At 71.0% G+C, this 230,686-nt stretch carries 171 protein-coding genes, 1 tRNA gene, 3 rRNA genes and 10 pseudogenes (1 of these 185 cut by a window edge); 87 read left to right on the forward strand and 98 right to left on the reverse strand.

Annotation, left to right across the window (positions count from 1 at the left end):
- The first annotated feature begins 590 nt into the window (after positions 1–590).
- From IPG72_03535 to IPG72_03570, 8 genes are all read left to right on the forward strand, one after another.
- Positions 591–887 carry a hypothetical protein gene (locus IPG72_03535; GenBank protein MBK6768101.1) on the forward strand — a complete coding sequence of 99 codons (297 nt, stop codon included), beginning with the start codon at positions 591–593 and terminating at the stop codon, positions 885–887.
- A gap of 90 nt (positions 888–977) precedes the next feature.
- Positions 978–1,664 carry a hypothetical protein gene (locus IPG72_03540; GenBank protein MBK6768102.1) on the forward strand — a complete coding sequence of 229 codons (687 nt, stop codon included), beginning with the start codon at positions 978–980 and terminating at the stop codon, positions 1,662–1,664.
- Positions 1,665–1,759: 95 nt separating this feature from the next.
- Positions 1,760–2,281: a hypothetical protein gene (locus tag IPG72_03545; GenBank protein ID MBK6768103.1), complete on the forward strand. Its 522-nt coding sequence runs from the start codon at positions 1,760–1,762 to the stop codon at positions 2,279–2,281.
- Between the two features lie 242 nt (positions 2,282–2,523).
- Positions 2,524–3,051 (forward strand): hypothetical protein, encoded by a 528-nt coding sequence (locus IPG72_03550; GenBank protein MBK6768104.1) that lies wholly within the window; start codon positions 2,524–2,526, stop codon positions 3,049–3,051.
- Positions 3,048–4,178 (forward strand): hypothetical protein, encoded by a 1,131-nt coding sequence (locus tag IPG72_03555; GenBank protein ID MBK6768105.1) that lies wholly within the window; start codon positions 3,048–3,050, stop codon positions 4,176–4,178. The genes IPG72_03550 and IPG72_03555 overlap by 4 nt, the downstream gene beginning before the upstream one ends.
- Positions 4,130–4,639: a hypothetical protein gene (locus IPG72_03560; GenBank protein MBK6768106.1), complete on the forward strand. Its 510-nt coding sequence runs from the start codon at positions 4,130–4,132 to the stop codon at positions 4,637–4,639. The genes IPG72_03555 and IPG72_03560 overlap by 49 nt, the downstream gene beginning before the upstream one ends.
- A gap of 96 nt (positions 4,640–4,735) precedes the next feature.
- The gene (locus IPG72_03565; GenBank protein ID MBK6768107.1) at positions 4,736–5,374 is read left to right on the forward strand and encodes a sigma-70 family RNA polymerase sigma factor; all 639 of its coding nucleotides are present in this window, start codon (positions 4,736–4,738) and stop codon (positions 5,372–5,374) included.
- 8 nt (positions 5,375–5,382) lie between these two features.
- Positions 5,383–6,588: a carboxypeptidase regulatory-like domain-containing protein gene (locus IPG72_03570; protein ID MBK6768108.1), complete on the forward strand. Its 1,206-nt coding sequence runs from the start codon at positions 5,383–5,385 to the stop codon at positions 6,586–6,588.
- 119 nt (positions 6,589–6,707) lie between these two features.
- Here the strand turns inward: IPG72_03570 and IPG72_03575 are convergent, their stop codons facing one another.
- The 9 genes and pseudogenes from IPG72_03575 to IPG72_03615 all read right to left on the reverse strand — a co-directional run bounded on the left by IPG72_03575 (position 6,708) and on the right by IPG72_03615 (position 13,031).
- Positions 6,708–7,085, reverse strand: coding sequence for a helix-turn-helix transcriptional regulator (locus IPG72_03575; protein MBK6768109.1), 378 nt, complete (start codon positions 7,083–7,085; stop codon positions 6,708–6,710).
- Entirely contained in the window at positions 7,082–8,299 is a 1,218-nt protein-coding gene (locus tag IPG72_03580) for a homogentisate 1,2-dioxygenase (protein MBK6768110.1), read from the reverse strand. The genes IPG72_03575 and IPG72_03580 overlap by 4 nt, the downstream gene beginning before the upstream one ends.
- Positions 8,300–8,302: 3 nt before the next feature.
- Positions 8,303–9,444, reverse strand: a pseudogene (hppD, locus tag IPG72_03585) (4-hydroxyphenylpyruvate dioxygenase).
- Between the two features lie 308 nt (positions 9,445–9,752).
- Positions 9,753–10,217 (reverse strand): GyrI-like domain-containing protein, encoded by a 465-nt coding sequence (locus IPG72_03590; GenBank protein ID MBK6768111.1) that lies wholly within the window; start codon positions 10,215–10,217, stop codon positions 9,753–9,755.
- A gap of 50 nt (positions 10,218–10,267) precedes the next feature.
- Positions 10,268–10,621, reverse strand: a complete 354-nt coding sequence (locus tag IPG72_03595) for a type II toxin-antitoxin system PemK/MazF family toxin (GenBank protein ID MBK6768112.1) — start codon at positions 10,619–10,621, stop codon at positions 10,268–10,270.
- Entirely contained in the window at positions 10,614–10,871 is a 258-nt protein-coding gene (locus IPG72_03600; GenBank protein ID MBK6768113.1) for a ribbon-helix-helix protein, CopG family, read from the reverse strand. Before IPG72_03600 ends, IPG72_03595 begins: the two co-directional genes overlap by 8 nt.
- 278 nt (positions 10,872–11,149) lie before the next feature.
- A complete protein-coding gene (locus IPG72_03605) occupies positions 11,150–12,169 on the reverse strand; it encodes a transposase (GenBank protein MBK6768114.1) in 1,020 nt (339 codons plus the stop codon).
- Positions 12,170–12,265: 96 nt separating this feature from the next.
- A complete protein-coding gene (locus IPG72_03610; GenBank protein ID MBK6768115.1) occupies positions 12,266–12,430 on the reverse strand; it encodes a transposase zinc-binding domain-containing protein in 165 nt (54 codons plus the stop codon).
- Between the two features lie 187 nt (positions 12,431–12,617).
- Positions 12,618–13,031 (reverse strand): annotated as a pseudogene (locus IPG72_03615) (adenylate/guanylate cyclase domain-containing protein).
- Between the two features lie 168 nt (positions 13,032–13,199).
- Here IPG72_03615 and IPG72_03620 point away from each other — a divergent pair.
- Both IPG72_03620 and IPG72_03625 read left to right on the forward strand, forming a co-directional pair.
- Complete coding sequence (locus tag IPG72_03620; GenBank protein ID MBK6768116.1) at positions 13,200–13,499, forward strand: nucleotidyltransferase domain-containing protein; 300 nt, start codon at positions 13,200–13,202, stop codon at positions 13,497–13,499.
- Positions 13,489–13,644 (forward strand): hypothetical protein, encoded by a 156-nt coding sequence (locus IPG72_03625; GenBank protein ID MBK6768117.1) that lies wholly within the window; start codon positions 13,489–13,491, stop codon positions 13,642–13,644. The genes IPG72_03620 and IPG72_03625 overlap by 11 nt, the downstream gene beginning before the upstream one ends.
- Before the next feature lie 10 nt (positions 13,645–13,654).
- Here IPG72_03625 and IPG72_03630 read toward each other — a convergent pair whose 3' ends face one another.
- The gene (locus IPG72_03630; GenBank protein MBK6768118.1) at positions 13,655–15,748 is read right to left on the reverse strand and encodes a VWA domain-containing protein; all 2,094 of its coding nucleotides are present in this window, start codon (positions 15,746–15,748) and stop codon (positions 13,655–13,657) included.
- 204 nt (positions 15,749–15,952) lie between these two features.
- On the opposite strand from IPG72_03630, the gene IPG72_03635 reads away from it, so the two are divergent.
- A complete protein-coding gene (locus tag IPG72_03635) occupies positions 15,953–16,618 on the forward strand; it encodes a YebC/PmpR family DNA-binding transcriptional regulator (protein MBK6768119.1) in 666 nt (221 codons plus the stop codon).
- 574 nt (positions 16,619–17,192) lie between these two features.
- Here IPG72_03635 and IPG72_03640 read toward each other — a convergent pair.
- From IPG72_03640 to IPG72_03650, 3 genes are all read right to left on the reverse strand, one after another.
- Complete coding sequence (locus IPG72_03640; protein ID MBK6768120.1) at positions 17,193–17,594, reverse strand: hypothetical protein; 402 nt, start codon at positions 17,592–17,594, stop codon at positions 17,193–17,195.
- Positions 17,595–18,455: 861 nt separating this feature from the next.
- Entirely contained in the window at positions 18,456–19,160 is a 705-nt protein-coding gene (locus tag IPG72_03645) for a hypothetical protein (protein ID MBK6768121.1), read from the reverse strand.
- A 94-nt stretch (positions 19,161–19,254) separates the two neighbouring features.
- A complete protein-coding gene (locus IPG72_03650) occupies positions 19,255–19,902 on the reverse strand; it encodes an MOSC N-terminal beta barrel domain-containing protein (GenBank protein MBK6768122.1) in 648 nt (215 codons plus the stop codon).
- Between the two features lie 690 nt (positions 19,903–20,592).
- Between IPG72_03650 and IPG72_03655 the strand changes: the two genes are divergently transcribed.
- Both IPG72_03655 and IPG72_03660 read left to right on the forward strand, forming a co-directional pair.
- A complete protein-coding gene (locus IPG72_03655; GenBank protein ID MBK6768123.1) occupies positions 20,593–21,780 on the forward strand; it encodes a hypothetical protein in 1,188 nt (395 codons plus the stop codon).
- 293 nt (positions 21,781–22,073) lie between these two features.
- A complete protein-coding gene (locus tag IPG72_03660; protein MBK6768124.1) occupies positions 22,074–22,652 on the forward strand; it encodes a heme-binding protein in 579 nt (192 codons plus the stop codon).
- 64 nt (positions 22,653–22,716) lie between these two features.
- Here IPG72_03660 and IPG72_03665 read toward each other — a convergent pair whose 3' ends face one another.
- Together IPG72_03665 and IPG72_03670 are read right to left on the reverse strand one after the other, a co-directional pair.
- Positions 22,717–23,103: a type II toxin-antitoxin system VapC family toxin gene (locus tag IPG72_03665; GenBank protein ID MBK6768125.1), complete on the reverse strand. Its 387-nt coding sequence runs from the start codon at positions 23,101–23,103 to the stop codon at positions 22,717–22,719.
- A complete protein-coding gene (locus IPG72_03670; protein MBK6768126.1) occupies positions 23,100–23,372 on the reverse strand; it encodes a type II toxin-antitoxin system VapB family antitoxin in 273 nt (90 codons plus the stop codon). The genes IPG72_03665 and IPG72_03670 overlap by 4 nt, the downstream gene beginning before the upstream one ends.
- Before the next feature lie 343 nt (positions 23,373–23,715).
- Between IPG72_03670 and IPG72_03675 the strand changes: the two genes are divergently transcribed.
- Positions 23,716–24,705 carry an aldo/keto reductase gene (locus tag IPG72_03675; protein MBK6768127.1) on the forward strand — a complete coding sequence of 330 codons (990 nt, stop codon included), beginning with the start codon at positions 23,716–23,718 and terminating at the stop codon, positions 24,703–24,705.
- A 131-nt stretch (positions 24,706–24,836) separates the two neighbouring features.
- Here the strand turns inward: IPG72_03675 and IPG72_03680 are convergent, their stop codons facing one another.
- The 9 genes from IPG72_03680 to IPG72_03720 all read right to left on the reverse strand — a co-directional run bounded on the left by IPG72_03680 (position 24,837) and on the right by IPG72_03720 (position 36,551).
- Positions 24,837–27,218 carry an excinuclease ABC subunit UvrA gene (locus IPG72_03680; protein ID MBK6768128.1) on the reverse strand — a complete coding sequence of 794 codons (2,382 nt, stop codon included), beginning with the start codon at positions 27,216–27,218 and terminating at the stop codon, positions 24,837–24,839.
- Between the two features lie 110 nt (positions 27,219–27,328).
- The gene (locus IPG72_03685; protein MBK6768129.1) at positions 27,329–27,739 is read right to left on the reverse strand and encodes a VOC family protein; all 411 of its coding nucleotides are present in this window, start codon (positions 27,737–27,739) and stop codon (positions 27,329–27,331) included.
- A gap of 9 nt (positions 27,740–27,748) precedes the next feature.
- The gene (locus IPG72_03690) at positions 27,749–28,219 is read right to left on the reverse strand and encodes a DUF1801 domain-containing protein (GenBank protein MBK6768130.1); all 471 of its coding nucleotides are present in this window, start codon (positions 28,217–28,219) and stop codon (positions 27,749–27,751) included.
- Between the two features lie 73 nt (positions 28,220–28,292).
- Positions 28,293–28,736 (reverse strand): helix-turn-helix transcriptional regulator, encoded by a 444-nt coding sequence (locus tag IPG72_03695; GenBank protein MBK6768131.1) that lies wholly within the window; start codon positions 28,734–28,736, stop codon positions 28,293–28,295.
- 155 nt (positions 28,737–28,891) lie between these two features.
- Positions 28,892–29,221 carry a DUF433 domain-containing protein gene (locus tag IPG72_03700; GenBank protein MBK6768132.1) on the reverse strand — a complete coding sequence of 110 codons (330 nt, stop codon included), beginning with the start codon at positions 29,219–29,221 and terminating at the stop codon, positions 28,892–28,894.
- 1 nt (position 29,222) lies between these two features.
- Positions 29,223–29,489: a DUF2442 domain-containing protein gene (locus IPG72_03705; GenBank protein ID MBK6768133.1), complete on the reverse strand. Its 267-nt coding sequence runs from the start codon at positions 29,487–29,489 to the stop codon at positions 29,223–29,225.
- Entirely contained in the window at positions 29,467–29,709 is a 243-nt protein-coding gene (locus IPG72_03710) for a DUF4160 domain-containing protein (protein MBK6768134.1), read from the reverse strand. Before IPG72_03710 ends, IPG72_03705 begins: the two co-directional genes overlap by 23 nt.
- Positions 29,710–29,759: 50 nt before the next feature.
- The gene (locus tag IPG72_03715; protein MBK6768135.1) at positions 29,760–32,993 is read right to left on the reverse strand and encodes an N-6 DNA methylase; all 3,234 of its coding nucleotides are present in this window, start codon (positions 32,991–32,993) and stop codon (positions 29,760–29,762) included.
- 915 nt (positions 32,994–33,908) lie between these two features.
- Positions 33,909–36,551, reverse strand: coding sequence for a glycosyltransferase (locus IPG72_03720; protein MBK6768136.1), 2,643 nt, complete (start codon positions 36,549–36,551; stop codon positions 33,909–33,911).
- Positions 36,552–36,832: 281 nt separating this feature from the next.
- On the opposite strand from IPG72_03720, the gene IPG72_03725 reads away from it, so the two are divergent.
- On the forward strand, positions 36,833–37,483 hold the full coding sequence (locus tag IPG72_03725) for a Crp/Fnr family transcriptional regulator (GenBank protein MBK6768137.1): 651 nt from the start codon (positions 36,833–36,835) through the stop codon (positions 37,481–37,483).
- 215 nt (positions 37,484–37,698) lie between these two features.
- Here IPG72_03725 and IPG72_03730 read toward each other — a convergent pair whose 3' ends face one another.
- From IPG72_03730 to IPG72_03765, 8 genes are read right to left on the reverse strand one after another with little or no spacing between them, the layout of a single operon-like run.
- On the reverse strand, positions 37,699–38,577 hold the full coding sequence (locus IPG72_03730; GenBank protein MBK6768138.1) for a hypothetical protein: 879 nt from the start codon (positions 38,575–38,577) through the stop codon (positions 37,699–37,701).
- Positions 38,574–39,245, reverse strand: coding sequence for a sulfite exporter TauE/SafE family protein (locus tag IPG72_03735; GenBank protein ID MBK6768139.1), 672 nt, complete (start codon positions 39,243–39,245; stop codon positions 38,574–38,576). The genes IPG72_03730 and IPG72_03735 overlap by 4 nt, the downstream gene beginning before the upstream one ends.
- On the reverse strand, positions 39,242–40,747 hold the full coding sequence (gene ccoG, locus IPG72_03740) for a cytochrome c oxidase accessory protein CcoG (GenBank protein ID MBK6768140.1): 1,506 nt from the start codon (positions 40,745–40,747) through the stop codon (positions 39,242–39,244). Before ccoG ends, IPG72_03735 begins: the two co-directional genes overlap by 4 nt.
- Before the next feature lies 1 nt (position 40,748).
- Positions 40,749–41,309, reverse strand: a complete 561-nt coding sequence (locus tag IPG72_03745) for a c-type cytochrome (GenBank protein MBK6768141.1) — start codon at positions 41,307–41,309, stop codon at positions 40,749–40,751.
- A gap of 22 nt (positions 41,310–41,331) precedes the next feature.
- The gene (locus IPG72_03750) at positions 41,332–41,496 is read right to left on the reverse strand and encodes a CcoQ/FixQ family Cbb3-type cytochrome c oxidase assembly chaperone (protein ID MBK6768142.1); all 165 of its coding nucleotides are present in this window, start codon (positions 41,494–41,496) and stop codon (positions 41,332–41,334) included.
- Between the two features lie 10 nt (positions 41,497–41,506).
- Positions 41,507–43,813 (reverse strand): cytochrome-c oxidase, cbb3-type subunit I, encoded by a 2,307-nt coding sequence (gene ccoN, locus IPG72_03755; GenBank protein MBK6768143.1) that lies wholly within the window; start codon positions 43,811–43,813, stop codon positions 41,507–41,509.
- On the reverse strand, positions 43,813–43,953 hold the full coding sequence (locus IPG72_03760) for a cbb3-type cytochrome oxidase assembly protein (protein MBK6768144.1): 141 nt from the start codon (positions 43,951–43,953) through the stop codon (positions 43,813–43,815). The genes ccoN and IPG72_03760 overlap by 1 nt, the downstream gene beginning before the upstream one ends.
- A complete protein-coding gene (locus IPG72_03765; protein ID MBK6768145.1) occupies positions 43,950–46,280 on the reverse strand; it encodes a heavy metal translocating P-type ATPase metal-binding domain-containing protein in 2,331 nt (776 codons plus the stop codon). Before IPG72_03765 ends, IPG72_03760 begins: the two co-directional genes overlap by 4 nt.
- Before the next feature lie 229 nt (positions 46,281–46,509).
- On the opposite strand from IPG72_03765, the gene IPG72_03770 reads away from it, so the two are divergent.
- Positions 46,510–47,856: an FAD-dependent oxidoreductase gene (locus tag IPG72_03770; GenBank protein ID MBK6768146.1), complete on the forward strand. Its 1,347-nt coding sequence runs from the start codon at positions 46,510–46,512 to the stop codon at positions 47,854–47,856.
- Between the two features lie 15 nt (positions 47,857–47,871).
- On the opposite strand, the gene IPG72_03775 is transcribed toward IPG72_03770, so the two are convergent.
- The 5 genes from IPG72_03775 to IPG72_03795 form a co-directional block, all read right to left on the reverse strand.
- Positions 47,872–49,155, reverse strand: a complete 1,284-nt coding sequence (locus IPG72_03775) for a hypothetical protein (protein ID MBK6768147.1) — start codon at positions 49,153–49,155, stop codon at positions 47,872–47,874.
- Positions 49,156–49,267: 112 nt separating this feature from the next.
- Positions 49,268–49,912, reverse strand: a complete 645-nt coding sequence (gene pdxH / locus IPG72_03780) for a pyridoxamine 5'-phosphate oxidase (GenBank protein MBK6768148.1) — start codon at positions 49,910–49,912, stop codon at positions 49,268–49,270.
- Positions 49,913–50,018: 106 nt separating this feature from the next.
- A complete protein-coding gene (gene pgeF / locus IPG72_03785; protein ID MBK6768149.1) occupies positions 50,019–50,882 on the reverse strand; it encodes a peptidoglycan editing factor PgeF in 864 nt (287 codons plus the stop codon).
- A complete protein-coding gene (locus IPG72_03790; protein ID MBK6768150.1) occupies positions 50,867–53,062 on the reverse strand; it encodes a serine hydrolase in 2,196 nt (731 codons plus the stop codon). Before IPG72_03790 ends, pgeF begins: the two co-directional genes overlap by 16 nt.
- A 118-nt stretch (positions 53,063–53,180) precedes the next feature.
- The gene (locus tag IPG72_03795) at positions 53,181–54,860 is read right to left on the reverse strand and encodes a gamma-glutamyltransferase family protein (GenBank protein MBK6768151.1); all 1,680 of its coding nucleotides are present in this window, start codon (positions 54,858–54,860) and stop codon (positions 53,181–53,183) included.
- 143 nt (positions 54,861–55,003) lie between these two features.
- Here IPG72_03795 and IPG72_03800 point away from each other — a divergent pair, with 143 nt between their 5' ends.
- The 6 genes from IPG72_03800 (at position 55,004) to rrf (ending at position 61,752) form a co-directional block, all read left to right on the forward strand.
- Positions 55,004–55,321: a PadR family transcriptional regulator gene (locus IPG72_03800; protein MBK6768152.1), complete on the forward strand. Its 318-nt coding sequence runs from the start codon at positions 55,004–55,006 to the stop codon at positions 55,319–55,321.
- Entirely contained in the window at positions 55,318–56,133 is an 816-nt protein-coding gene (locus tag IPG72_03805) for a hypothetical protein (GenBank protein MBK6768153.1), read from the forward strand. The genes IPG72_03800 and IPG72_03805 overlap by 4 nt, the downstream gene beginning before the upstream one ends.
- A gap of 496 nt (positions 56,134–56,629) precedes the next feature.
- Positions 56,630–58,116: ribosomal RNA gene (locus tag IPG72_03810) — 16S ribosomal RNA — on the forward strand.
- Positions 58,117–58,329: 213 nt separating this feature from the next.
- Positions 58,330–58,401, forward strand: a tRNA-Ala gene (locus IPG72_03815).
- Positions 58,402–58,554: 153 nt separating this feature from the next.
- A 23S ribosomal RNA gene (locus tag IPG72_03820) occupies positions 58,555–61,535 on the forward strand.
- A 100-nt stretch (positions 61,536–61,635) separates the two neighbouring features.
- Positions 61,636–61,752, forward strand: a 5S ribosomal RNA gene (gene rrf, locus IPG72_03825).
- The 16S, 23S and 5S rRNA genes sit together here with 1 tRNA gene alongside, the layout of an rRNA operon.
- A 265-nt stretch (positions 61,753–62,017) precedes the next feature.
- Here the strand turns inward: rrf and IPG72_03830 are convergent.
- Both IPG72_03830 and IPG72_03835 read right to left on the reverse strand, forming a co-directional pair.
- Positions 62,018–62,515: an NTP transferase domain-containing protein gene (locus tag IPG72_03830; protein ID MBK6768154.1), complete on the reverse strand. Its 498-nt coding sequence runs from the start codon at positions 62,513–62,515 to the stop codon at positions 62,018–62,020.
- On the reverse strand, positions 62,512–63,306 hold the full coding sequence (locus IPG72_03835) for an XdhC family protein (GenBank protein ID MBK6768155.1): 795 nt from the start codon (positions 63,304–63,306) through the stop codon (positions 62,512–62,514). Before IPG72_03835 ends, IPG72_03830 begins: the two co-directional genes overlap by 4 nt.
- 193 nt (positions 63,307–63,499) lie before the next feature.
- Between IPG72_03835 and IPG72_03840 the strand changes: the two genes are divergently transcribed.
- From IPG72_03840 to IPG72_03855, 4 genes are all read left to right on the forward strand, one after another.
- Positions 63,500–63,964 carry a (2Fe-2S)-binding protein gene (locus tag IPG72_03840; GenBank protein MBK6768156.1) on the forward strand — a complete coding sequence of 155 codons (465 nt, stop codon included), beginning with the start codon at positions 63,500–63,502 and terminating at the stop codon, positions 63,962–63,964.
- Positions 63,961–66,297, forward strand: coding sequence for a xanthine dehydrogenase family protein molybdopterin-binding subunit (locus IPG72_03845; GenBank protein ID MBK6768157.1), 2,337 nt, complete (start codon positions 63,961–63,963; stop codon positions 66,295–66,297). The genes IPG72_03840 and IPG72_03845 overlap by 4 nt, the downstream gene beginning before the upstream one ends.
- Positions 66,298–66,451: 154 nt before the next feature.
- Positions 66,452–67,477: an SMP-30/gluconolactonase/LRE family protein gene (locus IPG72_03850; GenBank protein MBK6768158.1), complete on the forward strand. Its 1,026-nt coding sequence runs from the start codon at positions 66,452–66,454 to the stop codon at positions 67,475–67,477.
- Between the two features lie 32 nt (positions 67,478–67,509).
- Complete coding sequence (locus IPG72_03855; GenBank protein MBK6768159.1) at positions 67,510–71,430, forward strand: hypothetical protein; 3,921 nt, start codon at positions 67,510–67,512, stop codon at positions 71,428–71,430.
- A gap of 10 nt (positions 71,431–71,440) precedes the next feature.
- Here the strand turns inward: IPG72_03855 and IPG72_03860 are convergent, their stop codons facing one another.
- Genes IPG72_03860 through upp form a run of 3 tightly spaced genes read right to left on the reverse strand, consistent with a single transcriptional unit; the run spans position 71,441 to position 74,187 of the window.
- Entirely contained in the window at positions 71,441–73,087 is a 1,647-nt protein-coding gene (locus IPG72_03860; protein ID MBK6768160.1) for a hypothetical protein, read from the reverse strand.
- Positions 73,088–73,123: 36 nt separating this feature from the next.
- On the reverse strand, positions 73,124–73,495 hold the full coding sequence (locus IPG72_03865; GenBank protein ID MBK6768161.1) for a DUF3467 domain-containing protein: 372 nt from the start codon (positions 73,493–73,495) through the stop codon (positions 73,124–73,126).
- Between the two features lie 35 nt (positions 73,496–73,530).
- Positions 73,531–74,187, reverse strand: a complete 657-nt coding sequence (upp, locus tag IPG72_03870) for a uracil phosphoribosyltransferase (protein ID MBK6768162.1) — start codon at positions 74,185–74,187, stop codon at positions 73,531–73,533.
- 179 nt (positions 74,188–74,366) lie between these two features.
- On the opposite strand from upp, the gene ruvB reads away from it, so the two are divergent.
- Together ruvB and IPG72_03880 are read left to right on the forward strand one after the other, a co-directional pair.
- Entirely contained in the window at positions 74,367–75,395 is a 1,029-nt protein-coding gene (gene ruvB, locus IPG72_03875) for a Holliday junction branch migration DNA helicase RuvB (GenBank protein MBK6768163.1), read from the forward strand.
- Between the two features lie 709 nt (positions 75,396–76,104).
- Positions 76,105–76,452: a CPBP family intramembrane metalloprotease gene (locus IPG72_03880; GenBank protein MBK6768164.1), complete on the forward strand. Its 348-nt coding sequence runs from the start codon at positions 76,105–76,107 to the stop codon at positions 76,450–76,452.
- Between the two features lie 115 nt (positions 76,453–76,567).
- Here the strand turns inward: IPG72_03880 and IPG72_03885 are convergent, their stop codons facing one another.
- The gene (locus IPG72_03885; protein ID MBK6768165.1) at positions 76,568–77,263 is read right to left on the reverse strand and encodes a hypothetical protein; all 696 of its coding nucleotides are present in this window, start codon (positions 77,261–77,263) and stop codon (positions 76,568–76,570) included.
- A gap of 219 nt (positions 77,264–77,482) precedes the next feature.
- On the opposite strand from IPG72_03885, the gene IPG72_03890 reads away from it, so the two are divergent.
- Positions 77,483–78,211, forward strand: a complete 729-nt coding sequence (locus IPG72_03890; protein ID MBK6768166.1) for a hypothetical protein — start codon at positions 77,483–77,485, stop codon at positions 78,209–78,211.
- 8 nt (positions 78,212–78,219) lie between these two features.
- Here the strand turns inward: IPG72_03890 and IPG72_03895 are convergent, their stop codons facing one another.
- From IPG72_03895 to dprA, 8 genes are all read right to left on the reverse strand, one after another.
- A complete protein-coding gene (locus IPG72_03895) occupies positions 78,220–79,614 on the reverse strand; it encodes a hypothetical protein (GenBank protein MBK6768167.1) in 1,395 nt (464 codons plus the stop codon).
- Between the two features lie 33 nt (positions 79,615–79,647).
- Positions 79,648–80,760 (reverse strand): aminopeptidase P family protein, encoded by a 1,113-nt coding sequence (locus IPG72_03900; GenBank protein ID MBK6768168.1) that lies wholly within the window; start codon positions 80,758–80,760, stop codon positions 79,648–79,650.
- A 3-nt stretch (positions 80,761–80,763) separates the two neighbouring features.
- On the reverse strand, positions 80,764–81,801 hold the full coding sequence (locus IPG72_03905; protein ID MBK6768169.1) for a tyrosine recombinase XerC: 1,038 nt from the start codon (positions 81,799–81,801) through the stop codon (positions 80,764–80,766).
- Between the two features lie 86 nt (positions 81,802–81,887).
- Complete coding sequence (locus tag IPG72_03910; protein MBK6768170.1) at positions 81,888–84,197, reverse strand: VWA domain-containing protein; 2,310 nt, start codon at positions 84,195–84,197, stop codon at positions 81,888–81,890.
- 14 nt (positions 84,198–84,211) lie between these two features.
- Positions 84,212–84,907: a hypothetical protein gene (locus tag IPG72_03915; protein MBK6768171.1), complete on the reverse strand. Its 696-nt coding sequence runs from the start codon at positions 84,905–84,907 to the stop codon at positions 84,212–84,214.
- Positions 84,904–87,177, reverse strand: a complete 2,274-nt coding sequence (locus tag IPG72_03920; GenBank protein ID MBK6768172.1) for a rhodanese-like domain-containing protein — start codon at positions 87,175–87,177, stop codon at positions 84,904–84,906. The genes IPG72_03915 and IPG72_03920 overlap by 4 nt, the downstream gene beginning before the upstream one ends.
- 29 nt (positions 87,178–87,206) lie before the next feature.
- On the reverse strand, positions 87,207–88,376 hold the full coding sequence (locus IPG72_03925; protein ID MBK6768173.1) for a mannose-1-phosphate guanylyltransferase: 1,170 nt from the start codon (positions 88,374–88,376) through the stop codon (positions 87,207–87,209).
- Between the two features lie 55 nt (positions 88,377–88,431).
- On the reverse strand, positions 88,432–89,562 hold the full coding sequence (gene dprA, locus IPG72_03930) for a DNA-protecting protein DprA (protein ID MBK6768174.1): 1,131 nt from the start codon (positions 89,560–89,562) through the stop codon (positions 88,432–88,434).
- Positions 89,563–89,681: 119 nt separating this feature from the next.
- Between dprA and IPG72_03935 the strand changes: the two genes are divergently transcribed.
- The 6 genes from IPG72_03935 (at position 89,682) to IPG72_03960 (ending at position 95,970) form a co-directional block, all read left to right on the forward strand.
- Positions 89,682–90,278: a hypothetical protein gene (locus IPG72_03935; protein ID MBK6768175.1), complete on the forward strand. Its 597-nt coding sequence runs from the start codon at positions 89,682–89,684 to the stop codon at positions 90,276–90,278.
- 46 nt (positions 90,279–90,324) lie between these two features.
- Positions 90,325–90,729 (forward strand): hypothetical protein, encoded by a 405-nt coding sequence (locus IPG72_03940; protein ID MBK6768176.1) that lies wholly within the window; start codon positions 90,325–90,327, stop codon positions 90,727–90,729.
- A 23-nt stretch (positions 90,730–90,752) separates the two neighbouring features.
- On the forward strand, positions 90,753–91,451 hold the full coding sequence (locus tag IPG72_03945; GenBank protein ID MBK6768177.1) for a hypothetical protein: 699 nt from the start codon (positions 90,753–90,755) through the stop codon (positions 91,449–91,451).
- Between the two features lie 45 nt (positions 91,452–91,496).
- Positions 91,497–93,578, forward strand: a complete 2,082-nt coding sequence (locus IPG72_03950) for an AAA family ATPase (GenBank protein MBK6768178.1) — start codon at positions 91,497–91,499, stop codon at positions 93,576–93,578.
- Positions 93,575–93,757, forward strand: coding sequence for a hypothetical protein (locus IPG72_03955; GenBank protein MBK6768179.1), 183 nt, complete (start codon positions 93,575–93,577; stop codon positions 93,755–93,757). The genes IPG72_03950 and IPG72_03955 overlap by 4 nt, the downstream gene beginning before the upstream one ends.
- Positions 93,758–93,945: 188 nt before the next feature.
- Complete coding sequence (locus tag IPG72_03960; GenBank protein ID MBK6768180.1) at positions 93,946–95,970, forward strand: hypothetical protein; 2,025 nt, start codon at positions 93,946–93,948, stop codon at positions 95,968–95,970.
- 66 nt (positions 95,971–96,036) lie between these two features.
- On the opposite strand, the gene IPG72_03965 is transcribed toward IPG72_03960, so the two are convergent.
- The 5 genes from IPG72_03965 to guaA all read right to left on the reverse strand — a co-directional run bounded on the left by IPG72_03965 (position 96,037) and on the right by guaA (position 104,311).
- On the reverse strand, positions 96,037–98,226 hold the full coding sequence (locus IPG72_03965) for a hypothetical protein (GenBank protein MBK6768181.1): 2,190 nt from the start codon (positions 98,224–98,226) through the stop codon (positions 96,037–96,039).
- 39 nt (positions 98,227–98,265) lie between these two features.
- Positions 98,266–98,802: a hypothetical protein gene (locus tag IPG72_03970; protein MBK6768182.1), complete on the reverse strand. Its 537-nt coding sequence runs from the start codon at positions 98,800–98,802 to the stop codon at positions 98,266–98,268.
- A gap of 262 nt (positions 98,803–99,064) precedes the next feature.
- On the reverse strand, positions 99,065–100,192 hold the full coding sequence (locus IPG72_03975; GenBank protein MBK6768183.1) for a hypothetical protein: 1,128 nt from the start codon (positions 100,190–100,192) through the stop codon (positions 99,065–99,067).
- A 245-nt stretch (positions 100,193–100,437) separates the two neighbouring features.
- Positions 100,438–102,591, reverse strand: coding sequence for a hypothetical protein (locus IPG72_03980; protein ID MBK6768184.1), 2,154 nt, complete (start codon positions 102,589–102,591; stop codon positions 100,438–100,440).
- A 160-nt stretch (positions 102,592–102,751) separates the two neighbouring features.
- Positions 102,752–104,311, reverse strand: a complete 1,560-nt coding sequence (guaA, locus tag IPG72_03985; GenBank protein MBK6768185.1) for a glutamine-hydrolyzing GMP synthase — start codon at positions 104,309–104,311, stop codon at positions 102,752–102,754.
- 236 nt (positions 104,312–104,547) lie between these two features.
- On the opposite strand from guaA, the gene IPG72_03990 reads away from it, so the two are divergent.
- Entirely contained in the window at positions 104,548–105,396 is an 849-nt protein-coding gene (locus IPG72_03990; protein ID MBK6768186.1) for a hypothetical protein, read from the forward strand.
- A 95-nt stretch (positions 105,397–105,491) separates the two neighbouring features.
- Here IPG72_03990 and IPG72_03995 read toward each other — a convergent pair whose 3' ends face one another.
- Positions 105,492–106,421 (reverse strand): universal stress protein, encoded by a 930-nt coding sequence (locus tag IPG72_03995; GenBank protein MBK6768187.1) that lies wholly within the window; start codon positions 106,419–106,421, stop codon positions 105,492–105,494.
- A gap of 139 nt (positions 106,422–106,560) precedes the next feature.
- Here IPG72_03995 and IPG72_04000 point away from each other — a divergent pair, with 139 nt between their 5' ends.
- Together IPG72_04000 and IPG72_04005 are read left to right on the forward strand one after the other, a co-directional pair.
- The gene (locus IPG72_04000; GenBank protein ID MBK6768188.1) at positions 106,561–108,786 is read left to right on the forward strand and encodes an acetate--CoA ligase family protein; all 2,226 of its coding nucleotides are present in this window, start codon (positions 106,561–106,563) and stop codon (positions 108,784–108,786) included.
- The gene (locus IPG72_04005; protein MBK6768189.1) at positions 108,779–109,897 is read left to right on the forward strand and encodes a VIT1/CCC1 transporter family protein; all 1,119 of its coding nucleotides are present in this window, start codon (positions 108,779–108,781) and stop codon (positions 109,895–109,897) included. The genes IPG72_04000 and IPG72_04005 overlap by 8 nt, the downstream gene beginning before the upstream one ends.
- 12 nt (positions 109,898–109,909) lie before the next feature.
- Here IPG72_04005 and IPG72_04010 read toward each other — a convergent pair whose 3' ends face one another.
- Positions 109,910–110,392, reverse strand: coding sequence for a cytochrome c (locus tag IPG72_04010; protein MBK6768190.1), 483 nt, complete (start codon positions 110,390–110,392; stop codon positions 109,910–109,912).
- A 217-nt stretch (positions 110,393–110,609) separates the two neighbouring features.
- Here IPG72_04010 and IPG72_04015 point away from each other — a divergent pair, with 217 nt between their 5' ends.
- The 3 genes and pseudogenes from IPG72_04015 to IPG72_04025 all read left to right on the forward strand — a co-directional run bounded on the left by IPG72_04015 (position 110,610) and on the right by IPG72_04025 (position 112,792).
- On the forward strand, positions 110,610–111,665 hold the full coding sequence (locus IPG72_04015) for a PAS domain S-box protein (protein MBK6768191.1): 1,056 nt from the start codon (positions 110,610–110,612) through the stop codon (positions 111,663–111,665).
- 62 nt (positions 111,666–111,727) lie between these two features.
- A pseudogene (locus IPG72_04020) lies at positions 111,728–112,344 on the forward strand (response regulator transcription factor).
- Between the two features lie 175 nt (positions 112,345–112,519).
- Positions 112,520–112,792 carry a hypothetical protein gene (locus IPG72_04025; GenBank protein ID MBK6768192.1) on the forward strand — a complete coding sequence of 91 codons (273 nt, stop codon included), beginning with the start codon at positions 112,520–112,522 and terminating at the stop codon, positions 112,790–112,792.
- A gap of 148 nt (positions 112,793–112,940) precedes the next feature.
- On the opposite strand, the pseudogene fabV reads toward IPG72_04025, so the two are convergent.
- Positions 112,941–114,196: pseudogene (gene fabV / locus IPG72_04030) on the reverse strand (enoyl-[acyl-carrier-protein] reductase FabV).
- A pseudogene (locus IPG72_04035) lies at positions 114,189–115,204 on the reverse strand (beta-ketoacyl-ACP synthase 3). Before IPG72_04035 ends, fabV begins: the two co-directional pseudogenes overlap by 8 nt.
- A gap of 235 nt (positions 115,205–115,439) precedes the next feature.
- Here IPG72_04035 and IPG72_04040 point away from each other — a divergent pair.
- Complete coding sequence (locus tag IPG72_04040; protein ID MBK6768193.1) at positions 115,440–115,742, forward strand: hypothetical protein; 303 nt, start codon at positions 115,440–115,442, stop codon at positions 115,740–115,742.
- A gap of 152 nt (positions 115,743–115,894) precedes the next feature.
- On the opposite strand, the gene IPG72_04045 is transcribed toward IPG72_04040, so the two are convergent.
- The 5 genes and pseudogenes from IPG72_04045 to IPG72_04065 all read right to left on the reverse strand — a co-directional run bounded on the left by IPG72_04045 (position 115,895) and on the right by IPG72_04065 (position 120,280).
- Entirely contained in the window at positions 115,895–116,344 is a 450-nt protein-coding gene (locus IPG72_04045; GenBank protein MBK6768194.1) for an SDR family NAD(P)-dependent oxidoreductase, read from the reverse strand.
- Between the two features lie 40 nt (positions 116,345–116,384).
- Positions 116,385–117,119, reverse strand: a pseudogene (locus IPG72_04050) (SDR family NAD(P)-dependent oxidoreductase).
- A gap of 434 nt (positions 117,120–117,553) precedes the next feature.
- Entirely contained in the window at positions 117,554–118,372 is an 819-nt protein-coding gene (locus IPG72_04055; GenBank protein ID MBK6768195.1) for a methyltransferase domain-containing protein, read from the reverse strand.
- A 623-nt stretch (positions 118,373–118,995) separates the two neighbouring features.
- On the reverse strand, positions 118,996–119,517 hold the full coding sequence (locus IPG72_04060; protein MBK6768196.1) for a hypothetical protein: 522 nt from the start codon (positions 119,515–119,517) through the stop codon (positions 118,996–118,998).
- A 37-nt stretch (positions 119,518–119,554) separates the two neighbouring features.
- On the reverse strand, positions 119,555–120,280 hold the full coding sequence (locus IPG72_04065; GenBank protein MBK6768197.1) for a class I SAM-dependent methyltransferase: 726 nt from the start codon (positions 120,278–120,280) through the stop codon (positions 119,555–119,557).
- 1,039 nt (positions 120,281–121,319) lie between these two features.
- Here IPG72_04065 and IPG72_04070 point away from each other — a divergent pair.
- From IPG72_04070 to IPG72_04080, 3 genes are all read left to right on the forward strand, one after another.
- Positions 121,320–124,037, forward strand: a complete 2,718-nt coding sequence (locus tag IPG72_04070) for an SUMF1/EgtB/PvdO family nonheme iron enzyme (GenBank protein MBK6768198.1) — start codon at positions 121,320–121,322, stop codon at positions 124,035–124,037.
- 118 nt (positions 124,038–124,155) lie between these two features.
- Positions 124,156–124,404, forward strand: coding sequence for an AbrB/MazE/SpoVT family DNA-binding domain-containing protein (locus tag IPG72_04075; protein ID MBK6768199.1), 249 nt, complete (start codon positions 124,156–124,158; stop codon positions 124,402–124,404).
- The gene (locus IPG72_04080) at positions 124,397–124,786 is read left to right on the forward strand and encodes a type II toxin-antitoxin system VapC family toxin (protein MBK6768200.1); all 390 of its coding nucleotides are present in this window, start codon (positions 124,397–124,399) and stop codon (positions 124,784–124,786) included. Before IPG72_04075 ends, IPG72_04080 begins: the two co-directional genes overlap by 8 nt.
- 32 nt (positions 124,787–124,818) lie before the next feature.
- Here the strand turns inward: IPG72_04080 and IPG72_04085 are convergent, their stop codons facing one another.
- Complete coding sequence (locus IPG72_04085) at positions 124,819–126,147, reverse strand: peptidoglycan DD-metalloendopeptidase family protein (protein MBK6768201.1); 1,329 nt, start codon at positions 126,145–126,147, stop codon at positions 124,819–124,821.
- A 175-nt stretch (positions 126,148–126,322) separates the two neighbouring features.
- Here IPG72_04085 and IPG72_04090 point away from each other — a divergent pair, with 175 nt between their 5' ends.
- The 5 genes from IPG72_04090 (at position 126,323) to IPG72_04110 (ending at position 131,719) form a co-directional block, all read left to right on the forward strand.
- On the forward strand, positions 126,323–127,351 hold the full coding sequence (locus IPG72_04090; GenBank protein MBK6768202.1) for a methionyl-tRNA formyltransferase: 1,029 nt from the start codon (positions 126,323–126,325) through the stop codon (positions 127,349–127,351).
- A gap of 35 nt (positions 127,352–127,386) precedes the next feature.
- Positions 127,387–127,809 carry a hypothetical protein gene (locus tag IPG72_04095; GenBank protein ID MBK6768203.1) on the forward strand — a complete coding sequence of 141 codons (423 nt, stop codon included), beginning with the start codon at positions 127,387–127,389 and terminating at the stop codon, positions 127,807–127,809.
- Positions 127,810–127,946: 137 nt separating this feature from the next.
- Positions 127,947–128,606: a lipoyl(octanoyl) transferase LipB gene (gene lipB, locus IPG72_04100; GenBank protein MBK6768204.1), complete on the forward strand. Its 660-nt coding sequence runs from the start codon at positions 127,947–127,949 to the stop codon at positions 128,604–128,606.
- Between the two features lie 94 nt (positions 128,607–128,700).
- Positions 128,701–129,834: a hypothetical protein gene (locus tag IPG72_04105; protein ID MBK6768205.1), complete on the forward strand. Its 1,134-nt coding sequence runs from the start codon at positions 128,701–128,703 to the stop codon at positions 129,832–129,834.
- Positions 129,835–130,111: 277 nt separating this feature from the next.
- Positions 130,112–131,719, forward strand: a complete 1,608-nt coding sequence (locus tag IPG72_04110) for an NAD+ synthase (protein MBK6768206.1) — start codon at positions 130,112–130,114, stop codon at positions 131,717–131,719.
- Positions 131,720–131,753: 34 nt separating this feature from the next.
- Here IPG72_04110 and IPG72_04115 read toward each other — a convergent pair whose 3' ends face one another.
- Entirely contained in the window at positions 131,754–133,484 is a 1,731-nt protein-coding gene (locus tag IPG72_04115) for a hypothetical protein (protein MBK6768207.1), read from the reverse strand.
- 2,879 nt (positions 133,485–136,363) lie between these two features.
- Here IPG72_04115 and IPG72_04120 point away from each other — a divergent pair.
- The 5 genes from IPG72_04120 (at position 136,364) to IPG72_04140 (ending at position 143,973) form a co-directional block, all read left to right on the forward strand.
- Positions 136,364–138,148: a CRTAC1 family protein gene (locus IPG72_04120; protein MBK6768208.1), complete on the forward strand. Its 1,785-nt coding sequence runs from the start codon at positions 136,364–136,366 to the stop codon at positions 138,146–138,148.
- The gene (locus IPG72_04125; GenBank protein MBK6768209.1) at positions 138,145–139,734 is read left to right on the forward strand and encodes a tetratricopeptide repeat protein; all 1,590 of its coding nucleotides are present in this window, start codon (positions 138,145–138,147) and stop codon (positions 139,732–139,734) included. The genes IPG72_04120 and IPG72_04125 overlap by 4 nt, the downstream gene beginning before the upstream one ends.
- Positions 139,735–139,843: 109 nt before the next feature.
- On the forward strand, positions 139,844–141,088 hold the full coding sequence (locus IPG72_04130; protein MBK6768210.1) for an SGNH/GDSL hydrolase family protein: 1,245 nt from the start codon (positions 139,844–139,846) through the stop codon (positions 141,086–141,088).
- Positions 141,089–141,109: 21 nt separating this feature from the next.
- Complete coding sequence (locus tag IPG72_04135; GenBank protein ID MBK6768211.1) at positions 141,110–142,549, forward strand: MBOAT family protein; 1,440 nt, start codon at positions 141,110–141,112, stop codon at positions 142,547–142,549.
- Between the two features lie 14 nt (positions 142,550–142,563).
- Positions 142,564–143,973, forward strand: coding sequence for a DUF459 domain-containing protein (locus tag IPG72_04140; protein ID MBK6768212.1), 1,410 nt, complete (start codon positions 142,564–142,566; stop codon positions 143,971–143,973).
- A gap of 27 nt (positions 143,974–144,000) precedes the next feature.
- On the opposite strand, the gene aroQ is transcribed toward IPG72_04140, so the two are convergent.
- Both aroQ and rocD read right to left on the reverse strand, forming a co-directional pair.
- Complete coding sequence (gene aroQ, locus IPG72_04145; GenBank protein MBK6768213.1) at positions 144,001–144,474, reverse strand: type II 3-dehydroquinate dehydratase; 474 nt, start codon at positions 144,472–144,474, stop codon at positions 144,001–144,003.
- Positions 144,475–144,489: 15 nt separating this feature from the next.
- Positions 144,490–145,725 (reverse strand): ornithine--oxo-acid transaminase, encoded by a 1,236-nt coding sequence (rocD, locus tag IPG72_04150; protein MBK6768214.1) that lies wholly within the window; start codon positions 145,723–145,725, stop codon positions 144,490–144,492.
- Positions 145,726–145,957: 232 nt separating this feature from the next.
- On the opposite strand from rocD, the gene IPG72_04155 reads away from it, so the two are divergent.
- From IPG72_04155 to IPG72_04165, 3 genes are all read left to right on the forward strand, one after another.
- Positions 145,958–148,057 (forward strand): hypothetical protein, encoded by a 2,100-nt coding sequence (locus IPG72_04155; GenBank protein ID MBK6768215.1) that lies wholly within the window; start codon positions 145,958–145,960, stop codon positions 148,055–148,057.
- A gap of 70 nt (positions 148,058–148,127) precedes the next feature.
- Positions 148,128–148,616, forward strand: coding sequence for an Lrp/AsnC family transcriptional regulator (locus tag IPG72_04160; GenBank protein MBK6768216.1), 489 nt, complete (start codon positions 148,128–148,130; stop codon positions 148,614–148,616).
- A 32-nt stretch (positions 148,617–148,648) separates the two neighbouring features.
- A complete protein-coding gene (locus IPG72_04165; protein ID MBK6768217.1) occupies positions 148,649–149,836 on the forward strand; it encodes a PLP-dependent aminotransferase family protein in 1,188 nt (395 codons plus the stop codon).
- Between the two features lie 70 nt (positions 149,837–149,906).
- On the opposite strand, the gene aroB is transcribed toward IPG72_04165, so the two are convergent.
- The 4 genes from aroB to IPG72_04185 form a co-directional block, all read right to left on the reverse strand.
- Positions 149,907–151,607, reverse strand: a complete 1,701-nt coding sequence (gene aroB / locus IPG72_04170) for a 3-dehydroquinate synthase (GenBank protein MBK6768218.1) — start codon at positions 151,605–151,607, stop codon at positions 149,907–149,909.
- Positions 151,604–152,875, reverse strand: coding sequence for a chorismate synthase (gene aroC, locus IPG72_04175; protein MBK6768219.1), 1,272 nt, complete (start codon positions 152,873–152,875; stop codon positions 151,604–151,606). The genes aroB and aroC overlap by 4 nt, the downstream gene beginning before the upstream one ends.
- Positions 152,876–152,897: 22 nt before the next feature.
- The gene (locus tag IPG72_04180) at positions 152,898–153,809 is read right to left on the reverse strand and encodes a shikimate dehydrogenase (protein ID MBK6768220.1); all 912 of its coding nucleotides are present in this window, start codon (positions 153,807–153,809) and stop codon (positions 152,898–152,900) included.
- Positions 153,810–153,921: 112 nt separating this feature from the next.
- The gene (locus IPG72_04185; GenBank protein MBK6768221.1) at positions 153,922–154,446 is read right to left on the reverse strand and encodes a hypothetical protein; all 525 of its coding nucleotides are present in this window, start codon (positions 154,444–154,446) and stop codon (positions 153,922–153,924) included.
- 279 nt (positions 154,447–154,725) lie between these two features.
- Between IPG72_04185 and IPG72_04190 the strand changes: the two genes are divergently transcribed.
- On the forward strand, positions 154,726–158,118 hold the full coding sequence (locus IPG72_04190; GenBank protein MBK6768222.1) for an SUMF1/EgtB/PvdO family nonheme iron enzyme: 3,393 nt from the start codon (positions 154,726–154,728) through the stop codon (positions 158,116–158,118).
- On the opposite strand, the gene IPG72_04195 is transcribed toward IPG72_04190, so the two are convergent.
- On the reverse strand, positions 158,115–158,642 hold the full coding sequence (locus IPG72_04195; protein ID MBK6768223.1) for a peptidylprolyl isomerase: 528 nt from the start codon (positions 158,640–158,642) through the stop codon (positions 158,115–158,117). The two genes, IPG72_04190 and IPG72_04195, sit on opposite strands and share 4 nt — an antisense overlap.
- A gap of 642 nt (positions 158,643–159,284) precedes the next feature.
- Here IPG72_04195 and IPG72_04200 point away from each other — a divergent pair.
- Positions 159,285–165,857: a DUF11 domain-containing protein gene (locus tag IPG72_04200; protein MBK6768224.1), complete on the forward strand. Its 6,573-nt coding sequence runs from the start codon at positions 159,285–159,287 to the stop codon at positions 165,855–165,857.
- Between the two features lie 169 nt (positions 165,858–166,026).
- Positions 166,027–167,538, forward strand: a complete 1,512-nt coding sequence (locus IPG72_04205) for a hypothetical protein (protein ID MBK6768225.1) — start codon at positions 166,027–166,029, stop codon at positions 167,536–167,538.
- 592 nt (positions 167,539–168,130) lie between these two features.
- Here IPG72_04205 and IPG72_04210 read toward each other — a convergent pair.
- Positions 168,131–169,504 (reverse strand): aminoglycoside phosphotransferase family protein, encoded by a 1,374-nt coding sequence (locus tag IPG72_04210; protein MBK6768226.1) that lies wholly within the window; start codon positions 169,502–169,504, stop codon positions 168,131–168,133.
- Between the two features lie 266 nt (positions 169,505–169,770).
- Here IPG72_04210 and IPG72_04215 point away from each other — a divergent pair, with 266 nt between their 5' ends.
- Positions 169,771–170,196, forward strand: a complete 426-nt coding sequence (locus tag IPG72_04215; GenBank protein MBK6768227.1) for a hypothetical protein — start codon at positions 169,771–169,773, stop codon at positions 170,194–170,196.
- A 380-nt stretch (positions 170,197–170,576) separates the two neighbouring features.
- Positions 170,577–170,735: pseudogene (locus IPG72_04220) on the forward strand (hypothetical protein).
- Between the two features lie 95 nt (positions 170,736–170,830).
- On the opposite strand, the gene IPG72_04225 reads toward IPG72_04220, so the two are convergent.
- The gene (locus IPG72_04225) at positions 170,831–172,381 is read right to left on the reverse strand and encodes a hypothetical protein (GenBank protein MBK6768228.1); all 1,551 of its coding nucleotides are present in this window, start codon (positions 172,379–172,381) and stop codon (positions 170,831–170,833) included.
- A 350-nt stretch (positions 172,382–172,731) separates the two neighbouring features.
- On the opposite strand from IPG72_04225, the gene IPG72_04230 reads away from it, so the two are divergent.
- From IPG72_04230 to IPG72_04240, 3 genes are all read left to right on the forward strand, one after another.
- On the forward strand, positions 172,732–172,983 hold the full coding sequence (locus IPG72_04230) for a DUF2442 domain-containing protein (GenBank protein ID MBK6768229.1): 252 nt from the start codon (positions 172,732–172,734) through the stop codon (positions 172,981–172,983).
- Between the two features lie 107 nt (positions 172,984–173,090).
- Complete coding sequence (locus IPG72_04235; protein MBK6768230.1) at positions 173,091–173,333, forward strand: type II toxin-antitoxin system Phd/YefM family antitoxin; 243 nt, start codon at positions 173,091–173,093, stop codon at positions 173,331–173,333.
- 37 nt (positions 173,334–173,370) lie between these two features.
- A complete protein-coding gene (locus IPG72_04240; GenBank protein ID MBK6768231.1) occupies positions 173,371–173,982 on the forward strand; it encodes a DUF559 domain-containing protein in 612 nt (203 codons plus the stop codon).
- 4 nt (positions 173,983–173,986) lie between these two features.
- Here IPG72_04240 and IPG72_04245 read toward each other — a convergent pair whose 3' ends face one another.
- Both IPG72_04245 and IPG72_04250 read right to left on the reverse strand, forming a co-directional pair.
- Positions 173,987–175,228, reverse strand: a complete 1,242-nt coding sequence (locus IPG72_04245) for an MFS transporter (protein ID MBK6768232.1) — start codon at positions 175,226–175,228, stop codon at positions 173,987–173,989.
- A gap of 31 nt (positions 175,229–175,259) precedes the next feature.
- A complete protein-coding gene (locus IPG72_04250) occupies positions 175,260–177,569 on the reverse strand; it encodes a hypothetical protein (protein MBK6768233.1) in 2,310 nt (769 codons plus the stop codon).
- A 254-nt stretch (positions 177,570–177,823) separates the two neighbouring features.
- On the opposite strand from IPG72_04250, the gene IPG72_04255 reads away from it, so the two are divergent.
- Entirely contained in the window at positions 177,824–179,938 is a 2,115-nt protein-coding gene (locus tag IPG72_04255; GenBank protein MBK6768234.1) for an alpha/beta fold hydrolase, read from the forward strand.
- 46 nt (positions 179,939–179,984) lie between these two features.
- Here IPG72_04255 and aroA read toward each other — a convergent pair whose 3' ends face one another.
- From aroA to IPG72_04275, 4 genes are all read right to left on the reverse strand, one after another.
- A complete protein-coding gene (gene aroA, locus IPG72_04260; protein ID MBK6768235.1) occupies positions 179,985–181,340 on the reverse strand; it encodes a 3-phosphoshikimate 1-carboxyvinyltransferase in 1,356 nt (451 codons plus the stop codon).
- Positions 181,341–181,600: 260 nt separating this feature from the next.
- A complete protein-coding gene (locus IPG72_04265) occupies positions 181,601–181,795 on the reverse strand; it encodes a hypothetical protein (GenBank protein ID MBK6768236.1) in 195 nt (64 codons plus the stop codon).
- Between the two features lie 318 nt (positions 181,796–182,113).
- Positions 182,114–183,883, reverse strand: a complete 1,770-nt coding sequence (locus IPG72_04270; protein ID MBK6768237.1) for a hypothetical protein — start codon at positions 183,881–183,883, stop codon at positions 182,114–182,116.
- Positions 183,826–184,266 carry a hypothetical protein gene (locus IPG72_04275; protein MBK6768238.1) on the reverse strand — a complete coding sequence of 147 codons (441 nt, stop codon included), beginning with the start codon at positions 184,264–184,266 and terminating at the stop codon, positions 183,826–183,828. Before IPG72_04275 ends, IPG72_04270 begins: the two co-directional genes overlap by 58 nt.
- A 79-nt stretch (positions 184,267–184,345) precedes the next feature.
- Here IPG72_04275 and IPG72_04280 point away from each other — a divergent pair, with 79 nt between their 5' ends.
- From IPG72_04280 to IPG72_04310, 7 genes are all read left to right on the forward strand, one after another.
- Positions 184,346–185,944 carry a chorismate-binding protein gene (locus IPG72_04280; GenBank protein MBK6768239.1) on the forward strand — a complete coding sequence of 533 codons (1,599 nt, stop codon included), beginning with the start codon at positions 184,346–184,348 and terminating at the stop codon, positions 185,942–185,944.
- Positions 185,941–188,007, forward strand: a complete 2,067-nt coding sequence (gene menD, locus IPG72_04285) for a 2-succinyl-5-enolpyruvyl-6-hydroxy-3-cyclohexene-1-carboxylic-acid synthase (protein ID MBK6768240.1) — start codon at positions 185,941–185,943, stop codon at positions 188,005–188,007. The genes IPG72_04280 and menD overlap by 4 nt, the downstream gene beginning before the upstream one ends.
- Positions 187,959–188,876 carry an alpha/beta fold hydrolase gene (locus IPG72_04290; GenBank protein MBK6768241.1) on the forward strand — a complete coding sequence of 306 codons (918 nt, stop codon included), beginning with the start codon at positions 187,959–187,961 and terminating at the stop codon, positions 188,874–188,876. The genes menD and IPG72_04290 overlap by 49 nt, the downstream gene beginning before the upstream one ends.
- A gap of 68 nt (positions 188,877–188,944) precedes the next feature.
- Positions 188,945–189,754 (forward strand): 1,4-dihydroxy-2-naphthoyl-CoA synthase, encoded by an 810-nt coding sequence (menB, locus tag IPG72_04295; GenBank protein MBK6768242.1) that lies wholly within the window; start codon positions 188,945–188,947, stop codon positions 189,752–189,754.
- An 85-nt stretch (positions 189,755–189,839) separates the two neighbouring features.
- Positions 189,840–190,796, forward strand: a complete 957-nt coding sequence (locus IPG72_04300) for a 1,4-dihydroxy-2-naphthoate polyprenyltransferase (protein ID MBK6768243.1) — start codon at positions 189,840–189,842, stop codon at positions 190,794–190,796.
- Positions 190,797–190,851: 55 nt separating this feature from the next.
- Complete coding sequence (locus IPG72_04305) at positions 190,852–192,018, forward strand: o-succinylbenzoate synthase (GenBank protein MBK6768244.1); 1,167 nt, start codon at positions 190,852–190,854, stop codon at positions 192,016–192,018.
- On the forward strand, positions 192,015–193,856 hold the full coding sequence (locus IPG72_04310; GenBank protein MBK6768245.1) for an AMP-binding protein: 1,842 nt from the start codon (positions 192,015–192,017) through the stop codon (positions 193,854–193,856). Before IPG72_04305 ends, IPG72_04310 begins: the two co-directional genes overlap by 4 nt.
- Before the next feature lie 113 nt (positions 193,857–193,969).
- On the opposite strand, the gene IPG72_04315 is transcribed toward IPG72_04310, so the two are convergent.
- From IPG72_04315 to IPG72_04325, 3 genes are all read right to left on the reverse strand, one after another.
- Positions 193,970–194,446: an acyl-CoA thioesterase gene (locus IPG72_04315; GenBank protein MBK6768246.1), complete on the reverse strand. Its 477-nt coding sequence runs from the start codon at positions 194,444–194,446 to the stop codon at positions 193,970–193,972.
- Positions 194,447–194,464: 18 nt separating this feature from the next.
- A complete protein-coding gene (gene aroF, locus IPG72_04320; protein ID MBK6768247.1) occupies positions 194,465–195,490 on the reverse strand; it encodes a 3-deoxy-7-phosphoheptulonate synthase in 1,026 nt (341 codons plus the stop codon).
- Between the two features lie 236 nt (positions 195,491–195,726).
- Positions 195,727–196,281, reverse strand: a complete 555-nt coding sequence (locus tag IPG72_04325; protein MBK6768248.1) for an aminoacyl-tRNA deacylase — start codon at positions 196,279–196,281, stop codon at positions 195,727–195,729.
- A gap of 81 nt (positions 196,282–196,362) precedes the next feature.
- Here IPG72_04325 and fdhD point away from each other — a divergent pair, with 81 nt between their 5' ends.
- A complete protein-coding gene (fdhD, locus tag IPG72_04330) occupies positions 196,363–197,223 on the forward strand; it encodes a formate dehydrogenase accessory sulfurtransferase FdhD (protein MBK6768249.1) in 861 nt (286 codons plus the stop codon).
- Here fdhD and IPG72_04335 read toward each other — a convergent pair.
- Positions 197,204–197,647 carry a PIN domain-containing protein gene (locus tag IPG72_04335; GenBank protein ID MBK6768250.1) on the reverse strand — a complete coding sequence of 148 codons (444 nt, stop codon included), beginning with the start codon at positions 197,645–197,647 and terminating at the stop codon, positions 197,204–197,206. The two genes, fdhD and IPG72_04335, sit on opposite strands and share 20 nt — an antisense overlap.
- Positions 197,635–197,874 carry a hypothetical protein gene (locus IPG72_04340; GenBank protein ID MBK6768251.1) on the reverse strand — a complete coding sequence of 80 codons (240 nt, stop codon included), beginning with the start codon at positions 197,872–197,874 and terminating at the stop codon, positions 197,635–197,637. The genes IPG72_04335 and IPG72_04340 overlap by 13 nt, the downstream gene beginning before the upstream one ends.
- 144 nt (positions 197,875–198,018) lie before the next feature.
- On the opposite strand from IPG72_04340, the gene IPG72_04345 reads away from it, so the two are divergent.
- Together IPG72_04345 and IPG72_04350 are read left to right on the forward strand one after the other, a co-directional pair.
- Positions 198,019–200,526: a hypothetical protein gene (locus IPG72_04345; GenBank protein ID MBK6768252.1), complete on the forward strand. Its 2,508-nt coding sequence runs from the start codon at positions 198,019–198,021 to the stop codon at positions 200,524–200,526.
- 373 nt (positions 200,527–200,899) lie between these two features.
- Complete coding sequence (locus tag IPG72_04350; protein ID MBK6768253.1) at positions 200,900–201,379, forward strand: hypothetical protein; 480 nt, start codon at positions 200,900–200,902, stop codon at positions 201,377–201,379.
- Between the two features lie 77 nt (positions 201,380–201,456).
- Here IPG72_04350 and IPG72_04355 read toward each other — a convergent pair whose 3' ends face one another.
- Both IPG72_04355 and IPG72_04360 read right to left on the reverse strand, forming a co-directional pair.
- On the reverse strand, positions 201,457–201,750 hold the full coding sequence (locus tag IPG72_04355) for a putative addiction module antidote protein (GenBank protein MBK6768254.1): 294 nt from the start codon (positions 201,748–201,750) through the stop codon (positions 201,457–201,459).
- A gap of 9 nt (positions 201,751–201,759) precedes the next feature.
- Positions 201,760–202,050: a type II toxin-antitoxin system RelE/ParE family toxin gene (locus IPG72_04360; protein MBK6768255.1), complete on the reverse strand. Its 291-nt coding sequence runs from the start codon at positions 202,048–202,050 to the stop codon at positions 201,760–201,762.
- A 98-nt stretch (positions 202,051–202,148) separates the two neighbouring features.
- Here IPG72_04360 and IPG72_04365 point away from each other — a divergent pair.
- The 4 genes and pseudogenes from IPG72_04365 to IPG72_04380 all read left to right on the forward strand — a co-directional run bounded on the left by IPG72_04365 (position 202,149) and on the right by IPG72_04380 (position 205,115).
- Positions 202,149–202,448 (forward strand): annotated as a pseudogene (locus IPG72_04365) (NAD(P)H-dependent oxidoreductase subunit E).
- Between the two features lie 90 nt (positions 202,449–202,538).
- Positions 202,539–203,027: pseudogene (locus IPG72_04370) on the forward strand (NADH-quinone oxidoreductase subunit E).
- Between the two features lie 40 nt (positions 203,028–203,067).
- Positions 203,068–203,838, forward strand: a complete 771-nt coding sequence (locus IPG72_04375) for an SLBB domain-containing protein (protein ID MBK6768256.1) — start codon at positions 203,068–203,070, stop codon at positions 203,836–203,838.
- 176 nt (positions 203,839–204,014) lie between these two features.
- Positions 204,015–205,115, forward strand: coding sequence for a (2Fe-2S)-binding protein (locus tag IPG72_04380; protein MBK6768257.1), 1,101 nt, complete (start codon positions 204,015–204,017; stop codon positions 205,113–205,115).
- On the opposite strand, the gene IPG72_04385 is transcribed toward IPG72_04380, so the two are convergent.
- Both IPG72_04385 and IPG72_04390 read right to left on the reverse strand, forming a co-directional pair.
- Positions 205,046–205,573 carry a hypothetical protein gene (locus IPG72_04385; protein ID MBK6768258.1) on the reverse strand — a complete coding sequence of 176 codons (528 nt, stop codon included), beginning with the start codon at positions 205,571–205,573 and terminating at the stop codon, positions 205,046–205,048. The two genes, IPG72_04380 and IPG72_04385, sit on opposite strands and share 70 nt — an antisense overlap.
- Positions 205,574–205,753: 180 nt before the next feature.
- Positions 205,754–206,056, reverse strand: a complete 303-nt coding sequence (locus tag IPG72_04390; protein ID MBK6768259.1) for a hypothetical protein — start codon at positions 206,054–206,056, stop codon at positions 205,754–205,756.
- Between the two features lie 25 nt (positions 206,057–206,081).
- Here IPG72_04390 and IPG72_04395 point away from each other — a divergent pair.
- The 3 genes and pseudogenes from IPG72_04395 (at position 206,082) to IPG72_04405 (ending at position 211,335) form a co-directional block, all read left to right on the forward strand.
- Positions 206,082–206,723 (forward strand): annotated as a pseudogene (locus IPG72_04395) (formate dehydrogenase subunit alpha).
- 395 nt (positions 206,724–207,118) lie between these two features.
- On the forward strand, positions 207,119–207,406 hold the full coding sequence (locus tag IPG72_04400) for a hypothetical protein (protein ID MBK6768260.1): 288 nt from the start codon (positions 207,119–207,121) through the stop codon (positions 207,404–207,406).
- A 557-nt stretch (positions 207,407–207,963) separates the two neighbouring features.
- Positions 207,964–211,335, forward strand: a complete 3,372-nt coding sequence (locus IPG72_04405) for an immune inhibitor A (protein MBK6768261.1) — start codon at positions 207,964–207,966, stop codon at positions 211,333–211,335.
- Between the two features lie 136 nt (positions 211,336–211,471).
- On the opposite strand, the gene IPG72_04410 is transcribed toward IPG72_04405, so the two are convergent.
- From IPG72_04410 to IPG72_04420, 3 genes are all read right to left on the reverse strand, one after another.
- Positions 211,472–214,585: a hypothetical protein gene (locus tag IPG72_04410; protein MBK6768262.1), complete on the reverse strand. Its 3,114-nt coding sequence runs from the start codon at positions 214,583–214,585 to the stop codon at positions 211,472–211,474.
- Positions 214,586–214,861: 276 nt separating this feature from the next.
- Complete coding sequence (locus IPG72_04415) at positions 214,862–217,726, reverse strand: hypothetical protein (GenBank protein ID MBK6768263.1); 2,865 nt, start codon at positions 217,724–217,726, stop codon at positions 214,862–214,864.
- A gap of 257 nt (positions 217,727–217,983) precedes the next feature.
- The gene (locus IPG72_04420; GenBank protein ID MBK6768264.1) at positions 217,984–219,900 is read right to left on the reverse strand and encodes a S9 family peptidase; all 1,917 of its coding nucleotides are present in this window, start codon (positions 219,898–219,900) and stop codon (positions 217,984–217,986) included.
- Between the two features lie 272 nt (positions 219,901–220,172).
- On the opposite strand from IPG72_04420, the gene IPG72_04425 reads away from it, so the two are divergent.
- On the forward strand, positions 220,173–221,213 hold the full coding sequence (locus tag IPG72_04425) for a methyltransferase domain-containing protein (GenBank protein ID MBK6768265.1): 1,041 nt from the start codon (positions 220,173–220,175) through the stop codon (positions 221,211–221,213).
- Here the strand turns inward: IPG72_04425 and IPG72_04430 are convergent.
- Both IPG72_04430 and IPG72_04435 read right to left on the reverse strand, forming a co-directional pair.
- Complete coding sequence (locus tag IPG72_04430) at positions 221,171–221,884, reverse strand: formylmethanofuran dehydrogenase (protein ID MBK6768266.1); 714 nt, start codon at positions 221,882–221,884, stop codon at positions 221,171–221,173. The genes IPG72_04425 and IPG72_04430 overlap by 43 nt on opposite strands.
- Positions 221,885–221,943: 59 nt before the next feature.
- A complete protein-coding gene (locus IPG72_04435) occupies positions 221,944–222,456 on the reverse strand; it encodes a DUF1761 domain-containing protein (GenBank protein ID MBK6768267.1) in 513 nt (170 codons plus the stop codon).
- Between the two features lie 85 nt (positions 222,457–222,541).
- Here IPG72_04435 and rlmH point away from each other — a divergent pair, with 85 nt between their 5' ends.
- Complete coding sequence (gene rlmH / locus IPG72_04440) at positions 222,542–223,021, forward strand: 23S rRNA (pseudouridine(1915)-N(3))-methyltransferase RlmH (GenBank protein MBK6768268.1); 480 nt, start codon at positions 222,542–222,544, stop codon at positions 223,019–223,021.
- A 79-nt stretch (positions 223,022–223,100) separates the two neighbouring features.
- Here rlmH and IPG72_04445 read toward each other — a convergent pair whose 3' ends face one another.
- Positions 223,101–223,799, reverse strand: coding sequence for a peptidylprolyl isomerase (locus IPG72_04445; GenBank protein ID MBK6768269.1), 699 nt, complete (start codon positions 223,797–223,799; stop codon positions 223,101–223,103).
- A gap of 312 nt (positions 223,800–224,111) precedes the next feature.
- Positions 224,112–229,649 carry an Ig-like domain-containing protein gene (locus IPG72_04450; GenBank protein MBK6768270.1) on the reverse strand — a complete coding sequence of 1,846 codons (5,538 nt, stop codon included), beginning with the start codon at positions 229,647–229,649 and terminating at the stop codon, positions 224,112–224,114.
- 173 nt (positions 229,650–229,822) lie between these two features.
- Between IPG72_04450 and IPG72_04455 the strand changes: the two genes are divergently transcribed.
- Positions 229,823–230,686: the 5' portion of an AI-2E family transporter gene (locus tag IPG72_04455; GenBank protein MBK6768271.1), read on the forward strand. The gene runs 462 nt beyond the window's last position; the window shows 864 of its 1,326 coding nt (coding positions 1–864); its start codon is at positions 229,823–229,825; its stop codon lies off the right edge, out of view.

Here is a 230,686-nt window from a genome sequence, read left to right on the forward strand (position 1 = left end):
TCAGCTTCCGGCAAGCAGGTCCACTCTCCCGATCCTGAACTTCCAGGGCCAGGACGACGTCTGCGAGAGCTGGATCGAGGTTCAGAACCTGGGTTGCCGGAACGCCAAGGCGGCCCTCGTGACCTGGGGCGAGCCGCCGCCTTGCCCCGCCGGCCGCCGGCCCGCTGAAGGTGGAGTGCACCGGCCTCCTGGAAGCCCGGCAGTACGTGGAACGCCCTTGGCGCGCAGGTCCCGACCGGCTCGAAGAGCGGTATCCTCTTCAAGTCGTCGGCCCGCCAGCTGTCCGAGGACGGCATCGACGTCATCCCCGAGGACGACATCACGGGCGACTACGTCTGCGAAGTCCTCTTCTTCAACGTCGTCGGTGACGCGGACGACTACCGCCGCTTCAAGAAGGCCTACAACGAGGGCCTCGTGTTCGACAGCATCGACATGGTCCGCGCTTCCGGCGACGGCCCGCTCGCGGTCGACGTGCACCGCAGCTGCCCCGGCGACGCGACCCCGGGCGTGGACGTGACGAGCAAGTACAACGGCCTGGCCGGTACGCACTCGGCACGTACGACGAGGTCTACGGCGGCTACAGCTACTACGTGCCGCTCGTGTACGCCAGCGCCGCTGGCTTCAACACGATCATCTACGTCCAGAACGGCGGCCTCATGTGCTCGTCGCTGGAGATCTGGTTCAAGGCCCGCGACGACTGCCTGCGCGCGACGATCTGCGGCATCGCGACGCTGGCGCCGGGCGAGACCTACCAGCTGGACGCGAACGACTGCGTCGGCCCCGGACTTCCAGGGCAGCGCGTGGATCCGCTCGACCCAGGTGATGGGCATCGCGGTGGACATCATCGGCGGCGACGTCCTGATGACCTACGTCGGCGAGCCGGGTGAGATCAACTACACGTTCGATCCGAACCAGTCGACCACCCAGGACGGCAACCAGGTCGCCTTCGGTCCGCTGATCTACAGCGAGTACCAGGGTTGGGACACGGGTGTCCAGGTCCGGACCGCTCGGGCGACATCATCACGACGCTGGTGGACTGGGTCTGCCCGCGCGGCAGCCAGACCTTCTTCCTGCCGGTCGTCTTCGACCTGCCGGGCAACTGGGTCGGCAGCATGCGCGCCGAGAGCCAGGAGTGGATCACGCCGGGTGGTCCGAACGTCCTCGCGCCGAACATCGTCGGTGTGGCGACGCTCATCAAGTACAACGACGTGGCCCGCACGCAGAAGACCGAGGCGATCGCCTACAACCTTCTGCCCGAGCACAAGATCTATGACTGGCAGCTCGGCAACGGTGGTGGCGGCCTGCACAGCGGTATCGGCTTGATCGCCATCCCGTCCGTGCTCCGCGACCTCGAGAACAGCGGCCTGACCACGGAGATCGCGATCGCGAACGTCGTCCCGAAGCCCGGCTTCACCGACCTCGTGATCTACTTCTACGACCAGAACGGCCTGCTGGACTACATCTGCCAGAAGCTGAACGAGAAGCAGGTCGAGTACATCGACCTCTCAAACGTGGGGCTACATCAACGACGGCTTCAAGGGCTCGGCGATCATCAGCGCCTGGTTCTGGGAGCACGACGTCTTCGACGCCCGTGGCTTCTTCCTGCGCAACCTCGTCGGCCTCGGTGCCGTGTCGATCGAGCGCAAGGGTACCCACGGTGGTGAGGATGTTCCGGGCGACGAGGCTGCGGGCAGCCGTGGCATCCCGTTCACCTTCACGTACGACGAAGAGGGGCGAGCCGCTCTTTGAGTACTGCTTCATGGGCCCCGTGCCCCTCTGCCCCGGCTTCCCGGACAACCGCGTCGGTCCTGGCGACTGCGCGGCGACGGGCATCGGTGCGGCGACGATCGAGATCCCGGGCGGCGCGCCGTTCTCGGCCTACCCGCGCGGTGACATCGGCGGCGGCAACTGCACGAACGCCGGCGTGAACGACCGCAACTGGGGCACGCACGACTTCACGGTCTGCCCGGGCACCAGCGAGATGACGGTCACGATCAACACGGTCACGCTGGCGCCGTTCAACGGTGCGAGCTGCGGCATCGCGGGTCAGGACTTGCTCCTCGCGTTGTTCATCGGCCCGGACGGGTTCAACCCGAACTCCGAGTGCGAGAACTTCATCGAGAACAACAAGCCTGACTTCCAGGGCCTCGGCGCCGGCTCGTCGTACACGTTCCAGATCCCGGATGCACCAGGGGCGTACACGCTCATGATGCAGAACAACTGCGACACGACCCCGCCGCAGTCGATCGGTAGCGTGGACTTCGAGATCGACCTCAACTAGCTGATCGCCCGATCGCGTCGGGTCCGCCCGACCTGATCCAAGACAGCCCACAGCCGCCCCCGGGGATTCCCCGGGGGCGGTTGCCTTCGTTGTTCGGCCGGTTCGTTCGGGCCCGCCGATCCGTGAGGCGTTCGCCTCCCAGCGCTTCCAGACCGGCGTGCCGGCATTCATGATGCTAAACTGTCGCCGTTGTCGGCTCGCCATCCTGGCGGCCGCGTGGATCCTGCATATCGGAGGCCTCCATGCTCTGTCGTTCCGCCCTTCGGCCAGCACTTGCCGCCGTGCTTGCGGCCCTGCTTGCCTGTTCGGGCGCGCCCGGTGCGGTGCAGGCACAGGCGCCCGGCGCCGGGGTGTTGACGCTGGTCGATCAGACCGCCGGCGTCAGCTACGCCGTGGCATCGGACGGAGCGACGCGCGCGGTGCTGGGCGCAGGCCGGCGGGCATACGTGCTCGACGTCGCCGCCGACGGCACCACCACGGTGGTCGGCCGCACCCCCATCCTTCCCGCCGCGGTGCGCGCGCTCCTGCTCGATGGGACGCGCCTCTTCGTGGCGCCGGAGGGCCGGGGCATCCACGTCTTCAACATCGCCGATCCCGCTGCGCCGACCGAGATCGGGGTCATCCCGGTGACCCATGAGGTGCGGGAGATGGTCCTGCGCGAGGGACGGCGGGTCACCGCCGAGTTCGGTGAAGGGGTGGCGATCTACGATGTGACCGGCGACGACGTGCCCGTTGCACCGCTGGCGGTCGAGCCACGCGCCGCGCCGTGACCTACGTGGCCGTGCAGGACGATCTGGTCTATGCGGCCTACGCCACCGAGGGCCTCGGGATCATCGACATCTCGACGCCCACCGAGCCGCGCTACCTCGGACAGGCGGAGCTTCCGCCGAACGGCAAGGCGGAGAGCATCGTGGTGGCTGGCGCCACGGCGCTCATGGCCGCGGGCTCGGCGCTTGGGATCTACGACGTCGCGAACCCGCGCGAGCCCAAGCTCATCGGCACGGTCCAGAACGGGACGGTCATTCGCACGGTCGCCGTCGTCGGGAGCACGCTCTACGTGGGCCACGGCACGCAGGGCGTGGGCGTATACGACTTCACGACACCTGCCGCGCCGACGCTCCTGCGGACGCTGCCGACGCTCAATGACGTCGTGCGGATGCGGAGCGTCGGGACACGGCTGTACGTTGTCGACTGGCTGGCCGGGCTGACGCTGTACGACGTCTCGACCGCGGATGCGCCGCCCATCGGCCAGGTGGCGGACGTGGCGGGGTTGCCCTTTGGCCTGGCACAGGCCGGCGGCAACGTCTTCGTCGGGTTCGCCCACGACCGCCTGTCGGTGATCGACGTCGTCGCGATGCGTGAGGTGGCGTCGGCGCCGCTGCCGCCGGCCTCCCAGGACGTCTATGTGGATGTCGCGGACGACCGGCTGGCGGTTGGGGACGTGCGGACTGGGCTCGACCTGTTCGACGTGGCCGATCCGCGCGCGCCGCGTCCGCTCGTGCACATGGAGGCCCAAGTGCGTGACGTGCTCCTGCTGGACGACCAGAGCCTGATCACGACGGGCGGCACGCAGGGCTTGGCCACGTGGGATCTGACGGACCCCGCCCAACCGCAGCGACGGCTGCGCACCCCGACCACCGCCTTCATGTGGGGCCTGGCCGCCGATGACGCGAACGTCTTTGTGGCGGATCGGGAGAACGGACTCATCGTGTATGCCGCGCGCGCCCCGAGAGCGCGTGGCCGATCGTCGGCCGGGTGGAGCTCGGCACCGATCGGGCCGAGGCCCGCGATGTCGTGCTTCTGGATCCGGACACCGTGGCCGTGGCCGCCGACGAAGGAGGGCTGTACGTGGTCGATGTCAGCGACCGCGCTGCCCCGGCGGTCGTCGGCATCCTGAACACGCGCTTCGTGCCCACCGTCCTGACGGTGCGCGATGACCTCGTGTTCGCCGGCGGGCGCTCGCGCGGGATCGCCGTCTTCGACGTTGCCGACCGGGCCAGGCCCCGCTTCGTCGGCCTGCATGATCTGTCGACCGCCGTGTCGTCGCTGACGTGGAGTGAGGATCGTCTCTTTGCGGCGGCCGGCAACGAGGGTGTCCTGGCGTTCGAGCTCGGGACGATCCCGCCGCCCGGGACGGTGGTCTCGGAGCGAGGACCGCTCGCTGACGCCCCATCGACGCCGGCGCCGGACGGCAACTCCGGCATCGTCCAACAGGCGCCGCAGCCCACACCCGGCCGGTGGCGAACCGGCTTGGCGGTCCTCGGCGGCGTGGCGATTGCCCTCGCGGCCATCGCCATCGGACGCGCCGCTCGCCGACGGCGGCTGCGATCCGACGAGCCCTCGGTCGACGGATCCTAAGTGTTCTTGACAGTTCGACTAACCCGTCGGTGGTCAGCGGTGTTTGATCAGTTATGTCTGCGTTTGGCTGCACCGCGGTGTTGGGAAGCAGGGGGCATGACGAGCTCCGGGCGGGCCGACGCGCGCCCGGAATCGACGGCACGCGACGTCAGCGCCGTCGGTGACGACGGGAACGACGAGCGCGCGCTCCTCGTGCGCGGCCAAGCCGGGGACCGTCAGGCCTTTGGCCAGCTGTACCAGCGCCATGTGGACGGGGTGTACGCCTACATCGCGCTGCGCGTTCGTGACTCCGCGCTGGCGGACGACTTGACGCAGGACGTCTTCGTCAGCGCCTGGCGGAGCTTGGCCGGGTTCCAGTGGCAGGGCAGCCTGGCGCCGTGGCTCATGCGGATCGCGCACAACCGCATCGCCAACCACTGGCGCACGCAGGGTCGGCGGCCGGAACAGGTGTCGTTGCCGAGCGGCGACGACCCGGATGACCCGCGACCGGAGTTTGCCGACGCCGAGTCGCCGAGTGACGACGCGAGCCTCGGGCTCGGATCGGCCGATCTCAGCCGGGCGATGGAGCGACTCACGGACCTGCAGCGTCAGGTCATCGCGCTGCGCTTCGGTGCGGGCCTCAGCTTGGCCGAGACGGCCGACATGCTCCAGCGAACGCAGAACGCGGTGAAGAACCTGCAGCACAACGCGCTGGCCAACCTGCGGCGCCACCTTCCGAGCGAGCGTGCGCTGTGATGGCGCCGATGTCCATCGCCGACGCCCTGGCGAGCTGCCTGAGCCGCATCGAGGCGGGCGAGGCGCTGTCGGATGTCTTGGCCGACCACCCAGCCCATGCCGACGAGCTCAAGGCGCTGGTCCGGGCGGCCATGGCCGTGCGGACGCACCGTCCGGCGCCGTCGCCGTCGTACCGTGCGTCGTTGCAGCATCATCTGAGCACCCTGCCGCCGCCCGACCGCACACCACTCTTCGTTCGCCCGCGCCTGACGGCCCGCGTCTGGGCACTGCGGACCGCTGCCGCGGTGGCTGCCGGCGTCGTCGCGTTCTCGGGTCTGGCCGTCGCCTCGGCGGACAGCCGGCCGGGCGACGTGCTCTATCCGATCCGCCGCGGCGTCGAGCGCATCCACGACGTGGCGGACCGCGTGGCGCCGCCGATCGGGCGGGCGATCGACTATCTGACGATCCGGACCGTGCCCGACGAACCGTCCTCGGCCACGCCCGAACCGACCGCTGCACTCGCGCCGGGTTCGACGGTGATCGAGCCGCTCGACCGCCCGACGCGGGCGCGCAACACCGTGCCACCCGCCGATGACGCCCAGACCGGCGAGCCGGCTGCCACGGGCCGCCGCTCGCTGCCCAACCCGGGGGTCGTCGTCGTCGGAGACGCCGGGACGCAACCTGCGCCGCAGACGGCGGACGACGCCGCAGCGACGCTTCGCGCCGGCCAAGCCGAGACGGCCGTCGCCGGTGAACCCGCCGAGCCCACCGCGACGGCGCGCCGCAGCCAGACGCCGGCCGCCGCGGGGACCGACACCCCGCCGCCCGCCGCGCCACCGGTGGTGGCGGCCACGGCCGTCCCGCCCGGCGCCGCGGGCGGGCTCAGCGGGATCGTCACGGGCCAGGAGGGCACCGGACTGCCGGGCGCGATGGTCTCGGTCTATCCGCTCCGTGAAGACGGTGAGCCTCGCTGGGGCGCCCGCGTCAGCCTTCGCACCCAGATCGACGGCACATTCGTGTTCGGCGATCTGCCCCCCGGTCGCTACAAGCTGGCCGTCGGTGAGCTGGCGCCGTGGGTGTGGCGTGTCTGGTACAAGGACACGCTGAACGTGAAGCAGGCCGAGCCGATCACCGTCGAGCCAGGCCGCGAAACGGACGGGATCGAGGTTCGCCTGCGCCGCAACCCGTGGTCGTTCACCGGGTGGGGCGGACACGGGCGGCGGGGACGGCGGTAGGGGCGAAGCATCCGCCGTGCGTCCACCCGGACGACCATCTTGTCAGACCGTCGACCGCGCATCCACCCCCCGCGTAGGGGCGACGCGTGTGGGCCGCGGTGCCGGCATCTGGGACGCTGTTACGCCTCCCGTTCCACCGCGTCCACGCGCTCGCGTTCGCGCAGGAAGAGCAGGAACTCGCGGGCGAAGGCGCGTTGGTCGGGGGTGAGTTCGGCGGCGAGCTCGTCGAGGCTAGGGCCGCCGGTTTCGAGCTTGACGGCGGGGATGTACTGCTCGCCGGCGAGGTAGGCTTCCTGGATCAACTCGAAGGCGGTCGTGCGGAAGTGTGTCGCCAGGTCCTCCAGCTCCGAGATCCGCGGGCTGGACTTGCCGGCCTCGATGCCTGAGATGTAGCTGCCGGACACGCCGATCCGCGTGCCGAGATCGGCCTGGGTGAACCGGAAGCCGCGGCGCTTGCGGAACAGGACCTTGGCGATCTCTTCGCCCAGCTTGCTCATCCCGAGATGCCCTCGCCGACCGCCTTGGGCGCGGTGCCGTTGGCCGTCGGTCCGTGCGGCACCGCGGGCAGCCAGCTGGTGGCGTAGCCGGGGTTCTCGAGTGCCAGGGCGGCCTCGGTGACGTGCAGCGGGTGGAACGTGTCCATCATCACCGCCGTCTCCTCGGTGCGCGCCTTGCCGATCGAAGCCTCCGTCGTGCCCGGGTGCGGGCCGTGCGGCAGGCCCGACGGGTGGAGGGTGATGTCGTACAACCCGACGCCCTTGCGGCTCATGAAGTCACCGTTGACGTAATAGAGGACTTCGTCCGAGTTCACGTTGGCGTGGTTGTAGGGCGCCGGGATGCTGTCGGGGTGGTAGTCGAACAGGCGCGGGACAAACGAGCAGATCACGTAGCCGCTGCCCTCGAACGTCTGATGGACGGGCGGCGGCTGGTGGACCCGGCCGGTGATCGGCTCGAAGTCGGCGATGTTGAACACGAACGGGTAGACGAAGCCGTCCCAACCGACGACATCGAACGGGTGGTGGTCCAGCCAATTGGCCGAAAGGCGGTCGCGGACCTTGATCCGGACCTCGAACTCGCCGAACTCGTCGAACGTCTCGAGGGTGTCGGGTCCGCGGAAGTCCCGCTCGCAGAACGGCGAATGCTCGAGGAGTTGGCCGTACCAGTTGCGGTAGCGCTGCGGCGTCGTGATCTGATCGCGCGATTCGAAGACGACGAGGCGGTTCTCGGGCGTGTCGTAGTGCAGCTGGTAGGTCGTCGAGTAAGGGATGACGACGTAGTCGCCCGGACCGAAGCGCAGGGAGCCGAAGACGGACCGCAGCGTCCCGGTGCCCTCGTGGACGAACAGGCACTCGTAGGCCTGGCCGTTGCGGTAGAAGTAGGACATCGACTCCGTCGGGCGGGCGATGGCCATCGTGATGTCCTGGTTGCCGATCAGCACGGTCCGACCCGCGACGCCGTCGCCGCCGGGGGCGATGTTCTGCGTGCTGAACTGGCGGTGCCGCAGCGCGCCGTAGTCGGCGTACTTCACCGACGCGTCGCCGAGGTCGGCCACCCGGAGGACGCGGGTGGGCTGGTGGTGGTGGTAGAGGATGCTCTGGATGCCGGCGAACCCGGCGACGCCCATGACCTCCTCGCGGTAGAGGGTGCCGTCGGGGCGGCGGAATTGGGTGTGGCGTTTGGGGGGGATGGCGCCCAGGCGTTGGTAGAACATGGGTTAGAGGTTCCCTCGCTTGCTCTGCTCGACCTCGATGGACTCGAACAGCGCCTTGAAGTTGCCGATGCAGAAGCCGCGCGAGCCGTGGCGTTCGATGAGCTCGATGAACAGCGTCGGGCGGTCCTGGAGGGCTGGCTGAAGATCTGAAGGAGGTAGCCTTCCTCGTCGCGGTCGACGAGGATGCCGAGCTCGCGGATGGCCGCCAAGTCCTCGTCGATCTTGCCGACGCGCTCGGGCAGGATGTCGTAGTAGCTGTCCGGAACGCGCAGGAAGCGGACGCCGCGGCTGCGCAGCTCGCGCACGGCCCCCAGGATGTCGCCCGTGCTCATTGCGATGTGCTGGACGCCGGGGCCGCGGTAGAAGTCCAGGTACTCTTCGATCTGGCTCTTCTTGCGGCCCTCGGCCGGCTCGTTGATCGGCATCTTGATCCGGCCGGTGCCGTTCTGCATGACCTTGCTCATCAGCGCCGAGTACTCGGTTGAGATCGCCTCGTCGTCGAAGTGCTGGAGCATCCGGAAGCCCATGACGTGGTGGTACCACTTCACCCAGTGGTTCATCTTGCCGAGCTGGACGTTGCCGACCACGTGGTCCACGTGCGCCAGGCCGACCGGCTTGGTGGCCGCGAGGGACGTGTAGGCCTTGTAGCCCGGCAGGAACGCGCCGGCGTAGTCCGAGCGGTCGACGAACGTGTGGACGGTGTCGCCGAACGTGGCGATGGAGGACATGCGGACGACGCCGTGCTCGTCGCGGCGCTCGAAGGGCGGGGCGATCGGCTGGCCGCCGCGCATCGTCGTGGCGCTGAACGCCTGCTCGGCGTCGTCGACCTGGAAGGCCATGACCTTCACACCGTCGCCGTGGATCAGCTGGTGGGCCGCCACGGTGCTGTCCGGCTTGTAGCTGGACGTGAAGACGAAGCGGATCTTGCCCTGCTGGAGGACGTAGCTGCACGTCTCGCGGTTGCCGGTCTCCAGCCCGCTGTAGGCGACGGGCTCGAACCCGAACCCGTGCTGCCAGAAGTAGGCCGCCTGGTAGGCGTTGCCGACGTAGAACTCGATGTGGTCGACGTCCTTGAGCGTCAGGAAGTCGGCCTCGGCGGTGATCGGGCGGTCCTGCTCGGCCCGGACCTCGGCTTCGATCGTCATGGGGCTACCCTCCATCGCCGCTGCGGTCATAACCGCCGCGGTACGGCGCGTGTTCGAACGGTCACGCCGACGTCGCGGGGCGGGGTCGGCCGGGGGCGTCAGACTAACATCGGCGGGGCGGATTGGCAAAGGGGATGCGGGGTGCGCGCGGGCGGCGTGGGACTTCACCGAGGACCGGCGAATCTCTCGGTTAGACAGGCGACCGATCTAACCGAGACACGGCGCCTGTCTGCGTTAGACAGACGTGCGATCCAACCGAGATATCGCGGCTCTCTCGGGTCGATCTGACCGGCCCCCCGGTGCCGCGATCAGGTATTCAAGGCTTCTCGGCAGGGGAAGAAGACCTCGGTTCTCGGCTTCGGCACGCTCGGCTCGTCGAGGTAGCACTCCCAGGGCGCATCCGTCGAGACGTAGCCATTGTCCTTTAGCCAGCCCGCGACTGCTTCGTAGGCCGCGGCCACGCCGCTGTACGCTCCGACGTGCACCGTGCGAGCGGTCCGACCGCCGGGGAGAGTTGAGGCCTCGACTCGCCCTTCGGGTCGCAGGTCGCCCTCGACGCCGATCCCGGCCTCGATGTCGAAGCCGTCTGCGGTGATCCGGTACCGGCCGAACGGCACGTCGGCGGTCTTCAGATGCTGCCGCTCGACGAGCCCCATGATCTCACCGTAGGCGCCGCCGAGGAAGTCGGCGATGCCGTCGCTGGTGTCCGCATGTCCGCAGACCACGGCGGTGCGCTGTTCCGGAAGGTCAGCCAACGTGACTTCGTAGCTCATGATCCCTCCTGGTTGATCGATGTCCCGACCTAGTGGCGGCCACCACACGATCATAGGCCAAGGCTGATGCGCAAGCACGCGTCCAAGGCCAGAAGATCACGCGCCGGCAAGTGGCCGAGACGCCGAATGACGAGGGACTGCGGGACCGTAAGGATGGTACCGGCCAGGATGGCGGCCGGCCGGTCCAGGCCGGCCGTACCCACGGTCAGGCGGTGATTGACCGGGTAATCCTGCTCGGGCACCCTGCTCGTGATGGGCACGATGATCACATTGGCGCTGTAGCGGTTGCCGACGTCGTTCTGAACGACCACGGCCGGTCGGACTTTCTGCTGGGCGAAGTCCGTGACAAAGGGAAGGGGCAGTAGCACCACGTCCCCGCGCCGAAGTGGGTCTTGATCAGTCATCCCAGCACCACCCTTGACCGGCCGCCGCGTCCTGGGCTCCGAGGACCAACTGCACATCGGTGGCAGGATCCTCGCCAGCCTGTTGATAGGCCTCTGCCAGCCGCCGCTCGAAGTGGCGCTGCTGCAACCGTTCAATGCGCTCCTGAACTGCCCGGCGCACGAACTCACTCCGATTCTCGGTCACTGCGGAAGCCGCCTCATCCAGTTCCCGGCGCAAGCTGTCCGGCATCGTGACCATCACGCGATCCATACGCGAGCCTCCAAATGATCTGCATCATTGCGAGGTCTGAGTATGCACGATCAGGCCGTGGTCGGCAATACCAGATGCGGCCCCGGTCAGCCGCCCACATACGCCGCCAGATGATCCCCCGTAAGCGTACCCCGCCCCGCCACAAGCTCCCCCGGCGTCCCCTCGAACACAACCCGCCCCCCATCATGCCCCGCCCCCGGCCCGAGGTCGATGAGAGCATGATGCTTGTCCACGGCGTTATGGCTGTCCGCGGCCATCCGCCCGTCCGTCCGCGGCGATCATGCCGCATCGCTCGCCGCTTCGTTCGCCGCACCGCCCGCCGGCGGCCCGGTCGCCCACGGGCCGGCGCGAGCGTCTTGACCCTTGGCCCGCAAGTGGCGCAGGATCTTGTCGATCACCTTCGGTTCTTGGATCAGCGCGATGACCCGCATCGTGCCGCCGCACTTCGGACACTGCAGCGGGTCGACCTCGTAGATCCGGCGGAGGAGGTCGGCCCAGCGGCGTCGGGCGTCCGCGATCGAGACGTCCTTCGACTCGATCGTCACGCCGCCCAGCGGCAGCTCTGCGTCGGTCCGCATGACGTCAGCGACCTCGGCTACGTCGGCGACGTCGGCGACCCGCATCGCGTCTTCCGCTGCCTGCGCCTTCCGTCGCACACCGCGCGTCCGGTTGGCGTAGTAGCCGTAGTAGCGTTGCAGCACCTGCACCTTGTCGGGGATGTGGTCCACCAGGTGCGCGATGAAGGCCGTTGCCTCGAACGTGTGTGGCCCCGCGGTCGGGCCGTCGGACTTGTCGGAGGTGTACGTCACCGTCCCTGCTTCGGCGTCGTCGGCCAGCCGCTCCAACGACACCGGGCACCGCGCGCAGTAGCAGGCCAACCGCGCGTGGGCCGCCGTGTCGTCCTGGTCCAGCCACACGCCGTCGTGTACGCTGAAGCCGGAGTGCTGCCAGCCGAGCATGCCGTCCGCCACCTCCAGCTCGAACAGTTCGCGGTCCACGAACAGCATCAGCACGCCGCGCCGGAACGCCTCTGTCAGCACCTCGGCGGAGTGGGCCGGCAGGTGCACGAACGTGCCGTCGCGGCGAAAGCCGCCGTCGGTAACCAGAGCATGGATGTGGGGTTGCCAGTTCAGGAGCGAGCCGTGGGTCTGGATGCACAGCACGATCCCCACCGACACGTCCGGCTCATCGAGCGTCGCCCTGACGAACTCCGTCGCCGTCCGTGCCGCGGTTCGGGCTAGATCGCCCAGCAGCTTGCGCCGCCACCGGAAGTACGGCCGCAGGCGCTTCGGCAGCACGAACACCATCTGGCGGTGTGGTACCGGCGCCAACAACTCGTCGCCCAGCCACAGTGTCCAGCTGGCCAGGCGCTTGGCGGGGTCCCCGCGCGGCCCTCAGGCCGCGTGGGGTGCCTTGGCGTGGCAGCTCGGGCAGAAGTAGCGCGCCTTACAGCTGAACGCCAGCAGGTACTCGGCGTGGCAGGCCTCGCAGCGCGCGCGCGCAAAGCCGGCCTCCAACACGCCGCAGGCGAGGTACCGGGCGACGACCGCGTCCACCACCCGCCGCCAACGGCCGTGTTCGTGCTCGAACACATCCTCGTAGCGGCCGCAGAAGCGCTCGAAGTGGTCCGTCAGCAGCCGGTACAGCGGCGATGCCAGCGGCCGGCGCGGGCGGTACACGCCGGCCGGAGAGGGGCATGCGGCCAGCGCCAGTCTCCCCGGAGCGGGGTGGGTGGCGGGGCCAGTTTAGCACCTGGCCGCCATGGCCGGCCGACATGAGGCGCGCCGTGCGGTTGAGGGCCGGGCCGAAGTAGTCGCCGTCGCGCGCCTCGGCCTTGCCCAAGTGGATGTCCATCCGCACGCGCAGGTCGCCGAAGCCCTCGCCGAACGCGCCCCAATCCTCCGCCGCCAGCGCCCGCTGCGCGTCCGCCGCCGCCACCAGGGCCGCGTCGGCGTCCTCGAACGCGGCGTGGAAGGCGTCGCCCACCGTCTTGAACACCAAGCCGCCGCGTTCCTCGATCGCCGCGCGCAGCAACGCGTCGTGCCGCGCCAGGGCGGCGGCCATGGCCGGGCCGCGCTCCTCCCAGCGCGCCGTCGAGCCCTCGATGTCCGTGAACAGGAAGGTCAAGGTGCGGCTGGTGAAGGCGGCGGTGGCGTCCATGGGACCGGGGAGCGGACGAGGCTCGTCATGGCGAGGCCCTGGAAGGTCGGCGATGGGGACTTGGCAGCAGCATCTTCGATGGCCTGAACGATACCTCGGACGCGTGGCGTCCCGCGGTGCCTTGGCTATGATTCGGCCGGTCAGGGACCGATCGACGTCGAGGGCCCCATGTTGGATATCGAAACCCATCGAAGTGAGGTGGCACAGCTCTGTCGTCGGCTGCGCGTGAAGCGGCTCGATGTTTTTGGTTCGGCAACCACTACGCGCTACGGCCCTACCAACGACATCGACTTTCTTGTCGAGTTCGACCAAGCTGCCGGAAAACGATTCGAACGCTACTTCGAGCTCAAGGAAGGCCTGGAGGCGCTCTTTCTACGTCCGGCAGACCTTGTCACGATCGAGGCCATGCGCAATCACTATTTCATCGCGGCGGTGGACGAAAGCCGCAGGCCGCTGTATGTCGCGTGAAGTGGATAAACTCGTCTTTGACACGGTCAAGGCGCTCGAAGCCATTGAAGCGTTTACCGCGGGACTCGACTTTCCTGCCTTTCTGCAAAGCGACGTGATTCAGTCCGCCGTCGAGCGAGAGTTCGAAATTGTCGGAGAGAGCTAAGGAGGTCCACTCATCTACCCGCCCAGAACGCGGCGCCCGGGCAGGGAATGTCCACCGCGATGGCGCGGTAGATACCGGCCAGCTCAGCGGCCGATGGGGCGTGCCAATAGGCGGCGGGCTCTGACGCGATGTCGCGCAGCGCCGATGCGTCGAGGTCCGAGCCGAGGCCGATGGTGAAGATCCGAATGCCGCCCGCTTTTGCCGCGGAGGCCCGGGTCACCGCGGCGCTGACCGGCTGCGGGTTGGAACGCCCATCGGTGAGAAGGATGAGAACCGGCGCGTTATCGGGATCGTGGCGGGCACTGGCGAGCTCGGAGGCGCCGGAATCCACGCCGCAGACGATGCAGGTCTGCGGCGCGGCGGCCATCGATCCCAACGCGGCGTCGAGCGCGGCCCGGTCGGCGGTCAGGCCGCTGAGCAGGGTGGCCTGAGCATTGAAGACGACCACCGCCGCCTGATCGCCCTGACCCAGCCGCAGGGCGGAGAGGAAGGCCTGGGCCGCCTCACGGGCGGCATCGAGCTTGGTCCGCGAGCTGCCAGGCGCCGTGACCTCGAGCATCGATAACGAGGCGTCGAGGACGAGCACGGCATCGACGCGGCGTTGCTCAGGCAGGCAGGTCTCGCGGAGGAGAAGGGGAAGGAAGATCGGGGCGGGGTCGCGGGTAGGCGTTTGGCTGGGCGTGATGGTGGGAGTCGGAGTGGTCGTCGCCGGCACCAGGGTGACCGTTGGGCTGGGTAACAAGCCATTGAACGTAGCGATGTCATTGGGAAAGTTGTCGCCGCGATCGGCGCATGCTTCGAACGCCAGATGCTCGGTCAACCGCGCGCCGGACTCCGATACACGCCACGATCTGAAATCGAAGGGGCCGCGAATTGATGCCCCGGCGATCAGGTGCGAGCCGTCTCCGCTCCACGCGATAGATGCCTGGGGGCCGGCGTACGATGGTATGGCCGACGACGCCGGATCATAGCGAAGGTTTACAGGCGACTCCACCGGGGCGCGGGCGACCAGCTCGAGCTCGCCACCCTCCCGCCAGCGATACGTTCCGATGGAGGTCACACCGTGCACCGCCAGAAGCTCCGGATTGACCCAACCCTTATTGAACGCGACGCCACCGGTCATGGTGATGCCTGGCGTGGACACTTGCCAAGCGATCCGTGCGACCAAGTCGACGACATTGAGCTCGCCAACGATCCAGCGGTTCGTGATCAGAAGCTTCTCGTCGGTCGAAAGGGTTGCGTGGGTGACCCGGAGTGGGTGGTGCCTGAACCCGCCCCGGGTGACGCAATCGATCGGGTACCGCCCAATCGGCTTGATGACAACATCCCGGCCCAGCCTCTCCATATTCTGGACATCGATCGATACGACGCGGTTGGAGCTCGCCAAGTCGTCACGACTCGGCTCGGTCATGGGCACCAGGACCAGGTGGGCCACGGTCCCACTTGAGGCCATGATGATCTCGGCCACGGGAACCGGAAGCTCAAGACGTCCTCGTTCAGGGCCTAAGCGCTTGCCGATCCAATCGATTTCCGAGAGAGCGAACTTGGAAACACCGAAGAATTGGCCTCCGACACATGGTTTGGCTCGATCGGACGACTCCTGGGTGGCGATGAGAAGATACTGTCCGTCCGGTGTGATGGCCGTTCCGCCGACCGGCGTTGTCCAGGGCACCGACGAGAGCCACGTGGCCTCCCAACCGTCCCCGCCCCCGGTCGTCCTGTGCAAGGCATAAACGCTGTGGAGCGGCGCCGTGAGCGGGCCCGTGGCATAGATGCCATTCGTCCTGTTGGCGATGACCAGCGACAGGTCGGATACGAACGCCATTCGGCCCGGCGATGAAAATTGCTTCCCAAGATGAAATGGCTTTGCAGATTTGAGATCGAAGATCGAAACGGCATCGCAACCGTCAGGGGGCGAAATCGCATTGTCCTCAGTAAACAGGATGATGTCCGCGAGCGGCGGGAGGTGACTCTGGTCACTGGAGCGTGGGACCGAAGACGTTGGGGTGGCGGACTCATCTGAGATCCACATGGGGCCGAGGCTGGCCACGATTATCGTGAGCCCGATGAGGAACGACGCCAGGGGAGCAGTGTAGGTGTTCATCGACGGATTCCTTACCCGACTCGGACGATGTGCACGGCAGCGCCGGACATGTTGAGGTTCACCCGGTCTTCGACGCCTTCACCCTATCGCACTGGACAGCATGGTAGCATAGCCCCCTCCCCCATCCCGTCCCTGCTATCCTTCACGGTCGTTTGCGGTCAAGCCGACTTCGTCACGGACCGCCCAACCGGGGAGCCAACCGCCATGTCCGGCCATTCCAAGTGGTCCACCATCAAGCACAAGAAGGGCGCCGCCGACGCCAAGCGCGGCGCCATCTTCACCAAGCTGGCCAAGGGCCTGACCGTCGCCGCGCAGAACGGCGGCGGGGACCCGGAGATGAACTTCAGCTTGCGCCTGGCCGTGGACGGAGCCCGCGCGGCCAACATGCCCAAGGACAACATCGACCGGGCCATCCAGCGCGGCGTGGGCGGGGACAAGGCGACGGCGCTGGACGACGTGACCTACGAGGGCTACGGCCCCGGCGGCGTGGCCATCATCGTCGAGGCCACCACGGACAATCGCAACCGCACCGCCGGGCAGGTGCGCTCCGTCTTCACCAAGCACGGCTGCAGCCTGGGCGAGAGCGGCACCGTGGCCTGGCAGTTAGTTCAAGCGGCGCGGGGGGATAGGAATTTCAATCGCGCCCCCTCCGTAGCCCGGCAGTCTAGGCCCCTCCCACCGCCGCGTCAACCGCCCCATCCGCGTCTCCAACGCGGTCGCGCCGCCATGCGCACGCCCATCCGAACGGCCGTGCGCCCTGTCCGGCACCACGGCCGCGCCCGCACCGCCTGCCGAAAGCCCTCCGCCCCGCGCTCACGCCCCTCAGCACCCGCCATCACTCGCCATTCAGCCCACGGCGCCGCGTCCTAGAGGCAGCCGCCACCGCCGCCGCCGCTCGCGGGCGGCGGTCGCGTCCCGCCTCGTGCCGTCCGCGGCCATGATGCTTGTCCACGGCGTTATGGCTGTCCACGGCCATCCGCCCGTCCGTCCGCGGCGATCATGCCGCATCGCTCGCCGCTTCTTTCGCCGCACCGCCCGCCGGCGGCCCAGTCGCCCACGGGCCGGCGCGAGCGTCTTGACCCTTGGCCCGCAAGTGGCGCAGGATCTGCGAGGAATGACCTGGGCACTCCGATAACGCTATCGCCGTTGAACGCAACCGCTCAGGCCGGTCAGGTGCAGGGGAGACGTCGGATCGATCGAGCGTTCCGCGCGATACGCGGCCGAACCAGCAGCCTATAGTAGGGGGCATGGACTGAGCCAAGCACGCCCAGTGACGTCGGAGTATGCGAAGAGCGAAGGACGGAGGTTACGCCGAGACGTACTTGCCGCGCGGGTCAGGCGGACGTCTGTCGATCCGAGCAGTCTTCAGATCGAGCGATTGAACATGGGTGGCGGACGGCCCGTGACGGGCTTGCGCCGGTTGCCTCTTGGTGGCGCGACGGTGTCAGACGCTGCCGTTGGCCGACCCACCGCGTCCGTTGCGGAGCAGGCGCAGCACTTCGGCCATGTCGGTTTTCAGGCCGGTAACATCCGTTTTCAGGCCGGTAACATCCGTTTTCAGGCCGGTAACATCCGTTTTCAGGCCACCAACATCCGTTTTCAGGCCATCAACATCCGTTTTCAGGCCATCAAGATCCGTTTTCAGGCCATCAAGATCCGTTTTCAGGCCATGAATACCAGACTCAATGCTCATCACGCGCGTCTTGATATCGATCACGTCGGTCTGCAAGCTTGCCAGGAGGCCTTGCAGAATCCGCTGATCCCGACCCAAGTCCACATCCGCCTGCTTGAGCGCTCGGGTTTCAGCCTCTAGTTTGGTCACGCGGCTGTCTGAGACGACGGCCATCAGCCGCAACCGTTCTTTGAAGTGTCCGTAGTCCGGGGCACTATCGTGTTCCTGTCGTGGTCTGTCACTGCCGGTAGTGACAGTATACGCGGAGTATGTTACACCGGCAATGTCAGTTCCGGCCGCGTACCTCTGTCGGACAGCCTGCCGGGCCGCATGGTGTGGTCTCGAAGCGCCACGAAACGGCCGCGCCCGTTCGCACTCAAGCCTCCCCACGCGAGAAGATTTCAAAACGCGTGTTCGTGGCTCAGGACTTGACAGAGGAGCAACGGCGAGAGGACTTTGCCGCCCTCGACCGCATGCGTGAGACGGTCATGGGCGTGTCACCGGAGGAGATCGAACGGGAGGTCGCGCGGGCTGTCGTGGTGGTTCGGGAGGGCTCCGGCGTGGCATTGACCCGCCCGCGCCCCATCCCTTCGGCCCACGCATCGCCAGCTACGCCGCCTACGGGTACGCACAGGCCGTCCGAAACTCAAATCGGTACGGCCGATACCCCCCCGCGACGGCCGTCACCCCCACCGTCCGACAGGCCTCGAGGAGATAGGAATTTCAATCGCGCCCCCTCCGGAGCCCGGCCAGTCTGGGCCCCTCCCACCCCCGCGTCAACCGCCCCATTCGCGTCCCCAGCGCCGTCGCCACCCTCTCCGCACGCCCATCCGAACGGCGTGCGCCCCCCTCCGACACCACATCCGCGCCAGCACCGCCTGCCGGAACCCCTCCGACCCGCGATCACGCCCCTCATCACCCCCCATCGGCCCACATCGTCGCGTGCACGAGGCAGCCGCCACCGTCGCCGCCCCTCGCGAGCGGCGGTCGCGTCCCGCCTCGTGCCGTCCGCGGCCATCATGCTTGTCCACGGCGTTATGGCTGTCCGCGGCCATCCGCCCGTCCGTCCGCGGCGATCATGCCGCATCGCTCGCCGCTTCGTTCGCCGCACCGCCCGCCGGCGGCCCGGTCGCCCACGGGCCGGCGCGAGCGTCTTGACCCTTGGCCCGTAAGTGGCGCAGGATCTTGTCGATCACCTTCGGTTCTTGGATGCGACCAGAACGCGCTGAGGTTCGCCACGAACCGCCAACCGAAGCTGATCAGCCACGCCAGCACGAAGCACGCGCCGCTGGCCGCCCACATCGCCGTGCCGTGCGGCCAGACGAAGCGCGTGCCGGCGGGGGCGATCAGCGGGAAGAGCGCGACGTAGCCGATCAGCATCGGCACGCCGCGCAGGATGAACTGCGTCGCGGCGCGGCCGAAGTCGTTCGCCAGCCAGTACGCTATGTAGCCCATCGGCCGCAGCAGATCGCCGGCGATCTCGCCCGTGTGGACGCTGCGCATCACGTCGAACCAGCCGAACGCCGCCAGCGGGCCGATGACCGCCTGGCTGATCGCGGTGAACGTGATCGCGGCCGGCAGCGTGATGCCGGCGGCTTCCGAACGGCCGTCGTAGAGCGCCGTGATCACGGCGACGCGGAGCATGCCGAAGAAGAAGTTCGTCGCCAGCCCGGCCAGCGCCACGGTGCGGTACGTCAGGTGGCGGCGGAAGCTCTGGCGGGCGATGGCGACGGGGAGCATGGCGGGATTGTGCCATGCCGCCTGGCGGGCGGACGTTCGACCACGACGGGAGGTCGTTCGGTGGCGGCGGCGCCCGGCTGTGCGGCCCTTCGACTCACGCGCCCACCAGCTCCACCGCGTCGCCAACCGCGACTTCCCCGCCCTCGATCACGTAGCAGTCCAGCGCCAGCTTGCCGTCGAACCGCTCGACGATGCCGCGCAAGATCGAAGGGTCCCGCGCCTGCGTGTCCGGGTCGTACGACGTCATGACGCAGCGCATCCGCAGATCCTGCACGCCGATCCACACGTCGCCGATCCGCAGCCGCAATCCCGGCCACTCGCGTTCCGCCAGCCCTTCCACGCCGCCGACGACGAGGTTCGGCCGCAGCCGCCGCCCGTCCCGCCCGAACGCCGTGATCGCCCCGTCCGTGGCCACGAGCAGGGGCAGCACGTCGAACCGCTCGGGCCCGTCGAATCGCACGAGCCCCGCGCCGGGCCCCGCGATCGCCACTACGTCCGCGTTCACCGCCTGGCCGTCCCACGGCCTGCCGTCCACGAGCACGTCGCCGCCTGCACCGATCGACCCCTTGTGCCCGAGGAACCGCGGGTGCGAGCGCGAGGTCACGACCCGCCCGCGCCCGTCCTCGACGTGCACGATCCGATCCCCCTCGATGCCCAGCGGGCCGATCCGCGCCCGATCCAGCGGCTCGCCGCCCATCGTCTTGACGGGGTATCGCCACAGTTCCGCGACATGCATCGCCACGCTTCCCTCCGGATCGGTGCGCGCCGCGAGGTGTGGCGCCTCACGTTGTCGGCGGGGGAGGGCGGAGCGTTACGGGGGCGGGGGGTGAGGATCGCAACGCCCAAAGTAGGCGTCGATCGTGCGAATGGTCGATCGTGCGAATGTGCGGAGCGAACCATGATCAAGGTGAGCCGATCCGACTACCGCGGTAGCAGCGGGGAGATAGGAATTTCAATCGCCCCCCTCCGGAGCCCGGCCAGTCTAGGCCCCTCCCACCCCCGCGTCAACCGCCCCATCCGCGTCCCCAGCGCCGTCGCACCCTCTCCGCACGCCCATCCGAACGGCGTGCGCCCCCCTCCGACACCACATCCGCGCCAGCACCGCCTGCCGGAACCCCTCCGACCCGCGATCACGCCCCTCATCACCCCCCATCGGCCCACATCGTCGCGTGCACGAGGCAGCCGCCACCGTCGCCGCCCCTCGCGAGCGGCGGTCGCGTCCCGCCTCGTGCCGTCCGCGGCCATTACAGGGACGGCGTATCGCCGCTCGGGTCCGCGTCGTCATTCCCATCGGCTAACCGTCTGACCTCACAGGCGGGGCCAACCTCGCCGTTGTGCGCACGACCGCCGCAATGTGCTGCGCCGCTCAACGGATGACGGCGTGCGGCGACGGCGAGTGCCCAGGATCGTGCCGGAAGGAGCCCATGTCTTGTTGGCCGATCGCTCTCGGTTGCGGTTTCTGACCGTGTCCTACCTCATCGCCGGCCTCATCGGGACGGCCATCGCCGGTTCCCGCGCCGGCGCCGAGCCCGCCTTGCGGCCACCATCTCAGGCCGACCACGCCCACTGGTATCGCGTCCCGAATCCGGCCACCGGGAGTCTCAGGGCCGTGGACATGGTCTCGTCCGATGTTGCCTGGGCGGTGTCCATGTCATCGGTCGATGGGCCGGGCCAAGTGCTGGTGTTCCGTGACGGCACGTGGCAAGCGGCCAGCACTCACCGGAACGTGTACTTGATGTCCATCGGCATGCTGTCGGAGACCGAGGGCTGGGCGGTCGGGTACGAGCTGGGGGGGACGACGCGCTCGGTGCTCCTGCCGATCCGCTCCGGCCGCGTCGGGCCGGTCGAGCGCACGCCATGCCACAGCCTGTACGACGTTCAGCTGTTGAGCCCATCCGAAGGCTGGGCTGTTGGCTCTGGCGGGAGCGGCGGGAAGGAGATGTGCATGGCGCACCTCCAGAACGGCAGCTGGTCCCCAGTGCCCAGCCCGGGCGCGGGGTTGTTGATCGGCGTCGAAATGGTGGACGCCGAACGAGGCTGGGCGGTTGGCTGGGAGGGGAAGACGCTCCTTTACGACGATGGCGCGTGGCGGGAAGTGCCCGGCCCCGAGTCGCCCGACGCGCCCGCCGGCTATCTTGACTTCGCGCTGATGGACATGGACCGCGGCTGGGCTGTCGGCGGCTTCGGACGTTCGACGCTCAGGCTTGCGGACGGTCGGTGGAACGTGGTGGACACCGGATTTGACATCGTGTTGGGCGGCGTGGACATGCTGTCCGGCGATCTGGCCTTCGCGGCCGGCCGAGGCAAGTCCGGTGCAACGGACAAACCCTTCGTTCTCCGCTTCCAGGATGGCGGCTGGCGCGAGGAGGACCTGAGCCGTGCGTCGGCGGACATCGGGCTCTTGGACGTGGACATGATCGCGCCGGACGACGGTTGGGCCGTCGGCTTTCGCAATACGCTCCGCTACGGTGTGCCGCCTTGGGCCACCGCCACCGCGTCGCCCACCGCACTTCCGACGCTTGACGCCACCCCCACCGCAGCTCCGACGGGCCCGCCGTCGTACCTGCCGGCGCTGCTCTGCGGCGCGCGTTTCGTCGGCATCACGTCCGCCCGACGCTGATGCCGCCCGTGCGACGCCGCGCCTATCCCCCAACTTCGCCTCGACGAACCCCACGATCATCTTGTAGCACCGCACCAGGTTCGCACCCTGGATGACGAGGAGCGGGCAGCGGATGGCGTCCACGGCGACCAGGGGGCTGTCGACGAGCGGCTGGTCGTATCCGCCGCTCGTCGCGGCGGTCACGTTTGCGCGCGCCACTATGATCAGCGTTTCGGCGACGTCATGGGCTTGACGGATTCGGGTCCGCCTCCGTCGCCCATGACCGACCGATTCTACCGAGCTGGAGTTCCGCCGTGGCGATCGAAACGCTTGCTTACACCGTCGTCGACCGGTTCGACGGCGTCGAGATCCGCCAGTACGACGGCTATGTCGTCGCCGAGACCGAAGTCGAAGGCGACCGGTCGGGTGCGACCAACGAGGGTTTCCGCCGGCTGGCGGGCTACATCTTCGGCGGCAATCGCGGCGACCGGAAGATCGCCATGACGGCGCCGGTGCTGCAGGCGAAGGGGCAGAGGATCGCGATGACCGCGCCCGTGCTCCAACAGGCGACCGGCGGCGCCGACGCGTCGGCGGACGCCGGCCCGTGGCTGATTCAGTTCACGATGCCCGCCGCGTATGCGCTCGACGCGTTGCCCGAGCCCATCGACGCCCGCGTTCGGCTCCGCGCCGAGCCGGCGCGACGGGTCGCGGCGCTGCGCTACTCGGGCGGCTGGTCGACGCGGCGGTACGAACTGAAGCTCCGTCAGCTCTACGATGCGCTCACCCGCCGCGGCGTTGCCGTCGCCGGCGCCCCCGTCTGGGCGCGGTACAATCCGCCGATCACGCCGTGGTTCCTGCGGCGCAACGAGATCCTCGTCGACGTAGCCCCTTGAGCACGCCACGCCCGGACCGCATAGCCGGGTTGCCACGCCGTCCTGCACATTTCGGCGATGGCGATCAGGCCAGAACGGCGTCCGTCTGAGAGAAGTCGTCGCCGACGCACAGGAGCGGCAGTCCTGCCAGGCGTGCCGTGGCGAGGCACAGGCAGTCGCCGAAGTTCAGGCCGGCGGGGTGCCGACCCTTGCCGTACGCGTCGTAGATGGCGACCGCCTCCCGCCCATGCAGCCCGTCAAACGGGATCGTGACGATCCCGAACGCGTCGAGGAAGTGATACAGCAGCGGGATCGACGCCTCGCCGGCCCGTGCCGCAAGTACGATGCCCGCCTCGGCCAGCGTCGGCGCCCCGACGGCCCGCGGCGATGCGCGCCAGAGCCGTTCCAGGAGGTCCGTTGCACAGTCCTCCCGAAACAGGATCGCGAGGATGGCCGACGCGTCGAGGATCACACGCCCTCCGGTCCGTAGCCGAGGATCGCGTCCTCCTCGTCGCGGCTCAACCGTCGACCCAGCTGCGCCGCCGGGATCGCCGGCCAGATCTCGCGCTCCATGATCCGCATCGCCCGCGCAAACGGGTCGCCCGCCGGCGCGTAGAGGACCAAACGGGCCTTGCGCTCTTCCAGGGCACGCCGCACCGCTTCGACCTTCGTCTCGCCCGTCATGCCGGCGACCTCGGCGACGAGGCGCTCGACGCGCTCGTTCTTGATGTTCAGTGCCATAGCTCCGTCCTCCGGGCACAACCATAGGCCGGATGGTGTAACGGTGCAAGAAAGGTGTATCGGTGGTGTGTCGTCGCTGGCGTTCCCGCACCCGGCGTGCCTGTGACCGTCCGGCGTTGCGCGATGACGATGGCCGGGATAGGGATTTCAATATGCCGTGGGCACGTACGAGAGCATCCGCGTGGTCTCCTCCGGCGCCTTCCTGGCGCTGTTGGAAGCGGAAGGAGCTGAGCGGCCATGATCAAGACGAAACCGACGATCCGGTCAAGGACTTCCCGCCTTTCCCTAGCGCGACCTGTTCTGCTACAACAATTCGGGCGTTGCGAACAAGGGGAGCAGAGCGATGAAGATGCGAACGCTGGGTCGGGGCGAATGGGCGCTCGAAGTGAGCGAGCAAGGGCTCGGGTGCATGGGGATGAGCGAGTTCTACGGCCACGCCGACGAAGCCGAGGCCGAAGCCACGCTGCTTCGGGCGGTGGAGCTTGGGGTCACCTTCTTCGACACCGCCGACATGTACGGCCCGTTCACCAACGAGCAGCTGCTGGGCCGTGTGCTGGCGCCGCACCGCGACCGCGCGGTGATCGCCACCAAGTTCGCCACCGTACGCGGCGAGCATGGCGAATGGCTCGGCCTGCGCGGCGACGCGGCCTACGTACACGAGGCCTGTGACGCGTCGCTGCGGCGCTTGGGCGTCGATCACATCGACCTCTACTTCCAGCACCGCGTCGACCGCACCGTTCCGATCGAGGAGACCGTGGGGGCGATGGCCGAGCTGGTCGCCGCAGGCAAGGTGCGCCACCTGGGGTTGAGCGAGGCATCCGCCGAGACGATTCGTCGCGCACATGCCGTGCACCCGATCACCGCGCTACAGACCGAATACTCGCTCTGGGAGCGTGACCTGGAAGCGGTGATCCTGCCGACGCTTCGGGAGCTGGGCATCGGTCTGGTGGCGTACTCGCCGCTCGGCCGCGGCTTCCTCACCGGGAAGCTGAACGACCCCACGGCCCTGGACGACGGGGACTTTCGCCTGGGGGGAGTGCCGCGCTTGTCGGGCGAGAATCTGCAGTCCAACCGGTTGCTGGTCGACCAGCTCACGAGCATCGCCGCCGACATCGGCGCGGAGCCCGCACAGGTGGCGCTGGCGTGGGTGCTGTCGCGCGGTGGTGACGTCGTCCCGATCCCCGGCACCAAGCGTCGCCGCTGGCTCGAGCAGAACGTGGCGGCTGGCGACGTGGAGCTGTCGCCGGACGCGCTCGCGCGGCTGGAAGCAGCGTTCCCGCCGGGCGTTGCGGCGGGCGACCGCTACCAGAGCATGGACTCGGTCAACGGATGATGGGGATAGGCAATTCAATCGCCCCCCCGCCTGAGCCCGGCAGTCTAAGCCCCTCCCACCAGAGTGTCAGCGGGTGCGCGATGTCGATTGCCGACGTGCCGACGTCGACGCGCTGCCGGGTACGGCCTCGATCAGCCGCCCACGTACGCCGCCAAATGCTCCCCCGTGAGCGTCGAGCGGGCGGCGACGAGATCGCCCGGCGTGCCCTCGAACACGATCCGCCCCCCGTCATGCCCCGCCCCCGGCCCGAGATCGATGATCCAGTCGGCGTGCGCCATGACCGCCTGGTGGTGCGCGATGACGATGGCCGACTTGCCGGCGTCGACGAGCCGGTCGAGCAGGCCGAGCAGGTGCGCCACGTCGGCCAGGTGGAGGCCGGTGGTCGGCTCGTCGAGGACGTAGACGTTGCCCTTATCGCCCATGTGGATGGCCAGCTTGAGGCGCTGGCGCTCGCCGCCGGACAGCGTCGTGAGCGGCTGGCCGAGGCTGAGGTAGCCGAGCCCGACGTCGGCGAGGCGGCCGAGGACAGCGTGCGCGGCCGGCGTCTTGGCCTCGCCTTCGCCGAAGAACGCCGCGGCCTCGGTCACCGACATCGCGAGCACCTCGCTGATGTCGCGGCCTCCCAGGTGGTACTCCAGCACGGATGCCTGGAACCGCTTTCCCTCGCACTCCTCGCACGTCGTGGCGACGCCGGCCATCACGCCGAGGTCGGTGTAGATCACGCCGGCGCCTTTGCACGTCGGGCAGGCGCCCTCGGAGTTGGCGCTGAAGAGCGCCGGCTTCACGCCGTTGGCCTTGGCGAACGCCGTGCGGATCGGGTCGAGCAGGCCGGTGTACGTGGCCGGATTGCTCCGCCGGGAGCCGCGGATCGGGGTCTGGTCGACGGACACGACGCCGTCCCGACCTGACACCGAGCCGTGGATCAGTGAGGACTTGCCCGAGCCGGCCACGCCGGTGACGACGACGAGCACGCCGAGCGGGATGTCGACATCGACGTTCTGCAGGTTGTGGGTGCTGGCGCCGCGCACCTCGAGCACCGCCGATGAGGTCCGCACCGCCTTCTTCAAGGCGGCCCGGTCGTCCAGGTGCCGCCCGGTCAGCGTATCGCTCCTGCGCAGCCCTTCGACGGTGCCCTCGAACACGACCTCGCCGCCCGCCGTGCCGGCGCGCGGGCCGAGGTCGACGACGTGGTCGGCGATATGAATCGTCTCCGGCTTGTGCTCCACGACGAGCACGGTGTTGCCCTTGTCGCGCAGCCGCAGCAGCAGGTCGTTCATCCGCTGGATGTCGTGCGGGTGCAGCCCGATGGTCGGCTCATCGAAGACGTAGGTGACGTCGGTCAGCGACGACCCGAGGTGGCGGATCATCTTCGTGCGCTGCGCCTCGCCGCCCGAGAGCGTGCCGGTCGGGCGCTCGAGCGACAGGTAGCCGAGCCCGATCTCGACGAACGAGTCCAGGCTGTGCCGCAGCGCGCCCAGCAGGGGCGCCACGGACGGCTCGTCCAGGCCGCGCACCCACGCGGCGAGGTCGCTGATCTGCATCGCGCAGGCGTCGGCGATGTTGATCCCGTTGATCTTCGACGATCGGGCCCCCTCGCTCAGCCGGGTGCCGCCGCACTCGGGGCAGGCGGTGAACGTCACCACCCGCTCCACGAAGGCGCGGATGTGCGGCTGGAGGGTGTCGACGTCCTTGGAGAGCATCGACTTCTGGAGCTTCGGGATCAGGCCCTCGTAGGTGAGGTTGATGCCGTCGACCTTGATCTTCGTCGGCTCCTTGTAGAGGAGGTCGTGGAGTTCCCGCTTGGTAAACGTGCGGATGGGCTTGCCCGGATCGAAGAAGCCGCAGCCGCTGAAGATGCGGCCATACCAACCTTCCATGCTGTAGCCGGGGATCGTGAGCGCTCCCTCGCTGAGCGACTTGCTGTCGTCGTACAGCTGCGTCAGGTCGAAGTCGGTCACCCGGCCCATGCCCTCGCAGCGCGGGCACATGCCGCCCGTGATCGTGAAGCTCCGCTTCTCCGCCTGGCTGGACCCGCGCTCAACGGTGATCGCCCCGCTGCCGTGGGCCGAGGCGACGTTGAACGAGAACGCCTGGGGCGAGCCGATGTGCGGCTGCCCGAGCCGGCTGAAGAGGATGCGCAGCATCGCGTTGGCGTCGGTGGCGGTGCCGACGGTGGAGCGGGCGTTGGCGCCCATCCGCTCCTGGTCGACGATGATCGCCGTCGTCAGCCCGTCGAGCACGTCGACCTCCGGCCGCGCCAGCGTCGGCATGAAGCCCTGGACGAAGGCGCTGTACGTCTCGTTGATCATCCGCTGCGACTCGGCGGCGATCGTGTCGAACACGAGCGAGGTCTTGCCGGAGCCCGAGACGCCGGTAAAGACCGTCAGCCGGCGCTTCGGGAGCTCGATGCTGACGTTCTTGAGGTTGTTCTCGCGGGCGCCGTGCACGCGGATCCGATCGTGGCGGTCGGCGGGGTGCAGCGCGGGCGGCTGCGTGTCCGTCGTGGTGGGCATGTTCGTCGTGTCTCCATGGGTAATGGGCTGTCTGGGAAGCCGATCCGTTTGGATGCCGTCGACGCCAGGGGCTCAAGCCCCGGGTGCCGACATGGCGATCACCCGACGGCTCAGCGCAGCTCCTGGATGCGGATCAGGTTGCCCGCGGGATCGCGGACCGCGCAGTCCCGAACGCCGTACGGCTGCTCGATCGGCTCTTGGACGATCTCGACGTCGCTGGCTTGCAGCCGCTCGAAGGCGCCGTCGAGGTCCTGGGTGGCCAGCATGATGATGGCGAAGGTGCCCTTGGCCATCATCTCTTCGATCGTACGTCGCTCGTCGTCGGTGATGCCGGGGGCGGCGAACGGCGGATACAGGACGATGGACGTGCCGGGCTGGTCGGCGTGACCGACCGTGATCCAGCGCATCCCGGCGTAGCCGACGTCGTTGCGGACCTCAAAGCCGAGCGTATCGCGGTAGAAGGCGAGGGAAGCGTCGGGGTCGGTGTGCGGGAGGAAGCTCGAGTGAATGGTGATACTCATGTTCCGCCCTCAACCCATCGCTTGCTTAACGAGCGCGCCGATCCTTGCCTCGCCCTCGGCGGTCAGCTCCGTCAGCGCAAAGGTGGTCGGCCACATCGATCCGTCGTCGAGGTTCGCCTCGTCGCTGAAGCCGAGCGTCGCGTATCGCGTCTTGAACTTCTGGGCGCTCTGGAAGAAGCAGAGGACCTTGCCGTCCTTGGCATACGCGGGCATCCCGTACCAGGTCTTCGGTGAGAGAGCTGGCGCGCTGGCCTTGATGATCTCGTGGAGCCGCTTGGCCATGGCGCGATCTGGCTCCGGCATCTCGGCGATCTTCGCGAGCACGTCGTTTTCCCCTTCCGCCTTGTTCTTGTTCGCGCGCGCTTCCGCCTTCAGCTCACGAGCGCGCTCCTGCATCGCCTCTCGTTCCTCGGCCGAGAACCCGTCGGGCGACTTGTCGGCAGCGGTGGTGCGCTTGGTCGAGCTCTGCGTGTCCTTCATGGTACGTTTCCTCTTGTGCGGGTCGCGGTGAGGACGACCCTCTTGCCCGGCACCAATGTCCGAGGCCGCCATTCTAGGGGCGGCTCGGATCCGGTGCTTCTCGATTCCTGACAGGCTTGGTCACCTGTTTCGCGACGCACGCCGGCATCCCGGCCGTGGCGCTCTCCGCGTGGCGGCGGTAGACGCTGGGCGGCACGCCGACAAGCTCGGTGAAGCGCGTGCTGAACGTGCCCAGCGAGCTGCAGCCGACCTCGAAGCAGACCTCGGTGACGCTGAGGTCGCCGCGTCGCAACAGCGCCATCGCGCGCTCGATGCGCCGCGTCATCAGGTAGCTGTACGGCGGCTCGCCGTAGGCGATTCGGAACTGGCGGCTGAGGTGCCCGGCCGACATGTTCACGCCGCGCGCGAGCGCCTCGACATCCAGCGGCTGCGCGTACTCGCGGTCGATGCGGTCGCGGACGCGGCGGAGGAGGGCGAGGTCGCGGAGGTGGTGGGATGGGGCGGGGGGCGGGCTCACTTGGGCGATGTTGCCATGGGGGGGCGGGGTTGGCTAGTGACGTTGGCGTCCCGTGCGATGCCGTGTCAGGGCTGGTCTGGCGGCCGCACGAGCGCAGATGCTTTGCGCCACGGCACACTCGCTAGCCGCGGAAAAGCGAAGAGGCGCGCCTTGCCTCACGCGGCCTCACTCTCGCGAATCCGTTCGTCGATCTCCGCGCCGCGCATGCTGGCGAAGTGCCATGCGTTGGCCAGGTCCTCGGCACGAAGGGTCGGATAAGCGCGAAGCAGTTCCGACTCAGATGTACCCAGCCGGCGCGCCTGGACCAGCAACCAGACGGAAATGCGCGTCCGGACGACGCAGTGCTCGCCGCCGCTCACGCCGGGCATGGCATCAATGCCCGGGTAGGAGTTGCCCAGGTCACGCGCGACCCATTGCAGGACTTGTGCCTTCTCGCCTTGGCTGAGGTTGGCGAGCAGCGATTCGATGGTTTGCAGGTCGGTCATGTCAGGCCAACTGCTTGGGCCGCGGCGCCGGCGTGCCGCTGAGCATCCCGCTCGCGCTGATATCTTCATCTACGTCGGGCCAATGCACGCCCTGCCCGCTGCCGATGATCTCGCAATTGCGACGCTGGGCGGGCGTCGCATCCGACAGGCGCCATGACCAAGCGAGCGGAACGCTGATCGTTCGGCCGTCCGAGAGGTAGGCGATAATCTCGTCGTCCGTCACTTCGACACGGCTGATGCGCGGATCAGGCGTCGCCACAGTGTTCATGCCAAGCCTCCATGATGCGCGGGAGATGATCCAGAACAAGCCGGCGAATGCGATTGACCTCGTTGGCCGTAAAACCGTCGTTGGTGCTCAATGCCACTGGTTCGAGCCAGAACTTGCAGACCTGGCGATCGCGTCGGACATGGACGTGGGGCGGTTCGGCACAGTCGAAACTGTAGAAGAACAGCCGGTACGGCCCGTCCGTACCTCTGATCGTTGGCATCGGCGGTCAACTCCTGCGCTGCGCCCATTCTAGCAGGGACAACGGCGCCCCTAGACCTCCCCATACCGATACTTCGTACTCCCCTCCACCAGCCGCACCTCGGCGGCCGTCAAGTCGAACAGCCCATACACAATCCCGTTCAGCTCCGTCTCCAACCCCACGATCTCCGCCGTCAGCCCCTCATGCCCCGCCCGCTGCTCCCCCAGCCACCCGTCCCAGTCGTCCCGCTCCCGCAGCGCGATGTCCCGCCGGAACACCTTGTTCACCTCCGCCCGAAACGCCGGGAACTCCAACGTCCACCACGCCGTGAGCTTCTGGTTCAGCGCAACGCCCGGGACGCCGAGGTCCGCGGCGATGCGGCGGCGGGCGCGCTGGTGGAGGGCGTAGCGGGACTTGGCGGCGGCGGTGATGCGGAGGGCGAGGTCGGCGAGGGCGGTGCGGGTGGGGGTGGGGGCGGTGGGGATGGGGAGCTTTGCCATGTACTGATCGAACAGGCGGAAGCGCTGTTGCCCGGCCCGCTCGCCGAGTGGTTGTCCAATCTGCATCAACACGAACCACGCGCAGCGCGATGCGAGCGGCCAGAGGGCATGCTCGTTATCCAATGGCGAGAAGTACGCAGTATTCGCGAGCACGGCGCTGTCCTCGTTCAGCGAGAACCGGGGAGACTTGGCGATATCTGGCCAAATGAGCTTCGGAACGTCGAACGCGCGCCAATAATCCACCGTGTCCTGAATCTCGAACCATTGATAGTTGCCCGGCTTGCGGCCGGGCCACGAGCCGCTGTCGCCGTAATCCCGCGGGCGCGGCTCCAGCCGCTGACGCAGGCTTGACAGGTGAGACTCGATCGCTGGATACGCAGCAATCTCGATCCCGCGGCGTGCGAAGATGAGCCACTGCCCCTTGTCTTCCTGATACCAAGGCCGCAGATCCTCCCCCCGAAAGATCGGCCGAATGATCTCCGCACTCCGCGGATCCTCCTGCACCAACCGAACGCGCGTCGCCGTGTCAATGATGAACGCCTCGTTCAGGCCGGTCTTGATGCCGTAGTAGATCCGCCCCTCCACGACCTCGCCTAGCGGTGTCCCGCCTGCCAGCAACTTCGCCAACAGCTTCCGCGCGGCATCATCTCCGAGCTGCCAACCCTTATCGCTCTGGTCGTGGATCGCCACCTGGATGCGCTTGGCCGTAACCTGCTGCCGGAAGTCACGGATGCCCTCGCCGCGCGTGAACGTTGAGGCGGAGGCCACGTAGCTGATGAGTTGCGGGAGGGCGTTGCGGATGACGACGATGGCCGGATAGACATCCGGAGCATCCGCGAAGACGCGGTTGTCGCCGAGGTCGACGATGGCCTCGACGGTGCACTCCGTGCGGAGGTGGTAGCGGAGCGGGCTGGCGTAGTTGGCGCGCAGCCAGCTGTTGCTGGCGACGTAGGACAGGCGCCGGCCGGCGCGGAGCAAGCCGAGGCCTTGGCCGATGAAGTAGACGAAGATGTCGGCCGTGCCGTGGTAGACGTCGGGCAGGAGGGTGGCCAGGAACGGCTTGATGTCGCCGAGCGACTCCTGCCGCACATACGGCGGGTTCCCGATCACCGCGTCGAACCCGCTCGTCCACGCATCCAGCCGCCCAAACCGGTCGAAGAAGACCTCCGGGAACTCCAGCTCCCAATGGAAGAACCGCCGCTCCCCCGCGATCCGATCGGCCTCGTCCAACATCGCCGTCCAGTGCGGCAGCGCCATGCCGCCGTGGAGGATGTGGGCGACGAACTCGGGCCACGTGCCCTCGTCGATCGTCAGGCCGAAGTGGCGGGCGGTCCAGACGTCGGCCAGGCGGCGGGCCTTGGCGGTCTGGACGCGCACCTGATCATGGAACAGCGCCTCGGCGGCGTGGACGTCCTCGACGGTGTCGGAGCGCATCGCCTCGATCTCGGACATCAGGCCGTTGGCGGTGAGCATCGCGCCGGCGAAGGCGCTGTCGGTGGTCATGCTCAGCTGGCCGGCGGCCTCCGCGGCGGCGACGGCCTTCACGCGGCGCTCGGACACGCGCCGCGGCGGCGTGCCGAGCGGGACGTCCGCCACGCGCGCGCCGACGAGGCTGTTGCCGGTGCGCAGGTGGTGGTCCAGGAAGCTGAGCGGCCGGTCGCGCGCCACCGTCGCCAGCCATAGGCTCAGCTTGGCCAGCTCGACGGCCAGCGGGTTCACATCGACGCCGTATATACACGCCTGCACGATCCGCCGCCGCCAGTACGCCAGCTCACCCTCCTCGCCCAGGTCCGGCGGGACGTCCAGCGCCAGCCCGACCATGTGGCGGGCCACGTGCTCGGTGGCGGCCACCAGGAAGTGGCCGGAGCCCATCGCGGGGTCGAGGATGTTGATCGATAGGATCGCGTCGACCAGCGCCGCCTTGCCGCCGCCGGCCGCCGTCGATGCCGACGTCGCCGTCGATCCGATCGCCCCATCGCCTAAGTGCTGCCCGGTCAGATCCTCCAGCACCGGCCCCACCGTCTGCTCGACGATGTACTGCACGATGTAATCGGGCGTGTAGTAGCTCCCCGTCGACTTGCGCTCGCCCTTGTCCGTCGTGAGGTACACGCGCCCGGCGGCGACTGCGATGGATTGGCCCGCGACGGCCGGCGCGTACACCTCGCGGCCCTTCTCGCGCGTCACCGCCAGATCCGCCTCGGCAAAGCGCAGCCGGTACTCCAGCAGCCCTTCGTAGATGCTCCCGAGATGCCGCACTTCGAGGTCGCGGTAGTCCACGAACTGCCGCCCGCCGCCGCGCCGGTCGTCCGCCCGCGCTACGAGGTCGATCGCCCGACGGAGCGCGCGGTCGCCGACGCTGTGGGACTCGAGGAACGGGTGGCGGGCGCCGTCGAAGAGGCCGCCGTTGTAGGCAGGAATGTCGAGTTCGGGATGACCGTTGGCGATGTATCGCCACAGAGCGTTCAGTCCGATCCAGATGTTGTCCATGCTCGTCGCGACCGGTGTGTCACGCTCGATGTCGATCGCAACCAGTCGCTTGCGCGCCTGCAGGCTGTACGTTTCCCTGAACATCTTGTTCGACGCAAGGGGCAAGACCCCGCGATCCTCGGCATACAGCACGAACAACAACCGGTACAGCACGATCAGACTGTTGTCGTACACCGCCTTCAGCGTCGCGTCATCGCTCGCCAGCCGATTCGACGGCATGTCGTAGAAGCCCTGAGCCAAGACCGCGAGCGCCTCGTAGACCTGTTCCTTCAGGCTGTCGCTGATGCCCTGGGCATAGGTGCGGCTGTCGGTCAGCACGCGGTCGAGCCACGACGGGCCGTCGGCGGTGGTGAAGGCCGCGGCGCGGAAGAAGAGCCAGAAGTACTTGAGGGCGTCGAGGGCAGTCGTGGCCGATGCCGATGCGGTTCGTCGTCGTCGTCGTCGACTGCAACGCGCCCGCCGCCTGCTCGATCAGCGCCGGCAGATCGACCTCGTAGTAGACATCCAGCCGCTTGGACGTATCCCGATGCACCAACCGCCAGTGGCGGCCGTTCGTCAAAATGCCCCACGGCAGGCCGGAGTAGCGCACGTAGGCGTCGATCTGATAACTCGGGTTGTCGCTCGTCTTCAACCCCAGCGACTGCTGCCGCGCCGTCAACGGCTGGTCCAACCGCTTGGCCCACGCCTTGGCGTCGCCGATGGCGATCGCTCCCCTGAAGTCCGCTTCCGATGCCAACCCCGTCGACGGTGTCGCCGCTCGCGTCGCCTCGTCCGCATACAGCACGTAGTCCGGCGTCATCGGCCCGAGCGGCGTCTTCATCGACACCTGGACGGTGAACAAATGGCCGAGTGCGCGGAGCACCGGGCGGACCCAACCCTCCTCGACCTGCGCCTCGTTCGTGCCCTCCGGCTCGAAGGCGGCCCACAGCGGAGCGAGCACCGCCAGCACGTCGCGGCCGTCGACAGCGGACCATGCAGGGTCGCCGGGCAGGACGTGCGTCAGGAAGTGATCCGCGAAGAGGTAGTGGTTGCGGTGCGTTTCGAGGGTGAGGGCGAGTTGGGCGGGCGGTCGCGCGGGGGGCGGCGTGGGCGTGGGCATGGGCGACACCGTGGGAGGGGGGATCGGGCGATCGCCCGGCCCTGAACGGCCGGGCTACAATAACGACGCCGGCTGAAGCCGGCTACAGTCTGAATAGCCTGCTTCAGCAGGCGCAGTTATTGTAGCCCGGCGATTTATCGCCGGGCGGTCACCGGACCACGAGTATCTCGATCAATTGCGCAATCTACATCACGGGCAGGCGCACCCGCCATCGCCCCCACCGCCGCCCGCCAATGCGCCTCCCAGAACGCCTCGAACGCCGCCGAAGCCGTGAACCGCGACATGCGGTCGGCGGCGTTGCGGCCGAGGCGGCGGCGGCGCGGCTCGTCGCGGAGCAGGTCTTCGATCACACCGACCCACAATGGAACGTCGTGCGCCGGATCGGCCGCCGACAGCACTCGACCCGTGCGGTTGTCGTTGACGATCTCCCGCGGGCCGCCCTCATCGCTCACCAACGTGGGCAGGCCGCTCGCTAGCGCTTCAAGGATGACCTGGCCGAGCGTGTCCGTGCGCGACGGGAAGACAAACAGGTCGGCGCTCGCGTACAGCCGGGCGAGGGCGGCGTCGTCCTGGCGGCCGAGCAGGTAGGCGGGCAGGCCGGCGAGCGCCTCGCCGAGCGACGCGGCGCACGGACCGTCGCCGGCGATGACGAGCGCCACGTCGCGCCGCGTGGCGCAGATCGCCTGGAAGACGGAGGCGAGGAACGCGACGTTCTTCTCCTGGCTGAGGCGCGCGCAGAAGAACAGGCGCAGCGGCTCGTGCACGCCGAGGCCGGCCCAGATGCGGACGTCGCGATGGCGGGGGTTGAACGTGGCGGTGTCGACGCAGGGCGGCGCGGCGGTGATCCGGTCGTCGGGGATCCCGAGATCGCCCAGTTGCTCGCGGTAGGCCAGGCTGCGGGACAGGACGGCCGCCATCTGACCGTAGAACCAACCGACGTAGCCGCTCGTCGCGGCCGTCATGCGGAAGTCGCCGCCGCTGAGGTGGCGGACATATGCCGGGAAGTCCGTGTGGTACGTCCCGAGCACCGGGATGCGCAGCAGCTTGGCCACGAGCCAGCCGCACAGACCCATCGGGCCGGGTGTGTCGACGTGTACGGCGTCGAACTGCTGGCGGTCCGCCCACTCGAGGATCTCGACGATCGGCGGCAGCGTCAGCGTGAGGTCCGGGTAGAACGGCATCCCGCGCTCGACGAGCGGCATGAAGTTCTTGCGATAGGGCGCATCGAAGCTCGGCTCGCTGCTGCACGTGTGCACCGTCAGCGCCAGCTGTCGCACCGCCGCCTCGTCGCCCATCTCGCGGATGAAGCGCACCACGCCGTTCACGTCATCGAACGTGTCCGTGAACACGCCAACGCGCAGGTTTTCGCGCGTCGGCACGCGTCCCTGTCCGGTGATCCGCGCCAGATCGTTGCGCTCGCGGTTCTGGTGCGCCAGCGAGAAGTAGTACGGCAGCTGGATGCACTGCTGCATGAGGATGGCCGCGAACGCATCGAAGATCGCCCCGATGCGGCCGTCCGACAGCGCGTCGGCGACGGACTCGGCGATGCCGCCCGACACGTCGCGCTGGACGGCCGCCATGAACGCGAACATCGCGGCGTGTTCGGACAGCGGTGCGACGCCGCTCTTCACGGCCTGATGGATGGCCGGATGCTCGGCGATGCGGTTGCTGCACGATGCGGCGATCAGGTCGGCGAGGAGCGTGCTGCCGGTCCTGGCCGACGTGCCGCCGGACTTCGACCGAACGAACACGCGCCGCAAACGCCCGCCCGTGCGCTTCACCGCGATCGCGATCGCGGCGCGCCGACGGCCCGTCGCTCGCGGGTGCTCGCCGACGAGCATCTGCATCATACCTGCCGACGCCGACGATGCTGCGGATGCCGATCGCGGTCGTACCTGGCGGGCGGCGTAATGGATGCCAACGCTCATCAGGTTGTGCGCCAGCTTCACGCTCGATCCGGCCTCGCCGCCCGGTCGGCAGCGGGCGGTGCGCAAACACTCCAGGAGGTCGGGAACCGTGCGCGCGTCTGCGTCGAACTCGGTGTACGTGAGGCCGATGTTGAGCAGGCCGTGGTCGTCGCTGCCGCCGGTGCGGGTCTTGATCCAGGGTTCGGGCCACAAGGGTCGCAGGCCATGCGCGTCGGCCAGCGCATCGATTCCCTCGGGCGTGAGTTGGTCCAGCACCGGCTCGAGGGACCGGCGATGGAGCGCGCTGTGCGCTCCGTTGAGGGTCTCGAACCCCTTGAACAGCAGGATCAGCCGTTCGAGGTGCCAGCGTTCGAGCACGTCGTTCTGGCGATAGACCGGATGGGCCACCGCATGGGCGATCCGGCGCTGCTCGACGATGTCCGCCACGGCATAGATGTCGTGCGCGACGGCCTGCAGGTCCGCGTGGTCGCCCGGCGTGATGCCCCAGAGCAGCAAGTGGATCTTGCACCGGTCCTCGGGGAACCAGCACGTCAGCTCCTCACCGACGAGGAGATCCATGCCCGCCGTGTCGAACGACCGCTCGCCGCCCTGAACGAGTGACGCGATCCCGTCGATCGTGTCGTGGTCCGTGATCGTCACCACGTCCATCCCGCGGCTCCGGGCCTGCGCGAAGACGTCGGCCGGCGAGCTGTAGCTCTCGGGACAGCGAATCGCGTTCAACAGCGCTTCGTCGGACCGGTTGCTGGCACTGCTGTGGCAGTGCAGGTCGATTCGTCGCGGGCGGCCGACGCTTACATCGAATTCAGAGGCGACATCCAGGGCAAACGCGCGCGAATCGTGCGGCCTCACGACCTACTCCTGTCGATCCTGTGAGTCAACGGCAGCGAAGTCGTGCGGCAGGCGCGCTCATCCGACGATCGGACGCGGTCGGCCGTCCCGCAGCGGGGCCGAGCATAGCGAGGGAGTGTGATGTGCGGATGAAGGCTCGAACATGGATGGGCAATCGTCGACGAGCCGCGAAGACCGTGTCGGTGCCTCGCGGAGTCGCGGTGCACGCGCTGGCCGCGCGCGAGCCCGGCTGGGCCGGACGCAATGGACGCCGACGCGGTGGGCGCGTATCCTCCGTGCCCATGATCCCCACCCTCCCCGACCAAACCTTCGCCCTCAGCGACGAGGACCTCCAAACCCTCCTCGCCTACGGCGTCACCGAGCACCACGCCCGCGGCGAGGCGATCTACCTCGAGGGCGACGACGTGCGGTCGCTGTGGTGGATCAAGAGCGGCCGCGTCCACATGGCCAAGGGATCGAGCGGTGGTGCGGAGAGCCTGATCGCGTTCTACGGCCCGGGTCAGACGTTCTGCGTCGCCGCGACGCTGCTCGGCCGGCCGTTCCCGTGCTCGGCCCGCGCCGCCTCGGACGTCGAGATCGTCCGGATCCCGGCGGCGAAGTTCCTCGAGCTGTTCGAGCAGCTGCCCGGCTTCGCCAAGCGCCTGCTCAAAGAGATGGCCCCGCGGTTCTGCGACGCCCACTGCGACTGCGCGCTGAACGTCGAGCGCGTGGACAAGCGTCTGGCCTACACGCTCCTGCGCCTGGACGGCCACTTCGGCGGCGAGACGATCCCGTTCACCCGCCAGGAGCTGGCGCAGATGGTGAACACGACCGTCGAGAGCTGCATCCGCAAGCTGTCCGCATGGACGAAGGCGGGCTGGCTGGAGAGCGGGCGCGGCGAGGTGCGGGTGGTGGACCGGGGGGCGTTGGACGCGATCCTGATGGCCGATTGAGGCCGAACGGACCCAACGACCAGCGCCGACCGCGAATCCAGGTACGTGTAGGGGCACGGCATGCCGTGCCCTTCTTCCGTCCGGCAGCCGCGGTGTCGTCGTGATTTCGAACGATGGGCACGGCATGCCGTGCCCCTACCATGGGCTTCTGCGTGGCCGACGCGTGTCGATCGGCCCGTGAGGATCGCCGAGCGGGCCGCAGCATCAGCCGGCCTTCACCCCCCCCACACCCACATCCCCACCCACGCGACCACAAACCCCCCCACCCACCAACACGTCTCCCGCCCGAACGCGCGAATGCTCCGGAAGCTCGGGATCGCCGTCGAGTCGCTGGCCTGACGGGCGAGAACGAGGACGCCGGCGCGGACTGTCCAGAGCGCGAAGTACGCGGCCACGAGCCGCTGGTCCGCCAGCGCCAGCCCCGCCGCGCCGAGCAGCGTCGGCAGCAGCCCGACCGTCAGCGCGTTCCGCGCGCCGGTCGGACCGTCCATCCAGGCGCGCTCGACGAGCACGACGCCGGGGAGGAACAGCGCAAGAGGTGCCCAGACGGCAAACGCCCGCGCGGCGCCGACGCCCCACGCCCGGAAGCCAAGGAGCAGGCACGGCACGGTGAGGAGGACATGCGTCAGGACGAGCAGGCGCCGATCGACCGGCACCCACTCCAGCCGCAGCAGGAACAGGACGCCGACGCCGGCGGCCACGGTGGCCAATACGGCGATCCATGCCTGCCGCTCGCTCTCGGGCAGCTGCGACAGGAACGCCCCGGCGAGGATCACGCAGCCCGCAAGGATCGCCATGCCCCGCGCGTCGCTGCGCCTTGGCACGGCCGCGGACCGGGACACCGGCTCCGGCCCCGAGCTGTCGCGAAAGCGGTCCATCACGCTCGTGATCCACTCGCTGACGATCACGAGGCCGGCCATCGACGCCACGAGCGCCACCGTCGCCGCGTCCGGCAGCCGCGGGTAGAACGCCACGACCGCGCCGCCTACGGAAGCGATCGCGAAGCTCACCCAGGCCTGCCGGTCGATGGGCGGCCGGGAGGCTGCGCCGTCGGGCGGGCGGGCGACGGATGTGGCCACGGGGACGGCCGTCACATCGGCCCCATGAGCGCGAACCCGATCAACGTCAGCGCGGCCAAGAGCGCCGTGCCTCGCCGGACGAGCGGCACCCAGGCGCCCCGCTGCGTGCGGGCGGCCCACGTGAATCCCGCCTGGCCGAGCACGAGCAGCGGCAGTGTGCCGGCCGCGAACGCCGCCATCCACGCCGCGCCTGCAGGCACGCTCGGCGCCGCCGCGGCGGCACCGGCGGCGGCGTACAGCATGCCGCACGGCAGGAGGGGCGTCAGCAGGCCGAGGCCGAGCGCGCGGGCCGGAGGCCGCAGGCCCCGCAGGCGCCGGGCGCCGACGCCGTGCCATCGGCTCAGGAACAGCGGTGCGTTCGCCGCAGGCCGCAGCGCGTACCACAAGAGCGGCAGCGTGCCGATCGCGGCCAGCACCGGCCAGCTGAGCACCGGCCGCAGCGGCGCGCCGATGGACGCGAATGCCGCGCCGACGGCGCTGTAGGCCGTGATCCGAGCGCCGTGGTAGAGGCCCAGGCTGGCGAAGGGCGTTCGCTCCGGTCGGCCGAGCAGGCACGCCAGCGGCCCGCACATCCCGAGGCAGTGGATGCCGGCCGCCAGCCCGAGGGCGAAGAACGCCGCCGCGCCCGCCGCGGTGTGTGCGTGGGCATGCGCCCCTTCGAGGGCGTCCAGCAGCGCCGTCATGGACCGATGAACTGCAGTTGCGACGTGATGATCAAGCCCGTGCTCCGATCACGCGTCTCGACGATGACGTCGAACGTGCCGTCGTCGCCGTCGTCGTCGCCATCCTCGTTCGCTCCGTCGCCCGCTTTGTCGCCCGCTCCGTCGCCCGCTCCGTCGCCCGCTCCGTCGCCCGCTTTGTCGCCCACTTTGTCGCCCGCGTCCTCGCCGGCCTTCTCGTATGCATCCACCGGCATGCTGACGATCACCGGCACGCGCTGGTCGGTCAGGCTGTCGAGTTCGACGCTCGGGATTGGGAGGATCGCGGTCGCGCCTTCGGGCAGCACGGCGCGGATCTCGAACGTGCTTCGCTGAGGCGTCTTGTTCACGATGTGGATGAAGTACTGGTTGCGGTACGCGCCGTCGTCGAGGACGTACGGGGCGCCGGTCTGGCGGATGAGCGTCGCCTCGAACGGCTTGCGCTGGTAGGCGAAGACGAGACCCGTGCCGGCCAGCACGGCCAGGATCACGGCGTACAGATAGATCTTCGGCCGACCCATGCGCGTCTTACCGCCCGCCAGGCCGTGCAGCGAGTCGTAGCGCACGAGTCCGAGGGGCCGGTTCAGCTTGGCCATCACGTCGTCGCAGGCGTCGATGCATGCCGCGCAGCCGATGCACTCCAGCTGCAGCCCCTCGCGGATGTCGATCGCGGTCGGACAGACCTCGACGCACCGGAAGCAGTCGACGCAGTCGCCGGCGCCCGGCGTGTGCACGCTGCCGCGCGGCTCGCCGCGGACGGCGTCGTAGCCGATGACGACGGTGTCCTCGTCCGTCAGGGCGGACTGCAGGCGGCCGTACGGGCATAGGACGAGGCACGTCTGCTCGCGGAACCAGGCGAAGTCGAAGTACAGCGCGCCGGTGATCGCCGCCATCCAGACGAAGGCCGTCCAGTGCTCGCGCGGGGACACGAAGACCCACTCGCGCAGCTGCTCGAGGCTCACGAAGTAGCTGATGAAGATGTGCGACACGACGAGCGCCGCCACGAGGTACAGCGCGTGCTTCGTCACGAGGATCCGCAGCTTGCGCGCGTTCATCGGCTGCTTGGCCAGCCTGACCTGTTCGTGCTTCGAGCCTTCCAGCCAGCGCTCGATCGGGCGGAACACGCCCTCGAGGAACACGGTCTGCGGGCATGCCCAGCCGCACCACAGCCGGCCGAGAAGCGACGTGACGAGGAAGATCGCCAGCACGCCGCCGGCCAGGAGGAAGAAGAGCAGGTAGGCGTCCTGGGCGTTGAAGGTCTGCCCGAACAGGAAGAAGCGCCGGTTCAGGATGTCGAGGAAGATCAGCGGCTTGCCGCCGACGCGCACCATCGGCGCGGCGGCGTAGATCACGATCAGCGCGAGGAACGCCCGCTTGCGCCACTTCGTGAAGCGACCGTGCACGTCGGCGACGCGCACCTTGTCGCGACGGCCGTCCGAGCGGATCGAGCCGCGGCGCTGGTGGAGGGTGATCGGCTGGCTGTCCACGTTACGGTTCGGGTGTACCTTCTGGCACCTTGGCACCGGGCGGGTTGCTGCCCTTCAGCGACACGACGTAGGCCGAGGCGTTCACGATCTGCTCCGGCTTAAGCACGCCGCGCCACGTCGGCATCCCTTTCTCCGGCACCCCCGAGTAGACCGTGGCTCCGATTTGATCCGGCCGGCCGCCGTGGATCCAGTAGTCGTCGGTCAGGTTCGGGCCGATCTTGCCCTCGCCCAGGCTGCCGTGACAGGCAAAGCACGTCGTCTCGAACGTCAGCTTGCCGTCCGCCAGCGCCGCGGGGTCCTTCCCCGCCGCGAGGACCTCGTCGGCCGTCGGCGCCTTGCCGAGCTTCTCCTCCTGCAGCGCCATGAGCGCCGTGAACTGCTGGTCGTGCTGCTCGCGCAGCGTCGGCTCGGTGCCGAACGTCTGGCGGGTCGTCCACCAGAAGAGCGCGACGAAGATCGTCAATGCGAACGTGCCGAGCCACCAGCGCGGCAGCTCGTTGTCGAACTCCTGGATGCCGTCGAAGTCATGGTCGCGAACGACGTCGCGGCGTTCGTTCTTCATCGTAAGCTCCTCCGTGTGCGCATCAGTCCGGGTCGTCGAACGGCATGAGCGCCAAGCGGTCCTGGGCGGCGCGGGCGGCGGGACGCCATTGCCAGAGGGCGACGGCGGTGAAGATGGCGACGAATGCCAGCAGGAACAGCAGCAGTCCCGGGTCGCCGGGCAGCCCTTCGGTGATTATCGCGCGCACATCGGCCTCCTCATGGCGTCGTCGATGTCGTCGACATCGTTGCCCGGTCCTTGCCGAGCTTCTGCAGGTAGGCGATCAGCGCGATCAGCTCCGTGTCCGGCGCGGCGTCCGCCTCGCCGGACACGGCCAAGCCGTCGGCGATCGACTTCGCCTGTGCTTCGGCCGCGGCGGACGCGCCCTGGATCGCTGCCGCGTCGTACGGCACGCCGAGCTTGCGCATTGTCGTCATCACGCGCGGGATCCGCTCGCGGTCGAGGCGGGTGTCGGCCAGGAAGGCGTAGCTCGGCATGATCGAGCCCTGCGACGTCGAGCGCGGGTCGAGCATGTGGCGGTAGTGCCAGAGGTCGGGGTACTTGCCGCCGACGCGCGCCAGGTCCGGGCCGGTGCGCTTGCTGCCCCACTGGAACGGGTGGTCGTACATGGACTCCCAGGCCTCGCTCGGCGGTCCGTAGCGCAGGGACTCGGAGGCGAGGGCCCGGATCATCTGGGTGTGGCAGACGTAGCAGCCCTCGCGCCGGAAGATGTCCCGCCCGGCCAGCTCGAGCGGCGAATACGGGGTGGCGGTGCGCTCGAGCGCGAGGGCCTCCTTCGAGAAGACGAGCGGCAGGATCTGCACCATGCCGCCGACGAGCACCGCCACGAGGACAAGCACGGTGAACAGCAGCGCCTTGCCCTCGAGCACCTCGTGCCAGCTCGTACCCTCGTACACGCCGAGGCCGCGGGCGCGCACGGTGCGGACGAGGACCGCGAACAGCAGCAGCGCCACGAGCACGGCCGCGCCCACCTGGACGCTTCGCACACCAAGGGCCATCGACAGCAGGAAGCCGACGACGACGAGGCCCATGACCGGCGAGAGGAGGAGCTGGATCGCGCTCGGTCCCTTGGCCTTGGCCACGACGCTGACCGTGACCGTCGTCGTCTCGGCGCGGCCGGAGCGGGCCGTCTTGATCAGGTTCCAGGCCATGACGAGGAACATCGACAGGTAGAGCAGGCCACCGACCATGCGCACCATGTACATCGTGCGGCTGGCCGAGATGCTCTCGAGGAAGTTCGGGTAGAGGAGCGTGCCCTCCGGGGTGAGCGCCCGCCACATCAGGCCCTGGGTGATCCCGCTGACGTACATCGAGGCCATGTAGAGGACGATCCCGACCATGCCGAGCCAGAAGTGGAGGTTGGCCAGCCGCTCGCTGTGGAGCTTCGTGCGGTACAGCCGGGGCACGAGCCAGTAGAACATGCCGGCCGCCATGAAGCCGTTCCAGCCGAGGGCGCCGCCGTGGACGTGGCTGATCACCCAGTCCGTGTTGTGCGCCAGGGCGTTCACGCTGCGGATCGACATCATCGGCCCCTCGAAGGTGGCCATGCCGTAGAACGTGACGGCGGCGGCGAAGAACTTCACCACCGGATCCGTGCGCAGCTTGTCCCACGCACCGCGCAGCGTCAGCAGGCCGTTGATCATGCCGCCCCAGCTCGGGGCCCAGAGCATGACGCTGAAGACCGTCCCGAGGTTCTGCGCCCAGTCCGGCAGGGCGCTGTTCAGGAGGTGGTGCGGCCCGGCCCAGATGTAGAGGAACACGAGCGACCAGAAGTGGATGATCGACAGCCGGTAGCTGTAGACCGGCTTGCCGATCGCCTTTGGCATGAAGTAGTACATGATCCCGAGCACGGGCGTGGTCAGGAAGAACGCCACCGCGTTGTGGCCGTACCACCACTGCACGAGCGCGTCCTGCACGCCGCCGAACACGCTGTAGGAGTGGAGCACGTCGCTCGGCAGCGCCAGGCTGTTCACGATGTGCAGGACCGCCACGGTCAGGATGCTGGCGATGTAGAACCAGAGCGCGACGTACAGGTTCTTCTCGTTGCGCTTGACCAGCGTCCAGAAGAAGTTCACGGCAAACGCCACCCACACCAGGGCGATGGCGATGTCGATGATCCACTCCAGCTCGGCGTACTCCTTGCCCTGGGTCAGGCCCAGCGGCAGCGTCAGGGCGGCCGAGACGATGATCAGCTGCCAGCCCCAGAAGTGGATGGCCGACAGGAAGTCCGACGCCATTCTGGTCTTTAGCAGTCTCTGCGTGCTGTAGTACACGCCGGCGAAGATCATGTTGCCGACGAACGCGAAGATCACGGCGTTCGTGTGCAGCGGCCGGAGGCGGCCGAACTGCAGCCAGGGCAGCGAGCCCCCGCCGTTCAGCTGCCAGAACGCCAGCTGCGAGGCGATAATGAAGCCGACGAGCATGCCGACGGCGCCCCAAAGCACGGACGCCCAGAGAAAGCGGCGCACCGATACGTCGTCGTACGTGACATTGCGTTCTTCGATCACGGATCGTCCTCCAAGGGCTTGAGCGAGAGCTGCAGACTGTGGTCCATGTCCTCGTTGCGGACGGAATAGACAAAGAAGGCGACGGCCAGCGCCGCCAGGATGACGCTGAGGAAGATGAGCGCGATGAGCACGTTCATCGCCGCAGCGCCCGGGTCGTCGCGGCGCTGACGATGAGCGAACTCGTCGGCATCGTGACGGCGCACAGGAGGGGCGAGAAGCGCCCACTCAGCGCCAGGGCGACGAGGACGATGTTGTAGCTCCAGGCGAAGATCAGGTTCCCCCACAGCGCCCGGTGTAGCGCCCGCGACGTGTCGAACAGCTCCGGCAGCCAGGCGAGCGATCCGCTGGCGAAGCTGAAGTCGCTCTGGTCGGAGAGCGCGCTGCGCTCCCAGGCCGGGCTGCCGCTGACGGCCGCGCCGCCGAGGGCGAGCGCGTCGTTCAGGCCGTCGCCGAGCATCAGGCTTGGCCGGTCGGCGACGCGGTCCGCCTTGTCCTGCGGGCTGCAACCCGCGCGCGTCTCGTCCGGCGTGAGCCCGAGCTGGCGCGCCATGTCGTCGACGCGCCCCTGTCGGTCGCCGCTCAGCAAACCGACGCCGAGGCCGAGGTCGCGCAGTCTTCGGACCGACTGCGGCCCGTCCATGAGGACGCGCTCGACGAGGCCGAACGTCGCCACCGCCCGCCCGTCGCGGCGCAGATCCGCCCAGGCGAGGCCGTCGGCGTTCATGCTCCGGCCGAGGAACCATGTGCCGGCGCCGTCGACGTAGCGAACGCCCTCGCCGGGGATCTCCTCGGCCACGCCGTCGTCCGGATACGGCTCGCCGTGCGCCGCGAGCTCGTGGTACAGCGCCCGGCTGACCGGGTGCCGGCTGGCACCCGCGGCGCCCATCAGCGCCCGCCGCTCGTCGTCGGCGAGGGCATCGAGTTGGCGGCCGTCGGCCAGCTCGAGGTCAGCCAGCGTCAGCGTGCCGGTCTTGTCCAACCAGACCTGACGCACCGCCAGGATGCGATCGAGCACGCCCGGCTGCCGGAGCGTGACGCCGCTGCGCGCCAGCCGCTGATCGGCGAGCGTCCGCGCCAGCGGCACGGCGATGCCGAGGCCGCACGGGCACGTGACGACGAGCACGGAGATGAAGACCTGCGCCGCCCGCTGCGGGTCATGCGGCCACCAGCCGACGAGCCCGGCCATTGCCGCGGCCAGCACGACGAACACGTACACCTTCACGCTCCAACGCCAGAGCACGGGCAGGTCCTCGTGGCCGCGCTCCTGCGGCAGCAGCGCCGCCAGCGCCGATGCGTCGAAGCCGTGGAGCGTCGTCACGCGCGCCGGCTGGCGGCTGAGCAGCCGCGCGCCGGCCCGCACGGTCTCGCCGGCAGCCACCGCGCTCGGCTGGCGCTCGCCGGTCAGCGACGCGAGGTCGAACTCGAGCGTGCGGTCGCCGTCGAGACGGGCCTCGGCCGGGCAGAGGCTGCCCGGCTGGAGGAGCAGCCGCTGACCGGCGCCCACCTTGGCCCACGGGACCTCGCGCGGCTGCGGGTCGAGCGCCGTCACGGTGGCGTGGCTGAACGCGTCCGACGTGAGCAGGCGCCGCCGGTTGGCCAGGAGCGTGCGTTCCTGCAGAAAGCGGCCGAGGAGCATGAACGTCAGGAAGACGTTCACCGAGTCCAGGTACATCGCGTCGGCGCGGCCATGGGCGAACGCCCACAGCGATCCGACGTAGGCCGCCGCGAGCCCGATGGCCACCGGGATGTCGAAGTGGGCGATGCCGTGGCGCAGCGCGTGCCAGGCGCGGCCGAAGAAGTAGCTGCCGCCATATGCCACGGCGACGGTCGTGAGGAGCAGGCTGAGGCCGCGCAGCCAGGCCTGCAGGTCGCCGCCGGCCTCGCTGAGCCCGAGATAGAACGGCAGCGAGAACGACATCGTGTTCAGCGTGATGGCCGCGCACACGCCGAGCCTGAGCAGCAGGCCGCGGCTTGGATCGGCGCCCGCCCCTTGCTCGCTCGGCCGGACGCGGTAGCCGAAGTCCGCCAAGGTCTCGAGGTAGCCGCGCACATCGAACCGCTGCGGATCGAACCGTAAGCTCAATTGGCCCAAGGCCGAGTTCACGCCCAGCCGGACGAGCCCGTCCCGCCGTGCCAGCTTGTCGATCGCCCAGACGCATGCCGCGCACTGGATGCCCTCGACGGCCAGGTTCAACTGCCCCGCGCGCGCGCCCGGGTGGTCGTCGAGCCACTCGAGCGACGCCCGGCGCTCGAAGTAATCGAGCAGCGGCCGGATGTGCCGCGGGCGCAACTGGTAGTAACCGTCGAGCCCGGCTTCCGACAGCAAGCGATGCACCGCCAGACAGCCGGCACAGCAGTACCCGTCGCTGCGGCTGCGCGGGACGGCGTTGCCGCAGTGCAGGCAGACGGCAGCGCCTGCGGTTGGGCGGACGGGCAGGGGGGGGGCTTGGGCGGTCAGGCTCATGGCGGGGTTCAGTATGAAGGGGGGTGGGGTGGGGGGTGCATGACGGGGGTCATAGTGTGGGACGTCGCGGGAGCGGATGGGGCGGGACGTCGTCAAGGAGTCAACGGCTTCAGCCGTTGTCTCCTCCGCCGCTGCGCTTCCAGCCCCACCCCATCCGCGCTACACTCCCCGCCTCACCCGCCCCGCCCCTCCCGGAAGGCACGAACGCCGCGTGAACACCGACGATTCCATGCCCCTCGCCGCTCCGGCGGGCGAACCGACTGCCGTCTCCTTCCCGCCCGCCCCGCCCACCCAGCCCCCCCACGACGCCGATGTTCTCGTCATCGGCGCCGGCTTGGCCGGGCTGCGCTGCGCCGGGCTGCTGGCCGAGGCGGGTGTTCGGACGGTCGTGCTCGAGGCCGGTGACGGCGTCGGCGGCCGGGTGCGGACGGACGAAGTGGACGGGTTCCTCCTCGACCGTGGCTTCCAGGTGCTGCCGACGGCCTATCCGGAAGCCCGCGCGGCGCTGGACTTCGATCGGCTTGTGCTCCAGCCGTTCTATCCGGGTGCGCTGGTTTGGGCGGACGGCCGGTTCCACCTGGCGGCCGATCCGACCCGCCGGCTGTTCGACGCGATCCGCCACGCGCGCGCGCCGATCGGCAGCTTGGCGGACAAGGTGCGCCTCATGCGCCTGACCGGCGCGATCAATGCGCCCGACGACGACGAGCGCTGGACATGGCCGGACATCCCCACGGCCGACGCGCTCGCCCAGGCGGGCATCAGCGACGGGATGATCGACCGCTTCTTCCGGCCCTTCCTCGGCGGCGTGTTCGCCGACCTCGATCTGCAGACGAGCGCCCGGATGTTCGCGTTCGTCTGGCGGATGTTCGCCGCCGGCACGACCACCGTGCCGGAGCACGGGATGGGGGCCATCGCCCTTCAGTTGGCCGGCCGGCTGCCGCACGGCACCGTGGTGCTCGACACGCCGGTGCAAGCCATCGCGGCGCTCGACCCGACGGACGGTCGTGCCGCGCTGGCCCACGCCACGCTCCGCTCGGGCGACATTCTCTCCGCGCGCGCCATCGTCGTGGCCACCGATGAGCTGGCCGCGGCGCGGCTGTTGGAGTCCGCGACCCCGCCGCGCCGCGGACGCGGGTTGACGTGCCTCTACTTCGACGCGCCGGAGCCGCCCATCGCCGCACCCGTCCTGGCGCTCGACGGCATGGGCGAAGGTCCGGTGACGAACCTGGCCGTCATGAGCGCCGTATCGAGCGCCTACGCTCCCCCGGGTCGCGCCCTGGTCTCGGCGACCGTCATCGGACTGCCGCAAGACGACGACGCGGCCCTCGAAGCGTCCGTGCGCGCCCAGCTGCGCGGCTGGTTCGGCACGGTCGTCGACGACTGGCGGCACCTGCGGACCTACCGCATTGCCGAGGCGCTGCCCGATCAATCCCCGGGCCGCCTCGTGCCGCCCGTCCGGCCGCACATCCTCGGCGCGGGGTTGTTCGTGGCGGGCGATCACCGGACGAACGCATCGATCGACGGGGCATTGTTGAGCGGACGGATGGCGGCGGAGGCGGTGATCGCGCATTTGTAGGGGCACGCCGTGCCCCTACCGGGGTGAATCGGTTGGCGCGTTGGGTGTCGCCTCGACGGTCGGGAGGGGCGTCGGTGTTGGGGCGACGTCCTCGTTGCGCAGGACGCGCGGCAGCCACAGGCCGTAGCGCACCGGCGTCGACGTGGCGGTCGGCGTGCGGGTGGAGGTGGGCGTCGGGGTCGACGTGGCGGTCGGCGTCCGCGTGAAGGTGGGCGTCGGGGTCGGGGTGGCCGCGGTCAGGCGGAGAATCGTCAGGCCGGTCAGGCGATCGGCGACGAACACGAGGCCGCCGGTGGCCGAGCCGCCCGACGCGGCCACATCGCGTGCGTCCGAGGCGAAGTAGGCGGCCACGAGGCGCGGTGCGTCGGGGCGGCGGACGTCGATGACGTGAAGGCCGCCGGGGCCGTCGACGGCGAGGGCGTAGTCGCGTCCGGAAAGGGCGGTGCGGCGGACGAACCGCAGGCCGGACAGCGTGCCCTTGATCGCCGGCGCGCGCGGGTTCGTGACGTCCAACACGGTGACACCGCCGCTCTCGGTGGGGGCGAACACGCCGAGGCCGACGACGGCCAGGTCGCCGGCGGCGCTCATGTGACGCGCCGGCTGCGACAGCGGCAGCGAGCCGAACGCGCTCGGCGCCTCGGGGCGGGTCAGGTCGTAGGCGTAGATGCCGTTCGCGCCGTTCGCCTCGAACAGCACGTTGCCGGCGACGGTGACGCCGGACGCGTCGTCGTTGGGATACGTGATCCGGTTCACCCACGCCGGCCGGGCAGGGCTGGCGACGTTGGCCACCTGCAACCCGATCGAGCCGCTGGCCGCGTAGCCGAACGCGCCGGCCGCCGCGACATCCTGGGCGTAGCCGTCCGAGCCGACGCACGCCGGCGCCGCCGGCCGCGTCCCATCGCCCAGCGTGCTGACGCACAGGCCGCTCGAGCCCATCGCCAGCACCGCCGCCCCGCCGGCCACCGCGACGTCCTCGGCCTGCGTCGGCAGGTCGACCTGCCCGACAACGGCCGGCGCGGACGGATCGGCGACGCTGACGACGAGCAGGCGCTGCTCGGCGTCGACGCCGTACACGCGGTCGCCCTGGACGTCGAGGCCGAGCCATCGGCCGTCGAGCCGGCCGACGACGGTCAGCGAGATGATCGGGTCGAGCTGTGTGATGCGGGCGGCCGGGTTGGCGGGGGCGGCGATGACGGCCCCGATCGCGGGGCGCGTCCGGTGGGTGGTCGACGTCGCGAGCACGGCGGAAAGTGCGGCGATGGCGGCGAGGGTCGTCGCGGCGGTGCGGTTGGGGGGCATGGGAAATCCTCGTGCGCGTTGGTGTTGCGGGGGTGTCAACGCGGCATCCCGGCGGTGTATCACGCCGAAACGGCGCCGGGACGGTCGGACTCCGGTGGATTCGTCGGGGGCTTCACGGCGCCAGCCGCTCGATGGCCCAGCCCGCGCCGTGCGGCCGATAGCGCAGGCGATCGTGCAAGCGGTGGGGGCGCGCCTGCCAGAACTCCACCGCGTCCGGCGTCAGGCGGTAGCCGCCCCAGTGCGGCGGTCGGGGCACGTCGGCGCCCGCGAACCGCGCCTCGGTCTCGGCGACGCGGGCGACGAGCGCCGCCCGATCCGCCAGGACGGTGCTCTGCAAGGAGGCCCACGTGCCGATCCGGCTGTCGCGCGCCCGCGTCGCGAAATAGGCGTCGCTGGCCGCGGCGTCGATCGGCGCGACCGGACCCTCGGCTCGCACCTGGCGGCCCATCGCCGGCCAGTGGAACAGCAATGACGCCCAGCCGTTCGCGGCCAGCTCTTGTCCCTTGCGGCTCTCGGTGTTCGTGAAGAACACGAATCCGCCCGCGTCGAACTCCTTGAGGAGCACCATCCGCGCCGAAGGACGGCCCTCGGCGCTCGCCGTGGCGAGGGCGACGGCCGACGGATCGGCCGACCTGTCGGGCACGCCTGACGATGTGACCACGCGCCACTCCGTCCACCAACGCTCGAACTGGGCCATGGGCGTCGCGGCCGCATCGACCTTGTTGAACGAGGGTTCGTCGGCGTCGGGTGGGGGCATGCGCTGACCTGCGGGGTGTTCGGGGTATGGGAGCGGGTATGGGCGCGGGTATGGGAGCGGGTATGGGCGCGGATTATAGTGGCCGGCTCGGCCGGACGCGCTCGGCTCAGCCGGTGGTGCCCGGCGCCCAGCCGACGATCCCGGCCTGCCGCCCCGTCCGTCCCCCCTCCGCCCGGTGCGAGAACCACGTGCCGACATCGCCGGCCGTCGATATCCCGCACATCGCCACATGATCCGGCGCCAGGCCGGCGGCCACGAGCTGATCGCGATTCGCGGCCGCCAGATCGAACGCCGTCGCGCCGCGCCGGTCCACGATCCAGCGCGCGGCGTCGTCGGGCCACGCCGCGGCGGCCGCGTCCGCCACGTTCCCGCCCACGTCGTAGTGCTCGACGCCGATGCACGGGCCGATCGCGGCGCGAACGTCGCCCGGGCGGCTCCCGAGCGCGGCCATCGCGCGGACCGCCGCGCCGGCGGCCCCCGCCACCGTGCCCCGCCAGCCGGCGTGGACGGCCGCCGCCGTCCGGCGGACGGGGTCGGCCAGCAGGATCGGGACGCAGTCCGCCGCGAGGGCGACGAGCGCCACGCCGGGCTCGGCCGTCACGAGGACGTCGCAGCCGGGCAGGGCGGTGGCCGGCCGCAATGCACCGCGGCCGCGATCGGCCGAGCCGACGACGGCGACGTCCGCGCCGTGGACCTGTTCGGCGAGCACGAGCGCGCCCGCGTCCAGCCCGAGCGCTGCGGCGACGGCCGCGCGGTTCGCGACGACCGCCTCCGCCGCGTCGCCGACGTGCAGGCCGAGGTTCAGCGCGGCATACGGCGCGGCGCTGACGCCGCCGTTGCGCGTCGTGAAGGCGTGGCGCAGGCCGTCGAGTCCGTCCAGGAGCGCCGAGCGCAGCAAGGGGACGGGAGGGGCCGAGATGTGCCAGCCGAAGGGCGTTGTCGGGGGCGGCTGGATCAGCGGCAGCCGCACTGGAAGGTCAGCGGGTTGAAGAGCGGGTGATAGGGCAGCGCGTTGTTCAGGAGCGTGAGTGAGCGGCGCTTGGTGTTGTACGGGCCGAGCGGCACGTTGCGCCGGCACGGCTGATCGTAGCCGCCGACGGCCTGCGGGTTGGCCATGGCGGCGGCGAGGAGGGCGGCCGGCACCTTCGGCTCGACTTGGGGGCACAGGATCGGCCCTGCGGTCGGGACGGTCGGGCGGCCGGTGGGCAGCGCGGTGGGGGCGACCGTCGGGCCGGCGGACGTTTCCTGGGGCGTGATGGTCGGGGTCGGCGGAACGTAGGTCGGCGTCGGGGTCGGCGGAACATCGGACGCGGTCGGGATGGGCGTCGAGCCGCTGGCGGTCGCGGTGGCCGTGGCCGTCATCGCCGGCCCAACCGGACCCTGGTACGTCGCCACGTAGACCCGCGATCGCAGCCAGCGCGGCGTCGCCATGCCGACGGCGGGTGCGCCGGCGGCGTCGAGGAAGTCGAGCGACACGTCGGGCACCGCGTCGCCGTTCAGGTCGAGCAGGAAGATGTTCGGCCCGACTTGCGGCAGCGCGGTCACGTAGTCCACCCCCGGCGCGATGGCGTCGGCGAACGTCGCGGCGAGCTGCGTGCCGCTCACGGAGAGCGTTGTCGTGATGACGCTGCCGTCCACGAACAGCCCGCCGTAGCGCCCGGCGTAGCGGCCGAGCGCCACGACGTCCGCCGTCGGCGCCGGCTGCGGCGTCGCGGTCGGACCCGGCGTCGGCGATGCGGCGGGCGTCGGGGCGCTGAGGCCGAGGACGTTCACGACGGCGCAGCCGGCCGTGCGGTCCATCGAAGCGGTCGTGTTGCCGAGGGTGGCCACCGCCATGCGTCGCTCGGGCACCCAGATCACGTAGGCGCCCCATCCAGGAATGTTCCCGCCGTGGCTCAGGATCGGGTCGAGGCCGAGATCGCGCTCGACGAAGATCCCATAGCCGTACGCCTGATCGCCGAGCATGAGCTCCATCTGCCGGCTCGTCATCGCGGTCACGGACGCCGTCGATAGCACCGGCGCGCCGCCGCGCATGAGCAGATCGGCCCACTTCACGAGGTCCGTCGTCGTCGAGAAGGCGAAGCCGGCCGGAGCGGCCGGCCAGTTGTCGTAGGCGTCGACCGCGTCGATCCGCGGCATGCCGGTCGCGGCGTCGATGTAGTGCCCGAACGTCGTGTTGCCGTACGCCGCCGCGTCGCTCGCCAGGAGCATCGTCTGCGTCATCGCCGCCGGTCCCCAGACCTTCTGGCGCATGTAGTCGTTGTAGGACATGCCGCTCAGCCGCTCGATCGCCGCGCCGGCCAGCGAGAAGTTCGGGTTGCTGTAGTTCCAGAACGTCCCCGGCGGGGCGTGCAGCGTCGTCGTCACGTTGGCGACGGCCCACGCGGCCAGGCTGCCCGGCGTCGTCGGGCCGGCGATGCCGCCGGTGGTGATGAACAGGCTGTCCGGGTAGGCCGACGAGTGCGTGAGAAGGTGCCAGGGCGTGAGATCGTCGCCGTCCACGCCGGGGCTGTCCCACGCGCCGCCGATCCCGAAGCCGGGCAGCGCGACGGACAGCGGCTGCTGGAGATCGATCTTGCCCTGCTCGACCTGCTGCATGAGCCCGGCGGCGGTCATCATCTTCGTGACGGACCCGATCCGGAACAGCGTGTCGGCGTCCACATCGCCGCCTTGGGCCGCGTTCTTCACGCCGTACCCCTTGGCGTACGTCAGCCGCCCGTCCAGCATCACCGCCACCTGCGCGCCCGGCACGCCCTTGGCCTGCATCTCGGCCGCCATGCATGCGTCGATCGCGGCGTACGGGTCCGCCTGCTGCGCGCCGGCCAGCCCGTCCGACGTCGTCGCGTGGTCGCCGTCGGATGCGCGATAGGCTTGGATCGCCTCGAGCGCCGTCGTCTGCTCGAGGACATCCGGCGCGTTCGCCAGGCGTGCCAAGCGCGACAGGGGCGACAGGGGCGACAGGGGCGATTCGGCCTGCGCGGCCGAACGAAGGCCGGACGCGGTGAGGCCGGACGCGGTGAGCATCGATGGCTTGTCGATCGCCCCGGGGAGCGGGCGCGCCGCGCGGACGGGCGCGATCAGCAGCGGCACGAGCAGCACGGCAACCGTGAGCAGCAGCATTGCGGCGAGCGAGCGGATCTTCGGCGACATCGTCGGGACTCCTGGGCAGCGGGGGCGTGGTGCGCATGAGTGTAAAGCGAACTTGACAGCCTCGTCAAGCGATTCCGGCCTTCCGTCGATCACGGGCGAGCGACCGCAGCGAGCGGCCTCACGTCGCGATCGCGCAACCGTCCTTGCGCGGATCGCTCCCGCCGTGCCGCACGCCGGCGTCGTCGACGACGATCACCTGGCCGCCGCCGAACGTGCCCGCCGGTGGTGTGTCGTCGCGGGCGATCACATCGTGACCGCGATCCGCCAGGCCACGACGCACGGTGTCATCGAACCACGGCTCGAGCGCCACGCGGCCGCCCGGCGTGATCTGGAAGCGCGGCGCATCGAGGGCGCGCTGGGCATCGAACCCGTGCCAGGCGATGTTCGCCAGCACCTGGAGGTGCCCCTGCGGCTGCATGTGGCCGCCCATCACGCCGAACACGCCGAACAGCGAGCCGTCCGTGGCGCGGGTCGCCAGCCCCGGGATGATGGTGTGGAACGGCCGCTTGCCGCCCGCCAGCCGGTTCGGGTGGCCCGCCGCCAGGACGAAGCCGGCCCCGCGGTTCTGGATCGGGATCCCGGTCTCGCCCGCCACGAGGCCGCTGCCGAAGCCCATGTAGTTGGACTGGATGAACGAGCACGCGTTGCCGGCCGCGTCGACGACCGCCAAGTAGACCGTTCCGCCCGGACCCGGCACGCCCGTCGTCGGCATGCCCATCGCGCGGTCCGAGTGAACGAGCGCCCGCCGAGCGGCGAGGTATGCCGGATCGAGGAGTTGTGCGATCGGCACCGCGTAGGCATCGGGGTCGGCCACGTGGGCCGCTGCGTCGGCGAAGCCGAGGCGCATCGCTTCGATGAGCGGGTGGAGGTGGGCGACATCGCCCCATGCGGCTGCCGATGTCGGGGCTTCGTCGCCGGCAGCGGCGGCGCGGCGCCGTTCATCGGGTCGTTCGGCCGACGGTTCGCCGCGCCACCCGTCCGCGATGCCGAGCGCGATGAGCGCCGCCAGACCCTGGCCCGGCGGCGGACACTGCCAGACGCGCAGGCCGGCGAACCCGACGCGGATCGGATCGACCCAGCGGCCGGCGTGGCGGGCGATGTCGTCCGCCGTCAGCCAGCCCCCGCCCGCGGCGACGGCCGCGGCGATCGCCCCGCCGAGCGGGCCGCCGTACAGCGCCGCGCGGCCGCCTTCTGCGACGGCGCGCAGGCTGCGGCCCATCGCCGGCAGGCGCATGACCTCGCCTTCGCGCGGCGCACGGCCGTCCAACAGGAGATGTCGGCGCGCGGCCGGATCGCCCGCCAGGAGGCGCTCGCTGGCCCGCCACGCCGCTGCGATGCGCTCGCTCACCGGGAAGCCACCCTCGGCCAGCTCGATCGCCGGCGCCAGCAACGCATCGAGCCCCATCGTGCCGCGCGACGCCGCCAACTCGGCCCAGGCATCGACGGCGCCGGGAACGGTGACGCTGAAGGCGCCGCGCTGCGGGACGGCGGCGTGGCCGGCTGCGACGAGGGCGTCGGCGTCGGCCGCGCGCGGGGCGGCGCCGCTGCCGTCGTAGGCGTCGACCCGGCCGGCGGCGGCGTCGAACACCAGCGCGAACGCGTCGCCGCCCATCCCGCAGCCCGTCGGCTCCACGACGGCCAGCGCGGCGGCCGTGGCGATGGCCGCGTCGACGGCGTTCCCGCCGGCCAGGAGCGTCCGGACACCGGCCATCGCCGCGAGCGGCTGGCTGGCCGCGACGACGCCACGCGTGCCGAGGACGGTGCTGCGGCGGCTCGGGAAGGCGGAGCGAATGGACATTGGTCGGATTGTATCCGGTTGTATACTCGCACCGCCCCCCCGGCGCGCGGCGGCGCGTCGACGACGGATGACCCGGCTGAGCGCGCGGCCGAGCAAGAGGTCCAACGATCTTCGTGGCCAGCATGACGGACGACGACAAGTGGATGGCCCAGATGCGGCGCGGCTCGCTCGAGCTGTGCGTCCTGGCGATCCTGGCGCGGGGTCGGCGTTACGGCTACGACATCGTGCAGGCCCTCTCGGGGGCGGACGGCTTCGTCATCAAAGAGGGGACGATCTACCCGCTCCTCAACCGGCTGCGCTCGGAGGGGCTCGTCGACGCGGAGTGGCAGCCGTCGCCGCAGGGGCCGGACCGCAAGTACTACGCGCTGACGCGCCAAGGTGAGGCGCGCCTGTCGGCCGTACGCGACCAGTGGCGGATCTTCGCCGACGACATCGCGCGCATCCTCGAGGGCGACGCATGACATCCGAACTCGACCGCGTCCGCGACGATTACCTCGGTCGACTGCGCCGTGCGCTCCACCGCGTCACGCCGGACGTGGCGGCCGAGACCGAACAGGAGATCCGTGCCCACATCGAGGACGCGCTCGCCGCCCGCGGCCAGGCGACGGTAGGCGCGCTGCTCGACGTCCTCGAACGGCTCGGCTCGCCGGAGGACTATGCGCCGGACGTGGCGCTCTACATGATGGTCGATCGCGGCTACCACGAGTGGTCGCTCCGGCACATGATCGGCAGCGCGCGCTTTTGGGCGCTTTCGACCGCCGCCGGCGCCGCCGTCGTGCTGATCTTCGGGCTTCTCTACGCGTTCGTCCTGGCTGCGATCGCCGCCGGCATCCAGCACGTCGCCGCCGACCTCGTGCACCCGGACGGTGGCGGGTTCCACGTCCTGCCCGGCGTCGCGACGTGGCCGCTGCTGACCGTCGGCCCGGCGGCGCTCATCGGCCTGACCGCGGTGCTGCGTTGGTTCATCGGCCAGTACGTCCAGCGCGCCCGGCCGATGGGCCTCGGCGGCGAGACGACGGAGCGGGCGTGGGCCAGCCAGACACAGCGGACGATCCTCACGCTGGCGCTGATCGGGCTCGTCGTGACGATGGTGGGGGGGCTCCTGGCGCAGGGGATCCGCTTCGAGCAGGCGTGCCGGGTGCACGTGGACGCGGCGGCGCTGCGGTCGCCGATGGCGCTCGTCGGGTACGCCGGGCTGGCGTTGTTCTTTCTGGCGCCCGTCGTCGGGCTGATCCTGGGCCTGCGGGTGCGGGACGACGAGACGGGCCTGTAGCGTTGTCGTTGGGGGTTGCGGCTGCCCGGGCGACCACTTTCGCGGCCCCCGGGCGCCGGCCACCTCGTTGCGACTTGACACCGCTCCCACGCTGGTGATAACCTTCCCCGCTCGTGAGCAGCGAGGTTCCGTTTTCACACGGGACGTCGAAACAACCCAGCGTTGACCCGTCAGAAGGAGGGACATCGGACACCAGCAAGCGTTTCGGCGGTGCAGACCGCAGATCGAGTACTGGGTCGGATGTCTCCGCCGCGACCGCGAGGTCACGGCGGATTTGTTTCGGGGGCTGGGAAGCGAGCCGGAGGAAGCGTCGGGGGCCGAGAGGCTGGGGCGCGGGGACCTTAACACTAGAAGAGAGAGCAGAAGCGGGCGCTCAGAGGCGAGGAATCGCCTGAGGGGTCGATGTTCGGCGCGCGGGAGCAGCAGGGCAGTCGCAAGGCAGGCCGGGTGCGAGCGGGCGAAGGATGTCGGCTAACCTCGAATGAAGCAGGAACAACAGACGAAGAGTTTGATCCTGGCTCAGGATGAACGCTGGCGGCGTGCTTAACACATGCAAGTCGAACGCGCATCCCCTGAACTTCGGTGAGGGGGAGGGCAAGTGGCGAACGGGTGAGTAACACGTAGGAACCTGCCCTGGAGTGGGGGAAAACGGCTGGAAACGGTCGCTAATCCCGCATAGTCTCCTTCGGGAGTAAAGCTTTAGCGCTTCAGGAAGGGCCTGCGGCCTATCAGGTAGTTGGTGGGGTAAAGGCCTACCAAGCCGATGACGGGTAGGGGGCGTGAGAGCGCGACCCCCCACACGGGAACTGAGACACGGTCCCGACGCCTACGGGCGGCAGCAGTGAGGAATCTTGCGCAATGGGGGAAACCCTGACGCAGCGACGCCGCGTGCGGGAAGAAGGCCTTCGGGTCGTAAACCGCTTTTCTGTGGGACGAGGAAGGACGGTACCTCAGGAATAAGTCCCGGCTAACTACGTGCCAGCAGCCGCGGTAAAACGTAGGGGGCGAGCGTTATCCGGAATCACTGGGCGTAAAGGGCGTCTAGGCGGCACGTCAAGTCTTGCGTGAAATCTCCTGGCTCAACTAGGAGAGTGCGTGGGAAACTAGCGAGCTAGAGACGTGGAGGGGTGCACGGAATTCCCGGTGGAGTGGTGGAATGCGTTGATATCGGGAGGAACACCAGAAGCGAAGGCGGTGCACTGGCCACGGACTGACGCTGAAGCGCGACAGCGTGGGGAGCAAACGGGATTAGATACCCCGGTAGTCCACGCCGTAAACGATGACAACTAGGTGTGTAACCGAAGGGTTATGCGTACCGCAGCAAACGCGATAAGTCGTCCGCCTGGGGAGTACGGCCGCAAGGCTAAAACTCAAAGGAATTGACGGGGGCCCGCACAAGCAGCGGAGCGTGTGGTTTAATTCGATGCAACGCGAAGAACCTTACCTGGGCTTGACATGCATGTGGTAGGGAACCGAAAGGGGACCGACCTTCGGGAGCATGCACAGGTGCTGCATGGCTGTCGTCAGCTCGTGCCGTGAGGTGTTGGGTTAAGTCCCGCAACGAGCGCAACCCCTGGCGTATGTTTCACGTGTCATGCGCAACTGCCGGCGTAAGCCGGAGGAAGGTGGGGATGACGTCAAGTCAGCATGGTCCTTATGTCCAGGGGCCACACACACGCTACAATGGCCGTTACAGAGGGCAGCCACGTCGCGAGGCGGAGCTAATCCCAAAAGGCGGTCGTAGTTCGGATTGGAGTCTGCAACCCGACTCCATGAAGGCGGAGTTGCTAGTAACCGCAGGTCAGCCATACTGCGGTGAATACGTTCCCGGGCCTTGTACACACCGCCCGTCACGTCATGGGAGTCGGCCACACTTGAAGTCGGTTAAGGGAAGACACCCGGCTGCCTAGAGTGGGGCTGGCGACTGGGACGAAGTCGTAACAAGGTAGCTGTACCGGAAGGTGCGGCTGGATCACCTCCTTTCTAAGAGGCACTGAGGCCAGGTGAAAGCCTGGGCTCTGAGCCGGACGAGCGCACAAACAGCTTCTGCTCTCTCTTGTGGTGGTGAGGTGGGACGCGAAAGCGTCCGACTCGCCCCGGGCTCGCAGCGTGCGAGCGGATGGGATGTCGTTGGGGAGCAGAAGCGTGGAGACGCGGAGCCGAGAGCACGAAAGTGGTTGAGGCGAGCGGGGAAGCGGGGCTGTAGCTCAGCGGTAGAGCGTCTGCTTTGCAAGCAGAGGGTCAGGGGTTCGAGTCCCCTCAGCTCCAAGACGCTGCGAAGGACGAACCGACAGGGCGGAGCCCACGGTGAGTCGAAACAGCGGAAGCGGCAAGCGCGAGAGCGCGTAGCGCGACCGTGCAGCGGAGTGCTGGGACCTTAACAGTTGAACATAGAGCCAAGGAAGCCGAGCGGGCATGCACGAGGAAGCTACAAAGGGCGCACGGGGGATGCCTTGGCACGATGGGCCGAAGAAGGACGTGGTTGGCTGCGAAAAGCCACGGTGAGCCGCCAGCAGGCATTGAACCGTGGGTGTCCGAATGGGGAAACCCGGCGTGGAGAACCCACGTCACCGCATGCTGAACACATAGGCATGACGGGGGTAAGCCAGGGAACTGAAACATCTCAGTACCTGGAGGAAAAGAGAGTATTCCGTTAGTAGTGGTGAGCGAAAGCGGAGGAGCCTAAACCGAGTCCGTGTAAGCATGCAGGCGTTGCGGACTGGGGGTTGTACGGCCTAGCAGGGTTGCTGCACCGACCCGACGGAGTAAGAAACCGACACCTTAGACGAAGGCCACTGGAAAGGGCCGCCATAGATGGTGAAAGCCCAGTAGACGAAAAGGTGACGGCTCCGGTTAGAGACCGTGAGTACCACGGGGCACGTGAAATCCTGTGGGAATCAGGGTGGACCACCACCCAAGGCTAAATACCCATCGTGACCGATAGTGAACAAGTACCGTGAGGGAAAGGTGAAAAGCACCCCGGCGAGGGGAGTGAAATAGAACCTGAAACCGTGTGCCTACAAACTGTGGGAGGGCTATGGCAGCAATGCAATGCCTGACCGCGTGCCTTTTGGAGCATGAACCGACGAGTTACCCTCTGTTGCAAGGTTAAGGGAGGAACACCCGGAGCCGGAGCGAAAGCGAGTCTGAAAAGGGCGTTGAGTAGCAGGGGGTAGGCCCGAAACCCGGTGAGCTTACCGTGACCAGGGTGAAGCGGGAGTAATGTCCCGTGGAGGCCCGCACCGACCAATGTTGCAAAATTGGCGGATGAGTTGCGGTAAGGGGTGAAATGCCAAACGAACCGGGAGATAGCTGGTTCTCCCCGAAATCGCTTTAGGGCGAGCCTGACGGATAGGTTGACGGGGGTAGAGCACTGGATGGGCTAGGGGGCGTCAAGCTTACCAAACCCAACCAAACTCCGAATACCGTCAAGTGTTACCGTTGGAGTTGGACGGTGGGAGATGAGTTTCATCGTCGAAAGGGAAACAGCCCAGACCGCCAGCTAAGGTCCCAGAGTGTGTGCTAAGTGGGAAAGGAAGTGGGCGTACAGAGACAGCCAGGAGGTTGGCTTAGAAGCAGCCACCCTTTAAAGAGTGCGTAATAGCTCACTGGTCAAGTGCTCCTGCGCCGAAAATGTAACGGGGCTAAAGCACACCACCGAAGCTGCGGAGCCATCGCAAGATGGTTGGTAGGGGAGCGTTGCCGGAGCGAAGAAGCCGTACCGAGAGGAGCGGTGGAGTTCCGGGAAGTGAGAATGTCGGTATGAGTAGCGAAAAGTGCGTGCGAACCGCACTCACCGAAAGCCTGAGGTTTCCAACGGAAGGACGATCCGCGTTGGGTTAGTCGGGCCTAAGCCGAGGGCGAAAGCCGTAGGCGAAGGACAACAGGTCAATATTCCTGTACCGATTTCAGGGAGCGATGGGGTGACGCTGAAGGATAGGCCAGCCTGGGGATGGAGATGCCAGGTGCCAAGCGTGTGGCCGATGACGGTGGTAGGGAAATCCGCCACCCGAGGAGAAGGCGTGATGGCGAAGCCGCGAAAGCGGATAAGTGGTTGAGTCCAAGCAGCCAAGAAAAGCCTCTAAGCGATGAACTGAGATCGCCCGTACCGCAAACCGACACAGGTGGGCAGGTCGAGCAGACCAAGGTGAGCGAGAGAACCCTCGTTAAGGAACTCGGCAAAATTGAGCCGTAACTTCGGGAGAAGGCTCGCCCCTGAGCTTGAAGCGCACACGCGTGGAGGGCATGGGGGTCGCAGAGAAATGGCCCTGGCGACTGTTTACCAAAAACACAGGTCTCTGCTAACGCGAAAGCGGACGTATAGGGGCTGACGCCTGCCCAGTGCCCGAAGGTTAAAGGGAGATGTCAAGGGAAACCTGAAGCGTTGAACTGAAGCCCGGGTGAACGGCGGCCGTAACTATAACGGTCCTAAGGTAGCGAAATTCCTTGTCGGGTAAGTTCCGACCCGCACGAAAGGCGTAACGATCAGGGCGCTGTCTCAACGAGGGACTCGGCGAAATTGAAATCTGCGTGAAGATGCGCAGTACCCGCAGCAGGACAAAAAGACCCCGTGGAGCTTTACTACAGCTTGTCATTGGGTCTGGGCTGCACATGTGTAGGATAGGTGGGAGGCTATGAAGCCTGGTCGCTAGACTGGGTGGAGCCACCGTTGAAATACCACCCTTGTGCAGTCTAGGCCCTAACGGACGGCCGTGAACCGGCGCCCGAACAGTGACTGGTGGGTAGTTTGACTGGGGCGGTCGCCTCCTAAAGAGTAACGGAGGCGCCCAAAGGTCACCTCAGGCCGAATGGAAACCGGCCGTCGAGTGTAAAGGCAGAAGGTGGCTTGACTGTGAGACGGACATGTCGAGCAGGAGCGAAAGCTGGGCTTAGTGATCCCACGGTACCGGGTGGAAGGGCCGTGGCTTAACGGATAAAAGCTACCCCGGGGATAACAGGCTAGTCATGCCCAAGCGTCCACAGCGACGGCATGGCTCGGCACCTCGATGTCGGCTCGTCCCATCCTGGGGCTGGAGCAGGTCCCAAGGGTTTGGCTGTTCGCCAATTAAAGGGGCACGCGAGCTGGGTTCAGAACGTCGTGAGACAGTTCGGTCTCTATCCGCTGTGGGCGAAGGTGATTTGAGGAGAGCTGCCCCTAGTACGAGAGGACCGGGGTGGACCGACCACTGGTGGGCCGGTTGTGGTGCCAACTGCATCGCCGGGTAGCCAAGTCGGGAACGGATAACCGCTGAAAGCATCTAAGTGGGAAGCCGTCTCCAAGATGAGATCACCCATCGGGCAACCGAGTAAGCGCGCTGGAAGACCACCAGTTTGATAGGGCGGAGGTGTAAGGGCTGCAAGGTCTTAAGCTGACCGCTACTAACGCGCGAGGGCTTCCTCGTGTCTGTCTGTTCTGCTTCACTTGGCTCATGTTCAACTTTTAGGGTCCGAGCGCTATTAACAAGTGCATAAGCACTTTCCGACACGTCAATGACGGGTCTGAAAGGTGATCCTAGCGGCGGAGCAACACCTGGTCCCATCCCGAACCCAGCAGTTAAGTCCGCCAGCGCCGATGGTACTTCCGGGGCAGCCCGGTGGGAGAGCAGGTCATCGCCTTCAGACCCGTTCATTGTTTAACCCGAAATCCAACCCCTTCTCACCCTCGCCGCGCCGGGCCGGACCGTCGCCCGCACCGGCTGGCGGTACCCTTCCGCTGGCTACGGGCGCAGGCGTTCGTAGGCGCGTGCGTCGTCGATGTCTGTCGCCACGCCGGCGTCGTCCACGGCGACCTCGCGCACGGCGCCGCCTGCGTTCCGCACCACGTCTCGCGGCCACCGCTCTGACGGTAGCGCTGCGAGCGCCGCGATGTGTGCCGCTCCAAAGATCACCGGGTGTCCACGCCGCCCTCGAGTACCGGCGCGACGATCGCGCGCGGACCTTCGGGTGCGTTGCGGAAAGTACGGATGATGCGTTCCACAGTGTCGGGCCGCATGAGCGGCAGGTCGCCCGGCATGACGAGCACCGCGTCGGGCGGCGCAGGCGGACGCGATGCGATGGCGGTGGCGGCGTCGGCCAGGAGCGCCAGTGCCGCCTGCAGTGACGGCGTCGGGCAGTCTCCCGCGTCGCCCGCCCCCGCGGTGGCGGCCCGCGTCACCCGGGCGATGTCGGCGCCCGCCGCACCCGCCGTGTGCACGGCTGTTTCGTCGCCGGGGCGCACGACGACGACGAGGCGGTCAACCCCGGCTTCGCGGAGGATCGCCAAGACCCGGCCGAGGATCGTCGTGTCGCCCCACGGCAGGTGGAGCTTGGCGCGGCCCATCCGTGTACTGGCCCCGGCCGCCAGCACGACCGCCGTGATTTCGACCGGCGCGGCCTTATTCACTCGGCAACCACGCCATCACGCATGTCCGCACTGCCGGCCGGACCACGCTCGACGGCGATGATCTCGGCCAGGACGCTCACCGCGATCTCGGCCGGCGTCCGGGCACCGATCGCCAGGCCGACGGGGCCATGGATGCGCGCGATGGCGCGCTCGTCCCAGCCGGCCGCCCGCAGCCGATCGCGCCGCGCCGCTTGCGAGGCACGGCCGCCGAGCGCGCCGATGTAGCCGGCCGAGGTCCGCAGCGCGGCATCGAGCGCCGGGTCGTCGATCTTCGGGTCGTGGCTCAGGACGACGATTGCTGCGGTGGCGGTCGGTGCGAGCGTGGACAGCGCCGCGGCCGGGGCCTCGTGCACGATCGCGTCGGCGTCCGGGAAGCGTGCGGCGGTGGCGAAGGCGCGGCGCGGGTCGACGACCGTCACGCGCCGGTCGACGGCGCGCGCCAGCTTCGCGAGGACCACCGCGATCTCGCCGGCGCCGACGAGGATCACATGTGGCGGCGCGGCCCGTGAAGCGGCGGCGTCACGCCAAGCGTCGGGTGTGAGTTGGACGATTTCCACCTCGAGCCGCCCGCCGCACGCCAGCCCGACCGACCACGCCGTCTCGTCGGCCACGTCGAACGCCAATCGCCGCGGCTGGCCGTCGCCGCCGAGCATCGCGAGCGCCGCCTCGATGACGGCGGTCTCGACGCAGCCGCCGCTCACCGAGCCGGCGAACGCTCCGTCGGGTGCCACGGCCATCGCGCTGCCCACCGGCCAGGGTGCGGAGCCCCAGGTGCGGGTAACGGTGGCCATGGCCACGGACGCGGCGCCGGCGGCGAGCCAGGCGCTCACGGCAGCGGTGACGTTGTGCACGCGCGGCGCCTTTCGGTAACGCAACGGAGGCGCCTTGGCGGCGCCGGGACTGCCGTATATTATCGGCCGCGCCGGGTCGGACGTCACGACGCCCGGCCACCGATCCACCGGCCAGCTTCGAAGGAGGCACGGGATGGCGCGCCATGCGTTCACGCTCAACGGGCAGCCGCGCGAGATCGAGGCCCCGGACGACATGCCCCTGCTCTGGGTGCTGCGCGACCTCGTCGGCCTCACCGGGGCCAAGTACGGCTGCGGCGAGGGCGTGTGCGGCAGCTGCACCGTCCTGGTCGACGGGGCCGCGGTGCCGAGCTGCCAGCTCAGCGTCACCGAGGTCCGCGGCAGCGCTGTGACGACGATCGAGGGTCTTTCGCCCGACGGCAGCCACCCGCTGCAGCAGGCCTGGATCCACGAGGACGTGCCGCAGTGCGGCTACTGCCAGGCCGGGCAGATCATGGGCGCCGCAGCGCTCCTCGCGGCCAAGCCGGCGCCGTCGGATGCCGAGATCGACGCCGCCATGGCCGGCCACGTCTGCCGCTGCGGGACGTACGTCCGGATCCGCGCCGCCATTCACCGCGCCGCGCAGGAGGCCCGCGCATGAGCCACGAAGCCAGTCACGAAGCCACGGCGGCCCCCGATTTGGCGTCCACCTGCGCCTCCCGCCTCGTCTCCCGCCGCGATGTCCTCAAGGGCGCCGCCGGCTTCCAGCTGGCCGCCGTCCTCGGCCCGTTCGATCAGATTGTCGGCTTCGTCGCCGCGCGCGCGGATGGGACGCTCGCCGACGTGTCGCCCGCTGCGATCGCGCAGTCCGGCGGATCGCGGATCAGCCAATGGCTCACCGTCGCGCCGGACGGCACCGTGACGATCACGGCGCACAAGGGCGATCTCGGCCAGGGCATCCGTACGACCGTGGCCATGATCATCGCCGAGGAGCTCGACGCCGACTGGGACGCTGTGACGGTCGTCCAGGCGCCGGCCGACAATGCGTTCGGCAACCAGGGTGTGGCCGGCAGCGGCAGCACGTCGAGCATGTACAACAGCGCCACGAACGGCCTGCGCCCCGTCGGCGCCGCCGCGCGCCTCATGCTCGTGGAGGCCGCCGCGGCGCGCTGGGGGATCCCGGCCACGCGCTGCCGCACCGAGAAGAGCACCGTCATCGCTGACGATGGTCGCCGCTTGACCTACGGCGAGTTGGCCGCGGACGCCGCGAGGCGCACGCCGCCGGCCGCCAACGCCGTCCAACTCAAGAACGCGGCGAACTTCACGCTTGTTGGGCGGCCGACGCTGCGCGTGGACAATGCCGACGTCGTCACCGGCAAGGCGGAGTTCGCGCTCGATGTGGACCGGCCCGGAACGCGCTACGCCGTCGTCAGCAAGTCGCCGTTCGTCGGCGGCCGGGTGCACAGCGTCGACGATGCGGCGGCGCGCGCCGTGTCGGGCGTCATCGACGTCGTGAACGTCGGCAATGGCGTCGCCGTCGTCGGGGAGCACACGTGGGCCGCGCTCAAGGGGCGGGCGGCGCTCAACGTCGTTTGGGACGATCGCGGCAACGCCGGTCTGTCCAGCGATGGGATCATGGCCGCCAAGGCCGCCGCCCTGCCTGCCGCGCCGCCGATCGACGTGCCCGGTGCGCGCGTCGTCGCCACGACGCTCGATTTGCCGTTCCTGGCCCACGCCACGATGGAGCCGATGACGTGCATGGCCGAGGTCGTCGGCGACCGCGTGACGGTCTGGGTCGGCACGCAGAGCCCGTCCAGCGCCCGGCAAGGCGCGGCGCAGGCGGCGGGTGTGCCCGAGGGCAACGTGATGGTGAACTGCATGCTGATGGGCGGCGGCTTCGGCCGGCGCGGCGGCAACGAGTGGGTGCGCGAGGCGGTGATGCTTTCCAAGCGCGTCGGCGCGCCCGTCAAGCTGCTCTATCCGCGCGACGAGGACATGCGCACGGACAACTTCCGCCCGGCCAGCCACCACCGCCTGCGCGGTGCGGTGGACGCCGCGGGCCGGATCGTCGCCTGGCAGCACCATCTGGCCTCCGGCGGGAGCGGCAACGGCCCGAACCCGAACCTGGCGAACCAGGTGCGTCCGAGCTACAACGTCGCCTCGCCCGACCTGCAGGCCGTCGGCGTCGGCGATCCGGTGTCCGTTGGGGCGTGGCGGTCCGTGTCGCACTCCCAGATCAACCCGGCCAACGAGGTCCTGATGGACATGCTGGCCCACGCCGCGTCCCAGGACCCGCTGGCCTTCCGGCTGGCGAACCTCACGAACAACCGGCTGCGCGGCGTGCTCGAGTTGGCCGCCGAGAAGGCCGATTGGGGCTCGGCGCTGCCGGCGCGTGTCGGCCGCGGGATCGCCGCTTGTGCCGCCTGGAACTCGTACGTGGCCCAGGTCGTCGAGCTCGAGGTCGCGACGGACGGCCGGATCAAGGTCCGGCGCGTCGTCGCCGCGGTCGATTGCGGCCAGGTGATCAATCCGCTCGGCGTGGCAGCCCAGATCGAGGGCGCCTCGGTCGACGGCCTCTCGACGGCGCTCGGCGCGGCGATCACCGTCGAAGCGGGCCGCGTCCAGCAGCGCACGTTCGCCGAGTACGTCTGGTTCCGGATGGCGGACACGCCGCCGATCGAGGTCCACCTCCTCACCGGCAAGAGCAGCAGCGCCGGCGGCATGGGCGAGCTCGGCTACCCGGCGATGCCGGCCGCCGTGATCAACGCCGTCTTCGCCGCCACCGGCATCCGCGTCACGCGCCTGCCGATCCAGCCGGCGGATGTCGCGCTGGCTGGCGCCCCGACGCCGGTGCCGACGGTGGTATCGACGGCCGTGCCGACGGCGGTCCCGCCGACTGCGCCGCCGACCGCCGTCCCGCCGCAGCCGACGGACGGGCCGGGGACGCCGGCTGCGAAGGTGTTCCTGCCGTGGGGTGGGACGGGGCGGCCGTGAGGGACGCGCGATGAATGCCATCGAATCGGACTGCCTCGTGATGCCGCGGGGAGGCCCCCGCCCCCGGCGCGCGGGCGCGCCGACCCCTCCCCCAATGCTGGGGCGGGGTGGAAGGGCGCTCGGCGCGCTGATCGGCGTCGTTGTGGTTGCGACGATGGCACCCGCTCAAGCGCTTGCTCAGTTCCCGACGGAAACGGCCGATCCAACGCCAACCTTGTCGACGCCGACCGCTGTGCCCCTGTCCGTCATCGCCCCCGGCGCGTCCGTCGAGCGCCTGGCGACCGGCTTCCAGTTCACCGAGGGGCCGGCGGCTGACGCGAACGGCGATGTCTTCTTCTCGGACGTCCGCGCCTCGCGCATCCACCGCTGGTCGGTGTCAGGTGGCGCGCTGACGACGCATCGCGAGGGGGCAGTTGGCACGAACGGGCTGTACTTCGACGGCCGGGGGCGCCTCGTCGTGTGCGAGAGCGGCGCGCGGCGGGTCGTGCGGGAGGAAGCCGACGGGACGATCACGGTGCTGGCCGACGCATTCGACGGCAAGCGGCTGAACAGCCCGAACGACGTCTGGATTCATCCGGCCGGCCACATCTACTTCACCGACCCGCGCTACGGCAGCACCGCCGACATCGAGCAGGACGGGATGCACGTCTATCTGCTCCCGGCCGACGGCGGTCCGATCCGCCGCGTGACCGGCGACCTGCGCCAGCCGAACGGGGTGATCGGCACGCCGGACGGCCGCATCGTCTACATCACCGATCCGGGCGCCGGGGCGAATCGGACGTGGCGCTACCGCGTCGATTCCGACGGATCGCTCGTCGATCAGTCGGAATACGTCCCCGTCGGCGGTGACGGAATGGCGATCGACGAGGCCGGCAACGTTTACTTGGCCACCGGGGGCCGCGTGCGCGTCTTCGCGCCCGGCGGGGCGCCGCTAGCGGATATCGCCGTCAGCGAATCGCCCACGAACGTCGCCTTCGGCGGCGCGGACTTCCGGACGCTCTTCATCACCGCCCGGACCGGCTTCTACGCCGTCCGCATGGCGGTGCGCGGTGCCGACGGGCCATTTGCGTGGGGATCGCCTTCGCCCGAGCCGTCCGCCACCGCGAGCGCGACGCCGATGCCCCTGCCCGTGCCCGCGCCGAGGTTGTACCTGCCGTGGTCCGTACGCCAGGGCGGATGAGCGTCGTTGATCCAGCGCAACAGGAGATCGCCATGCCCCGCCACCCCACACTCTCCGTGCTTCTCGCCGCAACCACGCTCACCCTCGCCGCCGCCCTGCCGCTCGCCCGCCTCGCCGCGCGCGACTCCGCCTCTGCCAGCACCGGTCCAGCGAGCGCCCATCCAGCGAGCGCCGATGCGGTCAGCGCCGCCCACGCCCCCGTGACCGTCACGCTCTACCACAGCAGCCTCGCGTGGCGCACCGCACCGTGGCTCTTCGTGTCGGCCGTCGTGACGCACGCCGAGGGCATACGGTCCGACGGGCGGGGCGGCGTGTCGGGCCGCGAAGGAAGCGGCCACGGGCGGGCGCGGCGGGACGGGTGGGTCGACGTGCAGCTGAATGGTGGGAGCGGGCGGCTGTTTCGGCCGTACGACACCGTTTCGATCGTCACGGGCTCGTTCATCACACCGCAGATCGGCGTGCCGCTCACGTTCATCGTGCCCGAGCTGCGGGTCGACGTGAGCGCGGACCGCACGGCCGTCGAAGGCGTCGCCGCGCCCGGCACCGCCGTGACGATCGCCGTCGACCCCTCGCCGGGCGGCGGGGCGACGACGCCTTTGCAAACCGTCCTCGCCGGACCGACCGGGCGCTTTCGCTGGGCCGTCGGCGAGGGCATGCAACTAGCGCCCGGGCAGGGCGGCTGGGCGATCGTGCGCGACGCCGACGGGAACGCGTTTCGGGCGCGCTTCGCGGCCTTCCAGCTGCGCATCGGCCTCGGCCGGGCCACCGGCGCGGGCTGGCTGACGCCGGCGGCCGACCTGGACGTGCGCTACGGTGCGCTCCGCACGGACGGCCGGCTTCGGATGGTCGGCCACAACGCCGTGTCGCGAACGCCCGACGGCCGCCGCCGCTACGTCGCCGCGTCGCCGTCGTCCTCCATCGCGGGTACGGCGTGCACCGTGACGATCGTGAGCTCGATCCTCAGCCCGCGCAGCCGCGCGTTCCTGCTCCCGACCTTGTCCGTCGAAACGGCCGCCGCCGATCGCGCCGCCGGCACGGCCCCGCCCGGGGCCGCGATCGCCGTCGAGGTCTTCGCCGCCGACGACGGTACGGACAACGACGCGGACCGCGACGTGCCCCCCATCGCCCGCATTGCCGTGACGGCGGATGCCGCAGGTCGATGGGACGTCGACCTCCCGGCGGCGGCGCCGCACCGTCCCGGCGGCCGCATCGAAGCCGTCCTGGACCTCGGCGACGGGCTCGAAGTGGCCGCCGCGGCGATCTGGCCGCGCTTCACGGTGGCCGTCGAGGGCGCGCGCGTGTCCGCGGACGCACCGTCCAAAGGTCGCTACATCCTCACCGTCCGCGCGCCCGACGGCGCCTTGATCGGCCGCACGGGTACGCTCGGCACGGATGCCGACGACCGGATGACGATCGACCTCGGGCCGGAGGGGAGTTGGTACGCCGGCGACCCTGTCCTGCCCGACGGCATGCACACCGCGCTCCTGCGCGGCGGCACGATCGAGGTCGACAGCGGTGTCGGTGGCGAACCGCTGCGCCTCGACATCCCGAATCTGAGGGCCGCAGCCGACGCCGACGCCGAAGCGTTCGCCGGAACGGCGCCGGCCGGCGCGGACCTCGACATCGAGGTGATCGGCCCGTTCGGCGCGCGGCGGTTCGCAGCGACGGCCGATGCGTCCGGGCAGTGGTCGCTGCCCCTCGCCGGCCGGATCGATGTCGGCAGTGGCGTCGGGGCGCGCATCTGGTACGCCGACCGCGCGGGTCACCGCTTCTACGTGGACAGTGCGGTCGTGCAGATCCGCGCCGACACCGAGCGCAGCATGGTGGAAGCCGCGCCGTGGATCGGCCGAGCGATGTATGCCGAGGTCGTCGATGCGACCGGGCGCGTCGTCGGCTCGGCGGCGATGCCGGCGGACGAAGGTCCCGACGACGATGAACGGTGGCAGGTGCGTTCGTTCACGAACCCGATGGAGATCTTCGATCGCCGCGGCAACGACGTGCCGTTGCAGGCCGGCGACACGATCCGTGTCCGTCTCGGCGACGACGAAGCGGCGTGGGTCCTGCCGCCCATCGAAGCCCGGCTGCACCCCGATCGGAGCCTCGTCGTCGGTCGGACGTCACCTGGCGCGCACCTCGAGGTCATCGCCGGCGAGCTCGACGACCCGCTGACCGTGTCGACGACCGTCACGGCCGGCGCGGACGGCACGTTCAGCGCCGACCTCGACGGCCGCGTCAGCCGAGCCAGCATCGACTTGATGGAGGGCGTCTACGTCCGCGGCACGTTCGGTCGTCATGTGCTGCTGCGCTTCGTTCTGTCGGCCGGCATGACGTTCGACGCCGACCGTTCCCTGGTCAGCGGCGTGCTCGAGCCGAACGTCGAAGTCGTCGCCCTGCTCCTGGCCGGCGACACCGTTCGCGCCTCCGGCCGCGTGCAAACCGGGTCCCGCGGCCGCTTCACGGTGGAGCTGCGCGACGCCGCTGGGGCCGGGGTCATCGCCCACGAGGGCGATCGGCTGACAGTCGAGGCGGCCGCGGCCGTGCTCTACCCGCGGATGGAGCTGATCGTCCCGCGCCTATCGATCGAGCGCGGTCCGCCCGATCGGACGATCGTCGGCGATCGGCCGGCGGAGGGACAGCTGTCCGTCGGCAACAGCACCGCCCACTGGACATGGCCGGTCGGCGGCGCCAGCAACGGCATCTCGGTCGACGAGGTGCGCAGCGAGGCCGGCCGCTGGACGGCCTTCCTGAACGGCGGTGTCGTGCCCGGCGACGTGTTCGGGGTCAGTCTCTTCCTCGGCAACGGCCACGTCGTCGAGCGCCGGCTCGTCCTCCCGATCCTCGCCGTCGAGCACGGCGGCCCGCAGGTGTGCGGCTTCGGCCCGGCGCTTGGCGACGCCTCGCTCGCCCTCGTCGGCGCCGACGGTACGACGCGCGCGTCCGTCGCGGGTCCGCTCTCGGCCGACGGCACGATCGATGCGCGCTGGGCGGACGGCGCCGGCCGCCCCGTCCACAGCCGGGCCGGCGACCGCGTTGTCGGGCGCGTGGGCGATGCGGACATCGAGATCGAGATGGGCGTCCTGACCGCGACGCTCGACTTGGCGGGCAGCCGGCTGTTCAGCCGTGTCCGCCCGGGCCTCGGCGCCAAGCTGACGTCGCCCACCCGCGACTGCCTGTACCGGCTCCGCGCCGACGACGAGCACTGGCTGGCAGCGCGTGGGCTGTACGCGGCCACGCACGTCGGGTCCTCCAAACGCGAGCCGCCCGGCGAGGGGCAGGTCGTGCTCCAACTACCCACCGCCCCCCTCGCCGAGCGCGGCGTCGACATGCACCTCGCCAGCACGAGCCGCCATCGCATCTTCCGCACCGTCTACCACGCCCTCACGCTCGAGGCCGACGTCACCGCCGGCCGCATCGCCGGCGGTACCCGCCCGCACGCCGACGTTCGCCTGACGGTGACCAGTCCCGACGGCGCCGTGCGCGCCGTGATCGCGGCCCTGGCCGACGCATCCGGCGCGTTCATCGCACCCACGGTCGACGACATCGGCCGCCCGATCGCCCTCACACCCGGCGACCGCATCGCCGCCTACTCCGCACTCGCCCCCGGCGCCGACGTCGTCGACGGCATCGGCCCCGAGACCGCGACGATGACGATCGACGACCTCGCCGTTGATGCAGGCGCGGGCGCGATCGTCGGCCGGGCGCCGGCCGGGCGGCGCGTCTGGCTGGCGCTCGACGTCGGCGTCCTCGGCCGCCGCTGGCTCAGCGCCACCGCGACCGTCGACGGCGTCTTCGCGGTGCGAGACGACGACCTTCCGGTGCGCGGCGGGTGGACGCTGGCGGATGTGCGGGCGGTGCGGGCGGAGGTGGGGCAGGACGGGGGGCACTTGACCGTGGTGCGTGGGTCGCGGGCGACGCATGCGTTGTTCTTGCCGTGGGGAGAGAGGGGCGAGTAGAGAGCCGACCCTACGGCACCTCCCGCGCCCCGATGCTCGGCGGATCGCCGTAGCACGCCCCGACGAGGTCGCCGGCGACGCCCACGATTCGCATCCCGGCGCGCGCCGCCGGACTGCCGGACTCGATCGCCCCGTCCTGGCCCAACCGCGGGTCGCGGCCGATCACGGCGCCCTGCTCGGTGACGGGCAGCTGGGGGGCCGATCGCGCCGGAGCGTCCGTTGCGAACCACAGGTTGTTCCGGAACACGAACGTCTCGGGCGCCGTGGCATCGCCGACGTTCACCGCGGTCCGCAGCACGCCGGCGCGGAACACGACGACGTTGTTCGCGAACGTGCCGTCGCGTGCCGGCTCGAACGTGAAGCCGTCCGCCGACCTCGTCTCCTGGAGGATGCGCATCACCCAGCGTCCCGGATCGACGATCGTATTGTGCGCGGCCAGGCAGTCCACGCAGCCGACGAACGCCACCGCCGCCTCGCTGCCCTCGATCCAGTTGGCGACGACCCGCACGTCGCGCGCTTCGGCGTTCGGTTGCGACGGATCGAGCGGCGGGCGGAAGTACGCGAAGCCCGTCGAGCCGCCCATGTTCACCGCCCGCCCGCCGGCCCGGACCATCCGGTTCGCCCGGACCTCGATGTCGTTCGATCCGCCTTTCGCCTGTACGGCGTTCCCCGAGATCTCGTCGAACCGGCTGCGCGCCACCACGGCCGCCCGGACGCCGACCATGTCGATCCCGCTGCCCGACCCGCCGCCGCCGCACCGCCGGAACGCGCTGTCGCGCACGACGACGTCGCGCAGTCCGGATAGCTTCAGACAGTCCTGGTTCCCGCTGCTGCCGATGTTCCGGATCGCCACGCGCTCGAACGTCAGGTGGAAGCTCGTCGGGTCGCCTGCGACACTTCCCCCGTCGTCGGCGTTGATCCCGTTCCCGCTCGCCCCCTCCACCACGACGTCGTGGACGACGACAAAGCGCGCCCGAGTGAGGTGCAGCCCCTCGCCGCTGCCGGCGATGATCGGCGCCTCGGGCCACGGCTCACCGTCGGCGCCCGGTCCCGTGCCCGGCGCGCCGCCGATCCAGATCGGGGCGTCGGCCGCCCCAGCCAGGTCGTCGAGGTACGTCCCGCCGTTGTAGCGCCCCGGCGCAAGCCGAATCGCCACACCCGGCGCGGCCTCCCGCGCCGCCCGCCGCAGCGTCAGGAACGGCCGCTCTGCGCTGCCGTCGCCCGCGCCGTCGTCGCCCCCCGGCGCCACCCGGATGATGCGCGACGGGGATTGCCCGTCGTGGAACGAGGACACGGCGCCGCAGGCCGCGGCGACGAGCGGGGTCGGCGTTGCGGTCGGGAGGACGTCGGTCGGGCCGGCCGTCGGCGACGGGACGAGCGTCGTTGCGGACGGCGCGGGGGTCGTCGGCGCAACGGTCGCCAGCGCGCGCGTCGGCGGTGCGGTGGGCGCTGCTGGCAGCTGCGACATCTGCACGATGTCCATCGCCAAAGGCAGATACGCGTAGTCGCGACCCGTGTCCTGGGCGCTCACGCCGACGGACGCCGTCCACGTCGCGTCGCGCCGCTGGACGACGAGGGCTGCGAGCCCGACGACGACGCACCCTGCGGCGGTGCGCCGGCTGGTACGCCACCACGGCAGATTCTCCTTGTTCCGCACTCTGGTGAAACCCCGAGCGTGTCCAGCGGTGGCGTACTAGCCACTCGGCGACTCGGCGGAGCCCTGCCCCGACGGCGTCTGACCGGGCGGCAGTTGGCCATGCTGGCCCTGCTGGGCCTGCGTACGCGCCCGTTGCAGGCTGTCCTGCAGCGCCTGGACGATGGACGGCATCATGTCGCGCGAGATCGCCACGCGCACCTGCGGTCGGATCTTGAGGCTGTCCGGCAGCTGATCCGTTGTCGTCGGCGGCGTCACGACGCCGAACACGACGAAGAACTCCGGGCCCATGTGCTGGACGAGCACCTGGTTGGCGTACACGAGCGGCACGTCCTCGCGGTCCTGCCACTCGAGGGGGATGCGGACCTGGAACTGGGGGGACTTCAGGGGTTGGGTCGGGTCGTCGGGCATGGGTGGGGGCCTCGTGGGGGGTGGGGTGGTTCGGTTCAATCGGCCGATGTGGCGAATTGGCGGTCGCCGGCGTCGCCCAGGCCGGGGACGATGTACCCGGCAGGCCATGGGTCGTCGCCGCCGGTCAGGCGCGCATCGAGGGCGGCGAGGTGGATGGGTACGGTCGGATGGGCGGCTTGCAGCGCCGCGACGCCCTCGGGCGCGCCGATCAGGCCGACGAAACGCACGTCCGTCGCCTTGGATCGCTCCATGAGCAGGTCGATCGCCGCGATCGCGCTGCCGGCCGTGGCCAGCATCGGGTCCAGCACGATGACCGTCGCACCCGCCAGGCTGCGGCCCGACGCGCGGTCGTAATACACGACGGGCCGCAGCGTCGCCTCGTCACGGTAAAGGCCGAGGTGGCGGACTTCGGCGTCCGGCAACAGCCCCAGCGCACCGTCCGCCATCCCGAGCCCCGCCCGCAGAATGGGCACGAGGACGATCGGTGCGGCCAGCGCCGTGCCGTCGACTTGGGCGAGCGGCGTCGCGACACGCACGCCGACCGTGGCGACATCCGCCAACGCGTCGTGCAGCAACAACGCGGTCAATCGCTCCACCAGCCCGCGAAATGCGGCCGGCGGGGTCGTGGCGTCCCGCAACTGCGTGACGAGCGCACGCACGAGCGGGTGCTGGCTGACGATCAAGCGGCTCACGGGCGTGCTCCCATGCGAATCGGCAACGTGGACAGTGTTCACGGGGGCGGCATCGGTGTCAACTGCCGACCCAGCGCCTGTGATATCATCGCCGCCATGGGAACGTTTGTGCGCCTGTCCGCCGCTTGGGGCCGCACTCCGCCGGCTCCGACGCCGGCCGCGACCCACGGCCCGCCCGGATGACGATCGAACGCGGCCGCGCCGTCACCCCCGAGCGCCTGCCCGAGGACCTCGCCGAGCCGTCCCTTCGGCCGCGCCGCCTGGCGGAGTACATCGGCCAGGATCGCCTTCGCCAGAACCTCAGCATCCTCATCGAAGCCGCCCAGGCCCGCGCCGAGCCGTTGGACCACGTCCTGTTCTACGGTCCGCCCGGCCTCGGCAAGACGACGCTGGCGAACATCCTGGCCCATGAGATGGGCGTCAAGATCAAGACGACCGCCGGCCCCGCCATCGAACGCGCCGGCGACCTTGCGGCGATCCTGACGAACCTCGGCCAGGGCGACGTCCTGTTCATCGACGAGATCCACCGCCTCCGCCGCGACGTCGAGGAGGTCCTCTACTCCGCCATGGAGGACTTCGCGCTCGACATCATCGTCGGCAAGGGGCCGTCCGCGCGCAGCATCCGCCTCAGCCTCCCCCCGTTCACCATCGTCGGCGCCACCACCCGCCCCGCCATGCTCGCCGCTCCGCTCCGCGACCGCTTCGGCGCCGTCTACCGCCTGGACTTCTACGACGCCGCCGCCATGGAGCAGATCGTCACCCGCGGCGCGGAGGTCCTCCGCATCCCGATCACGGCCCCCGGCGCCGTCCTGATCGCCAAGCGCGCCCGCGGCACCCCCCGCGTCGCCCTCCGCCTGCTCCGCCGCGTCCGCGACTACGCCGAGGTCCGCGCCGCCGGACGGATCGAGGACGTCGTCGCCGACGAGGCGATGCGGCTCATGGAGATCGACGACCTCGGCTTGGACGACCTCGACCGCCGCGTGCTCGAGACGATGATCCTCAAGTTCGGCGGCGGCCCCGTCGGCCTGGAGACGATCGCCGCCAGCATCGGCGAGGAGGCGGACACGATCGAGGACGTCGTCGAACCTTACCTCCTCCAGCTCGGCTTCCTGGACCGGACCCCGCGCGGTCGCGTCGCCACCGAGCATGCCTACCGCCACTTGGGGATTCAACCGACACCGAAGGCCGGACAGGTCCCGCTGTTCTAAGGAGCACTCCATGATCGAGCCACCGAACATCCCGACCTGGGTGCAGCACCTCGGGACGTTCCTCCTGGTCGCAAGCCCGAGCCTGGTGCTCGTCGTCGCCTACGCCGTGGACAAAGACGCGCGCGGCTTGCGGCCGTGGCTGTACGGCGCCCTCGCGCTGGCCGACGTCGGCGCGTTCGGACTGGGCGGGTTGTTCGCGCTGACCGGCATGCTGACAGGGCTGCAGGGCATCGAATCCGCGCCCGCGCTGGGGGACGGCTTCACGTCCGCCTTCCTCAGCCTCGGCATCTGGACGATGGGCACGGCCGTCGTTGCCCTCGTCCTCCTCTTGCCCCCCGTCCGCCGCGTCCTCGCCCGCCTCATCCCGATCGACCCGACGCGCGTCGTCCACGCCGTCGCGCTGCAACTCGCTGCGCTCACGGTGTGGGTCAGCGGCGCGATCGCGATCTTCATGCCCGTCCTGATGGCCGACCCGGAGGGCATGGCACAGATCGGCGAGGCGACGGCGCAGGCCGGCCTCACCGGCCTGTGGGTCCAGAACGCGGCGTTCGTCGTCCTCAGCGTCCTCGGCGTCGGCGCGCTCGTGCAGCGCGACTGGCGCGCCACGCTCGAACGCCTCGGCCTCACGCAGGCCGTCTCGCTCAAGTGGTGGATCGGCGGCGCCGCCCTCGCCCTCATCGTCGCCGTCGCCACGGACCAGCTCTGGACGATGCTCGACCCGGCCGGCGCGGCCGAACTCGGCAAGCTCTCCGATCAGCTGTTCGGCCCGCTCATCGCCAGCGGCGGCATCGCGGCCGCGTTGACGATCGGCCTCGCGCCCGGGATCGGCGAGGAGCTCCTCTTCCGCGGCGCCGCCCAGCCGCGCTTCGGCCTGATCGCAACGTCGCTGCTCTTCGCCGCGGTCCACACGCAGTACACCATCTCGTGGGCGCTCGTGCAGATCCTGATCGTCGGCCTGATCCTCGGCACCGTCCGCAACCGCGCCGGGACGCGGACGGCCATCCTGGTGCACGCGACGTTCAACGCGGCGCAGGTGTTGTTGTCGTTGTATGGGTGAATGGGGCGGCGGGCGACGGCGACGTTGGGCGGCAATGCGATCGGGTGGGCGGGATACGGGAAGGTGAAGCCCGAGGGCAGAACGTGGCGCCCGCGGGCACCCACGAGGGGTGCCCCTACCGCATGGGGACGAGCTTGGAGGCGAGGTCGAGGAGTTCGTCCTTCGTGAACGTCGTCGTCTTCATCCGCAGCCGCGTCCCGCCGTTGTCCCACGTGAGGACGTGTTGCTCCCGCAGCGTCCAGAGCTTGGCGGGTGCGCCGCCGACCGTGACGTCGGTCGCCTCGCCCTCCTCCGTCATCTCCGCGCCTTCCTTGACCGCCCACTGCGTCAGGGTGAACACCTTGGCGAAGTTCAGCGTGACGATCGTTCGCGCCTGCGGCAGCGTGGGGTCGCCGTCGCCGTCGCGTGCCGTCACCCAGTGGTAGCTGAACTGATCGTCGGGGCTCTCGCTCGGCAGCTCGAACAACGGCATCGTCGCCGACGTCAGGAGCTCCTCGCGCTTGACCCTCTTCGAAGACACCTGCTGCTCCGGCCGTTCCGGCAGCGGCGAATCCGTCGGGCGATCGGCGGTGCCGCTGGAGATCATCCCGACCGCCGCAGAATCCGTCACCGACTCCCCGGCGCCCACCTCGCCGCCGCCCGCCGCACCGCCGCCCGCCGCATCGCTCTCCGCCGCCGGAGCGTTCGCCGCGCCGCCATCGGCCGCCGGCGCCGCGGCATCGTCGCCGCCCGTGGTGCCGCACGCGGCCACGGTCAGCAGCAGCACGGTCAACGTCGGCATCGCCATTCTCGCCACACGCTTGCAGATCATCGCCTTGTCTCCTCGTCGCACGCGCAACCGGCGGTTCGGCCTCAACGGACGCCGCCGGGCGGGGAATCGAATGTTCGTTCAAGATCACGGCACGGCGGCCCGGACGGCGCATGTGCAGTGTGACCGGCCAGAGGCTAGCCGGCCGACATGAGAGGGCGATTATACAGAGATCGGCGTGTTCTGTGCTTCGCCGCGCGCCGTGCATGCTACGATGCCGCCGTGAACGCCCCATCCCGTGCCCGCGGCGCGGTCGAACCGATCGTCGACCCCCCCGCTCTCCCCGCGGCCCGCATCCTCCGCCTTCGCGTCGCCGCGGCCGGACTGCCGCCGGACACCGCGCGGCCCGGCGCGGCGCGGCCGGGCGAGTCGATCGTCCTCGTCGGGGGGATCGGGCGCGGGGGGGCGGCGGTCCTGGCGGCTGCGTGCGGCGCATGGCTCGGCCGCCGCGTGCCGCCGGCCGACCTCGTGCAGGCCGCGGGCTGGCCCGACGGACCGGGTTGGGATGTCGCCGCCATCGCCGCGCGCCTCGACTCGCTGGCCGCCGCCGGGAACGACCATCCCGCGCTCGGCGCCAGCGTCGCCCTCGGCGACGGCGGCCTCGCGCGTGCTTGCCATGCCATCGCTCGTGCCTCCGACGCCGGGCTGTGGATCGATGCCGGGACGGTGCCGCTTCACGCCGCCACCGCCCGCATCTGTGATGCGCTCGGCCTGAACCCGCTCGAGGTCCAGTCGGGCGGCGCGCTGCTTGCCACGGCAATGCCCTCCGTCGCCCGCACTTGCGTCGAGCAGCTGTCCGCAGACGGGTTCGATGCCGTGATCGTCGGCAAGGTCGTCGCCGGCCCTGCTTCCGTCACGCTGGCCATGGGCGGCACGCAGCGGCCGCTCGGATGTCCGGAGCGCGACGCGGTCGATGCGATCCTCGGCGTCGAACCACCGGCTGCCGCGTAGCGAATGAACTACCCGTCGTCCCGCCGGAACTGCAGCGGCGGCCGCACGGCGTCGTCGCCAACGCCGTCGTCCGGTCGCTGCGGGTAGCGGAACGGGGTCAGCGCCAGCCGGACGCGGTCGAGCTTCAGGCTGCCGGCCTCGGGCGGCGGGGCGACGTCGGTCACCGTCACCTCGAGCGAGAGCTCGCCGACCTCGAGGACGGTCTGGGCGCCCGGGACGGCGGGCAGGATCTGGCGATCCCGCAGCAGCGCGCGCAAGTGGGCCTCCTGGCTGGCGGCCTGCGCCAGCACCGCCACCTTCGGCGGGCTGGCCGCCTCGCCGGTCACGTCGCGGTCATACAGCCAGACGTCGAGCGAGGTCAGGCTGCCGACCTTGCGCGCCTGGATGTTGATGCTGGCCGAGAGGCCCTCGCGCTCGTCGTACACCAGCCACGTCTGGTAGAAGTGCTCGTCCGCGCCGTCGTACAGGACGGACGCCGTCCCGCCGAAGTCGAGCTTCCCCGGTCCGAGGCCGGCCTCGCCTGAGCGCTGCCACGGCGCGCGGGGCAGCGGCACGGAGGCCGTATCGTCCGGCGGGAGCTCGGGCAGGTGGAGCCGGCCGGTGCGCTGGGGTGCCGCGCGCGTCGCGGATGTCTGCGCCTGCGTGTCTGACGGCGGCCCATCCGGCGACAACGGGTCGAACGCCGGCGAACCGTCCGCGTCCTCCAGCAACAGCGCCCCGGTTTCACCCGGCGCCCCGTCGCCCGTGGCGCGTTCGTGCGCCGCCAAGCGGGCACGGCGGCGCGCCTTGGCGCGCGCGCGGGCGTCGTCCAGCGACGCGCGGGGCTGGCGCAGGACGGCGAGGGCGAGGCCGGTGAGCGCGAGGAGCGCCACGAGGCCCAGCCAGAACGACGGCCGCGTGAGCCGCTGCAGCGCCCCGCCCCGCACCGGCGCCGTCGTCGTCGTGACGATGCCCGTCGCGCGGACGGCGGTCGGCACGCCGGCGTCCAGTCGCCCCACCGCGGCCAGCCCCTTGGCCAGCTGGCGCGCGTTCTCGGCGGCCACCGGATCCGCGCCGTCGGCACCTTGGGTGCTCAGCACGGCGGCCAGCGTCGGGGCGGGGAAGGACGCCAGTCGTTCGGCGGCGAGTTCGGCGTCCGGCCGGCGCACGTACGCGTCCGCGACAAGGCGAACGTAGGTCGCGCGGTCGGCGGCGGTCAGATCGACCGGCAGCGCGTCCGTCCAGGCCACGGGCCAGAGCCACCAGCCGATGACGAGCCAGCCGAGGAGCACGCCGACGGCGAACGGCCAGCCCCACGCGGGCGGCGGCGCGAAGCGGACGCGTGTCCGCGCCGTGGCCGGCGGCCCGTCGCCCTCATCGTCATACCCTTGGCTCAGGCGCTCGAGCTCGGTCGCATCGTCCATCGCCGTTCCTCCGGTCATGCTCGGCCGCCGCGCTCAGCGCAAGGGGACCGTGGCGAACTTGGGGGCCTCCGAGAGGACCTCGCTGCCGCCGGGTGTGACGAGGACGAGGTCTTCGATCCGCACCCCGAACCGCCCCGGCACGTACACGCCCGGCTCGACCGTGACGACGCTGCCGGCGGCCAGCACGATGTCGCCCGACGTCAGGCTCAACTTCGGCGCCTCGTGGATCTCCATCCCGACACCGTGCCCCAGTCCGTGGCCGAAGTGCTCGCCATGGCCGGCGGCCGCGATCAGGTCGCGCGCGACGGCGTCGATGTCGAAGGCCTTGCGGCCCGGCCGAATGGCGGCCGTCGCCTGGCGGTTCGCGGCGTCGACGAGATCCCACACGCGGTGGTAGTCGGGATCGTCCACCGGCCCGAGGCTGAACGTGCGCGTGAGGTCGGCGGCGTACTCGCCCCAGCGCGCGCCCATGTCGATGACGATGGGCTCGCCGGCGCGCAGCACGCGGTCCGATGTCTCGTGATGGGGCGATGCGCCGTGCTCGCCGCCGGCGACGATCGTCTCGAACGCCAGGCCGGAGGCGCCGTTCTGGCGGAGAAAGACCTCGATGGCCCACGCGAGCTCGCGCTCCGTCATGCCCGGCCGCGCCGTGCGGACGGCGTGCGCCATCCCGGCATCCGTCAGCGCCGCGGCGCGCCGGATCGTGGCCACCTCGTCCACCGACTTCGAGAGGCGCTGGCCCTCGACGAGCCCCTTGGCCGCCACCCAGTCGATCCCTTCGGCCTTCGACCGCAGCTCGTCCAAGCGGGAAACGGTGACGTGGTCGGCCTCGAACCCGCAGCGGGACAGGCCGGCCTCGGCCAGCGCCTTGCCGACCGCCTCGATCTGGGCGTAGCCGGCCCGGACGACCTCGCAATCCGGCGCCTCGACCGGGCCGCGCTCGTAGTAGCGGCTGTCGACGAAGAGCAGCGCGTGGTCAGGCAGGACGAGAACGATGCCGGCCGAACCGCCGAAGCCGGTCACGTAGCGCCGGTTGGGGTGGCTCATGATCGCCAGCGCGTCCAGGCGGTGGGCCGCCATGTCGGCGCGGAGGCGCGCCAGGCGGGCGGCGGACGGGGCGGCGTGGTCGACCGATTCTACCGACATGCGCTACCTCGGCGGTTGCGTGCCGGCCGGCGCGGGCGGGCGCGCGCGGCCGGCGCGGGGGTGGGCGGTCAGGAGGGCGTCTCGGACCTGGGTCTGGCTGACGTGGGTGTAGATCTGGGTGGTCTGGAGGTTCTTGTGACCGAGCAGCTCCTGGACACAGCGCAGATCGGCACCGCCGTCCATGAGGTGGGTGGCGAAGCTGTGGCGCAGGACGTGCGGCGTGATGTCGTCGCGGCCGATCGCGCGCCCGTACGCGGCCACGAGGCGCTGGACGCTGCGCGGACCGAGCCGGGCGCCCCGGCGGTTCAGGAAGACGGCGTCGGACGGCCGGGCGGTTTGGCCGGCCTGCCGGGCCAGCCACGGCCGACCGGCGGCCAGGTAGCGCGTCATCGCCAGCGCCCACGGCGCCCCGAAGAGGGCCATGCGCTCGCGGCTGCCCTTGCCGAAGACCCGCATCTGCCGCCCGGCTACGTCGACCGCGCCGACGTCCAGCCGCACGAGTTCGGCGATCCGCAGTCCGCCGCCGTACAGCGTCTCGAGCACGGCTCGGTCGCGCAGGCCGCGCGGGCCGTCGGGCGGTGGGGCGTCGAGCAGCGCCAGCACCTCCTCGACGGACAGAACCCGCGGCAGGTGCTGGGCGAGCTTCGGCGCCCGCATGCCGCGGAACGGGTCGCTCGGGAGGCGCTGCTCGCGCACCAGGTAGCGCCCGAACGCGCGCAGCTCGCTGATCCGCCGCGCCACCGAGGCCGGTGCCAGCGCTGCGATGTGCGGCGCCGCCAGCATCGCCCGCAGCCGCGGCCGGTCGATGTCCGCCCAGCTGCGCGCGCCCGAACCCACGAGCCAGCGCAGCGCCTCGCCGATCTCGGCGCCGTAGTTCCGGACGGTATACGGTGAGGCGTTGCGGACGCCCTTCAGGTAGCGCAGGTAGGCGTCGAGCGCTGCGGCGAGCGGCTTGGGCAGCGGGCGTGCTGTCGGCGCGTCCGCGGGGTGCGCGCCGGGCGCTGGGGCTTCGGTCAACGGCGAAGCGGGGGTTGGTGCCATCGCGCGGGATTGTAGCAGTAGGGGCGGCCCCCCGTGGCCGCCCTTCGTCGTATGCACACCATGTCCCGCGACGAACGGCAACCCCCTCACCGCGGCCAGTTCCGATACGGCGCACACGGCAGCGCCCGCGCGATCGCCCCATAGATCGCCGTCAGGTCCTCCCCATCCGGCGCCTCGAAGTAGTCGTTCGGCCCGCTCGCCATCCGCCCGAGCGCCTCGCGGTCGACGTCCTGCCCTAGCCCGATCGTGAACAGCCGCGCCCCCGCGGCCTTCACGCCCTCCGCTGCGCGTTCCGCCTCGCTGACCGGCACCGGGTTCGACCGGCCGTCCGTCAGCAGCACGACGGCTGCGGTGGCATCGGCCCGGCGGCGGGCGCTCGTCAGCTCGGCGGCCGCGGCGTCCAGCCCGAGGTCGATGCGCGTGAGCTGGGCGAGGGCGACGCGGTCGAGGGCGCCATCGAGGGTGGCGCGGTCGGCGGTGAGCGGGGCGTCGAGCGTCGCGCCGGCGTTGAACGTGACGAGCGCGGCGTGGTCGCCGTCGGCGGCGAGGTTCAGGCGGGCGATGAAGTCCCGCGCAGCGGCGACGGCGGCGTCGATCTTGGGGCGGCCGGCACGGGTGAGGTCGCGCATGCTCGTCGAGGCGTCGAGGACGAGGAGGATGTCGAGGCGGGGTGGGACGGGGACGCAGGCGGGCTCGGAGAGGGCGATGGGGAGGTGGATGGGCGCGGGCGTGCGGGTGGGGGAGGGGGTTGGCGTGGCGGTCGGGGGAGGGGTGTCGGTGGGGGTGGGGGTTACGGTGCGGGTGGGGGAGGGGGTGCGGGTGGAGGACGGGGTGGGGGAGATCAAGGGGGTGGGTGATGGGGTGGCCGTCGGGTGGACGACCGGGGGACAGACAACCTCGACGTCTCCCACGGCGGGCGCGATGAACATCACGGAACCGGGTTCGCCGTCGTCACGCAGCGGCATGCCCAGCGGCATGCCCAGCGGTATTCCCAGCGGTGCCGCATGCACGCGGTTCGAACGCGCTGCAATCGGCTGGGGTTGCGTGGGTCCAAGGCACGCCAGCTCGATCCGTGTCGGGACCTTGGCGTGCGCGTATAGCGGATACCAGAGCGCCACCTGGCCGCCGATGTTGTAGATGCCCGCCCGTTGATCGAACCGCGTTGCGCCGGCGACGAGCGTGTCCGTGGTCGGGAGGGTGGCCAGACCGCCCTGGGCCCAGTTCTCCTGGATCCGCGCCGCCGGATGGAAGCGCGTGTGGTCCGGGGGCTGCCAGCCGCCGTCCTGCACGGGGGCGTACAAGACGTCGCCCAGCGCGACGCCGACGTCCGGGCCGTTGCCGATCGACGGCGGGTTGAGGCCGGGTCCCTCGAACGCCGTGGCGTCGGGTGCGACCATATCGCCCAAGCGGTCCTTGAGGCCCAGCAGGAGCGCGCCGTCCGCCGCGAAGCCGATGTCCGCCAGGATCGGCATCGGGTGCACGTTCATCTCGCGGTTGAGCGAGATCGATTGCCACGGCCACCATTCCACCCTCGGCGGGCCGCTGATCAGCTGGATCGTGCCGCGTGTGTAGTCGAGCGTCGTGCTGTAGACCACGTGCATCCCTCGGCCATCGAGCCTCGACGCATAGACGACGGCACGAAGGAGCGAACGGCGAACCTCGTTCTCGGCGCTGTGGATCACGCCGTGGTACAGCGTACCGGCCCGGACCGCAAGTCCCCACGGCCGGGCATCGTCGGCCCACGCCTCGTCCAGACCGCCGTTCGGGAAGCTGTCGATCAGGCGTCCATCCGGCACGCTGAAGCGGTAGATCCGGCGGTCGTCCAGGTTCGTGACGAACAGCTCGGTCTCTGCCTCGTCGAGGTCGATGTCGCCAAGGCTCGTCTTGCCGGCCCAGTAGCGCGCCGAGGCGTCGGTGCCACGCGCGCCTGGGAAGTGGTGATCCGCGCCCGCGTCCGGAACGGCAATCGGCTGTGTGATGTCGCCCGTCGCCGCGTCGATGCGGTAGACCGCGCCCGGCCCGCCCGGGCCGAACGCCACGCCCCGCCGATGCGTGGCCGCCGCGTACACGGCGTGCTCCCGCGCGCTGTACGCCAGCCCCCAGATCGCCCCGATCGCGCTGTCCTGCACGTTCTTCCGGCCGAACTCGAGGTGCGGCTGATCGCTCGGCGTGTCCTGGAACAAGACCACGCGGTCGACACACGCCGCCGCCACGAATGGGTTCATGGTGTTGCACGCCGCACCGGCGACCGCGACCGGGATGCCGCCCCGCCCCTGCTGCCGTGGTGCCCCCGTCGCCAGCCCGCCGGCCACGGCCACGAACGTCACGGCGGCCGCGCACGCGCGAAGCACACCCGCGGACGGTCGGCGGACTTCGTGTTCGGCGCGGCGGTCCATGTGCAGCTCCTCGATCAGGCGATCTCGAGTCCTTCGGTTCGCACTTCGCGGGCCGCGTCCGCCGCCGACGTCGCGGCCACCGCCGCCCCAACCCGCCTCCGCCACCACCGCCGCCCGCTCATCCCCAACCGCACCGCCCCGTCGAGCACGATGAGCGCCATCCCCACCCGCAACAACGCCCCCCCCGCCCCGTCCCGCACGTGCGACCCGATCCGCAGCGCGTGCCAGCCGCCCAAGAGCACGCCGAGGCGCACGAGGCCGTGCCAGCTCGGCACGACCCGCAGCCGCATCGCGGCCGTGCCGAGTGCGGCGACGACGGCGACGCCGGCCAGGCCAAGGACGAGCGAGTCGCCGTAGTACGAGCGGTCCGTGAACGCATGCCAGAGCTTGTCGGGTGCCCAGTGGCCGATCCGCACCGTCACGGCGGAGAGGTAGAGGAGCGGGTGGACGAGGACGAGCGCGACGATCAGCCGGCCGAGCAGCTTGTGCGCGTCACGCGCCTCGATCGCCCTTGCGGCCGCCGGGGCGTGCCGGGCAAGCGGCAGCCGCCGGATGAGCCACGCCGCCCGCGGGAGGCGGGCCGTCGCCGCGAGGACGATCTGGAGCGCGATGAGCAGCGCCAGCGCCAGGCCGGTCACCATCGCGCCAAGGTAGAGCCACTGCCCTGGCGCGCCGTCGCCGCCGGGCGCGAGCATCGTCCAGTCGTTCATCGGCCGTCGATCTCTTTCTGCAGCGCTTCGAGCGCCGCGGCATCGTCCAGGCCGCTCGTCGTGCCGGCCAGCGGCAGCTTGGCCGCCTTCCACGCCGCCAGCCCGAAGCCGTCGATCGCGCCGATCCGGCCGGCGCCGCTCGTCCGGAGGAGTTCGATCGCAGCGTAGCCGCGGAAGTCCTTCATGCAGTACGGCACCACCGTCGTTGCGCCGAGATCCGTGGCGGCCACGAACTGCGGCACGTCCGTGAGCGGCACCGAGCGCGCGCCCGGGATGTGCTCCTGCGCGAACTCCTCCGGCCGCCGCACATCGATCGCGATGACCTCGCCGCGGCCGATCGCAGCCGCGAGGTCGAGCGGCTCGTACATCGCGATCCCGGCGTCGACGTCGGGCGGGCGGGCGTTCGGGTCGAGCGCCAGCGTCGTCACGTCCGGCACGACGGTGACGCCGCCGAACTCGGAGGCGACGACGAGGCCGGCGCCGTTCGGCCAGACCCGCTCCGGCACGCCGCCGACCCAGCGCAGGCCGCGCTGCGTTGCGGTGCCGCCCGGCGGGACATCGAAAACCTCGACATAACCATTGGCCTCGGCGACGACGAGCCGGTCGCCGAGCCACGCCACGCCGAGCGCCGTACCGGCCGTCGGGATGATCGGCCCGTCGATCCGGCCGGCCGCCGCGTCGTCGAGCGAAGCGACGGTCACGCCGTCGGGACCGCGCGCGATCGCCATCCGGCCGTTCTCGAGGGCGACGTCCGTCACGGTGCCCGTGAGGACGGTCGTGCAGCACGCGTAGTCGCCGGTCGGCGTGCGCGCCATGATGGACAGCCCGTTGTCCCGGTTGCTGACGAACACGCCCGCCGTGGACGGCGTGATCTCCAGCGGGTAGCCGCCGACCTCGAGGAGCTGCTTCGACGCGCCCGTTGCCCGGTCCGCGACGAAGATCGAGCCCGACGAGTCGGCCGCGATGACCCGCTCGCCGTCGATCGCGACGCTGATCGCCTGCCACGGCTCGTCGTTCCGCCAGAGCAAGCTCTTCTCATCCAGGTCGTGCAGCGGCCGCTTCATGAGCGCGACCCCGTCGTCGCCCAAGGCCACCGCCACCTCGTCTTCCGAGACGTCGAGGCCGTGCGCGGTGCGGAGGATGCCGCCGGGGGAGAGGAGCGTGATCGTCGAGGTGTCGAGGTCGACCAGGCCGACGCCGACCGTGGCATCCACGAGCGCCAGCCGGCCGTCGATCTGGAGCGCGTGCTCCACGATGCCGGGCGTGACGAGGCTGAGCAGCACCTTGCCCGACGCGCCGTCCACGCACCGGATCCCGCCGTACGCCCGGTCTCCTCGCCCGAGCGCACGCGACCAGCACGTCCGGTGGCCCGCGACGCTGACGCCGCCCAGCCGGCCCTCGATGCTGTGCGTCGTCCGCACCGGCGCCGCGCCGCCCGGCGTTACGATCGCCAGCTCGCCGTCCGTCTGCAGCCCGAGCACGCCGTGCCCACCGCTCAGCGTCGTCGGCGGCGCCGCCAGCGGCAGCGTCGATGCCGGCGCATCGGCGAGCGCGTCCGGGCGGTCGAACTGGATCGCTGTGGCCGTGTAGGCGGCCACGCGGTCGCCGACGGCGTACAGGCCGTTCACGCCGGGGCGCGTGGCGCAGTTCAGCGGTGCACCGTCCGGCAGTGCGTAGGCGCACAGCTCGCCGCCCGGCCCGAGAATGACGACGTGGCGGCCGACGAGCGCGAAGCCGCTGAACGCGATGGCCGGGTGGAACACGGCGTCATGCTGCCGCAGCGCGCCGTCCACGTTCTCGAACACGGTGACGCCGCCGTCCTGGAGTTCGACGACGGACCACGCGCCGTCGCCCATCATGTGCACCGCCGGCAGGGCGAGAGCCTGGCAGCCGTCCCACGTCACCGGGCCGTCGGCCGCCAGGTCGACGGTGCAGATGTTGGCGCCGCGCAGGACGACGGCCCAGCGGCCGTCGAGGACGTCGACGTCGATGACGCCGTCGTCCGCCGGCGGCGATGCGCCGACCGTCGCCCAATCGCCCGCCCCGCCTAGCCGGCCGACGACAACGCGCTTGCCGAGGACGAGGATCATCCGGTCGCCGGCCACGTCGAAGTCGCCGAGCGAGCCGCCGACCTGGATGAGATCGTCCTCGACGACGATCGGCACGCGATCGGGCGGCAACGCGCTGCCCGTGGAGTCGAACACGCGCCAGGCACCCAGGCCGAACGCGACGGCGACGGCAGCGACGACGAACTGAGTGGCACGTGTCATGGTTCCCCCCGCGTTGTACGGACAGCCCTTCAGACGATTTCGTTCCATCCGGCCGCGACCGCCGCCTCGGCCAGCCGCTTCACATCCTGAGCCCGGTCCTTCGGACAGACCAGCACGACATCGTCCAGCACGACGACGACCATGTCCTCGAGGCCGATCGTCGCGACGCGCATGCCGTCGGGTGCGAAGATCAGGCTGCCGTGGGTGTCGAGGCCGACGTGCCGGCCGCGCACCGCGTTGCCGTCGGCGTCGGCCGCATCCGCCAGCAGCGCTTCGGCCAGCTGCGGCCAGGCGCCGATGTCCCGCCACGCGAAGTCGGCCGGCACGCACGCCACGTTCGCGCTCGGCTCGAGGATCCCGTAGTCGATCGTCGTGCGGTCCTCGACGCGCGCCCAGATCGCCGGCAGCGCCGCCGCGAGCTCGCCGCCGCTGCGCACGACGTCGGCGACGGCATCGATCGTGGCGGCCAGGCGCGGCAGGTGGGCGTGGTAGGCGGCGGTGATCGTCGGGACGGTCCAGACGAACATGCCGCTGTTCCAAAGGTGCGTGCCGGCGGCCAGATAGCCCTCGGCCGTTGCCCGATCCGGCTTCTCGACGAAGCGGACGACGTGCCGCGCGGCCGTCGGGTCCAGCATGGAGGACCGACGATCCTGGTCGCCGGGGTCGACGCCATGCGACGCATGACGGGCGAGCACCGGGCCGATCTCGACATAACCATAGCCCGTGTTCGGCTCCGTCGGCCGGATCCCGAACGTCACGAGGTAGCCGCCGGCCGCCGCGGCGACGGCGCGGTCGAGCGCGTCCAGAAACGCGTCGACCGGCGTGATGTCGTGGTCCGCGGTCAGCACGGCGACCGTTGCGTACGGGTCGCGCGCCGCCACGACACCGATGCCGAGCGCGACGGCCGCCGCGTTGCCGAGCGCCGCCGGCTCGCCGACGACGTGCTCCGGCGGCACGCCGGGCAGCTGGCGGCGGACTTCGCCCGCGTACTCGGCGTTCGTCACGACGACGACGCGGTCCGGCGGCACGCGCCCGGCCAGCCGGTCCACGGTCGTCTGCAGCATGGACCGCGCGCCCAGGAGCGGCAGGAGCTGCTTCGGGCGCAGCCGGCGGGAGTACGGCCAGAGCCGCGTGCCGCTGCCGCCGGCGACGATCACGGCCCACAGCCGTTCGTCGGCGGGTTGGGTCGATGGGGGCATGACGCATCCTTCGAGCGGGGCGATGCGACGATCGAGCGCCGCTGCGCGCTCCATTCTACCGCCGTGCCGCCGTCCAGCGCCCGCCGGCCTGTCGCGCCAGGCCTTTCAGCTCCAGCAGCGCCAGCGCGCCGCCGACCGTCGCCGCATCGAGCCCGGTGCGCCGCGCCAGCTCGTCGGCGGCCGACGGGCGGTCCGACAGCGCGGCGACGAGCGCCGCCTCGGCCGGATCGTCCGGCAGCTGCCGCCGCGCGTCGGAGTCGGCCGCGCGGCGGTCGAGGTCGAGGACGGCCAGCACGTCCTCCGCCGACGTCGCCAGCGCGGCGCCGGCGCTGATGAGCCCGTGCGCGCCGTGCGATCGGTCGCTCGTGATCGGCCCGGGGACGGCCAGCACGTCGCGGCCTTCCTCGAGCGCGCACGACGCCGTGATCAGCGCCCCGCTCCGCATGCCGGCCTCGACGACGACGCACGCCAGCGACAGCCCGGCGATGATCCGATTCCGCGCCGGGAACCGCCCGGCCACCGGCTCGACGCCGGGCGCGCACTCGCTCACGACGCACCCACCTCCGGCGATGATCCGGGCGTGCAGCTCGACGTGCTGGGGCGGGTAGACCCCGTCGATGCCGCCCGCGACGACGGCCACCGTGCTGCCGCCCGCCTCGAGTGCGGCGTCGTGCGCCGCCGCGTCGATGCCGAGCGCCAGACCGGAGACGATGACGATGCCCTGCCGCGCGAGCGGCGCGACGATCCGCCACGTCGCATCCCGTCCGTACGCCGTCGCGGCGCGCGTCCCGACGACGGCCACGGCCGGGCCGGCCAGGGGGGCGATGTCGCCGCGCACGAAGAGGACGAACGGCGGTGTCGCGGTCTGCGCGAGGAGCGGCGGATAGCGCGGATCGACCAGCGGGAGGACGTGCGCGCCGCAGGCATGGACGGCCGCCATGATCGCCTCCGGCGACCGCCGCGCGCGGAGCGACACGAGCCGCTCGGCCACCGGCGCCGTCACGATCGGCGCCAGGTCGGCCGCGTCGGCCCGCCAAGCGGCCGCGGCGCTGCCGAAGCGGGCGATGACGTCGCGCAACCGCCGCGGTCCGAGGCCGTCGACGGTGACGAGGGCCACGATGTGCGCCATGTCGTCGGCGCGGCCGGGGGATGGCGGCGCCTGGGCGGGGGATGGGGTTGGGTTCATCGGTCGACGCCCCTGTAACGATGGGGCGTGGGTGGCGGGGGGATGATAGGTGGGGCGGGGGTCCGGGGGCAACCGGTTGCGGGCGGGGGCGGCACGCGCCCTATGCTATCCTCCCCCCCGTGCCCGACACGCCCGACCTGCCGCCCGCGCCCGCCGCCCACCGCACCGTCCGCGGCGCGTTCCGCACGACGGCCGGCCTCGACCGCGCCCTGGCGCGCCTCGCCGCCGCCCGCCCGCCGGCCATCGTCGGCGTCGTCGCCGCGGACGCGGCGGCCGAGCGGTGGCTTGCCGGATCGTCCTCGGGCGCGGCACGCACGTTGCTCGTCGTGCTCGCCGGTGCGGTCGAAGACGTGGCGCTCGGGTATCGACAGGCTTGGCAGGCGATCGAGCTCTCGGGCGGGGTGCCGTCGGCCGGCGGGCGGCTGCGCGAGGGGGTGCTCGACGGCGGGAGCATGTACGGGGGCGATGCGAGGGATGCGCTGCACGTCCGCGTCGAACTGCCGGAGGACGACCTGACGGCGCTCCTCGACTGGGCCGCCGACCTCCGGGCGCTGGCCGGCGGCGCCGGCGCGTTCGTCCTGCCGGGAACGGGGTGCGGCTGGGTCGTCGTGCCGCCGGGCGCGCGCGCCGAAGAGTCGCTGGCGTGGCTGGGTGCCAAGGTGCGGGGCCGAAGAGGACGGTTGGCGGTCGCCGCAGCGGCGGCGATCGCTTCGTGAGCGCGGCGACGCACGGCGCGCCGGCAACTGTTTTGGAGGGGTAACGGTGAGCTATCAGAGTCGAGCAATTGTCGGGCTCCTGTTGATCTTCGCCAGCTTCGGCGTCCTCTTCTACAGCAGCCCCGCGCGCACCGGCATCAGCGCGCCGGACGACGTCTGGGTGTACAGCTTCGTCGGCCTCTTCGCCCTCGGCTTCATGTTGTTCTCGATGGGCATCCTCGGCCACCAGGACGCGTACACCGCGTTCGTCAGCGGCTTCGTGCTCTACCTGCTCGTCGGCGGCGCGATCACGCTGACGCTCTACGTCACGGGCAACGGCATCCATCAGTACTCGCTCGAGGACGCCGCGAACCCGGCCTTCTGGGGCGAGGCGATGCGCTTGTCCATCCTGTGGCCGCTGACGATCGTCCAGCTGACCGGATTCTGGGGCTGGGAGGCGTTCAGCTGGTAGGGGCGAGGGAACGGTTCGAACGGATGGAACGGACGTGCTCGGCCGGCGCGATCGCCGCGTGGACGGCGGTCGCCCTTTCGGCTGTCCTGGCCGGCTGCCGCGTCCGCCCAACGCCGTCGATCGCCCCGCCGCCGACCACCGCCGCGCCGCCGACCACCGCCGCGCCGCTTGACGTCGGCGGTGCGTCCGATGCCACTGCCGACTCGCCCGATCCGGCGGCCAGTGCGACGCCCTTGCCTTCGCCGACCACGCTGCTGCCGATCGTCCCGACGCGCACGTCGCCGCCCAGCGCCTCCGCCACGCCCACCGCGGCGTTCCCGAATGCCGCCGTCCTCATCGGCAAGCGCCTCGAAGGCGGTGCGATCGGCCCGATCTTCCACTTGGACGATGTCCGGACCGGCGAGCACCCCGGCTATACGCGGATCGTCTGGGCGATGGACGAGGACGCCGGCGCGCCGCGTTGGACGACGCTTCTCCGGCGGGACGTCGAGGGCACGGCGGTCATCGACGTCGCGCTGTACGACGTCTCGGCGTTCGCCAAGCCCGAGACGTTGGACGCGCAGTCGCCGCAGAGCCCGATCGTCGACAGCATCCGGCAGCAGCGCGTGGCGGACGACGCCGAGCTGCGCTTCGCCGTCCGCCTGGCGCGGCCGGCCGGCTACCGCGTGACGGTGATCGACGGGCCGGTGCGCGTCGTCCTCGACGTGGCGCACGATCCGTGACGGCGGCGGCGCGTTGACCCGAGTCGCGCGGCGGGGCCATCGACCATGACGCCTTCTCAACCCCGCGCCCCCCTCGCCGACCGGATGCGGCCGCGCACGCTCGACGCCTTCGCCGGGCAGGCGGCGATCGTCGGCCCCGGGCGGCTGTTGCGGCGGGCGATCCAGGCGGACCAGCTCTCCAGCGTGATCTTCTGGGGCCCGCCCGGCACCGGCAAGACGACGCTCGCGCGGATCATCGCCCGGACGACGAGCGCGCACTTCATCGCCTTGAACGCCGTCCTGGCGGGCGTGGCGGACATCCGCAGCGCGGTGGCCGAGGCCGAGAAGCGGCGCCAGGGTCTCTTCCCGCAGCGGACGATCCTGTTCGTCGACGAGGTCCATCGCTTCAACAAGGCGCAGCAGGATGCGCTGCTTCCGCACGTCGAGAACGGGCTGATCACGTTGATCGGGGCGACGACCGAGAACCCGTTCTTCGAGGTGAACAAGGCGCTCGTCAGCCGGTCGCGGATCTTCCGCCTCGAGTCGCTCTCCGACGACGACCTGCGCGCCGTCGCCCGCCACGCGCTGTCCGACGTCGCCGACGGCTACGGCGCGTTGGACGTCGTCCTGGACGCGGATGCGCTCGACCACCTCGTGAAGGTCGCCAACGGCGACGCCCGCGGCCTGCTGAACGCCCTCGAGCTGGCCGTCGAGACGACGCCGCCCGACGCGGACGGCCGGATCCATGTCGACCTGCCCGTGGCCGAGGAGTCCATCCAGCGGCGGGCCGTGCTGTACGACAAGGAGGGCGATGCGCACTACGACACGATCAGCGCCTTCATCAAGGCGTGCCGCGGCAGCGACCCGGACGCGGCCCTCTACTGGCTGGCCCGCATGGTGTACGCCGGCGAAGATCCGCGCTTCATCTTCCGGCGCTTGTTCATCCTTTGCGGCGAGGACATCGGGATGGCCGACCCCACCAGCGTCGCCACCGTCGCCGCCTGCGCCCAGGCCTTCGAGTGGGTCGGCCTGCCCGAGGGCCGCTTCCACCTGGCGCTGGCCACGCTGACCGTCGCCACCGCCGCCAAGAGCAACACGGCGCTCGGCTTCTTCGATGCGCTGGCCGTCGTCGAGAAGGAGCGGGCCGAGGACGTCCCGCCCCATCTGCGCGACGGCAACCGCGACGCGGCCGCCTTCGGCGACGGCAAGGGCTACCTCTACCCCCACAGCTGGCGCGACGGCTGGGTGGCGCAGCAGTACCTGCCGACGGGCCTGCAGGGCCGTGTCTTCTACCAGCCGACGGACCATGGCCACGAGGCCACGCTGAAGGACGATGTCGCCCGGCGCCGCGAGGCACAGCTGGCGGCGATGATCGACGGCGAGGCGGCGATCCGCCAGACCCTCTCGTGGTCCGGCCCGCTGTCCGGCGGTGAGAGCGACCGCGCCCGCTGGCTGGACCGCGCGACAAGCGGCGCCGGCGACCGCCTGGCGGCCGTCCGCGACCGCGTGATCGACGCCGCCGCGCTGCAGCGCCACGACCGCGTTCTCGACCTGCGCGCCGGCACCGGCCTGCTGACGTGGGAAGCGCTGCGTCGCTGCCCCGAAGGCGGTGTCTGGTCCGTCGCGGCCGACGATGCCGAGGCCGCGGCCATCCTGACCATGGCCGCGCGCCTCGGCGCCGGCGTCCTCGCCCCGACCGTCATCGTCGCCCCGCTCGACGCCGTCGCCGCAGCCGTGCGTGCGAATGCGGACGGCGCGCTCGAATTCGACGCGATTGTCGGCCGCGACGCCTTCGCCGCCCTCCCGCCCGATGGATGGCCCGCCGCTGCCGCCGCCCTCGCCACCCTCCTCGCCCCCGGCGGCCGCATCGCCCTCGCCGAGCCCGCCCCGACCGCCTCGACCCTCCCCTCGGCCCTCGTCGCACCCCAGGACCCGCGCCTGGACGCCGCGCTGCGCGAGCGGATCGCCGCCGCCGAGGCCGACCTCGTCGCGGAGCTGGCGGTGCGGCACGGCGGGGCGGAGGCGTTGGCGGCGGCGTGGCGGGGTGGGGGGACAGGGGAGCGGCGGGCGCGGCGGGTGCGAGGAACTTCGACGGCGTCATCGACATCACCGTCGAGACGACGATCTCCGCGTCGCGCCTGCCCGTGACGCCGACGTTGATCGCGCGGTGGTTCGAGGATGCGGCAGGGGCGTATCGGCGGGTGTTGGATGCGCATCTGACGGCGGATGAGGTGGCGCGGTATCGGTCGGTGGTGGCGGGGCGGGTGGGGGAGACGGCGGGGTGGGGCGTGGGGACGGGGTGGGTGGTGGGGAGGAGGGACGGGTAGGGGCGGGCCGTGCGGAGGCGGTGGGCGGGATGATCGGGGGCGTGGGCAACGGACGGGGCAACGGCTTCTACCGTGGATCCGTCGATCGTCCGACACGGCCCAGGCGGTGTTGCCGGCCTGCCCACGATCGAAAGCCCTTGTCCCCCCCACCGCCGTATGCTACGCTGCCGATCGATAAGGGGGGAACCATGCGCCGATCCGAACCACGCCCGCAGTACCCGCGCCTCACGGTGCTTCTCGCGCTCGCCTGCCTCGCCGCAGTTGCCGCTGCCGTCGCTGTCGTCGTCGCGTCGACATCGACGGACGATCGCGGCCGCGTGCATGCGCAGGACGAGGCCAAGGTCTATCTGCCGTTCGTCTGGCGCGGCGTCACGCGCGCCGACCTCGTCGCGCCGCGCGAGGTGGTGCCGACGCGACCGCCGAGCGCCACGCCGACGAGCGAGGAGCCGGCGACGGTGCCGCCGACGTTCACGGCCATCCCGTCCGTCACGCCGACGCCGGCCGGGGACGGCTTTATCGGCGGCAGGCTCCTCCTCGGGAAGGACCCGGCGCCGGCGGGCATGGGCGACGGTTTCGGGCCGGGGCTGTTCCTTCTGAAGTGCAAGGAAGGCCGGAAGCCGTGCGAGCGCGTCGGCCGGACCGCCGTCCTGGACGAGGACGGCCACTACAAGTTCCAGAACCCGGCGGCGCTGGCCGACGACGAGACGTACGTGGTCCATTGGCGCAACGAGACGTACAACGACCTGTTCGGCCTGCGGGAGTGGCTCGGTGCGTGGTACTCCGAGGCGATCACGCCGCAGCGGTACACGCCGGGCGCCGAGATCACGATCGAGGACTTCCAGCTCGAGCCGATCGAGCTGACCGGGCCGAGCAACGGCACGGGCTACTCGGGCCTGCCCTGGACGTTCACCTGGGACCCGCGCCAGAACGAGATCGGCACGTACCGCTGGGCGATTTGCGACTGCTTCGGCGACGGACTGCACCACCGCGACACCGACAAGTCGTTCAAGTCGCCGTCCGTCGGCCGGAACGGTGCGTACACGATGGCGAACTATCCGGACTTCATCCGCCGGGCCGGCATCGGCATCGAGCACAAGTACTTCTGGTACGTTCACGTGGACGGTCCGCGCGGGAGCTGGGGCCAGAGCCACGACCAGTGGATGTTGTGGTTCGAGTCCGTCTTCCAGGCGTTCCGGCCGTTCGGCGTCACCGGCTTCAGCCGTTGGCAGCGGGTCGATTCGGCCGAGGCCGCGGCGTCGATCGCCCAGACCGGTGCCTTCGACGCGCACGTGTACATGCCGTCCGTCTGGCGCGCCGTCGACCGCACCGAGCTGCCGGCGGCCGTCCAGGCACCGTCCGAGCCGACGGCCACCGGCCCGCCGGTCGTCACCGCGGCGCCCACCGCCGTCACGCCCACCGAGGTGCCCGCCACCGACGAGCCGACGGTCGAGCCGACGGAGATCCCGCCGCCGACGCCGATCAAGCCGGCGACGGGCACGATCCGCGGCCGCTACGTCAAGGAGGGCGTGCCGCTGTCGCCCGGCTACGGCGCCGACAGCTTCCCGCAGATCGAGCTGAAGGTGCGCACCGGCGGCGTCGGGCAGTGGACGAAAGTGGCGAACGCGGTCACGGTCGAGGACGGGACGTTCGCCTTCGAAGCGCCGCCGGCGCTCGAGGAGGATCAGGTCTACCAGGTCTGGTGGACGAACGACGACACGATCGTCCTCTACGACAACGAGTCGCTCGGCAAGTGGTATTCCCGCAACATCACGCCCGATCAGATGGCCGATGGCAAGGACGTCGATCTCGGTACGGTCGAGCTGCGCGATCTCGAGCTCAAGTTCCCGGAGAACGACGTTCACTACAGCCTGCCGCACGACTACCGCTGGGAGACGCGCAATGAGGTGCCCACGGAGAACTACCGCTGGACGCTCTACAAGACGTGCAACGACCTGAGCGAACGATTCCCGTCGGGCAGCCACCGCACGCCGTCGCTCGGCCACCGCGGGACGATCAACATCAGCTCGCCGCCGCAGGGGTTCAAGATGGACGAGCGGTACTGCTGGTACGTCTACATCGAGGACAACCAAGGCCGCGGCAGCGGCTGGACGTACTACCGGTACAAGACGATCTTCCTGAGCGCGCTGGGTCGGATCGCGGCGGGGGCGGGCGGGTCGTTGGACGTGGGGCGGTGGATCCAACGTCGGTGGTAGGGGCACCCCTTGTGGGTGCCCTCCGCCCGTCGCACATCGCACGTTGGGCACCCACAAGGGGTGCCCCTACCGGTCGGATCGTGCCACCGGTAGGTAGATCGTGCGGGTGCCGTCGACCGTCGCCGCCTGCGTCGACGTTGCGGTCGGCGTCGCCGTCCGCCGGGCGGTCGCCGTCGACGTCGGTGTGTACGCCTCCGCCGGCCACCACGGCGGCGCGTCCATCGACCACGGCGTGCGCGTCGGCCGGGGCGGCGGCGTCGGCCAGGCCGGGGTGGACGGCGGGGCGGCGGTCTGCGTCGGGCCGGCGGTGGGGGACGGCGGCGGCGTGAACGAGAGCGGCGGCGGGCAGTTGCGCTCGCCGCGGCGGCAGGTGTAGTCGCGGCCGTGGAAGCGCTCGTCGGCCCACCAGCCGCCGAACGCGGCGCCGAGGTCGCGGAACGGGACGATGGCGCCGCCGACGACGTGTATCCGGTCGGCATCATCGATGCGCAGCGTCCAACGCGCCGTCTCGATCCCGTGCGGCGCCGTGCCGATGGGCAACCAGACGTCCGCCTGGATCACGATGCCGTCCGTTGCCGCATGCCGGAGCGTCGTGAGCGGGATGCGGGATGTGTGCTGTGACGCCGAAAGGCGCACTTGCTCGGTCGCGGCCACGAGGAGCTCCATCGTCCGGGCGTTGTGGATGAAGATGCCGACGTCCGCCGGCAGCACGCCGTCGTTGCCGATCGTGAACACGAACATCCGGCCGTCGCCCTCGCCCTCGACGGTGGCGGCGTTCAGCTCGATGTTCGGAGTCGCGGCCAGCAGATAGGTCGCGAAGCGCGTCCAGCGGTCGACGGCCGGCAGGATGCGGTCGGGCGGCGGGTTGAACGCCACCGCCAGGCTCGAGGCGACGGTGAAGGCGCCGGTGGCGCCCAGGCGGCGAACGAAGAGCGTGTCGTCGCTGCCGTACGTCTCCGGCGAGAAGGCGTAGGCGCCGCGGACCTTGTAGAACCAGTCCATCGTGCTGCCGTACGCGCCGTACAGGCCGCGCGCCGTCCAGACGTGCGGCGAGCCGTAGTAGCCGTTCGCCTCCGTCAGCTCGCTGCCCTTTGCCCCGAGCAGCTCGTACGTGCCGGCGTCCGGCAGCGGCGCGGAGGCGGAGTAGCCCCACGGATGGAGGAGGAGGTCCGTGCCGGAGTGGTAGGACACGGCCACCGCCAAGTGATCGATGCCGGCGGCGAAGTCCCGCACGGCGCGCGTCTCGGGCTCGGACCAGACGCTCGGTCCGCGATAGACCTCGGTGTCGACGTTCGCTTCGCCGCGGTCCCACAGCACATCGTAGTTCCGGTTCGGGTCCGTGCCGCCGATGGGGTCTTCCTCGATGCTGCCGTCCCCGTCCGCGTCGCCGAATGGCAGCGCTCGGGCCAAGCCGCCGAACGCACCGCTGAACCGGCCGACGCCCATCTCCGGCGCGCCGGCCAGATGGCGCTGCCAGCCCTCGACGAACGGATTGTCCGGGTGGGCATCCGCCCAATCCGCCTCGAACAGCCAGCGGTCGACGCCGTACGCGCCAAGGCCGAAGCCGATGGGCGCGTCCTCGTCCGTGCGCCCGTCGCCGTCGTCGTCGCAACACGTCGGGTTGGCGGTCTTCCGCCAGGCCTGGTTGTCCACGAGCGCGAGCTCGTTGCCGTCCACGTTCACGCTCGGCACGAAGTACGCCGCCCGCGTGTCGACGAGGTAGGTGAGGACGGGATCGACGCCGTAGCCCGCGACGAGCGTCCAAAGCGTGTGGAGCGGCACGGCGGCGCTGACGAGTTCGCGCGCGTGGTGCTGCCCGTCCGTGTACATCGCCGGCCGATCGTCGACCGGCTGCCCAAGTCGCTCGTTGGCCACACGCGCCGCCAGGATCTCGCGCCCCTGCCACGACGTCCCGATCCGGTAGACCTCGACGAGGTCGGGAAAGTCCGCTTCGAGCTGCCGCAGGAAGGCGTTCACCTGGGCCGGCGTGCCGTAGTGGTCGAAGCCGATCGCGTAGCCATCGGGCGCAGGCAGCTCGCCGGCCGCGCGGGCCTCGGCAGCGCGCTCGACGGCGGCCGTCGGCAGGGCGTCCGGCCCGAGCTCGCTCCACGGCGCGTCGCCTTCCAGGTACGCGCCGAGGGGGCGCGGCTGGCGGGGGGCGGAGCGCGACGCGGGCGGGGGCGCGGCCCACATCGCGCCGAGGGCGAAGAGGGTGAGTGCGGTGGTGGCGAGGGCGATGGCGAAGCGAGGACGCATGGGCGGTTCCGTTGGGGTGAGGAACCGAATTGTAGCCGCCTACGGTGTCGGCCAAGGCTCGCACGCCGCCCCGAGCGGTTCGATCAACCGCACCCCGCGTTCGCGCGTGATCTCGGCATGCTCGTCCGCGCTCGCGAAGACCGCCACGCGTCCGGTGCGGCTGTCCGAGGCGACGAGCGGTTCGCCGCGCAGGAGGAACGTCGGATCCTCCGGCATGCGGCGGTTCCAGGCCCATTGCGACAAGTGTCCGGCGGCGCCGACCCAGCGGCGGACAGCGGGATCGAGGCTGAACGTCAGGATCTCGGCCGGCGTGTCGTCCAGCTCGCCCCAGCGGACCAGGGAAGCGTAGCGGTCGATGAGGAACGGGCGGAGGCGCTCGAGGGCGCTCGGCCAAAGCGGTGCGTCGGGCAGGGAGAGGCGGACGATCCGATAGGGGATCGCGCACTGGAACGCGTCGGCATGCGCGTCGGCGAAGGCCACGAGGGCCTGCCATTGGCGGTCACCGTAGTCCGTCGGGTGGTAGCGCCGGCGGCCGTCGGGCCGGAGAGGGGTGTGTGCGGCGGTGGGGGAGGACACAGGTCGGCTCCTTGGACGGGACGGGGCGGGGGGCGACAGCAAGGAACGTGCCGTGGGTGTACGTGGCGGAGAGATGGGGGTTGCACGCCGCCTCGACCAACCGATGTGTCTGGCGCACGGTGGCTGATGGGCCGAAGTCCGTCCGGCTCGCCCCAGCCCACGTGAACAGCAAGGGAGGCGGGGACACCGCGCCCCGCCTCCCTCGACCCTGCCGATTCAAGTCAAACCGCCGAACCACGCGCCGCACGCAGCGCATGGCCGATCACTCCGTGACGAGTACCCGGATCGGCGGCAGCGGGATCCCGTTCACGCGGACCTTCGTCCCGACGACGTCCGCGTTGCCGCTCACGTCGTCCTGCCACACGACGAGCCACTGGCCGTCGCTGAGCACGGTGGCCGCCGCAGCGCGCTGTGCGCCCGTGCCGCCGCCGACGATCCGCTCCGGGCCGACGCCGGCACCGTTCGAGCGCAGGCGCTGGAGGACGACGTCGGGGCCCGTCGTCGCATCGTCGCGGTTGAACAGAAGGAGGTTGTAGGCATCGCGCTCGAAGTCCGCCGTCGCCGTCGCCAGCAGGAACGGCGCGTACTCGTCGACGGCCGGATCGTTGACGACCGGGAAGAGCGTGCCGCGCGGCAGCCCGCTCTCGGTCATGCGCGCGCCGAAGATGTCCTTCTGCGTCGCGGCCTCGGCGACGTGCGTGAAGAGCACGAGGTAGTCCGTTCGCGGGTCGAGGACGTCGACCGTGATCACGGGCTCGCTCGAAACGCCCGGGCCCTTGGCGAGGCCGAAGGCGACGCCGCGCGCCGTGAGCGCCTTCGTGAGGCGCATGCCCAGGACATCGCCCTCGTCGGCGCTGTCGTCGCCGAACACCAGGAGGTAGCCGCTGGCCGTGGCGATCAGGCTCGGGTTCAGCTGGTTGCCGATTCCGCCCGCCACCACGATCGGCGTGCCGCGCGTGCGGCCGTTGGGGAAGACACGCTGGGCGTAGACGTCGTAGTCCGCCGCGTCCGGCGCCTTCTCGCTCCAGACCACGATGTCGCCGGCAATGTAAGGTGCGCGCTGATCGCCCTTCTTGCCCGCGTTCGCGCCCGTGCCGGTGGCGCCGGTGAACGGCCACTCGCCGCTCTCGGCGCTCGGGATCGCGTAGCCGTTCGTCCGCACGCGCTTGGCGAACAGCTCATGGCCACTGCCGCGGTCCTCGGTCCAGACCACGAGCTCGTCGCTGCTGGGCAGCGGCGCGATGAACGGGTCCAACTGGTCGCGCCCAACGACCACCGGCGGCGCGGCGGTCGGCGCTGGCGGCGTCTGGGCGGCGGCCGAGCCGTGTCCCAGAGACGCGCCGATGACGAGCACGGTGCTTGCCAACAAGATCACTCGACGGATGTTCACGCAGTTCCTCCCCCTATCGCTGACGGATCAATCGTTTCGGTCGATGCGGCCACGCTCGCACCTCGTGCGCCCCGCCCGTGGGGCCTGACTCCGCCGCCGCCGGCCGCGGCGGCGCATCCATCGGGCTGCTCGGCGCATGACAGTGCTAACGGTTGTCACCCTGTGACACGTTCACGCTGACCAACGGTTGCACTGTCGCTCCGGATACGGGCGCCGTTACGGATTGGACAGCGGGAACCGCCCCGCTAGCGCCGAAACCCTGCCCGATAGAGCTCCCCCCCCGACAGCCACCACAACTCCGCCGCACCCTCATCCCAGAAGACGCCCTGCAGCGCGCGAATCCGCCCGCGCGCGTCGTCGCTCCCGGGCTCGGCGGCCGGCAGGATCGGCAGCGCGTGCTGCGCCTCGAACGCGCCGTCCGCGCCGAGCGCCACGATCCGCCCGCGCGCGGCATCCGCGACGAGCACGCGGCCGGCCGTCGGGCTCGTGTAGAGAGCCAACGTGCCGTCCAGCCCGCCCGGCACATCAGTCGCGGTGAACGGGGCCGGCTCGCCTTCGCTGAATCGACGGATCGCACCGCCGGGCAGGAGCACGAAGACCGTGCCGTCGATCGCCATGTCCGTCGCCTGCGCCAGATCGACCCGCTCCGTCAGCCACGCCTCGGCGGCCGCGAACGACGGGCCCGGCGCGGCCGCGTAGCGTGAGATCCCGTTGGCCGTGTCCACGCCGTACAGGCTCCCGTCGTAGCCGCCGATCGCCCGCGTGCCCTGCGCCAGGCCGCCCGCCACCGCCAGCGGCCGCGCCGCAACGCCCTCGATCGCCCAGAGCCGCCCCGTCGCGTCGAGCGCCACCACCTGCCCTGCCGCCCCGCCGGCGGTCCCTCCGGCCAGCGGCAGCCACGCCAGGTCGATCAGATCCCCCACGGGCTGGCCGTTCACGTGCACGCCGGATTGCAGCGCGGGCAGCACCCCCGCTGCCGTCACGGCCTCCACGACGCCATTGGCGACGTTCAGCACGTAGCGCGCCTCGCCCACCGCCACCATGCGCCGCGGTTCGCTGTCCGCGCCCTGCACGCGCGCGACCCCGGCCGCATCGGTCAACCGCACCATGCCCGCATCCTGCGCCGGATCGATCGGCGCCATCGTGGCGACCGGCACCGCCGCACCGGCGCTGCCCGCGTCGTTTGATGTGCCCGGCCGTGTGCCTTCCGGAGCGCGCTCGACCGCACCTTCGGCCGCGCCGAGCGGCGCCGTCCCTCCGATCGCCGCCGCGCCACCCGCCGGCGCCATGCCGTCCGGCCCGGCCCCGGTCGCGTCACCCGACGGGACGCTCTGCCGCAGGCGGTCGAAGCCCGCGCGGATGCCGCCCGGCTGGCGGGCGAGCACGGCCAGCGCGGCGATCAGGACGAGCGGCGGCAGGAGCACGGCCGCCGTCGCCAACAGCCGCGACCACTCCGTTCGATCGCGGGACTCGAGCCGCCGTGGGAACAGCGCCAGGAACAGCCGCGCCGCCGACCGCCCGGCCCGCCCGCCGACCGCCCGCCACGGCACGCCCGACAGCGCATCGCGCGCGCTTCGTGCGCCGCGCCGCACCGCCGCGTCGACCGGATTGCCGGCCGCCGAGCGATCGGCCGCAGCGCCCGTCCAGCGCACCGGCACCGGCATCGGCGCGCGGTGCTCGGGCGTTGTCGTGGGCGTCGGTGCCGGAGCCGGTGCCGGTGTCGTCTGGGCAAACGCCACGACGACCGCGGCCGACGGCGGGGACACCGCGGTCGACAGCGCCGCCGCCCAGCGCGGGATCGGCGTGGCGAACAGCGCGGCCACGACGCCCTCGCTCAGCGTTCCGTCCGCGTCGGCGGTGGCGAGGAGCAGCACGAGGCCGCGCCGATAGCCGCTCGGCTCCCAGCGCGTCCAGTGCAGGATCGGCTCGAGCTGGCCCGGCCGGCCGAGCGGCGGACGCATCGGGTCGTCGCTCAAGATCACGCCGTCCAAGCCGCGGCGCTGCGCCCGGCCAACCGGCAGCCCGTCGGCGGACGACGCGAACGCCAGCAGCGATCCGACCTCGGCCAGGAGGACCTCGTCGCCGTCCGCCACGGCGACGCTGACGGCCGCCGTCAGCCCGCGGGCACCGGGCGGCTGGCTGGCCGCCCGCGCCCGGAGCGCGGCATCGGCGGCCAGGATGGCGGTGCGCATGCGCGCCGTCGTGCTCCCCGACGCCGTCGCCAACGCGTCGACGAGCGTCGCGACCAGCGCCGCCTCGTGCCCATCGCGCCCGGCCTCGTCGCCGGATACGGATACCAGCGCCGCCACGTGCAGCCGCCGGCCGCGCAGCCGAAGGGCGCCGGCGGCGGTGGCGGACGGGCGCCCGGCACGGAGGAGGGCAGGGGCGGGCAGGGTCATCGCGGCTTCACCCCATGCGCCCACAAGATGACGGGCCGCTGCAACCCCATCCAACCCCCGCGTAGGGGCGACGCATGCGCCGCCCCTACGCGGGGGTACATGGCGTGGTTGGGGTGCCGGCATCTGGGGCGGGTATCGCGGAGGGACGCATGCGTCGCCCCTACAACCACTCGATGGTGCCGGGCGGCTTGGAGGTGATGTCGTACACCACCCGGTTCACGCCGTGGACCTCGTTCACGATGCGGTTGGCGATCCGGCCGAGGAGGGCGTGCGGGAGCTTGGCCCAGTCGGCGGTCATGCCGTCGGTGCTCGTGACGGCGCGTACGGCCACCATGCGGCCGTACGTGCGCTGGTCGCCCATCACGCCGACGGAGCGGATGGGGGTGAGGACGGCGAAGTACTGCCACGGGGCCTCGTCGCCGAGGCCGGGGGCGGCGCGCTCGATCTCGTGGCGGACGATCTGGTCGGCGGCGCGCAGGACGGCCAGGCCTTCGGGCTCGACGGCGCCGAGGTGGCGGACGGCGAGGCCGGGGCCGGGGAAGGGCTGGCGCTGGACGGTCGGCTCCGGCAGGCCGAGCTCGCGACCGACGGCGCGCACCTCGTCCTTGAAGAGAAAGCGCAGCGGCTCGATGATCTCGAACTCGATGTCCTCCGGCAGACCGCCGACGTTGTGGTGCGTCTTGATCTTGTGGGCCGCGGCCGTGTCGGAGCTGCTGGCCGACTCGATGACATCCGGGTAGAGCGTGCCCTGTGCCAGATAGCGAAACTCGCCGACGGCCGCCGCCTCGCGCTCGAAGACGCGGATGAACGTCTCCCCGATCACCTTGCGCTTTTGCTCGGGGTCGTCGACGCCGGCCAGGGCGCCGAGGAACGTGTCGGCGGCGTCGACGGTGCGGCACGGGATCTCGAGGTCGCGGCACAGCGCCTCGACCTCCAGGCGCTCCCCCTCGCGCAGCAGGCCGTGGTCGATGAAGAGCGCCATCATCCTGTCCCCGACCGCCTGATGGACGAGCGCCGCCATGACGGACGAGTCGACGCCGCCCGAGAGCGCGACGAGGACGCGGTCGCCGCCGATCTGCGTGCGCAGTTCGTCGAGCGTGGTCGCGATGAAGTGGGCCGGCGTCCAGTCGCCGTCGCAGCCGCAGACGCCGCGGACGAAGTTGCGCAGCAGCTTGGCGCCTTGCGGCGTGTGCGCCACCTCGGGGTGGAACTGGACGGCGTAGTACCCCCGGTCGAGGTCGCCCATGATCGCGTACGGCGAGTTGTCCGTGTGTCCAAGGCTCCGAAAGCCCGGCGGCAACGCCTCGACGCGGTCGCCGTGGTTCATCCATGCGGCGATGTGGCGGGGCAGGTCGTTGAACAGCGCCACACCGCCGTCGAGCTCGACCTCGGCGGAGCCGTACTCGCGGTGCGCCGAAGCGGCCACCGCGCCCCCGAGATCGTGCGCCAGGAGTTGCATGCCGTAGCAGATTCCGAGAACGGGCAGGCCGCTGGCAAGGATCGTCGGCTGCAGCGTCGGCGCGCCGGCGTCGTACACGCTGTCCGGCCCGCCCGAGAGCACGAAGCCCTTGGGGTTGAGGGCGGCGATCCGCTCCGGCGGCGCGTTCCACGGCACGAGCTCGCAGTAGACGCCCTGCTCGCGGATGCGGCGGCAGATGAGCTGGGCGGTCTGGCCGCCGAAGTCGATGACGGCAATCGTGTCGGTGGTTGGGTGGTCCATCGATCCCTCGCAGCGCGGCACGGACGCCGTCTGAATCACGCGGATGAACGGTGCGGACGAATCCGGTTGGCACGGGAATATTGTTGGCGGGGGTTGCACGGGGCAAGTCCTGCCGCATTCCCACCACAATCCGTCTTGGCGAGGACGGATTCGCGAGGACGGACGCCACCACATTCCGGCGGATGGGTCTATCTTCTCCGCCGGCCACCGAACCGACGCAAGGAGAGGAGTCGAGGATGCCCGCGCCCGAGATCCGCCCAGACCACCCGATGTCCGCGCCCGGCAGCCCGCCGGCGGGCGCCCGCCGGTGGCTGTGGCTCACCGCACCGCTCGCCGTCCTCGTGGCCGCCGCCTCGATCGTCGGCCTGGCCGTGCCGGGCTTCTATCGCGACCCGGTCGCCTGGTCGACGCAGGCTGTGGCCCAGGACGCGGCGGACCTGGCGTACGTGCTCCCGGTGCTCGTCGTCAGTGCGCTGTTCGCGGCGCGCGGCTCGCTGCGCGGCTGGCTGGTCTGGCTCGGCGCGCTGTCCTACCTGGTCTACACGTTCGTCATCTACGCCTTCGCCGTCCAGCACAACCGCCTGTTCCTCGTCTACGTGGCAGCGCTCGGCTGCGCGCTCTGGGCGCTGATCGGCGGGTTGGCGCAGACGGACTGGGACGATGTGAAGGCCGGCTTCTCGCCGCGCGCACCGGTCAGGGCGATGGGCGTGCTGCTGCTCGTCCCCGCCGTCCTGTTCACGCTCCTCTGGCTGTCCGAGGAGGTGCCCGCGGCGCTGGCCGGCACGGTGCCGCAGGGCGTCGTGGACAACGGCGTGCCGACGAACCCGGTCCACGTCATCGACCTGTCCATGATGCTGCCGGCGATGGCGATCGTCGGCTGGTGGGCTTGGCGGAAGCGGGCGATCGGCTACGGCTTGGCGCCCGTGCTCCTCGTGAACACGCTGTTTCAGAACGCGGCGATCGCGACGATGATGGCGTTCGCGCTGCGCGCCGGACTGCCGGCGGAACCGGTGATGATGGCGGTGTTCGCCGGGATGGGCGCGACCGTGCTCGCGGCGCTCGTGTGGTACCTGCGGGCGCCGTAGCCCTCGCCGCCGAGCGTTCGCGTCGCCCAAGCGGCTGGTGCCCCGCCACTGGACATGCCTCTGGGGTGCCCGGCAGAGCATGGTGCCCGGACATCCTAGGCGTCCGCCTCGATGATCCGCTGCAGCAGGACCGGCACCGGCGCCCCGCGCACGACCTTGTCGGCGACGCTGCCGAGGGCCAGGCGCAGCAGCCCGGTCCGGCCGTGCGTGGTCAGGGCGATCAGGTCGACGCCCTCGCCGGCCAGCGTTTGCATCGCGGCCGCCATGTCGCCGCCGTCGATGATCCGCGTGGCGGTGACGACCCCGGCCGCGCGCAGCGCCACCGCCGCGACGGCCAAGTGCTCGGTCACCTCGGCGATCTGGACGTCGCGCGCCGCTTCGAACCCGTCCAGCTGCGGGTCCCCGGCGACGTAGACGAGCGTCACGGTGGCATCGAAGGCGCGCGCGAGCCACTCTACGGTCGGCAGGACGGCGCGGGCGGTCGGGGAGCCGTCGAGCATGACCGCGATGTGGCGCAGCGCGAAAGGCGCGGCCGCGCCGGTCCGAACGAGCACGAGCGGCCGTGTGCTGCGGTGGATCACGTGCTCCGCCACGCTGCCGATCGCCCAGCGGCTCAGGCCACTGCGGCCGTGGGTGGCCATGACGATCAGCCACGCGTCGTGCTTCTCGGCCGCGCCGAGGATCGCCTCGGCGGGCGGGCTTTCGAGGATCTGGGTGTCCGCCTTTACGCCAAGCGCCGCGGCGTCGTCGGCTTGCGCCTTCAGATGGGCCACGCTGTCGGCTTCCGCCTCACGGATGAGCGCATCGATGTCGGGCAGGTCGACGGGAACGGCGCCCGCCTGCATCGGCGCGGCGCCGAACCACGGCGGAACATCGACGCCCACGACGACCGGCGCGGTGACGAGCACGAGCCGGCCGCCGGTCCGTCGCGCGATCTCGGCAGCCGGCGCGAGCGCCGCCGCCGACTCGGTCGAGCCGTCCAACGGCACCAGGATCAGCGGTTCGCGAGGCGTGTTCGGGCTCACGGGTTCCTCCTTGCCTCGGCCGCAGCGGTTGCTGCGGCCGTGTGGATCGTCCTGCGCCGGATGCCGAAGCATCCTTGGGCTCATGATATCCTCGGACGGCGTCGATGGCATGCTGCCGCGATATGGAAGGCATTCGATCATGGAACCGCCGCCGCGCGCCGAGACCGCTTCCCTTGCGCCGTTCTTCAATGCCCGTTCGGTCGCCGTCATCGGCGCCTCGCGCGATCCGTCCGGTGTCGGCCACCGCGTCGTCCGCGGGCTGCTGGACGCGGGCTACACGGGACGGGTGATGCCGGTGAACCCGGCCGCCGCGACGATCGCCGGACTGCCGGCGTACGCGTCGGTCGACGCGCTGCCCGAAGCGCCGGCGTTGGCCGTCGTGGCGGTGCCGGCGGCGGCGGTCGAGCAAGTGGTGGCGGCGTGCGCGGACCGCGGGGTGCGCGCCGTCGTCGTCCTGTCGGCCGGGTACGCCGAGACCGGCGCCGAAGGGCGGGCGCGGCAGGAGCGCCTTGCGCAGCAGGTGCGCCAAGCCGGCATGCGCCTCGTCGGTCCAAACAGCCTCGGAATCCTCTGCACGGATCCGTCCCTTCGCCTGAACGCCTCGTTCTCGCCCGTCTTTCCGCCCGAAGGCTCCGTGGCGCTCGCTTCGGAGAGCGGGGCCGTCGGGCTGGCGGTGCTCCAGCTGGCCAAGGCGCGGCACTTGGGCGTCTCCGCGTTCGTCAGCCTCGGCAACCGGGCGGACGTATCGAGCAACGACCTCCTGGAGTGGTGGGCGGAGGATCCGCGGACGAGCGTCGTGCTGCTCTACCTTGAGTCGTTCGGCAACCCGCGGCGCTTCGCCGACGTCGCGCGGCGCGTGGCGCGGCGCAAGCCGATCGTGGCGCTGAAGAGCGGGCGGAGCGCCGCCGGGCAACGGGCCGCCGGGTCGCACACCGCGGCGCTGGCTGCGCCGGACATCGCCGTCGATGCCCTCTTCGCCCAGACCGGCGTGCTCCGGGCGGGGACGATCGACGAACTGTTCGGCCTCGGCGCGCTCCTCGGCAGCCAACCGCTGCCGCGCGGCCGCCGCGTGGCGCTCCTGACGAACGCGGGCGGCCCGGGGATCTTGTGCGCCGATGCCTGTCAGGCGAGCGGTCTCGCGGTCGTCGAGCTCGCCGCGGAGACGCGCGATGCGCTGGCCGCCCTCCTGCCCGCGGCGGCCAGCGTCGCCAACCCCGTCGATACGCTTGCCGCCGTCGCGCCCGAGGCGTACCGGCGCTGCGTCGAGGTCCTCCTGGCCGCGCCGGAGGTCGACGCGCTCATCACGTTGTTCGTCCCGGTCGGCATCACGCCGGCGGAGGACATCGGCGCGGCGATCGTCGATGGCGTGGCGGCGGGGCGTGCGGCGGGGCATGCCCAGCCCGTGCTGGCGTGCCTGATGGGCGGGCAGACGCCGGCCCGTGAGACGCCGCTCGACGGCCGGGGCGAGCGGATTCCGGTCTATCCGTTTCCCGAGCATGCCGTCGGCGCGCTGGCCGCGGCCGCGCGCCACGCCGAGTGGTGCTCCCAGCCGCCCGGCCAGGTCCCGGCGTTTGCCGATGTGCACGCCGAGTCGGCACGCGAGCGGTGCCGCACCGCCGGCGACGGGACCGGCGGCTGGCTGTCGGCGGCCGAGGTGCGCGCCGTGCTGGCCGACTTCGGCCTGCCGATCACGGCCGGCGGCGTCGCCCGGACGGCCGACGAGGCCGTGGCGCTCGCGGACGGCATCGGGTACCCGGTGGCGCTGAAGGCGGCCTCGCGGCGGATCGTGCACAAGACCGAGGTCGGCGGCGTTCGGCTGGGGCTGGCGGACGGCGCGGACGTGCGGACGGCGTTCGAGGCGATGCGCGCCTCCGTCGGCGCCGTGGACGCGGCCGCGGCCGACGACGGCGTGCTCGTCCAGCCGATGCTGCGCGGCGGGGTCGAGGTGATGGCCGGCGTGACGACCGACCCGCTCTTCGGCCCGCTGATCGCGTTCGGCCTGGGCGGGATCCACGTCGAGATCCTGGGCGACGTCGCGTTCCGTGTCGCGCCGCTCAGCGACGTCGACGCGGGTGAGATCATCCGTGCGATCCGCGGCCACCGGCTGCTTCTCGGCTACCGCGGCCACCCGGCGGCCGACATCGCCGCGCTGGAAGACCTCGTGCTGCGCCTCTCGGCGCTGGCCGTCGCCGTACCCGAGATCGCCGAAATCGATCTGAACCCGGTCTTTGCGCTGGCGAATGGGTGCATGATTGCGGATGCGCGGATCCGGGTGGTGCCGGTCGGGCCGGCGGTGGCGCGGCCCGGCATTCGAGCGGGCGTCATGCTGACGCCTACAGCGAGGAAGGACCCCGACCATGGATGAGCAGCAGCGCTTGCGCACGGCCTGGCAGGACGAGATCGACGGGGAGGCGTTGTATCGCGCGGCTGCCGCACGGGAGGCCGGCAAGCCGCTGGCCGAGGCGTTCGAGAAGATGGCGGCGGACGAGGCGCGTCACGCGGTCGTCCTGGCGGAGCGGCTGGCCGCGCTCGGCGCGCCCGTCGGCGATCCGCGGCCGAGCGGGCGGGCGCGTGTCTTGATCCGGCTGATCCGCCTCGTCGGACCGGCGGCCGTCCTGCCGCAGCTGCAGGCCAACGAGCGTGCTGGAGTGGCGGCCTACAGCGTTCCCGAGGCCAAGGGCACGCCCGAAGCGGCGCTGGCTGCCGACGAGCAGTCCCACCTCCAAGTCCTCCGCGCGATGGGCGGCAAGGGCATGGCCGGCGCGGCCGTGGCCCAGCTCGAGGGCCGGCACCGCGCGGTCAGCGGCAATGCGCTGCGGGCGGCGGTGCTCGGCGCGAACGACGGGCTCGTCTCCAACCTGAGCCTCGTGATGGGCGTCGCCGGCGCGTCGATGGCTGGGCGGGAGATCCTCGTGACCGGCCTGGCGGGCCTGTTGGCCGGCGCCGTTTCGATGGCGCTCGGCGAGTGGCTGTCCGTGCAGAGCTCGCGCGAGCTCTTCGCCCGGCAGCTCGAGATCGAGTCGGCGGAGCTCGCGGCCTCACCGGAGGAGGAGGAGGCCGAGCTTGCGGCGATCTATCGGTCCAAGGGCCTGCCCGAGGACCAGGCGCGCGCGTTTGCCGCGCGACTGATCGCCGACCCGAGCGCGGCGATCGACACGCTGGCGCGCGAGGAGCTCGGCTTCGATCCGGCCGAGCTCGGCGGGTCGGCGTGGGAGGCGGCAGCGACGTCGTTCGCGTTGTTCGCCGTCGGCGCCGTCATCCCGGTCGCCCCGTTCGCGCTGCTCGCCGGCAACACCGCCGTCGTCGTCAGCCTGGTGGCCAGCGCGCTCGGCCTGTTCGGGATCGGCGCGGCGATCACGCTGATGACCGGGCGGAGCGTCTGGGCGTCGGGCTTCCGGCAGGTGCTGTTCGGGCTGGCTGCGGCGGGGGTGACGTTCGGGGTGGGGCGGTTGATCGGGGTGGCGATTGCAGGGTAGGGCCTGACGGCCCTACTTCGCTCCCTGCAGCTCGCGCATGTAGGCCACCAGGTCCAACAGGTCCGCGTCCACCAAGACCGGGTTCCCGCCCTTCGGCGGCATCGCCACGCCCGTCGTGTTCAGCGGATCGCCGGCGTCGCGGCCGACCTTCAGGAACGCGACGAGTTCGTCGTCGGTCTTGTCCTTGACGAATGCGCTGGCCGTGATGTCCTTGCCGAGGTTCGGAAGGCCTTTGGCGTCCGGCCCGTGGCAGGCAGCGCACGTGACGAACAGCTCCTTGCCGTGCGCGGCGTCGCCTGACGAAGCGGCCGGCGCGGCGTCGTCCGCTGGCGCTTCGGCGGCTGTCGATGCCGCACCCTCGCGGGCGAGTCGGGCGGCCTCCTCGGTCTCCATCGGCACGCCGCACGCCGTGGCGAGCGCGGCCACGAGCAGCGCGCCGGCGAGGGCGCGGGCGGCGGGTCGGCGGTGGGGTTGGATCGTCGTCGGGCGGGTCATCGAAATCTCCTCGGTGCGGTACTTGAACGCGATTATAGATTATACCGGTCCGGCGCTGGCAACGCGCCGGGCGACCGGCGTATCATCCCGATAAGGAGGGGGTGCCGCATCCGCCACCGGACTCCTTCTCTGACTGGCCACTTGGCCACCGCACGGAATCCTGGCGGCCCAGGTCGGCCGAAGCACCGGAGATTGCCTTCACCGTGGGTCCGGGTCGATGAGCGTTTCGCGCGACAACGCCCCCGAAGCCGCACTTCGTGAGAGCGAGGACCGCTTCCAGGTGCTCGTCGATGCTGCGCCGGTGGCGATCCTGATCGTCGACGACGACGGCCGGATCATGCTGGCGAATGCCGGCGCCGAGGCGATTTTCGGCTACGCACGCAGCGAGGTCATCGGCCGGCCGGTCGAAGTCCTCGTTCCGTCGGCCGCCCGCGCGGCGCACGAGCGCCATCGGGCCGGCTATAGCACTGCGCCGCGCGCCCGTCCGATGGGCATCGGCATCGAGCTCGAGGGCCTGCGGCGCGACGGGCGGACGTTTCCGATCGAGGTCGGGCTCAGCGTCGCCCAGGCGCAGGGCCGGACCCAGGTCATCGCCTTCATCACCGACATCACGGCGCGCAAGCAGGCCGAGCGGGCGATCCTGGACGAGCGGAGCCGGCTGGCGCGCGACCTGCACGACGCCGTCACGCAATCGCTTTTCTCCGCCAGCCTGATCGCCGACGTGCTGCCGCGGCTCTGGGAGCGGGACGCCGTCGAGGGACGGCGCCGCCTGGAGGAACTGCGCGCCCTGACGCGCGGCGCGCTGGCGGAGATGCGCATCCTCTTGCTGGAATTGCGCCCGGGTGCGCTGACGGAGGTGCCGCTGGCCGAGCTGCTGCGGCACGTGGCCGACGCGTCGACGAACCGCACGCCGATCGGGCTCGACCTGCGCGTGGATGGGGACGGCGTGCTGCCGCCCGACGTCCAGATCGGCCTCTTCCGCATCGTCCAGGAAGCGCTGAACAACGTCGCCCGCCACGCGAACGCGCGCGGCGTGACGATCCGCTTGGACCAGCGCGCCGGCCACGTCGAACTCGAGGTGGCGGACGATGGCGTCGGCTTCGATCCGGCGTCCGTCGACGCCTCGCACCTCGGCCTGCGGATCATGCGCGAGCGGGCGGAGGCGATCGGCGCGGCGATCGTTGTCGACGGCCGTTGCGGCGGCAGCGCCGGCGGGAGCGGCACGCGGGTGGCGGTCCGTTGGTCGGTCGGCGATGCAGGAGGCGACGCGTGACCGAAGCCCATGCGGGTTCCGATGCGCGCGAGCGTGCTGCCGGGCGCCCGACGATCCGGGTGATGATCGTCGACGACCACCGCATCGTCCGCAGCGGCCTGGCTGCGTTCCTCTCGGCGTTCGACGACCTTGATCTCGTTGCCGAGGCGGGCAGCGGCGACGAGGCGCTGCGGGTCTGCCCGATCGCCCGGCCGGATGTCGTGCTCATGGACTTGGTCATGCCGGGGCTCGACGGGGCCACGACGACGCGGCTGCTGCGCGAACGGCATCCGTTCGTGCAGGTCGTGGCGCTCACGAGCTTCCCGGAGGCGGACCTCGTGGCGTCGGTCCTGCGCGCCGGCGCGCTGAGCTACCTCCTCAAGAGCATCTCGGCGATCGACCTGGCCGAGGCGATCCGCGCCGCCCATGCCGGCCGGACGACGCTGGCGCCGGAGGCCGCCCAGGCGCTCGTCCAGGCGACGGCGCATCCGAACGAAATCGTGAGCGACCTCACCGAGCGCGAGCACGAGGTGCTCGGGCTGCTGGTCGAGGGCTTTCCAACCCCGACATCGCCGCGCGGCTCATCGTCAGCCGCTCGACGGTCAAGGCGCACGTCAGCACGGTGTTGTCCAAGCTGGGCGTCGCGAATCGGACCGAGGCGGTGTCGCTGGCACTGCAGCGGGGGCTCGTGCGGCGCTGATCGGCGAGTGGGCAGCCGATGGCTCTTGCGATCGCCGTCACGATCTCCCCCAACTGGCCACTCCAACCCTGTCCAACTGCCCGGTCTCGCCGGGCGGCGCCCGCGGTAGCATCGATCGTCACGGTGCCGAGTGCGTCGGGCAGCGGACGGGTCGGGCTGACTGCGGATTCGGCCGATGTCGGATCATGCGGCTGAGAGATCGGACGGGCGGGTGGGGATCTACTTGGCGGATGCGGACCGGAACGTACGGTCGGCGATGCGGCTCCTGCTCGAGCACGCGGCCGACCACCGTGTCGTTGGGGAGGCGGCGGATGCGCCGACGCTGCTCGCCGGACTCGTCATCGTGCTCCCGCGCCTTGTCATCGTCGACTGGGCGCTTCCCGGACTGCCGCGCCACGATCCGCTGCGCCCGCTCGTCGACGGCCAGCCGGGCTGCGCGTGGTCGTGATCAGCGCCCGCCCCGGCGACGGCGACGCGAGTCGACAGGCCGGGGCGGACGGGTTCGTGTGCAAGCTGGAGCCGCCGGAGCGGTTGCTGGGGGTGGTGGCGGGGTTGATGGGGGGAGGGTAGGCGGTCTTCGGAGCCCTGGCGGGGGATCAGGAACTGGCATGACGGGCGAGAGTCGGATACGACAGGTCACCCGCTGCTCTCGCCAGACCAGAGCCCACCGTTTCATGCGTCTCGACCGACACGGCGTAGTCGACCCCCGGCACGTCGAAGCCGAACAGCTGGCGGAACGCCTGCCTGCATTCGGCCCAGTCCGTGAGCGCATACAGGTTCGCGGTGTCGAGCTGCGGCCAGCGCGCAGCGATCTCGGTCTGGATTTCAGCCGCAAGCTCGCGATCGTCCAGGCGGATGCGGTCTTCGGCGTCGAGCGTCGGCTCGACGCCAGGGGCGAGGTGATCGCGGAACAGTCGCATGATTTGGTCGATGGCCTCCTCGTGGACGCCGTGCTCTCTCATCACGGCGTACGTCGTGCTCACGTAGAGCGGGAAGATCGGGATCGCCATCGCCGCCTGGGTGATGACCGACTTGTTGACCGACGCGTAGCACCGTCCGCCGATCGCCGGCCGAAGGCGCGCGTCGAGGCGACGGCAGGTGGCCTCCATGTCCGCCTTGGCCCGGCCCATCGTGCCGCGCAGGTAGAACGGTTGCGTGAGGTCGGTCCGCTGTAGGAGTAGGCGATCACGCGTGCGTTGCGGGCGAGTAGGCCGGTGTGGAGCAACGCCGTCACCCAGCGCTCGAGGTCGCTGCCGCCCATGACGGCGATCGTGTCGGCGATCTCCCGTTCGCTGGCGCTCGGAACTTCGATCGGCACGACCTCCTCGGTGCGCAGGTTGATCGTCTTCTCGGTCGCCGGTCCGCCGATCGTCTTCAGCACCGAACGGTGGGTCACGCCCGACACGGGATCGGTTCGCATCAGCGCCGCCAAGCTGTAGATGACGAGGTCGACGGTCCCAAGCCGCGCCCTCAGGTGCGTCAGCGCTTCCCGCAGCACTTCGCCGGAAAACGCATCGCCCCTGACGTTGACGGCCTCCAGTCCGTCGGCAGTCGCTGCCGCCGAGAAGGCCGCGGTGTTGTAAGCGCCCGCCGATGCGGTTCGACCGGACCTGGCCGGGCGTTGGAAGCCCACACCAAGCGTGTTCATCCCGTAGCCGAACGCCGCCACGATTCGCGTCGCCAGCCCGTAGCCGGACGAAGCGCCAAGGATGAGCGCGTTGCCGCCGGTCCAGCCGTCACGGGCGCGCCGGGCGCGGTCGATCTGCCGCTCGACATTGCGCGCGCAGCCGGTGGGATGGGCATTCGTGGCGATGAAGCCGCGAATGCGGGGAGAGACGAGCGGCTCACGCATCGCAGTTCGTCTCCGCCGTCCACTCGACCAGGCAGCCGCCCCAGCTCAACCCGCCGCCGAAGCCGACGAGAGCGACAAGATCACCGGCCCGGACACGGCCCGCCCGCACGGCGTGGTCGAGCGCCAGCGGAATGCTGGCGGTCGACGTGTTGCCGAGTGCGCCACGCAGTTGTAGAGGCGCTCCGGCGGCAGGCCGAGGTGCTTGGCGGCATGCTCCAGGATGCGGGCGTTGGCCTGGTGCGGGATCACCAGATCGATGGCCTCGACCGGCAGGCCGGCCGCCCGCGCCAGGCTGTGCGTGACGTCGACGACGATCCGGCTGGCGAAGCGGAAGACCTCGGGTCCGACCATCTGCAAAATGGGCGCCGGCGATGTCGGAACCGCGTGCGCCGCCTGCGGTGTGACCCCGATGGGCAAGTGAATGAGGCGGCCCTGCCGGCCATCGCTGCCGAGCGAGAACGTGAGGACGCCGCCCGGTCCGTCCCGCCGCTCGATCACGACGGCGCCCGCCCCGTCCCCAAACAGCACGCACATCGTCCGGTCCTGCCAGTCCACGACGCGCGTCATGATCTCGGCACCGATCACGAGCGCTCGGTCATGGTGTCCGCCGCTGATCAGGGCGGTTGCCACGGACATCGCATAGACGAAGCCGGTGCATGCGCTCTGGACGTCGAATGCGGTGGCCCGATCCGCTCGAGCGCCAGCTGAACGGCGCAAGCGGTGTTGGGCACCAGCGATGTGAACGTGTTGCTGGCGCAGATGATGAGGTCGATGTCCTCTGCGAACAGTCCGGCGCGCTGGAGAGCCGCGGCACCGGCCGCCGCCGCCAGCGCCTTCGGTGCGGTCGTCCTCCGCGGCGATGTGGCGCCGGACGATCCCGGTCCGGGTCTGAATCCATTCGTCCGTCGTGTTCACGAAGCACGCGACGTCGTCGTTCGTCAGCAGGCCGGGCGGCACGTGTGCGCCCCAGCCCGTGATGTGCACGTTCCGGGAGCTGACCTTGCGCATGTCGACGCCGCAGCGGCCCGGCCGCGTCACGCCGCCACGTCCCGGACCGCCGCGATGAGCTGCCGGCGCTCGGCGACGAGGTGGCCAGCGCCGGGTTGTCGTCGGGCGGCAGCCGGCGTATGCCCGCGGCCACCGATCCACGCACGAGCACGAGCGGCGAGCTGACCGCGGCGCCCGCGGCATCGCTGGTCCGTGCGATCGTGACGGTGCCGAAGATCCGGTTGTAGGCGCGCTCGTGTCGCGGCGCGAGGCTGAGCAGCGCCGTGTCGACGCCGAAGCCGCTGAAGACGGTGACGGTCGACCGCATGAGCTCGATGAGGACGGCATCGGTGGCGCGGTGGCCCGGCTCGGTGACGAGCCGCCAGCACGCGCCAATCACCGTCCCCTCGGCCCGAATTGCATCGACCGCCCCGCCGAACCGCTGCTCGGACGGCAGCCCGGCCGGCCCATCGAGCGTGATCGACACCGTGCCGACGATGGCGCCGGCCTCCTCAACCACGACGACCATGTTCTCGGGGCCGTGTCAATGTCGGTGTAGTGCCGCAAGCGGCCATCCGGCTGCGGCGCGCAGTAGCCGAGGGCAATGTAGGCGTCGTGCGTCAGGCGGTAGACGGCATCGAGGTCGGCGGTGGAGGTTGCAGGGCGGATGAGCATGGTTAGGTCCTCGTGTCTCCCGAGCGGAGCAGGCAACTAGACGTCGGCTGTGGACTTGATCCCTGTGTGCGCCCGATCCGCCGGCGCTCCCCCAGCTACCCGGCGCACGATCCCCTCGAACACGCCGTACGGCAGCCACCGCCGCAGCGCCGCCAGCACGACGGCGTCGCGGCCCACAAAGTACGCCGCCCGCGACCGCCGGCAGTCCAACACGCACCGGACCGCGGCAACGAACGCGGCGGCGTCGGCGTCGTGTGCGGCGCGGCCGTCCGCGCGGTTGACGGCGCGGCGCAGCGCCGGCCCGTAGACCGGGCTCGTCACATCGAGGCTGGCGACGGCTTTGCGGCGGAGTTCGCTGCGGTGGTTGCCGGGCTCGACGAGGCAGACATCGACGCCAGTCGGCGCAAGCTCGAAGCGCAGCGCCCGCGTCATCGCCCCCAACGCCGCTTTGGACGCGGCGTACGGCGCCAGGAACGGCGCCGGCACGTGGGCGCTGATCGATCCAACGTTGACGACACGGCCGCGCCCGCCGCAGGAGCGGCAGCAGCGCGCGCGTCACGGCCAGCGTGCCGAGGACGTTCACCTCGAACGCCTCGTGGACACGGTCGAGGTCGAGCTCTTCGAGCGGACCGGCCACGACGACGCCGGCGTTGTTCACCAGCGCATCGAGCGGCTGGTCGCCGATGATCGCATCGACGTCGCGCGCCAGTCGCGCCACCGCCGCCCGGTCCCGCACGTCGAGCACAATGGGCGTCACGCCGCCGCCTCCGTCGCGTTGCAGCCGCTCGGCGTCGGCCGCTGAGCGCACCGTGCCGATGACGGTATCGCCTGCAACGGCCAAGTCGAGCGCCAGGGCGCGACCGAGGCCGGACGATGCACCGGTGATCACGATGCAGCGCGGCCGGTCGGCGGCGTCGCTCACGGCCGCGCCCCAACGCCGGCTGCCGCGGCTGCGACGCCGACTGCATCGGGCACGACCAGACGCGCGGCGTCGGCGCTCGACAGTACGGTGTCCGGGAATCGGGCCTCGATTTGCCCGATGTGCGCGGGGTAGTCCAGTCGAAGCACACTTCCCGCCTCGACGTTCAATCCCGGCACCGGCATCGGCTCGGTAACTGCCTCCATCTTGAGCCGCTGGCGATAAAACGGAATGTGCCGGCGCTGCGCAGCCGAGACGACGTAGCGCACGCCATACGCAGCAGCGTTTGCATTGTGCGCGCGGAACAACCGCAGCACGTAGGTGGCGTATGACTCCGAACATCGTGGATCGACAGCGAGGCGCGATGACTCGACAACCGGGCCGGCGTCGGCGAGCCAGGGCAACTCCAGGGTGGGCCAGAAGTCGAACAAGAAAAGGTGATGACCCGGCTGCCCGTGCCGGTAGACGTTGCTGCGGACCGTGCCGACCAGACGGCCCCGGTCGCGGAGCATGTACGAGTACGCGAACGGCGAGTCGTCAAGTGCGTCGCGGACCTGCTCTGCGTCGTTGGGCGCCATGCCACCCACCGCCTGCCAGGCGCGGTAGCGCAGGTGGAACACTGCCTCGCGGTCGGCGGTGGTGAGGGCGGGCTCGAGCGTCAGGTGATCGTGGCTGCGGGGTCGGTGTCCATGGTCGGTTGGTCTCCCTGTAAGAACCTGCAAGAAGCCGAGGTTGGTGTGGGTCCGGCGGCCGGTGCGCCGGGACGGGCGATGCGGCTACACGGCCGCCTCAAACGCGTCGTCCGCCGCCGGATCGTCAGCGTGCGCGGTTCGAACGGGCCGGAGCGGCTTTCGGCCGACGATGAGGTCGCTCGCCCCGCGGAACGTCGTCTCGGCTTCGACGATCTCGAAGCCGCCGGCCAGGAACGCGGCGCGGAACGTCGCCGCGTCATGGCGCCAGTACGTACCGCCCTTGAAGGCATCGGCGATGCGCTGGTTGTGGCGAACGGCCGAGCGCGCGCGCCAGAACAGCCCGATGGCCGTGGCGACCCCGCTTGAGCGGCACGCTTCGCGGAAGACGTAGCGCGACCACTCGCGGACGTCGATCGGCGCGCCCGGATCGATCGCGAAGATCTGCCCGCCCGGCCTGAGCCAGCGGGAGCACTTCGCGATCACGGCGACAGGGTCGCGGAACGCATACAGAGAGTGGACCGCCGTGACGAGGGCGACGCTCTCGTCGGGGAGGTCGAACGCATCGACGTCGGCGGTGAGAATCTCAACGTTGCCGAGGCCGAGCGCCGTGCGCTTCGTGATCGCATGGGCATTCATAGCGTCGCTGGCGTCGACGTGGACCACGTGACACTTCGGCCACGCCTTGGCCGCCGCCAGCGAGTAGTTGCCGGTGCCGGCGCCGAGCTCGACGAGCGTGTCGCCTGCGCGCAGCTGCAGCGCCGCGAGGAATCGGCGGTAGCCGTCGACGAGCGCTCGATAGGCCGGGTTGTGCTCGGCCATGACGTCGTAGACGGCGGCGTACGAATGCCAATCGACATCGTCGTGGGGCGTCGAGCGGGCATACGGCAGGGTCGTGGCGGCCATCGCGGGCTCCTTGGGGCATGCGTTTGAGTGCGTTCGGCACGTAGGTGGTCGCGGCTGAACCGCAGGCTGCCGGGATGCGCCGGATGTGCGCAGACCCTGCCATGCCTCGGCCTCGACCTTCCACAGGGCAACGGGCTCCTCGACTTGCCTCGTCGCGCCAGCGTTGGAAGGCACACGGCACGCCAATGCTGAACAACCCATCGCCTTGTTCCATCACAGGCTACCCGGGTAGAATCGGCACCGCTACCGTGTTTCGGCAACAAATCGGCAACGGTCTGGAAGCGCCGCCGGATCAGCAGCGGCGCGGTATGCGCCCGATACCGAACTGGCGCACCTGCGGCAGGACCTCCAATCGGCCGCGCTGACCGCCTGGAATGGGCGCTCCTGCATTTCGAGGCATTATCGGGTCAACGTTGAGGGGTCACGGCATCGGGTTTCGCGTCGCCGCGTCGGGCCCGCAGCCGCCCTGCGACCGAGATGGCCCGACCGTGGCCGCGGAATGCGCAAAGGGCGCGCACCTCAGCGTATCAGCGTCGGAAATGGCTCCACTGAACGGTGCCCAAGGTGCTCGATGCGCTTCAATGTCTGGCGCGCGACGCCAACGGCTTCAGGAACGCTCACGGTCATGACGATCGGCTCGGGTGGGGTCTCGAAGTACGGCCGAAATGCCCTCGGTACGGCCGTGAGGTCGGGCTCGCCGGCCGGATGAACGTCGACGGGGATACCCATCCGATCAGAGCCCGATACAACCGAGGCTTGGCGCCAAAGATCGCATGTCGCAGCCTGAGATCCGCGTGCATGTGGAGTGCCAACCAGGAAATGATGGGAGCGAACAGCTGTCCTTCGCCGGTGAAACGCCCAACTTCGCCGGCCGAATGGGGATCGACTCCGGCCTGGGCAAGGCTGTAGCCGAAGACCGCCTCCGTCGGGAAACACGGACGGTTCGGGCTCGGCATGTACAAGCCGATCGTCCCGCAGAGCACGCCGTCCTTGCGGATGGCGTAAAAGCGATCCGGATGGCTGTCCGTGTGCTCCCCGATATAGCCCTTGCGCCGATAGGCGGTGCAGCAGAAGTCCATGGCCTCGTCGAGCAACCGCCCGGATGCCAGCTCGATCTCGTAGGGTCCCGCCTGCCCGTGGCTCATGGTCGCAACTCCTCGATCCGGTCCCATCGGCGATCGATCAGGACTCGTCGGGCCGCGGCTTGGTCGCCACGACGAGCTGGTTTTGGCCGGCATAGACAACCTCGACGCTCTCGGCATCGAAGCCCGCGCCGGCGATGAGGGCGCGCATTCGCGTCTCGTCCACGAAGTCATAGCGGTCGAGAATCCGGAGATTGATCAGCGCGATGAGTAGAAGGCGCCACAGCACACCGACGCTGTGTCGCGTCAGCGCGATCGCCCCATGCCGCGCTCGGTAGTCGGCGAAGTGCGCGCGCAGCACCGGCCCCATCCGCGGCTGCCCACGCGGATCGCACAGGATGAGCCGGCCGCCGGGAGCCAGTTGCGCGTGGATCGCCTGCAGGGCTTCCAACTTGTCAGGGAGCGTGTAGAAGGTGTTGTTGATCACCACGCAGTCCGGATCGCCCCAATCGATCGGGTCGAAGATCGAGGCATTGCGGAAGTCGATCTCGGCGCTGCGCCACGCGGCATCCGGTCGCGTGCGCGATCGGGTCGCGGTCTCGCGTGCGCGATCGAGCATCTCCGCCTGTCGATCGATCCCGAGGTAGCTCACCGGCGCTGCAATGTGATGCAGGAGCCCCCCGGTCCCGCAACCCAAGTCGACCAGCTTCGAGCCCGCGGGGATCTTGCCGGCGACCGCATCCATCATGTCGCGGTAGGGATAGGATCGAGTGACCGTTGGATACACCCGGGCGTAGACTCGCCACAGCAAGGACTCAGTGCGCATGAACGATGATCCCATCGATCCGGTCCTCCCTCGTGACGCCGCATCATGGTGAGCGCCCCGGCTCCACTGGCGACGGGCCAGACCGCGAGGGGGTGGTTGGAGAGCAACCGACGCGCCGACGCTGAACAACCCATCGCCTTGTTGCATCACAGGCTACCCGGGTAGAATCGGCACCGCTACCGTGTTTCGGCAACAAATCGGCAACGGACGGGAACCGCCGCTGGCGGCACTCCGCCGTGCCTGCCGGTGCCATGGACCCGACACGCGGATGCGCACGACGAACGGACCCCATCGCCGGACGGCCCGAGAGCCCCCGCCGCGGAGCACCCATGCCCCTCGACGTCATCACCCCCGACGCCGTCCGCGAGGCCCTGCGCGCCCTGCGCTACGCCAACGAGCTGCGCGGTTCGCCGCTCCTCCATCTCGACATCGTGTCGCTTCGCCTCCGCGCCGACGACCTAGCGGACACCCGGCAGGGCCGCGCCTGGGCGCTCGGGCGCTGTCTCGAGGACGTCGTCGATGAACAGCTCCGGCGCCTGCGCGGCGCGCCGACCGGCGCGTCGGCCGGGGCGGCATCGACATCGACGGCGGCGCGGCACATGCCCGACGACGAGCTGGCGCAGCTGTGGCAGGACCTCCAGTCCGGCAGCGCCGACCGCCTGGACTGGGCGCTCCTGCACTGGCGCTACCTGTCCCCGACGCGGCAACCGGTGCGGGCCGTCGAGCGCGCGCTCGGGGTGGCGGCTCGAACCGTGCAGAACCGGGTGGCGCGCGGCGTGGCCGCGCTGACGGATGTCCTGTGGCAGAGCGAGGTCGAGGCGACACGACAACTCGAGACGACGACGGGCGTGCGGTCGACGGACCGCGTGATGGTGGACGAGGCGGCACAGCCGCGGGACGTGGTCGAGCTCATGGGCGAGCTGCGGGCGCTGATCGGTCAGCACCGCGCGTCGGTCCGGATCAGCCCGGCGCAGCTCGAGGCGGTGGCGCGCTATCCCGCCGCCGAGCTGATCGCCTACCGCCTCGGGCGCATCGCCGAGTGGAGCTTGCCCCGCTACCGTCTCGACAGCCGCTTCGTCGACCTGTCGCTGCTGGTGGACATGGGCGAAGAAGCGCAGTCCGGCCGCTGGCAGGCGCGAGAGGAGCACTTCGCCGATCTGCGCGACGTGCTGGCGATGGTTGCCGAGCCGGCGGTCGTCCTGCTGGGCCGCCCGGCAGCGGCAAGAGCACGCTGCTCCGGCGCCTCGAACTCGACCTGTCGCGCGACGCGCTTGGCCCCGGCGACATCGATGCGGCCGCGCCGCTCACGTTCTTCGTTTCGCTCAACCAGTACCGTTCGGCGGCGCCCGACGCCGCGTTGCCGGCACCGAAGGACTGGCTGGCCGAGCGGTGGGCCGCGCGCTACCCGCAGCTGCCGCCGCTCGCCGATCTGGCGGCGGAACGCGGCATCGTGTTCCTGCTTGACGGCCTGAACGAGATGCCGCACCGCACGGCCGCGGACTATCGGGAGCGGATCGGGCTGTGGCGACAGTTTCTCTTGGAGACCGTGACACCCGGTTCGGGCCATCGGGCGGTCATCGCCTGCCGCAGCCTGGACTATTCTGCGCCGTTGTCGACGCCGGCGCTGCGCGTGCCGCAAGTGCAGGTGGAACCGTTGACCGACCACGAGGTCGAGGCGTTCCTGCGGCGCTACAGCCCCGGACATGGGCACGAACTGTGGGCGCAGCTGCGCGGAACGAACGTCCTCGGGGCGCTGCGGGTGGCCGTTCTTCCTGCGGCTGGTGGTGGAGTCGGCGGAGGACACGGGGCGGTGGGAGGGCGGTGTGGCGGCGCTGTTCACGGCGGCGGTGCGGCGGGCGCTCGTGCGCGAGATCGAGCGGCACAACCCGCTGCTCGAGCCGAACGGGCTGCTGGACGGGCGCGACTATGCGCGCATCGTGGGCGGACGGGGCTGGCGGACGCCCTACGAGCTGCCGGGCAGGGCGCGCTGATCCGCCGTCTGGCGGAGCTGGCCTACGTGATCCAGGTGGCGGCGATCGACGGCGCGTCGTCCCAGGTGCGGGTCGGCTACGCGGAGGCGCTGGCGCTGCTGGGCGGCGAAGGCGGCACCGCCGGCGACGGCGCGGCGGGCCGATGCGCTGCGGAGGTGATCGGGGTCGGCGCCGCACTCGGCCTGCTGGATGAGGACCGCGCTGCGGACGAGGTGATGTTCAGGCATCAGCTCGTGCAGGAGTACTTCGCGGCGCGGCGATTGGCGCGCGAGCCGAACGCGGAACGGGTGCGGCGCGAGTGGCGGGCCGAAGCGGTCACGCCGCGCCTCGACGACGTGCTGGACGGCCTGGACCCGGCCGACGAGTTGCCGCCGCTGCCGTCCACCGGCTGGGAGGAGACGACACTCCTCGCCGCCGCGATGGCGGATGCGCCGGAGGTGATCGTGCGCGGCGTGATGGCGACGAACCTGGCGCTGGCCGGGCGGGCGGCTGCGCTGCCGGAGGTGCGGGGGCGCTTGGGCGATGCGGTGATCGATGACGTGCGTTGGGCGCTCGTGCGCCGCAGCCGGGATCCGGCGGCGGACCTGCGGGAGCGGATCGACTGCGGGCATACGGTCGGGGAGCTCGGCGACCCGCGGTTCGAGCGGCGGGTGGGGGCGTACGGCACCTACGCGTGGCCGCCGTTCGTCGCCGTCGATGGCGGGCTGTACCCAATCGGGGAGGACGAGGCGATCGAGCGGCCCGCCGGCGGAACGGCCGCCAACCGCGAAGCGCATGAGCCGCGTCATCTGGTGGACGTGTGCGCGTTTCAGATCGGTCAGTTTCCGGTGACGAACGCCGAGTGGTCCCTGTTCATGGCGGCCGGCGGATATGACGACGAGCGGTGGTGGGAGACCGACGACGGCCGCCGCTGGCGGCGCGGGGCGCTGGCCAACGAGGGGTCCAAGGGCAACGACCGGCGCTGGCGAGCGCGCTTTCTGGACGACCCACGCCTGTTCGACGTGATGGAAGCCCAGGGCCGGTTTCCATCCTTGGAGGCGCTCGAACGCTGGCGCGGCTGGCTGCAGCTCGACGATGCGGCCTTCGAGGCCGCCCTCGCCGACCGGTGGGCGATGCGCCGCGCGACGGAACCGGCCTTTTGGGCCGATGTACGGCTGAACAGGCCGACCCAGCCGGTCGTCGGCATCTGCTGGTACGAGGCGCGCGCGTACTGCGCCTGGCTCTCGGCGCAGAGCGGGCGCGCGGTCCGCTTGCCGACCGAGGTCGAGTGGGAGGCGGCCGCTCGCGGCGGCGACGGTCGGCGCTACCCGTGGGGCGAGGCGTTTCACCGATTGAATGCCAACACGCTCGCCACGCGGGTGCAGCGGTCGACGCCTGTCGGGGTATTTCCGTCCGGCGACTCGCCGGCCGGCGTGTCGGACGCAAGCGGGAACACGTATGAGTGGACGGCAAGCCTGTGGGGCGAACAAGATGATGCGCCGACCTTCGGATACCCGTACGACTCGAACGACGGCCGCGAGGCGATAACGGCGGGACCGACGCTCCTGCGCGTCGTGCGTGGCGGGTCGGGGGGGCTCGAACACCTCGACGCGCGCCCCGCGTATCGCAACCGGTACCATCCGACGTATCGCTACTACGGCGTCGGATTTCGCCTGGCGATTTCGTCCACCCCAACGGCGCCGTCGCCACCCCCCAACACCCGCACCTCCCGATGCAGGTGCGGCTCCGTCGCTGCCCCCGTGCCGCCGCGGCGGCCGACGTCGTAGATCAGCCGGAGGAACTCCGATTAGCGGCGAGGTGCGTCTTTCCGCGAGAACGGCGTGTTGTCCCGCCGTGGTCATGCCATAGTGTCCGTAGTGTGGTAAACTCGGCATGAGGTGACACATGTCGGAATCTACGACAAGACTCGGCGCGAATGGCCGAATCGTCCTCCCTGCCGCCTACCGCAAGGCGCTAGGTTTGGCGCAGGGCGATGAGTTGGTTCTCACGCTCGAGGACGACGCGCTGCGCATCATGTCGCTGAACGCGGCCATCCGGCGTGCTCAGGCGATCGTCAGGCAATACATTCCCGAGGGAACGAGGCTATCGGACGAGCTGCTGGCGGATCGCCGTGTCGAGGCCGCGCATGAGTGATCGCCTTGTCGTATTGGATGCCTCGGCGCTGCTGGCGCTCCTGTTGGCGGAACCCGGCGCAGCGAGGGTGGCCGCACTGCTTCCGGATGCAACGGTAAGCGCCGTCAACCTATCGGAGGTCGTCGCGAAGCTCGCGGAGCACGGGATGCCGGCGGCCGCGATCCGGACGTCGATCGACAGTCTCAATCTGGACGTTCGTGACTTCGACGCACGGACCGCGTTTGAGGCGGGCTTGCTGCGGCCATCGACAAAGGCGCTCGGGCTATCCCTGGGCGATCGGGTATGCCTGGCGCTGGCTCGTGAGCTAGGGCTGCCGGCGATCACCACCGAGCGGGCGTGGGCGAGCGCGGACGTCGGCGTCGCCGTCGAGGTCATTCGGTAGCGACGACCTGCGTTCGCTAGCCCACCGGTTGACTATGTATTCGCCCGAGCCGCAACCCTACGGCACCGCTCCCACGTCCCTGAGCGTCCACCCCAACGGCGCCGTCGCCACCCCGTGCACCCGCACCTCCCAGTGCAGGTGCGGCCCGTCGCCGCCCCCCGTCCCCCCACCGCGCCGATCACGTCGCCCGCCTCGACCACCCGCCCGACGTCCACCAGCCACCGCTCCAGGTGTGCGAACCCGGAGTACACACCCCAGCCGTGGTCGATCCAGACCGTGTTGCCGGTGACGCGCTGCGTTTCGGCGACGGCCACCCGCCCGCGCGCCGGCGCGTACACCGGCGTGCCCGGGCGGGCGCGGAAGTCGACGCCGTTGTGGAAGCCGTTGTACACGCCGTCGTTGTAGTTGCGGCGCGTCCCGAACGGCGAGGAGAGCATCGTCGTCGTCATCGGCGTGCGCCACGCGCCCTGCCAGAGCCGCTCGGGCGACACGGTCTGCCAGATCGGCCGCATCCGCTCCAGCTCCTCCGCCCGCACCACCGGGTCGATCGTCACCGCCAGGTTCGGCTTGCCCGTCGTGTCGAGCGTGATCGTCTCGCTGGCGTAGTCGGCATTGCGGATCGGCAGGAGGACGCTCTGGGGCGATGATCCGCCCGCGCCGTCGATGATCGTGAGGAAGACGGACTGTTGTCCGGGCGACAGGTCCGGCGGCGCCGCCAGGAGCCCGGCGAACGTCGCGCCGTCGATGCGGATCAGCTCGGTCTCGACGTCCGCCAGCACGGCCAGCACCTTGCCGGCGCCCTCCGCCCGCACGCGCACGAGCACCGGGTCGCCCTGGGCGATGGCCGCGGGCGACACGACGAACGGCTGCGTCGGGTCCATCGGTTCGGGCGTCGGTGTGAGCGTCGGCGGCGACGTTGGGGTCGGCTGCGTCGGGACGGCATCCAGCGGCTTCACGAGCCGGACGAAGTCGGCGTTGATCCACCCACGCGTCTCGGCCGGCGAGCGCACCGCCAGCCATCCGCCGTCGTCGTTCTTCCCTTCGACGGCCACCGCCGTTCCCTGCCCGACGGCGCCGACGACCGGGTGCAGCGTGTTCGGCCCGCCGCGGATGTTCAGCGACGGCGGCTCGACGAAGGCGTCGGCCGGGAACGTCGGCGTCGGGGTCGCGGTGGGGGTCGAGGTTGCGGTCGACGTCGCGGACGCGGTGGGCGTCGGCGTGATCGTAGGGACGGGGGTGGCGGTGGGGGTGGCGAAGCGGCAGCCGGCGAGGGCAACGGTACAGGTGCCGACCAGGAAGACGCGCCCAAAGCCGGCGCGCGGAACAATGCGCGGCGACGAAACCACAGGACAACGAAGCACCCTTGTTTCCTCGCTCGACTCCGCGGCCTCCCCCTCCCCCAAACTTGGGGGAGGGGGTCGGGGGGTGAGGGCCTGCCGAACGGCAAGCATCGCCCCACCGGCGGCCGATTGTACGGCCCCCCCCCCAACGCAAGCCCCAACCCCGCCCCTCCCGCTACGGTATACTCGCCCCACCATGCGCACCCCCCTCCCAGCCTCCCCCCGCCGCCTCGTCTTCATGGGCACCCCCGCCTTCGCCGTCCCCACCCTCGACGCCCTCCTCGGCGCGGGCGACCCCAGCGGCGCCCGCGCGTATGACGTCGCCGCGGTCTTCACCCAGCCCGACCGCCCCGCCGGCCGCGGCCGCGCCGGCGCCGCCTCGCCCGTCAAGCAGCGGGCGATCGAGGCGGGCGTGCCGACGATCCACCAGCCCCCCTCGCTCCGCCGCGGTCCCGCCGCCGCCGATGCCGTCGCCGCCCTCGCCGCGCTGGCGCCCGACCTCGTCGTCGTCGCCGCCTACGGCCTGCTCCTCCCGCCGTCGATCCTCGATGGCCCGCCGTTCGGCGCGCTGAACGTCCATGCCTCCCTCCTGCCGCGCTGGCGCGGCGCCGCCCCGATCCAGCACGCCGTCCTCGCGGGCGACGCCGAGACCGGCGTGACGATCATGCGGATGGACGCCGGCCTCGACACCGGGCCGATGATCGCCATGGCGGCGACGGCCATCGGTGCGCGTGAGACGGCGGGCGAGCTGACCGAGCGGCTGGCGGTGCTTGGCGGCGACCTTCTCGTCGCGACCCTCCCGGCCTGGTTCGCCGGCACGGCCATCGCCGCGCCGCAGGACGACGGCGCGGCGACGCATGCCCCCCGGTTGACGCGCGAGGACGGGCGGCTCGACGCGGCCGAGGGCGCGCTGCGGTTGGAGCGGCGGGTGCGGGCGATGCATCCGTGGCCGGGCGCGTGGCTGGAACTGCCCGACGGCACGGTGCTGAAGGTGCTCGCGGCCGACGTCGTGCCGCTGCCTGTCGCCGACGTCCGGTCATCGCGCGCCGGCGACGACGTGTCACCGCCCGCCGCCCCGTCGGCGCTCCGAACCACCGACGGCTGGCCGGTCCTGCCGACGCCCGACGGCGGCCTCCGGCTGCGCACCGTCCAGCCGGCCGGCAAGCGACCGATGGACGGCGACGCCTTCCTGCGCGGCCGCCCCGAGGTCGTCGCGCGCGGATGAGCTGTCCGTCATCGGGGCGGCCGCGGGTTGCCGGCGTGATCGTCGATGCGATGCCGATCGTCGCGTTGACCGTGCTGGTCGGGCTGGCGTCGGCGCTCGCGGTTGCCCTCGCGACGACGCGCGGCGCCCCGCGGACTGCCCAGGACCCGCCCCCGCTCCCGTCGTCCGCCGCCACGCTCGACATCCCGACGCTCCCGCCGGGCATACCGACGCCCGAGATCCCGCCGACGCCCGGCCCGAGCCCGACGCCCACGCCGACGGCTTCGGTGACCCCGACCGCCACGCCGACGCCCACGCCGACGGACACCGCAACCGTGCTCGCCACCTACACCGCCCGCCCGTCGCCGACGCTCGAGCCCACGGACGATTCCCCGCCCGCGACATCGCCTGCCCCGCCGACGCCGACGAGCCGCCGCCTCTGGCTGCCGGTGGCCCATCGGAAGGCCCTCCTGCCGTGAGCGATGCGCCTGCGTCCGCGGCGCCTGAGCCGTTGCCTTCTGCCAACGCCGGCTCGCCCGCCCGTTCGCCGCTCGCACCCCGCCCGCTTCCGCCCGCCGTGCCGCCGCGCCGGGTGCGCGTCGTCGACGTCGGCCGGATGGCCTATCGCCCGGTCTGGGACCTGCAGCACGCGCGCGTCGAGGCGCGCAAGGTCGGCGGGGGCATGGACGAGCTGCTCCTCGTCGAGCACGATCCAGTCCTGACGCTCGGCCGTCGCGGCGGCGGCGACCACATCCTGCGCCCGGCCGCCGACCTCGCCGCCGCCGGCATCGACGTCGTGGCGATCGAACGCGGCGGGGACGTGACGTACCACGGGCCGGGCCAGCTGGTGGCCTATCCGATCCTCGATCTGCACGGCTTCCGGACGGACGTCCGGTGGTACAGCCTGTCGCTCCTCGACGTCGTCGTCCGGGCGCTGGCCGCGTTCGGGATCTCCGCCGAGGCAAGGGCCGGCGCCGACACGGGCGTCTGGGTGCCGCTCGAGGGAACGGGCGATCGGTGGGGCAAGATCGCGGCGCTCGGCGTGCGGATCGAGCGTTGGATCACGTATCATGGCATCGCCTTGAACGTCGACCCGGACCTTGGGCACTTCGATTGGATCGTCCCGTGCGGCCTGACCGGCGTGACGACGGTTTCGATGGCCGGCCTCCTTGGCCGGCCGGTGTCGATCGACGAAGTTCGGCCGGCGTTCCTGGCGGCGTTTGCCGAGGTGTTCGACGCGACGTTGGATGGGGCGTTGGAAGTGTTGTCGTCGTAGGGGCATGCCGTGCCCCTACCATTGTGAATCGATCCACTGTGAATCGATTGCCAGTGTGGGTCGGTTGTTCCACGTGATCACGAGGTCCATTGCCATGTCGATCGCCCGATTTCTCGCCGCCATCGCCGCACTGTGCACCGGCCTCGCGCTCCTCGCCTGGCTGGCGCTCGTCACCGTCGTCGGCGGGGCGATGGTCGGGTTCGGCGGCGCGCCGGCTGCAACCGGGACGGTCGCACCGGGACCGACGAGCGCTGTCGCCGCTGTGGTCCCATCGGCGACCGACGTCGTTCCCACCACTGAGGTCGCCGCCGCGACGGGCATCGCCCCCACGGTCTCCACCTCTCCTGCCACACCGCGGACGACCGCCAGCGCGTCCGCGACGGATGCCACGCCGGGCCGCGGCACGGACGGCGTCAGCCAGCTGGCCGTCGATTGGCCGACCATCCCGACGCTCGTCGGCTGGACGCCCGTGACGACGACGGCCAGCTTCCTGGTGTATGCCGCGGAGCCGGACGACGCCGTCCTGGTGGCCGCCGCCCAACGCTGGGCGCCGCGCCTCGAGTCGATCCTCGATTACGTCGGCGATCGGCTGGGGCGCGATCTGCCGACGGTCCCGACGGCGATCGTCTTCGCCAAGCGCTACGAGGCCGCGTGCCCGGCCCGCGGCCTTGCCGCGCCGCCGGACGCCGAACGCACGGCGCCGCTCATCATGGTCTTCATCGACGCCGACACGCTCGACGTCCAGATCCGCGCCGTGCTGGCCCACGAGATCACGCACCACCTGACGATGGACGGCGCGTTCGTCGGCGACGGCGTGCTGACCGAGGGGATCGCCAACTGGGGGGCGGGCGCCTACGCGCTGGCCTGGCAGGGATTCGACAGCTGGGACGCGGCGGCGCGGACGTACCTCTCCTCCGGCGACTACGTCTCGGTGGCCGACCCCAACGGTCTCGTGCCGCCGTCTGGCGAGGCGTGCATCGCCCGACGCGACCGCGTCTACAACGTCCGCTCGGCGTTCGTCGACTGGCTCATCGCGCGCTACGGCATCGAGACCGTCCTGGCGATGCCCAAGACGACGATTGCCGTTGACGCCGGCAACGGCGAAACCGCGGAGCGCACCGTGCCGGACTACGCCGCAGCGACGGGCGACTCTCTGACGCAACTCGAGCGGCGTTGGCTGGCCGAGCTCACGCGGGACGCCGCCCCTCCGGCCGCGGACGCCCGATGAGCCCGACCACGCTCCGCGTCGCCGTCGCCCAGCTGAACGTACGTGTCGGCGACATCGCCGCGAACACGGCGGCCATCGTCGACGGGCTCGCCCAGGCGCGGGCGGCCGGCGCCGACATCGCCGTCTTCCCGGAGCTGGCGGTGTGCGGCTACCCGCCCGAGGACCTCCTGCTCCGGCCGTCGTTCGTCGCGGCCAACGAGGCGGCGGTGGCGGCGATCGCGCGCCACACGGCCGGCCTGACCGCCATCGTCGGCTTCGCGGACCGCGCGGGGGCGATCTGTTCAACGCCGCCGCCGTGCTGCATGACGGACGTCTCGTCGACGTCTACCACAAGGCCTACCTGCCGAACTACGGCGTGTTCGACGAAGAGCGCTACTTCAAGGGCGGCGACCGCGCGCCGGTCTACCGCCGCGGCGATGCGCGCTTCGGGGTCAGCATCTGCGAGGACATCTGGTACCCCATCGGCCCGCCCGAGCTTCAGGCGCGATCGGGCGCCGCGCTGCTCGTGAACATCTCGGCCTCGCCGTTCGTGCAGGACAAGCACCGCATGCGCGAGCGGATGCTGCGCACGCGCGCCGCCGACAACACGGCGTTCCTGGTCTACTGCAACCTCGTCGGCGGCCAGGACGAGCTCCTGTTCGACGGCAACAGCCTCGTCGTCGGCCCGACCGGTGACATCCTGGCCCGCGGCGCGTCGTTTGCGCCGGACATGTTCGTCGTCGATCTGAACCTCGAGGAGGTCTTCCGCGAGCGCCTGCTCGACCCGCGAAACCGCAAGGTCCGCTTCGGCGCGTTGCGCGGCGCGGGCGGGCGCGGCGCCTGGCGCGGCGGCGGTGGCGCGGATGTGCCTGCGGAGATCGTGCTCGACGAAGTTCACAAGGTTCAGGTCGACAACGCCGCCGAGCGCGACGCCACACCGCCGTCGCCCCGCTTGTCGTCCACGCCGCCCACACCATCCACACCGCCCCCGCCGTCCGTGCCGCTCCGCACGCCCGCGGACCCCGGCCCGCCGCCGCTCGTCGATCTGGCGGAGGTCTGGGCGGCGCTCAAGCTCGGCACGCGGGACTACGTCCACAAGAACGGCTTCCAGCGCGTCGTCCTCGGCCTGTCCGGCGGCATCGACTCGGCGCTCGTGGCCACGCTGGCCGCGGACGCGCTCGGTCCTGCCGCCGTCGTCTGCGTCGGGATGCCGACACGCTACTCGGCGCCCGAGAGCCTCGGCGACGCCAGGGATCTCTGCGAGCGGCAGGGAATCGAGTTCCTGACGATCGGCATCGACGATGCGTTCCAGAGCTACCTCGACATGCTCGCACCCACGTTCGCGGGCCGCGCGCCGGACACGACCGAGGAGAACATCCAGTCGCGGATCCGCGGGAACGTCCTGATGGCCCTGTCGAACAAGTTCGGCTGGATGGTCCTCGCGACGGGCAACAAGAGCGAGACGAGCGTCGGCTACTCCACGCTCTACGGCGACACCGCCGGCGGCTTCGCGCCGATCAAAGACGTGCTGAAGATGCTCGTGTACGACCTCGCCCGCTGGCGGAACGCCCTCGGCCCCGCCCCCGTCATCCCGGAGCGCTCGATCCAGCGCCCGCCGACCGCCGAGCTCCGCGCGAACCAGACGGACCAGGACACGCTCCCGCCGTACGCCGTGCTCGACCCGATCCTCGTCGCCTACGTCGAGGACGAGCTGAGCGTCGACGAGATCGTCGCGCTGCTCGGCGCCGACCGCACCGTCGTGGATCAGATCGCCCGCTGGGTCGACCGCGCCGAGTACAAGCGCCGCCAGGCGCCGCCCGGTATCAAGATCACCGCGCGCGCCTTCGGGCGGGACCGCCGGATGCCGATCACGAAGCGGGTGACGGGGGTCGATTCGGCCGGGTGACGCGCGGATCCCTTCGGCCGGCGGCATCCCGCCCCTACCTCACGTCCAACACCGCCAACCCCCCTTCGCCCAGCGCCACGACCACCCGCGGCCCCACGACGCTCAGCATGGATGGCACGTACGGGAAGCCGGTCGCCGCCGTCCATTGCCCCGTCAGCGCCGGCCGCGCCGGATCGGTCGCATCGATGACGGCCGCGGAGAGCGTACCGCCCGGCGGCTCGGCCAGCGGCCCGCCGATGATGCGCTGGCCGACGACGTACAGGCGGCTGCCGTCGATTTTCATGTCGGCGACGGTGCCCATGTCGAGGCCGGCCGCGCCGATGACCCGTGGGGCGGCCATGTTCTGCACGTCGACCGCCCAGACCGCCGCCCGGTCGCGGCCGCTGCCCAGCCACGCGGCGTGGATCGAATCGACGGCGATGAAGGCCGTCCGACCATCCGCGCTGAGCGCCACCGCGGTGACGACGCCCGGCGTCGACAGATGGCCGCTTTCGCGCGGCGACGCCGGGTTGCGCGCGTTGATCAGCGTCAGGCCGGCCGTGCCGTCGGCCACGTACACCCGTCCGTCGCGCACCGCCAGGCCGCGCGGCTGGCCGGGCGTCTCGACCCGCCCCGCCCGAATCGGGATGCTGCGCGGATCGCTGACGTCGAAGACGGTGAAGCCCGCGTTCCGTTCGGCGACCCATGCGAACCCGTCGGCCAGGACGACGCGCCGGGCCGTCGGGCTGGCGCGCAGGCCGTCCAGCGCCGTCCCGGTGCTCGCATCGAGCGGTTCGGCCACGGGCGCGACGAGCTCGCCCAGCACCTGCAGCGTGCGGAGCGGCGTGAGCCCTCCGACGATCACGCCCATCTCACCGCGCATCGCCAGGTCGGTCGGCGGTAGCGGCAGCGAGATGTCCTTGAACCCGAAGGCGGTGCCGAGCGCCGGCTCGCCGTCCGACGGGCGCGTGCGCACCGGGCCGATGCCCCCGTTCACGGTCGTGGCGAAGGCCAGGCCGGTGCCGGGCGGCCCGGCGGCGACGGCGGCACTGAAGCCGAGCCCGGCCACCACGCCCTCGAAGACCGAGCCCTCACCCTCCGTGAAGTCGCCGTTCAGGGGGTCGAAGAGCGGCATCTTGGCGGCCGCGACGCTGCCGAGCATGCCGCCGGCGAACAGGAGCACCCCGTTGCCGGCCGCCATCGCGCGGCCGAGGCCGACGGCGTCGACGTAGGGCAGTTGGTCGAAATTGAAGGCATTCGGGCTGTCCTCGACGACGAACATCTGCAGCACCTCGCCCTGCCGCGACCCCACCCAGACGTTCGAGCCGACGGCCGCCACGAACGCCGGCTCGCCGCCGTTGAACCCGACCGACGTCTCGCCGACGAACCGTGGGTCGCGGCCCGACACATCGATCACGGTGAGGCCGCCTGCCGTGAGGACGAAGGCGCGATCGCGGGCCGCGGCGACGCCCCCGACCCCGGTCGCCACCGCCAGCCCGTCCGTGGTGCCGCCGGGTGCCGGTTGATCCGGCCGATCGAGGAGGACGAGCAGCACGGCCGATTCATCCGCCCGCGACAGCTGGACCACCGCCCGCCGTCCGGTGATCGCGACGCCGACGGGGCGCACGTCGCCGAGGTCGAGCCGCGTCGACTGCGGTACGGCGGCATTGCGCGCATCCACGGTCACCAGATACCCGCCCGAGTCCGTCGAGCCGACGACGGCGAACCAGCCGGCGGTGTCGTTGCTGCCCGCCGTGACGTCGATGGCACCGGGCGGCACGGCCACGCGCGCCGCCAGCCGCGGCCGGGACGGATCGGTGACGTCGAGCAGCCGCAGCCCCGTCCCGTCGCCGGCGGGAATCGCACGTGCTGCCGGGCCCGGGTCGCTGCCCCCGCCCGCGGTGATGCCGAACACCCCGAAATCCGTCACCACCGGCTCGAGGGCCCGCGGCGGGCCGACGAGCGCGGCCAGCCGGCCACGGGTGACCGCCAAGGCGATGATCCGCTCGCCGACCGTGGCCGATCCGAGGGGCTCGGGCCCCTCGCCCCGCCGCCGGTCGCTGCCCCGCAAGCGGTACGACGCCACCCGTGCCCCTGACGCGACATAACCGATATCGACGTCCGCCGCGGCCGAAGCGGCCACGCCGCCGAGGGTTGCGGCCAAGGAGAGCACCACGGCGGGCTTCGCCCCGGTCAGCCCGTTCGTGACGAGCGGCAGGAAGACGCGGTGGGCGCGGGCGGGGGTCGGGCGGAGCGGCGGTGCGGGCGGTGCGGGTGGGGGCGGGCCGCGCGGGCGCCTCCGTTGGCGCCGCGGTCGGCGCAACGTCCGCGCGGCGCTGCCAGCGCGTCAGGCCGTACGAGCCGGCCGCCACGAGGACGCCGCCGGCGTGGACCGGGTCGGCCGCAACGTCCAGTGCGTCCGCCGGCGCCGTCCACGTGCCGACGATGCCGCCCCCGCCGGCCAGCGGGGCATCCACCGCGACCAAGCGGTCGCCGGGCATGTGGCCGAACTCCGGGTCGAGACGGGCAAGCCGCACGATCGCCCTGCCGCCGACGTCCACGACGTCAAGCCCCGTGACGTCCGCGAAGCGTGCGATGCGGCGCGGAATGTCCGGCCGCGTGTCGAACGCGAAGAGGCCGCCCAGCGGGTCGACGAGCCAGGCGCGCCCGTCCCCGACCGCGAGGCGGGGTGCGACGAACCGGGCGTCCTCGCTGTCGAACAGCGTCTGGCCGAGCGGACGAGGTTGCATCGGATCGGACAGGTCGAACGTGAAGAGCCGGTCGCTGCCGGCCACGAGCAGCCGGTGGCCGACGGCAGCGACGTCGACGATCACGGGTGTGGACGGGGACAACGCGCTGACGGTCCGGATGTGGGCCGGATCGCGGGCGTCCATGACGTGCACGGCGCTGCCCGGGCCGACGACCGCGAGCCACCCCGGCCCGGCCGCGGGCGGCATGCCGGTTTGGACTTCGGTGATGTAGCCGATCGTCTGCGGCGCGCTGATGACGGTTGTGCTGACGATCCGCACGCCGCCGTTGCCTTCGACGATGTACAGCCGATCGCCGGCGGCGGTGATCCCTTGGACGTGCGTGAGCCCGGCGAGCGAACCGACCGGCGCGCTGGTGGCCACATCGACGATCGCCAGCCGTTGTCGGGCGGTCGCGCCGCGCGGATCGCCCTCGATGACGAACGCATGGCCGCCGACGGCGGTGGCGAGGATCGCGCCGCCGGACATCACCTCGCCGACGGCGGTGATCGAGGCGGGCTGGCGATGTTCGAGCACCGTGCAGCCGCCGAGCGCGGACGACAGCACGAGCCACGGCGTGTCGGAGGTGATCGGACCGAGGACGATGTCGGTCGGGCCGACGAACGTGGCCGTCGCGTGCCGGCCGAGCCGGCGCGGCGAGGCAAGCGTCGAGACGTCGAACAGGTCGATGTCGTGGAAGACCGCACGCGGCTGCGGATCGTCCAACACGTTCGGCGTGACGAGCGCCGCGAGCGTCCGGGCGCCGGCCGACCGCACATCGACCGCCGACACGATCCGATCGATGCGTGCCGCGACGTTGGGACGGTCCAGCCGCGCGAGATCGATCACGGCCGCACCCGCCGAGCCGCCGGCCACGGCCACGCTCCCGGCCGCCGCCACATCCACGAACGCGCCAGCCGGGCCGCCGAGCTTGAGCCAGCTCCGGACGGCCGGCTCGTCGGAAATCCGCACGTCGACGACGATCAGCCTGTTGCCGGCGTCCGGCCCTGCCGGCACCGAGCCGAGCACGAGGACCGTGCCGTCCAGCGCCGCCACGGCCCGCGCCTCGACGCCCAGCGGCAGCCAGCCGGCGTCGCGCGGCCGATATGGATCGGCGGCATCGACGACGAGCAGTCCGCCGCCGCCGACGGCGAACGCGATCAAGCCGTCGGCCACGGTGCTGACCGCCTGGATGGGTGGGCTGCCGGCGTCGGCGCAGGCTGCCGCGGATGCGCGGGGGCGCGGCGGGCGCATGGCGAGGGCGCCGTCGACCGCGGGGCGAGGGAGGCACAGGCGCGCCGCAATCTGAGGCGCGGTGCGGTCATCCAGGTCGATGACGGCCAGGCCCGCCCCGCCGAGCGCTGCGAACGCCGCTCGGCCGCCGGCCGTCAGGTCGAGCGGCGAGGCGGGCAACAGCCCGGTGCGGCCGACGATGTGCGGCGCCGTGCGGTCCGTCACGTCGAGGACGACCACCCGTGATCCGATGCCGGCCGCCACGGCACCGTCGTCGAGTGCGGCGACGGTCTCGGCGGTTCCGCCCGCGGCATCGATGAGCACGACGTCGCCGGCCGAGGGGTCTTGGGCGGCGGACCGCCCGGCGGGGAAGGCGCCGGCACCCAGGGCGAGGCCGACGGCGAGGGCCGCGGCGCCGAGGCGTGGGCTGAGGCGGCAGGCGGGGTTCGACGGCGGGATGCGGCTCATGGCACGTCTGCTCCTTGGCTGCGGCGATGTCGTGCGCAACCATACCACGGCACGCAGCGCGGACAACCCGTGAAAACCGCCGCACCGCCGCCGCGCAGCCGACGATCCGGCCCGATCGAGCGCATGATAAAATGATCAGCCCCGCCCGCCAGACAGGCCGGCGGCACGACGACACCGTCCGCCCGGCGGACGACGCCGAAGGCTCGAAGAGGCTGCCGTGATCCGTTTTCCGAGGTGGCTCGCCGTGGCGCTCATCCTCACCGCCGCGCTCGCTCCCGTTGCGTGCGGCGGAGCGCCGGGCGCTGCCGTGCCGACGCCGAGCGGCGTGTCGCCGTTCGGATCGACGCCGATCCCCGCCGCGAGCGACGGCTCGGCCGACGGCGCCGCCGCGTCCGACGTGCCGACCGCGGCGCGTTTCACCGCCGTCCAAGCGGCCTCCGGGCTGCACTTCCGACACGTCAACGGCGGCAGCGGCCAGAAGTACATGGTCGAGACGATGGGCGCCGGCGGCGGCCTGCTGGACGTCGACAACGATGGTGACCTGGACGCCTATCTGGTCCAGAGCGGGCCGCTGCCGGGTTACGCCGACGCGACGCCGCTGCCGAACGAGCTGTTCCTGAACGACGGCACGGGCCGGTTCACGAACGCCACGGCCACGAGCGGTGCCGGCAACACCGGCTACGGCATGGGCACATGCTTCGGCGACGTGCACAACGACGGCTGGGTGGACATCTATGTCGCCAACTTCGGCCCCGACGCGCTCCTGATGAACAACGGCGACGGGACGTTCACCGACGGCACGACGGCCGCCGGTGTGGCGAACACGTTGTGGGCGTCGAGCTGCGCGATGGCGGACTACGACCGGGACGGCTGGCTCGACATCTTCGTCGTCAACTACGTCGACCACAGCCTGGCGAACCACAAGCGCTGCGGGCCGGCCGAGACGCCGATGTATTGCCATCCGGACGTCTACAACGGGGCCCAGGATGTGCTCTACCACAACAACGGCGATGGAACGTTCGAAAACGTTGCGGTTTCGGCGGGCGTGGCGGACGACGACCCGTCGCAGGGCAAGGGCCTGGGCGTCATGTGGCTCGACCACGACGACGACGGGTGGATGGACGTGTTCGTGGCCAACGACTCGACGCGCCAGTTCCTGTACCACAACAAGGGCGACGGCACGTTCGCCGAGGTCGGTGTCGAGCAGGGGGTGGCGTTCGATGCCGAGGGGAAGACCGAGGCCGGGATGGGGATCGCCGTGGGCGACATCGACAACGATGCGCGGCTCGACCTCTTCCTCACGACGCTCGACGTCGAGAGCAGCACGCTCTACCACAACGGGTCCGGCGGCTGGTTCGAGGACCTCACGGACGTGTACGGGCTCGGCGTCGATCCGCAGTCGCGCGTCGGCTTCGGCACGACGTTCCTCGACGCCGAGAACGACGGCGACCTCGACCTCTTCATCACGAACGGCCACATCATCGACAACATCCAGCTGACGAGCCCGCGGCTGACGTACGAGCAGACGGACCAGCTCTTCCTGAACGGCGGCGACGGCCACTTCACGGACGTCTCCGCCCAAGCCGGTGACCCGTTCGGCGTGCCCGGCGTCGGTCGATCCGCCGTTGCGGGCGACCTCGACGGCGACGCCGACCTCGATCTCCTCGTCACCCACAACAACCGCGACGCCGTCGTGCTCCGCAACGACGCGAGCCCGCGCGGCCACGCCGTCGCCCTCGACCTGCGCAGCCGGTTCGGCGGCCGTCCGGCGATCGGCGCGCGGGCGACGGTTCGTGCCGGCACGCGCGCTTGGGTGGCCGAGCTGGCCGCCGGCGGGAGCTACCAGGGGCAGGGCAGTTCCGTGCTGCACGTCGGCATTGGCGATGCGGCGGCGGTCGACGAGATCGTCGTCCGCTGGCCCGAGGGATCCAGCCAGACGGTGGCGGGCGCCGATGTGCGCATCGACGCGGTGACGCGCATCGAGCAGGCCGGGGCACGATGAGCGCAGCCGCCGAACGCGGACGGGCGAAGGGCCTTGCGGCGACCACCGCCACCGGGACCACCGCTCGGACGCGCTCCGTGCGCACGATGGCGGCGGTGAGGATCGCGGCCGCTCTCTTCGCCACCCTCGCGACCGCCGGCTGCGGCGCCGGCGTCGGCACGCCGGCCGTCCGGGGCGAGCCGGCCACCCCGAGCGCCGCGGCGCTCGAGTCGCTTCGCCAGCTCGACACACTGGTCGATGCCGGCAAGCTGGACGAAGCCGTGACGCTGGCGGGCGGCTTGGTCGAGCGCGAGCCGAACGCGGTCGAGATTCGGCTGGCGCACGGCCTCGTCCTCGGCCAGCGGGACGGCTTCGCGGCCGCGGTGCCGGTGCTCCTTGGCGCGCTGGCGGTGGACGAGCGCCACGTCCCGACGCTGACGGCGCTGGCCCGCGGCTACGACGAGGACGGCGACACGGCCAACGCGCTGACGTACGCGCGGCGCATCCTGGCCGTCGATGCCCGGAACGGCTACGGCGCGGCGCTCGTCGGCCGGGCGCTCATGGAGGGCGGCGACTACGACGGGGCGCTGGAGGTGCTGACGCGGGCCCAGGGAAGCGGCATGGCGGACGTGTTCAGCTTGATGGGCCGAGCGTACGCGCGCAAGGGCGAGGCGCCCAAGGCCGAACAGTCGTTCCGACGGGCGCTCGATCTTGACCCGCGCTCGCTGGAGGCGACGCTGAACCTTGGCCAGTTGCTGGTGCGCGACGGGCGGACGGCGGAGGGCCAGCTACTGCTCGATCGCCACAAGGCCCTCTCGGCGGATGCCGATGCCGCACAGTTCGCGGAGCAGTCGAGCCAGGTGTCCGGTGCCGGATCACAGAACTTCCTCGTGCTGGGTGAGGCGCGCCGCACGCAAGGCGATCTGGCCGGCGCCGCGGACGCGTTCGAGCGCGCCGCGGCACGCGACCCGAGCGACGCGCGCCCGCTGATCGGGCTGGCGACGGTGGCGATGGACCGCCGCGCCCATGACGAGGCGCTCGAGTTCGCGCGCCGGGCCGTCGCGCTTGACGGCCAGTTGCCGCTGGCGCACCTCCTGTACGGTGTGGAACTCGTCCGGGCCGGCGAGGTGGAAGCGGCGGAGGCGGCGCTCGACCGATCGCGACGGCTCGCACCGTGGCAGGCGCGCGAGTGGGACATGGTCGGCCAAGCGCTCGTCGACATCGACGAGCTCGACGATGCGATCCGGGCATACGACGAGGCGCGCAAGCTGGCCCCGACGGACGACGTGATCGCCCTTCGGCTCGGCTACCTGCACTACGCCCTCGGCGACTTCGCCGGCGCCCGCGACGAGCTGCGCGCCGCGTCCGAGCGGTCCGTGGACAACGGCGACCTTGTGCTCGCCCTGGCGCTGGCGCTCGACCGGCTGGGCGATCCAGGAGTCGATGCGGCGCTGGACGAGGCGGTGGCGCGGTATGCCCGCCAGCGGGTCGGTACGCCCCAGGAGCGCGTCGCCACGTTCCGCATCTTCGAAGGCGGCGACGCGACGCTCGCTCGCTTCCTCGAGCGCTCGCGGGCCGCAGGAGCGGGCGCGACGGCGGCGCCCTGAGCGTTTGCGCCTTAGGCGATCCGCCGCGCATGTGTCAGAATCGCCCCTTCATCGCCCGTCGCCCCCAAAGCGGTTCCGCCGTCCCCCACCTGCCGAGCGGCTTATCTCGATGGACCCCTCCTCCCTGCCGCCGCACCCGTCCGGTGCGCGCGTGCCGCCAAGAATCGCTGCCGCCTGGCGCAGGCGCCACCCATACGTGGTGGCGTATGCCGTGCTCGTCGTGCTCGTGCCGCTCGGCGCCTGGCTGTGGCGGACGCCGAGCGCCCGTTCCGGCGGCACGGGCGGCGAGGCGACGGTCGTGGCGCGGCACGGGACGTCGGAGGGCGGTGGCATCGACGCGCCGCAGGGCGACCGCGACGGCGCATCCGGCGGAACGCCCGCCGGCCCGAGCGCGACGCCGTCCATCACCCCGACGCCCTCGATCTCGCCCACGCCGTCCGATACGCCGACGCCGACGCTCTCGCCCACGCCGACGGACACGCCGTCGCCGACGCTTTCACCGACGCCGTCCGTCGAGGACATGGTGCCGATCGTGCCCGGGATCGACCAGACGATGAAGGACCGGCTGCGGGGCATCGTCGGCACGGGGCAGGGCATGGGGCGGCGGGCCGACGTCCTGATGAAGGTCGGCGACAGCCTGACCGACAACACGTACTTCCTGGGGCAATCGGGTTGCGGCTGGACGGCGCTTGACGCGTACGCGGACCTGCAGCCGGTGATCGACCACTTCCGCGCCGGCGCGCTGGCGCCCGAGCTCGAGACGAGCGGCTGCGCGGCGAACAGCCTCACGCGCATCAGCTGGGCGGCGAACTCGGGCTGGACGGCCGCGGCCGTCTTCGGGACGTACAAGGAGCCGCGCGCCGAGTGTCCGCCGCCGGACGATTACGCGCTGGCGTGCGAGCTGAGGCTCATCCAGCCCGGCGTGGCCGTCATCCTGTTCGGAACGAACGATGCCCAGAACGACATCGACGTCCGCTATTACGAAAGCACGCTGCGCCGGATCGTCGACGAGCTTGCGGCCAAGGGCGTCGTACCGCTGCTCACGACGATCCCGCCGCGCCTCGACCGGCCGAACGCGCACGCGCGGATCACGTGGTACAACCAGGCCGTCGTCCGGGTGGCGCAGGGGAGCCAGGTGCCGCTGATCAACCTCTGGCGCGCGCTCTGGTCGCCGGACGTCGTGAACGCCGGGATGGCCGGCGACGGGATCCACCTGAACACGTTCGGCGGGGGGCCGTCGAACTTCACGCCCGCTGGGCTGCGGTTCGGCGTGAACCAGCGCAACCTCATCACGCTCCAGGCGCTCGCGCGACTCAAACGCGTCGTGTTCGACGATGGGCCGCCCGAACCATGATGACGCGAGGCTGAGGGCGCCGTGCTCTTCCCGACGCTGACGTTCGCCGTGTTCTTCGTGCTGGTCTTCCCGATCAGTTGGGCGCTGCGCCCCCATCGCCAGCGCTGGCAGTGGTTCATGATCGCGGCCAGCTACCTGTTCTACGGCTGGTGGGATCCGCGCTTCGTCGCCCTGATCGCACTCTCGGCCGCCGCCAACGCCGTGTTCGGCCGCCGGATCCACGCCGCCGCGGGTGGGCGGCGGCGGGCGTGGCTGTGGCTGGCCGTCTCGTTCAACCTCGCGCTCCTGGGCTGGTTCAAGTACTACGGCTTCTTCGCGCGCGAGGTCAACGGCGTGCTCGTCGACCTCGGCTTCGATGGCGGCATGCGGCTGTTGGACATCGCGCTGCCCGTCGGGATCTCGTTCTTCACGTTCCATGCCATCAGCTACGTGGTGGACATCGGCCGCGGCAAGCTCGAGCCCGTCGGGTTCGCCGAGTACGCCGTCTACGCCGCGTTCTTCCCGCACCTCGTCGCCGGGCCGATCGTGCGCGCCAGCGAGTTCCTGCCGCAGCTGTTCGTCCCGCGCGCCCTCACGCGCGCCGACGTGACGCGGGCCGGGGCGCTGATCGCGGGCGGGATGTTCAAGAAGGTCTTCGTCAGCACGTTTGTCGCCGCCGCCATCGTCGATCCCGTCTTCAGCGTGCCCGATCGCTACGGCTCGTTCGACGTCCTCATCGCGATCTACGGCTACGCCGTGCAGATCTATGCCGACTTCAGCGCGTACACGGACATCGCCATCGGCGTCGCGCTCCTTCTCGGCATCTCGTTCCCGCAGAACTTCGACCGGCCGTACGCCGCCGCCAGCATCCAGGACTTCTGGCGCCGCTGGCACATGACGCTCTCGCGCTGGCTGCGCGACTACCTCTACATCCCGCTCGGCGGCAGCCGCAAGGGGCGCGTCCGGACGTACGTCAACCTGCTGCTGACGATGACGCTCGGCGGGTTGTGGCACGGCGCGAGCTTGACGTTCGTGGCGTGGGGGGCGTTGCACGGGGCGGGGCTGGCGGTGGAGCGGTTGGTGGCGGGTGCATCCGGGGCGGTCCGTGGTGTCGGTGGCGGCGGCGATGTCGCGTCGGCGTCGCGCCCCGTTCGCCTATGGCTCGGCCGGCTGATCACGTTCCACTTCGTGTGCGCCGGCTGGGTCTTGTTCCGCGCACCGACGTTCGACGCGGCCGCCTTGATGTTCCGGCGCCTGTTCACGGCCGGCGGCGCGGTCGAGGTCGCCTCGGTCCCCGTCGTCGCCGTGATCGCGCTCGCCCTTGCCGCCCAGCTCGTCCCGCCGGGGGTCGGCCGCCGCGCCGCCGACGCGTTCGGCCGGTTGCCGCTCCTCGTCCAGGGCGCGGCCGTCGGTGCGGCGCTCTTCCTGGCGATCGCCCTCGGGCCCGAGGGCGTGGCGCCGTTCATCTATTTCCAGTTCTGATGGAAGCCCCAGAAGTGAAGGACCACGACGAACCGGGTGCGATCTCGCCCCGCCGCGTCTACGGCGGCGTCGTCCTCGCCCTCGGCCTGGCCGGCGCGCTGTCGACGGGCCGCGTGCTGAAGGTAGCCGAGCGCTTGCCGTTCGGGTCGGGGCGCACATTGCTCGTCGACGGGCTCGAGATCGTCGATGCGGCCGCGCACCGGATCGGGCTCGCCGCGCCGTCGCACGGCGTGCAGCGGGCGCGCGTTGCGCTCGGCCTCGCGCCGGGCGACGACGGGCCGGTGGCGCGGCTGGCGGACGGCACGGCGAGCGTCGGCGGCGCGAACGAGAAGCCGCCGGATGCGGACGATCCGCGCGCGGCGACGGCGGCGGCGCTCGTGCGCGGCGCGGGGGGCGGCAGCGCGCGAGCGGCGTCGGGCACGGCCGGCGCGAACGGGGTGGGCGGCGGATCGGACACGGCGGGCGGGACGGCCACCGCGTGGTGGCGCACGGCGGGCGCCGACCGCGGTGCCGTCGGGCCGTCGCCGACGCGGTGGTCGCAGCCGACCATGACGCCGCCGCCCGCCCGGCCGATCTCGCCGGACGCGCCGCTGCGGGTGATCGTCGCCGGCGACAGCTTCGCCCAGCCGCTCGGCTTCGAACTCCAGAACTTCGCGACGCGCGACGGGATGACGTCCGTCGAGGTGGACGGGCGGATCAGCACCGGGCTGGCGCGGCCGGACTACTTCGACTGGCCGGCGCAGGTGGCGGTCATCGCGGACACGACCGGCGTCGAGGCGATCGTGTTCTTCGTGGGCGCGAACGACGACCAGAACATGATCCTGGACGATGACACCGTCGTCGAGATCGCCTCGCCCGAGTGGACGAACGCGTATGCCGAACGCGCGGCGTCGCTGATGGACGCGTGCCGGGAGATTCGGCTCTACTGGGTCGGCCTGCCGGTCATGCGCGACGCGGACGACCACCGGGCGGCCGCGGCCGTGAACGTCGCCGTGCGGCGCGCGGCGGCGACGCGGCCCTGGGTGAAGTTCATCGACATCTGGGAGACGTTCCAAGGCCCGGACGGCCGCTTCAGCCTCTACCTGCCGGACGAGACGGGCGAGCTGATCGAGGTTCGGGGTCCGGACGGCGTCCACCTCAGCCGCACGGGCACGAACATGGTGGCCGCCATGCTGTACAACGCCTTCGGCCGCACGTGGAGCCTGGCGACGCCGACGCCGACACCCACGGCGACGGACATGCCGACGGACACGGCGGAGCCCACCGCCCCGCCCACCGCCCCGCTGCCCGGCGCACGGCCGCCCGTAGCGCCGTCGCCGCCGATCACGCCGCCGTGGCCCGTCGGCTTCGAGACGGCGACACCGACGCCACGGACCGTCCGTCCGTCGTCGCCGCGGATCGTCACGGCGACGCCGCACGGGTGACGGGCGGCCGACGGCAGCACCGCGCGGTCACCGGGACGCGTTTGCCTCGAGCGTGTGCAGCAGCGCCTGCAACCCCAGCCGATAGCTCTCCGCCCCGAACCCGTACACGCCGCCCACACACACCGCCCCGAGCACGGACACCCGCCGGAAATCCTCCCGCGCCGCCACGTTCGACAGGTGCACCTCGACGGCGGGCACGCCCGCGGCCGCGATCGCGTCCCGCAGCGCGACGGACGTGTGGGACAGTCCGCCGGCGTTGATCAGGATGCCGTCGAGCCCGGCGTCCATGGCCGCGTGAATCGCGTCGATCAATGCGCCCTCATGGTTCGACTGAACGATCGTCAGTTCGTCGCCACTCGCCGCGCCGGTCGCAAGCAAGGACGTGTCGATCTCGGCCAGCGTCGCCGTGCCGTAAACGTCCGGCTCGCGGCGGCCGGTCAGGTTCAGGTTGGGTCCGTGGAGCACGAGGATGCGCCGCTTGGGAACCGTCGTCGTCGACACGTGCTGGAGGGTCCGTTATCCGAGGTGATCGAACGACGCCTGCAGCGTCTCGAGCGCGTGGTCGACCTCGCCCGGCTGGATGACGAGCGGCGGGGCGATCCGGATGACGTGGTGGTGCGTCTCCTTGCAGAGCAGCCCGCGATCCCGCAGGTCCTCGCAGTAGCGGCGCGCCCCGCCGGCCTCTGGCCAGAGCTCGATGCCGATCCACAGCCCGACCTGGCGCACCTCTTTGATCGAGCCTTGGTCGAACGATTCGAGGCCCGCGCCGAAGCGCCGGCCCATGGCCGCCGCGTTCTCGACCATCCCCTCGTCGCGCAGCACCGTCAGCGCTTCCGTGGCCACCGCCGCGCCAAGCGGGTTGCCGCCGAACGTGCTGCCGTGGTCGCCGGGCTGGAAGACGTCCATGACCGCGTCGTCCGCCAGGAACGCGCTGACCGGGTACATCCCGCCCGCCAGCGCCTTGCCGAGCGTCACGCCGTCCGGCCGGACGCCCTCGTGGTCGCACGCCATGAGCAGGCCCGTGCGGCCGAGGCCGCTCTGGATCTCGTCGGCGATCATGAGGACGTTGTTCACGTCGCAGATCTGGCGGATCCGCTTGAGCGTCCCGTGCGGCGGGACGATGATCCCGGCCTCCCCCTGGATCGGCTCCAGGAGCACGGCGCACGTGTTCGGCGTGATCGCCCGCTCGATGGCGTCCGCGTCCCCGAACGGCACGAGCTTGAAGCCGGGCGTGAACGGCCCGAAGCCGGCGCGGTACTGCGGCTCGTCGGAGAACGAGATGATCGTGATCGTCCGCCCGCCGAAGTTGCCGGCCATGACGATGATCTCCGCCTGTCCGTCCGGGATCCCCTTGACGGTGTAGCCCCACTTGCGCGCCGCCTTGAGCGCCGTCTCGACGGCCTCGGCGCCGGTGTTCATCGGCAGGACGCGCTGGTAGCCGGTCATCTCGCACAGGATCCGATAGAACGGCCCGAGCTTGTCGTTGCGGAACGCGCGGCTCGTGAGGGCCATCCGCTGCGCCTGCTCGAGGAACGCGGCGACGATCCGCGGGTGGTTGTGCCCCTGGTTCACCGCGCCGTATGCCGCCAGGCAGTCCAGGTAGCGCTTGCCGTCGACGTCCCACACCCAGCTGCCGAGGCCGCCGGTCAACACGACGTCCAACGGACGGTAGTTGTGGGCGCCGTACCGCTCTTCGAGGGCGATATAGTCCTGGCTGGACGGATCCTTCACACCGGTGGCGGTGTCGACCATGGCGGGCTCCCGAAGCGCGTGGCGCGTGGACAGGCGCGCGGACAGGCGAGTGGGCGGCGATTATAGGGTGATTGCGGATGCGGTGTGTCGCGAACCGCGGCGGCCCGCTCACATTGGGCGCTCCCCGGGCGTACACTGTTTGGGTCGCTGTTTGGGTCGTGGGTGCCGCGCGGAAGGGCTGTCGATCCGCTCGTCCGCCCTTGAGCCGTGCCACCCATCGAAGGAGCTCGAAATGAATCCACGTGCACGCACGGCTCCGGCCCTGCTCGCCCTCGCCGCCGTCTTCGCCCTCGTCGGGGCACGCACGACGCTCGCCGACCGCCCGGCGTCCTCGCGCCCCGCCCGCCCCGCCCAAGCCGCCACGCCCACGCCGGACCCGCGCCCCAACCTCGTCGCCGACCGCGGCGAGTGGAAGCTCAAGGGTCGCAACATCGGCGTGTGGAACCGCTGCGTCACCGGCAACGGCTATGACCAGGGCTTCCACCTCTGCATCGCCAACCACGGCAACGCGCCGTCCGGCCCGTTCGTCGTCACCGCGGACGGTGCGCCGTCCGTGCCGGTCCTCTCGACCGGCGGGCTCGAGCCCGCCGAGACGTTGTGCGCGCCCGTCGACGTCGCGCCGGGCGTCGGCCTCTTCGTCGACGCCGGCGACGCCGTAGCGGAGTCGAACGAGGACGACAACTGGCAGCCGCCCATGCCCGTGCCGACGCTGCAGGCGATTGCCCACCCGACGTGCGTGCCGCGACCGACGCCCATGGCCGAGCTGACCGGGACCGGCTGGTCGGGCTTCGTCGACACCCAGGGCTTCGACTGCTGGCCGTCCCACCTGCCGTCGAAGTTCGTCGATGGCGCCCGCGTGGCGAACGACGGCGAGGTCGCGGCCGGTCCGTTCCGCGTCGGCCCGCCCGGCTGGACGATCCCCGATCTGCCGGCCGATGCGGATCGGACGGTCGATCATCACCGCGTCACCGCCAACTACTCGAGCGAGATCGACCCCGACAACGATGTGCCGGAGCACTCCGAGACGAACAACACGATCTACTTCCTGCGCGCGACGGCGCCGGCGACATGCACGCCGGGCCCGACCCGCACGCCAAGGCCCGCGCCGACCGTCGTCATCGAGCGCGCCGAGTACCGCCACATGGGCTTCGACGCGGTATGCCTGCCCGAGGTCGTCGCCCCGCGCGTCTTCGTGCGCATCGCCAACACCGGCGACGCGACCGCCTACGGCGTCAGCGTCTTTGCCGACAACGGCAGCCCGCCGCGCAAGATCTGGGACCTCACGGCCGGTGCCCGTGTCGATGTCGAGCCGTTCGACGCTCCCGTCCGCTTCGTGCGGGTCGTCGCCGACGATCGGCACTTCGACTGGCAGGACGGCGACGGCCGCCGCATCCCCCAGGTCACGCTGACGCCGCCGCCGACGTGCACCGTCGATCCGATGGTGACGCCGTCGCCCACGCCGTCGCCCACCCCGACGCCGATCGGGACGCCCGGACCGCCCGACCTGACGGCGACGTTCACGTTGGACATCGGGCGCTGCGAGGGCGACGACGGCGCGCTGTTCGGCCGGTACCATTACCGTCCGTGCATCCTCAACCAGGGCGGCACCGAGGCCCGCGGCTTCGTCGCGCGCTTCGGCGAGGGCGCCGCGGCCGAGGACGTCGCCGTGCCGCAGCTCGATGCGGGCGGGCGGCTCTGCCTGGCCGAGCGGGCGCTCGTGTCGACCGTCATCCACGTCGACCCGGACAACCGCGTCGCCGAGTCCGACGAGACGAACAACCGCGTGCCGGTGCAGATCCCGCCCGAGCGCCCGCCGGTGCGCTGCACGCCCGGCCCGACGCCGACCGCGACGGCGACGCCCCTCCCGCTGCCCAACCTGCGCGGCTGGGCCCGCTGGTGGATCGACCTGCCGGAGGGCTGCATCCCGACCGACCGGCCGGTGCCGCCGTTCTACAGCGAGGTCACGGTCCACAACGATGGCGGCGCCGTCGCCGGGTCGTTCGACACCGTCGCCGAACCACCCGGCGCCCAGCGCTGGGCATTCGAGGCACTGCCGGCCGGCGCGAGCTACACCCGCGGCCCTGGCCTGCTCACGTTCTACCGCGCCGCGATCGACCCCGACAACCGCGTCGCCGAGAGCGACGAGCGAGACAACGACATCTACGTCCCGGTGCCGACGATGCCGCCATACTGCCCGACGGCGACCCCAACGCCCATCCTGACGGTGACGCCCATCACGACGGCGACACCGACGCGCACGCCATCGGCGGTGCCCGGACGGACGCTGTACGTGCCGCTTGTCGTGCGGATGACGGGGGTCGGCGGGCGCTGATGCCGGCGCTCGGTCCGCGACCTCACATTTATAGGTAGACAGCGAACGAGGCGGATGATATAATCGCCGCATGTTGGATGCGACCGATCACATCATCGTTCAGCGCCTACAGGCCGACGGCCGGGCGACGCAGCTCGAACTGGCGCAGGCCGTCGGCCTCTCGCAGCCGGCGGTGGCGGAACGGATCCGCAAGCTCGAGCAGCGTGGCGTCATCGTCGGATACACGGCGCGCGTGGATGCCGCCATGCTCGGCAAGGACATCACGGCCTTCATCGGTGTCGCCATCGACCATCCCCGGCACTTCGACGCCTTTGCGGAGATCGTGCTCGCGCTCGACGACGTGCTCGAGTGTCACCGCGTCGCCGGCGAGGACTCGTACCTCCTGAAGGTGAAGACTCAGAACACGGGCACGCTGGACGCGCTCCTCGTGGGCACGCTGCGCACCATTCCGGGGGTGACACGGACGGACACGACGATCGTGCTGGCGTCCATCAAGGACGAGTCGCGCATCTTCGTGTCGCCGCAACGCCGCGAGGACGCCGGAAGGAAGAAGGGATGACGAGCACGATGACGTTTCCACTTGCCCGCCGGATGGCGCGGATGGAGGCCTCGGCCATTCGGGAGATCCTGAAGGTGGCCGAGCGGCCCGATGTCCTCTCCTTCGCCGGTGGACTGCCGGCCCCCGAGCTCTTCCCGATCGACGCGATTGCCGATGCGCACGCCCGCGTGCTGGCGCGCGAAGGCGCCGCTGCGCTGCAGTACAGCGCCACCGAGGGCTTCGTTCCGCTGCGGGACTGGATCAGCACGCGCCTGCGCGCCGCCGGCATCGACTGCGATGTCGAGCGCACGCTGATCACGACCGGTTCGCAGCAGGGCATCGACTTGGCCGCGCGCGTGCTCGTCAACCCGGGTGACCGAGTGGCGGTCGAGAACCCGAGCTACATCGCCGCGCTCCAGGTGTTCAGCGGCTACGAGGCCCGTTTCGCCGCGGTTGCCAGCGACCACGACGGACTGCAGGTCGATGATCTCGAACGTCAGCACGCGGCGGAGCCGGTCAAACTCGTCTACGTCGTCCCGAACTTCGAGAACCCCAAGGGCACCACGCTCTCGCTCGCCCGGCGGCACGCGCTCGTGGCCTTCGCCCAGCGGCACGGCGTCCCGATCCTCGAGGACGACCCATACGGCGAGCTTCGCTTCGAGGGCACGCCGCTCCCGTCGCTTGCCGCGCTCGACGACATGGGCGTCGTGGTCCACCTCGGCACGTTCTCCAAGACGCTCGCCCCCGGCCTTCGCGTGGCATGGGCCGTCGGGCCGATCGAAGTGCTGCGGGCGATGACCGTCGCCAAGCAGGCCACCGACCTGCACTCCGCCAGCCTCACGCAGCGTGCGGTCTCGGCCATGTTCGAGCGGTTCGACTACGAGGCGCACTTGACGACGCTGCGCCGCGTCTACGGCGAGCGACGGACGACGATGCTGGCCGCTCTCGACCGCCACATGCCGCCGGGCACCGGTTGGACGCAGCCCGAGGGCGGCATGTTCACCTGGGTGGAGCTGCCGGGCCGCCTGCGCGCCGAGGACATCTTCGAGGCGGCGTTGGCCGTGAAGGTCGCGTTCGTCCCGGGCAGCCCGTTCTATGCCGTGGAGAAGCGCTACGACACCCTTCGACTGAACTTCTCGAACCGGCCCCCCGACCTCATCGACGACGGGATGGCGCGGCTGGGGCAGGTGGTCGCGGGTGCGCTGGCGGGGACGAGGACCGGCAACGGCCTCAGCCGTTGATGCGAACCGGTCCGTCCGATCCGATCCGTCCGATCCGTCCGATCCCTGATCCGTCGCCCCCCGTCGATCCCTACCCCCCGGCGATGCCCGCACGCACAACCGCCTCCACATTTCCCATCCCCACCTCCTCGAACAGCCGTACGTCGCCGACGTCCACCGGCAACACGAACCGCTGCCGCCCGCCCACGCGCTTCTTGTCGGCGGCCATCGCCGCCAGGATCGCGCCGGGCTCCACGTCGGCAGCCACCGCAGTGACATCCGTCGGCAGGCCGAGGGCGCCCAGGAGCGCCGCGAGACGATCCGGAAGGTCGGCCGCCCTCAACACGCCCGTGCCCTCCGCCAACCGCGCCGCCCACACGAGCCCGATCGCCACCGCCTCCCCATGCGGCACCTCGTAGCCCGCGGCCTTCTCGATGCCATGGGCGAACGTGTGCCCCAGGTTCAGCACCACCCGCCGCCCGCCCTCACGCTCGCGCAGGTCGCGGCGGACGATCGCGGCCTTCACGGCCACGGCGCGGGCGACGACGTCGATGAGGTCGTCGTCCGGCCAGTTGGCGACGCCGAGCGACGGATCGTAGCCCGCCGCAACGCGCGCCTCGAGCGCTTCGAGCAGCGCGCCGTCGCCGATGACCGCCGCCTTGACGACCTCGGCCAGGCCTGCGGCGAAGAGGGTGGCGGGCAGCGTCGCCAGGACGGCGATGTCGGCGACCACGCGGCGCGGGGGGTGGAAGGAGCCGGCCAGGTTCTTGCCCGCCCCCAGATTGATCCCGGTCTTGCCGCCGACCGCTGCATCGACCATCCCGAGGAGTGTCGTCGGCACGGCGGTCCAGGCGACGCCGCGCAGGAATGTCGCCGCCGCGAACCCGGCCGCATCCGTCAGAGCCCCGCCGCCGAGCGCGACGATGTGGCTGCCGCGATCCAGGCCGGCGGACTGCCAGCTGTTCCAGAGCGCGAGCAATGATTCGTGGCTCTTGGCCGCCTCGCCCGCCGGCAGCACGTCGACCGCGACCGGCGCGAGGCCGTGGGATGCGAGCGACGCCGCGACGCTGGCGGCGTGGAGCGGCGCGACCGTCGCGTCGCTGACGAGCACGACCGGCCCGGTCGTGCCCTCGGCCCTCAAGACCGCCCCGAGGGCGGGCAGCAGCCCGCGGCCGATGACGATGCGGTGTCCCGTTCCGCCCCCACCGACCCAGACCGCGCGCGTCGACGCCCAACCGGGTGTGGCGGCCAGTCCCTCAACCAGCGCGACGGCGGCGTCGGCCGTCTCCTCCACCCCGCGGCGGTCCGCGCCCGTCTCGATATGCCACGGCAGAGCGCCGTACAACACCCGCCGCCGGCCATGCAGCCGGCCGAGGCGCGGCCACACCGATGTCGACCCGCCCAGCAACGGCCGCTCGCCGGGTGCGGCGGCGAGCCGCTCGGCCAGGATGTCGATCGGCGCGTCGAGGACGAGGATGAGGGCGACCGCGGCGAGCGCCGCCCGGTTCGCGGGGTCGACAAGCGTGCCGCCGCCGAGGGCGACGACGGCGTCGGGACGCGCGCGCAGCTCGTCGACGAGGGCCGCCACGGCCGCGGCCTCGCGCGCGCGGAAGCCCGCTTCGCCGTCCGTTTCGAAGATCGCCGCGATCGGCATCCCGGCAGCGTGCGCGACGACGTCGTCCAAGTCGACGCAGCGGCGGTTCATGCGATCTGCAAGGGCGTGGGCGAGCGTCGTCTTGCCGGCGGCGGGCATCCCGGCCAGCAGGACGGGCACCTCGCGGCGGCGGGTCATCGAACATCGCCCTTGGGATCGTCGCCGTACCCGAAGCGCCATGCCGCATCGTCCATCGGCAGGTCGGCGACGCGGTTGCGGCGCAGGCGGGCGAAGCGGTCGTCGAGCTCGTCGATGCTGTCCCCGCCGAGCTTCTCGAGCAGGGCGTCGGCCAGGACGAAGGCGATGACGGCCTCGGCGGCGACGGCGGCGCGGGGGACGGCGCAGATGTCGGAGCGCTCGTAGCGCGTCTCGGCGGCCTCACCCGTCGCCAGGTCGACCGATGCCAACGGCGTGAGCGTCGTCGAGATCGGCTTCATCGCGCCGCGGACGACGATCGGCGCGCCGGTCGTGATCCCGCCCTCGAGCCCGCCGCCGCGGCCGCCGGTGCGGACGATCCGCGTGCGGCGCGCCGTGGCGTCGTCGTCGGCCGCGCCGCCATCGCCGTCCTCGCCGCCGGCCTCGAGCGTGAACCGATCATGCACTTCGGTCCCGCGGCGCGCCGCGTTCGCGAACGCCGGCCCGATCTCCGCGCCCTTGATGGCCGGGATGCTCGTCACGGCCCCGATCAGCCGCCCGGTCAGCCGCCGGTCCCAGTGCACGTGGCTCCCGAGCCCCGGCGGCACGCCCAGCGCCACGACCTCGAACACGCCGCCGAGCGTGTCGCGATCCCGTGCGGCGGCCTGGATCGCGGCCCGCATCGCGGCGGAAGCGGCGACGTCGGGGCAGCGCACCTCGGACGCCTCGGCGGCGACGAAGCGGGCGGCATAAGGATTGTCGGACGGCGTCGCGGCGGCGGCTTCCACGGGCAGGTCGACCGCGACGTCGCCGATTCGCACGACATAACTGCCGATCGCGATGCCGAATCGCCCCAGCAGCTGTAGGCACACCCCCCCCACCGCCACCCGTGCCGCAAGCTCGCGCGCGCTGGCGCGCTCCAAGCCAAGGCGCAGCTCGCGGTAGCCATACTTCACGGCGGCCGACAGGTCGGCGTGGCCGGGTCGGGGGACCGTCAGCGGCGGAATGTCGCGCTCGGCCCACGACGCATGGTCGGCATTGGGAACCATCAGGGCGATCGGGGCGCCGGTCGTGCGGCCGTCGAGGACGCCGGCCGTGATCCGGACGCGGTCGTGCTCGATCGCCATCCGCCCGCCGCTGCCGAAGCCCTTCTGGCGGCGGGCCATCAGCGCGTCGAGCGCGGCGCGGTCGATCGGCAGGCCGGCCGGCATGCCCTCGAGGATCGCCGTCAGGGACGGGCCGTGCGACTCGCCGGCGGTCAGGAAGCGCAGCGGCATCGTCGGGGCGGCGCGGTCAGGCGCCGTTGCGGGACGGCGCGGACGACGCGAGCGTCGAGGCCAGCGGGGCCATCATCGACCAGCCTTCCGCAGCCTGCCGCATCACGTGCAGCGGCGCATCCACGCCCGTCCAGAGCGTGAACGCCGCCGCCGCCTGGTGGACGAGCATGCCCAGCCCGCCCTCGGCCGTCGCGCCGCACGTCCGCGCGTGACGAACGAACGCGGTCTCGGCCGGGTGGGCGACGAGGTCGATCACCGTGACACCGGCCGGCACCGGGATCGGCAGCGGCCAGGGCGACGCGCCGACGTCCGGCGAAGCGCCGATGGACGTCGCGTTGACGACCAGCGCGGCGCCGGCGGTTCGGGCGACGAGGATGGCGGAATCGAACGGCCCGGTGCCGAGTTCGGCGCCCGGGAAGTGCCGGTGCAGGTGGCTGACGAGCACCGCCGCGCGGCCGCTCGACCGGTTCAGCACGTCCACGGCGTAGCCGCCCGCCAGCAGCACGCCGACGACGGCCCGCGCCGATCCGCCGGCACCCAAGACAACGGCGCGCTTGCCCCGCCCGTCGGCCACCCCCAGCGCGCGGACGATGTGGCCGAAGCCGACCACGTCCGTGTTCTCGCCGCGCAGGTGCCCATCGGCGGTCATGACGACGGTGTTCACCGCCCCGGTCTTCAGCACGATCCGGCTCTCGTCCTCGACGAGATTCCGCATGCTCACCTTGTACGGCACCGTGACGTTCACCCCCGTCAGCGCACCTGCGCGCAGCTGCGCGACGACATCGTCCAGGGCGTGCGGGTCGGGCGGCGTCGGTCGCAGCTCGTAGGCCGCGTCGATGCCGGCGGCGGCGAAGGCGGCGTTGTGCATGGCCGGCGAGGCGCTGGCGACAAGCGGCCAGCCGACGAGGGCGTAGTGGGCAGTGGGCATGGGGGGATTGTAGCGCGGTGATGACCGATGGCCGGCCCAGTACACCACCAGCGGGCACGCTCGGGGTTGCCGCCAGAGCGCGGAATCCGGATGACTCTGGAGTGGCGGAGTACTAGCCCTCTTCGCCGCCCGGCAAGCTCAACGTGTAGTTCAGCGTATTGCCCGTGAGGTAGTTGAACACCCTGAACGAGTAGCTTGGCGTCATATCTGAGCACCAAGGCGCAACCGTGAGCGACTGACCGGCCTTGAAGCGAACCTCCTCGACGAACGGGTTGGCCGCCGTCCGGAAGCTCTTGAGGTAGTACTTCTGGCTCGGCCCGAACCAGATCCGCTCGCCGAACGGGCTGCTCGTCAGAAAGGCATCGCCCTCGTTGTTCCAAACCTCGACACCGATGCCGTTCTCGGAGGGCGTACCGCCGGCGGACATCGTGTAGTTCAGGCGGAGCGTGTACTCGTTGCAGGCGGTGAGCGCTGCGGTGTGCGACGCGAAGCTGCCGCCGCCGTCGCCGTTCAGGGTGACGTTCTGGATGACGGCCACGTCGGCCGCGTGCGCGACCGACGTCGGCTCGATGGCGCTGACGGCGAGCGCCGTGGCGCAAGCGATCCACACGGTGGGCAAGAAGTTTCGGCTCAGCATCGTCGACTCCGCTGTAGGGTGGAGCGCCGATCACGGCGCAAGCGTTCCGGCTCAGAGAGCGGGCGGGATTGTACGGCGGTCCGCAGGCGCCGGCCAGTCCGCAAAGCTGCGACGTCGGCGGCGGTTGTCCGACGCGGTTCCCAGGCGATGCTGAGCTTTGACGCCTGCGTGACCCGTCGGTACATTCGTCGCGGCCCCAACCTGTGCATCATGGCTTCCGCGCATTATGGCCACTGTGCAACATGGCCGCCGCACCGGACCGCGCGACGCGACATGCCGATGGAACACCAGCTCGAGCCGAATCACATCCTCGTCGAACGCGCGCGCGCGGTGTCGCTGGCGGTCGCCGAGCGGCCGCGCCCGGTCGGCACGGTCACGTTCCTCTTCTCGGACATCGAGGGCAGCACCCGCATGTGGGAGCGGTTTGCCGCCGGCATGAATGCCGCTCTGGCCCGCCACGATGCGCTCATGTTGCGGGCGATCGAGGACGCCGGCGGCGTCGTGTTCAAGACCGTCGGCGATGCGTTCTGCGCCGTGTTCGACCGCGCCGGTGACGCGCTTCGGGCCAGCCTTGCGGCCCAGACCGCCATCGCGGCGGAGGACTGGAGCGCTTTTTCGTCCGGTTTCCCGCCCCTGCGCGTTCGCATGGCCCTGCACACCGGCACGGCCAGCATGCGGGACGACGACTACTTCGGGCCGGTGCTCAACCGCGTGGCCCGGCTGGAGGCGGCCGGCCATGGGGGCCAGGTGCTCGTCTCGCTCGTCACCCAACAGCTGCTGCGCGATGGGCTGCCTGACGGCGTCACGCTGCGCGACCTCGGCGAGCACACGCTCAAGGACCTGACCCACACCGAGCACATCTATGAGGTCATCACCGATCTTCTCGTCGGGACATCGGAACCGCTGAGGACTGCGGGCCAGCTCGCGGCCGGTGAGCGCATCCTCGTCGACGACGCGGCGGACGCCCAGCCGCTGCCGGCTGCGCTCGCCACGCTGCTGGCGGTCGTACGCGACGAGAGCCGTACGGTCACGCTGTCGCCCGAGGCACTGCGCGACGTGGCCCGCCATCCGCCGGCCGACCTCGAGGTCTATCGCCTGGGGCGGGTCGCAGCTTGGTCGCAGTCCCAGTTCCGCCTCGATGGCCGGTTCGTGGAACTCGCGCTGCTGATCGATCAAGGCGAAGAGACGTCCACCGGGCGTTGGGCCGCCCGCGATGAGCGCTTCTCCGACCTTGCCGTCCTCGTCGCCGCCGCACCGGACCCGGCGCTCGTTGTGCTCGGCCCGCCCGGCAGCGGCAAGAGCACGCTGCTCCGGCGGCTGGAGCTGGACGCGTCGGTCGCGGCACTGCGAAGCGGTGCGGCGGACGCGCCGATCACGTTCTATCTGGAGTTGAACCACTACAAGGCCGACAGCCCGGGCGCGCCGCTGCCGTTGCCGATGGAGTGGCTCGCGTCCAATTGGCGACTCCGCTATCCGGACCTCCCCGAACTGTCGACGCTCATGCGGACATCGCAGGTGACGCTCCTCTTGGACGCGCTGAACGAGATGCCCGTGGCGGACGAATCCGCGTTTCGCGAGGCCACTCGACGCTGGAAGGACTTCATCCACCAGACCGTGCAGCAGGCGCCCCGCACCCGCCTGGTCTTCACGTGCCGCAGCCTCGACTACAGCGCACCACTGTCCACACCGGAGCTGCGGGTGCCGCAGGTGCGCATCGAGCCGATGAGCGACGACCAAGTACGGCAGTTCCTGCGACTCTACAGCCCGCTCGACTGGCGGGAGATCTGGGACGAGCTGCACCGTAGCCAGCAGCTCGAGCTCGTCCGCTCGCCCTACTTTCTGAAGCTCCTTGTGGAACAGGTCGCCGACCGCGGCGTCGTACCGCACGGCCGCGCTGCGTTGTTCACCGGCTTCGTCAGGCAGGCGTTGCGCCGCGAGCTCGAGCGAGACAACCCGCTGTTCAATCCCGGCCAGCTCCTGTCGACGCGCGACTGTCGCCGCCTGGCGAACTGGGCGTGGCGCACGGAATGGGAGCTGCCGGACCACGGCCTGCTCATCCCCAAGCTGTTCGATTTGGCGTACTCCATGCAGGCCGAGCACGCCGACGGCAAGGCAGCCCACCTGCGGCTGGACTACGACGCGGCGCTCGAAATCCTGGCCGATCAGCGGGACGAGGACATCCTGCGCGCCGGGATGGCGCTGTCCGTGCTCGACGAGGACACCGTCAGCGACGAAATCCTCTACGTCCACCAGCTCGTGCAGGAGTACTTCGCCGCGCAGCGACTGGCGACGACACCCGATGGCGTTGCCGACCTCGTCAGATCGCCATGGCGGGCGGACGAGGTGCAGCCTTCGCTCGCCGAGATCGAGCGGATGATCACCCCCGCCGACCCGCTGCCGCCGCTGCCGACGACCGGCTGGGAGCAGACGGTGTTGATGGCCGCGGCGATGACGACCGAGCCGGACCGGTTCGTGCAGGCCGTGATGGACGGCAACCTGGCGCTGGCCGGTTGGTGCGCGGCGCAAGCGGACGTTCAGCTGTCGGACAGCACGCGGGCGCAGTTGGCCGAGGCGCTCGTGGTCCGCAGCCGCGACCCCGAGGCGGACCTGCGCGCGCGGATCGACGCCGCATCAGCCGTCGGCCGGATGGGCGATCCGCGGTTCGAGCGGCGGCAGGGAACGGACGTGAAGTACCTGTTGCCGCCGATGGTTGAGATCCCATCCGGGACGTACATCGTGGGCCACGACGACCCGAACGCTGAGGACGAGTCGCCGGCGCATCACGTGTCGTTGGCGGCTTTCCGCCTCGGCATGTTCCCGGTCACGAACGCCGAGTGGGCGTGCTTCATGGCCGCCGGGGGCTACGATGACCCGCGGTGGTGGGACACCAACGCCGCGCGCGCGTGGCAGCACGGTGAGGGGACGGCGGAAGGCGTGCGCAACGGGCTGCGATTCTGGCGCCAGCGCTATCTCCAAGAACCGGGGTTGTTGGACGCTCGGCTGTCCGACGGGCGGATCGACGCGGAACGCTATGCGTTGTGGCGGACCCGCTTGGCGATGGATGACGGCACATTCGAGGAGGATTTGCGAGCGTCCTATCGTGGGGGCCGGGAAACGGCGCCACGGTACTGGCAAGATGAGGACTTCAACCTGCCGTCGCAACCCGTGATCGGCGTCAGTTGGTTCGAATCCCGCGCCTATGTCCTATGGCTATCGGCTCAGTCGGGCCGTTCATTCAGACTACCATCGGAAGCGGAGTGGGAGGCAGCGGCGCGCGGCTCCGACGGTCGACGCTATGCGTTCGGCGATTTCGCCTTCGAGTATGCGTGCAACACGGTGGAAGCACACGTCAGGCGGACCACACCCGTTGGCGTGTTTCCGAGCGGCGACACACCCGAAGGCCTGGCGGACATGACGGGCAACATTTGGGAGTGGACGAACAGCCTGTTCGGCCGTCGACAGGACCGAGCCGACTATCGCTACCCATACGATCCGGATGACGGTCGCGAACGCGCCGATGCGGGTGCCGAGCTGAACCGAATCGCACGCGGCGGAGGCTGGTATTACGGGCTGGACGTTTCCAGCGCGACGACACGGTATGTGTTCTATCCGGACGGGCGCAACTTCAGCGTTGGCTTCCGGCTGGCGGAATGGGCCCCGCCGATCCGCTAGCTGCCCGCCCCCTCGCTCACCGTCACCTTGATCATCTTCACCGGCGTCCGCGGCCGATCCCCAGGGCCGGTCGGCGTGGCCTCGATCGCGCGGACGACGTCAATGCCGTCCGTGACCTTGCCGAAGACGGGGTGCTTGGACGGGCCGGGGGAGAAGTAGTCCAGGAAGTCGTTGTGCCTGGTGTTGACGAAGAACTGCGCGCCGCCGGAGTCCGGCTGCCCGGTGTTCGCCATCGACAGCGTTCCGACGTCGTTGGAGAGGCTCAGGTCGATCGGGTGCTCGTCCTTCAAGCGGCCGAGCGGCGAGCCGCCGGTGCCGGCGCGCGGGCTGTTCGGGTCCTTGGTGTGCTCGCAGCCGAACTGGACCATGAAGTCCTTGATCACGCGGTGGAAGTGCAGCCCGTCGTAGAAGCCGGACTTCACGAGCGCGATGAAGTTGCCGGCCGTGATCGGCATCTGGTCCTGGAAGATCTCGGCCTTGAACGTGCCGAGCGAGGTCTCGAAGGTTGCGGTTGGGTTGGCCATGGGCGGGCGTTGCTTCCTTGGGTGGAGATCCGACATGGGTGAGGCCGAGCGGGGGAGGTCATCGGGCGGGCGAGTATAGGGGGCGGGCCGGATGGGATCAAGTCCGGAACAGGCGGAGCTGCCTCGTCACGGGCCAAGTCAACGCGCGCCCATATGTGAGATCATTTGTGAGATCACGATTGGATACCGCTACGGCCTGGGCGTATCCGCGCCCATTCGTCTGCGTTGTCACTTGCAGCCCCCGCTGCGCGGTCATGGGTTGGCCGCGGCGTTATCGGAGCGTAAGCGTCCAATGGGGGCGGTGTGTGTGCCCGAAAGGGCGAAACGGAACCGCTGTCCAAATGATCGCCCCGTGGTCCGGCCCGCCCTCAAGCGGGCGACCGATGCAGAGGCCGTCCGCCCCATTCGAGCGGACGGTCAGCCGTGCTTGTTGCCTGGTTGACCTGCAATTCACGGCACCTGCGCCTTCCCCAACCCCAATCACAACGGAACGGCTGCAGGCTGGCGACTCCGCCGGTCCCCGAGCCGCGGCCCCCGCATGCGCCGTGACGGCGTCCGCGGGTGGCCGTTTCCGCGCTTCCATCCGGAGGTAGTCCGCCCATGACATCCATCGAACGAATGCCTGTCGCCGTGAAGTGCTGCGTGTCCTGGATCTCGCGGCAGACCGTCATGCGCCTGCTGCGCGTGACGGTGAAGGCCGGCTTGGCCCTTCTGGTGACCGTCATCGTCAGCGCGCAGGGACCGCCCGAGTCGGTCGCGGCCATCGGCACGGCGCCGCCGCTCGGCACGGCGGGCAGCTTCGCGGTCCTGGCCGGGAGCACGGCCACGAACACCGGACCGACGATCGTCAACGGCGACCTCGGGGTCAGCCCAGGCAGCGCGGTGACGGGTTTCCCGCCCGGCGTGGTGGTGGGCGGCATCATCCACGCCGCGGATGCGGTCGCGGCGCAGGCGCAGTTGGATGCCACGACCGCCCGGAACAACCTCGCTGGGCAGGCGTGCGATACGAACCTCACCGGCATGGATCTGGGAGGCATGATACTAACACCCGGCGTCTACTGCTTTTCCACGTCGGCCTTCCTGTCGGCCGGGACACTGACGCTGAACGCGTTGGGTGATCCGAACGCCGTGTTCGTCTTCCAGATCGGCTCGACGCTGATCACGGGCTCCGGCACGTCCGTCGTCATCATCAACGGCGGCCAGGAGTGCAACGTCTTCTGGCAGGTAGGCAGTTCGGCGACGCTCGGCACGACGACGTCCTTCAGAGGGAACATTCTGGCGCTCGCCAGCGTGACCTTGAACACCGGTGCGACGCTCCTGGGCCGCGCGTTCGCCAGCGTCGGCGCGGTGACGATGGACGCCAACGTCATCACCCGCGCCGATTGCATCGTCCCGGGCGAACCGGACGTCGAGCTGGACCTGACGAAGACCGACTCCCCGGATCCGGTGATTGCCGGCCAGAACCTGACCTACGTCCTGACGGTCACGAACAACGGCACGGACCCCGCGCCGAACGTGACGATCATCGACAACTTGCCGGTGGGAACGGTCTTCGTGTCCGCGACGCCCAGCACCGGCGGAATCTGCACGCTGAGTGGCGGCAACGTCGTCACCTGCGTCTGGGCCGGCGACACGGCGCCCGGCGGCACGCGCAGCGTGACGATCGTGGTGCGCGTCTGCCCGGACGTGCTGTGCGGAACGATACTGGTCAACACTGCCGTCGCCTCGGCGGACTTCGGCCTGCCGGACCCGGCGACGACGGCGACGACCGTGGGCACGCGGTCCGACTTGTCGATCACGAAGACGCGGACCAGCCCGGTCGGCCCCGGCACCGCCGGGCAGAACATCACCTACAGCATCGTCGTCACGAACGCCGGACCGTCCAACAGCGTGAACACGATCGTCACGGATATCCTGTCGGCGAACCTGCAGTTCGTTTCGGCGACGTCGACCCTCGGTACGTGCAGCGCAGTCGGGCAGACGGTCACGTGCACCTTGGGCACGTTGGGTGCTCCGGGGCAATGCGCCACCACCCCTGTCCCGCAGACCGCCACGATCACGCTCGTCGCGCGGACCTGCCCCGAGGCATTGTGCGGCTCGGCCATCGCCAACACGGCGACGGTGTCGGGCGGCAACCTGGCCTGCGCGAACAACCTGCCGGACCCGAACACGGCGAACAACAGCTCCTTGGTCAACACGAGCGTGCAGACGCAGTCCGACCTATCGATCGTCAAGACGCAGACGAGCCCGGCAGGCAACGTCGTCATCGCCGGCCAGAACGTGACGTACGGCATCGTCGTCACGAACGCCGGGCCCTCCAACAGCATCAACACCGTCGTGACGGACATCCTGTCGGCCAATCTGCAGTTCGTGTCGGCCACATCGACGCAGGGCACGTGCAGCGCGGTCGGGCAGACGGTGACGTGCACGATCGGGTCGCTCGGCCCGGTCGGGATCACGCAGTGCGCCATCGGCACGCCTTTGCCGACGATGGCGACGATCACGCTCGTGGCGCGGACGTGCCCGGAGACGGTCTGTGGCGCGATCATCCGCAACACGGCCTCGGTGACCGGCGGCGACCCCAATTGCGAGACCTTCAATCTGCCGGATCCCACCCCGGCCAACAACACCTCGTTCGTCGACACGACGGTGCAAACGCGGTCCGACCTGTCGATCGTGAAGACGCAGACGAGCCCGGCGGGCGGTGTCGTCATCGCCGGGCAGAACGTGACCTACAGCATCTTGGTCACCAACTCCGGCCCGTCGAACAGCCTGAACACCGTCGTCACCGACATCCTTTCGGCTAACCTGCAGTTCGTGTCGGCCAGTTCGACGGTCGGCATGTGCAGCGCGGTCGGCCAGACGGTGACGTGCAACATCGGGTCGCTCGGCCCGGTCGGGATCACGCAGTGCACCACCGGTCCGCTGCTGCCGACGATGGCGACGATCACGCTCGTGGCGCGGACGTGCCCGGAGACGGTATGCGGCGCGATCATCCGCAACACGGCCACGGTGGCCGGCGGCCCGGTCGGCTGCGCGAGCAACCTCGCGGACCCGACGCCGGCGAACAACACTTCGTTCGTCGACACGACCGTTCAGACGCGCTCTGACCTGTCGATCACGAAGTCGCAGACGAGCCCGGCGGGCGGTGTCGTCATCGCCGGCCAGAACGTGACATACAGCATCGTCGTGTCGAACGCCGGACCCTCCAACAGCATCAACACCGTCGTCACCGACATCCTGTCCGCCGGCCTGGCGTTCGTTTCGGCCACATCGACCCAGGGCACATGCAGCGCGGTCGGGCAGACGGTGACGTGCACCATCGGGTCGCTCGGCCCCATCGGGATCACGCAGTGCACCACCGGCACGCCGTTGCCGACGACGGCGACGATCACCCTCGTGGCGCGGGCGTGCCCGGAGGCGGTGTGCGGCGGCCCGATCCGCAACACGGCAACGGTGACCGGCGGCCCGGTCGGCTGCGCGAGCAACCTCGCGGACCCGACCCCGGCGAACAACACCGCCTTCGTCGACACGACGGTGCAGACGCGGTCGGACCTGTCGATCACGAAGACGCAGACGAGCCCAGCGGGCGGTGTCGTCATCGCCGGCCAGAACGTGACGTACAGCATCGTCGTCACGAACTCGGGGCCGTCCAACAGCATCAACACGGTGGTCACCGACATTCTGCCGGCGAACCTGCAGTTCGTCTCCGCGGTCTCCACATTGGGGTCGTGCAGCGCCGTCGGCCAGACCGTGACGTGCACCATCGGCTCGATGGGGCCGGTGGGCATCACGCAGTGCACCACCGGCACGCCGCTGCCGACCGTCGCGACGATCACGCTCGTCGTGCGGACGTGCCCGGAAGCGGCGTGCGGCGCCCCCATCCGCAACACGGCCACGGTGGCCGGCGGGCCGGTCGGCTGCGCGAGCAACCTCGCGGACCCGACGCCGGCGAACAACACCGCCTTCGTCGACACGACCGTGCAGACGCGCTCCGACTTGTCGATCACGAAGACCAAGACGAGCCCGCCGGGCAACTTCGTCATCGCCGGGCAGAACGTCACGTACAGCGTCGTCGTGACGAACGCCGGGCCGTCGAACAGCCCGAACACCGTCATGCTGGACACGCTGCCCGTACAGACCTCCTTCGTGTCGGCCACGCCCACACAGGGCACGTGCAGCCACCTGAACGGCGTCGTCACGTGTGCCATCGGGACGCTCGGTCCGGTGGGCATCGCGCAGTGCACCACCGGCACCCCGTTCCCGACGCAGGTGACGATCACGATCGTCGTAAACGTGCCGCTCGACACCCCGTCCTCGGATCCGACGTGCGGCTGCAACGGATCACCGCTTACGAACGTGGCAAGCGTGACCGGCGGAACGCCGAACTGCCTGAGCCAACTGCCGGATCCCACCCCCGCCAACAACACCGCGTCGCTCGTGACGCAAGTCAGCGCGGGAGCCGACGTCGTCGTCGCCGCGCCGGAGATCGCCGGCCCCGAGTGCTTCGCCGCCGGCGACGAGCTGACGATCACGCAGGCCTTCTCGAACGACGGGGTCTGCGCCGTCACGGACCAACCGGACGGACCCGGGCCGGAGTTCGAGATCTTCCTGCCGGCCGGCGTCGTGGGGCAGCCGGGCAGTTGCACCGTCCTCCAGGGCGGCGGAACGTGCACCATCACGGCCAACCACGTGGCGTGGAACGGTGTGATCCCGGTGGGCGCCACGATCATCCTCGAGTACCGGGTCCGGATCCTCGGCGGGATCGCCTTCGGCACCGAGTTCTGCTTCCTCGGACAGGTGCACTTCGACCAGTGCAACATCGCGGGCAGCGGCCGCGGTGGGACCACGACGTGCGCTGTGGTCGACTGCCCGTCGATCATCGCGCCGAACACGCAGCTCTCCAACCAGGTCCACCTGCCGATCCTGAACTTCCTCGGCCAGGACGACGTCTGCGAGAGCTGGATCGAGGTCCAGAACATCGGCTGTCAGGTCGCCAAGGCGGCCCTCATCACGTGGGGCGAACCCGGCTTCTGCCCGCCGCAGGCCGCCGGTCCGCTGAAGGTGGAGTGCACGGGCCTCTTGAAGCCGGGCAGCAGCTGGAACCTGTACGGCGCCCAGGTGCCGACGGGCTCGAAGTCCGGCATCCTGTTCAAGCTGTCCGGCCGGCAACTGTCCGAGGACGGGATCGATGTCATCCCCGAGGACGACATCACGGGCGACTACGTCTGCGAGGTCCTGTTCTTCAACGTCGTCGGCGACGCGGACGATTACCGCCGCTTCAAGAAGGCGTACGACGAGGGGCTGATCTTCGACGGGATCGACATGTCGCGCGCGGCGCCGAGCGACGGTGCGCTGGCGGTGGACGTGCACCGGACGTGCCCGGGCGACGTGACGCCGGGTGTGGACGTGACGAGCAAGTACGGCGGCATCGCGGGCACGCACCTGGGCGTGTACGACGACGTCTACGGCGGCTACGGGTTCTACGTGCCGTTGGTGTACGCCAGCAAGGCCGGGTACAACTCGATCATCTACATCCAGAACGGCGGGCTGATGTGCTCGTCGATCGAGATCTGGTTCCAGCAGCAGGAGGACTGCCTGCGGGCGACGATCTGCGACATCGCGACGCTCGCCCCGGGCGAGACGTACCAGCTGGACGCGAACGACTGCGTCGGGCCGGACTTCCAAGGCTCGGCCTGGATCCGCTCGACGCAGCGGATGGGGATCGCCGTCGACATCATCGGCCACGACCTGCTGATGACGTACGTCGGCGAGCCATCCGAGATCAACTACACGTTCGACCCGAACGGGGCGACGTACACCGCCGGCAACCAGGTCGGGTTCGCACCGCTGGTGTACAGCGAGTACCAGGGCTGGGACAGCGCGATCCAGGTGCAGAACCTGAGCCCGGTGGTGGCGGCCAAGGTGAAGGTGTACTTCCTGGACCGCGGCGGGGACATCATCACGACGCTCATCGACTGGGTCTGCCCGCGCGGGAGCCAGACGTTCTTCCTGCCGCTGGTGGCGGCGCTGCCGGGGAACTGGGTGGGATCGGCGCGGGTGGAGAGCCAGGAGTGGATCTCGCCGGGGAGCCCGAACGTGCTGGCGCCGAACGTCGTCTCGGTCGCGACGCTGATCGAGTACTCGGACGCGGCGCGGACGGCGGCCACCCAAGGCATCGCGTACAACCTGCTGCCGGAGCACAAGATCTTCGACTGGCAGATCGGCCAGCGCACGGGCGGGAACTTCGAGGCGGGCGTGGGCCTGATCGCGATCCCGAGCGTGCTGAAGGACCTCGGGAGTTCGGGGCTGACGACGGAGATCGCGATCGCCAACGTCGTGCCGAAGCCGGGCTTCACGGACCTCGTGATCTACCTGTACGACCAGAACGGGTTGATCGACTACATCTGCCAGAAGCTGAACGAGAAGCAGGTGGAGTACATCGACCTGCAGACGTGGGGCTGGATCAACAACGGGTTCAAGGGCAGTGCGGTGATCAGCGCGTGGTTCTGGGAGCACGACGTGTTCGACGGGACGGGCTTCTTCCTGCGCAACCTCGTGGGCCTCGGGGCCGTGGCGATCGAGCGCAAGGGCGCGCGGCTCGGCGAGGACGTGCCGGGCGACGAGGCAGCGGGGGATCGCGGGATCCCGTTCGCAAACACGTACGACGAAGATGGGAACCCGCTGTTCGAGTACTGCTTCATGGGCCCGCTGCCGCTTTGCCCGGGGTTCGTGGACGCGCGACCGGTGGCGTGCGCCGTCAAGCAGCAGAGCTTCGCGTGCGACAACTGCCCGGTGACGATCCCGCAGCTCGGCCTGGCGCCGGACGCGGTGGTGAACGTGACGGGCGCGGCGCTGTGCCAGGTGGCGGACGTGGACATCACGCTCGACATCCAGCACACCTGGAACAATGACATCGTGATCGACGTGTCGAGCCCGGCGGTGGCGGACGTGGTGCTGGCGGGGCAGATCTGCGGCGCGGACGACAACATGCAGGCGATCGTGGACTCGGATGCTGCGGCGCCGCTGGGTTCCGTGTGTCCGCCCGCCGGGTTCCTGCGCTACACGCCGGGCGGCGCAGGCTCGGCGCCGGATGGGCTGGACGCATTCGACGGTCGGAACCCGGACGGGACGTGGATCCTGTCGGTGAACGACCTGGTTGGTGGGGACGGCGGGGCGGTGCGAGGCTGGTCGGTGGATATCACGTATCGGTAGGCCGGACGTCGACCGTGGCGCTCTCGGCGCCCGGTGCGGCCACGGCTGCACCGGGCGCCGTTGTTCGTGATGGCGAAGTGTCCGCTGCAAGCAGCACAACCCTGTATCAAGACGCGGGAATCGCGCGTACAATCGTTCACCCCGTGCTTCCACAAGCCAGGAGTTCGGCATGTCGCTCTCCGTCACCTCGCTCGTACGTGCCGCTCGCGCGCTGGCGCTGGCCTTGCCGATCGTCATCCTGTTGGCCGCGTACACGGCGGCAACGGCCTTCGCGGCGGTGATCTGCGTCCCGAGTGACGCCGTCGACGGCAGCTGCACCGTCGGCCAGTCGCAGGCCACGATCCAGGCCGCGATCAACGCCGCCGTGACGGGGGTGGACACCGTGCGGGTCGGACCGGGCACGTACAACGAGAACCTGACCCTCGGCAAGAACATTCCGCTGCTCGGCGCCCAGAATGGCGTGGCCGCGTGCGGGCGTGTGGCCGGCGAGTCGGTCATCACGGCGGCCACCGGCGACCTGCTGACCCTCGTCACGGGTTCCGCCGGCGCACGGATCAACGGCTTCCACTTCTCGGGCGCCACGCGCGGGATCGTTTCGGCCAGCGGTCCGATCGACGCGATCGAGATCCGAAACAATCGGTTCACGGGCTTCACCGCGTCCGGCGTCTTCCTGAACGACACCGGCATCGACATCACCGTCGATCAGAACGAGCTCGACGGCGCCGGCAAGACCGGCGGCGGCGCCTCGTTCCACCTGGACACGGACGGCTTCGACGGCTTCCACTTCACGAACAACTGCGTCCAGAACGCCGCCCTCGGTGCCGGCTTCTTCACGGACGGCGTCCGCAACGTCGGCCTGAGCGCCAACCGCGGTCCGCTGTTCGACGGCAACCTGTTCGTGAACCAGGTGACGAACGTCGGGGTGAACATCGGCAGCCGCGCGGTCGAGGACGCCGTCTTCAGCAACAACGTCTTCCGCCTGAACGGCTTCGACGGCCTGCAGGGCGGCCCGATCCGCACGACGTTCACCGGCAACACGTTCGATCGCAACGGGCGGTCCGGCCTGGTCATGACGTCGTTCGGCAACCAGACCGCCGGCCGTGGCTCGTCGTTCGTCACGATCTCCCAGAACTGCTTCGTCGACAACGGGCTCGTGCAGGTTAGCGGCGGCGGCCTGCGCTTCTCGGCCCAGCCGGACAACCAGGCGACGAACGTCTTCAACAACAACGATTTCATCGGCAACACGCCCGGCGCCGCCAACTCCGACGCCGACACGATCAACGGCACGCTGAACTACTGGGGCGCGGCCGACGGCCCGTCCGGCGACGGCGCCGGCTCCGGCGATGCCGTCCAGGGTACCCTCGGCGGCGGCGCGATCACGTTCATCCCGTTCGCCACGACGCCGCAGACGGCCCTCGGCTCGCTGTGCAACCCGGCCCCCACCGTCACGCCCACTCCCACCACGACGCCGACGCCCGGCGTTGCGCAGGCGACGCAGATCGCCGGCGTCATCGACTCCGGCTCGATGGTCGGCGGCGAAGCCCTCGGCGACCTCGTGCCGCGGGCACCGCAGGCTCGATCGCAGCTGGCGGCGGGACGCGCACGCCTCGGCGCGCTCGGCGCGATCGTGGCGATGGGCGCGGCGGCGTTGGCGTGGGTGGCGTGGCGGCGGGTGGGGTAGGGGCCGGCGGCACGCCGAACCAGGGCGAACCATGCTGGATCATCGCGGTTGAGTCAGGCACTGGGGCTGGCGGGGCGACGCCTGACAGTTCACTGTCAGGCTCGTTCATGACGAAGCCCCTGTCGGGGTTGGTGCTTGGCTTTGAGCGTGCACGTGTGCAAACCGGTGTCGAGCCCGCACGCGTGTCGTCGCCTGACTGCATGAAGATTCCGGAGCGAACATCCCTGCTACGGTTCGCTCGGCGCTCGACCAGCAGGACGTGGTGATCTCCCCGATGCTCTATCAGCGGGCGTTGATCACCAAGGACGTAGACATCCGGGCGCAATACGCGCACGCGTACTGGGAGGATGGTGCCTGACCTGGGATCGGACGACCCTGCGGAGGGCGAGATCGCGACCTCCGACGACCTGATCGCCCGCGTCCAGCGCGCCGTCCGCGGGGACGTCGTGTTCGTCCCGTACGACCCGGCGAGGCTGGATCGGTTCCGCGCCGAGCGGGATCACCTGCGCGCCGGCCCGCCACGCGATCACCCTCGCCGCGGCTTGAGCCGCGGGCGGTCGTCGGTCGCGCGGTCGCGCAGGAACGGGGCCGATCAGCGCTTTTGCGCCAGACCCGCCGCGTCGCCCAGCAGCCCGAGCAACTCCGTCAGCGCACCCGCCAGGTCACCGCGCTCGATCGGCTCGAGGTTCGCCAGGATGGACCGGTACGACACGGCGTGGTGCAGGGGCAGGACGATGTCGTTCAACGCCAGGGCATCGTCCAGCACGGCTCGCGGCACCAGCGTCGACCACTCCTGCAAGTACGCATCCCGCCAGCCCGCGGCAAGCTCCAGATCCTTCGTCTCGTGCGGCGTGAGGAGGTCCATCATGGCCGGCCCGATGCAGGCGTCCGTCCAGTCGATGAACACCGGTTCGCCGTCGCGCAGCAGCGTGTTCCCGAGGTGCAGATCGCCGTGGACGATGGCCGGCGGCACGTCGAGCGCGGCCAGCCGGTCGAGCGCCGCGCGGATCGTCGGCTGCGCGAGCCGGAGCTGATCGAGACGTTCCGGCGCAACGTAGGCGGCCGTCAAAGGGTCGTCGAGCAGCGGCCCGAGCTGGTCGATCAGCACGGGCAGCCGCCGATCGATGCAGCCCGCCGCCAACAGGTCGGCCACCGCCGGGACGCTGGCCACCTGGAGCCGGGCATGGGCGCGCGCCGCGGCGATGGCCAGCTCGCGCCGCTGCGGGTCGGTCAGGTCGGGGAGCGCCCACACCGGCTGGCCCTCGTCCGCCATGAGCAGCCAGCCGTCGCCGGGCCGGGCGGCCAGCACGCGCGGCAGCCGATCCGGCCAGCGCTCGGCCAGCGCGGCCGTGAGGGTGGCCTCGTCCACGAAGAGCGGTTGGGCCGGCGTGGCAGCCTTGACGTAGACCGTCCCGGCGTCCGTCCCGGCGCAGTACACCGCCGCCAGGCTCCACACCTTCACCGGCTCCAACGCCGTCTGCCGCCGCCGGCCGGCCGCGGCCAGGGCGTCGTCCGTCCAGCGGAGAAGGGCCGCGTGCCAGCCGGTGCGCTCGCGGGCCCAAGGCGGGCGGAGCGCCGGCACGCCGTCCGTCCCGCTGGCCAGGGCCAGCTCGGCCGCCGCGCGCGCCCAAGGGGTGTCGAGTGCAGCCGCCGCCTTTGCGTCGATCCACTTCCAGCCGGCCGGCGGATCTTCGCCGGCCGGTGCAAGCTCGGCCAGCATGGCCAACTCCCGTACACCCTCAGGCCCCTCATCGACCTCGGCCAGTCGGCGCAGGAGAACCGGCACGGCCGTGGGCGCCGCGCCATACAGCGCCGACGCCAGCGCCTCGCCGAGCGGGCGATGGTCGCCATGCCACGTCCGCGCCGCCAACTCGACGACGGGCAGCACCCACCCGGTGCCCGCCGGCCGGGCCAGAACGCGCTCGAGGCGCGGGTGGAGGATGGCGGCGGTCAGGCGGGTAGGCATGGGCGCGCTAGATATAGAGCCGAGTCGCGGCGGCGTCAACGGGAGACGGGGCGAACGCATCCAACATGCCGGCGATCGCCGGCTGCGTTTGATGCGTTCGCCCTGCCTTCGCCGCCGCCGTTGCACCGCACGATTAACGGTTGCGCGGCGGTCCCGCGGCGGCGAAACCCCCTTCCGCTCGCCCGTGCAGCCCGTACACTGGCCGCACGGGTGAACGTGGTTCATCCGCGTTTGATTCGACTTTCACGCTTAAGGAGGGTTTGGGTATGGCCACACTGTTCGAAGCGATCGTCGCCTTTGGTCCGCGCCTGATCCAAGGGCGCACCGCCGAGCTGGAGGATCTGGTGCCCATGCTCAGCAAGCGCAGCGGGCTCTCGGCGCTGGACGCCGAGATGGTATTGCGCGAGCTGGCGGGCGTCGTGACGCACCAGCTGCGCGCCGGCACGGCGGTGAAGCTGCCGGGGCTGGGGCGGCTGCGCGCCAGCCTTTCACGCACCGGCACGCTGCGCATCCACCTGAGCGTCGATGCCGACCTGCTCAGGGCGATGAACGCGCCCGGCACCTACCGCGGCGAGATCCGCAACCGCTCCCGGATCGGCCTGGACGACGCCGGCTACAAGTCGCTATGGGACGCGGCCCATCCGGAGGATCCCATGGAGCTGCCGGCGGGGTCGGCGGCGCGGGCGGCCTAGCGGACGCGGCGCCGGGACAGATGGGATTCGGCATTTGAGCTGGGCGTTGGGCGTTTGAGGTTTGGGATTCGGCTAGGGTATGGGCTCAGATCGAGGGGCGGTCGGCTTGGTCCGGCCGCCCCTTGTTGTTGGAAAGCTACGGGAGGTGGCCACGGACCCTGCGGCGAGCGTGGCGTCGGGCGCGGCAGAAGGGGCGGTAGATCACAGTGATGTTGGGGGCAGATCATTGTGATGTTCGCGTAGATCACGGTGATGTTGGAGCGCTTGGCCTGCGGACCTCACCCGCGCCCGCTATCGGTTGACGCCGGCGGTCGCGTGTCTATCATCAGCGCCCCCGGCACAGCCCTCCCACCCGCCACCTTGAGGACGCGCGCCCACGCATGGCCACCGATGCTTTCCGCGACATCGAGCGGCTGGAGTCCGATCTGTGGGAGGCGGCGGACAATCTGCGTGCCAACTCCAAGCTGACGTCCAGCGACTACTTCATGCCCGTGTTGGGCGTGATCTTCCTGCGCCACGCGGCCAACCGGTTTGCGGCGGCGGAACGGCAGATCGCGGCCGATCAGGACAGCGGGAAGATGCCGCGGCGTGCGATCAAGCCGGAAGACGGCCACAGTCATAGCCTTGGACAGACTCACGCCGCCATCCTGATGCGCCCAGACCTGGACCGGGGCTGAACCGGCAGGTCGAGGTGTTCGAGAAGCCACCCGAACAAGTTGGTGGGCGGCTGGCCGAAGAATCGCTCGGCAGCGGTGGTGCCGTCCGGGCGCCGGGCGTAGAAGTTCTGGATCGTGGTCAGCGCTTTCAGGCGCGGTTTGGCGAGGCGGTGGAGGCCGTGGTGGTAGCGGTCGAGGTGGCCGTTGCTCCCTTCGACGCAAGCCGAGGATCGGACGAACAGGGCGACCTGGGTAGCGGCGACGCATTCAACGTGCTGCCGAGCTGTGGGGCAGAGGGCCATGAACGGACTTGCCGGTGCTCGCGCCTTGGCCAGGAGGGCTTGGCTCACCGAGGTGATGGTCGCGCGATCCACGGCGGTGCGCGCGCGAGCGGCGGCGCGAGCCAGGTAGAGGCCGGGAATGAGTTCCGTCCGGACGACGTCCAAGACGGCCGGCGCCAGGGCCAGCGCGTCGAGGGCGCGCTCCAGCTGGCCGTGGAAGAAGGCGACGGCAGCGACGAACTTGGGCAGTACGCGACGGGCCTTGGCGATGCGCTCGCGGCAGCGCTCGGGGAGGTTGGCGCGCCCGGCGACATCGTCGATTGTCTGAAAGGCAGCCGTGAACGCGTCGCGGACCATGTCCGCCGTGCGGAGCGCGCCGGTCGCCAGATCGTACGGATGGTAGGCGCCGCTCAGGCCGCGAACGGCGGCCTTGACGTCGTCCCCGTCGTTGCAGACCGTTTCGTAGGCAGTGCGCGGGGCGTCTTCGGTCGCCTGCGCGGCGGCGATGTAGCGGTCGTAGTTCATCGGCCGGCCGGGACCGCGGGGTCCCTCTTCGTAGTCCGCCTTGTTCTTGCGCCAGCGCGCCGTGTACGCCTCGGCCGCCTCGAGCACCTCCAGCGGCCGGTCCAATCGAGCAGCCAGCGGGCGACTGGTCGCCTTGAACAGGTCGCGCTGCACGTGGAACAGGTCGGGTCCGTAGCCCACCCCCAGGCCGTCGCGGGCATGCGCGATCAGACCCTTGGCCTCGTCGCCGACCACTTGAACCACGGTCACCGGCAGGCCGGCGAGCGCGTCCGCCAGCGCCTTCGTCCACGTCGCTCCGTCGCGGCGATCGCTGTACTGTTCCACGAGGATCAGCCCGCTGTCCGCATCGATCGCCACCAAGCACGTCTCGGGATGGAACGTCTCGTCCTCGCACACGACGATCGTCTTCGCCGCCATGGCGGCCCCGAGTCGACGTCGTTCGGCGTCCGCGTACGTGCCCAACAACTCCGTCATCCGCGTCATCACCCGGTGCTGGCTCCCATGCGAGGCCCCGACAAAACGGTCCAACTCGCTGAGTTTCAAGAACTCGCTCACCCGATCGGCACCGCAGCCCCCGGCCTGCACGAACACCAGATGGGCCGCCGTGACGATCCGGTGCAGCAACGCCAACCCCTCCGGACTGACGAAGTAGTCCCGCGACGCTGGCGACGCGTCGATCCCCGCCTTCTGCCCCAACCAGTGGTACAGCGTGCTGCTTGCCACCCCAGCCTCGGCCGCTGTGGCCCGCACCCCGCGGCCCATCGCCCGCCCTGTTTCGGCGCTCTCGACAAGAGCCACCATCCGCGCCCGCTGGCGGTTCGGTGTCACTGGCGCCCGACACTCGGCGGCGGTATCCTGTCCGGACACGGCTCGGCTCCCGGTTTTGGCAAGTCTGCAAACTCACCTTACCGGCCCGAGCCGTGCTTGTCTATGCCCTCTGAGTTGCTCCTACGCCTCCGGCGTGTCCAAGGCTATGACTGTGGCCGTGCGGAACTCGAGGCCAACTGGGTCCGAATGAAGGCCGGCCAAGCGCTGGACCGGATCGAACCACTCGACTGATAGGACTGACAATGATGGACTACCTACCGCTCGTCATCGGCGCCGAGTACCGGAGCGAGTACCGTATCCACATCTGGTTCAGCGACGGAACGGCAAAGACCGTCGACTTTTCGGGGTGGCTGGACGGCCCAATCTTCGAGCCGCTCCGCGAGCCGACGTATTTCCGCGGCTTCTTCGTCGATGGTGGAACGGTCGCCTGGCCCAACGGCGCCGATATCGCGCCGGAGACGCTGTACGAAGCGGCGGATTGCCGGGCGGCTGCCTGATCGAGGCGCTGGTTCGGCGGACGATCGGAGCGTGCGATCTCTCCCCGGCATCCCATTACACTCTGCAACCCTACGCCCCGCTAGCGGTTCCTCAGCGGAGGCGAAGTATGACGACTACAGCAACGAAACTACGCGCCAACATCTATCGCATCTTGGACGAGGTCCACGAGACCGGACGGCCAGTCGAGATCGAGCACCGCGGCAAGCGGCTCAGGATCGTGCTGGCGCAACCCTGCAGCAAGCTCGCCAACCTCGAGCCGCATCCGGACTGCATCGTAGGCGACCCCGAGGATCTTGTGCATATCGACTGGTCGGAATACTGGCATGTCGAGGATCAGGAGCCCGAGTAGGGCGCCTTGTCGATCGTAGGTGCTCGGCTCTGGCACGATGGTCGGTTGTGGACTCGTGCGGCTGGCCCTCACCCTGTCCGCGCCCTGGACGGGCGCGGACGGTCCCTCTCCCGTGCTGACGCACAGGAGAGGGGGTGCCGGCACTGAGGTTGAGGGGAGCGATGTGGCGAGCGGTCCGGGGGGGGAACGAACTGGCAGGCGATGGCGTTCGTCAGCCACGGTGGCGAAAGCGGCGCAGCGATTGCGCCAGACTTCAACAGCGTCCGAGTCCGCCATGTGGGAATCGCTGCGTGATCGGCGTCTGGGTGGACTGAAGTTTCGCCGTCAACACGCGGTCAGCCGGTTCGTGGTCGACTTCTACTGCGCGACGGCGAAACTTGTCGTCGAGCTGGACGGAGCCGTCCATGACACGTCCGAGCAGGCAGGCCGCGACGCCGAACGGACCGACGTGTTGAATCGCCTCGGACTGACCGTCCTTCGCTTCCCCAACGAAGAAGTGGCCAACAACCTCCCCGCCGTCCTAACCCGAATCCTCACCGCTGCCACATCCCCCCGCCCCCCATCCAACTCCCCCTCTCCTGTGCGTCAGCACGGGAGAGGGGGGCAGGGGGGTGAGGGCCTCCCCCAATCCCCCTCCCACACCGCCTGAACCGTTATCCCCCCCTCACTCCCCCCCCAACCACCCCCACCCCCCCCCCCAACACCCCCGCCCCCACCGCAAACACCGCCCCCACCCCCCACGGCACGATCGCCGCACCGACGATCGGCCCGATGATCCCGGTGGCGTACAGCGGCAGGTAGACCAGGTTGATCGTCGCCGAGCGCCGCTCCGGCGGGACCTCGGTGGCGATCATCCCGAAGACCATCGCGCTGACGGCGGCCTGGCAGGCGGCAAAGCCGAGGGCCAGGATCGCCAGCGTCCGTACCGTCGGCATGAACGGCATCATGCCGACGGCAACCCCGCTGCCGAGGAGCGCGGTGATCAGCACCGGCCGAAAGCCGATCCGGTCGCCGATCGCCCCGCCCAGCGGCGAGACGAGCGCGCCGGCCAGCGCGGCCGTGCCGACGACGAGCGCGATCGCGCTCGCCAGGCCGGGGCCTTGGCCGGCGAGCCGCTCGACGAGCACCGGGACGTACGGCCGCGTCATCTGCGTCGCCAGCACCGCTACGCCGAAGAGCGTGAAGATGCGGCGCGTCGTCGGCTCGGACAGGACGCTGCGGAGCGCCTGGACGGCCAGCCCGACGGCCGAGCCCTGCGGCACGACGGTCGGGCGGACCTCGCGCGAGCCCACGGCCAACAGGGCGGCCGCGCCCAGCGAGAGGATGGCCGAGACGGCGTACATGAACGAGATCGACATCCCCTGCCCGTCGATCAGCCAGCCGCCGAACGCCGGTCCGGCCGCGAAGCCGACGGCGCCGCTCGCGCCGAAGAGGGCGATGGCCGTGCCGAGCCGCTTGCGCGGCGTGACGTCGCGGATCGCGGCCAGCATGACGCCCGTGTTGCCGAGCTGCAGGCCGATGAGGAGCATGCTGAACGCCAGCTGCGTCGGCGTCCGGCTGAGCGCGATCGCCGTGAAGACGACGGCCTCGACGAGCGCGCTGCGGATGATGACCGCCTTGCGGCTGTACTTGTCCGCCCAGACGCCCCACAGCGGCACGAGCGGCGCGCCGACGATGAACACCAGCGCGCCGAACAGCCCCACGAACCGCAGCCGTTCGGCCTCGGCCACGCCCATCTGCTTCAGGTAGGACGGCAGGAACGCCAGCACCTGGCTGAACGTCGCCGCCTCGATGAACGACGTGACCCAGTAGACGCCGAGCAGCACGCGCCAGTCGTCGCGCCGGATGGCCGGCCCGCCGTCCTCGATGTCGTCCGTCGAGATCTCACCCGTCACGGCATGACGATCGTCGTGCGCCCGGCGACGCTCACTGCGCGCCCGTCACCCGGAACGCCGCCGTCCCGGGCAGCGTCGAGGTGGTGCCCGCCGCCATCCAGCGCCACTCGCCCACCGTCGCGCGCACCCCGAACGCCGTGCTGATCGAGCCGTCGTCGCCGGCCGCGGCCGTGCCGAGGTCGAAGCGCAATCGGCTGCCCGGCTCGATCGCCCAGTGCTGGACGGCCTCGCCCGCCTGGAAGCCGTCGCCGCTGCCGTTGAAGCGCGTGCTCGCCGGACCGGTGCCCGGGTCGACGGACAGCGACGGGAACGCGGCCGGTGCGCCGGAGCAGACGATCAGCTGGACGTCGTCGATCACGAACGTGCTCGAGTCGCGCTTGTTGCTGCCCGCGTTGAAGATCAGCATCTGCGTCCGGTCGACGTCCAGCCGATACGCCGACAGCCGCCAGCCGTCCCGCCCTGACAGGTTGCTGAGCACCTCGAGCGACTCGGACCGCACCGTCGAGCCGTCGACCGACACGCCGACCCAGTCGAACGGGTCCTTGCTGGTGGCCGCCTCGCCGGACTGCATCCGCCAGGCGTACGTCAGGTGCGCCGAGGCCGAGCCGCGCGGCACCATCACCTGCTGCCGCAGGTCGGCCGTGACGTCGTTGCGCCCGAGGAGCTTGGCGCCGAACTTGCCGCCGCCGTGGTCGCTGGCCGCGATCCCGGTCTCGCCGTCGATCGTCCAGCCCCGCGTCCCGTCCTCGAAGTTGCCGTTCGAGATCACGTTCGTGCACGCCTGCGGTCCCTTGGTGGGCAGCGGGCGCGGCGTCGGGCTCGGACCGTCCGTCGGTACGGCCGTCGGGCCGATCGGGGTGGGCGCGTCCGTTGGGCGAACGGTCGGCCTTGGCGTCGGCGGCAGGACGGCCTGCGCGCCGCAGGCGTCGACGCGCACCGTCTTGAGGGCGTGCATGTCGCCCCAGGCGTGCGCCCACGCCACATCGCCGTCCGGCATCGTCATCATGTCGTTCCGCGCCCCGATCGGCGCTTCGATGGCCACCGGGCCTTCGATGAACGTGCCGTCCTCCTTGACGAGCGCCGCCAGGTGCGCCGCATCGGCGGTCCACGACGCCAGGAACTGGTCGCGGCCGTAGCGCGCCAGATGGGGCCCGTCCTCGACGACGGCTGCCGAGTTCGTCAGCCAGCGGACGGCGCCGATCTCGGCGTCGTTCGAGACGTGGACGAGGCCGACGTCCGTCGAGGCGCGGCCTTCGGGCGAGGCGAAGCTCATCAGGAAGCCGTTGGGCAGCGGCACCCAACCGCCGAGCCGGGCGTCCGAACCGCCCGCTCCGTCGCCGGACGGTTCGGCGCGGATCATCTGCTCCCGATGGTTGAAGTGGAAGCCCTCTTTCGGGTAGGCGTCCGACAGGCAGACCGGCCCGAAGCGCGTCCCGTTGTGGGCCAGGCGCAGGTCGAGGCTGTGGCTGCAGCCCCAGTCCCAGCCCTCGCGCTCGCGCGTGATCTTGTTGCCGTCGGGATCGAAGAACCACAGCAGGTCGCCCTGGTGCTTGCCGTTGGCGCCGAAGAACTGCGTGTGCCCGAAGTAGGCCGCGTACGTGTTCTCGGCGAACACGAGCCGCCCCTCGTGCCCCCAGCTGTCCACCCACTTGCTGCCGGCAACGGTCTGCGGCTGCAGGCCGACGAGGTCCTTCTTGAAGACCGTCCCGCCTTCCGCGTCGAGCCGCTGGAGCGACATGACGTTTCCGGTCACGATGAGCATCGCCGTGCCGCCGTCCGCGTGCGCCACGAGCCCGCGCACCTCGTCGCCCGCCACGACCACGTCCGTGGCCGACCGCCGCCCATCGCCGTCGATGGCGGTCACGTGCACTTGCTGCTCGGCATCACTCCACGCGATCTTCGCCCCGCCGTCGGCCAGCGGCGCCAGGTACATCGGCCACATCGAACGGCCTCGGTTCGCCGAAACCCGGACCTCAGCAGGGGCAACGTCGATCGACGTGACCCGGACACGCTCCTGGAGCGGTCCGCAGACGGCGACGGTCGGGGTGGCGGTGGGTTCAGGCGTGGCGGTGGCGGTCGGCAGCGGCGTGTCCGTCGGCACATCCGTTGCCGCGGCGGTCGGCACGCTCGGCGCGCCGGCGCGGCTGTGGCGGGCAAGGGCCAGCGGGAGGAACGCGGCGATCGAGTCCCGATCGGACTGCTGGAGGGCGTCCCGTCCCGAATCGGCGGCCGATGCGCCGCGCTGGGGCAGCGATGCAGCGGGCAGCGCGGTGGCGGCGAGGAGGAGGATGAGCGCGCTCGCGCGGACGATCCATCGCTGCCCGGTTCGTTGAAGCGCCATCCTATCCCCCTCGGTGCAATCGGCCAGGTATGCCGTCGGCAAGCTATGCAAGTCAGCCAGGTGTGCAATTCGGCCAAGCGTCGCCGCAACGGATGCCCGGTCGATCGTGGCACGGATCATCGGCCAGTGTAGCACCGTTCGCCGGACCATTGCCCCAGATACGTCCCAGGGTCATGCGCATGCCTGCGGGGCTCCCCCTGACCGGCTTTGCCGGCCTGTCCCGCCCCCCGACCCGAGCGCGATACAATGACCGGATGCAACTGTGTACCGCCCACCGTCCCGCGTTCTTCGCCTGTTCGTCGATCATCGCGGCCTTCGTGCTCACCGGTCTTGCCGGCCATCGCGCGACCGCCGCTGCGCCCAATCGCGCTTTCGCGCCCGTCGACTGCGCCGAGTTCGGATTCGACGGCGACCTCGATGCCGACGAGGCTGCGTGCGGGGACGTGACCGTTCCGCTGCACCACGACGATCCGGGCGGCAAGACGATCACCCTCGCGGCGGCGGTCGTGCGGCGGTCGGGCGGCTCGTCGCCAAGCGGCGCCCCGCTCATCCTCCTGCAGGGCGGCCCGGGCGCTTCGACGATCGACGCCTACCTCGACCTCGCCCTGGCGCCCGCCGACGACCCGTTCGGCCTCGCGGGCCTCCGCGCCGACCGCGACCTCGTGCTCCTCGATCAGCGCGGCACGCGCTACGGCCGGCCGGCGCTCATGTGCCCGGAGCTCGTCGACCTGACGAGGCGGACGATCGAACTCGACCTCGATGCGGACGTGGCCTACGCCCTCGAGGACGACGCCCTCGCCGACTGCCGCGAACGCCTGGACGACGAGGGTGTGGACGTGGCCGCGTTCAACAGCCTCGAGAACGCGGCCGACATCCCGGCCGTCGCCGCCGCGCTCGGCTACGACCGGTACCATGTATACGGCGTGTCCTACGGCAGCTTGCTGGCGCTCCACCTCCTGCGCCGCCGCCCAGCCGGCCTGGAGAGCGTCGTCCTCGACGGCGTCGTGCCGCCGCCGATCGACTTCAACGCCGCGGCGCCGACGTCGCTCGACGGCAGCCTGACCGCACTGTTCGATGCCTGCGCCGCCGCGCCGGACTGTGCAAGCGCCTATCCCGGCCTCGAGACCACCCTCGCGGCCGCCGTCGAGCGGCTCGACGCATCGCCGGTCCGCGTGGCGATCACGGACCCCGCCACGGGCGCGCGCTATCGCGCGATCGTCGACGGACGCACGCTTCTCGATGCCGTGCACCAGCTGTTGTACGGCGGCCCGTCGGTCCCGGTCATACCGGCCATCATCGACGCCGTTGCGCGCGGCCGGTACGGCGCGCTGGCGGAGTTCATGGGGCTCTGGACGTTCGACGACAGCATGGCCGAAGGCATGTACCTATCGACGGTCTGCAGCGAGGACGGCGACATCGACCCCGAAGCGGTGCCGCTCGACGATGTGCGGCCCTGGGTGGCCGACCAGCTGGCGGGCGATGCGGACGACGTCCTGGCGGCGTGCGAGATCTGGGACGTTCCGCTGTTCGGCGACACCGTCGACGCGCCCGTCACCAGCGACACCCCGGCGCTCCTGCTCAGCGGCCGCTTCGACCCGATCACGCCGCCGCCGTTCGCCGCCGCTGCGGCGCGCACGCTCAGCCGTGCGCAGCTCGTCGTCTTCCCGTCCGGCGCGCACGGCGCCCTCGGCGACCCATGCCCGAACGCCATCGTCGCCGCGTTCCTGGTCGACCCGACGGCCGCCGTGAACACCACCTGCACGGCCGATTCGCCGATGCCCGACTTCGTCACGCCGACCGATGCGTACTTCACGGCCGTGCCGCGGCGGTTGCTCGCGCGGCTGCTGCCGTTGACGGTGGAGGATGGGGCGGATGGAACCCAGGGGGACGATGAGCTCCTGACCTTGGACGGGCGAGCGCGCCCGACCGGCGCGGACCCGCTCGCGGCGCTGGCGCCGGCGCTCATGCTGCTGATCGCTTGGCTCGCGTTGATCACCGTGGCCGGTGGGTGGGCCGTCGGGCGAGCCTTCGGCGCCCGGTCGGACGGTCGCTGGCCGGCGCGGCTCATCCCGTGGCTGTCCGCGGGGGCCGTCCTCGCGTTGCCGACGTTCGCGGTGGGCGCCGTCGTCGTGCTCGGGGACTTGTTGGACAGCGGACGGGACGCCGTCTTGTACGTCGGCGTGCCGCGCGGCGCGGCGTGGCTGCTGTGGCTGCCGCCGTTCGCCGCGGCGTGCGGTGCCTTGCTGTTCGGCGTGACGGTGTGGGCCTGGCGCGTCCGCGCCTGGAGCGTCGCGCGCCGTCTCCACGCGTCCGTCATCGGCGCCGCCGGCCTGGCGATCGCGGTGAGCGTCGTGTGGTTGGCGGTCTGATCCAACGCGGTGTTGGGGCACGGCATGCCGTGCCCCTCCGCCCGAATCACGGCCCCGCCGTGACCTCGATCTGCCCCCCGAGCGCCACCAACGCCTCCACAAACCGCGGATAGGAGTCCGCCACCCGCGACGCCCCCGACACCACCGTCGTGCCGTGCGCCGCCAGGCCGGCGACCGCCAGCGCCATGACGATCCGGTGATCGTCCGCGCCGTCCACGTCGGCGCCGACGAGCGGCGTCGGGCCGGTGATGGCCCACCCGTCGGGGCGCACCTCGATCTCGGCGCCGAGGCGGGCGAGGCCGGCGGCGATCGCCTCGATCCGGTCGCACTCCTTGACCCGCAGCTCGGCCGCATCCCGGATCACCGAGGTGCCGACGGCTTGTGTCGCGACGACGGCCAGCAGCGGCAGCTCGTCGATGCTGCGCGGCACGAGCGCTCCGGCGATCCCGGCGGCGCGCAGCGGACGGTGGCGGAGAACGATGTCGCCGACGGGCTCGCCGCCGTGCTCGCGCCTGCCGTCGAGCGCGATGTCGGCGCCCATCGCCTCGAGCGCGTCCAGGAAGCCCGTTCGGCCCGGGTTGAGGCCGACGCCCGACAGCCGCACCTCGGCACCCGGCACGATCGCCGCCGCGGCGAGGAGGAACGCGGCGGCGGACGGGTCGTCCGGCACCGCGTACGTCCCTCCGTTGGCTGGGTCGAGGCGGACGACAGGACCGTCGAGCGTTGCGGAACGCATGTCGAAGCGGATCGGCGCGCCCATCTCGGCCAGCAGGCGTTCGGTGTGGTCGCGGACGGGGGCGGGGTAGCGGACGCGCGTCGTGCCCTCGGCGTTCAGCCCGGCGAGCAGCACGGCACTGGCCACTTGGGCGCTGGCGTGCGGCAGCACGATGTCCGCACCGACGAGCCGGCCGCCGCTGCCCACCAGCGGTGCACGCCCGTCGTGCGCGCGGATGTCCGCGCCCATCGCCCGGAGCGGCGTGATCACGCGGTCCATCGGCCGGCGGCGGAGGCCGGCAGCAGCGGTGAGCGTGAAGCGGCGGGGCTGGCCGGCCAGCAGACCGGCCAACAGGCGCATCGTCGTGCCGGAGTCGCCGCAGTCGATGCGGACGGGCGGCCCGCCGAGGCCGCAAACGCCGCTCCCGGCCACGACGACGGTGCCGTCGGCGGCGTCCTCGACGGGGACGCCGAGCGCCTCGACCGCGGCGCGCGTCCGGCGGACGTCGGCGCAAGGGGACAGGTTGGTGATCCGCGTCGGCCCGTCGGCGAGCGCACCGAGCAGCAGGATCCGGTGCGAGATCGACTTGTCGCCGACGAGCGGCGCCCGACCGCCGATCGTCCGCCCGCCGGTGACGGTCAGGCGGGCGGTGGTTGGGGCGTCATCGGTTGGCGATGGCGAAATCATGGCGAGTGCCTCACGACTTGTTGCAGTCGGTGCCGCTCTCGGACGAGTCCGCTCCGGACGAGACGGCTCAAGACAATACGGCTCAAGACAATACGGCTCTAGACAATACTGCTCTAGACAAAAAAAGGGCCCCCGGCTCGATCGAGCCGGGGGCCGTTCAACAAGCGCGCCGCATACCCGCACGCCCCGGTCGTCCGACCTGGGCGCCGCCGCATCCGCAACCGCGCAGCGCCAAGGCGCGCGGTTGCCGACGGGGGTGGTTAGCGGACGGCGGCGCGCTGAGGAGCGAGGTGGGTGATGCGCGAGCGATGGCCGCCGCGCAACCGGATCTCGCGCTTGGGCGCGGCCGGCTTCTTGTCCTCGAAGATCGCGCTGAGCAGGAGGTAACCGCCCAGCAGGCGCATGCGTTCGCGTGAACCGTGGTAGCTGCCGTCCGAACACTTCTGCCGTTCCATGTCATCCCTCCAAGTGTGGCGCGGGCCTTCGACCGCGCACTCGATCACAACCCCCAAGACCCCAATGCCCCGATGCGAACCTTGCGACGTTCGATTCCCGTTGCCGGATCGACTGCGCCGTGCTCGCACCTTCCAACGCAAACCTCGCACAGCAAGTTCAGAACCACCAACCCAACCGGTCGCAAGCCAAATCCCAAACCATCAATCCCAAACCTGGCGGATCGTGTCGATCTGAGTATCTAGACGCATGAGTCACGCAAAAGGTGTCGCGAGGTTCCCGGGCTGTCAGCAATCGGACCGGATTCGGCCAGTGCGAGGTCAGTCTGAGCGCCCCATCCACCGTTCGATACGGGCCGACGTCCCGTCCTCCGGGCACGGCGTGCACGCCAGCCGCACGCCCGTCCGCCAGTCGTACCACCCCGTGCGCAGCGTCGTCGACGGCCATATCCCGCGCACGTCGCCGACGTCGACGGCCGGCGTCAGCGGCACGACGAGGATGGCGCGGGCACCGACCGCCCAGCGATCCGTCGTCGGGCGGCCGTCCAGCGGCGGGCCGTCGAACTGGGCGATGGTCCGGCCCGCGGCGTCGACGGCGTGCACGAAGACGTTTTGGTCGACGGCTGTCGGGCGGAGCACCTCGATCCCGAGCGTGGCCGAGATCGACGCCGACGCATCGCGCGCGGCCGGCTTCGGTCCCGACCACGAGCCCTGCCCGCCGACGAGGACGATCGAGTCGCCGAACGTCGTGCGCGGGGTGGCGTCGCCGATCCACGCGCGGGCGATGTCGTCGAGGGTCGCCGCGGGGAACGTGAAGACCGTCAGCGATGGCGCGCCGCGGCTGTCGATGCCGACGGTCCGCCGAGCCTGCGGCCAGCGGGCACCGAACGACGCGGCGGCATCGGCCTCCAGCGGGTCGAAGACGTATCGCGCCGACTGGCCGGGCGGCGGCATCAGCAGTCCGTGGGTCGCATCGACGGCCGTCGGCGGGTGGTCGGCGGTCAGGACGCGGATCGCGGTCTGGTCGTCGAGGAGGGGCGTGACGAACGTCGGCGCTTCGGCTGCCACGCGGGCGAGCTGGCGGCCGTGCTCCGTGGCGGCGCCGTTGAAGATGCCGTGGAGGCGATCGTCGGCGGCGTAGCGTCCGAAGTAGTCGCGCGAAGTGAGCAACAGCGGCAGGGCCAGCGCGGCGCCGACAACCGTCGCATAGACACCGCGGCGGTGTCGCGTTCGCCAACCGACCGCCTCGATGCCGATCGCCGCCACCGCGAACAGGATCGGCCACGTGCCCGTCAACCGCAGGAAGTTCGGCGCCCGCGCGCTGAGCCACGACGGCGCGACGGTCACGGCCAGCGTGACCGCCGCCAACACCGCCCAGCGCCGACGCCGGCCGTCGTGCCCGCGCACCGCCGCTACGACGAGCATCGCGAGGCCGACGAACCAGCCGAGCATCCACACCGCATCGCCGAAGATCGGTCGGTCCGGCAGGTTGTGGTACAGGTTGCCGTCGCCCTCGGCGAACGGGGCAAGGGCGAGGGCCATCGCGTTGTCGACGAGCGTGCCGACGAGGTCGCCCTCGTTCACCTCGGGGTTGAGCACCGAGACCTGTGCGGTCCGGGCGCCGGCCAGGTCCGGATGAGCGACGAGGAAGCGCGCGAGCGGCAGCGCGAGCGCGGCGGCGACGGCCAGCGCGAGGGCGAGGTGCCCGAGGACGGCCGGACGGCGCGTGCGCCATGCCCACCACAAGCCGGTGGCCACCGGGATGGTGGGCAGGAGTCGCCCGGTGAGGTGCGTGTAGAACGCGCCGGCGAGAACGATGCCCGTCGCCAGCGCCCAAAGCGAACCGCGCCCGCGCGACGCGACGGTCCGGTCGTTCGTCGCCGACGACGCCATCGCCCGGTCCCACGCCAGGACGAGCAGCGCCACCCAGACCGGTACGAGGACGAGCCGCAGCCCCACCCGTGACTGCAGCACCGGCCAAAACGTCAAACCGACGCCCGCCGCCGCCAGCACCGCCGTCCATGCCGCGCGCGTCACTCTCGTCTCGTCGATGCCGTCGATGCCGTCGATGCCGTCGATAGCGAAGTCCACCCGCCGACCATCCGCCGCGCCACGGCCGCCGTCAGCGCCGTCGCCAGCACGCCCGCGAAGGCGGCGACGAGACGCAGGCTGAAGATCGAGATGCCGAAGCCGCCGAACGCCAGCGCGGCGACGTAGCTGAACAGCGGCTCGCGCCCGTTGTTGCCCGGCAGGAAGACGGGCCGCGCGCCGCGCAGGATGTCGATCGCGTCGGCGGCGTAGTGCCCCTCGTCCGTATGGAGGCCGGGCGGCAGGTCGGCAAGGCGCCAGACGCGCAGGGCGAGGGCGACGAGGAGGATGGCGATGAGCGCGACGCGGGGGGGCCAGGAGCGGGAAGCGGGCCGGTGGGCACGCGCGACGGCCGCGGCGCGGGCGGGGGTGGGCGGGGCGTGCATGGCCCGGCAGCGTACGGGCGGGGGGCGGTCGGGTCAACCCGGACGCGTAACGTGCGTCGTCCTCTAGTACCATACGCCCATGCCACGCTCCCTTGCGACCCCGCTGTGCGTGACGACGACCGTGCCCGTCGGCGCGCGCGACTTCAACCCGTATGACCTGTTCCGCCTCGCCCCGCCGTACTTGAGCCCGCGCTTCGCGTGGCGGGCGTTCGACGAGGCGACGACGTACATCGGTTACGGCACCGAGGCGGGGTGCGGGGACTCGTGGACGTGGGATGGAGTGTCGCCGTTCGAGCGCACACGGCGTTTCGTCCGTGACCTGTCGCCGACGTGCCTGGACGCCGAACATCGGCCGGCGAGATGGCGGGCGCGATGGTTCGGCGGGTTCGCCTTCGACCCGCTCGACCCGTGGGGAGGGCCCTGGACCGACCTCGCGTTCCTGGGCACGTGGTTCAGTCTGCCGGAGGTCCAATTCGCCGTCCGGCGCGGCGTGACGCGCATCACGGCCCTCACCTGGGTGCAGGATGAGGCGGCGCTCCGTGCCACACTCGCGACGTGGGTCGAGCACGTCACGCAGCTCGCCGAGGCGAGCGCGTCCTTGTCGCCGTGCGCCGACGATCCTGCAGCGCCGCCCACGTCCGCCACAGGCCACCGGCAGCGCGACGCACTCGATGCAGCCGACGGGGCCGACACGGACAACACGGCCGACACAGTCAACAAGGCCGGCACAGCCAGAACCATCGCAGCCGACCGTCCCATCGACCCAATCCTGGCCAACCGCCTCTCCCGCGCGCTCGCCGCACTCGACGCCGGGGAGGTCGCGAAGGTCGTGGTCGCCACGTCGCGCACCGTCCCGTGCGACGTCGCGGACGGCGACATGCCGGCGCTGGCGAGGGCCATCGCCGCGGCCGCACCCGGATGCACGACCTACATCGTGGCGCCGCCCGCGAATGACGTCGAAGCCGTTTGGCTCGGCGCGACCCCCGAGCGCCTCGTGCGCGTCCGCGGGAACCGGCTCTGGACGATGGCGCTCGCCGGCACGGCCCGCCGTGGTGCGACGGCCGCCGAGGACCGGGCCCTCGGTGCTGCCCTGCTGGCCTCCGACAAGGACCGCCGCGAGCACGCCGCCGTCGTCGATGCCGTGCGCGGCGTGCTCGCCCAGGTGCCGGACCTCGAAGTCTCCGTCGCGCCCGAACCGCGCCTGCGCCGCCTGGCGACGATGCAGCACCTCGAGACGCCGATCACGGCGCGCTCGACGTCGCGGCTCGACGTGCTCGACATCGCCCGCCGCCTCCACCCGACGCCCGCCCTGGCGGGGGCGCCGCGCGCGGCGGCCCTCGACCTCATCGCGCGCCTCGAGCCCGACGGCCGCGGCTGGTACGGCGGTGGTGTCGGCTGGCTGGACGGGCAGGGGGACGGGGACATCGCGGTCGGCATCCGCGGCCTGCTGATCCGCGAGGGCGCCGCGACGGCCTACGCGGGGGCGGGGCTCGTTGCGGGCTCCGATGCGGCCGCGGAGGCGCGCGAGATCGAGCTGAAGCTGGCGGCGGCGTTCGGGCCGCTCCAGGCGTGGGCGAGGGCGTCGGCAAGCTCGTCGGGCGACGTGCCGCGCGACGCGTCGGCCATCGCGTCGGCCATCGCGTCGGCCATCTCGTCGGCAGGGGAGGGTGGGCAGTGACGGCACCCGCGTCGGAGGTTGACCTGAGCGGTGCCCAGCTGAACGCCGTTTGGGCGGCCACGCTCATCGACGCCCTCGTCGCCGGCGGCGTCCGCCACGTCTGCGTCTCGCCCGGCTCGCGCTCCACTCCGCTCGCATGGGCCGTCGCCGACCGCGACGGCCACGGACTGACGTGCTCGGTCCACCTCGACGAGCGGGCCGCCGGCTTCTTCGCCGTCGGGTACGCCGCCGCGACCGGTTCGGCCGTTGCGCTCGTGTGCACGAGCGGTACGGCGGCGGCGAACTACCTGCCGGCGGTCGTCGAGGCCAGTCACAGCCGGCTGCCGCTCGTCGTGTTGACCGCTGACCGGCCGCCCGAGCTGCGGGACCGCGGGGCGTGGCAGACGATCGATCAGGTGAAGCTGTACGGCGGGTTCGTGCGTTGGTATCACGAGCTGGGCGAGGCATCGGCGGCGGAGGCGGCGTTGCGAACCGTCGCCGCGGTGGGCGCGCGGGCGGCGGCGACGGCGCTCGGGGTGCCGCGGGGGCCGGTGCATGTGAACGTGCCGCTGCGCGAGCCGCTGGGGCCGGTGGTGGGCGTGGGGGGCGCACCGTTGGTTAACGGCGACCATCCGATGGCCAACGTAGGGGCGGGCCTCGTGCCCGCCCTCCTCCCGCAAACCACGCCCGTTGTCGCCGACGAAGGGCGAGGCATGCCTCGCCCCTACGCGGGGGTGGGGGGCGGGGGCCAAGGGGCACGTGTGGCGGGGGGGGTGTGGGCGGTCGATGAGGCGGTGGTCGAAGAACTGGGGGCGCGGATCGCGGCCGAACCGCGCGGGATCATCGTCGCCGGGCGGCCGGCATTGGATCGTTCGTCGATGCGCGCGGTGCGTGGGTTGGCGGCGGCGGCCGGCTACCCGCTGATCGCCGAGCCGCTGAGCGGCCTGCGCTTTGGGGTGGCCCGCGACGGGGCATCCGGCGGCGACGCGCAGGGCGGCGACGCGCAGGGCGGCGATGCGCAGCGCGGCGATGCGTCGGCCGGCGATGGGTGGTCGGTGCTCGTGTGCGGCTACGACGCCTTCCTGCGGCCGGACGCCGGCGTCGACGTGCCGGCGCCTGGGCTGGTGGTTCGCGTGGGCGGCAGCGTGACATGGAAGCACGTCGCTGACTACCTCGGCCGGAGCGCGGACGCGTTCCAGGTCGCGATCGACCCCGAGGGCACGTGGGACGACCCGACAGGGCGGATCGCGCTGCGTGTCGCCGGCCCGACCGGGCCGACGTGCGCGGCATTGGCGGATGCCGTGGCGGCGGCGCGGGCCAGGCAGCGCGAAGCGGGTGCATCGGTGCGGGTGGGACCGCGCGATGCGGGCGCCGCGTGGCGCGCGTGGTGGCGCGCGGCCGATTCGGCCGTCGCCGGCGTGCGGGCGGTGCACGCGGCATCGCCCGAGCGCGGCGGAACGGCGTGGCTCTATCCGGCGCTCATCGACCTCCTGCCCGACGACGCCGTGTGGTTCGTCGCCAACAGCATGGCCGTTCGCGACCTGGACACGTTCACGACGCCCACGGCCAAAGCGATCCTCCCGCTGTGCAACCGCGGCGCCGCCGGGATCGACGGCACGCTGTCCAGCGCGCTCGGCGCTGCCTACGGCGCCGGCCGACCGGCGGCGCTCGTGACGGGCGATCTGGCGTTCCTGCACGACGGCGGTGGGTTCGGCGCGGTGGCCGATCTCGTCGCGCGCTACGGCGACGGCGCGCTCGACCTGTTCATCGTCGTTGTCGACGACGGCGGCGGCGGGATCTTCGAGCACCTCGGCGTGGCGGCGGCCGACCGGACGCGCTTCGAGGCGTTCTTCGCCACGCCGCAGCGGGTCGACATCGTCGCGTTGTGCGCCGCTTGGGGCATCCCGTGCCGCGTCGCGACGGACGCCGACGGGCTGCGGGCCGCCGCCGCCGTCCCCGCCCCGGTCCGCGCCGCCGTCGTTCCGATCGACCGCGCGGCGAACACGGCCGCCCACCGCGCGTACTGGCGCGCCGCGTGCGATGCGGTGGCGGCGGCGACGCGCGGGATCGACGTTCGTCCGTGAGCGGCACGAAGCTCCACTTCGAGCGGCTGCACGAGGGCGCGGCCGAGGCCGTGCCGATCGTCCTGCTGCACGGGTTCACCGGCGACGGCACGACGTGGGCCGCGTTCGCAGACGCCTGGGCGGCGGCCGATCGTCGCGGCGCCGGCCCGTCGCTCTACGCCGTCGACCTCGTCGGCCACGGGCGGTCGCCCGACCCGGACGATCCGGCCACGTACCGCCTCGAAGCCCAGGCCGCGTCCGTCTGCGCCGCTCTCGAGGCACAAGGCATCGATCGCGCCGTCTGGCTCGGCTACTCGATGGGCGGGCGCGTCGCGCTCAGCGCCGCCGTGGCGCATCCCGACCGCGTCGCGGCGCTCGTCCTCGTCAGCACGTCGCCCGGCATCGCGGACGACACCCTACGGGCCAAGCGCGTGGCCGCCGACGAATTGCTGGCGGCGTCCGTCGAGGCGGACGGCATCGGGCCGTTCGTCGATTACTGGGCGCGCCACGCGCTCTTCGCGACGCAAGACGCCCTCGGCCCCGACCACGCCGAAGCGATGCGCGCGCAACGCCTCGGCAATCGGGCAAGCGCCATCGCGCACACGCTGCGCGCGGCTGGGGCGGGGGCGATGACGCCGCTGTGGGAGCGGCTGGGCGAGCTGGCGATGCCGGTGCTCGTCGTCAGCGGGGCGCTCGACGCGAAGTACACCGCGATCGGGCGGGCGATGGTCGAGGCGATCGGCGCTGGGGGGTCGCACGTCGTCGCCGGCGCCGGGCATGCGGTCCAGCTCGAGGCGGCCGATGCGCTGGCCACGCTGGTGCGCCGCTGGACCGAGGATCGGCCGCCCCACGACGATATTTCGCCCCGGTCGCCCGGCACGATACGATAGGATCTGGGCTGCGCACCCGGCGCCGCCGACGGAGGGGAGACGACACGGTGACGACTGTTTGGCAGCCCATTGCGACGCCTGCCGGGGCGTTCGAGGACATCCTCTTCGAACGCTGCGACGCGATCGCCAAGGTGACGATCAACCGCCCCGAGGTCCGCAACGCCTTCCGGCCGCAGACCGTCCGCGAGATGCTGGCGGCATTCGAGACGTGCCGCAACGACCCGTCCATCGGCGTCGTCATCCTGACGGGCGCGGGTGACGAGGCGTTCTGCTCTGGCGGTGACCAGCGCGTGCGCGGCAAGGCGGGCTACGTGGATGCCGCCGGCGTGCCGCGGCTGAACGTCCTCGACCTCCAGATGGCCATCCGCCGCCTGCCGAAACCCGTCGTGGCGATGGTCGCCGGCTACGCGATCGGCGGCGGGCACGTCCTGCACGTCGTGTGCGACCTGACGATCGCCGCCGACAACGCGCGCTTCGGCCAGACGGGGCCGCGCGTCGGGAGCTTCGACGGCGGGTTCGGGTCGGCGTACCTGGCGGCGATCGTCGGCCAGAAGAAGGCGCGCGAGATCTGGTTCCTGTGCCGCCAGTACGACGCCGCGCAAGCCCTCGACATGGGCCTCGTGAACACCGTCGTCCCGCTGGCCGAGCTCGAGACGACGACGGTGGCGTGGTGCCGCGAGATGCTCGCCCTCAGCCCGCTCGCGCTGCGGCTCCTCAAGGCCTCGTTCAACGCCTCGCTCGATGGCCAGGCCGGCATCCAGCAGCTGGCCGGCGACGCGACACTGCTGTACTACATGACGGACGAGGGGACCGAGGGCAAGACGGCGTTCCTGGAGAAGCGGGAGCCGGACTTCGACCAGTTCACGCGCTACCCGTGAGCCCATTCGCGCCGAATCGCGCACGCCGCACGGTCTGCCGCGCATCGAGGCTCCGTTCCGCGAGATCCACGCCGGCGCGCGCGCGATGACCCGAACGACGCCGTTGAACGCCTGGCTCCTCGCCGCCCGCCCCAAGACGCTCGTCGCCGCCGTCGCGCCGGTGGCCGTCGGCAGCGCGCTGGCGTACAACCAGCACGCGTTCGCGCCGCTGCCCGCACTGGCCGCGCTGGCCGGCGCGCTGCTCATCCAGATCGGCACGAACCTGACGAACGACGTCCTCGACTTCCGCCGCGGCGCCGACACCGCCGAGCGCCTCGGCCCGACGCGCGTCACGCAGGCCGGCCTGCTGTCGCCGCGCGCCGTCGCGATCGGCGCCGTCGTCGCCTTCGCGCTCGCCGTCGCGGCCGGCGGCTACCTCGTCGCCGTCGCCGGCTGGCCGATCGCCCTTCTTGGCGTCCTCGCTATCGCGTCGGGCATCGCGTACACGGCCGGGCCGGCGCCGCTGGCGTACGTCGGCTTGGGCGATCTGTTCGTCCTCGTGTTCTTCGGCATCGCCGCGGTCGGCGGCACGTACTACGTCCAGGTCATGGCCGCGCTGGACCGCTTCTCGCGCTGGCAGGCACTCCAGGCGATGCCGCAGGCCCTCGTCCTCGGCGTCGGCGTCGGTGCGTTGGCGATGGCGATCCTTACCGTGAACAACCTGCGCGACGCGCCGACGGATGCCGCGGTCGGCAAGCGCACGCTGGCCGTCCGTCTGGGCGACGGCCGGACGCGGCGGTACTTCGACAGCCTGATCTTCTGCGCGTTCGCCGCCCCGGTGAGCCTGGCCGTCTTCGGCGGCCTCGGCCCCGCCGTGATCGCCGTGCTCTTCAGCGTGCCGTTCGCCCTCGACCCGGGCCGTGCCGTGGCCGGGGGCGTGGCCGGCAAGGCGCTCAATCCCGTCCTCGGCCAAGTCGCGCGCCTCCAAGTGGCCTACGCCGCGTGCCTGTCGATCGGCCTCGTCGCCGACCGGCTGCTGCGGGCGTGGGTTGCAGGGGGCTGATCGGCCGCGGCGCGCGCCTGCGCGATCCGCCCCACGAAGGCTACAGCCACAACGCATGCGCGTCGACATCGTCCCGTACGCCCTCCCGTTCCGCCGCCCGTTCGTCACCGGCGCGGCGGAGCACGCAGTGCGCCGAGGCTGGCTGGTGCGGGTCGCCGGCGACGACGACCCCGCGACCGCCGGCTGGGGCGAGGCCGCGCCGCTGGCCGGCCACGGCGGTGAGGACCCGGCCGCGCTTACCGCCGCCCTCCGCACCTTCGCCGCCGCCGTCGCCGATCCCGAGGCCGCGCACTTGATCGACGGCACGCCCCCCGGCTGGGCGCCGCTTCACACCCTCAGCAGGCGGCTCTTCCCGCGCGCGCCGGCCTTCCCGTGCGCCTGCGCCGCGTTCGACCTCGCCCTCGCCGACCTACTTGCCCGCCGCACCGGCCTGCCCCTTGCCCGCTGGCTCAGCCGCGCCGCCCGCCCACGCGTCGCCGTGAACGCCGTGATCGACGCCGTCGCGGCCGACGACGCTGGCGCGCACGCCTCGGCCGCCGTCGCCGCGGGCTTCCGCACGCTCAAGGTCAAGCTGACGCCGGATCGCGATGCCGACGCACGGCGTCTGGCCGCGATTCGCGAGGCCGCCGGACCGCACATCGCACTCCGCGGTGACGCGAACGGCAGCTGGGGCGTCGACGAGGCGATCGACCGCCTGCGCGGCCTCGTCCCGTTCGACCTGGCCTACGTCGAGCAGCCCGTCGCCGCGGCCGATGTGGCCGGCCTAGCGCGCGTCCGGCGCCACGCCGACGTGCCGATCGCGGCCGACGAGGCGCTCCTGTTCCCGCACGGGCCGGGGATCGACGCCGTCCTCGCCGCCGAGGCAGCGGACGTCGTCGTGCTCAAGCCATCGCTCCTCGGCGGGCCGTCCGCGGCCTGGGCTGCGGCCATCGCGGCGGCGGCGCGCGGCGTGGCGGTCACGGTGACGACGAGCCTGGACGGCGCCGTTGGCCGGCACGGCGCGCTGGCCGTCGCCGCCGCGCTGTACCCGCCGCCAGGCGCGTGCGGGCTGGCGACGGGCGGGCTGCTCGAAACCGATTTCGGACCCGAAATCGTGATCCGCGCCGGCGAGGCGATTCTCGACGGCACCTGTGGCGGCCTCGGGTTCACCCCGACCGTGCCCGCCGGCGACGGCCCGATGACGACCGACCCCGGCTCCGCGCCGAGCGACGACGCGCCGTGACGCCGTCCCGCCCGGCGATCACGTTCGCCGGCCGCACGCTGACCGCCGCCGAACTTGCCGCTCGCGCCGAGTCCCTGGCCGGCCGCCTGACCGCCGCCGGCATTGCGCCGGGCGATCGCGTGGTAACGCTCCTGGCCAACAGCGCCGCGCCCGTCGTCCTCATCCATGCCTGCCGCATCGTCGGCGCCGTCGTCGTCCCGCTCAACCCGCGCTGGTCCGCCGCCGAGGTCGCCGAACCCGCCGCCCGTGTCCGGCCGCGGCTGGCCGTCGTCGATGCGGGCGACGAACGGGACACTGTGGCCGCCGTCGTCGACGCTGCGTCGGGCGGGATCGTCGCCGTCGATTCAATTGGGGGTGACCCATCGGATGGGGGGTCGGGCGCCCGTCCCGACACGTCGAACGCTCCAATCGCGTGGCCGTGGCCGCCCCCGGACGACCCGGACCGCGCGCAGGCCATCGTCTTCACGTCCGGTACAACCGGCGCGCCGAGAGGCGCCGTTCTCTCGTGGGGCAACGACCACGCCAACTGGGTCGGCTCCCGCGCGCGCCTCGGCCACGGCGCGGACGACGTCTGGCTTGTCGCCCTGCCGCTCCACCACGTCGGCGGTCTGGCGATCGTCCTGCGCGCCGCGTGGGACGGTGCGCACGTCGTCGTCCTGCCGCGGTTCGACGCGGACGCCGTCGCGCGCGCCATTGCGGAGCACGGTGTGACGCGCCTGTCCCTCGTGCCGACGTCGCTTGGCGCGGTGCTCGACGCTTGGGCCGCTCGCCGCGGAACGGGCGGCGCACGAACGGCGCCGTCGACGCTGCGAACCGTGCTGCTCGGCGGCGGCCCGCTCGTTGGGGCGCCGGTGGCCCGCGCCGTGGAGCTTGGCTTCCCCCTCGCGCTCACCTACGGCTTGACGGAGGCCGCCAGCCAGGTGGCCACGACGGCGCCGGGATGGACGCCCGGCGAGCCGGCCGCGGCGCCGCCGCTGGACGGCGTGCGCGTACGCATCGCCGCCGGTGTCGGCGACGCGATGGAGGTGGGCACCGGCGGTGTCGGCGAGATCGAGGTGGCCGGCCCGACGGTGTTCGCCGGCTACTGGGACGATCCGGCCGCGACGGCAGCCGCGCTCTCGGGCGGCTGGCTGCGCACGGGCGACCTCGGTCATCTCGACGGCGCCGGGCGGCTGACCGTCGTCGGGCGGGCGGACGACCGGATCACGACCGGCGGCGAGAGCGTCGACCCGGCGGAGGTCGAGGCGGTGATCGACGGCCATCCGGCGGTCGGGGCGAGCTGCGTCGTCGGGATGGCGGACCCGGTGTGGGGGCAGGTGGTCGTCGCGGTCATCGAGCCGGCGCGCGAAGGCGACGTCCGGGCGCTGCCGGACGTCGATGCGCTCCGCGGTTGGCTGGACGGGCGGTTGGCGAACTACAAGCGCCCGCGGCGCGTGGTCGCCGTGGCGGCGCTGCCGCGGACGGCGGCGGGGAAGATGGCGCGAGCGGCGGTGCGGCGGCTAGCCGAGCTCGATCTGGATGCCGCCGATTCGGCTGGCGACGACGTTGTAGACGAACGCCTGGATGGCGCCGACGATGAAGCCCATGACACCGTACACGATCGGCAGGACAATGATCGCGCCGATGCCGAAGATCACGCCGAGCAGGCCGGCTCCGGGCTCGTCGCCCATCCCGGCGGCCATGCTGGCGCCGAGGATCGCGAAGAGCGAGACGAAGGCCCCCGCGATCAGGCCGACCACGGTCATCAGGGCACTGTACACCTTGGCGCTGGAAAGGACGTCGATCCGTCGGATGGTGGTCACGGGGGCGGTCTCCTTGTGCGGGCGCCGTCGGGCTGACGGGCCGGCGGGATCATACGGTGAATCTGAGGCGGGGGTTGCGCGAGGCGTACGGCCCGCTGGGCACGGCATGCCGTGCCCCTACGCGGCGGTTGTGGTGTCCGGCGGAACGATCAGGGTTCGCTGGCGGCCCGCATGAGCATCGACCGGACGTCGTCGGGCAGCGCCGTGGGCGCGAACCGGCCGTCGGCGGCCGCGGCCGTGTAGACGAACGTGATCAAGGCTCGCGCCCGGACATCGTCGCCGCTGTCCGGGACCGTGGCTGCGCTCGAGTTCGCACCGACGCCGCACGCCGTCATCGCCAGCGTGAAGCTCGTCGTGCCGACGCGGGCGACCGACACGCGCACGCGGACCACTTCGCCGGCGAAGATCGGGGCGAGGTGGTCGACCTCGACGCGGCGGATGGGCGTGGAGCGCTTCGTCTGGCCGAACCAGTCGGCGTAGTCGATGCCGAGGTCGGCGATGAACGCCTCGTACGCCTCTTGCCAGAGCTCGGCGTAGCGGCCGAAGAACAGCACGCCGGCCGGGTCGGCTTGGTGGAACGCGACGCGGGTGCGGTAGGCGAACGGCGAAGCGGTTTCGTACGGCATCGACGGCGGGCCGGCGGTCTAGCGCCGCTCGCCGACGGGGTGCATCGTCAGCACGCGGCCGACGGCGGCTGCGATCGGGCCGAGTCGGCTCGTCAGTTCGCCGAGCTCGTGCGGGCGGATGGCCTGGTCGCCGTCGGACAGCGCCGTGTGCGGGGCAGGGTGGACCTCGATCATCACGCCGTCCGCCCCGGCCGCGAGCGCGGCGAACGTCATCGGCGCGATGAGCGCCGGCTCGCCCGTGGCGTGGGATGGGTCGACGATGACGGGCAGGTGGGTCTCGCGCTTGGCGAGGGCCATGGACGCCAGATCGAGCGTGAAACGGGTGCCGTCGTTGAACGTGCGGATGCCGCGCTCGACGAGGATCACCTGGTCGTTGCCGCCCGCCAACAGGTATTCGGCGGCCAGCAGCCACTCCTCGACCGTGGCCGCGAAGCCGCGCTTCAGGACGATCGGCTTGTCGATGTCGGACAGCGCGCGCAGGAGGTCGAAGTTCTGCATGTTCCGCGCGCCGACCTGGAACGCGTCGACGTACGGGTACATCGTCTCGATCATGTCGACCGCCAGGCACTCGCTAACGACGGGCAGGCCGGTGGCCTCGCGCGCCGCCGCCAGCCACTCCAGCGCGATCACGCCGTGGCCCTGGAAGCGGTAAGGGCTCGAGCGCGGCTTGAACGCGCCGCCGCGCAGCACGACCGCCCCATTGGCCGCGCACGCCCGCGCCGCCTGCAGGATCGCCTCGGCCCCCTCGACGGCGCACGGTCCGGCGATGATCCCGAAGGAGTCGCCGCCGAACGGCACGCCGCCGATGTGGACGATGGTGCCCGAGCGCTGCACCTCGCGCCGCGCCAGGCGGTAGGGCGTGTCCGGCAGGAACACCCGCTCGACGGCGCGGTCGTGCCCGATGATCGCGTCGATCTGGCCGACGCTGACGTCCGACAGGAGGATGACGCCCGGCCCGACGTCGTACACGGACGCCTCGACGCCGGCCGCACGCACGTGTTCGACCAACCGCCGCACGTCGCGCTCGGTGGCCTCGGGCGCCACGACGGCCACGGCGACGCCTCGCGGCTCGACCGGCGCTGGTGCGCCGATGTGCCGCGGGTCGCCCGGTCGGGGGTCGCCGTTCGATCGCGCGCCGGGTGGCTGCAGGGCCGGGTGGAGTTCGTTCACCGGGACGCTCCTCGGGCGCCTCGCCTTGGGCGGTGGATTCCGCGCTGCGGAAAGGCAGGGCAAGTCGCGACCAACTATAGTGTGATGCAAGGTAGCGTGCAAACGATCTTTCAGGAATCGTTCGGACGCGCGCCACCCGTCCCGATCGACGATGTTTCGGTCGACGTCGGCTCGGCCGACGTTGACTCGCCCGACGCCGCCGCGTCGACGAAGCGCGCCCCCGTCAGCCGCACCAGCGCATCGACCGCGACGCGCACGTTCAGGCCGCGCTGTCCCGCGCTGACGCAGATGCCGTCGAGCGCGCCCGCCGCGCTGTCGACGACGACGTCGAATGCGCCGTCGCGGACCGCCAGCGCGCTGATCCCGCCGACCTGCAGGCCGGTGAGCCGCTCGGCATCGCGGTGTGCGGCCAGTTGGAGCTTCTTCTCGCCGAGCGCAGCGGCAAGCCCCTTCAGATCGACTTGTCGATCGGCGGCGAGCAGGACGAGGAGCGGCCTGCCCGCCGCGCGCTGGACGACGAGCGTCTTGTACACCTGCGAAGGCGGGACGCCGAGATGCGCGGCGACCTCGGCGGCGTCGCGGATCTCGGTCGGGTACGCGAGGACGTCGTACGGGACGCGCGCGGCGTCGAGGCGGCGCATGGCGAGGCTCTTGGGGGTCGGCATCGTCCGCTCCTGGGCGGATGCTATCATCGTCACCCCGCTGGTCTCTCGCAAACCGCACCGAGGTTCGCCGTGCCGCGCCCGATCCCGCAGCCGCAGCTGCCCCGTAAGGTCGTCACGCTGAGCGGCGACACCGTCACGGCGCGCACGGACGAGATCGCCGTCGAGGAGCCGCTCGAGATCCGCCTCGCGCCTGCCGCCGACCCCCTTACGTTCCAGCGCGCCGCCGTCACGATGCGCACGCCCGGCGCCGACGCCGAGCTCGCTCTCGGCTTCCTGTTCGCGGAGGGGATCATCCGCGCGGCCGGCGACGTCGTGCACATCGCCCACTGCCTCGACCCCGACATCACGGCCGAGCAACTCGGCAACGTCCTGACCGTGACGCTGCAGGACGACGTCGTCGTCGACATGGCGCCGCTGGAGCGCCACTTCACGACGACGAGCGCATGCGGGGTGTGCGGCAAGGCGGGGCTCGAGCAGCTGACGATGCGGGGCGTCGCGCGCATCGTCGATGACCCGCCGGTGATGCACATCCCCCCGGCGTTGCTGTACGCGCTGCCGGATCGATTGCGTGCGGCACAGGGCACGTTCGATGCGACGGGCGGGCTGCACGCCGCCGGTCTGTTCGATGCGGCCGGCACGCTGCTGGCGGTGCGCGAAGACGTCGGGCGGCACAACGCGCTGGACAAGCTCGTCGGCTGGGCGCTCACGGAGGGGATGGTGCCGCTGGCCGGGCACATCGTGCTCGTCAGCGGGCGGGCGAGCTACGAGCTCGTGCAGAAGTGCGCGGTGGCGGGGGTGCCGGTGATGGCGGCGGTCGGGGCGCCGAGCAGCTTGGCGGTCGAGACGGCGGAGGCGTTCGGGATCACGCTCGTCGGGTTCGTGCGGGGGGAGCGGGCGAACGTGTATGCGGGGGTGGGGCGCGTCACAAACTCGTATCCGTGACGAGTGGGCGAACGATGACCGGGATCTCGAAGTGCTCGAAGTGGCGGTCGTGTGTGAGGACGGGCGCGCCGAGTCGGCGGGCCATCGTGGCGACGAGCACGTCGAGCAACGGCACCGTGATGCCGCGCCGGCGGAGACGCATTGCCGTCGTTCCTGCGCGCACCCAGTCCGTCGGGTTGTCGGGGGCGATCCCGACGAAGTCGATCAACACGTGCAGGTCTTCGACCTCGCGCACGGACCGTGCGCCCACGAGCAACTCGGCGATGGCCGGTCCGACGAGGATGATGGCCTCGCTGCGGAGGAGGCTCGCGATCTCTTTGGCGGTCGCAGAGCCGGGACGCCGCAGGTAGCTGATCCAGGCGGACGTGTCGACGACGATGCGACTCGCCGAGTGGTCTTGTCCGGTCCCGTTTACTCGTCCCATAGTGCGGCCGTGCGTTCCGCGTCCTCCAGGTCGACGCGGTTCTGATCGGCAATCGCCTCCTCGTCGACGATCATCGACCCCTCCAGCGCCAGCACTCGCTTCAGTTTCAACTGGCGCACGAACGCCTGGACCGCGGCGCGAATCACCGCCGGCTGCGACTTCAGCCGCGTCTCCCGCAGCATGAACCTCATGTCGGCGTCATCGATCGTAACCGTAGTGCGCATCATCTCACCTCCGTATCTCGCACCATATGAGTCGGCAAGATAGCATCCCAACCGCCTTGGAGCAAGCGCGCCCCGACGCTCACTTTGCGCGCGGCGGGGTGGAGTGGCAACCTAAACCCCTCCCCAGCTTTTCAGGAGCCGACAACCATGGCACTTCCCCCGCCTCTCCCCCGACGGACGGCCGCCCGATCCGCTGCACTCACTCTCGTGTGCGCGTTGGCCGTGCTCACCGCGAGGTCGGTCCGTCCGTCCACTCCCGCCTCCGCCGCCGACACCGTCGCCGCCGACCGCGGCTTCCTCCTCTCCGGCGTCCAGTTCGTCCAGTCCAGCCCCGGCTCGATCCCCGGCCCCGTGATCCCGTTCGGCGAAGCCTTCCCGGTCGTCCTCGGCGCGGAGGGTGAACGCCGGATGGCCGTCGTCTCCGCCGGCCGGTGGGAGAAGGGCCGCGTGGTGGCGTTCGGGCACGGCGCGTTCTTCAGCGAAGGGACGCTGGAGTCGAGCGAGACGCAGAGCGGGCGGTTCATGACGAACGCGCTGAACTGGACGGCCGGCGGGCGCCTGGCGCTGGCAAGCCTGAAGGTCGTCGACGTCGGGGGGCACGAAGGCTTCCGAGCGTGGCTGGCGCGGCAGGGCGCGACGGTCGTCGTCTCGGACGGCAGCGATCTGGCGACGGCGCTGCGCGGGGCGAACGTGCTGGTATGGGGCGCGTGGCGCCAGGGGAAGGCGGAGCGAGACATCATCGCCAACTGGGTGAAGACCGGCGGTGGGCTCGTGGCCGAGAGCCTGGGGTGGGGCTGGATGCAGCTGAACCCGAACGTCGACATCCGCCAGCACGCCGGCAACCAGCTGCTGGCGGAGGCCGGCATCGTCTGGAGCGACGGCTACCTCGACCGGACGTCGGGCAATCCGGCGGGCTTCGCGACCGGGATCACGGAGATCGGCCTGACGCAGGGCGACGAAGCGCTCGCGGCGCTGCGGGGCGAGCGCGGGGCGCTCGAGGACCGGCAGATCGCCCAAGCGGTCCACGTCCTCACGCGCCTGATCCGGACGCTGCCGCGGAGCGAGCCCAAGCTGCTGCCTGCCTTGCGGCTGATGACGGCCGACCTCGGCCCGATCATCCCGACGGAAGCCGATCCGGTGTCGCTCTACAAGGACCCGCTCCAGCGCATCGGCCTCACGCTGCAGGTCGAGGACCTGCGGTTCGTTGCGCCCGACGCGGTGCCGTTCCACCCCGCGGGCACCGAGTTCCCGGGCGACGTGCCGATCGAGGCGCCGCGCGTCACGCGCGAGATCGACGTCGACACGCGCCAGACGCGCTGGCATTCGACGGGTCTGTACGCGCCGCCGGGCGAGCGGCTGACGGTGTCGCTGACGCAAGCCGTCGTCGACCTGGGCCTGGCGATTCGCATCGGCGGGTTCACGGACGAGAACTGGCACATGGACGATTGGACGCGCGTGCCTTCGATCTGGAGCCGCTCGCCGTTGACCGCGACGACGGTCCTCGCCGCCAACGCGTTCGGCGGCCCGGTGTACATCGAGGTGCCGGACGACGTGTCGATCCTGGCGGGGACGGTCCAAGTGACCGTCGCCGGCGCGGTCGAAGCGCCGTACTTCCGCCTCGGCGAGACGACGACGGCCGAGTGGCGTGACCGGCTGCGGTCGCTGAAGGCGCCGTACGCCGAGCTCGGCACGGACAAGCTGTTCCTCACCGTGCCGTCGTCCGCCATCCGCAACCTCGACGACCCGGAGCCCGTCCTGCGCCTCTGGGACGAGGTCCTCGACGCCCAAGCCGACCTCGCAGCGCGCCCGCGGGCCCGCGACTACCCGGAGCGCTTCGTCGCCGACCGCCAGATCGGCTACGGCTACATGCACGCCGGCTACCCGATCATGACGTTCAACGACGTGAAGGACTTCGTCGTCGACGAGGCGGCGCTGCGCAAGGGCGGCTCGTGGGGCCACTTCCACGAGCTGGGTCACAACCACCAACAGGGCGACTGGACGTTCGAGGGCACGGGCGAGGTGACGACCAACCTCTTCACGGTCTTCACGTACGACCACGTCCTCGGGATGCCGTCGCACGAGGGCGGGCCGGGCAATATGGCGCGCCTCAAGCCGGATGCGATCCGTGCCACGTGGGAGGCGTACGACCGCGCCGGCCGGAAGTTCGACGACTGGAAGGGCGATCCGTTCCTGGCGCTGTCCATGTACATCCAGCTCGAGCAGGCGTTCGGCTGGCAGGCGTACATGCGCGTCTTCGCCGAGTACCGCGCGCTGCCGGACGCCGAGCGGCCGAAGAACGACGACGAGAAGCGGGATCAGTGGATGGTGCGATTCAGCCGGCAGGTGAACCGCAACCTGTGCCCGTTCTTTGCGATGTGGGGGGTGCCGGTGAGCCAGGCGGCGTGTGACAGCGTGGCGGGGTTGGGGGCGTGGGATCCGTGGGTGGAGGGGCGGGCGACGGGGACGCCGACGTTGGCCGATGCGAATACGGCGACGCCGACGAGGACGCCCGATCGGCCGACTGTCGATCCGCGGACGCCGGGTGGTCCGACGGCCGGCGCGGGATCGCCGACGGCGGGGCCGGGGACGGCGCGGGCGACGGGGACGGCGATTGCGGTTGTGGCGCGGGTGTATTTACCAGTGGGGTGGCGGTGAGGATGGAGGTGGAGCTGGCTTCGCGCCATCAAGGAGGGGGTGAGAGGCCGCAGTGAGGTGCGTGCGGTAGCAACGGCGTCCTCCATCATTGTCGCAAGGGCTGTCAGAGAACGGCAACAAGGTGGAAAGGAGGGCGTGTGCTATGCGTCCAAATCGTCGATATGTCAATGACATGATAATTGAAGAATTGTCGCAACGGTGGGACGATACTCTCTCCGAGTGCAATTTTCTGCGCCGACCCAGGAGTTTAAAGTATGTACGGCAATTTGGAGATGCTTTCCAAGAACTGGAGTTTGTATTTCAGATGAGTCCGAATTTTGCGCCAGGAGCACTGGCGCATATCTTGCCACGTGTCAGGATTCGCCTGGGTAGCGTGAACGAGCTGGCCGCGAAAATCGCGGGCGATGATCCCGGCTATGCACCCATGAACAAGGAATGGACGTATGGCACTAACGCCACTAATCTAGGTACGATTCGACATCAGCGCGAAATGGTGATGTATGACCGTGAATCGCTAGTCGCGCTACTTGAAGTATTGCTTACGCAATTTGAATTGTATTTCCGTCCGTTCCTTGATCAATGCATGTCCCCGATTGGCCTTACGGATCTATTCGAGAGCAAAGCGATTCCGATGAGTGGTGCTCCCGGCGTGATACGTATGGGAGCGGCCTACTTACTTCAGGGTCGCACAGGTGAGGCCAATGATCTCTGGAAGAAGCGCCTTGATCTTCCAGGATTGCAGATTCTCTACCCGCGCTCTATCGCGTATAGCCGCTCATTGGGGTTGAGCACACGGCGGGGCGACGACCTGGATGTGCTCTTGACGGATACGGGCGCTTCCGGAGCCCAGTGAAGTCGGAGTGAAAACTCTGTCTCCAGTCCGTGCGTTCCGTTGTGCTGCGACGCGCAGCACCGTCGGAATTTCCAACCCTACACTTCTGCCTTCGCGGCATGCAACTGCAACCCCAACGCCCTGATCACCTTCAGCATCGTGGCGAACTCGGGATTACCGGTGGGCGACAAGGCCTTGTAGAGGCTTTCGCGTCCCAGGCCCGTGTCGCGCGCGATCTGGGCGAGCCCCTTTGCTCGGGCAATGTCACCCAGCGCGGCCGCAATGACGGCAGCGTCACCGTTCTCGAGCGCGGCTTCAAGGTAGGCAGCCATGTCGTCGGGGCTCTCCAAGTGGTCTGCGGCGTCCCAAGGCCGGGTCTGGGTCTTTGACATAACTACCTCCTAGAGCTCACGCGCCAACGCTATGGCCAGCTCGATGTCCCGACGCTGTGACCGCTTGTCTCCGCCTGCCAGCAGGATGACCACTGTATTGTCGCGCGCGATGAAGTAGACCCGATATCCAGGTCCGTGATCGATGCGAAGCTCGGAAACGCCTTCACCGACCGCCTTGACATCGCCCGGGTTGCCGAGAGACAGTCGGCGAATGCGGACGTCGATTCGCGCCCGCGCTTGGCGATCTCGCAGGGCCTCGAACCAGTGAGCGAACGCGTCGGTCTGGCGAACCTCGATCACGGGATGCATTGTATCTTGTGGGATACAATACTGCAAGCGACTTGCGGCATCCCATCGCGCGATAGCGAACGCGCTTGCGGCTAGTGGCTCGCCAAGCCATGATAGCCCCGATCCGCGTACGTTTGCTCGGCCCATTGCTCGTTCCCCCGCCCGGAGCCCAACCCATGCCCACCCCCCAAGACCGCGCCCGCGTCCCCGACGAGCTCCACCGCCTCGGCGGCCTGCGCCCCGGCGTCTCGCGCGAGGTCGCCCGCCGGACGGGCGTGCCGGAAGCCGATGTATACGGCGTCGGCAGCTTCTTCCACCTCCTGGCCGAGCCGGACGTCGACGTGCGCGTCTGCCAAGGGCTATCGTGCCAACTCGCCGGAGCCGACGCGCTGCTCGAGGCGGCGCGCGCGAGCGGCCTGCGCGCGGAGGGCTGCCAGTGCCTCGCGGCGTGCGACAAACCCGCGGCCATCCTGCGCGGCCGGCGTGTGCTGCCGGCGGTGATGTCCGCCGAGATCGCGGCAGCCGGCGGCGACTTCACGGCGCTGTTCTCGGCCCAGGCGCCGGGCGACCTGTGGATGGGCACGATCGGACCCCTCGACGCCGATCCGGAGTCGCTGGCGATGAACCTGATGGCCGAGCCCGACTGGTCGGGCGCGGCGCTTGCGCGCGCGGCCGAAATCGGGCCGGGCGGCCTCGTCGCTGAGCTCGAAGCGGCAGGGCTGCAGGGCCGCGGCGGGGCCGGGTTCCCGGCGCACATCAAGTGGAAGGGCGTGATCGGCCAACCCGAGACCGTCCGCTACGTCGTGCTGAACGCCGACGAGGGCGAGCCGGGGACGTTCAAGGACCGCGAGGTGCTCCTGCGCCGGCCGGACCTCGTCATCGAGGGCCTCGCGATCGCCGCGCGGGCCGTCGGAGCCACGGCCGTCTACCTGTACCTGCGCGGCGAGTGGGAGATCCCGTGGCGCGTCGTCGAAGACGCCATCGAACGGTTTCAAGTCAGCCGGCCTGCTGGACGGGCTGGACTTCCACATGCACGCCGGCCAGGGCGCCTACATCTGCGGCGAGGAGACGGCGCTCATCGAGGCACTGGAGGGCAAGCGCGGGATGCCGCGGCTCCGGCCGCCGTTCCCGGTCGAGGTCGGGCTGTTCGGCAAGCCGACGCTCGTCCACAACGTCGAGACGATCGCGTGCGTGCCCGGGATCGTCCGGCGCGGCGGGGCGTGGTTCAAGGCGCTCGGCCGGACGGCCCCCGGCACGAAGCTGTACTGCGTGAGCGGCCACGTGAATCATCCGGGCGTGTACGAAATGCCGATCGGGATCACGCTCGACGAGCTCGCGGCCGCTGCAGGCGGCTACGTCGGCAACCTCCTCGCGTTCTCCCCCGGCGGCGCCAGCTCCGGCTTCCTCCCGGCCTCCAAGCGCGACATCGCCCTGGACTTCCGGACGTTGGCCGACGAGGGCTCGATGCTCGGCTCGGCCGGCGTCGTCGTCCTGAACGACACTGTTAACATCCCTTGGGCAGTTGCGCACCAGCTTCGCTTCTTCGAGGCCGAGAGCTGCGGCCAATGCGCCCCGTGCCGGATCGGCACCCGCTTCCAGCGCGAGAGCCTGGATCGGTATCTCGATGCCACGCGAGCGCCTGTGGGCGCCGATGCCCTCGCGCACGTCGCCGAGGTGGCGTGGCAGATGAACGAGGGGTCGATCTGTGGCCTCGGGCAGGCGGCGTCGTTGCCGCTGACGACGGCGCTCAGGTGGTTCCCGGAGGCGTTCAAGACCGCAAGCGACGCGTCCACCCCATAAGTCGTCGCACCCCAATCCTCACCCCCCGACCCCCTCCCCCAAACTTGGGGGAGGGGGTCGGGGGGTGAGGGCCTCAGGCCGCCGGCTGCTGTATCCCCAACGACTCCGTGCGACGTTGTTCCTCATTCGCCACTTCTGACTAAAATGACTCCTCTCAAGCCCGTCTGGAGCGCCCGATGGACCCGGACCCGAACCCAACCCTAACCGTCGACGGCCACCCCATCCCCTTCACCCCCGGCGAAACCGTCCTCGAAGTCGCCGCCCGCGCCGGCCGCGTCATCCCGACGCTCTGCCACGACCCGCGCCTCGACCCCGCCGGTGCCTGCCGCACATGCTTGGTCGAGATCGAGGGCTGGCGGCGCATGGCCCCGTCGTGCGCCACGCCGGCCGCCGCGGGCATGGTCATCACGACGGACAACGAGCGGATCGCGCGCCACCGGCAGAGCCTGATGGCGCTCTACTTGGCCGATCACCCGCAAGGCTTCGTCGGCAGCGAGCTCGGCGCGCCGAGCGAGGTCTACCAGCTGGCCGAGCGCTACGGCGCGCCGCGCGACTGGCCGCGGCTCGAGCCCGTCCGCGAGGGCCGGCCGCTGGACGAGAACCCGTACATCCTCTTCGATGCCACCAAGTGCATCGCCTGCGCCCGCTGCACGCGCTACTGCGACGAGGTCGAGGGCGTCACGGCGATCACGCTCTCCGGGCGCGGCAGCCACACCACCATCACGACCGTCGACCAGATCTCGCTGTTGGACAGCACGTGCGAGATGTGCGGCGGCTGCATCGACACCTGCCCGACGGGGGCGATGGCCGAGAAGATCCCGCTCCTCACGCGCGCCAAGCCCGAGCGCGACCTCGTCAAGGTGCGCACGACGTGCAACTACTGCGGCGTCGGCTGCCAGATGGACCTGAACGTCGATCCCGAAGGCAACGGCGGGCGCGGGCAGGTCGTCAAGATCTCCAGCCCGCCGCCCGGCACGACGACGAACGACGGCAACCTGTGCGTGAAGGGGCGGTTCGCCTACGACTTCATCGACCACGAGGACCGGCTGACGACGCCGCTCGTGCGCGCGGAAGACGGGACGCTGCAGCCCGCATCGTGGGCGGAGGCGATCCGGCGCGCTGCCGAGGGGCTGATGGGCGTCGCCGCGACGCACGGCGCGGACGCGCTGGCGTTCGTCTCGTCGTCGCGCTGCACGATGGAGGAGAACTACCTCGTCCAGAAGCTCTCGCGGGCGGTGTTCCAAACGAACAACATCCACCAATGTGCGGCCACCTGACACGCCCCCACCGTGGCCGGTCTGGTCACAACGTTCGGTGCGGGCGCGATGACGAACTCCATCGGCGAGATTCGCGACGCGGACTTCCTGTTCGTCATCGGCAGCAACACTTCTGAGGCGCATCCGATCATCGCGATGGAGATGAAGCGCGCCGTGCGCCGCGGCGCCAAGCTCGTCGTGGCGGATCCGCGCTCGATCTGGATGGCGTCCATCGCCGAGCGGCACCTGAAGCTGCGGCCGGGCACGGACGTCTGGCTGCTGAACGCGATGGCCAACGTCATCGTCACCGAGGAACTGTGCGACGAGGCGTTCATCGCCGAGAGCACGGAGAACTTCGAGGCGGTCGTGGCGGCGGTCAAGGACTTCACGCCCGAGCAAGCCGAGATCGTGACCGGCATCCCGGCCGAGGACATCCGCGCCACAGCGCGCGAGTACGCCACGACGAAGAAGGCGGGCATCTACTACACGCTCGGCATCACCGAGCACAGCCACGGCACGGACAACGTGTACGCGCTCGCCAACCTCGTCCTCATGACCGGCCACCTCGGCTCGGAGTCGATGGGGATGAACCCGCTGCGCGGTCAAAACAACGTCCAGGGCGCCAACGACGCGGGCGCGACGCCGGTCTACTTCCCGGGCTACCAGCGCGCCGACGACGAGGCGGTCGTGGCGAAATACGAGGACATCTGGGGCGTGCCGCTCTCCCGCACGCGCGGCCTGAACCTGAACGAGATGATGAAGGTGGCCGGCAAGCAGCTGAAGGGCTTCTTCATCATGGGCGAGGACATCGTGTTGTCCGAGCCCAACGTCAGCCTGCTCGAAGAGGGCCTGAACAAGGTCGATTTCCTCGTTCTCCAGGACATCTTCCTGAACGAGACCGCCCGCTTCGCCGACGTCATCTTCCCAGCGGCGTGCTTCGCCGAGAAGGACGGCGTCTTCACGAACTCCGAGCGCCGCGTCCAGCTCGTGCGCAAGGGCGTCGAGCCGCCGGGCGAGGCGCGTGCGGACTGGGAGATCCTCGTCGAGCTGGCGCGGGCATGCGGGGCGGATTGGAACTACAACTCGGCCGCCGAGATCTACGCCGAGCTGGCGCGCGACGTGCCGCGCTTCGCGGGGATCAGCCACGAACGCATCGCCGAGGACGGCGGCCTCCAGTGGCCGTGCCCGACGCCGGACCATCCCGGTACGAAGTTCCTGCACGAGGGCGGCAAGCTGCTCCGCGGGCGGGGGCTCTTCACGGCGGTGAGCTTCCGCCCGTCGGCCGAGGCCGAGGACACGGACTATCCGCTCCTCCTGTCCACCGGCCGCACGCTCTACCACTACAACTCGGCCACCCAGACCCGGCGCGAGCAGGGCGCTCATCACAAGCAGCCCGAGGCCTACATCGAGCTACACCCCAAGGACGCGGGCCGGCGCGGGATCGTCGACGGCGACATGGTGACGGTGTCGACGCGTCGCGGGCACATCGAGTGCCGGGCGCTGCTGAGCCGGCAGGTACGGCGGGGGTGCATCTGGATGCCGTTCCACTTCGCCGAGGCGCGGGCGAACCTGCTGACGAACGACGTCGGGGATGCGGTGACGGGGACGGCGGAGTACAAGGTTTGTGCGGCGGAGGTGAGCAAGGTCGTGGTGGCGGCAAACGGTCACGCGTCGCCGTCGTCGTCGGCGACGAAGGCGGATGGGCGGTTGTTGTTCCGGGGAAGCTACTACGCGGTGGACGGGCCGGGACCGGGGGAGGTGGACGAGGCGGCGATGGCGGGGGTGCCGCCGACAACCCCCCCCTCCGGGGGGGGAATGGGGGCGGGGGGGGGGGGGGGGGCGGGGCCGCGCGGGGGGGGCCCCCAGAGGAACGCGCGCGTGCGTGATGGCCGGCAAGGCGGTCGATGTCGACACGTCGGGCGGCGGAATTCAGAGGTGGTGCCCTCGCGACGGAACATCGCGCGGCCGGGACGTGTATCGACCCGGAATGCTCGTCATCGGAGCACCACAAGGAGAACCGCACGATGTTCCGCGTGTTCGCTGCTCTTCTATCCTTGGTCGCGGCGCTGGCCATCGCCGGCTGCACCGAGCAGGCCGACCGGATGCCCGGCGCCGCCCTGCCGCAGACGACGGACGGTGATCAGGCTGCCGTGGCCCCGCCCGACACTGCCGCCGGCGACGACAGCGCAGCCGTCGACATCGGCGCTGCCGTCAGCGATACGGCCGCCGACGTCGGGCGGCTGCGTGGGCCCCGCCCACCGCCCCCCCCCCCCCCCCGGGCGGCGAGGGCTCGCGCGGCGCGTGGGGGGTAGGCGTGGGCGCGGCGGGCCCGGCCCGCCGGGGCCGGCCCCGCCCGCCGCCGCCCCCGCCCCGGGCCGCGGGGGCCGGGCCCCCCGGGGGGGGCGGGGGGGGCCCCCGCGGGGCCCCGGGCCCCCGGGCCCCGGGGCGGCCCGCCCGGGGGCCGGGGGGGGGCCCGCGCGGGGGGGGGGGGCCGGGGGGCGGGGGCCCCCGCGGGGGGGGGGCCGGGGGGCGCGGGGGCGGGGGGGGGGGGGGGGGGGGGCCCGGGCGGGGGGCCCGGGGGGGGGGGCGGGGGCCACTGCATGCCGGGGTCTATTTGGGACCTCAGCCAGACGCAGGGGGGCCCTCGCTGTCCTCGCGCACTGTGTTGACAACCTGCAGGGACTCGGCCCCGCCGCGCGCCCAAGGTCAAGTCGTCCCGATCGCCCCCATCGTTTCAGCCCCACCCGTCGCCGTCGCCCTCGACCAATACACCGTCCACGTCGACGCCCCCGCCTTCGAGCGCCTCCGCCGCGAGGGCCGCGACATCGCCGCCGTCCGGCCGGCCGCAGGCGGCTACGACGTCGACCTCGTGCTCACGGCCGAGGATGCGCGCCGCCTCAAGGCGGATCGCCGGCTGCCGATCGCCTTGTGGCGCGATACGCTCGGGCGCACGGCCTCGCAGCTGGCGGCCGAGCAGGCGGAGGACGGCTTTGCCGTCTGGCGGAAGTACGACGGGCCGGGTGGGTTTCGCGAGCAGGCCGACGAGATCGCCACGGCCCATCCGCAGCTCGTCAAGCACGTCGTCATCGGCACGTCGGTCCAGGGGCGGCCGATCGTCGCGCTCAAGGTGACGAAGGACGCGCGCACGACGCCGGACGGGACGCGGCCGGCCGTGCTCTACATGGCGCTGCAGCATGCGCGGGAGTGGATCGGCCCCGAGGTGGCGTGGCGGCTGCTCGAGCACTTCGTCGACGGGTACGGGACCGATGACGCAGTCACCGCACTTGTCGACTCCCGCGAGTTCTGGTTCGTGCCCGTCGCCAACCCGGACGGGTACGAGCACACGTTCACGGCCGACAACCGACTGTGGCGCAAGACGATGCGGGACAACAACGGCGACGGCGCGTTCGACCCGAACGACGGCGTCGACCCGAACCGCAACTACCCCGAGCACTGGGGGTACGACGAGGAGGGCTCGGGCAGCCAGCCGGGGGCGCAGACCTACCGCGGCCCGGCGGCGGGGTCGGAGCCCGAGACGCAGGCGATCGTCGGCCTGCTGGAGCGCGTCCCGTTCCAGTTCCTCGTGAACTACCACTCCGTGGCGCAGCTCATCCTCTACGGTCTCGGCTGGCAGGTCGAAACCGTCAGCGCCGATACGCCGATCCACGCGGCGCTGGCCGGCACGCCGGCCGAGCCTGCCATCCCAGGTTTCGTGCCCGAGCTCAGCGCCCGCCTCTACACGACCAACGGCGAGACGTGCGACTACGCGATCTCCGTCGCGCACGTCACGTGCTTCACGCCCGAGCTGAGCGACGGCGGCAGCGGCGGCGGGTTCGTCTTCCCGGACGACGAAGCGCTCGTGCAGGCGGAGTTCGTGAAGAACCTGCCATTTGCCATGGATATCGCCACCTCGGCCGCTGACCCGGCGCACCCCGTCAGCCACCTCGGCAACACCGTCGCGCCGTTCTACGTGGATGCCTTCACGACGTCGTACGGCGACCCGCAGCCCGTCCAGGTGAACGCCGCGCGCTACTTGGGCGACGTCACGCTGCACTACCGCATCGCCGGCGGCGCGGAGCAGACGGCGTCCACGGCGGAGTGGGACGGCGGAGAGCGATACGGCGACGCCGGCGACATCCACTACCACCGCGTCCGGGGCACCGTCACGGGGGCCAAGCCTGGCGACTCCGTGGAGGTCTGGTTCACCGCCGGCGACGTGACGTCGACCGCCTTCACCTACACGTTGGCGTCCGACACGACCGCGCGCGTGCTCGTCGTCGCCGCCGAGGACTACACCGGTGCGTTCCCGACACACGCCAAGGCCGCTGGCCCGAGCCACCTCGCCGCCCACATCGACGCGCTCGCCGCCAACGGCATCGCCGCCGACGCCTACGACATCGACGCGCGCGGCCGCGTCGCGCCGCATCCGCTCGGTGTCCTCGGCCACTACGACGCCGTGCTGTGGTACACCGGCGACGACATCGCCACCGCCGCCCCCGGCATGGCGGGCGGCACGGTCTCGCGGCTGGCGAACGACACCGTGCTGGCGATGCGGGACTACGTGAACGAGGGCGGCAAGCTTCTCTACGCCGGCCAGTACGCGGGCTCGCAGTACGCCGCCGGATACGTCTTCGATCCCGAAAGCGATGTGCCGTGCGGTCCGGATCACCCGGAGGCGAACTGCGTCCCGCTGTCCAACGACTTCCTGCAGTACTACCTGGGCGCGTACACGTACGCCGGCCTGGCCCGACCGGGGTACACGTTCCCGAACCGCGCAGGCGACGGCACGGGCGGCGGCTTGTGGTCGGGCACGGGCGATGTCGTCGAGCACAGTGTGTGGCGTGACTTCGACCTGGCCGCGATGCAGGCGCCGGTCGTGTTCGCGTTCGACGCGGACTGGGACCTCGAGACGGACTGGGACAACGGCTACGTCGAAGCCTCGACCGACGGCGGATCGACGTGGACGGTGCTGCCCGAAATGGACGGACGAACCGTCGTCAGCACCGAGGAGTCGGACACGAACCTGGGTCCGGCGCTCAGCGGCGTCGGGCACGCGCGGCTGCGCTACGACGTGTCGACGTACGCCGGTCAGGCCGTGCGGCTCCGCCTGCGCTTCCTCTCCGACTGGGGCACGATCTCGGCCGGCTGGTGGGTCGACGCGTTGGCCGTGACGGACGCGTCCGGCGAGCGCTACCGCGACGACCTCGACGGCGCCGGCGACGCCGCCGGCTGGACGCTGGACGGCTGGTCACGCACCCCCGAGGTCGTCCCGCCCGTGCCGGTGGCCGACGGCCTCGGTGATGGCGATCCGCTGGACGGCCTGCGCTGGTCGTTCGGCGGTGCCGGCGTCGTCACACCCACGCACAGCGCGGCGCTCTCTCCCACCAGCGGCACCCTTTCGATCGACATCTACCCGCAGTTCGAGAGCCGCCTGACCGCGCTCTGGGCGGGTCAGGACGCCCCCGACGGCCAGTACTTCCTGGATTCGGGTCGCGTCGGCGAGGGCTACCTTCGGCTCATGCGCACGATCGACGTGCCGGCCGGAGCCGTTGCCGACAAGCGCCTGGTGTTCCGCATCAAGCACGGCGGCTACGACCCGTGGAACACGGTGTTCGTCGAGGCGCACACGGTTGGGCAGGACGATTGGACGACGCTGCCCGATGCCAACGGCCACACCCGGACCGGCGCGCAGCTCTCGGCGTGCCGCTACGCTGACTGGTACACCCGCCATCCGCAGCTGGCGCACTACCTGACCCGCCAGGGCGAGCGCGTGCCGGTGAACTGCACGCCCACCGGCACGACCGGCACCTGGCACGCCAGCAGCGGCGAATCCGCCGGTTGGGAGGAGTGGTCGATCGACCTCGCTCCGTTCGCCGGCAAGCAGGTCGAGGTCGCGATCAGCCACGTCAGCTGGGTGGACACGGCGGGCGTGGCGATCGACACGATCCGCATTCCGGGCGGCGCGATCGCGTCGTTCGAGGCCGGCTTGGACGGCTGGCGATCGGCCGGTCCGCCCGAAGGCAGCCCTGCCAACGCCAACGACTTCCGCCGCGTGACGGCCGCCGACAACCAGCCGGGTGCCGGGATCTCGACGCCGGACACCGTGTTCCTCGGCTTCGGGCTCGAGGGGATCGCCTCGACCGACCTGCGCAACGCCGTCGTCGGGCGCCTGATCCGCGGCCTCCTCGGGCCGGCGGAGCGGCGGCCGACGGTGTGGTTGCCGTGGGGGGAGAGGCCGTGACGGCGTTGTGCATCCACATTCCGATTCACGACCCTTGACCGCCCTGCGCTATGACCATCGGTAGGGGCACGGCGTGCCGTGCCCCTACCGATGTCCGCGCGGAGGATCGCGCGGTTCGTTGCCCGCCGGATTGGGGTTACCGCAACATCATCCGACTCACCCCATGAAACAGATGCCCAAACCACACCGCCGTCTCACCCACCCCGATCGACCGGACCTCGACATCGCCCAGACCCTCCGCCGGGCCGTACGTGTCGATCGTGCCGTCCGGGTGCAGCCGACCGGCGCCGTTGGACGTGCCGACCCAGAGGTCGCCGGCGCCGTCGAGTTCGATCGCCGCGACCTCGCCTGACGGCAGGCCGTCGCGGCTGCCGAAGAACGTCCACGTGGCGTCTGCGTCGCGGCGCCGGACGCCGTCGGTGCTGCTGACCCAGATCACGCCTTCGTCGCCGGCCGCGATGCCGGTCGTGAAGAGTTCGTCCAGGCCGTCCGCTTCGTCCAACGTGGACCATGTGCCGTCCGCGCTGCGCCGGCTGACCCCGCCGCCGACCGTCCCGCCATCCGTTTCGGGCTCAGTGGCGGCCCACAGCACGCCGCCGGCGCCGAGGGCGATATCGTTCACGCGGTTCGAGGCGACGCCGTCCTGCATCGACCAATGGGTCCACGCCCCGGCGACATCGAGGCGGGCAACCCCGCCGCCGGCGGTCACCGCGCCGCCGTTCGACTCCCGCTCGGTCAGGCCGATCCAGGCGCTGCCCGCCGCATCGACCTCGATCGAACGGATCTCGCCATCCGGCAGGCCCTCGTAGGTGGTCCACGTCCGCCACGTCCCGGCGGCTGACCGCCGCACGAGGCCGCGCGGCGTGCCGAAGTAGGCGTTGCCTGCACCGTCCTCGGCCGCCGCCCGCACGTCGACGAGGTCGACGCCGGCGAACGCGGCACGGCGCGCTCCGTCCGGGGCTTGCCAGACCGCGTGATTCAACCCGGCGAAGACGACCCCGCCCTTCGGGTCGGCCGTGACGGAGCGGATGCGGTTGTCGTCCGTCGGTCCGATCTGGATCGAGAGGCTTTCCCATCTGCCGCCTTTGGGGAGGTGACCGATGTGGGTGTCTGGGAGCTCGGCGGTGCCGGGGACCACGGCCCAGACGTCGCCGCCCTTGTCGACCGCAACGTCGAGCACCAAACCGCCTGCCGGCAGCCCGTCGGCCGTCGTGTGGCTGGTCCATTTGCCGGCACCGTCGCGGTAGCTCAGGCCGTCCTTGGTGGCGATCCAGGTGCCGCCGTGGTCGTCGAAGGCGACAGCGTAGACGTCGCCGTTCGCGATCAGGCCGTCGGCCTTGGTGAACTTCGTCCACGTGCCGTGGTCGTACATGTGGAGGCCGCCGTTTTCCCACTGCAGGTTGCTGAAGTTGTAATCGCCCAATGTTCCGACCCAGACGCGGCCCGCGGCGTCCACCTCGATGCACTGAACGAGGTCGGAGAACAGGCCGGTTCGCGTGCTGTACGCCGTCAGCGTGCCGTCGGCCTCGCGGCGCACCAAGCCGGAGAGCGAACCGACCCACAGCGCGCCTTCCAGGTCGAATGCGATCGATCCGATGTAGGGAAAGCGCCGACCGCTCAATCCGCTTCGCAGCTCGACGGATTGCCACCGCCCGTCCGCTTCCCGCCACGCGACGTTGGGCCCGGTCGTGCTCGTGTGAATGCCGATCCACGGTCGCCCGTTCCGGTCGAGCGACACGGCGTCGATGTGCGTGAACGGCAGCTGCCCGTCGACATGGTGGAGACGCTGTTCCCCGGACGGATCGACTTCGATGAGCCCGTCGCCTCCAACGACCCAAGCGTGGCCGTCCGCGCCGACAGCCGTCCCACTGAACCCCCACCCGTCGGCGGACGAGACGATCTGGCGCCAGCCGCCGTCGGGATCCGACCGCGCGACGCCGTTCGCCGTGCCGAACCAGATCCGGCCGTCTTCGCCGGCGGCGATCGCTTGTACCGCGGCGGCGGGAAGGGCGTCCGCCGTCAGCCAGTCCGTCCGTTCGCCGCCGGCCGCACGCCGCACCAGCGCCCGCTCGAGGCCGAACCAGACGGCTCCGTCCGGTGTCGCGGCCATCGCCTTGGCCGGGGCGAGCCTCTCCTGGCTGCTGTCGACGGCTTCACGCATGCCGGCCGGCAGGCGCAGGACGATGTCCTCCGCGGCCAGCCAGACGTCGCCGCTCGCGGCAACGGCAAGGGCGGTGACGCGCTCGATCGGTTTCGTGCCGGTGTCGCCGCGCCACTTGTCCACGACGGTCCACGTGCCGTCCGGCTCGAGCCGGGCCAGGCCGGCGCCGGTGCCGGCCCACAGCCGGCCCGTATTATCGCGCGCCAAACTGAAGACGCCCGCGTCCGGCAGCCCGTCGGCTTCGGTGAACGTGCGCCAGGCGCCGATGGCGGCGCGCATGGCCAGCCCTTGCCCGTCCGTGCCGAACCAGAGGTTGCCCGCCGTGTCGCCGAGCGCGCTCGTGATGGGCGCATCCACGACGGACTCGGGTGTCTCGACGCGCTCGAACAGGCCGTCGGGCGTGCGCTGCACGAGTCCTGCCGCCGTGCCGAACCACGTCCCGCCGTCCGCGTCGCCGACGATGGCGGTGACGGCGACATCGAGCACGACGTCCTCCTCGCGCAGCGCCTGCCAGTCCCGGCCGTCCTCCGACACGCTGACGCCCAGGTCGTGGCCTACCCAGACCCGGTTCTGCGCATCGACGGCGACGGCGGTGATGTAGTTCGTCAGCAGGCCTTCGGCCACGGTGAACTTTTCGCTCGTGTGGGCCTGGACGTCCCACGCCACGAGGCCCGACGTCGTGCCCGCCCACAACCGGTTTGCCTTGGCGTCGAAGGCCAGCGCCGTCACGTCCCGGCTGAGCGTGAAGTTGGACCACTCACCGGCAGTGCCGCCCGATGGGCGGGTCGCGGTCGGGCGGGGCGTCGTCGGCCGCGTCGTCGGGGGCGGCGTGCCCGGGCGCGTGGCGGTCGATGTCGGAATGCCGCTGCCCATGGCGGTCGCGGTTGCCGTCGGGCCGGCGGCCGGCAGCGGCGCGACGAGCTCGCCGCGGGTGTAGTGGCCGACGAGGGGGAGGTAGATCCTCGGTGTCGACTGAGCGGTGCGCGCCGCAGCGTGAGGCGCGGCCGGCGAAGGGGCCGCCGCCAGGATGCCGAGGAGGAGGGCGGCGGCGACGGGAGCGGTGATGGGGCGCAGGGCGGACCCGGGCATGACGGACCTCCACGGTGGGGTGAGCAGGGCGGTGCAACGCGGACGACGTTATCACCGAGTGCGCGAACGGGGTAGCGGCCTGCAATGGACGCGGCTCGATGGCGGTCGGCTCGAGTCTTGCCGAGCGTGGCGCTGCATCTCGGTAAGGGCCGACCCGTGTCTCGGTTAGATCCGCCTCGACTCTCGGTTAGATATGCGGCGACTCTCGGTTAGATCCGCCTCGACTCTCGGTTAGATATGCGGCCCGTCTCCGGGAGATCGTTCGCCCATGTCGCGCTACGGCCAGTCCAGCCCGAACATCACCCTCCGCTGCACGACCGGCAGGTACACCACCCCGCCGCGCGGATCGCCCGTCGGCATCGCCGTCGCTCCGGTTGGCGACGGCGTGTACGTTGGCCACGGCGGCGGATCCGTCGGCGTCGGTGTGCCCGTGATCGTCGGCCAGGGCGGCGGTTCCGTCGGGCTCGCGGCCGGATCCGGCAGCGGCGTGCGGGTGGGGGTCGGCCCCGGGGTCGGCGGCGTGCCCTGCGTGGCCGTCGGACGTTGCGTCGGTGTCGCTTCCGGCCGCGTCGTGGCGGTGGGCGACGCGGTGGCCGAGCCGCTGGGCGCGATCGTCGGCGACGCCACGGCGGTTGGGGCGGTGCTCGATGCCGTGGGCGTCGGCCCGCCGCCGGCCGTCGGCGAACTCGACGGGACGGGCGTGGCGTCGGGGGAAGGCGAGCCGTCCGGCGTTGCGCTGCCGGTCGGCGTCGGGGACTCGATCGGCACGACGATGAGGCGGCCGGTCATCCCGAGGGCGCGGTGGTTGGCGACCGAGCAATAGAACGGGTACTCGCCAGGGGTGGCCGGCGACGTGAACTTCAGGCCGTACGACTGGCCCTGGAAGATCACGGGCGTGAACACGACCTGTCCGCCGCCGAGTTCGAGCACGAGGTCGTGCGTCCCGGAGTCGCTGCGCACCGCGATCGAGATCGGCTGGCTCGGCGGGACCGCGACGACGTTCGGGACGAACGCCATGTTGGAAGCGCGGATCGTGAAGGACGTCGACGGGACGATCGGGGTCGGGGTGAGGACGGGCGTCGGGGTCGTGGTCGACGTCGGTGGAACGGAGGCCGTCGGCGTCGGGCTCGTGGCCGACGGCGTGGCGCTCGTGTTCGGCGTCGGGCCGGTGGCCGATGCGATCGGTGTCGGCGTCGGTGCCGGGCTCGTGGCCGGGGCCGTCGCGGTCCGAGTGGGCGTCGGGCCGGTGGCCGACGCCGTCGCCGTTCTGCTCGCCGTCCGGGTGGGTGTCGGGCTCGCAGGGGATGCCGACGCCGTCGCGGTCCGGGTGGGCGTCGGGCCGGTGGCCGACGCCGACGCCGTTGCCGTCCGGGTGGGTGTCGAACTCGCGGCCGACGCCGTCGCCGTCGCCGACTTCGTGGGCGTCGGTCCGGCAGCCGTAGCGGTTGCGCTCGTGGCCGGCGTCGGGATCGCCGTGCCCGTCGCCAACGGGGCGGTGGCCGATGCGGCCGGCGGCGTCGTGGCGGTGGCGGTGGGCACCTGTGGTGGCGGCGTGGGGGTGATCGTCTGGGTCGGCACGGTCGTGGACGTGCGCGTGGTCGTCGGCGTCAGCGTCTGCGTGGGCGTCAGCGTGAGCGTCGGCGTCGGCGACAAGGTCGGCGTGGGCGTCGACGTGCGTGTCGGCGTCGTCGTCCGTGTCGCCGTGGGCGTCTTGGATGCGGTCGGCGTGCGCGTGACGGTCGGGGTCGACGTCGGTGTTGCCGTCGCCGTAGGCGTACGTGTCGGCGTCCACGTCAGCGTCGGCGTCGCGGTCCGCGTCGACGAGGGCGACGCGGTCGCGGTCGACGTTCGCGTGGGGGTGCGCGTGCGCGTGCTCGTCGGCGTCGCCGTGCTCGTCCGGGTGCTCGTCGGCGACGGGCCGGGGCTCGGCGTCGTCGTCGGCACCGGGGTTGGGGTGGCCGTCGACGTCGAGGTGCGGGTTGACGTGGGCGACGGGGTGATGGAGGGCGTGAGCGTGGGCGACGGGGTGAGCGTCGGCGAAGGCGTGGTCGAGGGGGTGAACGTGGCCGACGGGGTGTACGTTTGCGACGGGGTGGGCGTGGCGGTGGACATCGGGCCGGCGGTTGCCGTCGGCGGGGGCGGTACGTAGCGCGCGACGAGGCCGTTCCCGATCCCCCAGCCCGCTTCGGGCGGCGCCATCGCGATCGTGTGCAGCTGATGCGCGACGGGATCGTTCGAGGCCGCCCACTGGACGCCGTCCCAGCGAAGCGTCACGGCAGGTCCGCCGACGGTCCAACCCTCGGTGCGCGACGCGAGGGCAACGTCGGAGACACCGCTGCTGATCGGGCTGGTGACCGTCTGCCACGTCGTGCCGTTCCAGTGCCGGATCTCGCCGAAGATGCCGAACGCCACGCCGAAATCGTCGGCGACGACCGAAAGCGTGGAGAGCACCGGGTCGCCGGCCACGGGCCACAAAGACCACGTGCCGCCCTGAAAGCGGTACAGCGTCCCCTGACTCTCGACCGCCCACGCCGAAGCGGCGGACGAGGCGGACAGCGCATAGCCGTAGCCTGGGAAGGCCACCGGCTGCCAGCTCGCCCCGTCCCACTTGTACGAACGCGCCCCGCCGGCCTGCGCTTCGTAGCCGATGGCGAGCCCGAAGCCGTCCTCCGGCATGGAAACGGCCACGATCAGCAGCGGGATCACCTCCTGCTCGACCTCCCAGCCGCCGTTCTGCCAGCGAAGGAGGAAGCCGCAGTTGCATGGGCTGCCGTCCACGTTGATCCGGCGCCAACCGGCGATCCAGGCGTGGTCCGCGTCACGGACGTAGATATCCGTGAGGTGCTGCCCCGTCCAGTGCGGGTTGGAAACGACGGACCACGTGCCGGACTGCCACACGTACGTCTGATCGCCCGCGATCGCCCAAGCCAGGTTGGCGTTCGCGACTGCGATGTTGCCGGTCGAGGCCGGCGCACCCGCGTCCGCCACCCACGTGCCGAGCGCCGCGACGCGTCGCGCCCCGGCCTGCACGCCGTCGGGCGGGGTCGGGCGCGCGGTCGCGAGCGCCGCGAGGGTGCAGGCTGCGACGGCGGCGAGGAGCGGGCGGCGACTTGGCAAGCGGATCGAGCGTCGGTCCGACATCGAGGCCGTTCTGGTGCCTTGACGGAGCGGTTGGGTGCACGGTAGAAGACGCAGGACTGAACGAACGGATGCTCCGACCCACGACGGTAGCGGCCAAAGCAAGCGGGCGCAAACGGCGCGACGCTCGGTTGCGCGGCCTCACGCGCCCGCTGTGCCGTCCGTCGTCGCCAAGCGCACGAACATCCGGCCGCCCACCCACATCGCGACGGCACGAGGCCGCGGATGGCGTCGACGACGAGCGCGCCGCACCCTGCCCGCTATGCGCCCAGTTTTGCCTCGAAGAACTCCGCTATCGCGTCATAGCACCGCACCCGGTTCGCGAGCTTGAGGACGTCGTGTCCCTCGTCCTCGAACAGCAGGAACTCGACATCCTTGCCGTCCGCCTTGAGGCGCTCGACGACGTCCCGGCTTTCGGCGGCCACGACGCGCGGGTCGTTGGCGCCTTGGATCACGAGGAGCGGGCAGCGGATCGCGTCGAGGTGCGTCTTGGGCGAGCGCTCGGTGAGGAAGGCGTGATCGGCCGGGTCGTTCGGGTCGCCGAGCGACAGCTTGAAGTAGGACTTCCAGGTCTCGGGGATCCGCTCGAGGAACGTGAACAGGTCATACGGGCCGAACATGTCGCACGCGGCGGCCCAGAGCTCGGGGTGGCGTGCCGCCAGCGTCAACGTCATGTAGCCGCCGTACGACCGGCCGACGACGGCGGCGCGCTTCACGTCGACGCGCCCGTCCTTCGGCAGCACCTCGGTCATCGCGTGCACGTGGTCCAATCGATCCTGGCCGCCCCAGTCCCGGTCCACCCGCTTGGTGTACGACTGACCGTAGCCCGTCGAGCCGCGGGCGTTGGGCACGAAGACCGCGAAGCCGCGCAGCGTGAGGAGTTGGATGAGCGGCATCGAGAACCACGCGAAGTCCGGACGCTCCTGACCCTGCGGGCCGCCGTGGACGTAGTAGACCAGCGGCCGCGGGCCGGTGAAGCCGAGCGCATCGACCGGCAGATACAGCCGCGCCGAAACGCGCAGCCCGTCGTGGCTCGTGAACGAGGCGTCCTCGCCGGGGCTCAGATGGGCGCGCGGCAGTCCGAGCAGGCGCTCGCGCGTATGCTGTTGCGGGGCCGGGCTGTCGCCGCCGATCGTGTAGAGCTGCGTCGGCGACGTCGCCGTCGAGAACGAGAGGGCGTGGGTCTGGCTGTCCTTGTCATAATGGTGGGCATCGACGACCCCGTCGGACAGCACGCCGCGGCCGGCGACGACGCGGTCGAGGCGGATGCACGGCGCCGCGGCATCGTACTCCCCCTCGTACAACCAGTCGCAGCCGTCGATGTTGTAGCCGAGCACGAAGCGCTCGCCCTTCAGTCGTTCGAACGTCGTCAGCTCGCCCACGCCTTCGTGCACCGTGCCCTCGACCGCCACCGGCCGCAGCTCGGCGGGCGCGGCCAGGTTCAGGCGGGCGATGCCGCCGCGGTCGTCGTGGGCGGTCGTCGTGACCAGGATGGCGCCATCCGCATCCACGAACGCGCACGCGCCGAGGCCGAGGAGCGGCACCCCCTCGCCGGGAACGCGGTCCTCGATCGGCGTTCCGAACAGCAGGTCCGCCGTGCCCGTCTCCGCCCGCCACAGCCGGAGGATCCCGTCGCCCAACGTGTAGCCCTCGCCCAGCACGGCCAGCGCGCCGTCCTCGCTCACACCCGCCACGCCGCCGCCGAATGGGCTGGCGTGCATGCGGATCGCCGCGCCGTCGGCGATGTCGACCTTCCAAGTCTCGATGAGCGGCGTGTCGAGCCGCTGGGCGCCGAAGTAAGCCGTGGCCGTCGCGTCGTCGACGTGCCGCAGGTGGACCCGGTGCCGGTCGAAGACGTCGGCGGCGAGCGGCTCCGGGTAGCCGCCGTCGATCGGAACGATGTGCGGCCGATAGACCTCGTCCCCATCGCGATCGATCATGACGACGATCTTCCCGAGCCGCGGCAGGACGTAGAACGGATGGCCACCGATGAGGTGCGGGTTGTGGAGGGCGATGTCGGACGGCAGGAGCGGCTCCGGCACGCTGCCGCCATGGTCCATCGCATACAGGCTCTGCTGGCCGCTCAGGTTGCTCAAGAAGAACAGGCGATCGCCCACCGTCTGGGGCGACTGGAAGAGCCGCGCGGCGAGCAGCGATTGGACGCGGACAGAGGACATCGGTGGATCTCCGGGGAGTGGGATGGATGCGGCGCGCCAACGCCGCACCGAGGGGAGACGAGAACCATCGCCCGGCGATGCATCGCCGGGCTACAATGACTGCGCCTGCCAAGACTGCGCCTGCCAAACAGGCTTTCGGCCTGCCAAACAGGCTTCCGGACAGTAGCCGGCTTCAGCCGGCGTCGCTATTGTAGCCCGGCGATTCATCGCCGGGCGATCGCCGGCCATGCTTCATGCGATTGCCTTGCGATCGCCGACGGATCATTCCTCCCATGTCGCGATTCGTCCCCCCCGACATCACCAACGACGGCGAGCGCGTCTCGCCTGACGTTCCGAACGCGCTGTTCCTCGCCCACCTCAGCATCTACCGCTTCGCCGGCCAGTGGGCGGAGGGCGCGCACGTCCTCGACGCCGGCTGCGGCACCGGCTACGGCGCGGCGTGGCTGGCGGACCACGGCGCGGCGTCGGTGCTGGGCGTCGACATCGAGCCGGCGGCGATCGCGCATGCCCGCCGCCATGCGGTGCGCCCGAACGTCGCGTTCGCCGTCGCCGACCTCGCCCACGTCGTCGACGTCGGCGCGCCGGCGGGCGGCTGGGACCTCATCGTCAGCTCGAACGCGCTCGAGCACGTCTGGGGCGTCGACGACTTCTTTCGCGGCGCGTGGACGCGGCTGGCGCCCGGCGGCACCGTCGTCATCGCCGTCCCGGGCGTGCTGGACGACGCCTCGCGCGTCCTGCAGATGTCCAACCGGTACCACCTGAACATCTGGTCGCCGGAGCAATGGCGGCATGCGCTCGCCCGCTACTTCGCCGACGTAATCGCTCACCGACACTGGCTCGATCGCACCGACGTCGCCTTCGATCCGGCGTTCGATCCGGCGTTCGATCCGGCGTCTGATCCGGCGTCTGATCCGACCCTCGATCCGGCCGTCGATCCAGGCGCCAACCGACTGGGCGAGGCCGATTTCGCGTTCGAAGCGATGGCCCCCGACGATCTGCGCGCCCCGTCGCTGTCGCACGTCTTCGTCGCCACCGGCCCGCGGGCACCGTCCGACGTGCCTGCCGCCGGCACGCCGCTCGCGTTCATCGACGCCTCGTTCTCGCGCCGTCCGCCCCGCATCACGCCCCTGCCGCCCGACGAGGCGACCGCGGGCGCGCCCGTCTCGCCGGCCCACCTGCCGGCCAAGGCGCTGCGGTCATGGCGCGAGCACGGCCCCCGCGCGCTGTTCGCCGAGGCCAAACAGAGCGTCGTCTGGCGATTCCGCCGCCGTTACGCGCTGTGGCTGCTCGGCCCGCGTTCGCGCAATCGGTAGTACGCGCCGGCCGGATCGGCGCACGCTGCGCACGTTGTGCCGGCAGGCCCCACCACCTCGCGGCCGTTCGAGACCTCCTCGCCGCAGACCGCGCAGACCGCGCGGCGATCGGGATGGCTGATGATCGCCGCCGGGTCGATGGTCAGCGTCACGGGCAGCACATCGACGAGCTCGGCGTCCGGCATGCGCTGGTAGCCGAGGACGTACGCCGCCCAGCGGGGGGCGATGGCGCCGACTTCGATCCCACCCGCGGCGCCCATGGGGGCCATGCCAAGCCCGGTGTCCCTTCCGCCAGCTGCCACGGTCGCGGCATCCGCCGCCCACGCCCCAACGCGCGTGCGAACGTCCAGCTGCGGCCGACACCGCACCGCGGCGCCTCCATGCGTGTCGACGAGCGTCACCGCGACGCGCCCGTAGTCCTCGACGCGCATCGTCCGCCGTCCGACCCAGCAGTTGGCGGTCACGGCGACGCCGTCGCTGAAGCACCCATCGCTCTCGACGACGGCCAGCAGGCGCTTGTCGGCTTGCGGCAGTGGGATGCCGAGTGCGGCCGCGCCGGCCAAGGTGAGGCGGGCGCCGAGGACCTGGCGCGGGCAGAGGTGGGCGTGGCGCTCGGCGGAGCGGCGGAGCGCCTCGGGCAGCGCGGGGTGAGCGGGGTCGCGGGCGATCAGCGCGTCGACGTCGAAGGGAGGGGGAGCCGGGTCGCGCCGATCGCCCGTGCCGGCGCTGTTCACGCCGCCATGAGCGTCAGGATCACGGCGAAGACCACCATCTGCACGAGCACGTAGCCCTCGGTCAGCGCCCAGAGGCGCTTGTCCGTGTCGCTGAACATCGCGGTGCCCAGCGTCGATGTCGCGACGAAGCCGAGCCACAGCACGGCCGCCACAGTCGCGGCCGCGGCGACCGTCGTGGCCGCGGTCGCATGGAGCACGGCATGGAGGACCAGCGCCATGATCGCCGCGCCGACCGCCATCACGGCGTAGCCGGGCATCGCCTTGGACTGCATCTCCTTAAGCTCGGCCTCGTTCTTGTTGCCCCAGCCCATCAGCTCCAGCCAGAGCTTGCCGAACAACGGGCCGTACCACACGAAGCCAAGCGCCATGGCGGCCACGACACAGACAACGATCGCGATCCAGTTCACGTGCTCGAGCAGTTCCATCCCGTCCTCCTCGTGTGTCGGCGCGGTCGCTGACGTGGCCCGGATGCCGGCAGCGCCGCTGACGGGCGGCATGATGAAACGCATGTTCAGTCTTGTCAAGGCGCTACAATCGGCGATCGCCACGCCCTGTCACCCTGGACGCCAACCCAATACCCTGGACGCCAACCCTATGCCCCTCCGCCTCCACCTGATCGCCGCCGGCGACCGCCCGCCCCGCTGGGTGGCCGAGGGTTTCGATGACTACGCCCGTCGCCTGGTCGGCGACGTGACGCTGCGGCTCGTCGAGGTCGACGTGGCGCGCCGGGTGAAGGGCGCCGACGTCGCGCGGGCCGTGGCCGACGAGGGCAAGCGGATGCTGGCCGCCGTGCCGCCCACCGCCCGCGTTGTCGCCCTGGCCGTCGAGGGCCAAGCGTGGTCGACGGACGATGTCGTCGCACGGCTGGCGACGTGGACGACGGACGGACGCGACGTCGCACTGCTCGTCGGCGGCCCCGACGGCTTGGCGCCGGCCTGTCTCGCACGGGCGGAGGATCGCTGGTCGCTCGGGCCGCTGACGTTGCCGCACATGCTCGTGCGGGTGATCGTGGCCGAGGCGTTGTATCGGGCGTGGAGCGTCCGGGCAGGGCATCCGTACCATCGGGCCGGCTGAAGACACGTGTTCGGGCCGGCGGTACGCTGTGCCCCAATCCTTCGCGTCGGGCACCGCCCGCCAATCGTGTCGGGCAACCTTACGGTGCAACACCCTCCGGCAGCGTGCCGGCGCGAATCGCATCGGCCGAGGTGATGCTCTCCGCCTTCGACTTCTCGACGACCGTCACCTTCGTCATCACGTCCCCGACCGCCAGCTGGCGGACGACGTCCATGCCCTTGGTGACCTGGCCGAACACGGCGTAGCTGCCGTCGAGCTGCGCCGCGCTCTCGCGGTTGAGCACGAAGTAGAACTGGCTGCCGGCGGAGTCCGGCTCTCCCCCCCGTGCCATCGCCAGCGAGCCGACGCTGTGCGGGATCGGGTTGTCCGCGATGAACTCGCCCGTGATCTCATAGCCCGGACCGCCCATGCCGGTGCCCTGCGGGTCACCGCCCTGCACGACGAAGTCCGGCACGACGCGATGGAACGTCAGGCCGTCGTAGAAACCCTCGCGGGCCAGGAAGGCGAAGCTGTTGACGGTGATCGGCGCCTCTTCGGGGAACAGCTCGGCCTCGATCGTGCCCTTGCTCGTCTCCCACGTGACGAAGTAGCTCTTGTTCGCCGCGTCGAGCGCCTGGTCGGCCGCCTCGGTGTACGTCTTCTTGTCCGTCACCGGCGCGGCCGGTGCGGGGGCCGTCGGCACCTGCACGGTGCTGACCGCCAGCCCGCTCGCGTCCGTCGGCGCTGCGGCCGCTGCAGTGGGCTCCGCCGTCGCCGGCGTTCCGTCGCCGCGCCGCATCATGAAGCCGACGAGCAGGATGGCCGCAAGCGCGAGCGCGCCGAGCGCGATCATCGCGAAACGGCGGGCGCTGTCGTCGCCGCCATTGGTGCTTCCGGGCGCGGTCGATGGGCCGCTCGAACTGCCGCGGTACCGCGGATGGGTGCGCTCGGTGAGGCGGGACGGCTTGCGGTTGGCCATGGTCAGCTCCTGCACGGCGGATCGGGGTGGGTTCAGGGTGGGCGGCGAAGGCTGCGCCGATTGTAACACGGAGGAGCGGGGGGCCGGCTGTCCGGCCCCCCGCTCCTCCTCCCCTTCGTGCTCGCATCGCGGCTAGCGGGACACGATCACGCTCGGCAGGTAGTTCACATGACCCGGCCTGATCGGCGGCGTCACGACCTCGCCATCGAGGGTCACGCCGTAAGGACGACCCTTGGCCGTCGTCACCTCGGCGCCCGTGATGCTGAGGCCTTCGCCTTCGCCGGCGACGCGGCGGAGGGTGATCCGCAGGAGGCCAGCGCCCGTCGTGCCGTCGGCCGGCGCGAAGGCCGCCACCCGCGCGCTGCGGCCGTCGATGTCGGTGAGCACATCGGCATCGGCCAGGCGATCGCCGGCGGTGGCGCCGTCGATCTGCCAACCGGCGGGCACGGACAGCGAGACCTCGAGGGCGCCGACGGCCGTGTCGCCCACCACGGTGATCGTCAGCTCGGTCACCGTCCCAACGCCGACGTCGGCGCTCGGGTAGGCGGCGTGCAGCGCCGCGGTCCCGCTGGCCGTTGGCGGCGGGGCGACCGATTGGCCGCACATCGCCCCGGCTCGCCCGCCTGCGAGCGCGACGTCGGCGACCGACGTCCGGCCGTCGCCGTTCACATCGCGTCCGATGGCGCTCGTCCAGCTGTCGGCCACGAGCGAGGCGTCGAAACCGGTCAACCGGCAGTCGCGGTCGAAGTCGCCGGCCAGCGGCGGGCGCTCGCGGACCGCGGACTGCGCGATCGCCACCTTGGCCGAAGCCGAGCGGCCCCAGACTTCGGGGCGGTACATGGCGTACGCCTGCGCCGGCCGGGCGCTGAACTCGCCGGGCGTGATCGCGCGGGCGGCGTAGTCGAAGTTGTGCGTGCCGGCGGGCAGGTACGTGCTGAAGAACGTCGCGCCCTCGTCGCGCACCTCCTTGCGCTCGTAGCCCCACCAGCGCCAGTGCCACGGCCAGTCCTGGCCGTCCGGCACGCGCTTGGACTCGGTGTCGAGGGCTTCGTTCAGCGCCTCGAGGCCGGCCGGCAGGAGGTCCTCGATCAGGACGAACGAGAGATCTTCCTTCGTCGTCAGCTCGACATGGACGTTCACGATGTCGCCGACCGCCCAGTCGGTGGACGTGTCCACGTCGCCCTTGGCGCGCAGCGGCGTGTAGCTGCGCGCCAGGTCGATGCCGAGCCCGGCCGCCTTCGTCTCGGCGAAGCCGTCGTAGTAGAGCGCCAGCTGGCCGACGACGGTGTAGTACGCCGCGCCTTGGCCGGTCTTCTCGATCGTCAGCTGGTGGACGCCCGGCTGCAGCGCCGCGCCGGAGAGCTGGATCGGCGGGATCTGGCGGGTGACGTTCGTGCGGTCCACGTGGCCGCCGGCAACGGTTTGGCCGTCGACGATGACTTTCCAGTCATAGTCGGACGCCAGCTCGCCGCGCTCGACGGCGAAGTCCGTCAGGCCGAGGACGGCGAAGGCGGTGTCGTGCGTCGTGTACCAGCCGGCGCCGTCGCGGTGGCCCATCAGCCAGTGGGCGGCCTTCACGGCCAGCGGATCGTTCGGGCGGCGGGCGAGGACGGCCTGGAGCGCGGTGGCGGTGTACTTCTGGGCCGAGGCCATCGTCCGCCAGTGGTAGCCGTCCCACTCCGGGTAGCCCCACGGGCTCTTCTTCGTGATCATCGGCCAGAACGCGTCGGCACCGGTCACCTCGGCCTGGGCGATCAGCTCGCCGAGCGCGATGTCCGCTTCGGCGTCGCGGCCGAGCCGGTCCAGCGCCAGGACGAGCATGGCGCGCGCGAACGGCTCGAAGTCGGCCCGCGCGGCGAACACGCCCATCGTCAGGGCGACGTCCCCGCGGCCGGCCTGGGCCAGCACGAACGCGGCGTACGCCCTGAGGCGAGCGTCGGGCTCGTCGGCCGTGTTCGTCGCGAGCCACGCGAAGCCGCGGTCGAGCACGGCGGCGTCGACGTCGAAGCCGGCGTCGCGCGACAGGACGAGGCCGTGGAGGACGTAGGCGGTCAGGTAGGTCGGCCGGGCGTAGTAGTTCTCCGGCCTGCCGCCCCACCAGCCCCAGCTGCCGTCGGCGTTCTGGAAGCCGTACAGTTTCTGCAGGCCGACGCTCATGTATTCCGGCAGCACGTCCGTGACAGCGGGTGCCTCGATGCCGAGCTGGTTCACCAGCCGGCCGACGATCGCGTTCGGCAGCATCCGGCTCATCGTCTGCTCGACGCAGCCGTACGGGTAGCCGATCAGGCTCTCGACGCCGTCCAGGATCGAGGCTGCCACGCCGGGTGCGAGTCGGACCTCGATCGACGACGCGTCGGGATGGGCGTTGTACGGTACGTCGTACGACTCGATGACCTTGGCGCTCTCGACCGCTCCGGCGCGCACGAAGCGCTCCGGCACGGCGAACGGCTTGATCGGCAGCGGCATCTCCAGCGCGTCGTTGCCGGCATCCGTCGTCAGCGCCGCCGTGACGACCGTGTCACCGACCTGGCTGGCGACGACGCTGTAGCGCGCCGACTGCGTCGTGTTGAACGGCAGCGAGAGGTCGCGGGCACCCGGGTCGAGCTGCACGAGGCCGGGTGCGTCGAGCGTCGTCCGGGCGGCGAGGGCGCCGTCGGGACGCGCGTAGTTGCGGCCGAGGATGTCGACGGCGAAGCGATCGCCCTGGACGGCGAAGCGGGGCAGCGCCAGATCGGCCTGCACGTCCTTCGTGACCGTCACCTCACCCTTGGCCTCGCCCACCCGCGCGTCGACGGCGATCGCCCGGGCGAAGCCGACCCAGGTCGTCAGCGTGTCCGGCAGCGTCAAGCTGATCGTAACCTCGCCGTTCGCATTCGTTTCGAGGTCGGCCTTCCAGAAGGCGGTGTCCGGGAAGGCCTTGCGGGGCGCCGGCTCGGTGGTCGATGCGTCGTCGCCCTTGTTGCCCGGCTCGGGGGTCGCCGCGGGCGGCGGGTTGCCGCCTCGCCCCGGCCCGCCGGCGTCCGCCTCCGGGAACCCGTAGCCCTGCGTCGGCCGCAGGCTGTCGAATGTCCCGACGGTCTGCGTCCAGTCCTTCCAGAACGTGTCGAACAGGCTGCCGGACGTGTCCTTGGCCAGGGCGAGGACGGCCTTGTCCACCAGCGCGAACGAGAGCTGGGCCTGGACGGGCGCTCCGGCGGCGTCCGTGACGCGCAGCGTGAAGCGGCCCTCGTCGCCCGGCGCGTGCAGGGCGCTGTCCGGCACGACCTCGACCTTGAGCCGCTTGTCCTCGGCCGGCACGACGAGCGCGACGGACGATGTGAGCAGCTGGCCCTCGGCCCGGTTGTAGCCCGTGCGCACGTCGTTCTTCTTCCACAACGAGACCGTGACGTACGCGTTCGGTGCGAACTCGGCGGTCACCGGGATGGCGACCGTGGTCGCGCCGCTCACCGGCACGACCATCGATGTGTGGACGGCGTCGCGCTCGATCGTCACGAGCGCCGTCGTGGTCACGGGCGACTTGATGAGAAGCTGTGCGGTGTCGCCCGGGCGGTAGCTGTCGCGGTCGAGGCGCAGCTCGATGGACTCACCCCACCAATACCACGGCCGGAAGGCGTCGTAGAACCACGCCCAGCCGTAGCCCTGCACGGCGTTGCCCGCGCCGTCGGTGGCATCGGCCTGCAGCTCGTACCAGCCCTCTTTCAGATCCTCGATGCGCACCGGCGCCGTGCCGTCCGTGCCCGTCGTGACGGTGACGGTCCGGCGGACGACCTGGCCGTTGCCGTCCCACTGCTTGAGCGAGACGGTGGCCTTCACGCCGGCGACCGGCGCGCCGTCGTGATCGCGGGCGCGCAGCGTCATCGCCAGCGTCTCGCCGACCTTGAGGCCGTAGCGCTCGTTCTCGAGCGTCAACTCGAAGCGCGCCGGGTAGATCATCGCGCTGGCCTCGGCCACGACGGGCCGTCGGCTGGCGTCCGTCACCTCGGCCTCGAATGCGATCAGCTGGTTGGCGGCGTCTGCCGGCAGCGCGATCGTCGTCACCGACTTGCCCTCGGCATCGAGGACGGCCGTGTACTCCTTGAGCGGCATCTGGTCCGATCCGCGCCAGCCCCAGCCGTAGTATGTGCGGAGCACGACCTCGGCCCCGGCGGCCGGCTGGCCGAAGTAGTACCGCGCGGCCACGGTCACGTGGGCCGTGTCGCCCTTGACATACCACGGCCGATCCGTCGTGATCGTCACCTCGTAATCCGGCTTGACGTAGTCCTCGACCTTGAACGAGCCGTAGAACGTCTGCTCGGCGGTTGCGACCTCGAGGCCCCAGTTGCCGCGCGACGCGTCGACGTCCAGCGTCAGTTCGCCGTACAAGCTGCCGTACGCGTCGCTGGTATGCTGCGTGCGGCTGACCTGGTTGCGGTTCGCGTCGCGGATCGTCACCGTGACGGGCGTCGTGGCGTCGAGGACGCGGTACCCTTCGAGCGCGATCGCGCGCACGGACGCCTTCCAATGGACGGTGTGGCCCGGTCGGTAGATCGGGCGATCCGTGTGGATGTGGGCCGCTTGCCGGGCCAGGCCGGGCGCTCCGGCGCCGACAGGCCCGGCGAAGTCGCGCCAACCCCACCAGAAGCCGCCGCTCTGCCACGTTCCGGACAACCCGACGAGCGTGAATGCACCCCCGACGCGGCCGACGATGTAGGCGGCCGGGTGATCGGCGCCGAACGTGCCGACGCCGTCCGCGTTCGTCGTGCCGTCGCCGATGCGCTGGCCGGCGGCGTCGTAGATCGCGAGCGCCGCACCGCCCGTCGGCGTGCCGGCGGGCACCGTGGTGAGCCAGGCCGTCAAGCCGTCCAGGCCGCGCTTGGCGACGAGGCCGTGATCGGTGACGATGAGGAGGCCCTGGCTGCGGCCGATCCGCGGCGCGCCGGCGTCGATGACGTAGGCACCCGTGCCGACGGAGGCCGGCAGCACGAGGGCGTGCGCGGCGTCGTTCGTGTCGACGTGACCCTGCCACTCGGCCACCATGGTCAGTCCGGCGGTCGGGATCGGCTGCTCCTTACCCGTTGTGCGCGCGAGCTCGACGGCCGAAAGGCGTTCGATGAGGCCGGCCTCGTCCAGCGCGAACAGCTTGGCGTTCAGCGTGATCCGCGGAAAGCCCGGCTGAACGGCGATCCGGCGTGCGCCGCCCGGTGAGAGGAACTGCAAGGGCAGCGAACTCCAGCCGAAGCTCATCGACTGCCCGCCGTCGGCGGCCGTCGTGAACGACCAGACGTACGGGCTTGGGAGGACGTCGTTGCCGCGCTCGTCCTTCAGCCCGGCGGCCAGCGTCGCGGTGTGTCTGGTGAGCGCCGGCAGCGGCTCGGCGGGCTCGAACGCAAACGACTGGTGCTTTTCGTCGACGGCGCGCATGCGGCCCGCGACGGCAGGCTGGAGAGAGAACGACGCCGCAACGCTCGCCGGGTCCATCACCCGGTCGAACGAGATGCTCAACGTCGTCCCGGCCCAGACGCTCTGGTCGCCGGCGTTCGGGTACGTGCCGGTGATCGGGCCGCGCTGCGCGTGCGCCGCGCCGCCGGATGCTGCGATGGTGGCCGCGACGGCCAGCGCGGCGAACGCCATCAGGCGTCCGGGCACTGTCCGGCGGACGAGCGACGGAATGAAGTGGGAACGGAGGTTCATGTCGACGCACTCCTTTGGTCGTGCCGTTGCGCACGATGTCCGTTGCCGCGAGGCGCCCCCTCGGGCGGCAATCCGGCAACCCATACGCCCGGGGGCGGGGGAACGTGACGGACGCGCGCGGACGCGGGATAATCCGCGCCGTCGGACGAGCTTGAGCATCGGGGGAGGATCACATGGTGGCCGAAACGATCAGCCAGATCAAGTGGCGGCTCGTGCTGTTCGTCGTGGCGCTCGGCTGCGTCGCCGTGCTCATCGCGCGCGCCGGCGGCGCGATCGTGCCGTTCGTGCTCGGCCTGTCGTTCGCATACTTCGTGGCGCCTCTCGTCAACCGCATCGACCGAACGCTGCGGCCGTTGGCGGCGCGGGTCCCGCGCCTGGACGGGGCGGTGCGTCCGCTGGCGATCCTGATCACGTACGCCGTCGTCGGTGCGGCGCTCTTCGGCGGCTTCCGCCTGGTCACGGCTCCGCTGTTGCGCGAGGCCGGCGCGCTGGCGGCGAACTCGGACACGATCGTCGACGACGCCGAGCGCTTCGTTGCCACCCAGGTGGCGACGTACGAGCACTACATTCCGGCCGAGGTGCAGGCCGAGATCCTTTCGTTTGCGACGCGAGAGCGGCTGACCGAGGCCGCGCTGCGGGTGTGGGGGGTCGTGCAGCAGGCACTCCAGTCGACGTTCGGCGCCGTCACGCGCACGCTCGGGTTTGCGCTGGCGATGCTCGTCATCCCGTTCTGGCTGTTCTACATCCTCAACGACACGGGTCGTTTCATGTCCGCCATGATGGGCCTGATCCCGCATGACCTCCGGCCCGACGTCGAAGCGGTGCGGATCATCTGCGACCGCGTGCTCTCGGGCTACATCCGCGGCCAGGTGATCATCGCGTTCGTCCTCGGAACGCTGTTCACGCTCCTGCTCGTCGTGCTGGACGTTCCGTATGCCGTCACGCTCGGCGTGCTGGCCGGCGTCCTGGCCGTCGTGCCGTTCATCGGCACGATCGTCGGCGCCGGGATCGCGACGCTCGTCGCGCTCGTCGCGGCC

Source organism: Candidatus Avedoeria danica, assembly GCA_016703025.1.
Classification (GTDB): domain Bacteria; phylum Chloroflexota; class Anaerolineae; order Epilineales; family Epilineaceae; genus Avedoeria; species Avedoeria danica.

Bases quoted from the DNA above. Each gene is read 5' to 3' on its own strand.
- IPG72_03915 (MBK6768171.1), bottom strand. From the start codon at position 84,907: ATGAACGACTGGACGATGCTCGCGCCCGGCGGCGACGGCGCGCCAGGG.
- IPG72_03905 (MBK6768169.1), bottom strand. From the start codon at position 81,801: ATGGCACCAACCCCCGCTTCGCCGTTGACCGAAGCCCCAGCGCCCGGC.
- IPG72_03580 (MBK6768110.1), bottom strand. From the start codon at position 8,299: ATGTTCTACCAACGCCTGGGCGCCATCCCCCCCAAACGCCACACCCAA.
- IPG72_04435 (MBK6768267.1), bottom strand. From the start codon at position 222,456: ATGCGTTTCATCATGCCGCCCGTCAGCGGCGCTGCCGGCATCCGGGCC.
- IPG72_03965 (MBK6768181.1), bottom strand. From the start codon at position 98,226: ATGCGTCCTCGCTTCGCCATCGCCCTCGCCACCACCGCACTCACCCTC.
- IPG72_04185 (MBK6768221.1), bottom strand. From the start codon at position 154,446: ATGCTGAGCCGAAACTTCTTGCCCACCGTGTGGATCGCTTGCGCCACG.
- IPG72_03805 (MBK6768153.1), top strand. From the start codon at position 55,318: ATGACATCCGAACTCGACCGCGTCCGCGACGATTACCTCGGTCGACTG.
- IPG72_03845 (MBK6768157.1), top strand. From the start codon at position 63,961: ATGAGCCACGAAGCCAGTCACGAAGCCACGGCGGCCCCCGATTTGGCG.
- IPG72_04240 (MBK6768231.1), top strand. From the start codon at position 173,371: ATGGTCGGTTGTGGACTCGTGCGGCTGGCCCTCACCCTGTCCGCGCCC.
- IPG72_04215 (MBK6768227.1), top strand. From the start codon at position 169,771: ATGGCCACACTGTTCGAAGCGATCGTCGCCTTTGGTCCGCGCCTGATC.
- IPG72_03950 (MBK6768178.1), top strand. From the start codon at position 91,497: ATGACGCCTTCTCAACCCCGCGCCCCCCTCGCCGACCGGATGCGGCCG.
- IPG72_03705 (MBK6768133.1), bottom strand. From the start codon at position 29,489: ATGAACACTGTGGCGACGCCTGATCCGCGCATCAGCCGTGTCGAAGTG.
- IPG72_03595 (MBK6768112.1), bottom strand. From the start codon at position 10,621: ATGACTGATCAAGACCCACTTCGGCGCGGGGACGTGGTGCTACTGCCC.
- IPG72_03645 (MBK6768121.1), bottom strand. From the start codon at position 19,160: ATGCTCCCCGTCGCCATCGCCCGCCAGAGCTTCCGCCGCCACCTGACG.
- IPG72_04250 (MBK6768233.1), bottom strand. From the start codon at position 177,569: ATGGCGCTTCAACGAACCGGGCAGCGATGGATCGTCCGCGCGAGCGCG.
- IPG72_04280 (MBK6768239.1), top strand. From the start codon at position 184,346: ATGCCACGCTCCCTTGCGACCCCGCTGTGCGTGACGACGACCGTGCCC.
- IPG72_04130 (MBK6768210.1), top strand. From the start codon at position 139,844: ATGGACCCCTCCTCCCTGCCGCCGCACCCGTCCGGTGCGCGCGTGCCG.
- IPG72_03575 (MBK6768109.1), bottom strand. From the start codon at position 7,085: ATGAGCAAGCTGGGCGAAGAGATCGCCAAGGTCCTGTTCCGCAAGCGC.
- IPG72_03910 (MBK6768170.1), bottom strand. From the start codon at position 84,197: ATGGACCGCCGCGCCGAACACGAAGTCCGCCGACCGTCCGCGGGTGTG.
- IPG72_03795 (MBK6768151.1), bottom strand. From the start codon at position 54,860: ATGTCCATTCGCTCCGCCTTCCCGAGCCGCCGCAGCACCGTCCTCGGC.
- IPG72_03545 (MBK6768103.1), top strand. From the start codon at position 1,760: ATGGGCCCCGTGCCCCTCTGCCCCGGCTTCCCGGACAACCGCGTCGGT.
- IPG72_03895 (MBK6768167.1), bottom strand. From the start codon at position 79,614: ATGGACGATGCGACCGAGCTCGAGCGCCTGAGCCAAGGGTATGACGAT.
- IPG72_03925 (MBK6768173.1), bottom strand. From the start codon at position 88,376: ATGCCCCCATCGACCCAACCCGCCGACGAACGGCTGTGGGCCGTGATC.
- IPG72_04090 (MBK6768202.1), top strand. From the start codon at position 126,323: ATGCGCACCCCCCTCCCAGCCTCCCCCCGCCGCCTCGTCTTCATGGGC.
- IPG72_03625 (MBK6768117.1), top strand. From the start codon at position 13,489: ATGTCGCGTGAAGTGGATAAACTCGTCTTTGACACGGTCAAGGCGCTC.
- IPG72_04255 (MBK6768234.1), top strand. From the start codon at position 177,824: ATGCAACTGTGTACCGCCCACCGTCCCGCGTTCTTCGCCTGTTCGTCG.
- IPG72_03630 (MBK6768118.1), bottom strand. From the start codon at position 15,748: ATGAACACCTACACTGCTCCCCTGGCGTCGTTCCTCATCGGGCTCACG.
- IPG72_03635 (MBK6768119.1), top strand. From the start codon at position 15,953: ATGTCCGGCCATTCCAAGTGGTCCACCATCAAGCACAAGAAGGGCGCC.
- IPG72_04425 (MBK6768265.1), top strand. From the start codon at position 220,173: ATGTCGCGATTCGTCCCCCCCGACATCACCAACGACGGCGAGCGCGTC.
- IPG72_04415 (MBK6768263.1), bottom strand. From the start codon at position 217,726: ATGTCGGACCGACGCTCGATCCGCTTGCCAAGTCGCCGCCCGCTCCTC.
- rocD (MBK6768214.1), bottom strand. From the start codon at position 145,725: ATGGTCGACACCGCCACCGGTGTGAAGGATCCGTCCAGCCAGGACTAT.
- IPG72_04065 (MBK6768197.1), bottom strand. From the start codon at position 120,280: ATGCGCACTGAGTCCTTGCTGTGGCGAGTCTACGCCCGGGTGTATCCA.
- IPG72_04420 (MBK6768264.1), bottom strand. From the start codon at position 219,900: ATGTCCTCTGTCCGCGTCCAATCGCTGCTCGCCGCGCGGCTCTTCCAG.
- IPG72_03565 (MBK6768107.1), top strand. From the start codon at position 4,736: ATGACGAGCTCCGGGCGGGCCGACGCGCGCCCGGAATCGACGGCACGC.
- aroB (MBK6768218.1), bottom strand. From the start codon at position 151,607: ATGACCCGCCGCCGCGAGGTGCCCGTCCTGCTGGCCGGGATGCCCGCC.
- aroA (MBK6768235.1), bottom strand. From the start codon at position 181,340: ATGATTTCGCCATCGCCAACCGATGACGCCCCAACCACCGCCCGCCTG.
- IPG72_04305 (MBK6768244.1), top strand. From the start codon at position 190,852: ATGCGCGTCGACATCGTCCCGTACGCCCTCCCGTTCCGCCGCCCGTTC.
- IPG72_04355 (MBK6768254.1), bottom strand. From the start codon at position 201,750: ATGTCAAAGACCCAGACCCGGCCTTGGGACGCCGCAGACCACTTGGAG.
- IPG72_04385 (MBK6768258.1), bottom strand. From the start codon at position 205,573: ATGCCCGCCTTCTTCGTCGTGGCGTACTCGCGCGCTGTGGCGCGGATG.
- IPG72_03710 (MBK6768134.1), bottom strand. From the start codon at position 29,709: ATGCCAACGATCAGAGGTACGGACGGGCCGTACCGGCTGTTCTTCTAC.
- IPG72_03760 (MBK6768144.1), bottom strand. From the start codon at position 43,953: ATGAACGTGCTCATCGCGCTCATCTTCCTCAGCGTCATCCTGGCGGCG.
- IPG72_03680 (MBK6768128.1), bottom strand. From the start codon at position 27,218: ATGCCCACCACGACGGACACGCAGCCGCCCGCGCTGCACCCCGCCGAC.
- IPG72_03745 (MBK6768141.1), bottom strand. From the start codon at position 41,309: ATGAAGAACGAACGCCGCGACGTCGTTCGCGACCATGACTTCGACGGC.
- IPG72_03840 (MBK6768156.1), top strand. From the start codon at position 63,500: ATGGCGCGCCATGCGTTCACGCTCAACGGGCAGCCGCGCGAGATCGAG.
- rlmH (MBK6768268.1), top strand. From the start codon at position 222,542: ATGCCCCTCCGCCTCCACCTGATCGCCGCCGGCGACCGCCCGCCCCGC.
- IPG72_04125 (MBK6768209.1), top strand. From the start codon at position 138,145: ATGAGCGCAGCCGCCGAACGCGGACGGGCGAAGGGCCTTGCGGCGACC.
- ruvB (MBK6768163.1), top strand. From the start codon at position 74,367: ATGACGATCGAACGCGGCCGCGCCGTCACCCCCGAGCGCCTGCCCGAG.
- IPG72_04210 (MBK6768226.1), bottom strand. From the start codon at position 169,504: ATGCCTACCCGCCTGACCGCCGCCATCCTCCACCCGCGCCTCGAGCGC.
- IPG72_04160 (MBK6768216.1), top strand. From the start codon at position 148,128: ATGTTGGATGCGACCGATCACATCATCGTTCAGCGCCTACAGGCCGAC.
- IPG72_04345 (MBK6768252.1), top strand. From the start codon at position 198,019: ATGGCACTTCCCCCGCCTCTCCCCCGACGGACGGCCGCCCGATCCGCT.
- IPG72_03640 (MBK6768120.1), bottom strand. From the start codon at position 17,594: ATGGCCGTCGTCTCAGACAGCCGCGTGACCAAACTAGAGGCTGAAACC.
- IPG72_04190 (MBK6768222.1), top strand. From the start codon at position 154,726: ATGGAACACCAGCTCGAGCCGAATCACATCCTCGTCGAACGCGCGCGC.
- IPG72_03800 (MBK6768152.1), top strand. From the start codon at position 55,004: ATGGCCCAGATGCGGCGCGGCTCGCTCGAGCTGTGCGTCCTGGCGATC.
- IPG72_03960 (MBK6768180.1), top strand. From the start codon at position 93,946: ATGCGCCGATCCGAACCACGCCCGCAGTACCCGCGCCTCACGGTGCTT.
- IPG72_04315 (MBK6768246.1), bottom strand. From the start codon at position 194,446: ATGCCGTACGAAACCGCTTCGCCGTTCGCCTACCGCACCCGCGTCGCG.
- IPG72_03850 (MBK6768158.1), top strand. From the start codon at position 66,452: ATGGCACCCGCTCAAGCGCTTGCTCAGTTCCCGACGGAAACGGCCGAT.
- IPG72_03900 (MBK6768168.1), bottom strand. From the start codon at position 80,760: ATGTCGGTAGAATCGGTCGACCACGCCGCCCCGTCCGCCGCCCGCCTG.
- IPG72_04265 (MBK6768236.1), bottom strand. From the start codon at position 181,795: ATGGAACGGCAGAAGTGTTCGGACGGCAGCTACCACGGTTCACGCGAA.
- IPG72_04450 (MBK6768270.1), bottom strand. From the start codon at position 229,649: ATGAACCTCCGTTCCCACTTCATTCCGTCGCTCGTCCGCCGGACAGTG.
- IPG72_03570 (MBK6768108.1), top strand. From the start codon at position 5,383: ATGTCCATCGCCGACGCCCTGGCGAGCTGCCTGAGCCGCATCGAGGCG.
- IPG72_04230 (MBK6768229.1), top strand. From the start codon at position 172,732: ATGGACTACCTACCGCTCGTCATCGGCGCCGAGTACCGGAGCGAGTAC.
- IPG72_04165 (MBK6768217.1), top strand. From the start codon at position 148,649: ATGGCGCGGATGGAGGCCTCGGCCATTCGGGAGATCCTGAAGGTGGCC.
- IPG72_03835 (MBK6768155.1), bottom strand. From the start codon at position 63,306: ATGGCCACCGTTACCCGCACCTGGGGCTCCGCACCCTGGCCGGTGGGC.
- IPG72_03700 (MBK6768132.1), bottom strand. From the start codon at position 29,221: ATGACCGACCTGCAAACCATCGAATCGCTGCTCGCCAACCTCAGCCAA.
- IPG72_03945 (MBK6768177.1), top strand. From the start codon at position 90,753: ATGGAACGGACGTGCTCGGCCGGCGCGATCGCCGCGTGGACGGCGGTC.
- IPG72_03675 (MBK6768127.1), top strand. From the start codon at position 23,716: ATGAAGATGCGAACGCTGGGTCGGGGCGAATGGGCGCTCGAAGTGAGC.
- IPG72_04400 (MBK6768260.1), top strand. From the start codon at position 207,119: ATGTTCCGCGTGTTCGCTGCTCTTCTATCCTTGGTCGCGGCGCTGGCC.
- IPG72_04335 (MBK6768250.1), bottom strand. From the start codon at position 197,647: ATGGGACGAGTAAACGGGACCGGACAAGACCACTCGGCGAGTCGCATC.
- IPG72_04340 (MBK6768251.1), bottom strand. From the start codon at position 197,874: ATGATGCGCACTACGGTTACGATCGATGACGCCGACATGAGGTTCATG.
- IPG72_03920 (MBK6768172.1), bottom strand. From the start codon at position 87,177: ATGACACGTGCCACTCAGTTCGTCGTCGCTGCCGTCGCCGTCGCGTTC.
- IPG72_03765 (MBK6768145.1), bottom strand. From the start codon at position 46,280: ATGAGCCTGACCGCCCAAGCCCCCCCCCTGCCCGTCCGCCCAACCGCA.
- IPG72_04325 (MBK6768248.1), bottom strand. From the start codon at position 196,281: ATGCCGACCCCCAAGAGCCTCGCCATGCGCCGCCTCGACGCCGCGCGC.
- IPG72_03725 (MBK6768137.1), top strand. From the start codon at position 36,833: ATGATCCCCACCCTCCCCGACCAAACCTTCGCCCTCAGCGACGAGGAC.
- IPG72_03855 (MBK6768159.1), top strand. From the start codon at position 67,510: ATGCCCCGCCACCCCACACTCTCCGTGCTTCTCGCCGCAACCACGCTC.
- IPG72_04410 (MBK6768262.1), bottom strand. From the start codon at position 214,585: ATGCCCGGGTCCGCCCTGCGCCCCATCACCGCTCCCGTCGCCGCCGCC.
- IPG72_03770 (MBK6768146.1), top strand. From the start codon at position 46,510: ATGCCCCTCGCCGCTCCGGCGGGCGAACCGACTGCCGTCTCCTTCCCG.
- IPG72_03790 (MBK6768150.1), bottom strand. From the start codon at position 53,062: ATGTCGCCGAAGATCCGCTCGCTCGCCGCAATGCTGCTGCTCACGGTT.
- IPG72_04375 (MBK6768256.1), top strand. From the start codon at position 203,068: ATGCACGCCGGCCAGGGCGCCTACATCTGCGGCGAGGAGACGGCGCTC.
- IPG72_04000 (MBK6768188.1), top strand. From the start codon at position 106,561: ATGGAACCGCCGCCGCGCGCCGAGACCGCTTCCCTTGCGCCGTTCTTC.
- IPG72_03550 (MBK6768104.1), top strand. From the start codon at position 2,524: ATGCTCTGTCGTTCCGCCCTTCGGCCAGCACTTGCCGCCGTGCTTGCG.
- IPG72_04445 (MBK6768269.1), bottom strand. From the start codon at position 223,799: ATGCGGCGCGGCGACGGAACGCCGGCGACGGCGGAGCCCACTGCAGCG.
- IPG72_04015 (MBK6768191.1), top strand. From the start codon at position 110,610: ATGAGCGTTTCGCGCGACAACGCCCCCGAAGCCGCACTTCGTGAGAGC.
- IPG72_04025 (MBK6768192.1), top strand. From the start codon at position 112,520: ATGTCGGATCATGCGGCTGAGAGATCGGACGGGCGGGTGGGGATCTAC.
- IPG72_04080 (MBK6768200.1), top strand. From the start codon at position 124,397: ATGAGTGATCGCCTTGTCGTATTGGATGCCTCGGCGCTGCTGGCGCTC.
- IPG72_03885 (MBK6768165.1), bottom strand. From the start codon at position 77,263: ATGATCTGCAAGCGTGTGGCGAGAATGGCGATGCCGACGTTGACCGTG.
- pdxH (MBK6768148.1), bottom strand. From the start codon at position 49,912: ATGCCCCCACCCGACGCCGACGAACCCTCGTTCAACAAGGTCGATGCG.
- IPG72_03735 (MBK6768139.1), bottom strand. From the start codon at position 39,245: ATGACGGCGCTGCTGGACGCCCTCGAAGGGGCGCATGCCCACGCACAC.
- IPG72_03865 (MBK6768161.1), bottom strand. From the start codon at position 73,495: ATGCCCGACGACCCGACCCAACCCCTGAAGTCCCCCCAGTTCCAGGTC.
- IPG72_03590 (MBK6768111.1), bottom strand. From the start codon at position 10,217: ATGAGCTACGAAGTCACGTTGGCTGACCTTCCGGAACAGCGCACCGCC.
- IPG72_04155 (MBK6768215.1), top strand. From the start codon at position 145,958: ATGAATCCACGTGCACGCACGGCTCCGGCCCTGCTCGCCCTCGCCGCC.
- IPG72_04380 (MBK6768257.1), top strand. From the start codon at position 204,015: ATGGACCCGGACCCGAACCCAACCCTAACCGTCGACGGCCACCCCATC.
- IPG72_03685 (MBK6768129.1), bottom strand. From the start codon at position 27,739: ATGAGTATCACCATTCACTCGAGCTTCCTCCCGCACACCGACCCCGAC.
- IPG72_04205 (MBK6768225.1), top strand. From the start codon at position 166,027: ATGTCGCTCTCCGTCACCTCGCTCGTACGTGCCGCTCGCGCGCTGGCG.
- IPG72_03880 (MBK6768164.1), top strand. From the start codon at position 76,105: ATGCTCGACCCGGCCGGCGCGGCCGAACTCGGCAAGCTCTCCGATCAG.
- IPG72_04010 (MBK6768190.1), bottom strand. From the start codon at position 110,392: ATGACCCGCCCGACGACGATCCAACCCCACCGCCGACCCGCCGCCCGC.
- IPG72_03690 (MBK6768130.1), bottom strand. From the start codon at position 28,219: ATGAAGGACACGCAGAGCTCGACCAAGCGCACCACCGCTGCCGACAAG.
- IPG72_04195 (MBK6768223.1), bottom strand. From the start codon at position 158,642: ATGGCCAACCCAACCGCAACCTTCGAGACCTCGCTCGGCACGTTCAAG.
- IPG72_04300 (MBK6768243.1), top strand. From the start codon at position 189,840: ATGACCCGAACGACGCCGTTGAACGCCTGGCTCCTCGCCGCCCGCCCC.
- IPG72_04105 (MBK6768205.1), top strand. From the start codon at position 128,701: ATGTCGATCGCCCGATTTCTCGCCGCCATCGCCGCACTGTGCACCGGC.
- lipB (MBK6768204.1), top strand. From the start codon at position 127,947: ATGGCCTATCGCCCGGTCTGGGACCTGCAGCACGCGCGCGTCGAGGCG.
- IPG72_03775 (MBK6768147.1), bottom strand. From the start codon at position 49,155: ATGCCCCCCAACCGCACCGCCGCGACGACCCTCGCCGCCATCGCCGCA.
- IPG72_03670 (MBK6768126.1), bottom strand. From the start codon at position 23,372: ATGGCACTGAACATCAAGAACGAGCGCGTCGAGCGCCTCGTCGCCGAG.
- dprA (MBK6768174.1), bottom strand. From the start codon at position 89,562: ATGAACCCAACCCCATCCCCCGCCCAGGCGCCGCCATCCCCCGGCCGC.
- IPG72_04235 (MBK6768230.1), top strand. From the start codon at position 173,091: ATGACGACTACAGCAACGAAACTACGCGCCAACATCTATCGCATCTTG.
- IPG72_04075 (MBK6768199.1), top strand. From the start codon at position 124,156: ATGTCGGAATCTACGACAAGACTCGGCGCGAATGGCCGAATCGTCCTC.
- IPG72_03990 (MBK6768186.1), top strand. From the start codon at position 104,548: ATGCCCGCGCCCGAGATCCGCCCAGACCACCCGATGTCCGCGCCCGGC.
- IPG72_04055 (MBK6768195.1), bottom strand. From the start codon at position 118,372: ATGGCCGCCACGACCCTGCCGTATGCCCGCTCGACGCCCCACGACGAT.
- guaA (MBK6768185.1), bottom strand. From the start codon at position 104,311: ATGGACCACCCAACCACCGACACGATTGCCGTCATCGACTTCGGCGGC.
- IPG72_04005 (MBK6768189.1), top strand. From the start codon at position 108,779: ATGGATGAGCAGCAGCGCTTGCGCACGGCCTGGCAGGACGAGATCGAC.
- IPG72_03620 (MBK6768116.1), top strand. From the start codon at position 13,200: ATGTTGGATATCGAAACCCATCGAAGTGAGGTGGCACAGCTCTGTCGT.
- IPG72_04060 (MBK6768196.1), bottom strand. From the start codon at position 119,517: ATGAGCCACGGGCAGGCGGGACCCTACGAGATCGAGCTGGCATCCGGG.
- IPG72_03980 (MBK6768184.1), bottom strand. From the start codon at position 102,591: ATGACCCTGCCCGCCCCTGCCCTCCTCCGTGCCGGGCGCCCGTCCGCC.
- IPG72_04275 (MBK6768238.1), bottom strand. From the start codon at position 184,266: ATGCACGCCCCGCCCACCCCCGCCCGCGCCGCGGCCGTCGCGCGTGCC.
- IPG72_04180 (MBK6768220.1), bottom strand. From the start codon at position 153,809: ATGCCCACTGCCCACTACGCCCTCGTCGGCTGGCCGCTTGTCGCCAGC.
- IPG72_03600 (MBK6768113.1), bottom strand. From the start codon at position 10,871: ATGGATCGCGTGATGGTCACGATGCCGGACAGCTTGCGCCGGGAACTG.